Genomic DNA, 228,363 nt, shown 5'->3' on the forward strand with positions numbered 1-228,363 from the left:
CGATGCATCGCCGATGGTAGTGTGGGGTTTCCCCATGTGAGAGTAGGTCATCGTCAAGATTAAATTCCAAAACCCCTGTCTGCTCACGCAGACAGGGGTTTTGTCGTTTTGGGCCTACGAAAAGAGCTTCAGCACATTGCTCATCGAGTAGCCGGTCACTCAATGTGAGACAGCACCGGGATGAATCGATGGAAGCCGGATAAAGCTACCCACCATCGCCCAGACTCGCGCGGCATCGGCGTGCAAAAGAGCCTGGGGATGGTTATAGCGGGCTGGGAGTCGGGGCCGGGGGATGTTGTAAGCAGATTATGCGTGGATGATGAGCGACGAAATGTTGCGGCAAGTGAAGTCACCCTCAGGCCTGCCGCTGCCTTTGCTACGAGGTTTTTCTGTTCCTGGCTTCCGGACTGTTGAGGTACCGGGTGATGACCTCAACCCCACGATTGAGATGGTTGACCAGCAGCCTCACCGATCCTTCGACATCCCGCGCCTCGGCGGCCCGCCACATGGCGCGGTGATCTTCCTGTGATAACTTGCCCAGGCCCATGGCCTCAAGGTTGAAGCGCAGGAAGCGTTCTTCTTCGTTCAACCCGTCCTCCACCAGTTTGAGCAACCGGCGATTGGGTGCCTTGCTGTAGAGCGACATATGAAAGAGGCGGTTCAGCCGGCCGATTTCGGTGTAGTCCTGTTCCGTCTCCAGCTGGTCGATGTAAAGCGCGGCCTGTTCGAGATCCGCCGCCTCAAGCAATGGCACCGACAGGCGCAGGGCTTCGGACTCCAGTAAAATCCGCAGTGCATAGGTCTCCACTGCATCGCCCTGGACCAGTGGGGCGACCACAGCACCTTTGTGGGCAACCACATTGAGCAATGACTGGGCTTCGAGTTGGCGTAACGCTTCGCGCACAGGCATGCGGCTGACACCGAAGAGATCGGCCAGGTCTTGCTGGCGCAGAGCGATGCCACACGGCAGCCGACCGTCCAGGATGGCCGAACGCAAGGTTTCCTCGATGACCGAGCGCGCCAAGTGAGCGGCAATGGGGCCGTTGACCTTGATGCTGCTGAGAGGGTTGGCTTTTCGTGTCACTACAACGCACCCTGATTGACTGAGTTATTTTTGGATCCAACTGACACTAGTGACTGCCTGAAAGCTTGTCAAACGATCAGCAAATTGCCTATTTCAAGTTTAGCGCGCCATCGCTGATCTCACGGTGCCATTGTTTTTTGCCGTACTAACCTACACCATCAACCGACTTTCCAACTGCCTACCCTGGATGCCTCGCATTGGCGGTACGTTTTTTCCCGATTCCACGGATGCTGCGCTGGCTGTCCTGCGCGTTGTTGCTGGCTGGCGTGATGCTGGGCGGGCTGCATGCCGATTGGGATTTTTCTCTGATCAGTCGTCGGGCGCAGGCATTGTACGGACCTTTGGGTCCAGGCCAGCAACGCATGGATGATTGGCAGCATTTGCTGGCCAGCCAGAAGCAGCTTGGCGAGCTTGAACAGTTGAACGTGGTCAACCGGTTCGTCAACAAGCAGTTGCGCTACGTCGAAGACATCGATTTATGGCAGCAGGTCGATTATTGGGAAACGCCAATCGAAGCCCTGTGGAAAGGTGCCGGCGACTGCGAAGATTACGCCATCGCCAAGTATTTCAGCCTGCGCCATCTTGGCGTTTCCAGTGACAAACTGCGCATTACCTACGTCAAGGCCCTGCGTCTGAACCGGGCACACATGGTGCTGACCTACTATTCGAGTCCAGAGGCGATGCCGTTGGTCCTCGATAGCCTGATCGACACCATTCAGCCCGCCAGTCAGCGAACGGATCTGCTTCCGGTCTACTCCTTCAATGCAGAAGGCCTGTACTTGCCCGGCGCCAAAGGTAACAAGAAGGTTGGTGATACCAAACGCCTGTCGCGTTGGCAGGATGTGCTGAAAAAAATGCAGGCCGAAGGTTTTCCGGTCGAGACGACTAACTAGGAGCTCACGCTCAGATGTCTTTGTTCAAACAGCTGTTGATCGCTATCTGTCTGTTCCTGGTGGTCGCCTTTACCGGCAGCTTCATGGTCAGCCTGGAAAGTTCGCGCACCCAGTACGTCAACCAGTTGCGTTCTCACGCCCAGGATGGCGCGACGGCTTTGGCGGTGTCCCTGACGCCGAACATCGACGATCCGGCGATGGTCGAGTTGCTGGTCAGCTCGCTATTCGACAGCGGGTATTACGCCAGCATCCGCGTGGTCGATTTGAGCGACGACAAAGTCATCGTCGAGCGCAGCGGTATGCCGGCGGTCAACAATGTACCGCAATGGTTCATCAAGCTGATCGGCCTGGAAGCGGCCGGTGGCGATGCGATCGTCAGCCGCGGTTGGGAGCAGGCCGCGCGGGTCGAGGTGGTCAGCCACCCGATGTTTGCCTTGGCCAAGCTTTGGCAGAGTGCGCTGGGCAGTCTCGGTTGGCTGTTGCTGTGTGGCGCGGTGAGCGCCGTCTTGGGTGCATTGCTGTTGCGTCGACAATTGAAACCCCTGGATTACATGGTCAAGCAATCCCACGCGATTGCCCGCCGGGAATTCCTCAGCCTGCCGGATTTGCCGCGTACCCCTGAATTGCGCCGCGTCGTTCAAGCAATGAACCAGATGGTCGAGAAGCTCAAGGCACTGTTTCAGGAACAGGCCGAACGCAGTGAAAGACTGCGGATCGAGTCTTATCAGGACAGCCTGACAGGGCTGGCGAACCGTCGTTATTTCGAGATGCAGTTGAACGCACGGGTGAGCAATACCGAGCAGGCCAGCTCGGGTTATCTGCTGTTGCTGCGGGTCAACGATCTGGCGGGTTTGAATCAGCGCCTGGGTGGTCAGCGGACTGATGAGTTGTTGAAGGCAGTCGGGCTGCAATTGTCTCGCGAGTGCGCCAAGTACCCGGAAACACAAAACCTGGTCACGCGCATTCGAGGCGGTGAGTTTGCCGTCTTGGCGCCAGGGTTGGTGCGTGAGGAAGCGTTGCAGCTGGCGCGCAGCCTCGACAATGCCCTGACGAGCCTGCATGCTACCGGCGCCACGGACGTTGCTTCGGTGGCCTCGATCGGGCTGGCTCCCTTTGCCCATGGCGATTCACCGCAAGCCGTGCTCGGGTTGGCGGATCAGGCATTGGCGCAGGCCGAAAGCCAGACCGATACGCACTGGGTCTGCCTGGATCGCAGCGCCTTGGCCGGCGTCGGCGACGACCATCATACCTGGCACACGCTGCTGGATCAGGCGCTGACTCAGCGGCGATTCAAACTGTATTTTCAGCCGGTGGTGGCCAGTCAGGACACTCAACTGGTGTTGCACCACAAAGTGCTTACGCGGCTGATCGACGACCAGGGCCATAGCATCCCGGCTGGAAGCTTTCTGCCATGGCTCCAACGGTTCGGTTGGGTGGCACGACTGGACCGACTGGTGCTGGAACGGGTGCTGGAGCAGATGGGCGATCACGAGGAGTCACTGGCACTGAACCTGTCATCGGCGACCCTGGAAGACCCTAAAGCGTTGAATGCCCTCTTCGAGACACTGCGTTCGCACTCCAATCTGGGATCGCGGCTGACCCTGGAGATCGGCGAAGAGCAATTGCCGGAGCAAGCCATGCTCGAAAACCTGACGCGGCGTTTGCGTGAGCTCGGGTTCTCGTTGAGCCTGCAGCATTTTGGTGGGCGTTTCAGCATCATCGGCAACCTGGCGCGGCTGGGGTTGGCGTACCTGAAGATTGACGGCAGCTACATCCGCGCGATTGATCAGGAGAGTGACAAGCGCCTGTTCATCGAAGCAGTCCAGCGTGCCGCCCACAGTATTGATTTGCCGTTGATAGCGGAACGGGTCGAGACCGAAGGGGAGTTGACGGTGATTCGGGAGATGGGGGTGTATGGCGTACAAGGGAGGTTGTTGGGTGAGCCCAAGGCATGGGATTAGGGCGTTGGGCGGGTGTCGTCAGTGATGCAGCCACCACGAGCTTGCTCGCGATGGCGTCCGTACAGTCAGTGAAGAATCAGATAAACCCTTCATCATCGTCCTCAAGCAACTGACTCAATCCACCCAAGGCTTCACGGGCCTGGCTGCGGTCCATGAGTTTGGCTTGTGCCGGCGCTGGCAGATCGGTGACGAGGATCACGCCCTTGTTGATCAGTACGGCGATCAAGTCGTCGAGTACCCGGATCATTTCCAGATCGCTCTGGCGCAGTTGTTTGAGCTGTTTGATCTGCTGCAGTTGTTTATGGCTGGTGGCCATCAACTCATTGGCGAACCAGGCCTGGAGGTCAGGGTGGTCGGCCGGCAGCCTTTCCGTGGACTCGGCGTAAGCTTCGGCTTCCACGCGCAGCAGTTGGCCGTCTGTATCGCGTTGCACGTAGAACATCGAACATCCCCCAGAAAGTTAACGGCGTCATGCTGTCAGCAGCATAGACAACATCGCGCCGATAGAGGGTGCCTAATATCCTGCGCACGAATTTAGAACACGTCCCCTGCCATCACCGCATATCTGCATATGGCGTTACCGGTTCGATCGGCATCGGGAGATTACCTTGCCATTCATCGAAGGTGTAACGCAGGTACAGCATAGCGCGGCTAGGGGCGTAGCCTTCACTGTGTTGCAGGGTGATTCCCGAGCCCACAACCATATGATTCGTCAGTCGTCGTTCGACCAGCGCTTGCAGGCGAATGCTCGCGCCAGTGCTGCTGCTTCCGTCCGTGGTCAGGGCAGTGTCAGGATCGATTTCAAGTCCTGCGGCGTCGACCTGGCTGAGCAGCTTGCCTGCCGGGCCGCCCAGCGGATACAAGTCGCTGCTGTCGGTTTTTGAGTATGACCAGCCTACCGAGCTTTCCAGCTGTGCCGACCAATTGGCATTGCGCCAGGCATAGCTGAATGGAACGCCAATTGAGTAATATCGTTGCGGACTGTAATAACCGCCCTGGCCAAGGGTGTACTCGCTCAAGTCCTTGTCGTAACCCCAATACATGAGGGTCAAACCGGTACGCATACGCTCGTCGGCACGATCCATCAGTCTGTAGTAGTAACCGGTCATGGCCGAGAGGCGTTGGTTGTCGACCACGTTCTTGCCGCGCAGCCAATGACTGCCGAAGCTGGCCCATACGCCATCAATGCCACCTTCATCATGGCTCAGGCTCAAGGTTAACCCGTTGCTGGTGACGCCGCCCCAACGTATACCGGTCTGCGGATCGACGGCTCCGGCGTATGACACCACCGAGTTGCTCATGGGCCGACGTGAGGCGGTCAAGGTCCAGCCAATAGATCTCCAGTCACTGCTATATGCGACACCACCGAGCCAGTTTCCCACTTCGAAACCTTGTGGCGAATGGCCCAGGTCCAGTGCCCAGTAATCGTTCTTCCAACCCACCGCCAGACTTGGCCCACTTGTGCTTTGCGAGGTGCTGCGGCAGCCATTGGGTACCGGCTCTTTTGTGACCTTGTCGCGGAGCTGGACGGCGCAGGTGCCGAACTGTTCGCGGTGCAAGCCATCGGGGTCAGTGTCGAAGGAGCTGGCGTCAAGGGCCACCTGCTCGGCCTGAACGAAACCCTGCCCTTGGGCGAACGGCGCGTCGATACGCAAAATGGTCAGCTGCGTTGTCAGGTCGGCAATCCCCGGTGCCGTGTCGTCGTTGCGCCAAGTGTAGTCATGATAAAGATTGACGGTCGGGTTCTGCTCTTGATAAAGCTCGTCGACGTCGCTGCGCACGCTGCGCGGCAGCCAATCATCGCTGTCCTTGGCGCGGCTGGCCTCAGTCATCGCCACGTTGTCGCGGGGATTGGCATGGGCCGGTGAAATCAAACCAGCAGCGGCCATGCTGTGGGCGTAGTTATCCAGAGCCTGTTGCGGCTGATCCTTTGCCATAAGACGCGCCGCGTCGCGATAGATCAGTGGGTCGGTCTGTGGTGTTTTCAACAGATGGGCGAATATCGCGCTGGCTTTATCCTTTTCGCCCACGGCAGACCAGGCGTTGGCGAGCCGTCGTTGCCAGGGGGCGGGAGCAGAAGGGGTCACGACGATTCGGTCCAGACCGTCACGGCCCTGATCAACGTGCCCGGTGGCAATTTGCGCTTCGATCAAGCCCAGCTGTGCCTCGGCATTTTGTGGCTGCACGCTGAGCACCTTGCGGTAGTAGCTCTTCGCCCCGACGTAATCTCCGCGCTGGGCGGCCCAGTCGGCGAGGGTGCCAAGATCATCGACGGTCGGATCACGCAGCAACAAGGCAATGGCCTGGGGCTCGTGCCCGGCGTCGCGCAGTTGTTCGACCTGAGCCATCAACTGCCGACGTTTGATTCGGGTGTTCAGTTCACGCATGTTGTCGGTCCAGTCGGCGACCGGGCTCTGTCCTAGGGTGGCTAACGCTTCGCTGTCGCGGTTCTCATTGGCCAGGTACAGACCATGAGCGTAACGAGCCTCGGGATTGCGGCCCTGCTGGGCAAGTAATTCACTAAACGCTTTGTCCGCCTCCCGCGGTTGCCCCATGGCAATTTCGGCGGTGGCCAAGCGATAAGTCAGCCACGGATTGTCGGGTTCCAACTGGCGGATTTTTTTCAGCAGCGACGCCAACTGAGCCCAGTCCGAATGCTGACTGGCGAGATCCGCTTGCAGGTTCAGCCGTTCAAGTTCAATGCTCCGACGCAGGCTGGCAAACTCCGTCTGGTTGCTGGCCGGCAAGGTGTTGAGGAAGGCTTCGGCACGTTCGATGGACTGACCCCGATACAGGCGCATCAGGGCGCGCACCACGCTGCCATTGCCTGGTTCGACCTTGCGCGCCTGCAACAACAGCGCTTCAGCCGCGACTTCATCGGATTCGGCCAGGGCGACATTGGCGAGGCCGATCAATGGGTCGGCGGAGTCGGCCTTGAGGGTTCGCGATTGCTGATATGCCTTGCGTGCCGCCGCGTAGTCCTTACGCTGCAGGGCTTCGTCGCCTTGTTGCAGGATCATCCAGTTGCGGGTAACGGCCTGTAGATCCTGCCATTTGCTGATGTAATCGGTGTCTTGCTCTTTGCTCAATGCCGTGGAAAAGGCCTCATAGGCCGCCGAGTATTTGCTTTGGCGCATTAACGCCGTACCCAAGGCGCCGTATAGGCTCGCGTCTTGCGGATATGCCTTCAGGGCCTGGCGCAACAAGCTCTCGGCAGCCGCACTCTCACTGGCGTTATCTTGTTCGAGCATGCGCTTGGCTTTGACGCCGGCTTGCCAAGCAGGATCGGCCAACAGCCCTTTTTGCATCGCCAGCTGCTTCGTAGCATCTTTAGCCAACGGCGAATACGGGTAATAGCGAATGAATGCTTGCCACGCCTGCGCCGTCTGCGGGCCAACGGGCAGCTTGATCAGGTAGTTGTATTCCCGTTCGGCGGCATTGGTACTGGCAAGAGGATCTGTCGCCAATTGATGCAGCACGGTCAGGGCTTCGTCGTTGCGATCTTCGGCGAACAATAACCCGACCAGCATCTGGCGTAAGCCGGCATTGCCTGGATAATCCCGATCCAGGGCCTGCAAATGACCGATCACAGCTGCGCGCTGGCCACTGATGCGACTGCGCGCGTTCCAGTATTCCAGCGCCGACGCGAGGTCCGGCGGCTCTTTGGCAAACAGCTTTTCGAAAGCTTCGCTGGCCTCTTCAAAGCGCCCGGCAGCAGCCAGTAACCGTGCCTGCTGCAGTTGGCGCAGACCGTCCGGACTGTGCATTTTGATAAGTGCCTGAGCCTGGCGCAATTGCGCAGAGTCCGGCGCCAGCTGGCGCAGGCGCGTCAACCTTTGCTCAATCCAGACGCTGTTCTGCGGCTGAGTCTTGTCAGCCAAGGCCTGTCGAATGTCACCCACCAGCACCTGAGGATTGTCGGGGGCGATCAGTCTTAGTCGTGCCAAAGAGTCGCGCACCAGATCTTCGCGCTGTAAGGCCTCACCAATACGTATTTGCTGCAACAGCCATTGCTGTTGTTCCTGTTGAGTAACAGGCGCCGTCGACGCGAGCGCGGCACCGCTCAAGCAGGACAGCAGCAGGGTGGAGCGCAACATTAAAATCTTGAAGTTACTGATGTGGGGGGCTTTGTTCAGTGCGTGCATGGACTCGTCCAGTTCGGTTGCAGCCGCCCATCCTTGTCGAACCGATAGCGGTGTTCGTCCCAACCCTGGCCGAACATCACCAGCGATTGGTTGTAATAAGCATCTGCCAACGGAGGAGATTGACGCAGGTGTTCACGTTGGGCAGACAGTGCGGCAGCAGCCGACGCGTCGCTGGCCAATAAGGGCAAGAGTGCCGCGGAAAACCCGACGGGGCCTGCGTTCATGATCTCGCCAGTGTCGGAGTCAACGTGTTCCGGCACATATCCCAGGCGCGCGGTAGCTTCAATCATGGGTTTGAAGTGGTTGAGCAAAACGCTGCGTTCGGGTGCGTCGGTCGCCAGCATGCCCACCCATAGATAGACACGAATAGCGTCGTAGCTACCCTGCGTGCTTTTCGCGTCGGGAAAAAAACCCTTTCCGGCCTGCCACATCAGCCAGTCGGGTGCGAAACCTTTGGGGGAGCCTTCGATCAGCGCGAGTTGGGAGTTTTTCGCGACTTCGGTCCACACCGGTGCTATGAAAGAAAATCTGCGCAACAGCTGCGGCGGCAGATAACTAAGGTTCAGGCGCCAGCCTTGACTGGATTCGAAACCGACATCCCCTGGCAGCAACATAAGGCCAAGACCCGGTAACTTACGCAGAGTTTGTGCGGCGCTACGCCATAGCAGGTGATTACCCAGGGCCAGATAATCCGGCCTGCTCCACAGACGGCCGGCTTCCAGCAAGCTGTAGGCAATCCACAGGTCGGCGTCGCTGGCGTTATTGCTGTCGAGCACGCCCCATTGACCGTTCTTGTCGCGTCCCCATTGCCAGGCAGGCAGGCGGGCGCCTAGATCGCCATCCGCCAGATTGTTGCGGGTCCAAGTCAACAACCGGTCAAAGCTTTTCCCATCGTTGGCGACCAGCGCGAAAAACAGCCCATAGCTTTGCCCTTCAGATGTCGTTATCTGCTGTGGGGAGGACGCGTCTATTACCCGTCCATCATCACTGATCAGGTGCTGTTTGAAATTTTCCCAGGCCGGCCATACACATTGGCTCGCTCCCTGTGCAGGCAATGCCAGCAGTGGCAAGAACGCTGCAAGGATTCGTGACCGGGCAATGTTCGCCGGCTTATTCTTCATATGCCAACCGGCGACGAGCCGCCCATTTCAAGATGCGCCAAGTCAGGAATGCACTGAGCAGTACGCCAGACACCGCCATGATCGCGAGCAGGACCGGGTGCTCGGATAACTTGAACCAGAGCAGCAGCCACCATGGCAGGCTGCCGACGTAATAGTGATCGCCTACCATGTGACCTTGAACGCCGCTGCTGCGAATCAACACCACCGAGCCGGCCACTGCGTCCAGCTTTCCGCTGTCATTGAGCGTCTCGCGCAATAACTGGTAGCCGGAGTCTTCGGTGGCCAGCAAGGCCACTATGCTGCGCTGTTCATGGAAAGGCGATTGCAGGCCGACAATTGCTGCAATGGGACCGGTGGCCGAAACTTCAACACGACTGGCTGCAGGTTTGCCCTCGTCCTTGATCTGCGACGAGCCAGGCCCCTGCATGTTCGCTTTCAACAAGCCGTTTCGGGAGCTGTCCAACAGCAGATTCATGTCGCGGTTATCGTGGATGTCAGGGGGTAAAGAACCGAGGATCAGCAAGTCTGCATCGCGCTTCGATACCTCGTCCCAATTATCGCTCAAGGTCAGGTTCATGGCGGGCAGGCCCGAGCGGGCGGAAATTCCGGCCACTGCTTCGAGGTACGTACTCAACTGCAGGGCATTGGGCTGTGGCGGCACCATTACCACGGTCTCGGAAAGATCCGCCATTCGGCTGAAGGGAAAGCCGCTGCGTGCGAACGCTGCCAGATCAGGCATGGCGATGAAATGGTGATAGCCCGACATATCGATCGTTGACTGATCGTCGATAACCGCTTGAGTGTCCACCGTTAACGAAGTCTGGCAGCGATCCCGCTGGGAACTGCTGGTGGTCGTGGCGAAGCTGAAATTGAACCGCAAGTTGTTGCGGTCGCCGATTTTCAGCGCAGGGACCGACAGATTTTCATTGGTGTTCGCCGACTCGCTGGACAACACGGCAAGGCGCAATTCTTCCAGTCGGTCATTGGTGTTGGCCAGCAGTGGCAGGCTGGTGATGAACTGATTGTTGAGGCTGATGTTCAGTCGCGAACCGTCATTGGAAGCCGATGGCGTGTAGCGATATTTGGTTTGCAGCGGAATGCCCTGGTTGCGCCAGACAAACAGATCCGGCGGCAAGTTGATATCCAGGCTGATCGGCAGCGGCTGCACGCCGCTGGTGCGCAACTGCTCTGGGTACTTGATCAGCTCGGCGAAGCGTACGGCACGATCCGTACGCATCCAGTTCGGAGCGTCATAGGGTTGGCGTGGTTGAATCTGCTGCACTTTGTCGATGACAACCCGCTCGCCTCGAAACAGATCACCACCCAATACCAACGCTTGTGCGGCGGCGGCCAGGTCGGCCTCGTCGCGGCCCAGCACCAGCAACACCTTACTGTAGTGATCAGTCGGGTTGTCGATTATCTGCACCACCGGTGCCTCAACCGGCGGGAACTGCTTCATGTCGGCGAGGAACGCCGGGCGATGATTGTTGGTGGCAAACACAATGGATGCGGTGACAGGCCTAGAGGCTGTTGCTGTGGGCAGTTGATCAAACAACACCGGGAATTCCGTGCCGCGCCACGCCGCCAGGCTACCGAAATACGAGGCTACGATACCCGCCGCACGCTGCTCGCCAAGCGTGGGAGAAGCTGCGAAAACCATGTTCAGAACGGGCTTGTCGTAGTCGCGCGCATCGTAGAAAGGCATCGGAAAATAGGCCAGATCGTTCTGTACGATCAACGCCTGCTCTTTCAGGGAAACCAGGCTGGCCCGGCTGATATTGACCCACAGCGCGCTATTGGAAGGCTCTTCGCAAATGTCGGTGTAATGACCGACAAACTCCAACCGTATGCGGTTGAAGTCGCTGATCAGGCGCGGATCAAGATCAACCTGACGAACAGTCTTTTTGCCCAATTGCTCCTTGTCGATGGGGATCACGTTCATCAACACGTCGTTGAGGTAAACCCGCAGGTGCGACAGCGTTGGCAGGAGTGCCGGCGATGGCGTGTACTCAAGTTGTAGCTTTGCATCGTTGGCGATGCGATCGCGCCGCATGGTGAATTCCAGCTGATCGGTGTTATGCGTGCCTAGTAACAGGCTGTCAGCCACACGCCCCAGCTCTGTGAAATTACGCGAAACGTCCCAGCTCGGCACGCTGGTCACTGTTGCCGGTACCGACACTGGCACCGGTGGCTGCCCCTTGGAAGTTTGCTCTTTGACGGGCTGCGCCTGAGCGCAACTCATTGCCAGTGACAGCAGGCTGACCAGCGTGAAACTGAAATAGCGACTCATGGTGCGCATACCGATCGAGAAGTTGGAGAAAGAGGGGGCGCTTTGGCGAAGCGCGGCATATAGCTGATCAGCCAAGCGAGCACACGCACGAACGGTCGGAACAGGGTGCGTGTCCAGGCGGGCAGGTATTGATACAAGCGGTAATAGCCGGTGGCGCCAAGACGCAGCACATCGATGAAACTGTGCAGCGGCCGGTCTGGAGCGAAGTCTTCATTCCAGTTCAGCCAGGCGTCGGCCCGGGAAAAAGTGCATTGCACGTAGTCGATTTTCTGTTGCGCAGTCAGCTCGTTGAGCGCGATGCCAATAAAGTTTTTATGGCTGCGGCTGACGATACCCGAGAAAAGGAACTCCCGTTCTCCACGCTGCATCAGCAGGGAAACCCGCTCGCCGATTGGCAAGGAAAGCTCAACGTCCAGTTGGACGCCGGTACCACCGTCGGAGTAATCCACCAACAAACAGGGATAGAAGCGCCCGTTTTGCAGACGTATCGCCGCTGGCAGTTTGGCCTGCACACGGTGGGTCTCGCGCACCTGACGTACTTCAGCGGCGATTGCCACGGCAGCGCCCACGATCAGCAGGTTGTAAATGACCCACAGGCTGCTGACCAGCGTGGTACCGATTTCATTGGTTGGCCCGTAAAACAAACGCCATACCGCAAAGCACAGGCCAGCAATATTCATCACCGCCAACACCAGATACGGTCTGGCGATACCCCAGTCGAACTGGTTCTCGGTCATCAAGCCGCCTTTGGCGGTCACGTTGAACTTGCCTTTTTTGGGATTGAACAGCGCGACGGTGGTTGGCCGCGCGATGTACCAGGCCAGCACCGTTTCATAGACCTCTCCCCAGAACGTCAAGCGGTGCTCTCCCTGCATGCGTGAGTTGGTCAGGCTGGCGTGAACCATGTGTGGAATCACATACAGCATGATCATCAAGGCCGGCGCGTAGATGATGTAGGCGTGCATCAGCAGGAACGCCAAAGGCGCAGTAAGGAATACCAGACGCGGCAGGCCCGCCAGAAAGTGCAGCATGGCGTTGGCATAGCAAATACGTTGAAAGATCGTCAGGCCTTTGCCCAGCAACGGGTTGTCGGTGCGGAAAATCTGAGCCATGCCCCGCGCCCAGCGAATGCGCTGACCGATGTGTGCCGACAGGCTTTCAGTGGCCAGCCCTGCGGCCTGGGGAATTCGCACGTAAGCCGAGTTCCAGCCTTTTCGGTGCAGGCGCAGCGCGGTATGGGCGTCTTCGGTGACGGTTTCCACGGCGAAGCCGCCGATTTCATCGATCGCCGAACGCCGTAGCACGGCACATGAGCCGCAGAAAAACGCGGCATTCCACATGTCGTTGCCATCCTGTACCAAACCGTAGAACAACTCGCCCTCATTGGGCCGGCGCCGGAACGTGTCGAGGTTACGTTCAAAAGGGTCCGGCGACAGGAAGTGATGCGGTGTTTGCACCAGTGCCAGCTTGGGGTCACGCAGGAACCAGCCCACCGTAAGTTGCAGGAATGAACGTACCGGCACGTGATCGCAGTCGAAGATTGCCACTAACTCGCCATCAAGCTGCTTCAGGGCCTGATTGAGATTGCCAGCCTTGGCATGTTTGTTGTCGTTACGGGTGATGTAATTCACGCCGGCCTGTTCAGCAAACAGGCGGAATTCTTCGCGCTTTCCATCATCAAGTATCGAAATACGCAATTTGTCGTGAGGCCAGTCGATACCAAGGGCCGCATACACGGTGCTGCGCACGATGGACAGGTCCTCGTTGTATGTCGGAATCAGGAGATCAACCGTAGGCCACGACCGTGTATCACGTGGCAGTTGCGCCGGAGGGCGATTTAACGGCCAGCAGGTCTGGATGTAGCCCAGTAACAGCACCAGCCAGGAGTAGGTTTCCGCAATCAGCAACAGCACACCGCAAGCCAGATCCAGCGGACTGTCCCAGTTCAGGGTCGCGGTATAGCGCCACCACAGGTAGCGGCAGGAAACGATGATCGACAGCATGATCAGCAGCAGCGTCGGAAAACGGCCCGGTACGCGCCGGATCACCATCGCCACTGCCCACAGCAAAATCACAAAAACCAACTGCGATACGTAGTTGAAGGGCTCGGTGATACACACCACCACGAGGACCAACCCGACTGCAGCACAGATATAGTCAAGCCAATGTTTATGGCGAGGATCAAGGTTGCGCCGCCACCGGGCGCCGCGATGCATGAGCTTGCTCTCATTGGCTTGCCGGGGCAGCTCTGTGAGAAACGTGCCTATGCGACTCCACAATCGCTGGTTCGACTGACCTACATGGCGCGCCCATTGCGGTGCAGTGCGCCGCCGGGCTTTCGGCCAAGGGCGAAATACCAGCAACCACAAGCTTTGCAGGGCAATACGCAAAGGGTCTCCAGCACTTGGCACCTTGCCGGCCAAATGCGGATACCATCGTTGGCGTTGCGCGATGAGGCGCTGCCAGACCGGCGACTCCAGTCGCAAGAACAACCAGGCCATGGCGGTGAATGAGGCTAGCCATAAAGCTGTCAGTGGGTGGCAGTCGTAACGACGACGCAGTTGCAGGTAAGGAAACCAGTGCTCGATCATGCCATCTCTCGGCGTCGTGCCAGGCACCATGTCGCCAGGCTCAATGCATCTTGCGCCGCAAGGCTTTCCGGCGCGTATTGTCCTACTGGCTGCTTGAATGCAAATGCTTCGCGCATAGCCTCATCGGCGTGCACCGTCAGCGGTAAGAGACGAGTTGCATAGTATTGTCGCCAGATGAGCAACAAATCGCGCTGTAACTGGCTGCCCGGATCGAAGCGGTTTACCAGCACTGGATTGCTGCCCGCCTGCAACAGCAGCACATGACAAGCCGCATCTGCCTCGGCCACCTGGATCGGGAGCAAGCAAGGACCAATGGTCCCGTGCCCCGGCAAGCGTTGTGGTACATCAAACAGCAGCCAGTCATAGTTTGCCGCCAGACTCGCCTGACGCCGTACCCACATCTGGGAGTCATGGATCAGTTGCTGCTCGATGCTCATGGACTCCTGTGTACTCAGGCGACCATAAGGCAGTATGTGGAGCGTCGGCGTCAGGCCCCACGCCTGCTTGTACCAGTCCTGGCCATCGAGCATCGCTCGCGCCCAGCCCGATTTCCCGCAATCCTGCAGATTGAAATGAAGGGACAGTAGATTTTCCGGGGACATGTCGATCAGCAATACGCGCTCACCGAGGCTTTCCAGGGCATAGCCGAGCGCCGCTATCAACGAAGTAGTGCCGACTCCCCCACGAACCCCGCGCATACTCAGCGATGTCACTTAAGCGCTCCGAACTTACCTTGTTGCACTGGCTGGACCACTGGCAAAGGCACCTGGTCACCCTGCTCGTCAGTGATAGGGAAATCAGCCAGCAACGGCCAGCGCTTGAGCGCCCTGCTTAATTCAAGCTGTGCCGAAACATCGACGTATTCCAGGCTCGGCAGGCGCAGTTCGACTTTAAGCCGTGCAATATCATCGGTCCGTTCGTTGCGCGAAGGCGCTGGGTGCTTCAGTTGAATTTTTGCGGGTAAGGAAGCCATGCTCCATTCTCCTTGATCCGAACATAAGGCTTGCCGGCGTAGTCGAGGACAACAGTTCCAGCGTTTTCCGAGACCGCCGGGGTTTGGGGCAGATTGGTCAGCAGTGCCTGCCAGTCCGGGCCCAACCCTTCACCTTGCGCAGGCGCGGTGTACAAGCGAGAAATGATTTCCGACAGGGCCAGATAACTACTTGGCTCTTTGACGAGGATCGGCTCCGATCGCGGGTTCCTGCCCATACCCACTAACTTGATGCCGACCGGCACATGGGTAATCGACGGACTCGGGATTTCCCGCATTCCGGAAATCTGCATGCGGTCACCGTGCAAGGCCGCGCCATGCTCGGGCACGATCACCACCGCCACCCGACGTCCGCTCTTCGCCAGCGCTTTGAGGAACGCGTCCAAATCATCTATCAAGGTTTGAGCGCGCACTTTGTAATCGGCGCTCTTCGTGCCGCCATCGAGAGTCAGGGCGCGGTTGCCGTCATGCAGCGTCGTGGTGTTGTAGAACAGCGCCACCCTCGAATCGCTCTGCCCCTCGCGATGCTGCCACCATTTGTCCAGAACCTCACGATCACGCCAGATCGAGGAACCGTCGAAAGCTACCAGGGTGCGCGGCAGATTGGTGATATTGACCTGCGGCCCCGGCAACGATCCCTGGGCACGAACTTCGTCGATAAATCCTTCGAACTGACCCGTATGGTTGAGCATGACTTCACTGCTGAAGCCCAATTTGCGCAGATCATCCATGAGCAGGCATTGTTCGGGTGCCACGTCGTAAAGCTTGCTATGAGATTGCTGACCGCAGCTGGCGCGCAGCAACCTGATAGCAGCTGGCCCGCTGTAAGATGTAGCCGAATTGAAGTTCTCGAACACCACATCCATCTGCTGCAACAAGCTGTTGTCATGTAAACCAACTGCATCCAGATCGTCCCATGCCATTGAACAGATATTGATGAGCAGCAGGTCAAACGGTTGAGCAGCCGATTGCGACGGTTGGAATGCCACTTGCCGACCGGCCTCGGTGTTGTAGAAATTTTGCAGATAAGCATCGAGCGTCGGACTATCCGGCTCTGCGCTGACGATCGGCGTACCTGCGGAGACGGGTGCCTGCGCGGTGCTTTGTGGGACAGGGGCATGCATTGCCATAAGCCCAGCTCCGCCTAGCCAGGCGAAACCGGCCAGCGTCAAGGTTGTCAGGCGCAACCACTGGTGCACGAAGAAATACGCCACCACCAACAATAGCAATGCGCCGCAAAGGTTTGGATCAATGAAACGACCGGCCAGATCAAGCAGATAATCCCCAGTGAAATTCAGCACGCCAGGCTGGTCCAGCAACCGGCTAAAAGGTGGCAGCCAAGTGTCTTGATAGAACAACGCCACACTCAACGGTATAGCGATCAACGTGCGTAGCAGCGACACGTAACGATTGTGCAGCGGCACCAATAATACGGCGGCAAACACCAGGTTCGGCAGGAGCTGCAAGTTCAGGTGACCGCTCCAAAGAAGCGCCAGCTTGATGAGGAAATAAAGGTTCCACAGTCCCAGGCCTGGCCAGGTCCACGCGGTTTTCATTGATGTCGGCTTTACCTCGAATCGCTCAGGGCTGTTCATGTACATCACTCGCAACGGGTGCTACAGGCTTGCGCCGACGCACACCCCTCGTCTGCAGGTAGCGGGGTGATAAATATCGTTGAAGTTCGCGATTGATACGCTTTGAGAGACTGCGCAGCACAAGCATTAACGCTACGGTCATGAGGCAACTTCCCGCGATGACCTGTAGCAATTGGGTGTAATTCATGGGCAAGGCTCCGACAGCGGCAACGTAATGCGTTGCGGTGCGTAGCCGCTTTGGCTGATGGCGCGCGTCAAATCAGCGGTGACTTGACCGGTGGCCATACGTGAAACCTCAAGATTGTGGGGGGCATCGATGAAATCCCGACGCGGCAGGACGTCCGCACTGGAAAGCACCTCGCAATCGCTGAAAATATCCCGCCACGGCAAACGGCAGATGTTTCCCAGCGCAGGCTCCAGTCCGTCGGCACGGCATGCGAACAGGAAGAGATAAAACACACCATCAAGAACGCAGGCGACATCGCCAAAGCGGCGCAAGGTGATCTGGCTCAAGTATTGGTCGATGTTCAGGTCGCCCCGCGGGCGTAGTCGCAATAATTGATGGGCCAGCTCGCCTGAAGCACCGCTGTAGACCTCATCAAGCAGGTCGATAAAGTCACTTGGCGGCAATATCCCGCGCCGCGCTGGAGGACGCAGTCGTGCAAACAGCGACTGGATGTCAGGAGTCTGACGATGGCGCCAGATCTGGCCTTGGGCGCTTTCTACCATGCTGAGAAAGTTCGCCAGCGTGGTTTTGGCAGGCACGATCAAGTTGGCTCCGCACGTCAGTAACAGACGCTCGTCGCGATAGCGCAGGCAGGCTTCTATTTCCCGCACAATAATCTTCAAGGCGGCACCGCATTGCTCGCGCAACTTGTGTAATTGCCGAGCCAGGGGTTCTACATCCTGGTTACTTTCCAACGTGACGATCACGCAAGCGGCACGCGCGTGGGAAGCCTGCTGCAGTAGATCGACGCGGTGTTCGAAAACGCGCCATTGCTCTGATAACGGTGCCGTCCCCTCCAGAGCTGAACGCTCGGTCAAGTAAATGCGTTGGTCGTCGGTACGGGTTTGTGAGGGACCGGAAAGCTGCGAATCACTCAGGGAAAAACCGCTGTCGCTCGCTTGCAGGTCAAATGCCTGAGCGGCGCAAACACCCAATTGGCTGTGCCAGAAGTTCAGTTGGTAATGAATAGCGCCATCTTGGCGATACAGTTGTGCCAAACCGGAAAGTTGCTCGTTGAGACTGGACAGGCGCTGATGTAAAAGGGGCGCTTGACCGCTGCACAGTACTAGCAGCGTGCAATCAATGCTCAACAGCCATTGACGGGTACTTTCGCACCAGCGTTGTAACTGATTAGTGCTGAGTGCTTCCAGATGGACCGAGTTCAACATCAATACGAGATGGCTGCCGCGCGCGATTTTGGTTCGCTGTAAATCCAAGGCCAGGGACGTAAAGGCAAGACGAGCAGACGCATCGTGAGGCATGCAAAACAGGCGCAACTCCGATGGGCCGCAATCCTCAGCCATGGAGTCGACGACAGTTTGAGGTTCGATGCCGCTGCATACCAACGTGGCAATATGTTCTTGCGACAGGCCCGATAAAAATTGACGAGCCAAAATTTCTGCATCAGTTGCAAGGTCCAGGGTGACCCAATATAACCGCCCCTGGCGCAGCAACATTTGCTCATCCTGCAGATGCCGGATGGCTAACGTGACATGACCCAACGCCTTCTACTCCAACTGTCCGAATGCACCAAAACTCAGCCAGAACGGTTAGGTATCGGCAAAATTTAAAGGCCGCTCACTAAGAGACAAAGGTACCTGGCGCTGCATTCGCCTAGACACCGGTCTCATTAAGATGATGAAAATCACTCTCGGGCGAGTAACCCGGAAAGAGCTGTCATGGGGCCAGTCAAAATATGGGCCATTTGCAGCGCGCAGATGATGGGATATCAAGCTGTCTGTGTCAATATTTTGTAACTAACAACATGTGTAGCGAATGGCCAGTAAAAATATGACATGTTTTTGGCGTATTAGGCACTTGTCCTGATCAGCGCTCCTAGATGATTGAATCCTGTGTCAGCCAATTGGCGAACTGGGAAGGAAGACGCTAAATCTGGTCATAAAATGGACTGTGAAATCAAAAAAAGCATTCAAGTAGACTTACGTCCATCTGACAGAAGGAGTTACCAACGATCAAAGGGCTGAAGAAGCAGGCAATAAAAGCCATATGTATATTCTATAAAGATATTTAAATTTACTTTCTTATACCTATAAAGTCACTCTCCTGCGTACCTGCCGACCAATCGGCGCGCCGCACGACACGAACCAACACGGGACCTCCGTGAGTTTCTGATCGACGCGCGCGCCTTTGAGCGTGCCGTGCGTGGGAGTGATTTATGTCTGCAGCTTCACCATCGCCAAGCATCGCGCCACAATCTTTCGACATCCGCCCGTTCAGCGGTGCGGTGGGCGCCGAAATCATCGGCCTCGATTTGTCCCGCCCGGTCAATGACCAGGACTTCGCGCGCATTCACCGCGCGCACCTGAATCATCACGTGGTGGTGTTCCGCGACCAACGCATTACCCCCGAACAGCAAATCGATTTCAGCCGCCGTTTCGGTGTGCTGCAGATCCATGTGCTCAAGCAATTCCTGCTGGCCGGGCACCCGGAAATCCTCATCGTTTCCAACATTATCGAAAACGGCCAATCCGTCGGCCTGGGGGACGCCGGCAAGTTCTGGCACTCCGACCTTTCCTATAAAGAACTGCCAAGCCTGGGCTCGATGCTGTATGCCCAGGAACTGCCGTCCGAAGGCGGCGACACGCTATTCGCCGACATGCACAAAGCCTGGGACAGCCTGCCCGAGGCATTACGCAAAGCCGTTGAAGGTCGCTCGGCGGCGCACTCCTATACGGCGCGCTACAGCGAGACCAAATTCGAAGGCAACTGGCGCCCGACCTTGACCCCGGAACAACTGGCCCAGGTTGCCGAAGTCATTCACCCGGTGGTGCGTACCCACCCGGAAAACGGCCGCAAGGCGCTGTTCGTCAGCGAGGGTTTTACCACCCGTATCGTTGGCTTGCCGGAAGACGAGAGCAAGCATTTGCTCGACGAGCTCTACGCCCACAGCGTGTTGCCGCAAAACATCTACCGCCACCAGTGGCAGCCCCATGACCTGGTGTTCTGGGACAACCGATCGCTGATCCACCTCGCCGCCGGATGCCCCAGCCATCTGCGCCGCAAGCTGTATCGCACCACCATCCAGGGCGACGCGCCATTCTGATTTGTCGGAGATTTGACCATGTCCAAACGTCTACCCTTTGCACCGCTGGCCGCAGCAATCGGCCTGGGGTTCAGCCTGATCGCCGGCAGCCTGGTCGCACCGACCGTGGCCCAGGCCGAAGGTGAAATACGCATCGCCGAACAGTTCGGCATCGTTTACCTGCTGCTCAACGTGGTGCGCGATCAGAACCTGATCGAGAAGTACGGCAAGCAGCAAGGCATCGACATAAAGGTCGACTGGACGCAGCTCTCCGGTGGTGCCGCGGTCAACGATGCGCTGCTCTCCGGCTCCATCGATATCGCGGGTGCCGGCGTCGGCCCGCTGCTGACTATCTGGGACCGCACCCACGGCAAGCAGAACGTCAAGGCCGTGGCCTCCCTGGGCAACTTCCCGTACTACCTGGTCAGCAACAATCCCAAGGTCAAGACCATTGCCGACTTCACCGAGAAGGACCGTATCGCGGTACCGGCGGTGGGCGTGTCGGTGCAGTCGCGCTTCCTGCAATATGCCGCCGCCAAGCAGTGGGGCGACAAGGAATTCAACCGCCTCGACAAGTACACCATCGCCGTGCCGCACCCGGATGCCACGGCAGCGTTGATCGCCGGCGGTACCGAGCTGAGCGGGCACTTCTCCAACCCGCCATTCCAGGATCAGGCGCTGGCCAATCCAAACGTGCATGTGGTGCTCAACACCTATGATTTGCTGGGCCCGAACTCACCGACTGTGTTGTTCGCCACCGAAAAATTCCGCAATGAAAACCCGAAAACCTACAAAGCCTTCATCGACGCGCTGACTGAAGCGGCGACCTTTGCCCAGAACGATAAGGGCGCGGCAGCGGACACCTACATTCGCGTCACCAAGGCCAAGATCGACCGCGCCGAGCTGCTGAAAATCATTGACAACCCGCAGTTCGAATTCAGCGTCACGCCGAAAAATACCTACCCCCTGGCCGAGTTCCTCTACCGCGTGGGCGCGATCAAAAACAAGCCGGATTCGTGGAAGGACTACTTCTTCCAGGACGCCAAACCGCTGCAAGGGAGCTGACCGACATGAACGCCCCTTTGCAAGGCCACACGGTCAGCAAGCCGAACGCCTGCGCCCAAGCGCTGTTGTCGGTGGATAACGTCAGCCTGGAATACCGCACGCCCCAGCGGGTGGTGCGTGCCACGCATCAGGTCAGCTTCGAGATCGATCCTGCGGATCGCTTTGTGCTTCTTGGGCCGTCCGGGTGCGGCAAATCGACATTGCTCAAGGCTGCCGCGGGATTCATCCAGCCAGTCGAAGGCGAGATCCGTCTGCAAGGCCAGCGCGTCCATGCGCCAGGACCTGACCGGATCGTGGTGTTCCAGGAATTCGATCAACTACCACCGTGGAAAACCGTCAAGCAGAACGTGATGTTCCCGCTGCTGGCTTCTAAAACCCTCAAGCGCAAGGAAGCCGAAGAACGGGCGTTGCACTACCTGGACAAGGTCGGTCTGGCGGCGTTTGCCGATGCCTATCCGCACACCCTGTCAGGCGGCATGAAGGCGCGGGTTGCCATCGCCCGGGCCTTGGCAATGCAGCCGAAAATCCTCTTGATGGACGAACCCTTCGCCGCGCTCGACGCCCTGACCCGACGCAAAATGCAGGAAGAATTGCTGCTGCTCTGGGAGGAAGTGCGCTTCACATTGCTGTTCGTCACGCACTCCATCGAGGAGGCGTTGGTGGTGGGCAATCGCATCCTGCTGCTGTCGCCGCATCCGGGGCGCGTGCGTGCCGAAGTCCACAGCCATCAGTACGACTTGCACAGCCTGGGCGGCGTGGCATTCCAGGAGTCGGCGCGGCGCATCCATCGCTTGTTATTCGATGAAGGCCAGTCGCCGGGAACCGAGCGCGAGCTGGATTTCGCCGACATCCGCATTGCTTATTGAGCCAGTTTGAGAGGAGGGCCCGATGAGCCATTTATCATCCCCGCGTGAAGAGTTCGAAACGGTTTTGCAGCCACTCACCAGCGTACCGCTGGAACGCGAGCTGCCGCTTGGCCAGCGCCTGTGGCAACAGGGTTGGCTGCGCAAAAGCCTGATCCTGATTTTGCTCGCCGTACTCTGGGAAGCCGTTGCCCGTTATCAGAACAACGATCTGCTGCTGCCAAGTTTTGTGCAGACCACGCATGCGCTGTACGACGGCCTGCTCAGCGGCGAATTGCTGGGTAAAGTGTGGATTTCCCTGGTGGTGCTGCTCAAGGGCTACCTGATCGGCATCGTCCTGGCCTTCGCCCTGACCACCTTGGCGGTGTCGACCCAATTGGGCCGCGACCTGCTTAGCACCCTGACCTCGATGTTCAACCCGTTGCCGGCGATTGCGCTGCTGCCTCTGGCGCTGCTGTGGTTCGGTCTGGGGCAGAACAGCCTGATCTTCGTACTGGTGCATTCGGTGCTCTGGGCCCTGGCGCTCAATACCTACGCAGGCTTTCTCGGCGTCTCGGAAACCCTGCGCATGGCCGGGCGCAACTACGGCCTCAAGGGCCTGCGCCTGGTGCTGTTCATCCTGATCCCGGCGGCGCTGCCATCGATCCTCGCCGGCTTGAAAATCGGCTGGGCCTTTGCCTGGCGCACGTTGATCGCTGCCGAACTGGTGTTTGGCGCGACCAGTGGCAAGGGTGGGTTGGGTTGGTACATCTTCCAGAACCGTAATGAGCTGTACACGGACAAGGTGTTTGCCGGGTTGGCGGTGGTGATTCTGATTGGGTTGCTGGTTGAGAATCTGGTGTTTGATACGTTGGAGCGGGTGACGGTGAAGCGGTGGGGGATGCAGCGCTGATCCGTTGAGTCTGCCTGTCAATGATTTGCTAGCATTGTGCCTGAATCAATCCTGATAAGGCACGCGTGCTCTCCATGCAACTACCAGATATGAACCTGTTGGTCGCCCTCGACGCCTTGCTCGACGAGGGCAGTGTGGTGGGCGCCGCGCGGCGAATGAATCTCAGCCCGGCGGCCATGAGCCGCACCCTGACGCGTATCCGCGAAGCCATCGGTGATCCGATCCTGGTGCGAGCCGGCCGTGGTCTGGTGCCGACGCCAAAGGCACTTGAATTACGCGAGCAGGTACGCGACGTAGTAGAGCAGGCCGCGCACTTGTTCCACTCGGCCAGGGTTGTGGACCTGGGCAGCCTGCGCCGGCGCTTCAGTATTCGGGCCAACGATTTTTTCATCGGCATCTATGGCGGCAAGCTGTTCGACACCATGGAGCGTCAGGCCCCGCACTGCGAATTACGTTTTGCGCCAGAGGGCGATGGCGATGATGAGGCCTTGCGAGAGGGTCGCATCGATCTGAGCGTCAGCAACAACCGGCCGTTGATGCCGGAAGTGAAGGTGCAGAATCTGTTCTCCACCCAGTTTGTCGGCCTGGTGCGCGAGGATCACCCCTTGCTCGATCAAGAAATCACCGCAGAACGTTTTGCTGGCTATTCACATATCAGCATGTCCCGTCGCGGGATCGCTCGCGGGCCGATCGATGCGGCGCTCAACGCCCTGGGCCTGGAGCGGCGAGTGGCGGTGATTGCGCCAAGTTTCCACGCGGCGATGTTTGCCTTGCCCGATTCCGACCTGATTCTGCCGGTGCCCAGGGAGACGCTGTTGAGCGTGCGTCGACTGGGGCTGAAATTACGCTCGTTCACCTTGCCCATTCCATTGCCGACCATCGTGCTTAACCAGGCCTGGCACCCGCGCTTCGACAATGACCCCGCTCACCGCTGGCTGCGTGAAACGCTGAAAGCTTGCTGTGACGAGACGTGGTTGGCAGCGCAACCGGTGGTGAGTTGAACGAATGAACCTGTGGGAGCGAGCCTGCTCGCGATAGCGGGGTGTCAGTCAACGGTGATGGTGAATGTTACAACCCTTTCGCGAGCAGGCTCGCTCCCACAGGTTCTGCAGCATTGCGTGTAACGCACTTATAACCTGTCGATAAGTCAGTTTTCGTCAGGTCACACGCTTCATAGAATGTTTCGGACTTCAAATCCCGGAGCTCGCAACAATGACTTCCATCACGGTCACGGCACCTCTCGCCGCGACCATCCCGACGGCCGCCACACCACCGGTTTTCGGCCCGCGGATCATCATCGGCCTGGTTGGCGTGTTGCTGGCAGTGCTGGTGTCGGGCCTGAACGAGATGGTGACCAAGGTTGCCCTGGCCGATATCCGTGGCGGGTTGGCCATCGGTTACGACGAAGGCACCTGGCTAGTCGCTTGCTATGCCGCGACCTCGGTGGCTGCCATGGCGTTTGCGCCTTGGTGTGCCGTCACGTTCTCGCTGCGGCGCTTCACCCTTTACGCCATCAGTGCCTTCACGCTGTTGGGGGTTTTGTGCCCGCTGGCGCCGAACTACGAAAGCCTGCTGGTCCTGCGCACGTTGCAGGGGCTGGCCGGTGGCGCGCTGCCGCCGATGCTGATGACCGTTGCCCTGCGTTTTCTGCCAGCCAACGTAAAGCTCTACGGATTGGCTGGTTATGCCCTGACGGCCACTTTCGGCCCGGGCCTGGGCACGCCACTGGCAGGCCTCTGGACCGAGTATGTGGGCTGGCAGTGGACCTTCTGGCAAGTGGTCGTACCCTGCTTGATTGCCCTGGTCGCGGTTGCCTACGGCATACCCCAGGACCCGCTGCGGCTGGAGCGTTTCAAACAGTTCAACTGGCGTGGTTTGCTGTTGGGTTTTCCGGCGATCTGCATGCTGGTGATTGGCATCTTGCAGGGCAATCGGCTGGACTGGTTCGAGTCGAGCCTGATTGTTGGATTGCTGGTGGGCGGTACGCTGTTGCTGGTGCTGTTTTTAATCAACGAGTGGTCGCAGCCGATTCCGTTTTTCAAGATGCAGATGCTCGGCATCCGCAACCTGTCGTTCGCGCTGGTCACCCTGGCCGGCGTGCTGGTGGTGTTGCTGGCGGTGGTAGTAATTCCTTCCAGCTATCTGGCGCAGGTTCAGGGGTATCGCCCGGTACAAACTGCACCCATCACCCTGCTGGCGGCGCTCCCGCAATTGATAGCGCTGCCGTTGGTCGCTGCGCTGTGCAACCTGCGCTGGGTCGATTGCCGCTGGGTATTGGGGATCGGCCTGAGCATGCTGGTGTTGTCCTGCATCGGCGGTTCGCAGTTGACCTCGGCGTGGATTCGCGACGAGTTCTATGTCCTGCAACTGCTGCAGATCTTCGGTCAACCCATGGCGGTCCTGCCGCTGCTGATGCTCTCGACTGGCAGCATCAACCCCATGGACGGGCCGTTTGCGTCGTCCTGGTTCAACACCGTGAAAGGCCTGGCAGCAGTGGTCGCCACCGGCGTGCTGGAAACCCTGACCACGCAGCGCCTGCATTTTCACTCGACCATGCTGGTGGACCGTCTCGGCAACTCTCCCCTGGTCGACAGCGACGCCCCGGGCCTTGCCCACCGGCTGCATGAGCAGGCCGTGGTGCTGGCCGCCTCGGACCTTTACCTGTGCATGGCCGGCGTCGCATTGGCGCTGATCCTGCTGATTTTCTGGCTGCCGACGCGGATCTATCCGCCCCGTGCGCCGACTTGAACGCATCACTGAAACAGAAGGTTTTCATGACGACTCAATCCAAGCAAAAAGTAGCTGTTGGCGTCGCCGTCGTGATCGCGACGGGCGTACTGATTTATCTGCTGGCGCCCGGCCTGTTTGGCCAGCGCACAGAGCAGAGCACCAATGATGCCTATGTCTCGGCTGACTACACACTGGTGGTGCCGCGCGTTGCCGGGTTCATCAAGCAAGTGCTGGTGGAAGACAACCAGCAGGTCAAGGCCGGGCAACTGCTGGCGCTGATCGATGATCGCGACCTGCGCGCCGCCGCCGAAGCGGCCGCCGCCGAAGCCGTGGTGGCTCAGGCGCAACTGCAAAATGCCCGGGCGACGCTTGAGCGTCAGGCCTCGGTGATCGCCCAGGCACAGGCACAGGTAGTGTCCGCCAAGGCTGAAATAGCCTTCGCTCAACATGAACTGAACCGATACGACCACCTGGCCGGGGTCGGTGCCGGCACGGTGCAGAATGCTCAGCAAGCGCGCACGCGCATCGATCAGGCTACTGCCCGGTTGGCCAATGTCACGGCGGTGCTGGCGGCGGAGCGCAAGCAGGTGGATATCCTTACGGCCCAGCGTGACGGAGCAGAAGGTGGGTTGAAACGGGCGCAGGCAAAGCTGGAAATCGCCAGTTACGAACTGTCTTACACACGTATTACCGCGCCGCAGGATGGCATGGTCGGTGAGCGCGCGTTGCGTGTCGGGGCCTATGTCACGCCGGGCAGCAAACTGCTCGCCGTGGTACCGCTGGCGCAAGCCTATGTGGTGGCCAACTTCCAGGAAACCCAACTGACGAATGTGCAGCCAGGGCAGGACGTGCAGGTGCGTGTCGACACCTTTGGCGGCGCAGCGCTGAACGGCCGGGTCGAGAGCATCGCACCGGCCACCGGCGTGACCTTTGCTTCAATCAAGCCGGATAACGCGACGGGCAACTTCACCAAGGTGGTGCAGCGGATTCCGGTGAAGATCGTGCTGGAACCGGGTCAGCCGTTAGCCGAACGGTTGCGGGTGGGGATGTCGGTGGAGGCGAGTATCGATACGGCTGGTGCGAAGGCCAATGAGGTTGCGCAGCGATGAGTATCTTCGTTGATTGCGATCCCCTGTGGGAGCGAGCCTGCTCGCGAAGAGGCCATCCGTCTCGACTCACCCTTTGTGCCTTGCTCGTGATGAGCCTGTCAGCCTGCACCGTAGGCCCTGACTTCCAAAAACCTCAGGCACAGCAAGTCACCGAGTGGGCGAAACCATCCAAGGCCGCCGCCAGCCAGGCCAGTGAGGAGACGATGAACGAACGCTGGTGGCAAGTGTTCAACGATCCGCAACTCTCGGCCCTCACTCAACGTGCCCTGAGCGACAACCTTGACCTGAAACTCGCCAGCAGCCGCTTGCAACAAAGCCGTGCTTTACGCCAGGTGATCACCGCCGACCGCTATCCGAATACCGCCGCCACGGGTAGTTACGCCCGTAAACGCAACAGCGGCGAAGGCCTGAGCGATCCGTCGGGGCACAACGGCAATTCTGCATTCAGTCTCTGGGATGCCGGCTTCTCCGCCTCTTGGGAGCTGGATTTCTGGGGTCGCGTGCGCCGCGAAACCGAGGCCGCCAATGCCACCGTGGAAGTCGCCGAAAACGACCGTCGTGGTGTGCTGTTGTCGGTGCTGTCGGAAACCGCTCAGGACTACATTCAACTGCGCGGAGTGCAGAACACCCGTGCCGTTACCGAACAGAACCTCGAGGTCGCTCGGCACAGCCTGAAACTTTCGCAGCTGCGCCTGGCTGATGGTGTCGCAACGGACCTTGATGTCGCCGAAGCCGCCGCCCAGGTCGCGGCCATCGAGTCGCGCCTGCCAGCACTGGAGCAGCGCCAGGCCCAACTGATCAACGCCTTGAGCCTGTTGATGGGGGAACCTCCCCAGGCGCTGGCGGCCGAGTTATCCACTGACGCGCCGGTGCCGCAAACGCCGCGCCAGGTTGCCATCGGCCTGCCTTCGCAACTGGCCGAGCGCCGCCCGGACATTCGCCAGGCCGAAGCCCGCCTGCATGCCGCGACCGCGAGCATCGGCGTGGCCAAGGGGGATTTTTATCCACGGATTACCCTGTCAGGCAGCGTCGGTTCGCAAGCCATGCAACTGAGCGATTTCGGTTCCTGGGGTTCACGCACGTTCGGCATCGGCCCGCAATTCAGCCTGCCGCTGTTCGACGGCGGCCGCCTGCGCGGCGTGCTGAACCTGCGCGAAGCCCAGCAACAGGAAGCGGCCATCGCCTATCAGCAAACCGTATTGCGCGCCTGGCATGAAATCGACGACCAATTGAGCGCTTACAACGCCAGCCAACTGCGCCGCGACAGCCTCGCCGAAGCGGTACGCCAGAACCGTATCGCCCTGCAAACCGCGCAACAGCAATATGTCGAGGGCGTGGTGGACTTCGTCAACGTCCTTACCGTGCAAGGCGCATTGCTGGCGACCCAGGAGCAATGGGTGGAGAGTTCCACCGGCGTGTCGCTGGCAGCAGTCGGGTTGTACAAGGCACTGGGTGGCGGATGGGAGTCGGTTTATCCGCTGGCGGCGCAACGCTGACTCAAGGTTTAGCCGACAGATCCGCCATGCCCTTGAGCAATTCGATCGGCAACGGGAAGACAATGGTCGAACTCTTGTCCCCGGCGATCGAACTCAGCGTCTGCATATAACGCAGCTGCATGGCGCCGGGTTGGCGGCCGAGCATTTCGGCGGCTTGCATGAGTTTTTCCGACGCCTGCAATTCGCCTTCCGCGTGGATCACCTTGGCCCGGCGTTCGCGTTCCGCTTCTGCTTGTCTGGCGATGGCGCGGATCATCGATTCGTTGAGGTCCACGTGTTTGATTTCGACATTGGCAACCTTGATGCCCCAGGCGTCGGTCTGGGCGTCGAGTACTTGCTGGATGTCGATGTTCAGCCGTTCTCGCTCAGCCAACAGTTCATCAAGTTCGTGTTTACCGAGCACCGCACGCAAGGTGGTTTGCGCCAGCTGGCTGGTGGCCATGAGAAAATCTTCGACCTGAATGATTGCCTTCTGTGGATCAAGTACTCGGAAGTACAGGACTGCATTGACTTTGACCGAGACGTTATCGCGGGTGATCACATCTTGCGGCGGGACGTCGAGGACGATGGTGCGCAAGTCGACCCGGACCATTTGCTGGATCACCGGAATCAGCAGGATCAGGCCGGGGCCCTTGACCTGCCAGAAGCGTCCGAGCTGGAACACCACCCCACGCTCGTACTCGCGCAGGATGCGGAACGTCGCCCCCGCCAGTGCGATCAGCAGTAGCAGCAGCGCGACAAAACCGATTTGCAGACCCATGGCTAACCTCCAACCGTTACCGCGTCAGCCGCGGCCACTTCCAGCAACAATCCCTTGCGCGCCACCACCCGGACCTTTTGCCCGACCTGCAATGGCTGGGCGCTCGATACCTGCCAGTGTTCGCCCTGTAGATGCACCCAGCCCAGACACGCATCGCCGGCCTGCAAAGACAGCACCGGGGTCACGCTGCCCAACAGTCCGGCGTCACCGCTGACGGTGTGGCGCGGTCGGGTCTTGAGGGCGCGGATCAACAGGAATATCAAGAGCAGCGCGCTGAGCAGTCCCAGGCCGATCATCAACGGCACGGGCAGTTCGGCATTGGTCAGGATCACTGCGCCGATCACGAACATCACGATTCCGCCCAGACCGATCACGCCATAGTTGGGCAGCGCCGCCTCGGCGATTAAAAAAGCGATACCGAAAGTGATCAGCCAGATCCCCGCGGGATTGGAACCGGGCAGTTCGGCGGTGTCCGCAGCGATGGCGACTCCGCTCAATGCCAACAGCAACGCAAGCGCACAACAACGAGTGTTCACGTGACCCTCCAGGAGAGTCGCAGGTGGTTCTGTATACAGTCTAGTTGAGGCGCTGGTTGTATGAATTTTGCTCAGTTGTCGACCTGTCCGATGGGCGGAATTCCCGCTGGTTTGCCCCAGCGGGCCTAGACTTTTACTACGTACAAAAGTGTTAACCATCGTCCGCCAGGCGTTTCTGCGGACACCGAGGTGCATCATGCGTATGGCAAGAACCGTGCAGAAAAGCCTGGAGCAGGCTCAATGCGAATATGACATCGTCACCCATCCCCATTCGGCCAGCAGCCTCGAAACCGCACGGGTGGCGGGTATACCTGCAGAACGGGTGGCCAAGTCGGTCATTCTTGACGACCACCACGGGCATTACCTGATGGCCGTGCTTCCCGCCAGCCGTCACCTGGACTTGAGCAAAGTGCGCAGCACCGGTGAATGGCAGGTTTCCCGCGAGAGCAACCTTCCGCATCTGTTTGAAGACTGCGAACGCGGGGCCGTGCCGGCCCTGGGCGAAGCCTATGGACTTGACGTTGTCATCGACCCGCTGCTGACTCGACAGAAAGACATCTATCTGGAAGCCGGCAATCACATCAACCTGCTGCACATGGACATGCCGCAATTCCTGAAAATGGTGCCCCATGCAGAGGTGCGGGAGTTGAGTCATTGAGGATCGTTTCGTCAATGCTGTCGTCTTCACGAGCGGGCTCGCTCCCACAAGGTGAACGCCTTCCCTGTGGGAGCGAGCCTGCTCGCGATTGACCGCGCAGCGGTCCCTTTATCAGTTTTACTGGAGCCCGACATGGAAAACCCAACCCACAATCTTCCCTCCCTGTTCAAGCAACTCGGCCTGCCTGACGACGCCGAGAGCATCGACAAATTCATCACCACCCACTCACCGCTCAAACCGGACCTGCACCTGGCGGATGCTTTTTTCTGGAACCCGAGCCAGGCGGATCTGTTGCGCAATGAAATTCTGGAAGACGCCGATTGGGCGGAGGTGGTGGATCAGCTGGATGTGATGTTGAGGAAGGGGAGGGGAATGTAAAAAGCCGAAGATTTGTTTCAAAACTTGACTGAAAATCCCTTCCAATGCCATATTGATAGTTAGCAAACTAACAGTGTGTTTTCCCTCGTGCCGAATAACCTCGACGCTCTGCAAATGAACATCAGCAGCACCATGGTGGTGGCCGCCCGGCACTGGCGCAAAATCTGCCAGTCCACCCTGGCCAACTATGGAATTTCCGAAGCTTGTGCCGTCCCGTTACTGATGATCGGGCGTCTAGGCGAGGGCGTGCGGCAGGTGACGGTGGCGCAGGCGGCGGGGATGGAAAGCCCGTCCCTGGTACGTTTGCTCGATCAGTTGTGCCATGGCGGTTACGTCTGCCGCACCGCAGACGCCCAGGACCGGCGCGCCAAATGCCTGAGCCTGACCGCTACCGGTCGGACCCTGGTGCAAGCCGTCGAGGTTGAGTTGGTGCGTTTGCGTCATGAAGTCCTCGAAGGCATCGATCCGGCAGATCTTGAAGCGACGCTGCGCGTATTGAAGGCCTTCGAGTCGGCCAGTCATTTGCCGGTAACCAGCCCTTGAACGGTTTCTTTTCCGGTATGCCCCCGGCCCGGGACTGGTTCTACGGAGTACGCACCTTCGCGGCCTCGATGATCGCGCTGTATATCGCCTTGCTCATGCAAATGCCGCGTCCTTATTGGGCGATGGCCACGGTGTATATCGTTTCCAGCCCGTTTGTCGGCCCCACCAGTTCCAAGGCTTTGTACCGCGCAGTCGGCACTTTTCTGGGCGCCGCTGCGGCGGTCCTGTTCGTGCCGATGTTCGTGCAGAGTCCTTATGTGCTGGTGCTGGTCATCGCACTGTGGACCGGGATTTTGTTGTTCCTGTCCATGCATTTGCGCACCGCGAACAATTACGCCCTGATGCTGGCCGGCTACACCTTGCCTTTGATCGCCCTGCCGGTAGTGAATAACCCGTTGGCAGTGTGGGACGTGGCCGAAGCGCGCACAGAAGAAATTTTCCTCGGCATCGCCGTCGCTGCGGTGGTCGGTGCGATGTTCTGGCCGCGACGGCTGGCGCCGGTGTTCAACGATTCGGTGAGCAAGTGGTTTGCCGACGCGTCGAATTACAGCACGCGCTTTCTCGCCCGCAACGTGCAGCCCGAGGAGGTCAGCGCCTTGCGCGCCTCAATGGTCGCCACGTTCAATACCCTGGAACTGATGATCGGTCAGTTGCCCCACGAAGGCGCGCGTCCGCAAACAGTGCGCAACACCAAGGAGTTGCGCGGACGGATGATTCACCTGTTGCCAGTGATCGATGCCCTCGACGATGCGCTCTACGCGCTGGAAAGGCGCACCCCTGAGCTGGTGGACAAGTTCGCGCCATTGCTGGCCGCTGCCACTGAATGGCTCGATCACAAGAATGCTGATCCCGAGCGTTGGCAAGCGCTCAAAGACCAACTCGAAGCGCTGCAGCCCAGCACCGCAGTGCTGGATGATCGCAAGCAACTGCTGTTCTCCAACGCCATTTATCGCCTCGGCGAGTGGGTCGATTTGTGGCAGGACTGTCGCAGCCTGCAACACGCGATCCAGTGCGAAAGCCAGGACAGTTGGCGTGCGGTCTATCGGCATTGGCGCCTGGGGCGCCTGACCCCCTTTCTGGATCGTGGGCTGATGCTCTATTCCGCCGCTTCCACCGTCGCGGCGATCATTGTCGCCTCCGTGCTGTGGATTCTGCTGGGCTGGACCGATGGCGGCAGTGCAGTGATCCTGGCGGCAGTGGCGTGCAGCTTCTTTGCCTCGATGGATGACCCGGCACCGCAGATCTACCGATTCTTTTTCTGGACGGCGATGTCGGTGGTATTCGCCAGCCTTTACCTGTTTCTCGTCCTGCCCAATCTGCATGATTTCCCGATGCTGGTGCTGGCCTTCGCCGTACCGTTCATCTGCATCGGCACACTGACGGTCAAGCCGCAGTTTTACCTGGGCATGTTGCTGACGCTGGTCAATACCTCGTCGTTCATCAGTATTCAGGGCGCCTACGACGCGGACTTCCTCAGTTTCGCCAACTCCAACCTGGCTGGACCGGTGGGTTTGCTGTTCGCGTTCGTCTGGACCCTGATCGCCCGGCCGTTCGGTGCGGAGCTTGCGGCCAAACGCCTGACCCGTTTCGCCTGGCGCGACATTGTCAGCCTCACTGAGCCGGCCACGCTGGCCGACCATCGACGCCTGGGCGTGCAGGTCCTGGATCGACTGATGCAGCATCTACCGCGGCTGGCGGTGACCGGCCAGGACACCGGCATCGCCTTGCGCGAAGTTCGTGTGGCGCTGAACCTGCTTGACCTGCTGGCTTATACGCCGCGGGTTCACGGCGTTCCGCAGGCATTGCTGCGTCAGGTAGTGGCCGAGGTCGGCGAATACTTCAAGGCCTGCCTTAAGGCCGGCGAACGCCTGCCGGCGCCGAGTCCGTTGCTGATGACCCTCGACCGAACGCGCCGAGCGTTGGGCGGCGCGGGTGATGAAGAAACCCGCTTGCACCTGCTGCACGCCTTGAGCGGCTTGCGCCTGGCGTTGTTGCCCGGCGTCGAATTCGTCGGATCTGCCGAGCCCGAAGAACCGCTTCCCCATGGCATCGATGGAGCGCCTTTATGATCGGTGATCTGGATATCAGCGGGGTGTTTTTGCCTACGCTGCTGGTGCTGATGGGCATTACCTATGTGTTGTACCTGTTGGTGCACGGGGTGCTGACGCGCCTGCACTTTTACCGTCTGGTCTGGCACCGGGCATTGTTTAACGTGGCTCTCTACGCCTTGCTGCTTGGCGCCGTGGATTCACTCAGTCGATACCTGATGACATGAAAAAGCCGTTTTTAACCCTTGGTCGCGTGGTCCTGACCCTGTTGATCGTAACTTTCGCCGTGGTCGTGGTCTGGCGCATGGTGATGTACTACATGTTCGCGCCCTGGACCCGTGACGGGCACATCCGGGCCGACATCGTGCAGATCGCGCCGGACGTATCCGGGCTGATCCAGCAAGTGCAAGTGCGCGACAACCAGTTGGTAAAGCGCGGCCAAGTAATGTTCAGCATCGACCAGGACCGTTTCAAACTGGCCTTGCGCCAGGCGAAAGCGGCGGTCGCAGACCGCGAGGAAACCTTGGCCCAGGCCCAGCGTGAAGCCAAGCGTAACAAAGGTCTTGGCAATCTGGTGCCGGGCGAACAACTGGAAGAAAGCCAGTCCCGGGTGGCCCGCGCACAAGTGGCGTTGATGGAAGCCCAGGTAGCGGTAGACAGCGCGCAACTGAACCTCGACCGTTCGGTGATCAGAAGTCCCGTGGACGGTTACGTCAACGACCGCGCGCCGCGAACCCAGGAGTTCGTCAGTGCCGGGCGGCCAGTGTTGTCTGTCGTGGACAGCAATTCTTTCCATATCGACGGCTATTTCGAAGAAACCAAACTCAACGGCATCCACATCGGCCAAAGCGTCGACATCCGGGTCATTGGCGACAATGCGCGCCTACGCGGCCATGTGGAAAGCATCGTGGCCGGTATCGAAGACCGCGACCGCACCAGTGGCAACAACTTGCTGCCCAACGTCAATCCGGCCTTCAGCTGGGTGCGGTTGGCCCAGCGGATTCCCGTGCGTATCGCCTTCGATGAGGTCCCTGAGGATTTCCGCATGATCGCCGGGCGCACCGCCACGGTATCGATCATCGACGACCAGAACCGGGAGCCCGTGCAATGAGCAAGGCCTCGGGTTTGGCGATCGCCGGATTAGGCTTGCTGCTGTCGGCGTGTCAGATGGTCGGTCCGGATTATCACCTGCCGGACGAAGCCGCGATCCACCGTGAAGACCTGCAGGGCGAACTGGCAGTGGACGGCAAGCCGGTGGTTTCGGCGCCGGTGCCTGCCGATTGGTGGCGCTTGTATCAGGACCCGCGGCTGGACCAACTGGTACAGCAGGCCATGGCGTCCAACACTGATTTGCGTGTAGCGGCCGCCAGCCTGCTGCGCGCTCGCGCTCAGGTGGACGAGGCCGAGGCGGCGGGCGGCTGGAGCGGTGGGGTGAAGATGGGCGCCCAGCGCTTGCAGGAATCCGGTGAAGCGTTCTTGCTGCCGGAAAAGGTGCCGGTGGCCAACATCGGCGATATCGGCATCAGCGCGTCCTACCAATTTGACCTGTTCGGCACCTTGCAGCGCGGCATCGAAGCGGCCAAGGCCAATGCCGATGCGACCCAGGCTGCCGCCGATACGGCGCGCATCACTCTGGTGGCCGATGTGGTCCGGGCTTACACCCAGGTGTGCGCAGCCAACGAGGAACGGGAAATCGCCCAGCATTCCCTCGACCTGCAAGCCCAGAGCACCACGCTGATCCAGCGTTTGCGCGATGCCGGGCGTGGCGACGAAACCCAGGTCACCCGTTCGCAAACCCAATTCAAATCCTTGCGCGCCGACATGCCGCGCTATGAGGCGGCACGTCAGGCCGGGCTGTTCCGCTTGTCGATGCTGCTGGCCAAGCCGGTGGATCAACTACCGGCCGGCACCGCCAGCTGCGACGAACTGCCAAAAATCACACAATTGGTACCCGTGGGCGACGGCGCATCGCTGCTCAAGCGCCGCCCCGACATCCGCCAGGCCGAACGTCGACTGGCGGCCGCGACCGCGGGTATCGGCATTGCTACCGGTGAGCTTTACCCGGACATTCGCATCGGCGCGACCATCGGCACGGTCGGTCTCCTGGAAAACCTCGGCGAACCCTCTGCCAACCGTTGGGGCTTTGGCCCATCGCTGACCTGGAATGTGCCGACCAACGGCGCCAGGGCACGAATTCGCGAAGCTGAAGCGGTGACCCAGGCGACGCTGGCGCATTTCGATGGAGTGGTACTCAACGCTATTCGTGAAACCCAGACCGGCCTGGCCCAGTACTCCGCCTTGCTGCAACGCCGTGAGGCGCTGGCGGACGCCGAGCAGTCGGCGAAGCTGGCCGCCGACCAGACCCATCGTTTCTTCCAGGCCGGTCGTGCATCGTTCCTGGCGGACTTGCAGGCGACCCGCACCTACATCGACGTCACCGCGCAACTGGCCGCTGCCAACACCCAAGTTGCCATCAGCCAGATCGATTTGTTCCTCGCCTTGGGCGGTGGTTGGGAAAGCGGACGAACGCAAGCATCGAACTCCGGCAAACCCTGAGGCCGTTGCTATGCTTTGAAGTGTTGAAAGGGCGTTCGTGCAAAAGCGCCCTGGATTCGTACAAGGCATGCGCAGGTCATGGGGAAACCAATAATGAAAAACCCTTATGCTCTCGGCTTCTGGTGCGCCGTTGTGGCGCTGGTGCTGCTCACAGGCACCTATTTCTACGGCATCATGCTGGCTAACCAGATCGACAAAGCGCTGACGTTCCTCGACAGCGCCGCCCTCTTGATTGCCGTGATGTCCATTGCGGTGGTGGCCTGGGCGTCGGTCCAAGGGCAACGAATCAAAAAAAGACAGCTTGAACAAGGCAAGACCCTGGTGATGATCTGGAACACCAAGGTGGCGCTACGGCGTGTCGAATCGGTCTTCGACCGGTATTTCTGGGGCAGCTACTGGCAGCCGGGCAGGACCTTCCAGGAAGTCATGGGCGAGCTCACGGGCACACCCCTGGAAAAAAGCCTCGAAACCTTGAAAAAACAATGCCTTGAGTTGGACAAACAAGTGGCCGACGACGGTCGGCACTGGCTCAACAATGCTCGCGAGCTGGCTGACGTCGCCACCGCCATGGCCCGGGAGCGCTATCAGCTCGACTACTGCGACCCGCGCAGTGAAGTGACGGGCGGGGCGGTGATCAACCGGGATTTCGAAGTGTTGATCTACACCTGGACGGCGCGGCTGAAAACCTTTGATCACCAGCTTGATGAGATTGAAGTGCAGTATTCCTGATTGCTAAAAGATCGCAGCCTGCGGCAGCTCCTACAGGAGATTCGTATCACCCTGTAGGAGCTGCCGCAGGCTGCGATCTTTTTTCAGGCGACACTTTTTCACCGTTAACCATTGGGCTGCCTTGCACGCCTGATGCTAACCTGCACCCCACTTTCAGCGCAGTCGTGACCGCAACCCCTCATGGGTTCAGGGAAGACGACCACATTTTCAACAACGGACATCGAACGGGTCTTTCATGAATAAATCAGCAGGCGTGCTCCTGGGAATCGTTGTCGCGATTGGTGGAATCAGCGCTGGCGGAGCCTGGTTCACCGGCACCAAAATCGAAGGTGTGCTCAACAGCTCCCTGGCGGATGCCAACAAGCAATTGCAGGCTGCAATGGTCGGTTACAAAGGCACGGCCTCGCTGGAACTGGTGTCCCTGGAACGTCATGTATTCAGTAGCACTGCGCATTACCGCCTCAAGGGTGAAGGCGAAATGTTCGGCGAGGTACCGGTCGAATTGCTGTTTACCGACCACATCGAACACGGCCCGCTTCCGTTCTCGCGCCTGGTATCGCTGAAATGGTTGCCGGTCATGGCCACCAGTCACTATGAACTGGAAAAGACCCCGCTCACGGAAAAATGGTTCGCCGCCACCAAGGACGCTTCGCCGCTCAAGGGCGTGGTCAACATTGGCTACGACAATTCCACCAACGGCACGCTTGAATTGCTGCCGCTGGAAACTGCACTGGATGACAAGTCCAGCCTGAAATTTTCCGGCCTGAAGGTTGATGTCTCGGCCAGCGCCCAGGCGCAGAAGGTCAAGGCCGATGGCTACATGGACAGCCTCAAGCTGACCACTGTTTCCGAAGACCAGGCACCCGTGCTGGTCGAGTTGAGTGGTCTTACCCTGGCCAGCAACCTGACCAAAAGCACCTACGGTTATTACACCGGCGATAACACCGTCGAATTGAGCAACAGTAAAACCACCTTTGGCCCCAAGCAGTCGGTGCTGGGCTTGAAGAGTTTCGAAATGAAGAACCACACCGAGGAGTCAGGCACCAGCGCTTCCGGGCGTGCCGACTACAAGATCGGTGAAGTGTCCCTGAACGGCAAGGCTGTGGGTTCTGCCCAGCTTGCCATGAGCCTGAAGAACCTCGACATCCCGGCGACGTTGTCGCTGATGCAGATCTACCAGACTAAATTGCAGCCTTATGAGCAGGCCGCCGCCGAGGCTGCCGAGGCCGGTCAACCGGTCCCCGAGCTGAACTTGACCCCTGCAGAAGAAGCGCAGCTTAAAACCGGCCTGGAAAAATTGCTGGCGGCCGGCCCACAGGTAGCCCTGGAGAACCTGTCGTTCAACACCGCCAATGGTGAAAGCCGCGCCAACCTGGTGCTTGACCTGACCAAGCCGCAATCGATCGACCTGCCGGCTGACCAGCTGATCCGCCAGATGATCGCGTTACTGGACGTCAACCTGAAAGTGTCGAAGCCGATGCTCGTCGACATACTCAGCGTGCAGTCGCAAATCGACGGCCAGACCGACGCCAAGCTCATCGCCGACCAGGCGACTGCCACCACCGATATGTTCAGCAGCATGGCGGTCGGCTCGCAGTTGGCGAAACTGGATGGCAGCAACGTCGTCACCCAACTGCACTTCGCCAATAACCAGGTGGAATTCAACGGCCAGAAAATGACCGTCGAGGAGTTTGTCGGTTTCCTTATGAGCAAGTTCAGCGCTCCTGCCGTCGTCCAGGAGCCGTAACCCCCAGCAGGCTGGCTGGCGAACTTCGGTGTCCGGTTTGCCTGTAGGAGCCAGGCTTGCCGGCGAAGAACGATAACGCGGTGTAAAAGGTACACCGCAGCGTCCCTTTCAACCGCGGATCAGCCGCCATGCCTCATCCACAGACAACGGCTGCTTCATCCGTTCGGCAAGCATCGCCATCGTGCGCTCTTCATCACAGGCGACCGCCGCCGTCACCACGCCATTTTTGCCAAACAGCCCGATAAAAGGCGGGTTGCCAGGATCACCCTTGAACTCGACTTCGTCCCAGGCTTGCGCGCAACCAAGGTAGTCGTAGTTTTTGCCAAAGTGCCAAGTCCAGAAGTACGGCACGTCGAGGTAATGTTCATCGCCACCGAGCATGTTCGCCGCCGCGATCCGCGCCTGTTGTTGCGCCAGGCGCCAATGTTCGATGCGCTGGGGCTGGCCGTTAAGTGTGAACGTCGCGATATCGCCAGCCGCCCAGAGCCCATCGGCTACGCGCATCCCGCCGTCGACCAGCAGCGACTGGTCATTTTCCTTCGGCAGATCGGTAAAAGGCGCAGTGGCGGGGGTGACGCCAATCCCGACCAGCACCAGGTCCGCTGGCAGACGCTGGCCATTATCCAGTTGCACCGCTTCGACTCGCGTCGCTCCTTCAATCTGCGCTGCCTGCCCCTCGGTTCGGTACACCACGCCGTTGGCCTGATGCAGCGCCAGAATCGCCTTGCCGACGCTGTCACCGAACTGTTTGGCGAAAGGCACCGGATGGCGGGCCAGCACCGTGACCTCCAGGCCGTATTGGCGCAGGGAGGAAGCGGATTCCATGGCGATGAAACTGTCGCCGATGATCACCGCCCGCTGACCGGCCTTGGCGCTGTGCAGAATCTGTTGCGCATCCGCCTTGGAGCGCAAGACGAACACTTGCGGCAGGTCCGCGCCGGGCAATTGCGGTCGAACGGGGATACCGCCTGTCGCCAGCAAGGCGGCGTCGTACTTCAGCGATTGGCCGTTGACCAGTTGTAGCGTTTTGTTGGCGGCATCCAGGCTCGCCACTTCAGCGTTCATTCGCTCGATTCTTTGCTCCCGGTAGAAGTCTTCGTCGCGCAGGGGCGGGATTTCTTCCAGTGGTGTCTGTCCGGCAATCACGAATTTGCTCAGTACCGTGCGGTCGTACCCGGCGTTGGCTTCGCGGTCGATCAGTAGCACCCGACCGCCAAAGCCTTTTTCGCGCAGGGCCGAAGCCGCCGCCGTGCCCGCGGCTCCCGCACCGACTATTACAAAAGTGCGCTCGTCATCGGCCGGTGGCGTGTGAGCGTCTTGCAGTGGCTGATCGTCGACCCAGATTTCGTCCCCGCGCACTTCAAGCGGGTAGCGCTTGAGGCTGTCCAGGGCTGGCGGTTCACACAATCCGCCGTCCTCGATCCGAAACTGTCCCTTGTGCCATGGGCACGTCAGCCGCCCATGGCAGAGCGCGCCTTCGACTAGAGGCGCTCCGGCATGCGGGCATTCGCCTTGATAGGCGCGCACGTGATCGCCGACTTTAAGCAGGAGGATCTTGCTGTCCTGGACGCTGACTTCCAGGCCACGGTCTTCGGGTATATCGGCGAGATGGGCAACGCGATGCAGGGTCATGATCGCTCTCCGGACAGGCGTTTAAATTAAGAGTCTGGCGCTTAACTCGAGGTTCATCCAATTGCCACTGCCACCGCGCAAACGGTCCAGTTATAGTTTGCTCGCCGACCTCGGCCCCACCCGCACCAGGTACTCCCGGTATGACCCGATTGACCTCTCTGACCCCTTGGCTAGCGGCTGTCACAGTCGCCCTTTGCGTGCAATTTCCGGCGCAGGCCCAGGAGCGTTTTACCCTGAACATCCCAGGCGTCTCGGATGATCGACTGTTCACGTCGGCTGCCGCCAGCGACGCCCCGGGTTGCAGCGGACACAACGTTTCGCCAGCGCTGAACTGGAACGCCGGCCCTGCAGGCACGCTCAGCTACGCCATCGTCATGCACGACCCGGATGGCCAGAAAGGCCAGGGCATCGATCATTGGGTGCATTACGGCATCAAGGCCGGCACTCACCAGATCCCGGCGGGCGTCGGCGCAAAATCCGCGCTCGAGGGCGTCGGCGGTACCAACAGCAAAGGCACTACGGGGTACGTCGGGCCTTGCCCACCGGTTGGCGACAGCGCACATCACTACATCATCCAGCTCTTTGCCCTGGACCTGGCCCCGGATGCCCTGCCAGCCGGCCTGACGCGCACCCAGCTGCTGGAAAAAATCAAAGGTCATGTGCTGAAAAACAGTAGTGTGGTGCGGCGCTACCACCGCTGAAGATTTTTTTAGCACGGGTTAACCCGAACCGTCCGGGCTGTCCGTCTCACGGGATGAATGGATCAATTTCCTCCTGAGGTCAGCCCCCATGTCTCTCCCTCTGCATGTTCTACGTCCGGTCGCCCAGGGTTTTACCGCCGGGCTGTTGCTGGCGATTGCCGGTTGCGGTGTTTCTTCGAAACCTGAGTCCGCAGCGGTACCGCCACCGGCTCAGGCGGAGCTGAAAACCGAAGCGGTGCAGCATGAAACTGTCATGGCTGATGCAGCGGTGGCCAAACGCAGCGTAGGCGCGGCGCCCATGACCCGTTTCGCGCCGATGCCGGGCGCAGAAACTTATCCACAGGGCTATCGCGATGAACAGCGAGAGCAATACCAGGCCTTGGCAGACAACCCGATCCACAGTGTCGCCGAAACACCGGTATCGACCTTCAGTGCCGACGTCGACACCGGCGCTTACGCCAACGTCCGCCGCTTGCTCAATCAGGGACGACTGCCACCGCAAGGGGCGGTGCGGCTGGAAGAGATGGTCAATTACTTTCCTTACGACTACGCCTTGCCCACCGACGGCTCGCCCTTCGGCGTGACCACGGAACTGGCAGCTTCACCCTGGAACCCGCATACGCGTTTGTTGCGCATCGGCATCAAGGCCTCGGACCGCACGGTCTCGGACCTGGCCCCGGCGAACCTGGTGTTCCTGGTGGACGTGTCCGGCTCGATGGATCGCCGCGAGGGCCTGCCGCTGGTCAAAAGCACCCTGAAATTGCTGGTCGATCAACTACGCGACCAGGATCGGGTGTCGTTGGTGGCCTACGCCGGGGAATCGCGCGTGGTGCTGGAGCCCACTTCCGGACGGGAAAAAACCAGGATCCGCACAGCCATCGACCAATTGACCGCAGGGGGTTCCACTGCCGGAGCCTCGGGTATCGAGCTGGCTTATCAACAGGCGCAACAGGCATTTATCCCCAAGGGCATCAACCGCGTTCTACTGGCCACCGACGGTGACTTCAACGTCGGCGTCAGCGACTTCGACAGCCTCAAGCAAATGGCTGTGGATAAACGCAAGACAGGCGTATCCCTGACCACCCTGGGTTTCGGTGTGGATAACTACAATGAACACCTGATGGAACAACTGGCCGATGCCGGCGACGGCAATTACGCCTACATCGACAACCTGCGTGAAGCGCGCAAGGTGCTGGTGGATCAACTCGGCTCGACCCTTGCCGTCGTGGCAAAAAACGTCAAGCTGCAAGTGGAGTTCAACCCCGCGCAAGTCAGCGAATATCGCCTGCTGGGTTATGAAAACCGTGGATTGAAACGTGAGGATTTCAGCAATGACAAGGTCGATGCCGGTGAAATCGGTGCAGGACACACGGTGACGGCGTTGTACGAAATTGTCCCCACGGGCGAGAAGGGCTGGTTGGAGCCGCTGCGCTACGCTCGAACGGCCGCCGCTGCTTCCGAAAAGAATGGCGAATTGGCGATGCTGCGTGTGCGTTATCAGTTACCGGAAGGCGGGAACAGTCGCTTGATCGAACGCCCGATCGCTAACGAACCGGCCGGCAAGCCCAGCGATGACTTGCGTTTTGCAGCGGCGGTGGCGGCGTTTTCCCAACAGCTCAAGGACGGACGCTACACCGGCGAGTTCAGCCTCAAGGACACCGAAGCGCTGGCCCGTGGCGCCCGGGGCGATGACCGCTTCGGCCTGCGCAGTGAGTTCGTACAATTAGTGGAACTGGCGCAGAGCTTGCGCACCACCACGGCGTCCAATCCAACTGCCACTGAACGACGGATTGAATAGTGAGCCGATTGAAGGGGTTCATCAGCCAGTTGTTTGCACCCGCAAGCAGCCTGGATGCCAGCAGTGACGAAGCGCTGCTGGCCCGTTATCGCGAGGGCGATGGAGCGGCGTTCGAGATTCTGTACGCGCGCCATCGCCAGGGCTTGTACCGGTTTCTGCTGGGGTTGAGCGGCAGGGCTGAACTCGCCGAGGAGGTCTATCAGGAAACCTGGTTGAGCCTGATCCGCAGCGGCAGCCAGCCACAAGGTCGGGCGACTTTTCGTACCTGGCTCTACCAGATTGCCCGCAACCGCTTGATCGATCACTGGCGCAAGCACGGCGTCCATCAACCGCTGCACGACAGCTACGACGAGCAGGCTCATGCGCTGGCCGATGAGACGGCCGACCCTGAGCAGCTGCTGAGCCTGAGCCGCGACAGCCAGCGCCTTGAAGCCGCCCTGCAAGCCTTGCCCGCCGACCAGCGCGAAGTGTTCCTGCTACGCGCCTACAGCGATCTCGATTTGCCACAGATCGCCACCCTCACCGAAACGCCGCTGGAAACCGTCAAGAGCCGCTTGCGTTACGCCCAGCAAAAACTGCGTCGGCTGCTGGCCGAGGAGGTACTGACATGACTGACGCCAAGCACACCACGGAACACCAAACGCTCGACCATTACCGCGAGCAGGCCACCGGCGAACCGCCGGCGCATCTCGACGCCTTGATCCTGGCCGCCGCACGCAACGCCGTGCCCACGCCGAAGCCAGGGCTGTGGCAACGCTGGATTCGCGCCTGCCAGCAACCCCGCTGGCAAGTGGCATTCGCCAGCCTCGTCGGCATCGCGCTGATGCTCTCGCTGGTGCAGCGCACGCCTGAGCAAGTGCCAGGCTACGACTTCGCGCCTGCGCCCAAAGCCTCGGCACCGATCGCCAAACAGGAAAGCGAAGCAGCGCCACCAGCGGCGGCCCGTTCCCTGAAGGCCCCGGTTGGCGCGCTCTCCGCACCTGCACCCGCCGCACCCATGGCGGAATCGATGGCCCCGGCGCAAGCAGAATCCTTCAGTACCGACATGGCGGACGAAGCCAAAGTCAGCAAGCGCGCCGCAGCCCCGGTGAAATCCCTGGATGAGCAGTTGCGCGAAGTGCTTCGCCTGCAAAAAACCGGGCACAAGCAAGCCGCCGATAAACTGCTGGCCGATTTGCACGCACGCTTCCCCGACGAAAACCTCGGCGCCCGACTCAAGGATCTGCAGAAAAACTGATCGGCCTGACCCTCGACAATTTGGCAACAAGGCCCGAAAGCGCGCACTATCGGGCCATAGTCGATGCGTTGGAGGATGCCGTGACAAAAAAAATCGACCGCATCGCCCAAATGCTCAACTGCCCGGAAAAGGGCGAGGAATTACGGCGGGCAATTACCGAGAGTCGTAAGGATTTTCTGCTGAACCAGCAAGAAGAGGGTGTTGCCGAGGAAGAAGACGTTCTTGAAGAGGAAGAATTCGAGGACGATGAGGATGATGACTACGACGAGTTTGACTGGACGACGGAATGAAAAAACTGCTTAGGCGGTTTTTTTGACCCACAAAAAAGCCCCAGACCCAACGGCCTGAGGCTTTCTCGTTTCTACGTATGGTGCACCAGGCGGGATTCGAACCCACGACCCCTGCCTTCGGAGGGCAGTACTCTATCCAGCTGAGCTACAGGTGCGACGCGGGCGCCATGATACTCACATGGGTACGGGGCGTCCAGTTGCAGGATCGCAGGGGGCTGATTCGAGGCAGTGTCACACCTTGGTGGGGCTAGTGAATGTCTCACCACATTACTCAGACGACTGGGACGGTGCAAGCCACGCGTGGCTAGGACGACTTTCTCAAAAGTATTTCGGGGTCGACGTTAAGCGCTAGGGCGATCCGTTCGATGTTGTAGATCGTGCAATTTTTTTCGCTCCTTTCCAGCATTCCCACGTAGGTTCGATGAACTCCGGCACGCTCTGCTAGAGCTTCCTGGGACAGTCCAAGCTCAAGCCGACGACGGCGTACGTTGGCAGCGAAAACCGCAACAAGGGCGCATTGATTCGGTGAAATAGGCATTCACCAAATTTCGCTTTTTGCATACTATGATTCGACATACTGTGATTAGCATTTTTGGGTGGGTAACGCCTGATCGTGCTCACAGAATTCCAATCGCCGAAATGCAAGGAGCTGCATGTGCTAACCGTTCAGTCACTATTGATCCGATTCATCCCCGCATTTGATCCATCACGGCCAGCAGACGAAAGCGCGCGAGGGGCACAGGTATGAACGGCTGGAGAAGGCTTTGGATTGTATGTTGCGCGGCGCTAGTTATCGCACCGGTGTACGTGTACCGCACGTACGTACCCAGCGACGAGAAGCTGAATCAGGATCATCAGAGGTACGTCGAAGAACAGCTAGCAGAAATCAAAACCATTGAAGAGCCGGTACAGGAATCGAATCGCCTGGTTCGTGATGTGTTGATGCGTACACCTGTTTCCGAACGTCTTGCCAGAATCGAGGAGAGCAATGCTCAGCACGCTGAGTTCATGACCAAAGTGAGCAAGCAGCGTCCGCTCACAATTGCTCAGCTTGCCGGGGCTTGGATCGTTCTATGCGGGCTGCTCTACCTCTTCGGATGGAGCATTGCATGGGTAGCTAAGGGTTTCGGCAAGAGGTCGCCCGCATGATCCTTAATTCAGAACGGCAGATAATACAGCACGGTTGTACAGGCGCTGACTCGATCAGGCCATGCCAGACCAGATGCTTTTCGCTGACAAAACTTCTCAAAAATATCCTTGTCCCGATCATCGCGGCTGCGGCGGTCACCGGATGCAGCTACGGCCTCACTCAGAAGGGTATAGACAGCTCGCCAGCAAGCAAAACGGTGACAGCTAAGGGCTCAGTCCGCGAGGTTTACCAGTCGCTCGCTCAGGAGATGCAGGGGCCGGGTTGTCCCCCGATTCATTCCAGTAAGCTCTACGGCAATGGTGACGGCTTCGTTGTTTATTTTGGCGAGAACTTCATCGGCCATAGCTACATCTGGAGCGGTGCCTACGGAAAGCAGGATGGTGATTCGGTCAGGGTGACGATACGTGATCAGAGCTATACGCCCCAGACCGACTTTGTGGACGAGATCGCTCTCTTCTTGAAAATCGGTTCGTGCCAATAGCCTTTCGGTCTTAGAGGCGCCTAACCCCGTGTATTGGCGGCGGTCGGAGCGACCACCCTTGGCAACCTCCGGTCCATTAGCCAAGTTCGCTGGTGATTACAGGTGCCGAGGGTGCTTGAGTTCGCACTGGCCGTTGCTACACTGCGGACTTTCTACCATCACAGCAGGGAGCAAACGATGTCTTTTGATGAGTTTATGACAGACAACATCGTCGTGCGAAAACAGAACGGTGAGGTGCTTGAAGGCTTAAAGGCTAGCGTACAGCGCGATGCAGTGTTCTTAGATCGCTCTGACGTTCTCATCGAGCCCAAAGACCTTATCGAGCGCCGCGCATCCAATGGGGCCGTTGAGACTTTTGAAGTGATAGATCCGGGCTTTCATGAAGCCTTTCATGGGATCCAGGCGCACTATCAGATGTCGGTGCGAAAGCTCGGCCTGCCGGAGGCCAAGCAGCGTGTTGAAAGTATCACTTACAATATCACTGGTCATAACGCCCGCATCAACAATCACTCAGTTGATCAGTCGACAAATACAGTAAACGTTGGTGCAGACCTGCGAAAGTATGTTGAAGGCCTACGCCAAGTCATACAGACTCTGACCGATGCCCAGCAAAAGCAGGATGCTTTGGAGATTGTTGATGCCGTTGAGGTACAGCTTTCGTCGTCCAAGCCTAGCAAGACTGTCATATCTACCCTGTTGAAGGCATTGCCTCACGTGGCAAGCATCGCTTCACTAGCATCCGCGATCATATCCGGGCTTTGAGCGACGTTGAAAGTTTCTGGACTGAGGGTAGCTCTGTCTTTCGAAATGACTATTGAGCGAGCTCTAACGTAAGGGCTCCTCGCCGTACTCTTTCGATGATGTTTGCAACAGTCAGTGCGTCCTAGTAGATGCTGCTAGCAGCGCCTGCAATCAGCTCAGGGACCGTCAAACCATCAAGCTTGCCTGTATGCCATCTTTGGGCTTCTCGTCTCAGCGCGGACGATATGAACGTTGCCTTGCCAGCAGGCAATTCGTACTCAGCAGCGAGTAAAGGATTGAGCTCCACAGTGAGCCCATTTTTTACCGCATACACGCACCACTGCCTAGCCGACGACTGAGGGTCTGCCCCTATTTTTTCGCCCGGTGTTTTGAACATCAAGTCTGAGTCCGCCTCTCCTTTGATTGCGCGAAGTTTCATTCGGAGCTCCGTTCTTCCCGGCCTAGAGAAGCCTGCCGGACCAATCATCAAGCCATGCAGGTGCCAACGTCTCCGGCTGGAGTTCTCCGCCAGCGCTTTCGGTGCCTTTTCGATGCCGTACAAAAACTCAGCTTGCGGATCAACTGTTCTACGAATCAGCCGGGTCATTTGGTCGCGAATGTATTCGAGCGCGGTGCTGTCACTATTGTCGAGCCGGGCACTCAGATTTTTGTTGAGTATCAAAGTGAAGGTCTTCAGCTCCCAAGATCTGGCCTTTGCCATCTCATAGAGTGGTGCTGCGGCAACAGCTAGCTTCGTGAACTCGTCGGTATGCTTCCAAGCCTTAAGCTCGATCTCATTCGGTACAGGCTGATCAAGGAGAGTCTTTGGTCTGTAGATTGATCCCGACAATATACTTCTCATCGAGATCGCGAATTGCTTCGCGTAAACCATGGATACTAGGTTCTGGGTCTTTTTCGAGAGGCGGAAATTTACGGTTTTTTTCTCTTTATCATCTGATGCACTGGTATCAAGGTGTTGGCGTTGAGTGGCCAGAGCCAGTTCTAAGGAAGGTTCGCAAGGCATGCTGCTGAGCTGCTCTGCAAGCGATTCAAGGGCGTCTGATGAAGCGGGCGTTCTGCGTTGGCTGATTGTCATATGAGAGCTCTCAGGCCCACGCAGAAGCGTGAGCAGATTTTCAAAATCGCCACCCCGGCAGAATCGCCAGGGTGTTCAGTCCTTACACCTATTTCTAAGCCTTTGACACTTGGCCTGTTCACGTACCGGTCATGTGTAGGTCAAAGCCTTCACATACCACATCATCTTCTTCGTCCGTTTGATCTGACTGCGCGAGCCTACGACGCTCCATCCATTCAAGGTTCGCGATTTCATCCTCGATTCCTTGAGCGTCTCCATTCATCTCCGCTTCCTCAAGGCGCTGTTTTGCGCGCATCTCAGCTACATCGTTTTCCGTCAGGATGTGAATCTGTAGTGTGGGCAGCTCCTCAATGTCCTGCGCCTGATTGAGCTTATCGATAGGCAGGGAACGTCGGGTCACATCTTGGGTTAGCTTGAGCGCCGTCGATGCGGCTGCGAGCCCCCTGAACGCAACCGGGTCCGTCGGGTCAAGCGCCTCCAAGGCGTTAGCGATCTTGGTCCTGATCAGATGACTCAGTGCCAGCTCCTCAGCTACCAGTGTCGCTACTGTCTGTTGTACAGCATCAAGTGAAAAAGCAGAGCTGAGTAGCTCTTCCCTCGCTTTGTCGATGAGAGCCTGTGTTCCCGCGCCAGCGACAGCTTTAGTAGTTTTGATGATGCGTTGCACGGTGCTAATGCTTAAGTCCAGGCGATCCGCAATCACCGGCAGTGTGTATCCGGCTTCCCGGAGAATGACGACCTGAGTGCTTTGATCGGGTGTGGTTTTTTTGCCAGGCATCTCACACCTCGTCTTCAAGAACGGGGATGACAGTCGGCTTTGGAGGCAGCTTTGCGAGGGCTAGCAGCTCGCATTCAAGTCGGCCCCAGTTGCCTGAAACGGTGGCAAGCGGAAAGCCGGACAAGCGGGCGATATCGTTTGTCTGAAAGGGAGCTAGCGAGGCGAGCGGGGTGCCGGACGCTCTGAGTGCTTCTGTAAGAGCCTCAGCGATGGCTTGGCGTGTGTGGTTGCGTTGGGTGATCGCAGCAGCAGGTTGGTTCCTGCACGGTCTAGGCGAACGGATGCCATTCTTACGGCAAAGATGATAGGCGGAATCTTTCGTCCAGCGAACCCCGTCGGTTCTGGGATTGCTGTTGTTCAGATGTTGCGCTAATCGGCGGTATGAACTGAGTGAGTTGCTGAGGAAATCACGAGCGTTGTCTTCTATTGTACTCATCGAGGCGTATCCTTCGTTTAGGGTATTGGTGGCGGTTCATGAGTGAGTCTCTCGTCTGTTTAATGGTTAATCTGCTTCTATTGAGCAGTGGGTTGATGATAAGGCGTTGAATGCTTAGCGTCTAGCGTTTGGTTTCAGGTAGGCTTTTGATTTGCAAGCGTTTTTTCGATATCTATCACTGGAAGATTGGGCTGGCTAGGAGTCGTGGTTTCTTGATCCATGCGCCTGAAATTCACACTGCCGACTCCGGGCAAAATTCGTCCGTGGGCGCTGACACATTGCCAAGAAGCACAAAGCCCGCACGAGGCGGGCTAGGGGACCTTACAGCTAGCTCAAGCGATCAGCGCCCGCTTGATGCGGTACACAGTCGCAACGCCGCACTCGGCCATCTTGGCGACCTCTTCAGCAGACGCCTGCGGATGTTTTGCGAGGATGCTTTCAACCTTCTTCCACTTGGCCGCGTCCTTGCTCTTGCCAGTGGGCTTCCAGTCAGGGTTAGCGGCCTGCTTGTTCTGGATACCTTGGCGGATACGCTCCACGCGTTTTTCTTGATCGAGACGAGCCATGGTTGCCATTAGGTCGATCAGCATGCCGTTGACCACTTCCATAATCTGGCCGGTGATACCGCTGTCCTGTACAAGTAAGTGGCTGGTTGGTAGGTCAGCGATGACCAGTCGCAAGCCCTTAGCTTCAATCGTAGCTTTCAGCGATCTCCAATCAGACTGAGAGAGGCGAGTAAGCCTGTCTACGGATTCACAGAGACAGACGTCACCGGGTGCTGCTGATTCGAGCATGGCGAGCAACTGAGGGCGATCAAGCTTAGTCCCGCTGATGTTCTCCGCGTAGATGCCCGCGATGATGAGCCCTTTCTCTGTGGCGAAGGCTTCGAGTGCAGCTTTCGCTCTGTTGGCGTCTTGATCTTTAGTCGATGCGCGAAGGTAGAGATGGGCGAGCATTAGCGGTTATCCGTTAGCCTATAATTTGATAGGTCTATGATAATACGATCATATAGCTATGCAAGAGAGTTATTTGATAGATGGCGACAAGTGGTCGGCTGACTATCAAACCTGTCTACTTCTCTGATAGTGGTGCGAAGGCTGCTTTGCGACTGTTTTAACGAGATGGCTCAAAACGCACACCTTTTGAGTCATAACCGCCGTTTTGGGAGTGGCGGAAAATTTGTCCATAGAACTGCTGCTCTTGTGTTGCGCTTCTGCATTCGGGATGATCGTGGCCCGATACCCCGCCAGCCGGTCAGATCAGTTCACGGATGAATGAAGGTGCTAATGTATGTGTTCTAGTTCTGCCGATTTGACCTTCGGTTTGCAAGGACGTGTGAGGCTGCGACCATGAAGCCCTTTGAGTACATATTCTCCGTCGATTCGCTCCACCCTCACACTGCGTCCATGCAGCGGGTGGCCGAGTATTTTTTAGAGCTTTCCAAGCTGCTCGGCCAAGTTGAGCGTGTTCATTTTCACGATGTCACCGAGGGAAGCCTCAAGTGTCATGCCCTCGCTGAATACGAAGCTACTCCTGGTATTGAAGAGCGAGTACATCTCATAGCTGAAGCAGGCAGTGAGCCTGCGCGGATATACGATCGACTCAATCAAATGCTGGCGAAAGACAATGCTGTTGGCAAATTGGAACGAATTGGATCGGATGGTGTGACAGCCAAGCTGTATACGTTCCCTGGTCGAGAGCTTCCAAAGCCAACAGTGTTCAAGGTGCGCCAGCAGGGCAGCCTAGATGGGAAGGTGGTATCAGTAGGCGGAAGGGATAACTCTTCGCACATGCACTTGGACGCCGGTGATGGACGTTATTGGAAATGCGAGACAAGCAGAGAACTCGCCGTTGCCATGGCCCAGCACCTGTACGGAAGCACTATTCGCGTATTCGGTATAGGTACGTGGATTCGGGACGTGAACAGGAAGTGGGCTTTAGACGGATATTTTGTAGTGGAGCGCTTTGAGGTGCTCGCAGAGGAGACCCTCGGTGATGCCTTGGCTCGATTGCGAGCTGTGGGAACAGACTGGGCGGCAGAAGAAAATATTATCGAAACATCTAAGAGCATGAGAGAAGGGAGTTTCTGATGGTTTTGTTGGATACCTCGGTATTGGCCTACCTCCTGTACCCGGATGCTCCTGCCCCTATTGATCCTGCTACCGGCCATCCGGTGGGGGCCTGCCAGGAGAGGCTGCAGCATTTTGTTAAGCGTCATCAGAAAACTAAAATTCTCATCGCCGCGCCAACCTACGCCGAGTTTTTGGTAAAAGCTGGCCCGGACAAACATCGAGAGGTCGATGAGATTTTCAAGAAGAGTAGTGTGTTTAAGCTTGCTGCTTTTGACGAGGCTTGTGCTCTTGAATGCGCCCTGCTGGAACAGGAGGCGAGGCTAGAGGGTGACAAGAAGCGCGGGAGCATTGCTGCTTGGCAAAAGGTGAAATTTGACCGTCAAATTCTGTCAGTAGGTTTATTTCACTCTGTTACTTCAATCTATACCGATGACGAAAGCCTGAGAGGCTTGGCTACACGCTCTGGAATCGAGGCCCTGGGTATCGCTGATATGCCACTTCCGGAGACTGCTCGTCAGCACAAAATTGATTTCTCGGCCGCCACTCATGCTGAGGATGTAGCTCCACATTAGGTCGAGATAGCGCCCGACTCGTCTCGGGCGCCGCCCCCCCTTTTTTATTCTGCTTGATTGAGCCCATGTTTGCTGCGGTGCCGCTGGATGCCATCCTCTAGCTTTTGCCCGAGGCGCGCCACAAAGTCTGCATAAGTGATGATCGAAAGATCGACAGGAATCGTTAGACCCTCTAAAACGGCCTGCTTTTTGACCTGACTGAATCCGTTACCGTACTGAGCAACTTGGCCTTCCTTGCCTCTAGAGTGGCCGGTAAGGTCCGGCAGTACGAGATATGCCTCTGCGCCGGATTCACGGGCAAGGTCAGTGAATGTGTGGCGAAAGCTGTGAAAATTCTTCCTATCAGTTTTGCCCTCAGCATCTCTTTCGCGAATGCCACACTTAAAGAAATACCCGGATGCCGATGTGCTCTGGCTTGGGAAGCGACAGAAAAAATGGGTGGCATTGCTTCCCCATCCTTTTTTGGGGTTGTAGGTCAAACCATCTGAGAACAATTTATCCCGCCCTTCTTTGGCTGCTTGCTCTACAAATGTCAAAAAGCCCATGCGAATCAGCTCGCTGTGTATCGGCAGTATCCTTCGGCTGGACTGGTTCTTGAGTGACTTCGGCAATGGCCGGTCTCGCTCGTCGTCCATCATGCTGATGGTCCAGATACCGTCAGGCTCTTTTTTGCTGACGTCCTCGGTATCGAGCTGACAAAGCTCATTTAGCCGCCCACCGGTATAAAGTCCCAATACTGGAAGCCAGAATTGGTATGGGAACACACCGCTGCTCTTGATGAGCTCGGTACCTGTGTACAGGTACCCTGAAAAAATCGCTTGCAGGTCGGCCTTAGTGAACGCTTTCTCCACTGGTTTTTTCCCCGCCGGATTGCGATTTGGAATGGGCCGCTCTGGAACATTCGGAGAAATTTTTGTCAGCCCTTTCTTAAAGGCAAATTCATGAAGCACGCCGAGACGAACGGTAAGCTTTTCAATCGTGCCTGCTTCGATGCGTCGCTCCCCGTCCTTCGCCAGGATTGTCTCTACTGATGAGTCCGGGAGCGGTAGCTTGCTGCCTCGGCTGGGTCGTATGTCAAAAATGTCTGAATAGATGCGCTCAAAATCTTCAACCGTGAACTGATTGATCGGTTTGCTGGCGCTCAAGATATTCAAACGACAGGCGTGACCTTGCTCATCTTCTTTCGTCCTCTCGCTTTTCTGTCGGCCTCTCGACAATTTCGCAAGCGTTTCCCAGTGTTGCTGCCACAGCTCGTATAGGGTCGGCCCATCAGGCTGCGGCGGTTCCTTTTTCAGGGTCCCAGGCAGTATTGGCAGATCATAGGGATGCAGCGCTATGCGCTCTATAAGCTTCGGTAGGAGCTTTTGGAATTGACGGACAGGAAGGCCATGACCTTCTTCATATAAGCGCTCTGCTAGCTTCTGCTGGCTCGCGGGTATAGTCCGTCCCGCATGCCCGGTAAGAGCTTGCGCGATGATGGTCCGGCGTTGATTGTCTTCATGCTCTTGCCACTGCTCATCAGTAAGGGCTGATTTGAACGACGGGGCGGGTTCAGCCTGGCTTGAGTCGGTACTCCAGAGACCTAATTCATCAACCTTCCCCATTTCTTTGAGGAACACTTCGTAATCATCGTCGGTTGCTTGGTAATCGTCGTGGTCAACCACTGCGAGCGTCCTATCAAAAATAGCTTCATAGCGTGCAGCGTATTGCCGAGCACGGCGAAGCGCTAGTCGTTGGCTATCTGTTTTTAGGGAGCGTCTGATTTCTCGTTGAGAGCCAAATGCTGAACGCAAAGGCTTCGGAACTACCAGTCTAAAGTAGTACGTTCCGTGACGATTGATTGTGAGGTATGAGGGGGTGGCTGGCATTGCTGGCACCTTTGCGATGCCCCACCTAAAAGCACTTCACAGTGCCCCACCAGCTTTGCAGACCCTTTACTTGATGGAAAAGCTAGTTCCAACAAGCGTTTAGCTGAGCTGGATTCGGTGGCGGGATTCGAACCCACGACCCCTGCCTTCGGAGGGCAGTACTCTATCCAGCTGAGCTACTGGTGCAGCGGGCGCCATGATACTCATATGCAATGCGGGCGTCCATGCTGCTGAATCGCATGCGTTTTTTCAAAGCGTAACCTGCGGTTGCTACGTTGATCAGAAAATAGCAGCAAATGCGGCGTTTTCGTTCTTTTTTTCGAACAGGCTATTGTCCTTTACCCCCTTTGATCCTAGGATTCGTTTGAGATTTCAAACGCTCTTGTCTGGGTGCTGAACCGCACGATTTGAATCAGTGCGCTATTTATGTGCTTCAGCCCGGTGAATGATTTCCCTGACGGCAGCCTACTGAGGCGCCTTTCTACAATCATAATTTGCTCCGCGCGTGCGCGGTGCTGTTAAGGAAAGCCGACATGCAGCTTAAAGACACCCAGTTGTTCCGCCAGCAAGCCTTCATCGATGGCGCTTGGGTAGACGCGGACAATGGTCAGACGATCAAGGTCAACAACCCGGCAACGGGCGAAATTCTGGGCACCGTGCCGAAAATGGGCGCTGCCGAAACCCGCCGTGCCATCGAAGCCGCTGACAAAGCGCTGCCGGCCTGGCGTGCACTGACCGCCAAAGAACGTGCGAACAAACTGCGTCGCTGGTTCGAGCTGATCATCGAGAACCAGGACGACCTGGCTCGCCTGATGACCCTGGAACAAGGCAAGCCACTGGCCGAAGCCAAGGGTGAAATCGTTTATGCCGCTTCCTTCATCGAGTGGTTCGCCGAAGAAGCCAAGCGCATCTACGGTGACGTGATTCCGGGCCACCAGCCAGACAAGCGCCTGATCGTGATCAAGCAGCCAATCGGCGTGACCGCGGCCATTACCCCGTGGAACTTCCCGGCAGCCATGATCACCCGTAAAGCCGGCCCGGCCCTGGCCGCCGGTTGCACCATGGTGCTCAAGCCTGCTTCGCAAACTCCGTTCTCCGCCTTCGCCCTGGCTGAATTGGCCCAGCGTGCCGGTATCCCTAACGGTGTGTTCAGCGTTGTTTCCGGCAGCGCCGGCGACATCGGCAGCGAGCTGACCAGCAACCCGATCGTGCGCAAACTGTCCTTCACCGGTTCGACCGAAATCGGTCGTCAACTGATGTCGGAATGCGCCAAGGACATCAAGAAAGTGTCCCTGGAACTGGGCGGCAACGCGCCGTTCATCGTGTTCGACGATGCTGACCTGGATAAGGCTGTCGAAGGCGCGATCATTTCCAAATACCGCAACAACGGCCAGACCTGCGTCTGTGCCAACCGCCTGTACATTCAAGACGGTGTCTACGACGCCTTCGCCGAGAAGCTGAAAGTGGCCGTGGCCAAGCTGAAGATCGGTAACGGTCTGGAAGCAGGCACCACCACTGGCCCGCTGATCGACGAAAAAGCCGTGGCCAAGGTGCAAGAGCACATCGCCGACGCACTGAGCAAAGGCGCGACCGTACTGGCCGGTGGCAAGCCGATGGAAGGCAACTTCTTCGAGCCAACCATCCTGACCAACGTTCCGAACAACGCTGCAGTGGCCAAGGAAGAAACCTTCGGTCCGTTGGCTCCGCTGTTCCGCTTCAAAGACGAAGCCGACGTGATCGCGATGTCCAACGACACCGAGTTCGGATTGGCCTCGTACTTCTATGCTCGCGACTTGGGTCGTGTGTTCCGTGTGGCTGAAGCCCTGGAGTACGGCATGGTCGGCGTCAACACCGGTCTGATCTCTAACGAAGTCGCGCCGTTCGGCGGCATCAAGGCTTCCGGCCTGGGCCGTGAAGGCTCCAAGTACGGCATCGAAGATTACCTGGAAATCAAATACCTCTGCCTGGGCATCTAATCCCGGGAACAGGCATCGCTTCAAACGCAAAGGGCACGAGAGCGCTGCCCCTTTGCGTGCAATAAACGGAATTTTCTCGGTGGCCGGGAACGCTGTGGCAGTCGATCATCGCATGCTGCCGCCGTTGTTCCCCGCCGCTTAATCCTTGAACCACGCCGACCGATGAGCGGCGAATGAGGAATGTAATGAGCAAGACTAACGCTGATTTGATGGCCCGCCGTACCAATGCAGTTCCACGTGGTGTTGGCCAGATTCACCCGATCTTCGCCGAGTCCGCGAAGAACGCGACCGTGACCGACGTTGAAGGTCGCGAGTTCATCGACTTCGCTGGTGGTATCGCGGTGCTGAACACCGGCCACGTGCACCCGAAAATCATCGCCGCCGTGACCGAACAGCTGAACAAGCTGACCCACACCTGCTTCCAGGTACTGGCCTACGAGCCGTACGTAGAAGTGTGCGAAAAAATCAACGCCAAGGTGCCAGGTGATTTCGCCAAGAAAACCCTGCTGGTGACCACCGGTTCCGAAGCCGTTGAAAACTCCATCAAGATCGCCCGTGCCGCCACTGGCCGTGCCGGCGTGATCGCGTTCACCGGCGCTTACCACGGTCGCACCATGATGACCCTGGGCCTGACCGGTAAAGTCGTGCCTTACTCGGCCGGCATGGGCCTGATGCCAGGCGGCATCTTCCGCGCGCTGTACCCGAACGAACTGCACGGCGTGAGCATCGACGATTCGATCGCTTCCATCGAGCGCATTTTCAAGAACGACGCTGAGCCGCGTGACATCGCAGCCATCATCATCGAGCCGGTTCAGGGCGAAGGTGGTTTCTACGTCGCTCCTAAAGAGTTCATGAAGCGTCTGCGTGCCTTGTGCGACCAGCACGGCATCCTGCTGATCGCTGACGAAGTACAAACCGGCGCAGGCCGTACCGGTACTTTCTTCGCCATGGAACAGATGGGCGTTGCTGCCGACCTGACCACCTTCGCCAAATCCATCGCTGGCGGCTTCCCGTTGGCCGGTGTGTGTGGCAAGGCCGAATACATGGACGCCATCGCTCCAGGCGGCCTGGGCGGCACCTACGCCGGTAGCCCGATCGCTTGCGCCGCGGCCCTGGCCGTGATGGAAGTCTTCGAAGAAGAGCACCTGCTGGATCGTTGCAAGGCTGTTGGCGAGCGTCTGGTGACTGGCCTGAAAGCTATCCAGGCCAAGTATCCGGTGATCGGCGAAGTTCGTGCCCTGGGCGCAATGATCGCGGTCGAACTGTTCGAAGGTGGCGACAGCCACAAGCCGAACCCGACCGCCGTGGCAGCTGTTGTGGCCAAGGCTCGCGACAAGGGTCTGATCCTGCTGTCCTGCGGCACCTACGGTAACGTTCTGCGCGTCCTGGTACCGCTGACTTCGCCGGACGAGCAACTGGACAAAGGCCTGGCGATCATCGAAGAGTGCTTCTCCGAGCTCTGATCTGCGAGTGTGACCTGTTTCACAAAAAACCCGCTTCGGCGGGTTTTTTCATGACCTCTAAACCGCAAAACCGCGTATTAGCGCTGTAACCGATGACCGGCTTTGGCTAAGGTTCACGCATTGCCAGGGAGAGCTGTATGACAGTTGTCATTTTACCCGCGATTCCGAGAGTATTGATTGCCGAGGCCGACCCGTGGGCCCGCGATCTGCTCAAGGAAGTATTGTTGAACGTTCGCTGCGATGCGCGACTGGATTTATGTGCCGATGGTCAGCAGGCGTTGGAGTTGCTGGCGTCAAACCCATACGACCTGGTCATCGCCGACTGGGAGTTGCCAGGCGTCGATGGTCTGAATGTGTTGCGCAGCGTGCGTCAGCGCAAGCGCAACCCACCGTTGCCCTTCATTCTCATGAGCAGCCGTAACGACAGTGCGAGCGTACGTGAGGCCCTGCCGCTGGCCCCCGCCGCCTACCTGACCAAGCCCCTGAACATGGCAAGCCTGACCCAGCGCCTGCAGGCTTTGCTGCTGAACGCTGGGGAAGAGATATCGTGCGAGGTGCCAGCGCTGGCGCCGGGCATGACGCTGTCCGTGTTTCTTGAGCGCCGTCGCGAACTGGCGGAAGGCGCGCCGCTGATGACTGACGTGCAAGTGGCGGTCAAGCGAAGCCTCAATCCTGATGGTCTGGATTTGGCGGTGCTGGAAGGTGAGATCCGCACCGATCCACAGGTCACCGCCGTGCTGATTGCCGCCGCCAACAGCGCCGCCCAGCACCATGGCACCGCCGTGCAGACGCTGTCCCAGGCATTGCACCGATTGGGCACCGGACAGAGCATGAACCTGATCCTGGGCCTGACACTCAAGCGCAGTGCGCGGCTCAGCGATCCGCAGCTGGCGGACTATGCCGAGCGTTACTGGGATTTGTCGCTACACACGGCCGAGTACGCGCGAACGTTGGCGCGCTTGCTGGATCTGGATCAGGCCCGTTGTTACTGCGCCGGCATGCTGCATCGCCTGGGCGACCTGGCGTTGCTGCGTTGTCTGCAGGAATGGAAACAGGCCGGTGGCGAACTGGACGAGCAGGAGCAAGTGGGCGAGGCGTTGGCCGAGTTCGGTGCCGCCTATGGTTCGGCGTTGCGCACCCGCTGGCGTTTGCCACTGGAGCTGCGGCAGCTGATTGCGGCGGCTTACCAGCTTGGTGGCGGGGTTTACTCCCGTGAGGCGCTGGTGATGAATATGGCGGCGCAACTGGCGCGCCTGAACGAGCATGAGGGCATTGAGGTGTTGGCCAATAGTCGAGCGGCGCGATTACTGAAGATCGGCTTGCCGGAGTTGGTGCGGATCCGCAAGAAATAAGGCTGTCGCAGATCCCTGTAGGAGCTGGCTTGCCAGCGATGGCGGTGTATCTGACCCACCGAGTCGTCTGGATTCGCCAGCAAGCCGGCTCCTACAGGAGTTATGTGTTGGACGGGTCAGGCCGTGATGATCCGGTTCTTGCCCTGGCGCTTGGCCTCGTACATCGCCGCATCCGCGCGGGCAAACAGGCTTTCCACGCTTTCATCCTCGGCAGTAAGGCTGGTCAGCCCCTGGCTGACGGTGATACCGAAAGTCTGGCCGTCGTGGTTGAAGGTCAAGGCCTGAATTTCCCGTTGCACGCGCTCGGCTACTTGCAGGGCCATGTCCGGCGTGCAGCCGGGGAAGACGGCGGCAAATTCCTCGCCACCAATGCGTCCGAACAGGTCACCGCGACGCAATGCGGCTCGGCCACAGTCGGCGATACGTTGCAGCACGTTATCGCCCTCCTGGTGGCCGTAGGTGTCGTTGATGGCCTTGAAATCATCGATATCCAGCATGAGAAACGATAGCGGCGTGCCCTGTTGTCGCGCCTGTTCGAATTCGTGCTCAGCGCCTTCGAAGAAATGCCGGCGGTTGCTGCTGCTGGTCAGGGCGTCGGTGGTCGCCAGTCGTTGCAGTTCGGACTCCAGTTGCTTTTTGTCGGTGATGTCTTCGGCGATGCCGACAATGATCACCGGCTGCCCAGGCTCGGCCTGCCGGTTGATGAAGCACTTGTCGCTGAGCCAGCGCAGTTGGCCGTCAGCGGTGATGATTCGGTACTCGCGGTCTTCAACGGCACCTTTGACCAGCACGTCTGCCAGGCTGCGCTCGGCGTACTCCAGATCGTCAGGGTAAATGCTGTCGCGCCACTGGTTGTAGTCGGCCAGCAGCAGGTCGGCGCTGCGGCCGAAAATCCGTTCATAGGCGGGGCTGACATACAGCACCTGGCGGGTTTCCCAATTGAATGCCCACAGCACCGCGTTGACGCTCACCAGCAAGGTGCTCAGCAGCTGTTCACGTTCGCTCAGGCGCGCCACCTCGCCTTGGGCGTGCATCAGCGCCATAAGGGTTTGCGCGGCCTCGGGCCATTGCGCAAGGGATGAGTCTTGTTGGTTATTGACCATCGTCACAAATCTCAAGGGGCGTGCACCGCTCAAGGTTCTAGGCGACCACAGCGAAGCCCGCCTGGATGGCGAAGTGTCTTTGAGATAAGGGATTTGCAGCGAAGTTCCGAAGGGTGCGCCCCGGCAATGGGCGCACCGATCAACGGCGTCAGGCAGCGCTTGGGCGCAGGGAGTAGGTTTTCAACTGATCGGCGAAGTCACGCAGCGATTGAATCCCGCTGGCTTCGGCTTCGTGTACCCAGTCCTTGATGGCAGCCAGCATGTCGTGACCATTTGAGCTGGTCTTGACCCAGATCTGCTGCAAGGCCAGGCGTTTCTCGTAGATTACCTTCAGCGCCTGGCTGTGTTCGAGCATGTTCTGGATGCGTACGTGGTGCTTGTCGTCGAGCAAGCTGGTTTCCCGCGAGAGCAGACGCTTGGCGCGGTGGAACTGGTGGCGGACCGAGTGATCGACCTTTTCCAGCTCTTGCTTGACCAGCGGCCCGATCACCAGCTTGCGGTACTGGGCCATGATCTGGAAGCGGTTGTTGAGGATCGCCATGGCGGTGTCCATGTCCAGGTTGCCCTTGCCTTCGACGCGGTGGGCAATGGGCGCGACCCGCTGGACCTTGGCCAGGCGCAGGAAGCTGAACACTTGAATCCAGGCCCAACCCAGATCGAACTCCCACTTCTTCACCGACAGTTTTGCCGAGTTAGGGTAGGTGTGATGGTTGTTATGCAGTTCTTCACCACCGATGAGAATGCCCCAAGGCACCAGGTTGGTCGCCGCATCGCGGCACTCGAAGTTGCGGTAACCAACGGCATGGCCAAGGCCATTGACCACGCCGGCGGCCCACACCGGGATCCACATCATCTGGACGGCCCAGATGGTGATGCCGATGGTGCCGAACAGCAGCAGGTCGATAACGGCCATGATCGCCACGCCCAACAGTGGGAAACGGGTGTAGACGTTACGTTCGATCCAGTCATCGGGGCAGTTCTTGCCATAGATGCGCAAGGTCTCGGGGTTTTCCGCTTCGGCGCGATACAGTTCGGCGCCTTTGCGCAGAACGGTGGAGAGGCCCTTGATCACCGGGCTGTGCGGGTCATCGACGGTTTCGCACTTGGCGTGATGCTTGCGATGGATAGCGGTCCACTCGCGGGTGTTCTGCGCCGTGGTCAACCACAGCCAGAAACGGAAGAAATGTTTCAGGCCAGCATTCAACTCAAGCGAGCGATGGGCCGAGTAGCGGTGCAGATAGACCGTGACGCCGATGATTGTGACATGGGTCATCAGCAGGGTGACTGCCACCAGTGACCAGGGCGACAAGCCGAGAAAACCTTCGTACCACATAGGCTATAGGGCCCTCGAAAAAGAAAAAAACAGCCGATGCATTATCACTAAGCGGACAGATAAAACCAGTCGCCCTTTCAGATATGAGTGGCAGGATGTGTCTTTAATCTATAATCCCGACTTTTCCGTAGGGACATGGACAGCCTTATGTCTGCCAGCTATCGCGATGCCGTGCGTGCAGCACTGCTCTACCTGCTGATTTCGGTGATCTGGATGCAGCTCAGTGGCTATTTATTGAGCAGCTTATTCGATAACTCGGCCGAGCGTCTTCGCTGGCAACTGATCAACGGTCACGTTTGGGTGGTGTTGAGCGCAGGCGTGATCTTCCTCGCCCGGTCGCGGCTGATGCGTTGCCTGGGCGGCGGCGCGACATGGCAGGGACGAAGCGAAGACCGCGAGCGCCTGCGCCAGGCGGCCGCCGTGTTCGATTGCACCCGAGAAGGCGTGTTGGTCACCGATCATCAAGGGCTGATCGTGCATGTGAACCGCGCCTTTATGGCTATCACCGGCTATCAGCGTGAAGAAGTGCTGGGGCGCCAGCCCAGTCTGTTCAAGTCGGGGCATCATCCCCCCGCGTTCTATCAGGCGATGTTCGCCACGCTCAACAGCGTCGGAGAATGGAGCGGGGAAATCTGGAACCGCCGCAAAAGCGGCGAAATCTATCCGCAATGGCAGACCATCCGCCTCATTCACGATGATCATGGGCGCTGCAGTCATTTCGTGGCGGTGTTTTCCGATATCAGCGCGATCAAGGACTCGGAACATGAGTTGAGGCACCTGGCTCATCACGATCCGCTCACCGGCCTGCCCAATCGCCTGCTGTTCACCGACCGCGCCACGCAAGCCCTGGCATCGGCGCAAATCCACAAACGTGGCTGTGCATTGCTGATGATCGACCTGGATCACTTCGTGATGATCAACGATAGCCTTGGGCACACGATGGGTGACCAATTGCTCAAGGCGGTGGCCAATCGCTTGAGTGCCATGTTCGACCCTGGAATCACGTTGGCGCGCCTGGGTGGCGATGAGTTCGCCGTGCTGGCCGAAAGCTGCCCGCAACTGATGCAGGCGGCAGCGCTGGCCGAGCGGATCATCGAGGGTCTCAAGGAGCCATTCGACATTCACGGGCATCGATTGTTCATCAACGTCAGCATCGGTATCAGCCTCTTCCCCAGCGACGCCTTGAGTGCCGAACAGTTGTTGCGCAATGCCGACTCGGCGCTGTTCAAGGCCAAGAGTGGCGGGCGAGATGGCTATGCCCTGTACACCGAAGAGTTGACCGCCCATGCCCAGCAGCGGGTCGAGACGGCCTCCGAGCTGCGCAGGGCCCTTGAGCAAAATGAACTGCGTGTGTATTACCAGCCTGTTCACGATCTCAAGACTTGTCGCCTGATCGGCGTCGAGGCACTGGTGCGCTGGGAGCATCCACAACGCGGCCTGGTGTCGCCTGCGCAATTCATTCCGATTGCCGAGCGCACCGGCCTGATCGCCCGGATCGACGCCTGGGTGATGCGCCAGGCTTGTGAGCAGATGTGCCAGTGGCTGCGGGCGGGCGTGGCGTTGTCGTTTGTCGCGGTGAATGTTTCATCGCGTCTGTTCGCCGGCCGTGAGTTGTACCAACAGGTTGCGCAGGTACTGCGCGAAACCGGCCTGGACCCGGCCTGCCTGGAGTTGGAAGTCACCGAGAGTGCGGTGATGGAAGATCCAGAAGTTGCGCTTGAGCAAATGCACCGCCTACGGGAATTGGGTGTGCAACTGGCCATCGATGATTTCGGCACCGGTTATTCGTCGCTGCTGCGGCTCAAGCGCCTGCCGGTGCAGAAACTCAAGATCGATCAGGGCTTTGTCGCCGGTTTGCCATGCGATGAAGATGACGCGGCCATTGTGCGGGTCATCATCGCCCTGGCGCAGAGCATGGGCATGCAGGTGCAAGCCGAAGGCATCGAGCAGGTCGAACAAGCGGCGTTCCTGTTGGAACACGGCAGTCATCTGGGGCAGGGGTACTGGTTTGGGCGGCCAGTGCCGGCCGGGCAATTGGATTGGACTCGAATCCCAGTCATTCGTTGATCGTTAAAGATCGTCCGATCGCGGCCCGAGCCTTCGGACGATCTTTTGATCTTCAGCGCTGCAAACCGTTGTCCCGTCGAATAATCTCTTCTGGTTATATAAACATTCTTAAATAGTCTTTTTAAGAATATCAGCGCCTCTCTACTATTGGTCTCACGCCGTAAGCAGTGCCGCCACTGCCAGGCAACCTCTCAGTCGAAGGAGCAGCACCATGAGCGCATCTCTACGTAGCGTTGACGGCCAGGACGAAGCAACCATCCTGCGCGAAATCCAGAGCGCCCTGCGCGACCTGCGGTTTGGTGCGGTGGAAATCACCGTGCACAACGCCCAGGTGGTCCAGATCGAACGCAAGGAAAAATTCCGCTTGCAGCAACCGGGCAATAAACCGGGCTGAAGCGAAAGATCAAAAGATCGCAGCCTGCGGCAGCTCCTACAGGGGCACGCAATTCCCTGTAGGAGCTGCCGAAGGCTGCGATCTTTGAGCAGGCAACCCGATTCCAGATCATAAGAAAAGCCAACACATTTAAGAATTCCAGGAGCTTTCACCATGTCGTCGATTCGCCATTTCGCCTTGGCCGCCCTGGCCAGCGCCTTGTTTGCCGGTTCCGCCGTTGCCAAGGATTACGAACTGCTTAACGTGTCATACGACCCGACCCGTGAGCTGTACCAGGATTACAACGCTGAATTCGTCAGCTTCTGGAAGAAAAGTAATCCCGGTGACAGCGTTAAAATCCAGCAGTCTCACGGTGGCTCGGGCAAGCAGGGCCGGGCGGTGATCGACGGCCTGCGCGCTGATGTGGTGACCTTGGCCCTGGCCGGTGACATCGACGAAATCGCCAAGCTCGGCAAGACCCTGCCGGTTGACTGGCAGAAGCGTCTGCCGGAAGCCAGCACGCCGTACACTTCGACCATCGTGTTCCTGGTGCGCAAGGGCAACCCTAAAGGCATCAAGGACTGGGGCGACCTGGTCAAGAACGACGTCTCGGTGATCACCCCGAACCCGAAAACCTCCGGTGGAGCACGCTGGAACTTCCTCGCTGCCTGGGCCTATGGCCTGAAAGCCAACGGCGGTGACGAAGCCAAGGCCAAGGAATATGTGCAAACCCTGTTCAAACACGTGCCGGTGCTGGACACCGGTGCTCGCGGTTCGACCATTACCTTCGTCAACAACGGTCAGGGTGACGTGTTGCTGGCCTGGGAAAACGAAGCCTTCCTGGCCTTGAAAGAAGATGGCGGCGCCGACAAGTTCGAGATCGTCGTGCCTTCGCTATCGATCCTTGCCGAGCCGCCAGTGGCCGTGATCGACAAGAACGCCGAGAAAAAGGGCAACGAGCAGATCGCCGAAGCCTACCTCAAGCATCTGTACAGCCCTGCCGGCCAGGAAATTGCCGCGAAAAACTTCTATCGTCCACGTGACAAGGATGTGGCCGCCAAATACGTCCAGCAGTTCCCGAAACTGGACCTGGTGACCATCGACAAAGACTTCGGCGGCTGGAAAACCGCGCAGCCGAAATTCTTCAACGACGGCGGCGTATTCGACCAGATTTACCAGGCGCAGTAATCTTAAATAGCCATCAAGGAGCCTCGAATCGCGATTCGAGGCTTTGTGCATTCTCAACCAAGGACTCTTATGTCGCGTCGTATCTCCCCCGTCATACCCGGCTTCGGGCTGACGCTGGGCTACACCTTGGTGTACCTCAGCCTGATTGTGCTCATACCACTGGCGGCGATGTTCGTGCACGCCGCTCAACTCACCTGGGATCAGTTCTGGGCAATTATCTCGGCGCCACGGGTATTGGCGGCGTTGAAACTGAGTTTCGGCACCGCCCTTTATGCCGCCATCATCAACGGCATCATTGGCACACTGCTGGCCTGGGTGCTGGTGCGCTATACCTTCCCTGGGCGCAAAGTCATCGATGCAATGATCGACTTGCCTTTCGCATTGCCTACCGCCGTGGCCGGTATTGCACTGACCGCGCTGTACACCCCCACCGGTCTGGTAGGTCAATTTGCAGCGGATCTGGGTTTCAAGATTGCCTACACCCCCCTGGGCATCACCCTGGCCCTCACTTTTGTGACACTTCCATTCGTAGTACGTACGGTACAGCCGGTGTTGGCCGATATTCCCCGCGAAGTGGAAGAAGCGGCGGCGTGCCTGGGTGCCAAACCCTGGCAGGTTGCCCGTCATATCCTGCTGCCCGCATTGCTGCCGGCCTGGCTAACCGGTTTCGCCTTGGCCTTTGCCCGTGGGGTTGGCGAGTACGGTTCGGTGATTTTCATCGCCGGCAACATGCCGATGAAAACCGAGATCCTGCCGCTGCTGATCATGGTCAAGCTCGACCAATACGATTACACCGGCGCTACCTCCATTGGTGTACTGATGTTGGTGGTTTCCTTCATTCTGTTGCTGCTGATCAACTTGCTGCAGCGGCGTATCGAAACCCCATAAGGAGGCGCGAACAATGTCCCAATCGTCTATTGCTGCCGCCTCTTCGGCCAACGCTGCCCGCCGTGGCAGTGCAACGTCGCGGCGAATCCTGATCGGCCTTGGCTGGCTGATTTTTGCGCTGTTCCTGTTACTGCCGCTGTTTATCGTGGTGTCCCAGGGTTTGAAAAATGGCCTGGGTGCGTTCTTCACCGCGATCTTCGAACCCGACGCACTGTCGGCGCTGAAACTCACGGTGATTGCCGTATTGATATCGGTGCCGTTGAACCTGGTGTTCGGCGTCAGCGCCGCATGGTGCGTGAGCAAGTACTCGTTCCGCGGCAAAAGCATGCTGGTGACCCTGATCGACCTGCCATTCTCGGTATCGCCCGTTATCGCCGGTCTGGTCTATGTGCTGATGTTCGGCGCCCAGGGGCTATTCGGCCCGTGGCTGCAGGATCACGACATCCAGATCGTCTTCGCCTTGCCGGGCATCGTGCTGGCGACGATTTTCGTCACAGTGCCGTTCGTGGCCCGTGAGCTGATCCCGCTGATGCAGGAACAAGGCACTCAGGAAGAGGAGGCCGCGCGTTTGCTCGGGGCCAATGGCTGGCAGATGTTCTGGCACGTCACCGTGCCCAACATCAAATGGGGCCTGATCTACGGCGTGGTGCTCTGTACCGCGCGGGCCATGGGTGAATTCGGTGCGGTGTCGGTGGTTTCCGGGCACATTCGCGGGGTGACCAACACCTTGCCGCTGCACGTCGAGATCCTCTACAACGAATACAACCACGTGGCCGCGTTCGCCGTGGCGAGCCTGTTGCTGATCCTGGCGCTCTTCATCCTGCTGCTCAAGCAGTGGAGCGAAAACCGTATTAACCGCCTGCGCGCCAGCGCCGCGGAGGAATGATTTCATGTCGATCGAAGTGCGTAATGTCAGCAAGAATTTCAATGCGTTCAAGGCGCTGAATGACATCAGCCTGGACATCCAGAGCGGTGAGCTGGTGGCGTTGCTTGGCCCGTCCGGCTGCGGCAAGACCACGTTGCTGCGGATCATCGCCGGCCTGGAAACCCCGGACCAGGGCAATATCGTGTTCCACGGCGAAGACGTCTCCGGCCACGACGTGCGTGATCGCAACGTCGGTTTCGTGTTCCAGCACTACGCCTTGTTCCGCCACATGACGGTGTTCGACAACGTCGCGTTTGGCCTGCGCATGAAGCCGAAAAACCAGCGCCCGAGCGAAAGCCAGATCGCAACCAAGGTTCACGAACTGCTGAACATGGTGCAGTTGGATTGGTTGGCTGATCGCTACCCGGAACAACTCTCCGGTGGTCAGCGTCAGCGTATCGCCCTGGCCCGCGCCTTGGCGGTGGAGCCGAAAGTGCTGCTGCTCGACGAACCCTTCGGCGCTCTCGACGCCAAGGTCCGCAAGGAGCTGCGGCGTTGGTTGGCGCGCCTGCATGAAGACATCAACCTGACGTCCGTTTTCGTGACCCACGACCAGGAAGAGGCGATGGAAGTCGCTGATCGCATCGTAGTGATGAACAAGGGCGTGATCGAACAGATCGGCTCGCCGGGTGATGTCTACGAAAATCCGGCCAGCGATTTCGTCTATCACTTCCTCGGCGATTCGAACCGCCTGCATCTGGGAGAAGACAATCACGTGCTGTTCCGTCCGCACGAAGTGTCGCTGTCGCGGCATGAACTGGAAGATCACCATGCGGCCGAAGTGCGGGATATCCGTCCGCTGGGCGCGACCACTCGCGTGACGCTGAAGGTCGAAGGGCAGAGTGATTTGATCGAGGCCGAAGTGGTGAAGGATCACGACAGCCTGATCGGCCTGGCGAAGGGCGAGACGCTGTTCTTCAAGCCGAAGGTCTGGCAGAAAGTCGCCAACCTCTAAAAGCTTCGCGAGCAGGCTCGCTCCCACATTTTGATCATCAGTGAACACAAAATCTGTGAACAACCGAGATCCACTGTGGGAGCGAGCCTGCTCGCGATTGCGATCTAGATAGCAGCACGCTTTGGATTAACCCGCACACCCCCCGCCCGCGCCTCGATCTGCTCTTTGAGTTCATGGCGCATCCCCAGCAAAAACGCCAGTTCAACCACCACAAACAACGGCCCGACAATCAACCCCGTCACATCATCGACAAACGCCGGCTTGCGACCTTCGTAGTGATGCCCGACAAACTGAATCGCCCAGCCAATCACGAACATCCCGATGCCGCTCGCCAGCCAGACCAGCGTGCTTTGCTGCGCGAGTGCCTGGCCGGCCCAAACGCACAGCCCCAGCAACACCGTCATCAGCACGCCGAGGCGCAACTCCAGGCGCAGGTAGAACCACGCCGACGCCAGTGACACCAGCACCGCAGGCGAAAGCCAGCCCCCGGCCCATTGCGGACGGGACAACAAGACCGCCACTGCCACGACGATCAATGGAATGCCGACGAAGTGGGTGGCGATGTTGCGCGGGTCGCGGTGGTAGGCGGCGTATTGACTGAGATGGTCAACGAGGCTTTTTTTCATTGTTATTCCTCCTGTAGGGTGACTGATCATGCCTTGGGGCCATTTCGCGCTCTGTCAGCCAGACGACAATCTCTAGGAGTTTTGATGGATAAGCAGGTCTGGCGTGCGCGCCTGATGCGTGGTCAGTGGTTCAGCCATCTGCCTGTGTCCCTACAGGATAGTCTGCTGGGTGCTGCGCGGGTACGGCACCTGTCAGCGGGTCAGCGCCTGTTCCAGCGTGGCGATCCGCCCTGTGGGCTGTACGCGGTGCTTGAAGGTGCGGTTCGCGTCGGCGCCGTCAACGAGCAGGGCAAGGAGGCATTGCTGGGCCTGGTGGAATCGCCTAACTGGTTCGGCGAGATCTGCCTGTTCGACGGTCAGCCACGTACCCATGATGCGTTCGGCGTGGGGCAGAGCACGCTGCTGCACCTCCCGCAAACCGTGCTGCTCAAGATGCTCGACGAACAGCCAGGGCATTGGCGGCAACTGGCATTGCTGATGAGCCAGAAACTGCGCATGACCTTCATCAATCTCGAACAGTTGAGCCTGTTGCCGGCCCCGGCCCGGCTGGCGCATCGCTTGCTGATGATCGCCGAAGGCTACGGCCAGCTCGACGAACCGCGTCGCGTCCTGCAACTGCCGCAAGAACAGCTTGCTGCCATGTTGTCGCTGTCACGCCAGACCACCAACCAGATCCTCAAGGATCTGCAGGGGCAGGGGATATTGCGTCTCGGGTATGGCGAGATCGAAATCCTCGATGTGCAACGGTTGCGGGCGTTGGTTGTTGTTTAATGGTGGGCTTTATCCGTGAACGCGCTTAGCCTGTCAGAACGACAGTCGAGGTGTGCCATGCGTGTACTGCTAGTAGAAGACAAACCAGGACTCGCCAAACTTCTGGCCAATGGCTTGAGTGAGGCAAGCTTTGTGGTGGATGTAGCGGTCAATGGCATGGACGGCCGGCGCTTTATCGAGAATGGCGAATATGAGCTGATTATCCTCGACGTCATGCTGCCAGGGCTCAACGGTTGGCAGTTGCTGCAACAGATCCGCAAGCTCGGCGAAACCCCTGTGCTGTTCCTCACCACCAAGGACGGCATCGAGGATCGCCTGCGTGGGTTGGAGTTGCACGAGGATGATTACCTGATCAAGCCGTTTGCCGTGAGTGAGCTGGTGGCGCGGGTGCGCAAGTTGTTGCGGCGGGATCGGGGGCGCTGAGTGGTTTCTGTGGTGCCTGTCCGGGCCTCTTCGCGAGCAGGCTCGCTCCCACATTAGACCGGGTCAGTCTGAACAACTCGTTCAACTGTGGGAGCGAGCCCGCTCGCGAAGAGGCCAGACGAGACAACCAACCTCCTGGATCAATCACCGCAACCCATCCCGAAACTGCCCCGGTGTCATCCCCGTCCAGCGCTTGAACGCACGGCTGAAGCTGCTGGTATCGGCAAACCCCAGCAAATAGCTGATCTCACTCAATGAGCATTGCGGATCACGCAGGTGCAGCAACGCCAGGTTTTCGCGGCTTTCGTTGAGCAGCGTATCGAACCGGCAACCCTCATCCGCCAGGTGCCGTTGCAGGCTGCGCAGACTCAGGTGCAGAGCCTTGGCGATGTGTTCGGCGCTGGGTTCGCCTTCCGGCAATTGCTCTTCAATGGCGTCGCGGACCTTGCGTTCCCACGTCAGCGGTTTGAGCTGCGCCAGGGTACGGTTGAGCACGGTTTCGTTGTGTTCGGCCAGTTCCGGGTTGGCATCGTCCAGGTGACTGTCGAAATCAGACAGCGCGAATTCCAGCCGATCCTCGCCGGTGGCGAAATACACTGGCGAGCGAAACACCTTGTGCCATTGGTGCGGGTCCGCCGGTTCAGGGCGACGCAAGTACACCGCCAGCGGTGCATAGTCGCGGCCCAGGCGATTGCGGCAAGTGCGCACATAAATCGCCACGAAGGCGTCGATGGCTTCGAAGGCCGGGGCTGGATTGCCTGGCGGGATTTTCAGATGGAAACAGTAGCGGTCATCGCAGCGGGTCAGCTCCAGTTCCAGGGCGTCGCTGACCACCTGGTGATAGCGCACGATGCGCTCGAAGACTTCGCGCAAGCTGCCGCTGGCCACCAGTGCATAACCTAGCGCGTGGAAGGTCGTGGGGCTGACGAAGCGCGAGACGCGCAGGCCAATCGCCGGGTCGCCGCTGACCTGTACCGCGATTTCCCACAGGCGCGTGGTGCCGGACAACGGATAGCGCGCATTCGGGTCGTCCATCAGTTGCGGGTCGAGCCCGGCCTGCTGGCACAGGGCGGTGCTGTCGAGGCCCAGGGCGTCGAGTTGCTTGCGCAGGGCGCGGGTCCAGCTGGCGAGGGAGGTCGGTTCAGTCATGCTGATTGGCGCTTCCGGTCAACAGGTTGGCGTTCTCGGCTACCGCTCCAGGTGTGTGAAGCGGGCAGGATGCGAACATCAATAACCAGAGGATGGAAGCATGCAAGGTACTTCTGCAAGTCCCCAGCGATTGAATGCAGCTGCGCGATCGGCACATATTCGTGAAGTGGTGCTGGCCAAGGGCGTAGAACTGCGCCAGCGCTACCCGATTCTCAAGCACCAGGACGCCTTGGGCGCGGGCATCCTGGCCTTCGCGCTGGCCGGGATGATCGGCTCGGCGGCGCTCTACATCCAGGGTCACATGGCTTGGTGGGTGTGCATGCTGCTCAATGCTTTTTTTGCGTCCCTGACCCACGAACTCGAGCACGACCTGATTCACAGCATGTACTTTCGCAAACAGCGGGTGCCGCACAACGTGATGATGGGCCTGGTCTGGCTGGCGCGTCCGAGCACGATCAATCCGTGGATTCGTCGTCACCTGCACCTCAATCACCACAAGGTATCCGGCTCCGAAACCGACATGGAAGAGCGTGCCATCACCAACGGCGAGCCTTGGGGTTTCGCGCGGTTGTTGATGATTGGCGACAACATCATGTCGTCGTTCATCCGCATGCTGCGGGCCAAGACCTGGGCGATGAAGCTCAGCATCATCCAGCGCACCCTGAAGGTCTATGCACCGCTGGCGCTAATACATTGGGGCGCGTGGTATGTGTTTCTCGGTTTCCACACCGCGAATGGCATCGCCTACCTGATGGGCACGCCGATCGAGTGGTCGGCGACCACGGTGTCGGTGATGAGCGTGATTGATATCGCCACGGTGGTGATCATCGGCCCGAATGTGCTGCGCACCTTTTGCCTGCACTTCATCAGTTCGAACATGCACTACTACGGTGACATCGAGCCAGGTAACGTCATGCAGCAGTGCCAGGTGTTGAATGCCTGGTGGCTATGGCCGTTGCAGGCGTTCTGCTTCAACTTCGGCAGCAGCCACGGGATTCATCACTTTGTGGTGAAGGAACCGTTCTACATCCGCCAGATGACCGTGCCGGTGGCGCATAAAGTGATGCGTGAGATGGGGGTGCGGTTCAATGATTTCGGGACGTTTGCGCGGGCGAACCGGTTTGTGCGCAAGGACGAAGCTCAGGGTGAAACCGTAGAGGGCGTGCGCGTCTGATGGCCTCATCGCTGACTTGCCAGCGATAGCGATTTTTCAGACAACCTCAATCCGGCTGAAATGGCGGCTCACTCAATGTCTGGTCTCTGCAGCCCTTACAGAGCAAAGCCGCAGTAAATCACACATTGTTAATATTCTTTTTTGGTCTATCTATAACGTTAAAAATTACTTTAAGAGATAAGCGTCTGGCTTGATGATTAAGCCATCGGGTAGCAATTTGCTCGACCTCGGGCATCCCCATCGACTTCAAGATTCATTAAACCGACACCTATTTAGCGCGAAACGTTTATAGGAGGAATTCACCATGACGTTATTGATCAAGTTGTCGGTGATCACTGCGCGCTGACAATTTTTCAAGTTTCCTGGGGCCGTCTCCTTGGCAGGGTGCGGCCCCTTTTTTTACCTGTAGGAGCTGGCTTCCCAGCGTAAGCGGTTTGTCAGGCGGTAGCTCTTTGACTGGAAGGACGCCTTCGCTGGCAAGCCAGCTCCCACAATTCTTATATTCGATTCAGGACTTAATAAATAGCTTCTTATTCCTTAACGAATATAAATCCCATCCCTATACTCGATCAGGAACAGACACGCAGCAGGAGAGCTTGCCCCATGCGCAACGAATCAATTCGCTACCTGATTGTGCCGGGCTGGCAAGGATCGCCAGAAGATCATTGGCAAAGCCACTGGCAAAACAGTTTGCCGAACAGCGCACGGGTGGAGCAGGCGGACTGGCTGACGCCGCGTCGTGAAGACTGGGTGGCGGCGCTGGCCGAGGCGATTGCAGCCGACAGCACTCCCGTCATCCTGATCGCCCACAGCCTTGGCTGCATCACCGTCGCGCACTGGGCGGCTACGGCGCCAGTGCAGTTTCTGCGTCAGGTACGTGGTGCCTTGCTGGTCGCGCCAGCGGACGTCGAACGCCCGGCTTGCGCGCCGGCGCTGCGCAATTTTGCACCGATTCCAACCGATCTTTTGCCGTTTCCCAGCCAGGTTGTCAGCTCTGACAACGACAGCGCCGTCAGCGCGCCGCGGGCTCTGGAGCTGGCGCGTAACTGGGGCGCGGAGGCGGGGATCCTGGCGGGTGCCGGGCACATCAATGTGAAGTCGGGTCATCAGCGTTGGGAGCAGGGTTTTGCCTATCTCTATCGTCTGCAAAACCGCATGGAACACCACGCCCTGCGCCGCGCCTGAACCTTTTGTTTTTTTCAACGCCCCCGTCCCCTGGCGGTTTTGGGCGGGAGTCTGCCATGAGCTTTGAAACCTTTGGTCAGCCACTGCTGACCTTTCCCGATGCTGAAAAAAGTCCCCTGAGCATCCGCGCCAAGGCGCTGGTATTCGTCGACCCGCGCTCGCGGCAATTACGCCAGGAGCTGGAACAGCTGGCACCGCGCTCGATCTCGGTACTGATTCGTGGTGAAACCGGCAGCGGCAAGGAACTGCTGGCCCGGCACATCCACCGCGCCAGTGATCGCGGCGGTTTGTTCGTCTCGGTCAATTGCGGAGCAATCAGCCCAACCTATGCCGACGCCGAATTGTTCGGCTATGCCGCCGGCAGCTACAGCGGTTCTGCCAGCAGCCGCGCCGGTTGGTTCGGTTCGGCCAACGGTGGCACGTTGTACCTGGATGAAATCGGCGACCTGCCGCTGCCGATACAAATCAAATTGCTCGCCGCCCTGGAAAACCACGAAGTGACCCGCGTCGGTGCGCATCAACCGAGCCCGGTGGACGTGCGCCTGGTCGCCGCTACCAGTATCGACCTGGCCCAGGCTGTCGCCGCCGGGAAATTCCACGAGCGGCTCTACCATTACCTCAGCGAAGGTCAACTCGAACTACCAGCACTGCGCGAACGTGTGGGCGACATCCTGTCGTTGGCCGAATACTTCCTCGGCATCTACAGCCAGCGCCTGGACCTGCCAGTGCCGTTGATCAGCGAGGCCGCGCAAGCGGTGCTGGAGCGACATAGCTGGCCGGGCAATACCCGTGAGCTGGAAAACGTCATTCACTTTGCGCTGTTGGTGAGTACCGGCGACGAGATTTTGCCGGAGCATTTGAATTTGCCTGATGAAGGGCTGAAGCAGATCGAACAGCAGCTCAAGCGGATACTCGGAAGCGGCTCCACCACTGAGAAAGAAGCCTTGAGACGCCTTCTACAAAACGCCGGCCTCCTGTAGGAGCTGCCGCAGGCTGCGATCTTTTGATTTTCAGCTGCCTTGAGGTCACAAAGGAGCAAAATCAAAAGATCGCAGCCTGCGGCAGCTCCTACATGGGTTGTGGCGATGTATGAACAAAATGGAATATGAAAGTGAATAAAAGATATTGTTCGGGAATAAAAAATCCCGGTATTGTCCGCGTCACGCCAGCGATAGCACTTCACTGGCACCTAAATATCTAGCCGTCGCCACAAGCGACCGTGATTTTCGATAAGGACACTGCATGAAAAAGGTTCTGTTGTTCACCGCACTGGCGGCTGCCCTGACTGCGGGCCTGGCACAGGCTGGCGAGAAACTGGTGGTTGCGGCGACCCCGGTTCCACACGCCGAGATTCTCGAACTGATAAAGCCAACCCTCGCCAAAGAAGGCGTGGACCTGGAAATCAAGGTTTTCACCGACTACGTTCAGCCAAACGTGCAGGTCGACCAGAAGCGTCTGGACGCCAACTACTTCCAGACCCTGCCGTACCTGAAGAGCTTCAACGAAGGCAAAGGCACTCACCTGGAAACCGTGATCGGCGTTCACGTCGAACCGTTCGGTGGCTACTCGAAGAAAGTCAAAACCCTGGCCGAGCTGAAAGACGGCGCGACCATTGCCATCCCTAACGAAGGCAGCAACAGCGGCCGTGCCCTGATCCTGTTGCAGAAGGCTGGCCTGATCGAGTTGAAAGACCCGAAGAACGCCCTGGCCACCCCGAAAGACATCGCCAAGAACCCGCACAACTTCAAGTTCAAGGAGCTTGAGTCCGCCATGCTGCCGCGTGTGCTGGACCAGGTTGACCTGGACATGATCAACACCAACTACGCGCTGGAAGCGGGCCTGAACCCGGCCAAGGATGCACTGGTGATCGAAGGTGCCGATTCGCCTTACGTCAACTTCCTGGTTGCTCGTCCTGATAACAAGGACAGCGTCGCCATCCAGAAACTGGCCAAGGCCCTGACCAGCCCGGAAGTGAAAGCTTTCATCGAGAAGAAGTACAGCGGCGCGGTTTTGCCAGCGTTCTGATTCACGAGGTAAACCCGTTCCAGGTTGCCAACGCCGACAGCTGAGACAGCGTCGGCGTGATCGTTCCCACGCAGAGCGTGGGAACGATCCATGTGCCTCAATCCGGCCAATACCACGCCGGCTCATCCAGCATCCGCTGCCCGACAATCCCGGTTTGCCCGAGGTTTTTCTCCAGCACGATGCAATTGCACTGCGGGTCCTCTTGCAGTGCCGAAATCAGGCGTCGCGCATGGGACACCACCCACACCTGGCATTGCTCCGACGCCCGGATAATCAGCCTCGCCAGCGCTGGCAGCAGATCCGGATGCAGACTGGTTTCCGGTTCGTTCAGCACCATCAATGTCGGCGGCCGGGGCGTCAGCAGTGCCGCCACCAATAGCAAGTAACGCAACGTCCCGTCCGACAACTCAGCCGCCGACAACGGCCGCAGCAAACCTTCCTGATAGAACTCGATAGCAAAGCGTCCGCCGGGAAGCGGTTCGATGTGCAGTCGTGCACCGGGAAATGCGTCACTGATCGCGTTGCGCAATGCCTCGGGGTCGCCGATTTCGATAATGGTCTGCAATGCTGCCGCCAGGTCCCGACCGTCGTGGTGCAATACCGGGGTGCGGGTGCCCAGTTGTGGCTGACGCACCAGAGCGTCGGCATCGCTGCGAAAGTGATCGTAGAAGCGCCAGCGGCGGATGAACTCACGGGTCTCCAGGACTTCCGGCGAAGTACGCAGGCTGCCGACCTGATCGAACAGGCTGTCGAAATTCGGCGTGTGTTGCGCCAGCACGTCCCAGCTGCGGTTGGACCGACTGCGAATCAGCGGGCCGTCACGATCTACCAAAACGCTTGCTGGGCGATAGAACGTCCCGGCCCACAGACATTCGCGCTTGATTTGCGGGTCGAGGCTGAAACGTGACGGAATGGGTAAAGGGTTTCCAGGGAGCATGAAATGACCATTCGAATCGGGCAGCCCCAGGCTGATCGAGTATCCGAATTCTTCTCCGGTAAATCCCAATCGCAAACGCTTCACGCCCTGTCGCACCGACGTCTCTACCGGCACTTCGCCATTGCGCATGCGCCGGGTGATGGTTTCCGGGCCGGCCCAGAAGGTCGAATGAAGTCCACCCTCGCGAGCCAACGCATTGACCACGCCACCCTGAGCCGTTTCCGCCAATAGGCGCAGCGCGCGGTAGAGATTGGATTTACCACTGCCGTTGGGGCCAGTAATCAGGTTCAACCGACCCAGCGGAATGACCAGTTTGTTGATCGAGCGGTAATTGGCCACCGCGAGGGTCTTGAGCATGAAGGACGTTCTCTGTAGGCGCTGCCGGAGACTGCGATCTTTTTTGATTCTTATCATTTAAATGCAAAAGATCTCAGCCTTTCGCAGCTCCTGTGTAGGAAATGACGATTATTGCGTGGGCGAAGGTTAATCCCTGTTCTAAGCTCACATGCGAATCGCGCCCGTTAAACGCAAAGGAGTCTGCATGGTTGTTCCCGGATTGAAAATCGCGCTTGGCCTGAGCCTGTTGGCTTTGCTGAGCGCATGCAGTGAAGAGGCGCCGGTCGAAAAGAACCGGCCCCGGGTTTTCGTGCAAGAGGTCAAGCTGGCCGACTACGCCGTCAACATCACGTTGACCGGTGATGTCCAGGCCCGGGTGCAGACTGAGTTGTCGTTCCGCGTCGGGGGCAAGATCATCCAGCGTATGGTGGATGTCGGTGACCGGGTCTCGGCCAGGCAGGTGCTCGCCCGGCTCGATCCCAAGGACCTGCAGACCAACGTCGATTCGGCCCAGGCCCAGGTCGTCGCCGAGCAGGCCAAGGTCAAGCAGAACGCCGCGGCCTTCGTGCGCCAGCAGAAATTGTTGCCCAAGGGCTATACCAGCCAGAGCGAATACGATTCCGCCCAGGCGGCATTGCGCAGCACCCAAAGTTCGCTCGCGGCTGCCGAGGCGCAACTGGCCAACGCCCGTGAACAATTGAGCTACACCGCGTTGATCGCCGACGCACCGGGCGTGATCACGGCGCGGCAGGCCGAGGTCGGCCAGGTGGTGCAGGCCACGGTGCCGATTTTCAGCCTGGCCCGGGACGGGGATCGGGATGCGGTGTTCAACGTCTACGAGTCGCTACTGGCCGAGCCACCGTCGGACAGGGCGGTGGTGGTCAGTCTGCTGGATAATCCGGCGGTCAAGACCACCGGGACCGTGCGGGAAGTCACTCCGGCCGTCTCCGAGCAAACGGGTACGGTGCAGGTCAAAGTCACCCTCGACAGCTTGCCGCCAGGGATGCAATTGGGCTCGGTGGTGAGTGCCACCGCCAATACCCGGGGCAAGTCCGCCGTGGAGCTGCCGTGGTCGGCGCTGACCAAAAATGTCAGCGAGCCGGCGGTGTGGCTGGTGGATGGGGAGGGCAAGGCGCAATTGCACAACGTCAAGGTTGGCCGCTACCTGACCGGTAAAGTCATCATCAGCGCCGGACTGACCGGCGGTGAAAAAGTCGTCGTCGCGGGCGGTCAGTTGCTGCACCCCGGTGTGACGGTGGAAATCGCCGAAGACACCTACAAGGATTTGTCTGTGGGGGCTGCGCAATGAAGCGTCTGTTAGTGGTGCTCGCCGGTATGATGCTGCTGGCCTGCTCGAAAGAAGAACCCGCCCCGGAAATAGTGCGTCCAGTGTTGTCGATCACGGTCCAGGCCCTGGATGAGCAGAATCTCGGGCGTTTCGCGGGCAGCATCCAGGCCCGTTATGAAAGCAATATCGGTTTCCGAGTGCCGGGGCGCATAGCCAGTCGCAGCGTCGATGTCGGTGCCGAAGTCGACAAAGGGGCCTTGCTCGCCACGCTTGATCCCACCGACCAGCAGAACCAGTTGCGTTCGGCCGAGGGCGACCTGGCGAGTGTCCAGGCGCAACTCATCAACGCCCAGGCCAGCGCCCGGCGACAGCAGCAATTGTTTGATCGCGGGGTGGGCTCCCAGGCGCAGCTCGACAGCGCACTCACCGACCTGAAAACCACCCAGGCCTCGCTCGACCAGGCCAAGGCCGCGGTCAGCCAAGCCAGGGACCAGCTCAACTATGTCGAGTTGCGCGCCGATCACAAGGCCGTGGTCACGGCGTGGAGTGCCGAAGCCGGGCAGGTCGTCACCGCGGGCCAGCAGGTGGTCACTTTGGCGCAGCCGGACATCAAGGAAGCGGTGATCGACCTGCCCGACACCTTGATCGACCAGTTGCCCGCCGACGTGGTGTTCCAGGTTGCCTCGCAACTGAACCCGAACATTGCCACCACGGCCATTGTGCGTGAAATCGAACCCCAGGCCGAAAGTGCGACCCGAACCCGGCGCGCACGCCTGACGCTGACCGAAACACCGCCGGCGTTTCGCCTCGGCACGGCGATCAGCGTGACCTTGAGTAGCGCGATCAAGCCGCGCATCGAGCTCCCCCTGAGTGCCTTGCAGGAGGTCGACGGCAAAAACCGCGTCTGGATCATTGATGCGCAGACGCAAACGGTTTCTCCAAGGGATGTCAGCATCGTCAGCCGTACGCAAACTACGGTGGTGCTGGCCAACGATATCAAGGCTGGCGAGCGAGTCGTCAGTGCCGGTGTGAACAGCCTCAAGCCGGGGCAGAAAGTGAAAGTCGATGAGGGCAACCCACAATGAAAGGGAGTTTCAACTTATCCGAATGGGCCCTCAAGCATCAGTCGTTCGTCTGGTATTTGATGTTTGTTTCTCTGCTGATGGGCGTCTTCTCGTACCTGAACCTGGGTCGCGAGGAAGACCCGTCGTTCACCATCAAGACCATGGTGATCCAGACCCGCTGGCCCGGTGCAACCCAGGAAGAAACCCTCAAGCAGATCACCGACCGTATCGAGAAAAAGCTCGAAGAGCTTGATTCCCTCGACTACGTGAAAAGCTATACCCGCCCTGGCGAATCCACGGTCTACGTGTACTTGCGCGATACCACCAAGGCCAAGGACATCCCGGAAATCTGGTACCAGGTGCGCAAGAAAATCGGCGACATCCGCTACTCGTTTCCCCAGGGCATTCAGGGGCCGTCGTTCAACGACGAGTTCGGTGACGTGTTTGGTTCGATCTACGCCTTCACCGCCGATGGCCTGTCGTTGCGCCAGTTGCGCGATTACGTCGAGCAGGCGCGCGCCGATATCCGCGGTGTGCCGGGGCTGGGCAAGATCGAGATGGTCGGCCAGCAGGACGAAGTGCTCTACCTGAATTTCTCGACACGCAAACTGGCGGCGCTGGGCATCGACGAGCAGCAAGTCGTACAAGCCCTGCAGACCCAGAACGCCGTGACGCCGTCCGGGGTGATCGAAGCCGGTCCGGAGCGGATTTCCGTGCGCACGTCCGGGCAGTTCATTTCCGAGAAGGATCTGGCCAACGTCAACTTGCGGCTCAATGACCGTTTCTATCGCCTGGCCGATATCGCCGATATTCGCCGTGGTTACGTCGACCCGTCGACCCCGGAATTTCGCTTCAATGGCCAACCCGCCATCGGTTTGGCCATTGCGATGCAAACGGGCGGCAACATCCAGGACTTCGGTAAGGCCCTGCACCAGCGCATCAGCGAGCTCACGGCGGATCTGCCAGTAGGCGTCGGTGTGCACAACGTGTCCGATCAGTCTGTCGTCGTGGAAGCGGCCGTAGGCGGGTTCACCAGTGCGTTGTTCGAAGCCGTGGTGATCGTGTTGGTGGTCAGCTTCATCAGCCTCGGCGTACGCGCGGGGCTGGTGGTGGCGTGCTCGATCCCGCTGGTGCTGGCGATGGTCTTCGTGTTCATGGAATACAGCGGCATCACCATGCAGCGAATTTCCCTCGGCGCATTGATCATCGCTCTCGGACTCCTGGTGGATGACGCGATGATCACCGTCGAGATGATGGTCTCGCGTTTGGAACTGGGCGAAACCAAGGAACAGGCCGCGACCTTTGCCTACACTTCGACCGCCTTCCCGATGCTCACCGGTACGCTGGTAACAGTGGCGGGTTTCGTCCCCATTGGTCTCAATGGCAGCTCAGCCGGTGAATACACCTTCACCCTGTTTGCGGTCATTGCAGTGGCCATGTTGGTCTCGTGGGTTGTCGCGGTGTTGTTCGCCCCGGTGATTGGCGTGCACATCCTCAGTACCAATGTGAAGCCGCACTCGGCAGAGCCCGGGCGCCTCGGGCGGGCGTTCAATGGCGGCCTGCTGTGGAGCATGCGTAACCGCTGGTGGGCGATCGGCATAACGGTGCTGCTGTTCGGGTTGTCGGTGGTCGGCATGCGCTTTGTGCAGAACCAGTTCTTCCCGGCCTCGGATCGCCCGGAAATCCTGGTGGATCTGAACCTGCCGCAAAATGCCTCGATTGATGAAACCCGCAAAGCCGTGGATAAACTTGAAGCGACCCTCAAGGGCGACCCCGACATCGTGCGCTGGAGTACCTACATCGGCCAGGGCGCGATTCGTTTCTACCTGCCCCTCGACCAGCAACTGCAGAACCCTTACTACGCTCAGCTGGTGATTGTGAGTAAAGACTTCGAGACGCGCGCAGCCCTCAGTGACCGCCTGCGCGAACGCCTGCGCAAAGACTTCGTCGGCATCGGCAGTTTCGTCCAGGCCCTGGAAATGGGCCCACCCGTGGGGCGGCCGATCCAGTACCGCGTCAGCGGCCCGGACATCGACCAGGTGCGCAAGCACGCCATCGATCTGGCCAGCCAACTGGACAAGAACCCGCACATCGGTGAAATCATTTTTGACTGGAACGAGCCAGGCAAGGTACTGCGCATCGACATCGCCCAGGACAAGGCGCGCCAGCTCGGCTTGTCGTCCGAAGACGTGGCGAACCTGATGAACAGCATCGTCAGCGGCTCGACGGTGACCCAGGTCGACGACGATATCTATCTGATCAACGTGGTCGGTCGCGCCGTGGACGCCGAGCGGGGCTCACCGGATACCCTGCAGAACCTGCAGATCCTCACACCGGGCGGCACCTCCATTCCACTGCTGGCGTTTGCCTCCGTGCGCTACGAACTCGAGCAACCGCTGGTGTGGCGTCGCGACCGCAAACCGACAATCACCATCAAGACGGCGGTCATCGGTGATATCCAGCCAACCGATCTGGTGACACAGCTCAAGCCGGATATCGAAAAATTCGCCGCCTCGTTGCCGGCTGGCTACAAGGTCGCCACGGGCGGTACGGTGGAGGAAAGCGCCAAGGCCCAGGGGCCGATCAACAAGGTGGTGCCGTTGATGGTGTTCCTGATGGCCACCTTCCTGATGATTCAGCTGCACAGCGTGCAGAAGATGTTCCTGGTGGCCAGCGTCGCGCCGCTGGGGCTGATTGGCGTGGTGCTGGCGCTGGTGCCGACCGGAACGCCGATGGGCTTCGTGGCGATCCTCGGCATCCTGGCGCTGATCGGTATCATCATCCGCAACTCGGTGATCCTGGTGACCCAGATCGATGAGTTCGTGGCACAAGGTTCGTCACCCTGGGATGCGGTGGTGGAAGCTACCGAGCATCGTCGTCGACCGATCCTGCTGACCGCGGCGGCGGCGAGCCTGGGCATGATCCCGATTGCCCGGGAAGTGTTCTGGGGGCCGATGGCCTACGCGATGATTGGCGGGATCATCGTCGCCACCTTGCTGACGCTGCTGTTTTTGCCGGCCTTGTATGTGGCCTGGTACAAGATTCGCGAGCCGAAGAAAGAAGTGCGCTAAGACGAGCGCTGCGCGCTCATCGCGGGCAAGCCCGCGATGGCGTCAGTACTGACTACGAAGACTTGCGCCATACACTCGCCAACCAAGGCTGCTGCTCGCGCGGCAGCCCCGCTGGCCGGTAGTAATGCTCCAGCTCCACAAAGCCCGCTTCGGTCAGCAATTGCTGCCATGCCTTCAGGTCGTGATACGACCCATAGCGTGGCCCGTTCCAGCCTTCCTGGTTGTCGCCACGGGGATTGGAACTGAACAACACACCACCTGCCTTCAATGCCGTGCGCAGCTCTTTCAATACCCGGGGCAGCTCCTGGCGCGGGATGTGAAACAACACCGCATTGGCAAAAATCCCATCGAAGCGTTCCTGAGGCAAATCCAGCTTCAGGAAGTCCTGCTGCCAGACCTCGCAACCGCTGTCCTCCCGGGCCATTTGCGCAAACTTCTGCGAGCCATCAAGGCCTACCGCCGTGTGGCCCATGCGCGTAAAGGTCTGCAGGTCGCGACCGGGACCACAGCCAAAATCGAGAATGTCGAACGGCGGCTCGCCCTGAATATGCCGCAACAGCGCGTCGATGTTCTGGCTGACATCGTGATCGCGGGTGCCTTCGCGGAAACTTTCGGCCACCGAGTTGTAATGGTCCAGAGTCGTGGACGTGATCTGCTCGAGGTCGGCGGGAGTCTGTTTCATGGTCGGCTGCGCAGGTAAAGGGAGATGCGCAAACTATAAGCGCTTTCGCGCTTTAAAGATCGCAGCCTGCGGCAGCTCCTACAGAGGAGCTCCCTGTAGGAGCTGCCGAAGGCTGCGATCTTTTGATCTTGATTCAGCTCTTCTTCATCCCCAGGCACTCAATGGAATGATCCACCATCGCCTTGGCAATCTCCAGCAAATGCCAGACCGAGAACACCATTGCACGGTCGGCGCCCTTTAGATGGTCGCCACATTGATAGGCTGTGACCGAGGCGCAGCGCAGCAGATCGGCGATGTAGAGTTGGGTGTCTTCGAAGCTCACGTCTTTGCTGACGTTGTAGAACCGCAGTTCGTCGGGCGGGGAGGGTTGATCGCCGGTGAGGTAGAAATCAATGGCGCGGTAGAGCGCTGATCGATCCCTGAGCGGGTCTTTTTCGGGGGGTGGGTCGGGTACTGATCTTTCCATGTGTTGCTCCTATTGCTGCATGGGAGCCGACACTTTTCGCCTACTAAACGATTGGGTGGCGGCTGTACGCAGGTTAGTAGGCCGGTCAATAGGAGAAACCGGTGCACCCGAAGGTACCCCACGCACAGCCACCATTTTCTGCATGCGGCAAAGTGCCGGACATGAGCATGGAATTGCTATGCGCCTATTGTTCCGGGCTACTAAACCCGATCACTGATGAGCAGTGACGGACCGAGACTAACCACGGAGTTTGGTAGGCGCAAGCGAGCGGAATAATCTAGGAAACGTCCTGCAAAGGAAAGGGATTGAGCCTTCAGAATTGCCGATTTTCTTGTACGAAATATCGCCAAGATCGCAGCCTTCGGCAGCTCCTACAGGGTGTACACATTCCCTGTGGCGCCACCCTGTAGGAGCTGCCGAAGGCTGCGATCTTTTGATCTTGATCTAACGTTTGTTCAATCCCCGAGCCAACCGATCCCCACCCAACTGAATCACCGCCACCAACGCCACCAGCAACACGATCACCGTCAGCATGATCTGGCTATCGAAGCGCTGATACCCATACCGATAGGCAATGTCCCCCAACCCACCGGCACCAATCGCCCCCGCCATGGCAGATGAGTTGATCATCGTCACCAGGGTGATGGTGAAGCCCCCGACAATCCCCGGCAGCGCCTCAGGCAACAGCACATGCCAGACGATGTGCTCACGTCGGCAGCCCATGGCCTGTGCGGCTTCGATCAAGCCGTGATCGACTTCGCGCAAGCTGACTTCAGCGATGCGCGCAAAGAACGGCGTAGCGGCGATGGTCAATGGCACCACGGCTGCCCAAACGCCGTACGTGGTACCGACGATCAAGCGAGTGAACGGAATCAACGCCACCATCAGGATCAGGAACGGAATCGAGCGGAACAGGTTTACGAAGGCACCCAGTGCGCGGTTAAGCGCCGGGGCTTCGTAGATGCCGCCCTTGGAACTGGTGACCAGGATCACTGCCAGCGGAATGCCCGCCATCAGTGCAATCAACGACGACACGCCGACCATCAGAAACGTGTCGATGAAACCCTGCAGCAAGCGATCAAACCACATAACCCAATACCTCTACCTGTTGCGCCCAATGGCCGGCGCGTTCGCGCAGTTCTTCGGCGCCGAGGGGCGAACCTGTCACCGCCAGCAGCAGTTGCCCGAGCGCATGCCCCTGAATCCGTTCCACGCCACCCTGCAGCAAACGCACGCGGCCACCGAGTGCACTGAACAGTGCGGCAAGGTCCGGTTCGGCCTGGGCCGTTCCGGTGAACTGCAGGCGCAGTACCACCGCGTCTTCCGCGGACTGCGGTTGCGGATGCAAGCGGCTTTGCAGCTCTGGCGGCAGGGCGTGTTGCAACGGTGCGAGCAGGGTCTTGCTGACCTCATGCTGCGGGTTGCCGAAGACCTCCCACACCGGGCCTTGTTCGACGATGCGCCCGTGTTCCAGCACCACGACGCGATCACAGATCTCGCGGATCACCGCCATTTCATGGGTGATCAGAATGATCGTCAGGCCCAGGCGCTGATTGATCTCGCGCAGCAGGCCGAGGATCGATTGCGTGGTCTCCGGGTCCAGTGCCGAAGTGGCTTCGTCGCACAGCAGAATCGCCGGGTCGTGAACCAGGGCGCGGGCGATGCCGACGCGCTGTTTCTGGCCGCCGGACAGTTGCGCCGGGTAAGCCTTGTGCTTGGCTTGCAAGCCCACCAGTTCCAGCAGTTCACGAACCTTCTGCTCGCGCTTTTCCTTGGGTACGCCGGCGACTTTCAGCGGCAGCTCGACGTTCTGCCAAACCGTCTTGGCGGACATCAGGTTGAAGTGCTGGAAGATCATGCCGATGCGCCGACGCAACGCCACCAGATGGTCTTCATCGAACTCGCCGATGTCCACTTGATCGATCAGCACGCGCCCCGACGTCGGTTGTTCGAGGCGGTTGATGGTGCGGATCAGCGACGACTTGCCGGCGCCGCTACGACCGATGATGCCGAACACTTCACCGTGCTGGATCGCCAGGTCGATGCCCTGCAACGCGGCCACCGGACCTTGCTTGCCGTCATAGGTTTTACCCAGGCCGATGAAGCGCACGTGAGCGCGGTTCAGGTCCGGGTGCAGTTCGGTCTGTTCAGCTTTCTGGGGCTCTGGAATATCCAGTCGCCGTTGGATCGCAGCTGTCATGCTCAGCTCTCCCAACCGGCTTGGTAGAGCTTGCCGTGGGCTTTATCCAAGGCTGCGCGAACGGCTGGCGAGTGCTGGTAGATGTCGACGAACTTGATCAGGCGCGGGTCGGTTTTGCTCTTCGGCTGGATCACGAACTGGATCACGTATTCCTTGTGGTCGAGGCCGTCGAACAGCAGGGCAGAACCGGCGTCGAAGGTTTTAGCCAGGCGAATATAGGCCGGGTAGCCCTGGACGAGATCGGCGTCGTCGTAGGCACGTACCAGTTGTACGGCTTCGACTTGCAGGATCTTGATGTTCTTCGGGTTGGCGATGATGTCTTCTTCGGTGGCCTTGTAGCCGACCCCCGGTTTAAGCGTGATCAAGCCGGCCTTGGCCAACAGCTGCAAGCCACGCCCGCTGTTGATCGGGTCGTTGGCGATGGCCACGCTGGCGCCTTGCGGTAGCTCGTCGAAGCTTTTGTACTTCTTCGAGTAGAGACCGACATTGTTGATGATCCCCGGTGCAAAGGGCACCAGGTCAAACCCTGAGGCATTCTTGGCGTTTTCCAGGAACGGGATGTGTTGGAAGTAGTTCACGTCGATGTCGCCGGCGGCGAGGCTGACGTTGGGCGCGATCCAGTCGGTGAATTCCACCAGTTCAACTTTCAGGCCTTGTTTGCCGGCCTCTTCTACGGCCGCTTCCAGAGGAATGGCGAAGGCGGCGGTGGTGCCGATTTTCAGCGGCGCATCGGCGGCGAAAACCGCGGAGCTGAACAGGCCGAGGGCCAGGGCCAGTGCTTTGACTGGGTGGGTCAGGAGTTTCTTGGTCATGTTGGTTATTCCAGTCAGTACATAAATTTGGCCGATCGTTCCCACGCTCTGCGTGGGAACGCCTCTCGGGACGCTCCGCGTCCCTGCGGCTGTGACGCGGAGCGTCACTGGCTGCATTCCCACGCAGAGCGTGGGAACGATCAGTTACAAGGGTTAGTGTCGGTAGTGAGATCCGGTGTGTTGCTCAGGCAAATGCGCCCCTTCGTGAAACAGCTTTTCGCGCAACGAGCCACCGTCATAGGCGGTCTTGTACGACCCACGCCGTTGCAACTCCGGGATCACCAGCTCAATGAAATCCACATAGCTTTCCGGTGTGACGATGCGCGTCAGGTTGAAGCCGTCCAGGCCGGTTTCGGCGATCCACGATTCCAGCTCATCGGCCACTTGCCCGGGCGAGCCGACCACGGTGATGTAGCGGCCACCCAGGGCGTGTTGCTCCAGCAATTTGCGCCGGGTCCAGTCGTTGTTCTGCAGGTTTTTGGTCGCCGACTGGATCGCGTTGCTCTTGACGTACTGGATGGGTTCGTCGATGCCATACTCGGAAAAATCGATGCCGGTGGAGGCCGAAAAATGCGCCACGCCGGCCTCGGCGCTGGCGTAGCTCAGGTATTCGGCGTGCTTGGCCCAAGCGAGTTCTTCAGTTGCGCCGACGATCACGTTCAAGCCCATGAACACTTTGATGTCCTCAGGGTTGCGCCCGGCCTCGACGGCGCTGGCGCGAACCTTGTCCACTTGGACCTTGGTCGACGGTTTGTTCTGGCCGCTGATGAACACGCACTCGGCGTGGCGCCCGGCGAACAGCAAACCGCGATCGGAACTACCCGCCTGGAATAGCACCGGGGTGCGCTGCGGTGACGGCTCGCACAGGTGATAACCCTCCACCTGATAGAACTCGCCCTTGTGTTCGACCTTGTGTACTTTTTCAGGCGCAGCGTAGATGCGCTGCTGCGGATCGTTGAGTACCGCGCCGTTTTCCCAACTGCCTTCCCAGAGTTTGTAGAGCACCTCCAGGTATTCATCGGCCTGGTCGTAGCGGCGGTCATGCTCGACTTGTTCGTTCAGGCCCATGGCCTTGGCCGCGCTGTCGAGGTAACCGGTGACGATGTTCCAACCGACTCGACCGCGACTCAGATGATCCAGCGTCGACATGCGCCGGGCGAACAGGTACGGCGGTTCGTAGGTGAGGTTGGCGGTGAGGCCGAAACCAAGGTTTTTCGTCACCGCAGCCATCGCCGAAACCAGCAGCAACGGGTCGTTGACCGGCAGCTGGATCGACTCTTTGAGCGGCACGTCCACCGAGTTCTGGTACACGTCATAGACGCCGACGATATCCGCGATGAATAAGCCGTCGAACAACCCGCGTTCCAGCACCTGTGCCAGTTCGGTCCAGTATTCGATCGTCTTGTACTGGGTCGAGGTGTCCCGTGGATGCGTCCACAAGCCATGGTTGATGTGCCCGATGCAGTTCATGTTGAACGCGTTGAGCAGGATCTTCTTTTTCGCCTCGGCCATCAGATGGTCCCCCGCAGTGGCGGGTTTTCATCGTTGAGGTAGTAGTTGCCGACTGCGTGATATTTCCAGCGCACCGGGTCGTGCAGGGTATGCACCCGGGCGTTGCGCCAATGGCGATCCAGACCGTGCTCGATCAGGGTGGCCTGGCTGCCGGCCAATTCGAACAAGGTGGTGCCGGCGGCGAGGGAAATTTCAGTGCTGATGGCGCGAGCCTCGGCGACCGCAATCGACGCGGCAGCGACGCTCTCGGCATGAGTATCGGCCTGGGCCTTGTCGAGCAATTCACCAGCGCGCTCAAGCAAGGCTTCGGCAGCGTGCAGACGAATGCTCAAATGGCCGAAACTCTTGAGGGTCAGTGGGTCGTCGCTGGCTTTTTCATGGGTGGCGTCGATCCATGGCCGGGTTTTGGTGCGCACGAAATGCAGCGCGTCTTCATAGGCCGCGCGGGCGATGCCGGTGTCGATGGCGGCATGGAGAATCTGCGCCAGCGGGCCGACCGGTGTCGGCCGCTCGAAGGCGGTCTGGAACGGGATCACGTCTTCGGCGGCCACAAAGACCTCTTCGAACACCACCGAGCCGCTACCGGTGGTGCGCTGGCCGAAGCCGCTCCAGTCGTCGATCACCGTCAGGCCCTTGCTGTTGCGCGGGACAAAAGCCAGTTGCTGCACGCCGTTTTCATCGATCACCGAGGTCGGGATGCGCTGGGCGTAGATCGCGCCGGTGGCGTAGAACTTGCGACCGTTGATGCGATAGCCATCGCCATCGCATGTCAGACGGGTGACGCGATCATGGGCGGTTTTTGTCCCCAGCTCTGCCAGTGCATTACCAAAGCGCTGGCCGGCCAGTACTTCGGCGTACAGGCGCTTTTTCTGCGCTTCGCTGCCATTCACGCGTAGCACTTCCAGCGCATAGAAGTGGTTCTGCGGGATTTGCCCGAGGGAACCATCCGCTTGGGCGATCAGTGCGATGACCTTGGCCAGGGTGACGTTGGAAACGCCCGCGCCGCCATACGCCTTCGGCACGCTGATGCCCCACAGGCCCGAGCGGGAGAACACCTCCAGCTCGGGGTGTGGCAAGCGACGTTCACGGTCGCGCAGGGCGCTGTCGCGTTTGAAATCTTCGGCCAGATCGCTGGCGACGATCAGGGCTTGCTCATCGCTGGTGATGACTGCGACGTGTTGAGAAAGGGTCATGTGTTTCTCCAGAGCTCTGGTAATAAAGTGTCTGGCCGTCAAATCCAGGAATGCCGAGCCGGCAACGTGCCGTTCAGGTAATAGGCGCCAACCGCGTGGTATTTCCAGCGCACCGGGTCATGCAGGGTGTGCACCCGGGCGTTGCGCCAATGGCGGTCGAGGTTGAACTCGGCAAGGGTGGCGCGGCTGCCAGCCAGCTCGAACAGCTTTTCACTGGCCAGCAACGAGATTTCGGTGGTCAACACTTTGGCTTCGGCGACGGCAATCGAAGCGCGGGCAGCGGACTCAGCGGTGAGCGGTGCGGCGCTCACCTGGTCGAGCACCTGCCCGGCCTTGCGCAGCAGCGCTTCGGCGGCGTGCAGTTCGATTTTCAGCTTGCCGATATCGGCGATGACGTACAGGTCATCGCTGGCCCGTTCAACGTTGGCGTCAACCCATGGCCGGGCGCGGGTTTTCACGAACTTGATGGCGTCATCAATCGCGCCCCGGGCGATGCCGGCATCGATGGCCGCCTGGATCAGTTGCGAAACCGCGCCCTGAGTATTGGGCTTTTCATTGATCTTCCAGTTATCCACCACCAGCTCGGCGTCGACTCGCACGTTGTTGAGCAAAATGGTGCCGCTGGCGGTGGTGCGCTGGCCAAAACCGGACCAGTCATCGACGATGCGCAACCCCGGCGTACCGCGACGAACGAAGGCCAGCACTTGCTTGCCGTCGTCATTGAGCGCCTTGACCGCGACCCAGTGCGCGAACAGCGCGCCGGTGGAATAAAACTTCTGGCCGTTGAGGACAAAACCGTCGCCATCGGCAGTGATGCGCGCCTTGAGTTCAAGGGTGTTTTTAGCGCCACGTTCCGGTCCGGCATTACCAATGCGCCAGCCTTCGAGCACGCTTTTGAACAGCTGTTTTTTCTGCGCTTCGGTAGCGCTGCCGAGTATCAGGTTCAGGATGCCGAACTGGTTCTGCGGAATCTGCCCCAAGGCCGGGTCCGCCGCGGAAATGATCGCGAACACCTCGGCGAGGGTGACGAAGGAAACCTCTGGACCACCGTACTCGCGGGGAATGGCAATGCTGCCCAGGCCGCTTCGAGTGAATTGTTCGATTTCCGACCACGGCAACTTGCGTTGCTGGTCGCGCCTGGCCGCCTGCAAGAGAGCGACTTGCGCCAGTTCATGGGCGGCCTTGATGGCTTGGGCGTCGTTGCGCAGCACTTGCGCGGGCAACAACAATGGGGCGATGTCCAGGTCACTCTGGACGATTGCATCAGCCAGACTGGACATCAGTGCCACTCCTTGGCTACACGCAATGCCCTGGCGATCTGCACTGGGGTGATTGTGTTCCGGACCATACCTACCTCACATCTCATGAAAACGCCGCGGGGTGCGGCGAACGAAAACAAGAATGTCCGGTGGTCCGGTGTATATACCCTAATCTTGTATAAATATTTTTAAAACTAACTTTTAGGAATATGCATAGAAGGTCCCAAGATCGCAGCCATCGCTAGCGATGTTCCGCGGCCTGGAGGTGATCGCTCTTCGGCTCCTTGAGGTAGGGATTGGCACAACCAATCTTCAATGTCCGTGCGGGTGCCCAGCGAGAATTGTTGCCTACGCGATCGAGGATGCAGTAAGTCACTTCAAGTCGCAGGTCTTCGCCGGCTTCCAGAATGATCGCCGGAGGCACCCAGACCTGAACCGGCTGGCCCACATCGCGTTCCTTGAGTGGGGGCAAATCCATGCGGGCATCGCCCCATCGCAAGGTAATTTCGTCATCGGCGGCCATGTTCACATAGGGCTCGATGGTCACCGGCACGCCACGCTTGATCTGGTTAGGGTTCACTCCCTGGCGTCGAATTGTCCCGGGAATGTTTACCGGGGCCAGGCTCTGATTTTCGTCACCACTGAACGCAGATACCTGCCCGCCCGGACACTCGAGTTTGGACTGCACGCGCTGGGCGGGGGATACGATCGGTGCTTGTCCTATCTGCATGATTCGATAGTGGACGTATGAAGAGCCGCTAGCGATAAAACTCTCGGGTACCCGTAGCTGGACGGGTTGGCCAATCTCGTTGGCCGTCAGGACCCTGGAAGCGACGAAGCAGTTGTCCCAGAACAGTTCGATCAGGTCGCCTTCGTCCATCGCGGGGTAGGGCGGCACCTCGATCAGCAAGTGCGTCGCCGAGGCGAGGTTGATCCCTACCTTGTGCGATTGCGCGAGAGTCGGGGCGGCAAGTCCGGTTTTAGTTGAGGTGCTTTTCATGGAAGTCTCCTTGATGTTTTGCAATGAAGTCCGTTTGGGGAAAACAAAACGTGAATTCGAACAGCAAAACCGTTCATTACTTTGAGTTTAAATAATGACTGGGCGCGAGCGGTGCCGCTGGAAAGAGACTAGATAAGAGTTAGCTAGAGTAAGTGTCAATAGAGTGGGTTGGTTAAAAGGGATGTCTGGCGTTATTCAGAATTATCCTACGCTTTGAAGTTAATAAACTGTCCAGATACGTCGAATATACTTGCCAAGGGCGCCATCTTTTGAGGGTTGGTGTTGCTTGGGCGGTGGTCGAGAATCAGTCATTAAACTGTTGCGCTATACATATATGTATCGAGTGCACTGACAAAATATGCTTGTCGCGCACAGGTATATAAATATTCTAAGGATTGGGTTTTGTGGCAGGAAGGTGTAACTTCCATCCATGGAAGTTGACAAGTGTTACGAGGGATTTAATGGTGTGCGTTGTTCAGGAACTTGCTGAGAAACTGTTTCGTGCGCTCTTCCTTGGGGTTGGCAAACAATGCCTTGGCCTCGCCTTGTTCGACGATCACACCCTTGTCAAAAAACACCACGCGATTGGCCACGTCACGGGCGAAAGCCATTTCGTGGGTGACGATGACCATGGTGCGGTTCTCGTCGGCCAGGCCGCGGATGGTCGCCAGCACTTCACCCACAAGCTCCGGGTCGAGTGCCGAGGTCGGTTCGTCGAACAGAATCACTTCCGGTTCCATCGCCAGCGCGCGGGCAATCGCCACGCGCTGTTGCTGACCACCGGAAAGGCGGCGCGGGTAGGCGTCCTCCTTGCCTGCCAGGCCGACCTTGGCCAACAGCTTTTTACCCAGGGCAACGGCGTCGGCGTGCGGGATCTTCTTGACGATGATCGGGCCTTCGATAACGTTTTCCAGGGCTGTGCGGTGGGGGAACAGGTTGAAGTTCTGAAACACGAAGCCCACGTGCTGGCGCAAACGGCGCACCAGGCTCTGTTGCTGGTTCAATGGGCGGCTGGTATCGACTTCGATGTCGCCGACCTTGATCCGGCCGCTGGTGGGTGCTTCGAGGAAGTTCAGGCAACGCAGGAAGGTGGTCTTGCCCGAGCCGCTTGGCCCGATGATTGCCACCACCTCACCTTCCTTCACTTGCAGATCGATGCCGTTGAGCACGACTTGACCCTTGAACTGCTTTGTCAGTTTTTCCACGACAATCATGGGGTCAGGACTCCTGGTCGTGCCGATTGACCCGTGCTTCCAACTGGTTCTGCAGGTGCGATAGCACCGTGGCCAGGACCCAGTAGATCAGCGCGGCGGCAAGGTACATGGTGAACACTTCGAAGGTGCGTGCGGTAATCAGCTGCGCCTGGCGGAACAGCTCCGGCACTTGGATGGTAGCGGCCAGCGCGGTGTCCTTGACCAGCGAGATAAAGCTGTTGCCCAGTGGCGGCAATGCGGTACGCATCGCTTGCGGCAGGATGGCCCGGCGCAATGTTTGCGCACGGGTCATGCCGATACTGGCAGCGGCTTCCCACTGACCGCGTTCGATCGAACCGATCGCGGCGCGCAGGATTTCGCAGGCGTAGGCCGCCATGTTCAGCGAGAAGCCGATCAGGGCCGCGGGCAGTGGATCGAGTTCCATGCCCAATTGCGGCAAGCCGTAATAGATCACGAACAGTTGCACCAGCAACGGCGTGCCGCGAAAGAACGACACGTAGATGCGGGCCAGCCAGTTGACCGATTTGAAGCGCGACAGGCGCATCAACGCCAGACCGAACCCCATCACCAGGCCGAAGAACATTCCGCCCAGGCTGAGGATGACCGTGTAATACGCGCCCTTGAGCAGAAAGGGCGCGGAATCCAGTGCGAGTTGGAAAGCAGCTTCCATTATTTGGTGACGTCAGCTTGGAAGTACTTTTCCGAGATCTTGGCCAGGGTACCGTCGGCACGCAACTCGTCGAGAGCCTTGTTCACGGCAGCCAGCAGTTCCGGCTCGCCTTTGCGCAGGGCAATACCGGCTTCCTGGCGGGAGAACGCCTGGCCGGCAGCGACGGTTTTCGGTGCTTTCTTGGCGTATTCAAGCGCGGCGAGGCGGTCAATCAGGATGGCGTCTGTACGACCGTTGTTGAGGTCGGCGAACTTGGTCGGATCATCGTCGTAGGTGCGCACGTCGGCGCCTGGTACGTTGGCTCTTACCCACTGTTCGTAGTTGGTGCCAAGGCCCACGCCGACTTTCTTGCCGGACAGGTCAGCGGCGCTCTTGATGTTCAGCGCGGCTTCCTTGTCCTTCAGCACCAACGCCTGGATACCGGAAACGGTGTATGGCTCGGAGAAGTCATACTTCTTCTTGCGTTCGTCGGAGATGGTCACCTGGTTGACCACTATGTCCAAGCGCTTGGATTCGAGAGCGGCGAGAATGCCGTCCCACTTGGTTGGCTGAATCTTGGCCTTGACGCCCAGCTTCTGGGCCAGGGCTTCGGAGAGCTCGACCTCGAAACCCGAAAGCTTGCCGTTTTCATCGACGAAGCTGAACGGAGGATAAGTACCTTCCAGGCCGACGTTGATCACGCCTTTATCCTTGATCTGTTTCAGTTGCTCACCGGCCCATGCCTGGCCGATCAGGCCGGCGCTCAGCGCCAGACCTAGCGAACCCACCAGCAGATTTCGACGTAGTGCGGAAAAATTCATGACAAGCCCCTGTGTTTTCTTATGGAAGACGCTTAAGGAAAGTTGGCAAAATCGGGATTTGGACGACTGCGATATCCTGCCTTAAAGCAGCGCACGCGTCTCGTTACAAATTCGCCTGGGGCGTGACTATATGATGGCGCTTTTAGATTAGAAAATAATAAATTCTATTTTTATTATTTCTTAATGGAATATGTGTTGCCCGGGAAGATCGCAGCCTTCGGCAGCACCTACAGAGGCTGCGATCTTTGATCTTGGCTCTTTACAGAAAGCTTGTATAGGCGAACAACGCTGGCGCTCCACCAGTGTGCAGGAAGATGATCGGCCCTTCATTGAAACGCTGGCGCCCGATCCCGTCCAACAACCCCGCCATGGCCTTGCCCGTGTAGACCGGGTCCAGCAGCAGGCCTTCCTGACCAGCCACCAGCTTCACCGCTGCCAACGTCCCGGCATTGGGCTCGCCATAGCGCGGTGCGAAGTATTCATCCCACAACTCAACCTTGAAGCTCGCCGGCAATGGCATCTCCAGCAACTCGGCGGTACGCTCGGCCAGGCCCTGGACTTTTGGCCGCTGATCTTCATCGCTGCGAGAAACGGTGACGCCGATGACTGGCAAATCCGGCAACGCTTCACTCAACGCCAGTGCCAGGCCACTGTGTGTCCCGGCACTGCCCGAGGCCAGGACGACGGCGGCGAAATTCAACCCGGTGTCCTTGATCTGCTCGGCCAGTTCCAGCCCGGCTCGTACATACCCCAAGGCACCCAGCGCATTCGAGCCACCGATCGGCACCAGGTACGGCTTCTTGCCGTTGCTGCGCAGACGGTTGGCCAAGGCTTGCAGTTGCTCATCGGCGTTATCCAGGTTCTCTACCAACTCAACCTTGGCATCGAACAGGTCCAGCAACAGCCGATTGCCGTTGCCGACGTAGTTGGCGTCGTCGGTGCCCAGCGGGTTTTCCAACAGGGCCACGCAACCCAGGCCCAGCTTGGCGGCAATGGCCGCGGTCTGGCGCACATGGTTGGACTGCAGAGCCCCGGCAGTGATCAATGTATCGGCGCCTTGGGCCAAGGCGTCGGCTGCCAGGAATTCAAGTTTGCGCAACTTGTTGCCGCCCATCGCCAGTGGCGTCAGGTCATCGCGTTTGACATAGATGTCGCGACCCAGCCAGGCCGACAGGCGTTCGAGTTTTTCCAGGGCGGTGGGCTGACCGAGCAGGTCGAGACGATTAAAGCGGGCAAGCTGTTGTTTGATCATGGGTCCGTACTGGCGGTGGAAGGTCTCTGGACTATAGGCACGCCACTTTGTCGGGGCAACCGCCAATCGCTTATAGCCGTTTGTGCTTATCACAGCACAATTGGTTCTTAATTTGGCTTGCGGGCCTTGCCGTAAAGTAATCGCCGTTAGTGCGGCCAGACAGTCCGGCCGCCCGTGAGGAGTTTTTACCGTGAGTGAACGTTCCAGCCATTGGCAATTGCAAACCATCGTCAGCCAACTGCGCACGGCACGTGAGCAGTGGCGTGCACAAAACGGCCGCGCCAGCGGTGAGCAGGGTGGTCGCGAATTGCCGTCACGGGCGGCCATGGCGGATATTCTCGAAGCGCTCTGCGGTGCGCTGTTCCCGATGCGCCTGGGGCCGGTGGACTTGCGCGAAGAGAGTGAAGATTTCTACGTCGGCCACACCCTTGATGTGGCGTTAAATGCGTTGCTGGCCCAGGCGCGGCTTGAATTGCGCTACGCCGCACGGCACAGCGCCAAGGTCGACACTGAGGTCGAGGCTAAAACCATCCAGATCATCCAGGACTTCGCCCTCGCGTTGCCGGGGCTGCGCAGTCTGTTGGACACCGACGTCCTGGCGGCCTATCACGGCGACCCGGCGGCGCGTAGCGTCGACGAAGTGTTGCTGTGCTATCCCGGTATTCTGGCGGTGATTCACCATCGCCTCGCGCACCATCTGTATCGCGCCGGGCTGCCGTTGCTGGCACGGATCAGCGCGGAAATCGCCCACTCGGCCACCGGCATCGACATTCACCCGGGCGCGCAGATCGGCCGCAGTTTCTTTATCGACCATGGAACCGGCGTGGTGATCGGCGAGACCGCGATCATCGGCGAGCGGGTGCGGATCTATCAGGCGGTGACCTTGGGGGCCAAGCGTTTTCCCGCGGACGAAGACGGCCAGTTGCAGAAGGGCCAGGCACGGCATCCGATCGTCGAGGATGACGTGGTGATTTACGCCGGCGCGACGATTCTGGGGCGGATCACCATCGGCAAGGGCTCGACCATTGGCGGTAATGTCTGGCTGACCCGCAGCGTACCGGCAGGCAGTAACCTGACCCAGGCGAATTTGCAGCTTGATGACGGGGCGCAGAAGTAAGTCCTGAGACCTCCGCTGCTCGATATGCCGCCTTCGCGAGCAAGCCCGCTTCCACATTAGATGCGTACCTGCCTGGCAACTCGGTCTAATGTGGGAGCGGGCTTGCTCGCGAATGGTTTCAAGGCGAACCCTGGTAATGGCGTCCAGCAATTTTGCGGTGGGCCAATCCTCCAAAATCCGCGTAATACACCTCCTTGAGCTAGTGTTCAACCACGACCGCCGAACCTTGCGATTAGTCCTTAGCACCCTATTCATGTTTAACTTGAACGTTCATTCAAGTTAAACCGGTGGTTCGCTGCCCGCTCACAACAGGAGGCTTGCCTTTGCTGAGTCCGATTTCTACAGCCACGTCCAACCCCTTCGAGGTGCACCTTCAATGAGTGCATCGTCCATTCCCCCAAGCGGCCTGGTCCGCATGAATCCGCCGGTTTTCTACTTCGCGGCGACCTTCATTCTGTTGTTCGGTGTCGTGGTCATGGCCATGCCCGAACAGGCCGGCGCCTGGTTGCTGGCGGCGCAAAACTGGGCAGCCAACACCGTTGGCTGGTACTACATGCTGGCGATGACCCTGTATCTGGTCTTCGTGGTGGTCACCGCGTTATCGGGCTACGGCAAGATCAAACTCGGTGCCGACCACGACGAGCCCGAATTCAGTTATCTGTCCTGGGCCGGCATGCTGTTCGCTGCCGGAATCAGCATCACGCTGTTTTTCTTCTGCGTGTCCGAGCCCCTGACCCATATGCTGCAACCGCCTCAGGGCGAGGCGGGCACCGCGGATGCGGCGCGGCAGGCGATGCAGATCCTGTTTCTGCACTGGGGCCTGCATGGCTGGGGCGTGTTCGCCTTTGTCGGCATGGCGCTGGCCTACTTCGCCTACCGACATAACCTGCCGCTGGCCTTGCGCTCGGCGCTGTACCCGCTGATCGGCAAGCGCATCAATGGCCCCATTGGCTACGCGGTGGACGGCTTCGGCATTATCGCCACAGTCTTCGGTCTCGGCGCCGACATGGGCTTTGGCGTGTTGCACCTCAATTCGGGTCTGGACTACCTGTTTGGCATCGCTCACACGCAGTGGATTCAGGTCGGGCTGATCACGCTGATGATGGGCGCGGCGATCATCGTGGCGGTGTCCGGTGTCGACAAGGGTGTGCGAGTGATGTCCGACATCAACATGCTGCTGGCCTGCGCGCTGCTGCTGTTCGTGTTGTTCGCCGGGCCGACCCAGCACTTGCTCAATACCCTGATCCAGAACATTGGCGATTACCTTGGCGCCTTGCCGATGAAGAGTTTTGATCTCTACGCCTACGACAAGCCCAGCGACTGGTTGGGTGGCTGGACGGTGTTCTACTGGGCTTGGTGGATCGCGTGGTCGCCGTTCGTGGGCCTGTTCATTGCGCGGATCTCCCGTGGCCGGACCATCCGTGAGTTTGTCTTCGGTGTATTGCTGATTCCGCTGGGTTTCACCCTGGCGTGGATGTCGATCTTCGGCAACAGTGCCATCGACCAAGTGCTCAACCACGGCATGTCGGCGTTGGGCATGTCGGCCATCGACAACCCGTCGATGACCCTCTACCTGCTGCTGGAAACCTACCCGTGGAGCAAAACCGTGATTGCGGTCACGGTGTTCATCAGCTTCGTGTTCTTCGTCACCTCCGCCGATTCCGGCACCGTGGTGTTGTCGACGCTGTCCGCCAAGGGCGGCAACCCCGATGAAGACGGACCGAAATGGCTGCGGGTGTTCTGGGGCGCGATGACCGCGCTGGTGACCAGCGCGTTGCTGTTCTCCGGCAGCATTGATGCATTGAAGTCAGCCGTGGTCCTGACTTCATTGCCGTTCTCGCTGATTTTGCTGTTGATGATGTGGGGGCTGCATAAAGCGTTTTACCTGGAGTCGCAGAAGCAGATTGCACAAATGCATTCCCTGGCGCCGGTGTCCGGCTCGCGGCGTGGTGGCTGGCGGCAGCGCTTGAGCCAGGCGGTGCATTTCCCGTCGCGGGATGAGGTCTATCGCTTCCTCGATTCGACGGTGCGCCCGGCCATCGAAGAGGTGTCGGCGGTGTTTATCGAAAAGGGCCTGAGCGTCGTGACTCATCCCGAACCGGTCAACGACAGCGTCAGCCTGGAAATCGGTCACGGCGACGAACACCCGTTCATCTACCAGGTACAAATGCGCGGCTACTTTACGCCGTCGTTTGCCCGGGGCGGCATGGGCTCCAAGCAGCTCAACAATCGTCGCTATTACCGGGCTGAAGTGCATCTGAGCGAGGGTAGCCAGAATTACGATCTGGTGGGCTACACCAAGGAGCAGATCATCAACGACATCCTCGATCAGTACGAGCGGCACATGCAGTTCTTGCACCTGGTGCGTTGAGCGGCTCTTCAGGTCTCGGTGGTCAACACCATGAACAACACCAGCGCCGCCACCGGGATACCGAACACGGCGCTGCCAACCATCACCTCCGTGCCTAATGGCTGGCGGGCATGCACGATGCCCACCGCGCCATTGATCAGCGTCAGGGCCAGCCACAGCACGATAAAGCTGTAGGCGAGCACTTGGCGGGGGAAGCCGATTTTTTCGCCGATGTACAACATCAAGGCAAGCAGGATCAGCCCGAACGTGATGATGATGGTGGTGTGCATGGTGTTTGCCCCCCTTCAGGTGTGTGCTGCCACAAGATTCACCGCGATCCCTGTGGGAGCGAGCCTGCTCGCGAATGGTGTCGCTGCGGTTTTAGTGTGAGCATAGTTAAACCAGCCCGCCATTCACCCGCAGAATCTGCCCATTGACCCACGCCGCCTCCGGCCCGACCAGGAACGTCACGACACGGGCAATATCCTCTGGTTGCCCTAGGCGCTCCAGCGGCGCCATTTTGGCGAAATTCTGGATCTGCTCTTCGCTCTTTCCATGCAGGAACAAATCGGTCGCCACCGGCCCCGGTGCCACGGCATTGACCGTGATATTGCGCCCGCGCATCTCCTTGGCAAATACCTGGGTCAAAGATTCCACCGCGGCCTTGCTGGCGATGTACACGGCGTAGCCCGGCAGATTCAGGCCGACGGTACTGCTGGAAAAATTGATGATCTTCCCGCCGCTATTCAAGCGTGTGGCCGCTTCGCGCAGGGTGTTGAAGGTGCCGCGCGCATGGATGTTGAAGTTCTGTTCGAACAATTCGTCGCTGTGCTGCGCCAGGGGCATGACCTTGAGGATACCGGCGTTATTCACCAATACGTCGACCTTGCCCAACTGGGCTTCGGTCTCGTCGAACATCCGGCGCACGTCATCCGCACTGGCCACGTCGGCCTTGATCGCTATGGCTTGATGTCCGGCCTGACGCAACTCTACAACCAGTCTTGAAGCTTCGCTGGCGCTGCTGGCGTAGTTGATGGCGACCGCGAATCCTTCGCTGGCCAGTTGCCTGGCAATGACCGCACCGATGCCGCGGGAGGCGCCAGTCACGAGGGCCACCCTGGAAGTTTGAGTAATCATGCGATGCTCCTGTTGATGGGGTGTGGGGGCCAATTTCACATGTTTACCCAAGCCGATAAATGCAGCAGAGTTGCCTTGACTGTTCAATAATCGCCAACAATCAAGGGGATCGCCGTGGATCAGGTCAAAGCGATGAAGGTGTTCGTGCGGATCTATGAGCGCAGCAGCTTTACGTTGGCTGCGAATGACCTGAATTTGCCGCGCGCAACCCTGACCCACACGCTGAATCAATTCGAAGCCTGGCTGGGCACACGCTTGCTCGAGCGCAGCACGCGCAAGGTGCGCCCCACGCTGGACGGCGAGGCGTACTACCTGCGTTGTGTGCAACTGCTGGCAGAGCTGGAAGAGGCCGAATTGGCGTTTCGCGGCGTGGCGCCAAAAGGACGGCTGCGGGTCGACTTGCACGGAACCCTGGCCAAACATTTCGTGATCCCGGCCTTGCCGCAATTCATGGTGCGCTACCCGGACATCGAACTTTCCATCAGCGAGGCCGACCGCCTGGTTGACTTGATCGCCGAAGGGGTCGACTGCGTGCTGCGCGCCGGCACGTTGAGCGACTCCGCTCTGATCGGCAAACGTGTTGCCAGCCTGCGCCAGATCACCTGCGCCAGTCCCGCTTATCTGCGCAAATACGGCGAACCGAAAAGCCTCGACGACCTGAAAAATCACCGCGCGGTGAATTACGTCTCACGCACGACGGCCAAGTTGTTCCCGTTCGAATTCATGGTCGATGGCGAGCTCAAGGAAGTGCCCATCGACGGTGCCGTTTCGGTATTCGGCGCGGAGATCTACGCGGCCTCGGCGATCGCCGGATTGGGCCTGATCCAGTGCCCGCATTACCGGATGGAAACGCAGATCGCCCAAGGGCTGATAAAGGAAGTCCTTATTGAAACACCGCCGCCACCGATGCCGGTTTGAGTGCTTTATCCACACAACCGGCACATGTCGCCACGAGTTCGGGTGTTTGTGGATTGGTTGGGGGAGGTGTTTGCGGATGCCGGTTGAAGATCGTTCCCACGCAGAGCGTGGGAACTATCGGCCATGAAACGTTTCAGCTTTTTTCGAATCCAGGGTTTTCTGACGTTTGTCCGGGCGTATGCTGGGCAACCAGATTCAAGACAGACAAGAGAGGATTCGATGACTTACACCGCTGCCGAAAACCGCTACGACTCCATCCCTTACCGCCGCGTGGGCCGTAGCGGGCTGGTACTGCCGGCGCTGTCCCTGGGCCTGTGGCACAACTTTGGCGACAGCACGCCGATCGACACCCAGCGTGCGTTGTTGCGCACGGCGTTCGACCTGGGCATCAACCATTTCGACCTGGCCAATAACTACGGTCCGCCGTACGGCAGTGCCGAGATCAACTTCGGGCGTTTGCTGCGTGAAGACTTCAAGCAGTACCGTGACGAGTTGATCATTTCGAGCAAGGCCGGTTGGGACATGTGGCCCGGTCCTTACGGTCAGGGCGGCGGTTCGCGCAAGTACGTGCTCGCCAGCCTTGACCAGAGCCTGCAACGCCTGGGCCTCGACTATGTGGACATTTTCTATTCCCACCGTTTCGATCCGGATACCCCGCTGGAAGAAACCGCCAGCGCCTTGGCTACTGCCGTACAACAAGGTAAAGCGTTGTACATCGGTATCTCGTCTTATTCCGGGGTGAAAACCCGCGAAATGGCGGCGCTGCTCAAAGAATGGAAAGTCCCGCTGTTGATTCACCAACCGGCCTACAACTTGCTCAATCGCTGGGTCGAAAAGGACTTGCTGGACACCACCGATGAGCTCGGTACGGGGGTGATTGCGTTCACGCCGCTGGCTCAGGGGCTGCTGACGGACAAATACCTCAACGGCGTGCCGGCGGATGCGCGAGTCAACCGTCCGGGCGGTGATTCGTTGCAGGCTTCGCACTTGTCCGAGGCCAACATTGCCCATGTGCGTGCGCTCAATGAGATCGCCAAGCGTCGCGGTCAAAGCCTGGCGCAGCTGGCGCTAGCCTGGACCCTGCGCGATCCGCGGGTGACTTCGGCGTTGATTGGCGCGAGCCGACCGGAGCAGATCATCGAGAACGTCGGGGCGTTGAAGAATTTGAGCTTCAGTGTTGAAGAGTTGGCGCAGATTGATCGGTTTGCCCAGGAGGGTGGGATCAATCTTTGGGAGAAGCCGTCGACCGCGGAGTAAGCGAGCACTGATCGTTCCCACGCAGAGCGTGGGAACGATCGGTTCAGCGAAAGAACGGCACATCCCCCAGCACCGTCGCCCGCTGCATCACCCGGCGCGCTGGGCGGTAATCATCCACGGCGTAATGCTGAGTCACGCGGTTGTCCCAGAACGCGATGTCGTCTTTCTGCCAGCGCCAGCGAATGGTGAATTCCGGGCGGGTGGTATGAGCGAACAGGAACTTCAAGATCGCCTCGCTCTCGGTTTCCGATAATTCGTTGATTTTCGAGGTGAAGCCCTCGTTGACGAACAATGAACGGCGCCCGCTCACCGGATGCGTGCGGATCACCGGGTGAGACAGCGGCGGATTCTTGCGCCGAGTCTCTTCCCATTGGGCCAGTGCTTCAGGTGTGTTGCCATAGCGCTCCAGTGGAAACGAACGGGTGAAATCGTGGGTGGCGGTCAGCCCTTCGAGCAGGTTTTTCATGGGCGCCGATAAGGCTTCATACGCCGCAATGCCGCTGGCCCACAGGGTATCGCCGCCAAACTCCGGCAGCAGCTTGGCGCTGAGGACCGCGCCCATGGCCGGGGTCGGGAGGAAGGTCACGTCGGTGTGCCAGATCGCGTTGTCACGCACGTCGGTGACGGCGGTGTCGAGGACCAGCACCTCCGGTTGCTCCGGCACGTTCGGGTAGATCGGATGGATGTGCAGGTCGCCGAAATTGGCGGCGAATCGTGCCTGCTGCTGCGGGGTGATCGGTTGGTCACGGAAGAACAGCACCTGGTGCTTGAGCAGCGCCTGCTCGATGGCGTCGCGTTGTTCCAGGTTCAGCGGCTGGCTGACGTCGACGCCGCTGATCTGTGCGCCGAGGGCCGAGCTTAGAGGGACGATGGTCAGGTTGCTCATGGTGGTTCTCTTCAATCCGGGTATCGAACAAAAACAGGAGGCATTAGTGAGCCTGGCCGTGCCATGGCACCAGCTTGCGTTGCAGGGCACGCAGGCCCATCTCCATCGCGAAGGCAATCAGCGCGATCACCAGAATCCCCAGCACCACCACATCGGTGACCAGGAACTGCGCAGCGGACTGCACCATGAAACCCAGGCCGCTGGTGGCGGCAATCAGTTCGGCGGCCACCAGCGTCGACCACCCCACGCCCAAGCCAATGCGCACCCCGGTCAATATGTCCGGCAAGGCGCTCGGCAGGATCACATGGCGGATCAATTGTGCACGGGTCGCGCCCAGTGACTGCGCGGCGCGCAATTTGGCCGGGTCGACGGTGCGCACGCCAGTGGCGGTAGCGATGGCAATCGGGGCGAAAATGGCCAGGTAGATCAGCAGCACTTTCGACAATTCGCCAATACCGCACCAGATCACGATCAGCGGCAGGTAAGCCAGCGGTGGAATAGGGCGGTAGAACTCGATCACTGGATCGAGAATGCCGCGTGCAATGCGGTTATGTCCGATAGCGATACCGACTGGCACGGCCGTCAGCACCGCAAAGCCAAGGCCCAGGCCGATGCGGCTGAGGCTCGCGCCCAAGTGCTGCCATAACGTCGAATCCATGTAGCCACTGGTGACCAGCAGCCAGCCTTTTTGCAGCACGGCGGACGGTGGCGGCAGAAACAGTGGCTCGATCATTCCTGTGGCGGTGACAGCCCACCAAATGAATATCAGCGCGATCAATGTCAGCACACTGATCCAGCGAGTACTCAAGCTACGGCGCAGCGCAATGGCTGTAGTACCTGGTTTAACCGCTGAGGCGGGAATTTCGTAGCTGCTCATGCGCGCTCCTGCCGCTGGGCGGCGCTGCGTTGGGAGAACACTTTGGCAAGCACGTGCTCGCGGGTTTCGATAAAGCGCGGATCGGACTTGATCGACCGTGCCGATTCACCCGCGGCGTAACGTTGACCGAAATCCAGATGCAGGCGCTCGACGATCTGCCCGGGATTGGGTGCCAGTAGAATCAGATCCGTGGCGAGAAACACCGCTTCTTCGATGTCGTGGGTAATCAGGAAGACAGGTTTGGCGGTGCGCCGCCAGACTTGCAGCAGCAGCTCTTGCATCTGTTCGCGGGTGAAGGCATCCAGGGCCCCGAAGGGTTCGTCCATCAGCAATACACGCGGATCGGCAGCGAGCGCGCGGGCCAGGCCGACACGCTGTTTCTGGCCGCCGGAGAGTTGCCAGATCCGGCGGTTTTCAAAACCGGCGAGGTCCACCAGCGCCAGCATTTCCCTTGCGCGGATTTCGCGTTTGCCCCGAGCAATGCCGGCCAGTTCCAGGCCGAAGCCTACGTTGGCCAGCACGTCCTGCCAGGGCAGCAGGGCGTCATCCTGGAACACCACGCCGCGCTCGGCACTCGGGCCTTTGACCGGTACGCCATCGAGGGTAATACGCCCGGAACTGGGCTCGACGAAACCGGCAATCAGGTTCAACAGCGAGGTCTTGCCACTGCCGGACGGGCCGAGGGCAACCAGCAACTGCTGGGGGCCGAGGGTCAGGGAAATATCCGCCAGCACAGGTTCCGGGCTGCCGGGGTACTGTGCGCTGATGCGCTCCAGCTGTAGCAAAGCCATCGCCATTAACTCCTGATCAATCCGTGATGAACTTGGCGCTGACGTACGGCGCGTAGTCCGGCAATACAGCATCAACCTTGCCTTGTCCCTTGAGGAACACGGCGGTGTCGGTGATCGCCTTGGTGGTCGGCGCGCCGAGGGTGACCACTTGATCAGCCGCCAGCGGGTAAACGTTGCCTTGCAGCAGCAGCGGAATGTCGCTGGCCTTGGCGCCGGACAGTTTTACCAGCTTGTCGACGTTGCCTTGATTGGCGAGCCAGGCTTGCGGGTCTTTGCGGTAATCGGCGTAGGCATCCAGGGTCACTTTGGCAAACGCGGTGACGATTTCCGGGTGCTTCTCGGCGAAGTCCTTGCGCACGATCCAGGCATCGAAGGTAGGCGCACCGAACTTGGCCAGTTCACCGGAGGTGATCAGGACCTTGCCGTTTTCCTTGGCCACACCCAAGGCCGGGTCCCACACGTAGGTGGCGTCAATGTCACCGCGTTTCCAGGCGGCAATGATCGCTGGCGGCGCCAGGTTCAGCACCGTGACTTTCGATGGGTCGATGTTCCAGTGCTTCAGCGCAGCCAGCAGGCTGTAGTGGCCGGTGGAAACGAAGGGTACGGCGATTTTCTTGCCGATCAGGTCTTGGGGAGTCTTGATCCCGGAACCTTCGCGGGCCACCAGCGCTTCGGCGGCGCCGATCTGGGTCGCGATGAGGAAGGTTTCCACTGGTACTTTGCGGGTGATCGCTGCTGTCAGCGGACTGGAACCGAGGTAGCCGATCTGCACGTCACCCGAGGCGATCGCGGCGATGATGTCGGCACCGTTATCGAATTTGCGCCAGTTGATGTCGGCCTTGGTGGCTTTTTCATACGCGCCGTCGGCCTGTGCGACTTTTGCCGGGTCGACGGTGGTCTGGTAAGCGACAGTCACGTCGGCTGCCTGGGCCAAAAAGCTCGCCGCCGCCAGAGAGGCGGCCGCCAGGAGGCGAAGGGGGAAATTCAGTTTCATCGGGAAGCTCCTTGTCAGGCGACTGAGAGTCGGCGTGAAAGGAGACTAAATGATATAAGAATTCGAAAATAAATAACTTTTTCGAATGAGCTTATGAGCGGAAAATTCTAAGCCGGAGCGTAGCTGATCGTTCCCACGCGCAGCGAAAGATCGCCTCCATGGACGCTGCGCGTTCGGCTTAGGGACGCAGAGCGTCCCGGGCTGCATTCCCACGCAGAGCGTGGGAACGATCAGTGCGCTAGTTGCTGATCGCCAGAATACTCGCCTGGTACGCACCAACGAACACATCGAAATCACCCACTTCGTTCTGCTCAAGCTCGGCTTGTTGGGCCAGCGATGAACGCGCCAGCTCTTCAAACCTGGCCTGTTGCTCTGCCGGCAACGGCTCGCTGCGGAAAAACTCGGCGTGTGCCCGGCTCTGACGCAGGGAAAATTGAGCAAAGCTTTCCTTGTGCTCGGCCATTGCCGCCAGCACCTGGGCCGATGGCGTCAGGGAAGGGTTCTGGACCTTGGCCATCTGCGCGTCCAGTGCTTTGCTATGGGCGTCGCCGCCATGGCTCTGGTCAAGCAGTGCGGCCAGTGGGGCAATCTGCTCCAGCAATTGGCCCGCCCACTCTTTCAGGTCGACCGGTTGCCCGTTGCGCTGCAATTGCAGGCCTGGGCGACGACCTTCCTTGACCACACTGAGGAAGTTGGAGGTCGCATTCGAGCAACTGGTGTTGGTCAACAACGGGCTGTCGTTCAGCGCGCAGTACAGCAGGAAGGCGTCGAGGAAGCGCGATTCGGTGAGATCGATGCCCATTGGCAGGAACGGGTTGATATCCAGGCAGCGCACTTCGACGTACTGGATGCCGCGGGCCATCAGCGCCTGGATCGGCCGCTCGCCGGTATAGGTTACGCGTTTGGGGCGGATGTTGGAGTAGTACTCGTTTTCGATCTGCAGGATGTTGGTATTGAGCTGGACCCACTCACCGTCCTGGTGGGTACCGACTTCGACATACGGCGCATAGGGTGTCGCCACCGCTTTGCGCAGGCTATCGGTATAGCTGTTCAGATCGTTGTAGCACGGTGTCAGGCCCGCTTGGGCGTTGCTCTGGTAACCCAGGTCACTCATGCGCAGGCTGGTGGCGTACGGCAAATAGAGGGTGTCCGGGTCCAGCTGTTCCAGCTGGTGCGAACGACCACGCAAGAAGCCAGCGTCCAGTGCTGGTGAAGCACCGAACAGGTACATCAGCAGCCAGCTGTAGCGCCGGAAGTTGCGGATCAGTGCGATATAGGACGACGACTGGAAATCGCGGTCGGTGCCGACAAAGCCTTCGGCCTGCTTGAGCAGCGGCCAGAGTTTTTCCGGCAGGGAAAAGTTGTAGTGAATGCCGGCAATGCATTGCATGGTCTTGCCGTAGCGCAGGGCGAGGCCTTTGCGGTAGACGTACTTGAGCTGCCCGATATTGGACGTACCGTAGTAGGCAATCGGGATGTCTTCCTCGGCCGGCAACGGACACGGCATCGAGGGGCTCCACAGGTACTCGTTGCCGAGCTTGCTGTAGGCAAAACGGTGAATGCTGTCCAGGCTCGCCAGCGTATCCGCCGGGTCGGGCAGGGCTGGGGTGATGAACTCCAGCAGCGACTCGGAATAGTCGGTGGTGATCTGTTCGTTGGTCAGCGCGGAACCCAATTCTTCCGGGTGCGGCGTTTGCGCAAGGCGACCTTCATCGGTCACGCGCAGGCATTCACGTTCGATGCCGTGAAGGCACTGTTCGAGCAGAGAGAGGTTAGCGCGCTCGCCGAGCAGGGCCAGGCGGCGGTTGAGAAGTTCGCTCAAGTTGGATTCCTTCACGCGTCAGTCGCCCCAATATGGGGGTGGGCAAGACGGTCTACAAGGGTGAAGTTAAAACTGGCGTTTTCGCCTGGTTTTTGTCGCCGTGCACGTTCTGATCGTCGCAATCCCCTGTGGGAGCGAGCCTGCTCGCGAAGAGGGAGTGTCAATCGACATTGAAGTCGCCTGATACACCACCTTCGCGAGCAGGCTCGCTCCCACAGGAAACTCCGGCGCTGCGGTCACAGCGTCGAAATTAACTCAAATCGATGACATCTAGCTACAGGACAGCGAACGTGCCTTGTGCTTTTGCGACCAGTTTGTCGCCTTGCATCACGTCGGCTTCGACCACCAGCGTGCGGCGGCCCGGGTGGATAACCCGCGCCGTGCACATCACCTCGCCGTCGGCGACGGCGCGGATGTAGTTGATCTTGCACTCGATGGTCGCGCTTTGCTGGTCAAAGCCGTGGGTGCTGGAGCAGGCCAGCCCCATGGCAATGTCCACCAGGCTGAACAAGGCCCCGCCGTGCAGCTTGTTGGCGCGATTGCGCAGTTGTGGCTCAAGCGCCAGGGCGACTTGCGCCACCCCGGTTTCCAGGCTGTGCAAACGGCAACCCAACAGCTTGAAAAATGCGCTTTCGGTGTACCCGGCAGGGATGTCCATCAGCGCTTCTTCAGCTGTTTGGCGTTGGCAAACAGTGACGCCATGGCGTTGTTGCTCGGCGCTGCAGCGGTGGTTTCCTTGCGCGGTGCGGTGTTCTGGGATTGGCGTGGCGCCGAACCCGGACGCGCACCACGAGCACCGTCGACTTTCTCGCCCGGGGTGTCGCTCATGCGCATCGACAGGCCCACGCGCTTACGCGGGATGTCGACTTCCATGACCTTCACTTTCACCACGTCACCGGCCTTCACCGCTTCCCGTGGATCCTTGATGAATTTCTCCGAAAGTGCGGAGATGTGCACCAAACCATCCTGATGCACGCCGATATCGACGAATGCTCCGAAGTTGGTCACGTTGGTCACGACGCCTTCGAGGATCATGCCCAATTCCAAGTCCTTGAGGTCTTCGACACCTTCCTGGAACTCTGCGGTCTTGAATTCGGGGCGCGGGTCGCGGCCGGGTTTTTCAAGCTCTTGCAGGATGTCGGTGACCGTTGGCAGACCGAAAGTTTCGTCGGTGAACTTCTTCGGGTCGAGGCGCTTGAGGAACGCGGCATCGCCAATCAGCGAACGGATATCGCGGTCGGTCTCGGCGGCAATTCGCTGTACCAGCGGATAGGCTTCCGGGTGCACTGCCGACGAATCCAGTGGGTTCTCGCCGTTCATGACGCGCAGGAAACCTGCTGCCTGCTCGAAGGTTTTTTCGCCAAGGCGCGCGACTTTCTTCAGCGCAGCGCGAGTCTTGAACGCACCGTGTTCGTCGCGATGGCTGACGATATTCTGCGCCAGGGTCGCGTTGAGGCCGGAGATCCGCGCCAGCAATGCCACGGAGGCGGTGTTGACGTCGACGCCCACGGCGTTCACGCAGTCTTCGACCACGGCATCCAGGCCCCGCGCCAGTTTCAACTGCGACACGTCATGCTGGTATTGGCCGACTCCGATGGATTTCGGATCGATCTTCACCAGCTCGGCCAGCGGATCCTGCAGGCGGCGGGCAATCGACACCGCGCCACGGATCGACACATCCAGGTCCGGGAATTCCTTGGAAGCCAGTTCCGATGCGGAGTAAACCGATGCGCCGGCTTCGGAGACCATGACCTTGGTCATCTTCATGGCTGGGTATTTCTTGATCAGTTCGGCGGCCAGCTTGTCGGTTTCACGACTGGCGGTGCCGTTGCCGATGGCGATCAGGTCCACCGAATGCTTGGCGCACAGGGCGGCGAGCACGGCGAGGGTCTGGTCCCACTTGTTGTGCGGCACGTGCGGGTAAACCGTGGCGTGATCGAGCAGCTTGCCGGTGGAATCGACCACCGCAACCTTGCACCCGGTGCGCAAGCCCGGGTCGAGGCCCAGGGTCGCGCGCGGGCCGGCCGGAGCCGACAGCAGCAGGTCGTGCAGGTTGTGGGCGAACACGTTGATCGCCTCGGTTTCAGCGCCGTCGCGCAACTCACCTAGCAGGTCGGTTTCCAGGTGGGTGTAGAGCTTGACCTTCCAGGTCCAGCGCACCACTTCACCCAGCCATTTATCGGCGGCGCGGTTCTGGTTCTGGATGCCGACGTGCTGGCCGATCATGCCCTCGCACGGGTGCATGGTGCCCGGCAGTTCATCGCCAACTTTCAGGGCGGAGCTGAGAATGCCTTCGTTGCGGCCACGGAAAATCGCCAGCGCGCGGTGCGACGGCATGCTCTTCAGCGGTTCGTCGTGTTCGAAGTAGTCGCGGAACTTGGCGCCTTCCTCTTCCTTTCCAGCAATTACGCGGGCACTGAGAGTGGCTTCCTGCTTCAGGTAGCTGCGCAGCTTGTCCAGGAGGCCTGCGTCTTCGGCGAAGCGCTCCATGAGGATGTACTTGGCACCTTCGAGGGCGGACTTCACATCGGCCACGCCTTTTTCGGCGTCGATGAAGCGGGCGGCTTCGGTTTCCGGGCTCAGGGTCGGGTCGTTGAACAGGCCGTCGGCCAGTTCGCCGAGGCCGGCTTCCAGGGCGATCTGGCCCTTGGTGCGGCGCTTCTGCTTGTACGGCAGGTACAAGTCTTCGAGGCGGGTCTTGGTGTCTGCGAGCTTGATGTCGCGTTCCAGCTGCGGGGTCAGCTTGCCTTGCTCTGTAATGCTGGCAAGGATGCTGATGCGCCGTTCGTCGAGTTCTCGCAGGTAGCGCAGACGCTCTTCCAGATGACGCAATTGGGTGTCATCGAGGCTGCCGGTCACTTCTTTCCGGTAACGGGCGATGAAGGGAACGGTAGAACCTTCATCGAGTAGCGCGACGGCCGCTTCGACCTGTTGTGGGCGTACACCGAGTTCCTCGGCGATGCGGCTGTTGATGCTGTCCATAAAACCACCTGACAAATTGTGAAAGCAGGCTCGCAGGCGCAACGATGAGGCCTTGGCGAGTCTGGTTGAGCGGCCTGGCCTGCGCCGCTACCTGGATCAAAGGTATCCCGTTGACCCGTGAAATCGAACAATTACTGCCGGCGCCATGAAAATAAAAAGCGGTCAACCGGGGTAACGATCAGACGTTGCCTGACACAAAAGGCCGCGCATTATAACCAGCGTTCTGCCATTCGGGGGCATCGCAGGTTGTAGGCATAATCACCGGATTTCTGGCGATAAAGGAAAAATCTGCTAACAATGCACACGGTGCGTATAACGGCAGCTACGCCATAATGCGCGCCGAGATCAAAGGAGCATCCAATGAGCAGCACTGCAAACATTGCTGAAGGCGAAAAAATTCTTATTGTTGACGACGATCCGGGCCTCAGCAGCCTGCTGGAGCGTTTTTTCGTCAGCAAGGGCTACCGTGCCCGCGCCGTACCGAACACCGAACAAATGGACCGCCTGCTGGCGCGTGAAGTGTTCAACCTGGTCGTCCTCGACTTGATGCTGCCTGGGGAGGACGGCCTGACCGCTTGCCGCCGCTTGCGTGGAGCGAACAATCAGATCCCGATCATCATGCTGACCGCCAAGGGCGACGAGCTGAGCCGGATCAAGGGCCTGGAACTGGGCGCCGACGATTACCTGGCCAAGCCTTTCAACCCGGACGAGCTGATGGCCCGCGTAAAAGCTGTCCTGCGTCGTCAGTCGGCTCCGGTGCCTGGCGCACCAGGCAGCGAAGACGAAAGCGTGACCTTCGGTGACTACGAGCTGTCCCTGGCCACCCGCGAACTCAAGCGTGGTGAAGAAGTGCACATGCTCACTACCGGTGAGTTCGCTGTGCTCAAGGCGCTGGTGATGAACGCCCGCCAGCCATTGACCCGGGACAAGCTGATGAACCTGGCCCGTGGTCGTGAGTGGGATGCCCTGGAGCGCTCCATTGACGTGCAAATTTCCCGTCTGCGCCGGATGATCGAACCCGATCCGTCCAAGCCGCGTTACATCCAGACCGTCTGGGGTGTGGGTTACGTATTCGTTCCGGATGGCGCCGCCACGAAGTAACTGGCGAAGTGATCGTCGATTTGTAGGCGCGAGTTTGTGCGGGCAGAGGGCCTGATGGCCTTGCCCGCAGACTCTCGACCGGCAATGTGCGAGCATCGCTCGCTCCTGCACGTGTTTAACGGTTGCCCATGAAAACCCCGGTTTGGTTTCCCCAGAGTTTCTTCTCCCGCACCCTTTGGCTGGTGCTGATCGTCGTCCTGTTTTCCAAGGCGCTGACCTTGGTTTATCTGCTGATGAACGAAGACGTGCTGGTGGACCGCCAGTACAGCCATGGCGTCGCCCTGACGCTGCGCGCCTACTGGGCCGCCGATGAAAACAATCGCGAAAAGATTGCCGAGGCTGCAACCCTGATCCGGGTGGTCGGCGCCGGTGTGCCGGAGGGTGAACAACACTGGCCTTACAGCGGGATCTACCAGCGGCAGATGCAAGACGAACTGGGGGCCGACACCGAGGTGCGCTTGCGCATGCACTCGCCCCCGGCGCTATGGGTGCGCGCGCCCAGCCTGGGCGATGGCTGGCTGAAAGTGCCACTGTATCCGCACCCGTTGCGTGGCCAGAAAATCTGGAATGTGCTCGGCTGGTTTCTCGCCATCGGCCTGCTGTCCACGGCTTCGGCGTGGATCTTCGTCAGCCAGCTAAACCAACCCCTCAAGCGCCTTGTGTATGCCGCGCGGCAACTCGGCCAGGGGCGCAGCGTGCGCCTGCCGATCAGTGATACACCCAGTGAAATGACCGAGGTCTATCGCGCTTTCAACCAGATGGCCGAAGACGTCGAGCAGGCCGGTCGCGAGCGCGAACTGATGCTGGCCGGGGTTTCCCATGACCTGCGCACACCGCTGACCCGGTTACGCCTGTCGCTGGAACTGATGGGTGACCATAACGACCTGACAGACGCCATGGTGCGCGATATCGAGGACATGGACGCCATTCTCGATCAGTTCCTGGCGTTCATTCGCGATGGGCGTGATGAATCGGTGGAGGAGGTGGACCTGAGCGATCTTGTCCGTGAAGTCGCCGCGCCGTACAACCAGAACGAAGAAAAGGTGCGTTTGCGTCTTGAGCCGATTCCACCGTTCCCGTTGCGTCGGGTGTCGATGAAGCGGCTGTTGAACAATCTGATTGGCAACGCGCTGAATCACGCGGGCAGTGGGGTTGAGGTGGCGGCGTATGTGTCGGGGGATACCAGTGCGCCTTATGTCGTCCTGAGCGTCATGGACCGTGGAGCCGGGATAGATCCATCGGAGCTGGAAGCGATTTTCAACCCGTTCACCCGGGGCGACCGCGCCCGGGGCGGCAAGGGCACGGGCCTGGGCCTGGCAATTGTGAAGCGAATTGCTTCGATGCATGGCGGCAATGTTGAATTGCGCAACCGTTCCGGCGGCGGCCTGGAAGCGCGGGTGCGCTTGCCGTTGGGGCTGATGCTACCGCGGGATGCCGTCTAACCCGATTGTTCCCACGCAGAGCGTGGGAACGATCGGTGTGTTAACCCTTGCCTTTGGTCCGCGTCATGTTCGGCCCGCCGTTCTTCTCCAGATGCTCGATGATGATCCCCGCCACGTTCTTGCTGGTGGTGGTTTCGATCCCCTCCAAACCTGGCGACGAGTTCACCTCCATCACCAGTGGCCCGTGATTGGAGCGCAGGATATCCACCCCGGCCACGGCCAGGCCCATCACTTTCGCCGCGCGCAATGCCGTCATGCGTTCTTCCGGGGTGATCTTGATCAGGCTGGCGCTGCCACCGCGATGCAGGTTGGAACGAAATTCCCCGGGTTTGGCCTGGCGTTTCATGGCTGCAATGACTTTGTCACCCACCACGAAGCAGCGAATGTCGGCGCCGCCAGCCTCCTTGATGTACTCCTGAACCATGATGTTCTGCTTGAGGCCCATGAATGCCTCGATCACCGACTCCGCCGCCGTGGCGGTTTCGCACAGCACCACACCGATACCCTGGGTGCCTTCCAGCACCTTGATCACCAAGGGTGCACCGTTGACCATTTCGATCAGGTCGGGAATATCGTCCGGCGAGTGGGCAAAACCGGTGACCGGCAATCCGATGCCCCGACGTGACAGCAATTGCAGCGAGCGCAGCTTGTCCCGCGAGCGAGCAATGGCCACCGATTCGTTGAGTGGAAAAACCCCCATCATTTCGAACTGGCGCAACACCGCGCAGCCGTAAAACGTGACCGAAGCACCGATTCGCGGGATCACCGCGTCGAAGCCTTCCAGTGGCTTGCCGCGGTAGTGGATCTGCGGCTTGTGACTGGCAATGTTCATGTAGGCGCGCAGGGTATCGACCACCACCATTTCATGGCCGCGTTCGGTACCGGCTTCGACCAGGCGGCGGGTGGAATACAGACGCGGGTTCCGCGACAGCACAGCGATCTTCATGCAACACCTGTGGAGGAGGTAGATACCGGGAACACCGGCTTGTCTTGTACATATTTGATGCCGGGATTGACTACCAACTGGCCATCAATCAGGGCTTTGGAACCGAGCAGCAGGCGATAGCGCATGGATTTGCGGCAGGCGAGCGTGAACTCTACCCGCCAGACCCGATCGCCGAGGGCCAGGGTGGTGCTGATCACGTATCGCACCTGCGCATGACCGTTGGAGCTTTTAATGGTTTTTCTCGTCACCAGCGGTGCTTCGCAGCGGCGGTGACGCAGCTGCACCACCGTGCCCAGGTGCGCGGTGAAGCGCACCCACTGCTCGCCGTCACGGTCGAAAGTCTCGATGTCGGTGGCATGCAGGCTGGAGGTGCTGGCACCGGTGTCGATTTTTGCCCGAAGGCCCGCGACTCCCAAATCCGGGAGCGCCACCCACTCGCGCAGACCGACAACGGTCAAATGGTCAAATGTCTTCAAAGTTGCTCAACCGGTAGAAACCGCTCTGGCCGCACGCGGCCGAATTCGCGGTATTCACGCAGAATAATGGTTAAAAGGCGACAGATATCTACGGCCCGGATTTCCAGCCTCACGGGGAGGTTCTGGAATGTCTGCATTGTAATCCGAGACGGCGTAATTCTTGGTACGAGAGAAACGGTAGTACAGTTCATCAATATTTCAGGACGAGGAAATCCCATGGCACAAAAAAACGACGAGGATGACAAAGTCCGGCTGGATAAATGGTTATGGGCGGCGCGTTTTTACAAAACCCGTGCCTTGGCCAAGGCGGCGATTGAAAGCGGCAAAGTGCACTGCCGGGGTGAACGCTGCAAACCGGGCAAGGAGCCGCGCATTGGCGATGAATTTGTGATTCGCACCGGTTTCGAGGAGCGCACGGTGGTGGTCCAGGCGCTTTCGATCGTGCGCCGTGGTGCACCTGAAGCACAGACGTTGTACGCCGAAACCGAAGCCAGCATCGCCAAGCGCGAGAATGCCGCGGCCGAGCGCAAGGCAGGCGTCCTGGGCGTGAGCACCGATGGCAAACCGAGCAAGAAACAGCGGCGGGATCTGTTCAAGTTTCGTGGCAGCAGCAACGAATGATTGCCCCGGCCACCGATCGCGCCAGTCGGGCCAGGACTTGTAATTGCGCCTGTGCGTAGCCATATGAGGTAATTAGTCTGCCGAGCATGTGCCATTCGTCGTAAAGCGCGCACAGCCACCGGTCTCAAGGCCACAACCTGGCAGCCATACGCTATAGCCAAGGCGTAACCTCGTTCTGTAACCATTTTTGTCACCCATTCAGATACCAGACTTATGACCGACTTACCGGATAACGACTTCACCCAACGCTTCATCTTCGATGACAGCGACACCCGTGGCGAGATGGTTTCGCTGGAACTCAGCTACGCTGAAGTCCTGGCCAAACACGCCTATCCGGAGCCGGTTGCGCAACTGCTCGGCGAACTGATGGCGGCTGCGGCGTTGCTGGTCGGCACCTTGAAGTTCGATGGCCTGCTGATCCTTCAGGCCCGCTCCGAAGGCCCGATTCCATTGCTGATGATCGAGTGCTCCAGCGAGCGCGACATCCGTGGCCTGGCCCGTTACGAGGCTGACCGGATTGCCCCCGATGCCACCCTGGCCGACCTGATGCCGGATGGCTCGCTGACATTGACCATCGACCCGCAGCAGGGCCAGCGCTATCAGGGCGTCGTCGATCTGGACGGCGAAACCTTGTCCGACTGCTTCACCAACTACTTCGTCATGTCTCAGCAGATTGGCACTCGCATCAAGCTCTGTGCCGATGGCCGCCGCGCCCGTGGCCTGTTGCTGCAGCAGTTGCCCGCCGATCGCCTGAAAGACGAGGAAGAACGTGCTGCCAGCTGGCAGCACCTCACCGCGCTGGCCACCACGCTGACAGCCGATGAATTGCTGGGCCTGGACAACGAAACCGTGCTCCATCGTCTCTATCACGAAGAGCAGGTTCGTCTGTTCGATGTGCAGAAACTGCGCTTCCGTTGCAGCTGCTCGCGCGAACGTTCAGCCAATGCGCTGGTCAGTCTGGGTATGGAAGATGCGCAAAACCTGGTGCTCGAGCACGGCGGTAATATCGAGATCGATTGCCAGTTCTGCAACCAGCAGTACCTGTTCGATGCCGCCGATGTCACTCAATTGTTCGCTGGTGCGGGTGTTGAGACGCCGTCAGATACCCGGCACTAAAACGGTTCAGCGCAGGTAAATTCACTGGAAAGTACCGCAATAGCGCCGTTACGACGGGAGGGCCCTACTTTTTTTGGGCTTTTCTGGCATAATCCGGCCCACTTTTTTCGCGGTAGTAGTGCACGACTTTCTACTACAAAACGTTTGGAGCACTCGGCCACTGGCCGACGGGGAACCTCATGACGCAAGCCAATAACGCCGTGTACACCGATCTGAGTGTTGATGATCTGGTCAAAGAAGCCCTCAACCGCGGTGAAGGCGAGCTTGCCGATACCGGCGCACTGGTTGTACGTACCGGTCACCGTACCGGCCGTTCGCCAGTCGATCGTTTCATCGTTGATGAGCCAACCACCACGGGCGCCATCGCCTGGGGCCCGATCAACCGCAAGTTCCCGGCTGACAAGTTCGATGCCTTGTGGAACCGCGTCGAGGCGTTCAACAACGCGCAAGAGCACTTTGTTTCCCACGTGCATGTAGGTGCCGCTTCCGAGCACTACCTGGCCGTGAAGATGACCACCCAGACCGCTTGGCAGAACCTGTTCGGCCGTTGCCTGTTCATCAACCCGGCACAGTACAACCCGGCTGGCCGTGAAGAATGGCAAGTGCTCAACGTTGCCAACTTCGAATGCGTTCCAGAGCGTGACGGCACCAACTCCGACGGTTGCGTGATCATCAACTTCGCGCAGAAGAAAGTGCTGATCGCTGGCATGCGTTATGCCGGTGAAATGAAGAAAGCCATGTTCTCGGTGCAGAACTTCCTGCTGCCGGCTGCCGACGTACTGCCAATGCACTGCGCCGCCAACATCGGCGAAGAAGGCGACGTGACCCTGTTCTTCGGTCTGTCGGGTACCGGCAAGACCACCCTGTCCGCTGACGAAAGCCGTTACCTGATCGGTGACGACGAGCACGGCTGGGGCGAGGGCGTGGTGTTCAACATCGAAGGCGGTTGCTATGCCAAGTGCATCGACCTGTCCGAGAAGAACGAGCCGGTTATCTGGAAAGCCATCAAGCACGGTGCAGTCCTGGAAAACGTCGTGATCGACGACGCCAAGCACGCCGACTACGCCGATGTCAGCCTGACCCAGAACAGCCGCGCCGCCTACCCGCTGGAGCACGTTGCCAAGCGTTCCGAGAAGAACCTCGGTGGCGAGCCAAACGCAGTGATCTTCCTGACCTGCGACCTGACCGGCGTTCTGCCGCCAGTGTCGATCCTCAACGAAGAACAAGCGGCCTACCACTTCCTGTCCGGCTACACCGCGCTGGTGGGCTCGACTGAAATGGGTTCGGGCAGCGGCATCAAGTCGACCTTCTCCACCTGCTTCGGCGCACCGTTCTTCCCGCGTCCGGCTGGCGAATACGCAGAGCTGCTGATCAAGCGCATCCGCGGCTTCGGCTCCAAGGTCTACCTGGTCAACACCGGCTGGACCGGCGGTGGCTACGGCGTCGGCAAACGCTTCAACATCCCGACCACTCGCGCGGTGATCGCAGCGATCCAGAGCGGCGCGTTGATCGGTGCCGAGACCGAGCACCTGGACACCATCAACCTCGACGTGCCAGTGGCCGTACCGGGCGTTGAGACTGGCCTGCTGAACCCACGTAACACCTGGGCCGATAAAGCCGCCTACGACGAAGCCGCCAAAGCACTGGCCGGCCTGTTCATCGAGAACTTCAAGAAGTTTGAAGTGAGCGACGCGATCAAGGCTGCCGGTCCTAAGTTGTAAGCGCTGGATTGAAGCCATGAAAAAGCCGCCCTTCGGGGCGGCTTTTTTTTGCGCGGCGTTTCAGGTTTTCAGATGCAGGACAAACGCCCCCACCAACACCAGCACAACCCCTGACACCTGCACCTTACCTAGGCGCTCCTTGAAAAAAACATACCCCAGGATCGCCGCAATCCCGCCAGACAATGTACTGATCACCGTCACCACTGAAACCGAGCCTGCCACAGCACCCCAGGCAAATGATGAAAACCCGCCGAGGTTCATCAGGCTGGCACCGGTCAGTGTCAGGCAATTTTTAAGCGGCGGGAATTTCAGGCCGTCGTCGATTCTGAGCACGATGCCTACCAGCACGATCAGCCCGACAAGATACGCGAGCCAGAGCATCGTCACCGGTCCGAGTACTGGCAGGACAAAACGTCCCTGCAGCCAGAAACTGGTGCCGTAGAACACCGCCGCCAGCAGCGCATAGGCAATGGAACTGCTCGCCTGCGTGCTGTGTGGCACCTTCGGGTCGGAATGCATGCTGGAGAGGACCACGCCAATGACGCACAGGGCGATGCACAGTAACTGCAGCAGGCTGATCTGCTCACCGCCAGCCCAGGACAGCAACGTGGTCACTACGCCGTAGGAGGTCACCAGCGGGGCGACGATGGAAGCTTTACCCAGGGCGAAGGCCTTGGACAAGGCCAACGCACCAGACACGGTCAGCACAGCGGCAGCGACGCCGATCAGCCAGACATCAAGCGGTGCGGCCATGGACCGGAGAATGAATACGGGGAAGACGATCAGCAGCAGGCTCATGATCGTAAATCCCAGCGCCTGACCGAAATACACGGCACGTTTGACGCCAACCGCTCGGGCGTTCAAGCCCACCAGAAAATCCGTACCGCCCCACAGCAAGGCGGCTAGCAAGCCCATCAATACGTCCACGCAATTTCCTTATTGTTATGCGCCGCGGACACTACAGGCCTTCGAGCTCCCGGGTGTCCCAGCGTTGATCCTTGATCGCTCGGTAGAGCATGCCGATGGTCAATGGTTCCTTCTTGCCGCGACCCTTGGCCTTACGCTTGAGAAAGACATCGTAGCCCTCGGGGTGAAAGTAGCGATAGCTGTCGTAGTCGACGAAATCGATGGCGAAGTGCTCTTCAAGGGTTTCGATCAAGTGTTGTGCATCGGCACCGTTGCAGCCGAGGTCGAAGTTAATCGAGGTGGTGAGGCTGATCGTTTTGCGTTCGGGGAGGCCGAGTTCTTCGTGCAGTAGCTGGATGAGTAGGTGAAGGGTGGGGTCGTCGGGGAGGTTGGGGGCGAGGTTCATTGCTGGGTGTCCGGGTGGGCTTGAACAGATCTTATGGGTCGTTGGACTGGAGTGGAAGGATTGAAACCGACGCTCATCCCGCAGAACCCGTTCACTTCAGGAAACGGTGGTTTTGAGCAGGCGTTGCCGGGCGATGTCGAGCAGGTCGTTGCCATCCTGGGTCAGCAGATACAACGCATTGACGATGTTCGGAATGTCGCTGGCGTCGGCTTGTTTGAAGCACAGGCAATACAGGGTTTCCAGCAGGTCGCTGGCGGCACGGATGCGTTGGCGGGCGGCGTCGAGGATTTCCAGGGGGTCGGCCTCGGTGTCGATCACCAGCACTGGGGTTTCACTGTTACTGGACTTGAGCAGGTGATAGCGGTCAGCCAGTGGATCTGTGGTGTTCATCAAAGTGGGTCCTGTGCGAAATCGGCAAGTGTGCCCGGCAGGCCGAGACACTTTTTCAGCCGCGCCGAAAACTATAGGAGGGTGCGTGGCCATGCGACAAGACGGCGTTGATGGACAGGTTTTGTAGGGTATTTACCGTTTTTTGAGGATGGGACTACGTTGGCGCTGGTTTTCGTGCGCGAAACGATTAGAGGTAAAAATGCCTACAGGAGTGTCCGGCGTTGTTGGGTGAGTCTCGGTAGGGAGGGCAACAGAAGCTGTAGGATTTTTCGACATCAACACGCTGTATCATCCCGTATCGTTTTTGCCCCCGACCTTTTCTCGACTCGCTGCGATCGCCGGCTAGGCTTTGCTCATCGCAGCAGTCAACGGAGTGACAGCTTATGCACAACACCCTGGAACAGGTTTTCGGTTATCCACAGTTTCGGCCCGGCCAGGAGGCAGTGGTCAGCGCGGTGTTGGCGGGGCGCTCGGCGGCGGCGATTTTCCCCACCGGTTCCGGCAAGTCCCTTTGCTATCAGTTGTCGGCGGTTCTGTTGCCGCACCTGACGCTGGTGGTCTCGCCATTGCTGGCGTTGATGCAGGATCAGTTGGCGTTCCTGCAACGCCACGGCATTGCCGCGGGCAGTATCGATTCGGCCCAGAGTCGCGACGACGCCAGCGATGTCATGGCCCGTGCCAAGTCCGGCGAACTGAAAATCCTTATGGTCTCCGTGGAGCGCTTGAAGAACGAGCGTTTTCGTAATTTCCTACAGCAGGTGCCGATCTCGCTGCTGGTAGTGGACGAGGCGCATTGCATCTCGGAATGGGGGCACAACTTTCGCCCGGACTACCTCAAGCTTCCGGACTATCAGCGCCAGTTCAACATCCCCCAGGTGTTGTTGCTGACCGCCACGGCGACCCCGAAAGTGATCGCCGACATGCAGGCGAAATTCTCCATCGAACCTGCGGATGTAGTGACCACTGGCTTTTATCGGTCGAACCTCAATCTGTGGGTGGAGCCGGTTCGCAGCCAGGATAAGCGCAGGCGCCTTGTGGAATGGATGAGCCAGCGCCCCGGGCAGCCGAGCATTGTCTACGTCACCCAGCAGAAAACCGCCGAGCACATTGCTGAACATCTACTGCGCAATGGCATTCAAGCTGAGGCCTATCACGCCGGTTTGCCCCACGAACAGCGCGAAGGCATCCAGAAGCGCTTCATGGGCGGACAGTCCAATTGCATCGTCGCCACCATCGCCTTCGGCATGGGCATCGACAAGAGCGACATCCGTAACGTGGTGCATTTCGACCTGCCCAAGTCCATCGAAAACTACAGCCAGGAAATCGGCCGTGCCGGGCGTGACGGGCAGCCATCTGACTGCCTTGTGCTGGCCAATCGCGACAGCCTCAACGTGCTGGAAAACTTCGTCTATGGCGACACGCCTGAACAGGACGGTATCCGCTATGTGCTCGACGAGATGCAGGTCGCCGCGCCCGAGGGGCAGTGGGAGTTTCTCCTGGGGCCTCTGGGGGACCAAAGCAACATTCGCCAGCTACCGCTCAAGACCTTGCTGGTTCAACTGGAGCTTCGTGGCTTGATCGCCCCGCGTTATGCCTACTACGCCGAATACCGCTTCAAATATCTGCAGGAGCCTGAGGCATTGCTGGCTCGCTTCGAGGGCGAGCGCAGGGATTTCGTCGCGGCGATCATCCAGACGTCCACCCGTGCACGTACCTGGGCTACGGTAAATTTCGATGCGTTGTATGAACAGCACCGGGCCGAGCGCAGTCGGGTGGTGAAGGCCCTGGATTATTTCCAGGAAAAGGGCTGGGTCGAGCTTGAAAGCAAGCAGATGACCGAGGTCTACAGCCTGTTGCAAACCGATTTCGACAGTGCCGTGTTGAGTGAAGAGCTGCACGCCGGTTTCAGACGGCATGAACAGACCGAGATTGCGCGGATTCACGCCATGCTGGACCTGTTCGCTACCGATCGCTGTCTGGGCTATCGCCTGGCCGAGTATTTCGGCGACGAAAATGTGCCCCGCCAGTGCGGGCACTGTTCGGTTTGCCACGGGCAGGTGGCGCGGCTGCCTGCACCGCCGGCGTTACCGGCGCTTGTGGATAAAAACTTCGAGGCACTGTGTGCTGATTTTATCCACAGGCATGAACAACACACAGGGAAGGCGCCGTCGGCTGAGCGCGTGACACGGTTCTTGTGCGGGATCAGCGTGCCGCTGTTTACCAAGCTCAAGGTGCGGACGATTTCGGGATGTGCGGCGTTGGAGGATTATCCGTATGCCGAGGTTCGTGAGTGGGCGCAGGCACACCTCTAAATCGGTGTCTGGCGGAGCGGCATCCATCCGCTGAATGTCGCTCATCACAGGAATAAATTTCAAAAAGGCGCGGCGGCTGACTATGGTGAGGGCTGTCTTCGGATCGCCAACAAGAGAATAATCATGAGCCAGACACCGTTCAATATTCAGCGCGCAGCCGTCATCGGCGCGGGCACCATGGGCCGCGGCATTGTCATGTGCCTGGCCAACGCCGGGGTAGCGGTACAATGGGTCGATAACAATCCGCAGATGCTTGAACAGGCACTGGTCACTGTGTCGGACACCTATGCCCATAGTGTTCGACAGGAACGCATCGACCAGGTCGAGGCCGATGCCCGCATCGCTCGGGTCACGGCGGCCGCTGATTATGCGGCTATCCGTGACGTCGACTTGGTCATCGAAGCCGTCTACGAAAACCTCGAGCTCAAGCAGTCAATCTTCCGCGAACTGGACGGCCTGCTAAAACCTCAAGCCATTCTGGCGAGCAACACCTCTGCTCTGGACATCGACGCCATTGCCGCGGTGACTGGCCGACCACAGCAGGTCCTGGGCCTGCACTTCTTCAGCCCGGCGCACATCATGAAGCTGCTGGAAATCGTCCGTGGTGCCCAGACTGCACCGGCGGTCATCGATGCCGCGCTGGCGCTGGGCAAGCGCATGGGCAAGGTCAGCGTGGTGTCGGGCAATTGCGACGGCTTTATTGGCAATCGCATGCTAAACACCTACGTGCTGGAAGCCCGCAAAATGCTGCTTGAGGGCGCTTATCCCTATCAGGTCGATGCGGCGCTGCAAGGCTTTGGCTTCGCCATGGGACCATTCCGTATGTTCGATGTGGTTGGCGTCGACCTGCAATGGCGCGCTCGGCAACTGTCCGGTGTGGGGCAGGATGCACCAGAGGTACAGGTGGATAACCGTCTGTGCGAGCAGGGCCGTTTCGGTCAGAAGAGCGGCGACGGCTACTACCACTACGAGCCGGGCAGTCGCCAGGCTGAGCACGACCCGCTAGTCGATGCATTGGTGTTGGAAGTCAGCGAAGGGCTGGGTTTCCATCGCCGTGAAATCAGCCCGGAGGAAATTCTGGAACGCTGCTTGCTGGCATTGGTCAACGAGGGTGCGAAGATCCTTCAGGAGGGCATCGCCGGATCGGCTCACGACATTGATCTGGTGTACCTCAATGGATACGGATTCCCGGCGGACAAGGGTGGTCCAATGGCCTGGGCGGATCAGCAAGGGTTGGCGGACATTCATCAACGCCTGCTGGCGCTTGAGACCCGCCAGGGTGATCACTGGCGCCCGGCGCGGTTGATTGGTGAGTTGGCGGCGGCAGGTAGAGGGTTTGCGGACAAGTGATTGATGTGGTGCCTGCGAGGGCGCCATCGCGAGCAGGCTCGCTCCCACAGTTGATCTTCAGTGAACCCAAATTTTATGTACGACTAAGATCCCTGTGGGAGCGAGCCTGCTCGCGAAGAACGATAACGCGGTTTCACCTTAGACTGGCGAACACACTCAGGAATCCACACCGATGCCCCAACGCTGCGACTATCCGCACTTCCAACCCATCACCACACGCTGGCACGACAACGATGCCTACGGTCACGTCAACAATGTCACCTACTACAGTTTTTTCGACACGGCGGTGAACACCTACCTGATCGAAGTCGGTGGCCTGGATATACACGATGGCGAGGTAGTGGGTTTCGTGGTGAGTTCAGCCTGCGACTACTTTGCTTCCATCGCCTTCCCGGACCGGATCGAGGTCGGCTTGCGGGTCGGCAAGTTGGGCAACAGCTCGGTGCAGTACGAGTTGGCAGTGTTCAAGCAAGGGGAAGACGAGGCCTGCGCAGCCGGACGCTTCGTGCATGTGTTTGTCGACCGGGCATCGAATCAGCCGGTGGCGATTCCGGCCGGGTTGCGTAACGCATTGGAGTGTCTGGTGGTTTAAACCAGGCAAAAAAAATCGCAGCCCTCGGGCTGCGATTTTTATCTGTCAGTGAACCCTTTCGGGATCAGTGACGATGGCGGTAGTACTTGTGATGCTTGCGATGGCCATAGGCATGACCGCGACCTGGGTGGCCGTCACGGTAGTAACGACGATCATCATGACCACGGTAGCGACGATCATCATCGTCGTCATCATCGGCCTTGTTGCCCATGTAGTTGCCCAGCGCGCCACCGGCGCCGCCGCCTGCTGCGGAGCCGATCAGGCTGCCCGTGGTGCCGCCCATGCTGCGACCGACCACGTTACCGCCTGCTGCGCCCAACGCACCGCCAATGGCCGCTTCGCCACGGCTGCGTTTGTCTGCGCCAACTGCGCTACCACCCGCGCCACCCAGGGCCGCGCCGATAGTGGAACCTGTACTGCCGCCAAGCGATTGGCCGACGACTGAGCCCAAAACCCCGCCCAATGCGCCGCCCACACCTGCTTCGGTGGTGCCGCCAGCGGAGGCCATGCCACTGACCAGGCCAAGGGACAACAAGAGAATCGAGGAGAACTTCATGGAGGAACCTCAAGGGGATGACGACGCGATCCTGAGGCCGTGTAAGGAGTGTGACAATCGAAATCCGACGAGTAACACGACTTCAGCACATTTCTATAAGTTACTGTTTTTTGGGCGGAACTTAATGGTTTTTCGCCGGTCTTTTATTACTTCGGATAGGCCGTTTTCATGAGAAAACGGCCTTTTTTGTGGGCGTTTGGAAATTGTTTTGCCGGCGATCTTTTGATTTTGCTTTAAGCAGACTTTGCCATGATCAATCCGGTCTCACTCGCCGCTTCCAGCCGGATCGCCACGAACTTGGATGTCGGTGTATGGCTGCCATCCCCGGTGCTTTCCAACGGCACCAGCGGGTTCACTTCCGGATAGTACGCCGCCGCTTGCCCCGCTGGAATATCAAATGACAGCAGCGTGAAGCCTTTCACCCGGCGCTCAAGTCCGTCATCCCAGATTGAAACGATATCGGCCTTCTGCCCCGGCTTGAAGCCCAGGCGAATGATGTCGGCTTCGTTGACAAACAGCACGTCACGCTGCCCCTTCACTCCGCGATAACGGTCATTGAGGCCATAGATCGTGGTGTTGTACTGATCGTGGGAGCGCATCGATTGCATGATCAGGTCCGGCAACACACCGGTAGCACGGGTGCGCTCATGCACCAGGTCCTTGGGCAACGCATTTGGGCGGAAATTGGCCCGGCCTGATGCAGTGTTCCACTTGCGCGCACCGGCGCTGTTGCCCAGGTAGAACCCGCCCGGGTTCTTGACTCTCTCGTTGAAGTCCTTGAAGCCGGGAATGGTATCGGCAATCAAGTCGCGGATGCGGCTGTAGTCTGCCACCAGCCAGTTCCAGTCCACTGGCTGGTTGCCCAGCGTGGCTGCCGCGATGCCTGCCAGGATCGCTGGCTCCGAACGCATCTGCTGCGAGAGCGGCTCCAGCTGGCCATTGGAGGCGTGGACCATGCTGAACGAGTCTTCGACGGTCACCGCTTGAGGACCTTGGGTTTGCCGGTCGATATCGGTCCGGCCCAGGCACGGCAGGATCAGGGCGTCTTTACCGTGAGTCAGGTGGCTGCGGTTGAGCTTGGTGCTGATCTGCACGGTCAGGTCGCAGTTACGCAGGGCCTGGAAGGTGCGCGAGCTGTCCGGAGTGGCTTGGGCGAAGTTGCCGCCCAGGCCGATGAAAACCTTGGCCCGACCTTCGGCCATGGCATGAATCGCCTCGACCACGTTGTGGCCGTTTTCGCGCGGCACCTTGAACTGGAAGCGTCGTTCAAGGGCATCGAGGAACGCCGTGGGTGGCCGTTCGTTGATGCCCATGGTCCGGTCGCCCTGCACGTTGCTGTGGCCACGCACCGGGCACAGGCCGGCGCCCGGCCGACCGATGTTGCCGCGCAGCAACATCAGGTTGGCGATTTCCTGGATGGTCGCTACCGAATGGCGATGCTGGGTGATCCCCATGGCCCAGCACATGATGACGTTCTTGCCCTTGGCGTACATGCGCGCCGCTTGCTCGATTTCCACCAGAGGCAGGCCGGATTGCTCGACGATCTGTTGCCATGGGGTGTCGTCGATGGCGGCCAGGTAGTCCAGGACATTGACACTGTGTTCATTGAGGAAGGCGTGATCGAACACCGCAGGCTCGCCCGCTTTCTGTGCGTCGCGCTCCCATTGCAGCAGGAATTTGGCCATGCCACGCATGATCGCCATGTCGCCGCCCAATGCCGGTCGGAAGAACGCGGTATTGGTCGGTTTGTCGCCGTTGGTAAGCATTTCAATCGCGTGTTGCGGGTGCTGGAAGCGTTCCAGGCCGCGCTCTTTAAGCGGGTTGATGCACACCACCTGGGCGCCGCGTTTCACGGCCTCTCGCAACGGTTCGAGCATCCGTGGATGGTTGGTGCCGGGGTTCTGGCCCCAGACGAAAATGGCATCGGCGTGTTCGAAATCGTCGAAGGTGACTGTGCCTTTGCCGACGCCGACACTTTGCGCCAATGCCACGCCGCTAGCCTCGTGGCACATGTTCGAACAGTCAGGGAAGTTGTTGGTGCCGTAGGCGCGCACGAACAGCTGGTACAAAAAGGCTGCTTCGTTACTGGCCCGGCCCGAGGTGTAGAACTCGGCCTGGTTCGGGCTCGACAAGCCGTTCAGATGCTTGGCGATCAGCGCAAAGGCGGCGTCCCAACTGATCGGCTTGTAGCGGTCGGTCTCTGCGTCATAGCTCATCGGCTCGGTCAGCCGACCCTGATACTCAAGCCAGTAGTCGCTTTGTTCGAGCAACGACGTGACGCTGTGCCTGGCGAAAAACTTGGCATCGACGCGGCGCTTGGTCGCTTCCCAGTTCACCGCCTTGGCGCCGTTCTCGCAGAACATCACCATGCCGCCTTCATTGGAATCGCCCCAGGCGCAACCGGGGCAGTCGAAGCCGCCGTTCTTGTTGGTCTTGAGCATCATGCGCAGGTTTTTCAGCGCGTTGTCGCTGGTCAACCAGGCCTGGGCGACACTGATCAGTGCGCCCCAGCCTCCGGCGGCGCCTTTGTATGGCTTGTATCGAGGAACGGGTGTCTGGTCGGCTTGACGGTGTTGACTCACGCTTGGTTCTCCAACGCTGGGCTGTAGACCCGCGGCGCATTCTTTTGTGGCAGATGAATGAGATTGAGGTTGTGGCGACGGGCCCATTGCACGGCGAGCCCGGTGGGCGACGATAGGCTGACCAGCGTCTGGATGCCGGCGCGCAAGACTTTCTGGATCAATTCGAGGCTGCATCGACTGGTGACAATCGCCAGTCCGCCAGCCGTCGAAATGTTTTGGCGGACCAAGCCGCCGATCAATTTATCCAGCGCGTTGTGCCGGCCGATATCTTCGCGACCCAGCAACAGTTGGCCTTGGTCGTTCATGAACACGGCCGCGTGCACCGCCCCGCAGTGTTGGCCAAGCGGCTGGAACGCGCCGATGCGCTGGCGCAGGCCCTCCAGCCATTCAGCCGGTGGCAGGGGCGCGCCGGGCAATACTTCGAGCTCGGGCAATGCCTGCTCCACCGCTTCAACACCGCAAAGGCCGCAACCGCTGGTACCGGCCAGCTGCCGACGCTGTTGCTTGAGGTTCCAGAACGCGCGATTGGCGATGGTCACCTGCGCGTACTGCGCTGAGCCCGAGCCGCTGAGTTGCAGGTCATAGATATCCGAGGCGTCCTGGATAATGCCGCTGCCCAGGCTGAAGCCGACGATGAAATCTTCAAGGTCGGTGGGCGTCACCAGCATCACCGCCTGGCTGATACCGTTAAAGGCAATCGCCAGCGCGACTTCCTCGGCCAGCGCGGTGCTGGCTGACTCCGTGTGCTCAAGGTTGCTGTAGCTGTAGGTGTGGCTGGCGGCGGGCGCAGGCGTTTCAAGGGCAGGCGCCGCGCAGGCTGGGCGCTTGGCGTTCATGGCATCACCGAGGGATTGATCAGCTTTAAGACTAGGCGCGGCAACTTGCCACGTCTAATCGCTATTACTGATCTGCCGATAGATGTCGTCGATCAAGCGCCGATCAATGATTGTTGATAAACCGCGAAACACGCTTCAGCCAAGGCCGAACGTGGCGCGCTGCGGCGCATGATCAGGCCCAGCCGGCCGAGGGTTTGGGCGTTTTCGATCGGTTGCAGGCGCAAATGCTCGGTCAGCCCTTCCAGTCCACCGTCCAACGGCATCACCGCGCAGCACAAGCCGCCATGCACAGCTTGTAACAGTTGATGCACGGCATCGGTTTGCAACAAAGGCTGTGGGTTGAGGCCGCGGCTGTGGAAGTTGTGGTCGATGGATTGGCGAAAGTGCATGCCGCTGGTGAGCATGCCCAGCGGCAACTCGATCAACGATTCCCAGCTCAGCGGTGCTTCGCCAAAGGTAAAGAAGCGCTGATCGTAGAGCAGGCCCATGCGGGTTTCACTGAAGGCGAAGGAGTCAAAGCGCTCGGCATCCAGGCGTTCGAGGTAGGACACGCCGAGGTCCAGGCGATTGTTCGCCAGTTGTTCGAGGATCTGTTCGGAGCTCAGTGCCGAGAGTTCAAAGCGCAGGTTCGGGTGTTCTGCGTGCAGGCGCTGCAGCAGCGGCAACGGATCGAAGCTCGACAGCGGCACCACGCCCAGGCGCAAGGTGCCGACCAGATTGCCGCGACAGGCCGCCGCCTCGGCGTACAAGCCGTCATAGGCGGCCAAGACGGTGCGCGCCCAAGCCAGCACCCTCTCGCCAGGTGCAGTAAAGCCTTCAAAGCGCTGGCCGCGATTGACCAGCGGCAGATCGAGTTCCTCCTCGAGGCTGCGCAGACGCATGGACAGGGTCGGCTGGGTAATATGGCAGCGTGCGGCGGCCTGGCCGAAATGGCGGGTTTCATCCAGAGCGATGAGGAATTTCAGCTGCTTGATGTCCATCTTCGCTCCAGGGTGCGGGAAGGGGTCGATTCTAGCGCAAGCGGCGTCATTGGTCGGTTTGGATTGGCAAACGGCTGCCGTGGTCTAGGCTTTTACGTCTGGAACCCGAAACCCAAGGAGAGCGAAACGATGAGCCTGTTCAGTTTTCTCAAAGAAGCCGGTGAAAAAATCCTCGACGCGTTGACGCCGGACAAGGCTGAAGCCAATAGCGAGGCATTGACCAAGCATGTGCAGAGTGCGTTGACGGGGATCGATACTTCCAAGATTCAGGTGAAGGTCGAGGGCGATAAGGTCATCGCCAGCGGCGAAGCGAAGACGCAGGAAGAGAAGGAAAAAATTCTCCTGACGCTGGGCAACGTGGCGGGTGTCAGCGGTGTTGAAGACCAGATCACCGTGACCGGTCCAGTGGTTGTGGCCGCGAAGTTTGTCGTGGTCGAGAAGGGCGACACCTTGAGCGCCATTTCCCTGCGCGTGTACGGCAATGCCAACCTGTACAACAAAATCTTCGAAGCCAACAAACCGATGCTCAAGGATGTGAACAAGATCTATCCGGGGCAATCGCTGCGGATTCCTGAATAATGTGAGGCCCTGTAGGAGCTGCCGAAGGCTGCGATCTTTTGACTTTGATCTTTAAAAACAAAATCAAAAGATTGCAGCCTGCGGCAGCTCCTACAGGAAATCAAAGGCCGGTTATCAAATCCCGATAGTCCTCGACCGCCGCAAATTCCGCCGTGTCCTTGGGCCCTTTGCGGCTATCCGGCTCTTTCACCGCCAATAAATGCGCCACGCCGAACTCCCGGGCACTGCGCAGGATCGGCAGTGTGTCGTCGATAAACAGGCTGCGCGCCGGGTCGAAGTCGATGTCGGCCTGCAAGGCATCCCAGAACTGCGGGTTTTCCTTGGGAAAACCGTAATCATGGGAGCTGATCAAACGCTCGAAATACGGCGCCAGCTCGATTTTTTCCAGCTTCAATGACAGCGAATCGCGATGCGCATTGGTGATCAGCACCACACGCTTGCCTGCACGCTTGATCGCCGCCAGGAAGATGTCGGCATCCGGGCGCAAGGCGATCAGATGAGCCGTTTCCAGTTTCAGCTCGCGCACGGGTAGTTTCAGTTCGGTACTCCAGAAATCCAGGCAGTACCACTGCAGCTGACCGGCATTGCGTTCAAATAACGGCTGCAGTTCCAGTTCGGCCATTGCCCGGCTCACCCCGTGCAGTTCGGCATAACGCTGGGGCAAGTGCTCCAGCCAGAAATGGTTGTCGAAGTGCAGGTCCAGCAGCGTGCCGTCCATGTCCAGCAGAACGGTATCGATGTCGTGCCAGGGCAGCAGGGACATAAAAACTTCTCCAACGGTAAAAAAAGGTATCCGGGGACAACAATCAGGATAGGCCGGGTATAGTAACCCGCTATCGCCCAGGAGCCGCTCATGCGCCAGAAACCCACCATCCTCGCCCGCGAGATTGTCGCCACCAGCCGTTTGTTCTGCGTCGAGGAGCTGAAGCTGCGTTTTTCCAATGGCGTGGAGCGCACCTATGAGCGATTGGTCGGCAAGGGCGCAGGCTATGGTGCCGTGATGATCGTGGCGATGCTCGATGCCGACCATGCCGTATTGGTCGAAGAGTACTGCGGCGGTACCGATGCATACGAATTATCCCTGCCTAAAGGCTTGATCGAGCCAGGCGAGGACGTTTTGGCGGCAGCCGAGCGCGAGCTCAAGGAAGAGGCAGGTTATGGGGCGCGACAGTTGGAACATCTGACCGAGCTGTCGTTGTCACCTGGTTACATGAGCCAGAAAATCCAGGTGGTGTTGGCCACTGACCTGTACGAAGAGCGCCTGGAAGGTGACGAGCCGGAGCCGATGGGCGTGGACAAGATCAACCTGCGCGAATTGTCGGCCCTGGCGCAGAACCCGAAGTTCACCGAAGGCCGTGCCTTGGCGGCGTTGTACCTGGCCCGTGACCTGCTGACCCAGCGCGGGGTGTTCCAGCCATGAATTTTCCCCATCCGTTGATGGCGCCGGTGGTCGAGCTGGCATTGAAGGCCGGCGAGGCGATCTTGCCGTTCTGGCGCGTCGGCACGGCCGTGACTGCCAAGACTGACGATTCACCCGTGACTGCCGCAGACATGGCTGCTCATCATCTGATTCTGGCCGGGCTGACGGCGCTTGATCCGAGTATTCCGGTGTTGTCCGAAGAAGACGCCAACATCCCGCAGAGTGTTCGCGCCAGTTGGCAGCGCTGGTGGTTGGTCGATCCGTTGGACGGGACCAAGGAATTCATCAGCGGCAGCGAAGAGTTCACCGTCAACATCGCGTTGATCGAGCAGGGGCGCGTGGTATTCGGCGTGGTGTCGATGCCGACTAACGGGCGTGTCTATGTCGGTGGTGCCGGTTTCGGCGCGTGGCGTTGCGATCAGGGGGGTACGCCCGTGGCGATTTCGGTGCGTGATGTACCGGGCCCCGGCCAATCGTTCACCGTGGTGGCCAGCCGTCGCCATTCCAGTCCACAGCAGGAACGCTTGCTGGCCGGATTGAGTGCCAGCCTGGGTGAACTGGAACTGGCCAGTATCGGCAGCTCCCTGAAATTCTGCCTGTTGGCCGAGGGGGCGGCGGATTGTTATCCGCGGCTGGCGCCGACTTCGCAGTGGGACACGGCGGCGGCGCAAGGCGTGCTGGAAGGGGCGGGTGGCGAGGTGCTGGATCTCAATGGCGCACCGTTCTGCTATCCGGCGCGGGAATCGCTGCTGAACGAATTTTTCCTCGCACTGCCGGCCAAGGCTGCATGGCGGGAGAAACTGTTGGCGCTGGCTCGAGATTAAAATCAAAAGATCGCAGCCTGCGGCAGCTCCTACGGGTATACACATAACCCCTGTAGGAGCTGCCGCAGGCTGCGATCTTTTGATTTACCGGTGCAACACGTATTGCCCGACAAACTTCACCGCATCCTCATCGCTACCCGCGTTCACCACCCGCGTGTGCAGGACCAGCCGCGCCCGTCCGTATCGCTGATACATCGCCAGGAATTTCTTCCACACCTGCGCACCCGGCGCCTGGCAAATGGCATGTGCATCCCCTGTCACCGGCAGCGGGTAGTGGATCTGCCCTTCCTGAATAACGATGTGTCCGTCGGTTATCCCTTCTTCTTTGAGGCGCAAATGCAGCCAGCCCCAACCGGCCAGTACCGCGCCACAATACAGGCTGCCGCCGAACATGGTGCTCTTGTGATTGACGTTAGCGTCCAGCGGCAAGTACAGGCGCAGTTGTTGATCGTGCCAGTCGAGCACCTTCAGGCCCATGTCCCGGGTGAGGGGAATGTCGTGATGGAGGACGGATTCCAGTTGACGACTGTCGCGGCTCATTCAGGGGCCTCTTGTTTGCAGTGGATAAGTGGGCGGCGGCTCAATCGAGGTCGTCGCTATGGGTGGCGGTGCCACTATCGGCGAAGCTCAGGCCGTGCTTGCGCAATTTGTCATGCAAGGTCTTGCGTGGAATGCCGAGCGCTTCGGCGACGCTGCGCACTGAACTGTGCGAGCGCGCCAGTTCGGCGGCAATCAGGGTTTTTTCGAAGTTTTCCACTTGCTCGCTCAACCCGCCGCTGACCATTTCTACCGTCGTGCCGACCGTGCCTTGCACCTCGTTGTTGTCCAGCGCCAGTTCCAGGCCCAGGGCGAAGCGTTCGGCAGCATTCTGCAGTTCGCGCACGTTGCCGGGCCAGGCGTGACGCAACAGCAGGGCGCGTTGTCCGGGTTGCAGTTCATGGGGCGGCAAGCCATGGCGGGCGCTGGCTTCATCGGCGAAATGCTGGAACAGCACCAGCGCGTCTTCACCGCGTTCGCGCAGCGGTGGAATGCGCAATGGCGCGACGTTCAGGCGATAGTACAAGTCGGCGCGGAATCGGCCCTGATCGGCGGCCTGGCGCAGGTCTTCCTTGGTGGCGGCGATGATGCGGATGTCCAGCGGGATCAGTTGATTGCCGCCCAGGCGTTCGACCACCCGCTCCTGCAGCAAGCGCAGCAATTTCACCTGGACGTCCAGGCTCATGCTTTCGATCTCATCGAGAAACAACGTGCCACCGTTGGCAAATTCGAACTTGCCGATGCGGCGTTTCTGCGCGCCCGTGAAAGCGCCGGGCTCATGCCCGAACAACTCGCTTTCGACCACCGACTCGGCCAGCGCTCCGGCGTTGATCGCCACGAACGGACCACTGCGCCGACTCGACAGGTCATGCAAGGCTCGTGCAACCACTTCTTTACCGGCCCCGGTCTCGCCGAGGATCAGCACGTCTGCCCGAGTTGCCGCCAAGGCGCCGATTTGCTCGCGCAGACGCAGCATCGAGGGCGACTGCCCGACCAGACGCGTGCTCAATTCATTGCGATCGCTCAGGGCCAGGCGCAGGCTGCGGTTGTCCAGCACCAGTCGGCGCAAGGCCAGGGCACGGCGCACGCTGTCGAGCAGCGCATCGCTGGCGAAGGGTTTTTCCAGAAAATCATAGGCACCGGCGCGCATGGCTTGCACCGCCAGCGGCACATCGCCGTGGCCGGTGATCAGCAGCACCGGCAGTTCCGGATCCTGGGCGTGGAGCTCGGTCAGCAGTTCGATGCCGTCCATGCCCGGCATGCGGATATCGCTGACGACCACGCCTGGCCAGTCGCGCTCCAGTTGTGCGGCCAGGCCCTTGGCTTCGGCCAGCGGCAGAATCTTCAGGCCGGCGAGGTCCAGGGTCTGGCTCAAGGCCTGGCGCAGGTGGGGATCGTCGTCGATCAACACGACCTGGATGCGGTTGTCGATGCTCATGCACTTCGGTCCTCGGACGGTTGCAGGCTCACACCCGGTGCGCCTGCACGTAGCTTCAGGGTAATCAGGGCGCCGCCCTCCTTGTGGTTGGCGAACGACAGTTCGCCGCCGAAGGCGCGCATCAGGGTTTCGCATATCGCCAGCCCCAATCCAAGCCCCTGGGTACGGGTCTTGGTGGTGTAGAAGGGCTCGCTGGCGCGGCCCAGGGCCTCCAGGCAGAAACCGGGGCCGTTGTCGCGAATGTACAGGTTGACGCCTTCGCCCGTGGATTGGGCACTCAGCCAGAGTTTACGCGGCGGACCTTTTTCCGTCAGGGCATCGAGGGCGTTGGCCAGCAGGTTGCCCAGCACTTGGCGCAGGCGGGTTTCTCCGGCCTCGACCCACAACGTGGCGGCGGGCAAGTCGCGGATCAGTTCGACTTCCATGCTGCGTCGACGCTTGGCCAACAAGGCCAGGGCATCGTCAAGCGCCGGCTGCAGGGCGACGCTTTCCGGAGCGTGGCGATCGCGCCGGGCAAAGGCGCGCAGGTGAGCGATGATCGACGCCATGCGCCCGGTCAGTTCGCTGATCAGCTTTAGGTTGCCACGGGCATCGTCGGTGCGCTCGTGGTCGAGCAACACTTCGGCGTTTTCCGCGTAGCTGCGGATGGCCGCCAGCGGTTGGTTGAGCTCGTGGCTGATGCTCGCCGACATCGTTCCCAGCGCCGAGAGCTTGCCGGCCTGCACCAGGTCATCCTGGGCGCGAACCAGTTCTTGCTGGGCCTGCTCGCGCTCCAGCACTTCCTGTTTGAGTCGGCGGTTGAGACCCTCAAGGTCGCTGGTACGTTCAGCCACCCGGCCTTCCAGTTCGCGCCGGGCCTTGGCTTCGAAGGCGATGCGTTCCAGGTAATGACGGCGGCGTTGCATCATCAGGCCGAGCAACAGCATCAACACCAGCAGCGTCGCGCCACCGATGGCGACTACCGTGCGCACCGGACGATCGATCAGGGTGCGCGGGGCGAGGATGCTGACGTTCCAGCCGGTTTCCGCGATCGGCTGAGTCTGGGTCAACCAGGCGTTGGGATTGAGCTTGAGCGGCTTGGGTTCGCGGGTGGGGTAGGGCTGGATCGCGGTGATGGCCTTGCGCTCTTCTTCGCTCAACTCACGGGTCGAACGAAAACGCCATTCCGGCCGCGAAGTGAGGATGACCACGCCGTTGTGATCGGTCAGCAGCAGTTGCTCCGGGGTTTTGCCCCATAGGCTTTCGGTGTGGTCGAGGTCGACCTTGACTACCAGCACGCCGATGATTTTTTCGCCCTCTCGCACGGCAGCGGCGAAGAAGTAGCCCCGTTTGGCGGACGTGGTTCCCAGCCCGAAAAATCGTCCGAGCCGCCCGGCCATGGCTTCGCTGAAGTACGGCCGGAAGGCAAAGTTGCGGCCGACGAAACTGTCGTGCTTGTCCCAGTTGGAGGCGGCCAGGGTCTTGCCCGTCGTGTCCATCAGGTACATGACTTCGGCGCCGGTCTGGGTGCTGATGTTCTTCAACAGGCGATTGGCGTTGCCCTGGGTGACACCATCGTCTGGCGCGCCAAGCACGGCGCGCAAGGCCGGCAGGTCGCCGAGGATCTGCGGCAGTACTTCATAACGGTGCAGGGTGCCCAGCAGGTTGGCGACGTAGAGATCGAGGGTCTGGCGATTCTGCCCAGCCAATTCGCTGCGGTAATAGCGCTCGGCCAGGTGCTCCAGCGGCCACAGTAAGGGTGCCAGGCACAGTGCGAGCAGGGCCAGGCTGCGCCAGCGGGGTCTGCGGGGAAGGGTTGGAGTCATGAGCATCGAGCGCCTGTGGGTACAGGTGCATTATGCCTAGGCTTGCCGACACAGTCTGCGCACCTTGCGGCCGGTGCGAGCGGTGTGTCAGTCGAAGACGTCGGCGTCCTTGAAAAATGCCGCGGCCTGGTCCCTGGCCGACAGTTGCGGCGCAGTATCGAGCGGCCAGTCGATGGCCAGGTCGGGGTCGTCCCAGCGAATGCTGCGTTCGGCCGATGGGTTGTAGTACTCAGTGGTTTTGTACAAAACCTCGGCGAACTCACTCAACACCAGGAAACCGTGGGCGAAACCCTTGGGAATCCACAGTTGGCGATTGTTCTGCGCAGAAAGACGCACGGCTACCCACTGGCCGAAATGTGGCGAGCTGCGCCGCACATCAACAGCCACATCAAGGATTTCCCCGGCACAGACCCGAACCAGTTTGTCCTGGGTATTCTCAAGTTGGTAATGCAGCCCGCGCAGCACGCCTTTTTGCGAGCGCGAATGGTTGTCCTGAATGAATTGAGTGCTCAGGCCAGTGGCTTCCTTGAAAACCTTCGCATTGAAACTTTCGTAGAAAAAACCACGATCGTCACCGAAAACCTTGGGCTCGATGATCAAAACACCGGGCAGGTCGGTGGTCACAACATTCATGGGTTTCTCCAACGATGGGCATTGATGGTCGCCATTCTTGCCCAGAGTGCCTGTAAGGGCGAGTGTCGTGTGCTTTTTTCTTCGAAGTTGACCGATCCAGCCGCTTGCCAGCCGGCTGAAGGGGGGTTGCGTATCGCCCCGAGCAGTGGCGATATAGGCGCCTAATAAAATTTCAGGGGTCGTTGTATGCCGCTCGCCACGTTGATTCATCGCGCCAGTTTGCCCAGTCCGCAAGTCTCTGCCGAGCAAGCGCTTGAGCTTTTGCAGGCGCATTACGGGTTCGACGGAACGTTGCAGGCCCTTGGCAGCCAGCAGGATCTGAACTTTCGCGTCGACAGTGCTCAAGGGCGTTTTGTCCTGAAAATATGCCGGGGAGACTATTCGGCGCTGGAGTTGCAAGCCCAGCATGCCGGGCTCAAGCACCTGGCTGAGCATCCGGATGTGCACGTACCGCGTGTGATCGCGGCGAAAAACGGGGCGGACCTGTTGTCCCTGGAGGTCGCTGGCCAAGCGGTGCATGTGCGTTTGCTGGACTACATCGAGGGACAGTCCCTGACGCACCTCGAGCATTTCAATCGAACGGTGGTCGCCGGTTTCGGGCGGCTGTGCGGTGAAATGGACCTGGCACTGGCGGATTTTGAACATCCGGGGCTGGTGCGAACCCTGCAATGGGACGCGCGTCACGCCCACGCATTGATCGCGCATTTGTTGCCGGTGATCAAGGATGAAGCCCAGCGCCGACTGATCGTTGAAGCGTCCGAGCAGGCCGAGCGCCATTTGTTGCCGCTGCAAGACAAGTTGCCGGTGCAAGCCATTCACATGGACATCACCGACGATAACGTGGTGTGGCAGCGCGATGCGCAACGCCATTGGCAACTGCAAGGTGTGATCGATTTCGGCGACTTGATCCGTACCTGGCGCATAACCGACCTGTCGGTGACCTGTGCAGCGTTGCTGCACCATGGTGAAGGTGATCCGTTCTGCATCTTGCCAGCGGTGCAGGCGTATCACGCGGTCAATCCGTTGCAGCATGAAGAGCTGCTGGCGCTGTGGCCGCTGATCGTCGCCCGCGCGGCGGTGTTGGTGCTCAGTGGTGAACAACAGGTGAGCATCGATCCGGGCAATACCTATAGCCGCGACAACCTGGTCCACGAATGGGAGATCTTCCGTGTGGCCACGTCGGTGCCATTGGCGCTGATGGAAGCGGCCATCCTGTCGGCTGTCGGGCAGAGCCTTCCGGGCATTGGCAGCGAAGGCTTCGCCCCGCTGCTGCCGAGCCTGGTGGGGCGTGAGTTTGCGTTGATCGACCTGGGCGTGCTCAGCCCGCATTTCGAGGCCGGTAACTGGGAGCAGGCAGGCATCGATCAACGCCTGTTGGATGAGGCCGCCGCTGTCCACGGCCTGGCGGCCAGTCGTTATGGGCAATACCGTTTGTCACGCACGCGCCCGGACACGGCCGGCGAGCCGGACACCTGCCCTCTGCACGTCGAATTGCGCGTACCCCATGGCACGACCGTCGAAGCGCCGTTCGCCGGGGTGGTGCACCAGCCGATGCCCGGGGTGCTGCAACTGGACGGTCCGCAACTGAGCGTGCGGCTGTGGGGTGTCACGCCATCGCTGCATAGCGGCGCGGCGCTGGTCAAGGGCCAGGTGCTGGGCTCGGTCAGCGGGCCGTTGATCGTGCAGCTGTGCCGAGGGGCTTCGTTCAGCGCGCCGTTGTTTTGCACACCTTCACGAGCCGCCGCATGGCAAGCGCTGTGCCCATCGCCCGCGATGCTTCTGGGGTTGGCTTGCGATGCGCAGGAGGAACTCGATTCACAGACCTTGCTGGCACGCCGCGGCGCCAGTTTCGCCCGCACGCAAAAATACTATTATGTCGACCCGCCGCGCATCGAACGCGGCTGGCGCAACCACCTGATCGACATGCAGGGCCGTTCTTACCTCGACATGCTCAACAACGTCGCGGTACTCGGCCACGGCCATCCGCGCATGGCGGCAGTCGCCAGCCGCCAGTGGTCGTTGCTCAACACCAACTCGCGGTTCAACTATGCCGCCGTGGCCGAGTTCTCCGAGCGCCTGCTGAAATTGGCGCCCGAGGGCATGGACCGGGTGTTCCTGGTCAACAGCGGCAGCGAGGCCAACGACCTGGCCATTCGCCTGGCATGGGCCTATAGCGGCGGGCGCGACATGCTCAGCGTGCTGGAGGCCTATCACGGCTGGACCGTAGGCGCGGATGCGGTATCGACTTCGATCGCCGACAACCCCAAGGCCTTGAGCAGCCGCCCGGACTGGGTGCACCCGGTGACCGCGCCGAACACCTATCGCGGTGAATTCCGCGGCCCTGACAGCGCGCCGGACTACGTGCGCAGCGTCGAACACAACTTGGCGAAAATCGCCGGGCAAAATCGTCAACTGGCCGGGTTCATTTGCGAACCGGTATACGGCAATGCCGGTGGCATCTCGCTGCCACCGGGTTATTTGCAGCAGGTTTACACAATGGTTCGTGCCCAGGGCGGCGTGTGCATCGCCGACGAAGTGCAAGTGGGTTATGGGCGCATGGGGCATTTCTTCTGGGGCTTTGAAGAGCAGGGCGTGGTCCCGGACATCATTACCATGGCCAAGGGCATGGGCAACGGCCAGCCACTGGGCGCGGTGATCACCCGCCGGGAAATCGCCGAAGCGCTGGAGGCCGAGGGGTATTTCTTTTCGTCCGCCGGTGGCAGCCCGGTCAGTTGCCAGATCGGCATTGCGGTGCTGGATGTGATGGAAGAGGAAAAACTCTGGGAAAACGCCCAGGTTGTTGGCGGGTACTTCAAGGAGCGGCTTGAAGCGCTGATCGATATTCATCCGTTGGTTGGCGCCGTGCACGGCTCCGGGTTCTATCTGGGGGTGGAATTGATCCGCAACCGTGAAACCCTGGAACCGGCCACCGAAGAAACCACCGCGCTGTGCGATCGCTTGCGAGAGCTGGGGATTTTCATGCAACCGACGGGCGATTACCTCAACGTGCTGAAGATCAAGCCGCCGATGGTCACTTCGCGCCAGAGCGTGGATTTCTTCGTGGACATGCTCTCGAAGGTGCTAAGCGAAGGACTGTAAGTATCACCGTTGATCCCCTGTAGGAGCTGCCGCAGGCTGCGATCTTTTGACTTTTTGGCGCCAGTAACGGCTTTGAAGATCAAAAGATCGCAGCCTGCGGCAGCTCCTACATGGGGTATGTGAAAGTCGATTGTTATCGGGTTTAAGTGAGGTATTTAAGACGAAAGGCGACCTAAACGCTTCAAAAGCCGATTTTTATCGGATATAAAGTCGCCAATGCCAGGGTGTGGATGAACCATGCCCGACCGTCACGCACTTGCCCGGAGATGCTTCATGAGCCGTAACGTTACTGTCGCTGCCACGCAAATGGCCTGTTCCTGGGACCTCGAAGGCAACATTGAGGTCGCTGAAAGACTGGTCCGTGAAGCCGCCGCCAAAGGCGCGCAAATCATCCTGATCCAGGAATTGTTCGAAGCGCCGTACTTCTGCCAGAAGCCGAATCCGGATTACCTGCAACTGGCGACAACGGTGGAAGATAACGTCGCCATCAAGCACTTCCAGAAAGTCGCCAAGGAGCTGCAAGTCGTGTTGCCGATCAGCTTCTACGAACTGGCGGGCCGTGCGCGGTTCAACAGCATCGCGATCATCGATGCCGACGGCAGCAACCTCGGGATTTATCGTAAAAGCCACATTCCAGATGGCCCTGGCTATCACGAGAAGTACTACTTCAACCCGGGCGATACCGGCTTCAAGGTGTGGAACACCCGCTACGCGAAAATCGGCGTGGGCATCTGCTGGGACCAGTGGTTCCCCGAGGCTGCGCGCAGCATGGCGCTGCAAGGCGCGGAAATCCTGTTCTACCCGACTGCCATCGGCAGCGAACCCCACGACAAGACCATTTCGTCCCGTGATCACTGGCAACGCGTGCAACAGGGCCACGCCGGCGCTAACCTGATGCCGCTGATCGCCAGTAATCGCATCGGCAACGAAGAACAAGACGGCTACGACATTACCTTCTATGGTTCGTCGTTCATCGCCAACCAGTTCGGCGAGAAGGTGCAGGAACTGAACGAAACCGAAGAAGGCATCCTGGTTTACACCTTCGACCTCGACCAACTCGAACACATCCGTAGCGCGTGGGGCTCGTTCCGTGACCGTCGTCCGAACTTGTACGGCGCGCTGAAAACCCTCGACGGTACCCTGGAGTCCTGATCGACATGACCACTTTGAAAAGCACCCCTCGCGCAGACGGCTTCTACATGCCGGCCGAGTGGGCACCCCAGACCCAGACCTGGATGATCTGGCCTGAGCGCCCGGACAACTGGCGCCTGGGCGGCAAGCCTGCACAAGCCGCGCACGTCGCGGTGGCCAAGGCTATCGCCCGTTTTGAACCTGTCACCGTAGCGGTGTCCGCCGGCCAATACGAAAACGCCCGTGCACGCCTCGACGTTCCGAATATCCGCGTTGTCGAGATGTCCAGCGACGACGCCTGGGTTCGGGACACCGGCCCGACCTTCGTCATCAACAACAGCGGCGAAGTCCGGGGCGTGAACTGGGATTTCAACGCGTGGGGTGGTTTCGACGGCGGCCTGTATTCGCCGTGGAACCGCGACTCGCAAGTGGGCGGCAAGATCCTCGAAATCGAGCGCAGCCCACGTTATCGAACCGAGGGCTTCGTGCTCGAAGGCGGTTCGATCCATGTCGATGGCGAAGGCACACTGATCACCACTGAAGAATGCCTGCTCAACCGAAATCGCAATCCGCACCTGAACCGTGCAGAAATCGAAGCGGTACTGAAAGATAATCTGGCTGTGGATAAGATCATCTGGCTGCCGGACGGTCTGTTCAACGACGAAACCGATGGCCATGTGGATAACTTCTGCTGCTATGTGCGTCCGGGTGAAGTGCTGTTGGCCTGGACAGACGATCCACAGGACCCGAACTACCCACGCTGCCAGGCGGCCATGAAGGTGCTGCAAAATAGCACCGACGCCAAGGGCCGCCCGTTCACGGTGCACAAGATGCCGATTCCGGGGCCGCTGTATGCGACTGAGGAAGAATGTGACGGTGTCGATCCGGTCGACGGGACTCAGGAGCGTAACCCGAGCGTGCGTCTGGCCGGCTCTTACGTCAACTTCCTGATCGTCAACGGCGGCATCATTGCCCCGAGTTTCGATGACCCGCTGGATGGTCCGGCAAAAGAGATTTTGCAGACGTTATTCCCGCAGCACGAAGTGGTCATGGTTCCAGGTCGTGAACTGTTACTGGGAGGCGGTAACATTCACTGCCTTACCCAACAGCAGCCAGCGCCACACAAGGAATGAGTGCCCTCGTAACAGCTTGAGATAATTGCAAAAAAATCAGGCAAACGTTTTCGCGCACCGCCTGGTATAGAGCCCGCAGTCCTTCTGGTCGGCGGGCTTTTTTGTATCCGCTCGTCGACATTCCAGGCACCTTGGCATAGCTCTTGTATCGCTCATGGCGCAAAACAGGGAGGGGGAGAACTTAGTTGTTCTGTCATAAACCTTGGATAAGTTAGGCCGCTCGCAAACCAGGAGAGAGCGCTGAAATGAACGCCGATGTGAATGTGGTGAGCGACCGGGCGTTGCATCCCCTGGCGGTAAATGCTGAATCGCTCCAGACTCTGGCGAATTGGTTCAAGTCCAAAGGAACGCGTCAGACCACAAAAAGTGATCCGCGCCGGACGATGATCGAACGCTACCCCGCTGGTTTATTCAGCGAGGCAGAACTGGATGCGTTATGGGATGTGATGGAAGGATAAGAAGAAAAACAATGGATTGATAAAAGAAAAGCGCTGCCAGGATGGCAGCGCTTTTTTTGTGGACGCAGGTTGCTTCGCGCCTGACACGGTTTGAGTTTTTCTGCCAAGGAACCTCACTTCTTAGACGAATTACGCCTATTTACAGACGATTCATGAAATTGACATATAGTTAACCCCGCAGCTACGATCCGGCCCAACGCCTGTGGCAGACCGCCATGACCAAAAAATAATAAAAAGGCCCGCCGCGACTGATCGTGGGCGGGCCTTTTTCTTTGCGGAATGAAATAAGAGTGCGATAGCGCCGTTTCAGCCGATCAACACAGCGCGTTTCAACCCGTAATAAGGAAAACAACATGTTGAACAAGCGAATCAGCCTGATCGCTCTGGGGATTTTGAGCGCTACGCAGGCCATGGCTAACGACCAGGCCGAATCCAAGGGATTTGTTGAAGAAAGCAGCCTCAAAGTGCTGCTGCGCAACGCCTACATGAACCGTGACTACAAAGACGGTAACCCGGACAAGTCCGAGTGGGGTCAAGCGGCCATCGGTACGTTCTCGTCCGGCTTCACCCAAGGCACCATCGGTGTGGGTGTGGATGCCTTTGGTCTGTACGCGCTCAACCTGGAGCGCAATGAAGACCGTAGCGGCGCCCAAGGCATCGATTTTTTCAAAAAGGGTGCCAGCGGCGAACCGGCTGACGACCTGGCCAAAGCTGGCGCAGCGGTCAAATTCCGCCTGTCCAGCACAACGCTGACTTACGGCGACCAAATGCCGGTCCTGCCGGTACTGAGCTACGACAACGGTCGCCTGCTGCCGGAAAGCTACACCGGCACCCTGATCACCTCCAAGGAGATCAAGGGCCTGGAACTGAACGCCGGTCGCTTCACCGCCGAATCGCGCAAAAGCGCCGAAGGCCATGACAGCGGTGGCCTGAAGTCGATCAACGTGTTGGGTGGTAGCTACCAGTTCACCGAACAATTCAAGGCTGCGTTGTACGCGTCCGACGTCGAAGACGTGCTGAAGAAGCAATACGTGAACGCCAACTACGTGTTCCCGTTCGACAAGGATCAGTCCCTGACCCTGGACTTCAACGGCTATCGCACCAAGCTGGAAGATTCCTACGTTCGCGACAACAACCTCACCGGCGACGACAACAAGATCTGGAGCCTGGCAGCCACCTTTGCCACCGGCCCACACTCGTTCACCCTGGCGCACCAGCGCAGCACCGGCGACAGCAACCTGGGCTACGCCTACGGCGGCTACCAGAAGGATCAAGGTCGCGTCGGTGACGGTGGCAACACCATCTACCTGGCCAACTCCTACTGGTCGGACTTCAACGCCGAAGACGAACGCAGCTGGCAACTGGGCTACGGCCTGGACTTCAGCACCTTCGGTGTACCGGGCCTGAGCTACAACTTCGCCTACGTACGCGGTGACAACATCACCACCTCCACCAGCGAAGGCGGCACCGAGCGCGAAATCTTCAACCAGTTCAAGTACGTCGTGCAAAGCGGCCCGGCCAAAGACCTGAGCATCAAGCTGCGCAGCTCCATCCTGCGCGTGTCGCAGAAGTCGAGCGAATACAACGTCAGCGGTAACGAAGTGCGTGTGTTTGTGGATTACCCGATCAACGTTTTCTGATGATCGGTAGCAGTGGCGACGCCTGATTCAAGGCTGAGTAAAAAGAAGCCCCGACTGGTTCGGGGCTTCTTTGTGGGCGCTGGGAGGCTCTGGGCGGCACCTTGAGGACCAATCCAAGCCCTTGAGTTGATCGAACTCTTTCGCAGAAATGAGCGAAACGATCATTTGAATGATTGAATTGCGCACATTCAAGCATTGGAATAAGCTTATTTTGACTGATTTGATCATGTCATGATCAGTTCAATCAGTTTCGAGGTGGTACACGTCTTACCCAACAATTATAAAAGGAGAGCCTCGTGGCCCAGATTCCTATCAAGCGCACCATTGAACGCATCCCCGGCGGCATGATGATCGTGCCTCTGCTGATCGGCTCACTCGTGGCGACATTCCTGCCGGACACGCCCAAATTTTTCGGATCCTTTACCAACGCACTGTTCACCGGTGCACTGCCCATCCTCGCGGTGTTTTATGTGTGCATGGGCGCGAGCATCAACATCAAGGCTACGCCTTACCTGCTCAAGAAGGGCGGCACGCTGCTCGTCACCAAGGTCGGTATCGCCGTGCTCATCGGCATCGTGCTTGGACACTTCCTGGGTGAGCAGCCGATTTCTTCAGGGTTGTTCGCGGGCATTTCCACGCTGGCGGTGGTAGCGGCCATGAACGACACCAACGGCGGCTTGTACATGGCGTTGATGGGGCAGTACGGTCGCTCCGAAGACGTCGGCGCGTACTCGGTGATGTCGTTGGAGTCCGGGCCGTTTCTGACCATGGTCACCCTCGGCATTGCCGGTCTGTCGGCGTTTCCCTGGCCGACGCTGGTGGGCAGTATCCTGCCGCTGGCCTTGGGCATGCTGCTGGGCAACCTCGACCGTGACATGCGCGACTTCCTGGCGAAGGCCGTGCCGGTGATGATTCCGTTTTTCGCCCTGGCGCTCGGTGCCAGCCTGGATCTGCATAACGTTTGGCAGGCCGGCTTGCTGGGTCTTGGCATGGGTGTCGCGGTGGTCGTGCTGACCGGTATTCCGCTGTTCTTCGCGGACCGGTTGACCGGCGGCACCGGTGTCGCCGGCGTCGCCGCTGCCACAACGGCGGGCAACGCCGCCGCGGTACCTGCGTTGATCGCAGCGGCGAACCCGGTGTACGCCGAGGCGGCCAAGAGCGCGACGATCCTGGTGGCGGCCTGTGTGGTGGTCACTGCGATCCTCGCCCCGTTGCTTACCGCGGCAGTCGCCAAACGCGTGCAACAGCGCAACCCCGTCGTCGTCCCGGAACCGGTGATCGAGCCGCCAAAGCAGGAGATTTTGCGATGAGGATTCTGATCATCGCAGACGATCTGTCGGGGGCGGCCGATTGCGCCATCGGTTTTGCCAGCGCGGGACTGCAAACAGTCGTCACGCTTGACCCTTTGCATGACAAAGCCGACGCCCAGGTGATTGCCGCCGATACTGACACGCGACGCCTGACCCCGGCGCAGGCCGCTGAACGCACCTTGGCCGCGTACAAGGCGCTGCATCAGCCAGGCCAGCGCTTGTACAAGAAAATCGACTCAACCTTGCGCGGCAACTGGGCCGCGGAAGTCGCCGCCCTGCAACCCCTGGCGGGCCTGGCCATCGTCGCTCCGGCGTTTCCCGCCACCGGGCGGACGTTGCGTGGCGGTCGGGTGTGGGTCAACGGCCAGCCGCTGGAAACCACCGACACCTGGAAACTCGAAAACGGCGATCGTCCGGCGGACATCGAAGCGATGCTGGTCGACGCAGGCCTTAGCACCGCCAAGCTGGGTCTCGACACCTTGCGCGGCGACAAGCACTTGCTCGAACGCCACATCGCCGAAGTGGCCGGCAGTGGCACGCAGGCGCTAATTGTCGATGCGCAAACCGAAGACGACCTTCTGACGCTCGCTCGCCTGACGGCGTCGATGGAGCAGCCACTGTTCTGGATCGGCTCGGGTGGCCTGGCGCGGGAAATCGCCAGCCTTGCGGGTGTTTCTGAGGCAGGCTTCACGGCAAGCGAACCCGCGGCGCTGGAAAGAAGCCAGGCGTCCATTCTGATCCTGGTCGGCAGCCTGTCAGGTGTCTGCGAGCGCCAATGTGCCTTGCTCAAGGAGCGCGGTGGGGTCAGCGAACTGGTGGTCCCGCCTGAGGTTCTTCGTCAAGGCACGACGCACGCCGATTGGGCGCTGTGGCAATCGCAAATCGGCGACCAGTTGGACGGTTGGAGCGACCTGTTGCTGCGCATCGGCCGCGATGAAGCGTTCGATCCCCAAGAGGGCGCTCAACTCTCAACCCGTCTGGCGCTGCTGGTAGAACCGCACTTCGCCAAGGTCGGCGGCCTGATCGCCACGGGTGGCGAGACGGCGCGGGCCATTTTGACCACCGTCGGTATCGACAGCCTGCAATTGCTCACCGAAATCGAAGCCGGCGTGGCTTTTGCGCGCCCCACGGTTTCCCGGCAAGGGCATCGTCCCGGCATTGTTACCAAGGCCGGTGCGTTCGGCACCGATCACGCCTTGTATGCGGCATGGCAGCACCTGAGCGAAAGCGCCGATCGCTCCTCGCCCCAACGCACACGAATCCAAGGACTCCAATGAACACTATGAGCAACTACCTTCCCATCATCGGCATCACCATGGGCGATGCCTCGGGTGTCGGTCCGGAAATCATCGTCAAGAGCTTGACCCACGACATCGTCTACCAACAATGCCGGCCACTGGTGATCGGCGATGCCCGACGTCTGGAGCAGGCCAATGTGATCGTCGGTGGCAGCGCCAAAGTGCGCCGTATCGAAGACGCCTCCCAGGCGCGCTACGAGGCGGGAATCATCGATTGCATCGACCTCGACCTGATCCCCGATGACCTGCCGTTTGGTGAGTTGTCACCCATCGCCGGCGATGCCGCCTATCAGTACATCGCCCGTGCCGTGCAACTGGCCGAGGCCAGGCAGATAGACGCCATCTGCACCGCGCCGCTGAACAAGGAGGCGCTGCATGCCGGCGGCCACAAGTATCCCGGCCACACTGAAATGCTTGCGCACCTGACCAACGTCGACGAGGTGTCGATGATGCTGGTGGCGCCGCAACTGCGGGTGATCCACGTCACGACACACATCGGCATCATCGACGCGATCCGCAAGATCGAGCCGGGGCTGGTCCAGCGCACCATCGAGCGCGGCAATGCGACGCTGATCAAGGCCGGTATCCCTCGCCCACGCATCGGCGTATGCGGTATCAATCCGCATGCCGGTGAAAATGGCCTGTTCGGCTACGGTGAAGAGGAAGAAAAAATCATCCCGGCGGTGAAGCTGCTGCAGGAGCGCGGCCTTGATGTCACCGGCCCGCTGCCGGCCGACACCCTGTTTTTCCGCGCCGGTCGCGGTGACTTCGATCTGGTGGTGGCGATGTATCACGACCAGGGCCACGGTCCGGTAAAGGTGTTGGGGCTTGAGGCGGGTGTGAACGTCACCGTTGGCCTGGAAGTGATCCGCACCTCGGTCGATCACGGCACCGCCTTCGACATCGCCGGCAAGGGCATTGCCGACGAGCGCAGCCTGCTCGAAGCGCTGCGCCAGGGCGCGGAGCTGGCAACACGACGGGGATGAGGCGCATGGGCGCTGTCGTGTAAGATCGACCACCGTCCAACCCACGAGACCCGCCATGAAAGTGTCCGAACGCCACCGCGCCATCCTTGAGCTCGTACGCATCGGCGATGCCAACGTCGAGCAATTGAGCGCGGCCCTCGGCGTTTCGGAAGCGACCGTGCGGCGTGACCTGACCATGCTCGCCAAGCAGCGGCACCTGGTGCGCACCTATGGCGGCGCTACGGCCGTGGTGGGCGTGCATGAGCCGGAAGCCTCACTGGAAGAACGCAAGACCAGCCAGTGGGAACAGAAAGAGGCCATCGCCCTGGCAGCCGCAGCTCACGTCCAGGACGGCGACACCGTCCTGCTCGACGGCGGCACCACCTGCGCTGCGCTGGCTCACCACCTGTGCGCGCGCCAGGACATCCACGTGGTGACCAATAACCTGCTCGCCGTGATGACCCTGGCCAGCGCCCCGGGCGTACGCCTGACGTTGATCGGCGGAGATCTGCGCGGTTCAAGCATGAGCACGCTGGGGCCATTGGCCGAGCTGACCTTGAGCCGCTTGAGCGTGGACAAGGCTTTCCTCGGTGCCGATGGCGTCGTAGCGGAGTTCGGTTTATGTGAGGCGAGTGCGCAGCAGGCGTATCTCAAGGAATGCATCATCAAGCGGGCTGCGCAGATTGTGGTGTTGGCCGATACCGACAAACTGGGACGCGCTCGCCAGCAGCACTGGACGCCCATCGAACGGGAATGGCGGTTGATTACCAGTGCCAGCGCGGATGAAGCTGCGCTTGCGCCGTTCCACGCGCTCAAGCAAATCACTGTGGAAACCGTAGCGGTCGGTTGACCACTGACCAGATTCCCTTGCCGCAGCACTCATGTCGCCAGAACTCGATTTCGGGAACACGTTTTGTGAACGTGTCGCCCGCGACGACATGTTCCCGGGACGTGTCGCAAAAAGTGAAAAATTACGACACGTTGGTGGACGTCATCTTCGAACAGCCCTACTGCCGCATCAGCAACGTGGTCGACAAGAAAGTTGCTCAACGACAGGCTGCTTCACGTCACCTGAAAGATCTGGTGACCATTGGTGTGTTAGAGGAGATTCAAGTGGGGAAGGAGAAGCGGTTTATCCATCCGAAGCTGATGCAGTTGCTAAGCCGCGACAGTAATGAATTTAAACGTTACGCCGACTAACGCGCGAAAATGAAAAGCCCCGAATGATTCGGGGCTTTTTCTTCAGAACGAACGGAGAATATTCCCGGCGGAGCCATCGTTGACGGAGAGACCTATTACGCCACGTAACTAATGATGTTCCCGCCACCATCTTTATCCCCTCCAGCGAACTCCCTACATTGAGCTCCAACGCCTCTCCCATCATCCCGACGGGAAGGTCACTGGAGTTTCCCTCATGCCTTTCGTAAGCGTACGCATCACCCGCGATGGCGTTACCACTGAGCAGAAAGCTCAGGTGATCGCCGAGATCACTGAAACACTGGAACGCGTCCTCAACAAACGCCCTGACCTGACCCACATCGTGATCGAGGAAGTCGACACCGATAACTGGGGCTACGCCGGGATCACCACCACCCAGTACCGCAAGCAACTGGCGGACGAGGGGCAGTCATGACGCCTTCAGTCACCATCGATTTCGTCTCCGATGTGGTGTGCCCATGGTGCGCACTGGGGGCGACGGCGCTGGAGCAGGCGATCGAGAACGTGGCGGGTGAGGTTGCGGTCGAGCTGACCTACAAGCCTTTCGAGCTGAACCCGAACATGCCGCCCGAAGGCGAGAAAGCGGTCGAGCATTTGATGCGCAAATACGGACGTACCGCCCAGGACGTCGCCAATGGCAAAGCAATGCAGATCGAACGCGGCAATGCCATCGGCTTCAAGTTCGACCTGGAGAAGCGCACCCACTTCTACAACACCTTCGACGCCCACCGGTTGTTGCTCTGGGCACTGGAAGAAGGACGCCAGGTGGCACTGAAGAAGATCCTGCTTCGCGCTTACTTCAGCGAAGGCCAGAACCCGAGCGATCAGCAGACGCTGGTACGGCTGGCGGGTCAAGCCGGATTGGACGAGGACCGTGCACGCGAGGTGTTGGCGTCGGGCGCCTTTGCCAACGAGGTGCGTGAGCTTGAAGCGTTCTATCACCAGCACGGCATCAATTCGGTCCCGGCCCTGGTACTCAACGGCCGTCACCTGGTGTCCGGTTCGCAGTCGGTCGAGTACTACGAACAGATGTTGAGACAAATGGCGAAAGCCTGATTACCAAGTTGTTTTCAAACCATCATTTATGAGTAGAGGTTCATCATGAGCAATTCGAAAAAAGTCGTTGTCATCACTGGCGCATCCCAAGGTCTGGGCGACGGCATGGTCAAGGCCTTCCGCGAGCTCGGCTACCAGATCGTCGCGACCTCGCGCTCGATCAAGCCATCCACCGATCCAGACATCCTCACCGTGGCCGGCGACATTGGCGAACCAGAGACTGCACAGCGCGTAATCCGTGAAGCGATCGCACGCTTCGGTCGTGTCGACACCCTGATCAACAACGCCGGGATCTTCATCGCCAAGCCGTTCACCCAGTACACCGCTGAAGACTACGCCAACGTGTTGTCGGTGAACGTCAACGGCTTCTTCTATATCACCCAACTGGCTATTGCCGAGATGGAAAAACAAGGCAGCGGCCACGTGGTCAACATCACCACCAGCCTGGTGGACCACGCCATCGACGGCGTGCCATCGGTACTGGCCTCGCTGACCAAAGGTGGCCTGAACGCGGCAACCAAATCCCTGGCCATCGAATACGCCAAGCGCGGCATTCGGGTGAATGCAGTATCGCCCGGCATCATCAAGACCCCGATGCACGGCGAAGAAACCCACGCCGCACTGGGCGCTCTGCACCCGGTCGGGCATATGGGCGAGATCGATGATATTGCCCAGGCAGTGGTGTATCTGGACAACGCCAAGTTCGTCACTGGCGAAATCCTCCACGTGGATGGCGGGCAGAGCGCGGGTCACTAAGGTCTGGGTTTTTAAACGGCAGAAACAACAAAGCCCTCGTATTGCTACGAGGGCTTTGTTTTGTATGGTGCCGGCACCAGGAATCGAACCCGGGACCTACTGATTACAAGTCAGTTGCTCTACCATCTGAGCTATACCGGCATGTCAGGGCGACGATTATAGCGATTGGGAAGGTTCTGTAAACCCCTGAATTCAGACTATTTTTGCGCGGGCTTCTGTTGAGGTCTTTCGACCCACTCTGGTTGTCATCGCGCGGTGCAAAACGAGGTCTCGGCGCTGCATTTTCTTGCGTGCTGCGGTTCCGATCCGTCGTTGATTATGTCTTTTGATCGAATGCTTATGCACAACGGGATTTTCGATTCACCCGGTTTACAGTGTTTTTGTGGATCCGTTCTCATTAGTTCGCAAATGCCTGTTTTTTGGGTTTTTTATTCAGTGTACGAAATTTGATCAGCGTTGTTTCAGGGCTGAAGCAGCTGTAAAGATTGGATCCATTAATATTTCATCAACAGAGTTATCCACAGGCTGTGAGGCGTTAAGGGTGTTCCGCCAGCAGCAGGATGTTACGCGGTGTGATCGAGGATTCGCAGAAGGTGCCGAGGCGAACGGTGTAACCCTGTTCTTGCAGGAAAAGGGCCCTATCGAGCACCAGCCAAAGTTCCAATGGGCGTCGGAAAAGTCCGCGCAGGAGCTCTAGATTGCGTACTTGGGCAAGGCGCTGCCATCCGGCGGTCTCGAGCTCGGGCCAATTTTGGGCGCCGACTGTGGATAACTCTTTGAGTTCGGCCAAATGCTGGCAGTATTCGGCAAAGGATTTTTCCAGCCAGGCGCTGGGCAGGGATGGGGTTGGCAGGTACTCGTCGACGCCGCGCAGTTGCCTTTGCAACAAGTCAAAGCCCAGGCGTCGGGCCATCGAGGTGTCGCGTTGGCGTCGTACGCGGGCGCCGGCGGTGACGGTTTCACTCATTGGCAGCCCCAGGTCGTCGAGGGACAGCTGCAGGTCAGAGTATTGCGCGGCCGAGGACATCGGCGAATACCGTGTCAAGTGGGTCCTGTTGTAGCAGCAAGGGGCGATGGCCAGTTGCTTGCAGCCGGCTGCGCTGGCGAGCCGGATCAGTCTCACGTGCAAATCGCCGCAGGCATGCAGTGCGACGGGTGTATGTCGAGCTTCCAATAGCGCTGCCGCATTGGCCGCCAGTACGTCCTGTTCGACATGCAGCGCGTGCAGTCGATGGTGCTGGCTGAGTGCCTGGCCGCTGGCAACCAGCGCTGGATCGTATTCCAGGCAGGTGAGTTGCTGTCCGGGTTGTAGCAGGCGGCGGCCCAGGTGTCCCTTGCCCGAGCACCAGTCCAGCCAATGCCTGGCGGGATCAGCAAACTGCAGTCGACCGGCAAAGGCTTCAATTTGCTGCCACTTGCGCCCTGGTACATCCACATTCAATCGATGAGCCGGCGCTTCGAGCGTATGAGCAGGCAATTCATCCAGCGCACTCAGTGCCAGTGACATGTCCGCCAATGCAGCAAAAGGCTGCGGCGCATCCACAAGGGCAGGGTGGTTGTGAGCGCTTTCCGCCTCTTCCAGCGATCGCCCGCGAAGCCAGGTGGCGAGTTCAGGGTAGGTGGTTTCCCAGGGCAGTTGCAGATGTGTGAAGGGGCGAGGTTTCCACAGGGCCTGGTGCGCTGTCAGAAAAGTGTCCAGCGCGGTGAAACGGGCGAGCAGTTCCTCGCCCGTCAGCACCTGAGGATCAACGCCCTTGGCAGGCATCGACGCGCAACCAGCGCTCCAGCAGCTTGAAGCCGCGTACCAGCATGTAGGCCATCAGCAGATAGAACATGCCAGCGGCGAAGAAGATCTCCACCGGCAGGTAGGTCCGGGCGATGATGGTACGGGCCATGCCGGTCAGTTCCAGCAACGTCACGGTGCTGGCCAGGGCGCTGGCCTTGAGCATCAGGATCACTTCGTTGCTGTAGGCCGGTAGGCCGATGCGCGCCGCGCGGGGCAGCATGATGTAGATCAGCGCCTTGGCTTTGGACATGCCCAGCGCCCGAGCCGCTTCGATCTCACCCGGCGGTATCGCCTGGATCGCGCCGCGCAGGATTTCAGCGATGTAGGCGGCAGTGTGCAGGGTCATGGTGGCTGTCGCACACCAGAACGGATCGCGCAGGTAGGGCCACATCGAGCTATTACGGATCGCGTCGAACTGCGCCAGCCCGTAATAGACGAGGAACAGTTGGACCAGCAATGGCGTACCGCGGAAAAAGAAGATGTAGGCGTAGGGAAACGCTCGCACCCACCACAGGCGCGACGAACGCGCGATGCCCAGCGGGATCGCCAGCAGGAGGCCGGCGATGACGGCAATGGCGACCAGTTCCAGGGTCAGGGTTGCGCCCTGGGCCAGTTTCGGCAGCCACTTGATGATGACTTCCCAGTTCATTGGGCGCTCCTCGCGAAGCCGCGAGCGGCGCGTTTTTCCAGGAAGTGCATGCCGGTCATGGCCAGAATCGTCAGACTCAGATACATGAACGCCGCGACCATATAAAAGGTGAACGGTTGCTTGGAGACGGTCACGCCGATTTGCGCGTGACGCATGATTTCTTCCAGGCCGATCACCGACACCAGCGCGGTGTCCTTCATCAGGATCATGAACAGGTTGCCCAGGCCCGGCAGGGCGATGCGCCACATCTGCGGCATGATCAACTTGGTGAAGATGCGAAATTTCGACAGGCCCAGGGCCACGCCGGCTTCACGATGGCCTTTGGGTATGGCGAGGATCGCGCCGCGAAACACTTCCGTGGCGTAGGCGCCAAAGCACAGGCCCAGGGCAATCACGCCCGCAGCGAAGGCATTGAGCTCAAGGTCGGGGTTACCGAAAAACTCGCCCAGGGCGCGCATCAGGTTAACGGTGCCGAAGTAGATCAACAGCACCCAGAGCAGCTCCGGGATGCCGCGAACCAGTGTCGAGTATGTGCCGCCAAGCCATTGCAACGGCTTGTACGGGGAAGTCTTGGCCAAGGCGCCGAGCAGACCGAGCACCAGCCCCAGGCACAGGGCCGAGAGTGCCAGTTTCACAGTCATCAGCGCGCCAGCGGCGAGCGCCGGGCCGAATCCGTAGAGGTCGATAATCATGGATTTCTTTTCAAATCGCGGCAGGCAATACCGTGACCGGCGCCATCAGGCGCCGGTCAGGCAGGTCAGGATCAATAGATGCTGAACGGGAAGTACTTGTCGTTGATCTTCTTGTAGGTGCCGTCGGCAACGATTTCCTTGAGCGCAGTGTTCAGCTTCTCGCGGATAGGGTCGTTCTTGCGAACGGCGATACCGATCTTGTCGCTTTCTTCCACTGGGTCGCCTTTGAACTCGTAGGATTTGCCTGCGTCGCTCTTGAGCCACTCATAGTTGACGTACTTGTCGGCCAGGATGCCGTCAAGGCGACCGGAAGTCAGGTCCAGGTAAGCGTTTTCCTGGGTGTCGTAGAGTTTGACTTCAACGCCTTCCATGTTGTCTTCCAGCCAGGTACCCGCAAGGGTCGCGCGCTGCGCGCCGATCACTTTACCCTGCAGGGAAGCCTTGTCGGTCTTGAAATCGACGTCTTTCTTGGCGATGAACTGCAGCTTGTTGGAGTAGTACGGGTCGGTGAAGTCCACCGCTTGCTTGCGCTCGTCGGTGATCGACATCGAGGAGATCAGGAAGTCGAACTTCTTGGCGTTCAGGGCCGGGATGATGCCGTCCCAGTCGGAGGTCACGACGGTGCACTCGACTTTCATCTTGGCGCACAGGGCGTCGCCGATTTCCTTGTCGAAGCCGACGACATTGCCACTGGCATCTTTATTGTTGAACGGCGGGTAGGCCGCTTCGATGCCCATCTTCAGGGTTTCGGCCATGGCACCGGCGCTGAACGCCAGGGTAACGGCGGCGGCCAGGAAGACCTTCTTGTAATTGCGCATGCGGTTAGCTCCGTTAGCGGTTGCTGGACATGAATTGTTTGCAGCGCGCCGAAAGCGGGTTTTCAAACACCTGCTGTGGCGATCCTTGCTCTTCTACCAGGCCCTGGTGGAGGAACACCACTTCGCTGGAGACCTGACGGGCAAAGCCCATCTCATGGGTGACCAGCAGCATGGTGCGGCCTTCTTCGGCCAGTGCGCGGATGACATTAAGTACTTCCTGGACCATTTCCGGGTCAAGCGCGGAAGTGGGCTCGTCGAACAGGATGACCTTGGGCTGCATGGCCAGGGTGCGGGCGATGGCCGCACGTTGTTGCTGGCCGCCGGACAATTGCGCCGGGTAGGCGTGGCGCTTGTCGGCGATGCCGACCTTGGCCAGCAGGGCTTCAGCGACTTCGATGGCTTCGGCCTTGCTCTGGCCAAGCACGCGGCGCGGGGCCTCGATGATGTTGTCGAGCACGCTCATGTGCGGCCACAGGTTAAAGTTTTGAAATACAAAACCTATTTCGCTGCGCAGTCGGTTGATCTGCTTGCCGTCGGCAGCGACCAGTTCGCCGTTCTTCGCGGCCTTGAGCTTGAGTTCCTCGCCGGCCACCAGGATCTGACCCTGGTGTGGGTTTTCCAGCAGGTTGATGCAACGCAGGAACGTGGACTTGCCGGAACCGGAGGAGCCGAGGATCGAGATCACGTCGCCGTCGCGGGCGGTCAGCGAGATACCCTTGAGTACCTCCAGCGAGCCGTAGCGTTTGTGCAAGTTGCGGATTTCAAGCGCGGGCGTGGCCTCAGCCATGTGCGTTCCTCATTGTGTATTCGCTCCTGCTGTTGGTGGCCTTCCTGGCGAGGCGGCCAAGCTAGCATAGCGTTTCAAGGGCAGCCAACAGCGCTACGGGCAGTAAACGGGTGGTATGTGGCAGGTTGTCGCATCGGTACAGCAGACTGTCGCCCCATCAACAACCGAACAGCCGTTTGAACCCTGCTTTCAGACAAAAGCGCGGTGGCTGTCGCGTAAAAAAGGGCGCGATGTTGCCAGCTTTGGCGGGGGGTTGGAAGCGCTAAAGGGCCAAAGGTGCCGGATCTGCCCTTTTATCGTGCATCGAGGAATTTCTACGTGTGTTTCCGGTGCGCTGGATTGCTCCTAAAGTGAGTCGCAGGGTAACGCTTTGGCAAAGTGCCATTAATATCAATGGCTTGCGATGACTGTCCGGTCAGGATGAAATTCCCGAGCTAGACGGCTTTGAAACATTTTGGCGCAATTATTGCGTGCAGATTCCGGAACGCCCCGTTTGTTTCTTTTTACAAGAAGGAACACAAGCGGGATGCATGCATTCGCTTTTCCTTACAAAGGTAGTTTCAATGAGCAGTATCCAAAGCTCTAACGGCCTCGAACAGGGGCTCAAACCGCGGCATGTCACCATGCTGTCGATCGCCGGGGTTATCGGCGCCGGCCTGTTCGTTGGCTCGGGCCACGCCATCGCTGCAGCAGGCCCGGCCGTGCTTCTGGCTTACGCCGCCGCCGGCATGCTGGTAGTGCTGGTGATGCGCATGCTCGGTGAAATGGCTGTTGCCTCGCCGGACACGGGCTCCTTCTCGACATACGCCGATCGTGCGATTGGTCACTGGGCCGGTTTCACCATCGGCTGGCTGTACTGGTGGTTCTGGGTCCTGGTGATCCCGTTGGAAGCCAACGCCGCCGCCACCATCCTGCACGCCTGGTTCCCAGGTGTGGATATCTGGGCCTTTGCCCTGGTCATCACGATGCTGTTGACCGTGACCAACCTGTTCAGCGTGAAGAACTACGGTGAGTTCGAGTTCTGGTTTGCCCTGATCAAAGTGTTGGCCATCATCGGCTTCATCGTTCTGGGCGTCATGGCCATTTTCGGCTTCCTGCCGGGCAGCCAGGTCAGCGGCGTTTCCCATCTGTTCGACACCCAGGGCTTCCTGCCAAACGGCATGGGCGCGGTGTTGGGCGCCATCCTGACCACCATGTTCTCCTTCATGGGCACCGAGATCGTGACCATTGCGGCCGCGGAATCGAAGAACCCTGGCAAGCAAATCTCCAAGGCCACCAACTCGGTGATCTGGCGGATCGGCTTGTTCTACCTCGTATCCATTTTCATCGTCGTGGCCCTGGTGCCTTGGAACGATCCGGTGCTGGCGAGCCTGGGCTCCTACCAGACCGTGCTTGAGCGCATGGGTATTCCTAACGCCAAGATGATCGTCGACATCGTCGTACTGGTCGCCGTGACCAGCTGCCTGAACTCGGCGCTGTACACCTCGTCGCGCATGCTGTTCTCCCTGGGCAAGCGCGGCGATGCGCCGGCCATGTCTACTCGCACCAACAAAAGCGGCACCCCTTACTGGGCGGTGATGCTGTCCACTGGTGCTGCGTTCCTGGCAACCTTCGCCAACTACGTGGCCCCGGCTGCGGTGTTCGAGTTCCTGTTGGCCAGCTCCGGCGCCATTGCGCTGCTGGTGTACCTGGTAATTGCGATCTCGCAACTGCGCATGCGCAAGCAGCGTATGGCTCGCAGCGAGAAAATCGTCTTCAGCATGTGGTTGTTCCCGGGCCTGACCTACGCGGTGATCATTTTCATCGTCGGTGCCCTGACCATCATGCTGTTCCAGGAAGCTCATCGTGTGGAAATCCTCGCGACTGGCCTGCTCAGCGTGCTGGTGGTGACTGCTGGTTTGCTGGTGGCTCGCCGTCGCAAGCTGGAAAAAGGTGGCGCGGTGGTGTTGAACTGATTCATACCGCGTAACGCAAAACGGCCGCTGTCAGTGATGACAAGCGGCCGTTTTTGTTTGAGGCGTAACCGTTACTCGGCTTTTTCTTCCGGCGTTTCCAGCGACTCGCGGTAGACATCCAGTGCTGCGCTGAAATCGGCGATGAACTGTGGCTCGCTCAGCCATGCCTGGGCAGCGTCGCGGTCCATGCCGTCGGCCCACATGCGGTAGTCGATCAGCATATCGGCGGCCAGGTGAGTGGCGGCCATGCCTTCGTCATCGGCGTTTTCCATGTCCAGCAGTTCTGGATGGTCGATGATGATGAAGGCGAGATTCGTCAGCAGCACGGCAAGCATTTCCTTGCGGCTGATGGCTTCGGCATCGCGCATTTTGCTGAACATTGCCAGGGTGTAGTCCGGGATCGGCTCGCCGATTTCGCCAAGGTCATCGTCCAGCGCGGCGGGTTTTCTGCCGTGGATATTGATTTGCTTGGCTTTGGCTTTTGCGCGTTTTGCGCGTTTCTGTTGCTTGTTCAGGGAGGCCATGGGAACTCAGTTCGGTTTCTGTTGGGTTTGTGCCGCGATGGCGTCGGATGCCGCCACGTAGTCAGCCTGGAAGGCTGGTGATTCGATCCACGCCAGGGCGCCCGCTTCGTCGGTTTCGGCCGACCATTGGCGATATTCAATCAGTGCGGCGAGGATAAAGTCCATCGCGCCTTCTTCGCCTTCCTGCTCGTACACCAGTTCCAGCAACGGGTCTTCGAGGAAGGCCGCGCACATGGCTTGCTGGCTGATCTTCTCGGCGTCGATCATTTTCTTGAACAATTCGGTCAGGTCCACCGATTCAAAATCGATGCGGTCGTCGTTCGGGTCGAGCTCGACCGGCGCGGCAGCCCGCTGGGTGCGGTTCTGCTTGGCCTTGGCCTTGGCGCGGGAGGCGCGTTTGTGCTGCTTGTTGGCGGAGGCCATGGGCGTCGTTCCGTATTTCGTTGAAAAGGGCTGGTGGCTCAGTTGCGTGGCACTGTTTGCCCGGGTGTACCGGGGGCCAGCTCGCCGTTTTGCAGCCAGGACAGTGCGATGGGCCATAGTGTGGCTTGGTATGCGCTGCGAAAAAAGGCGAAATGTCCAACTTCTTGTTCGCCGATGTCTTCGGGGGTTATGCGCAGGTGGGTGTTTGTGCTGCCAGTGAAGTAGCGGAGCAGGCGTTCGATGGCGGGGATTGTGCCGTAGGGATCGTCGCTGATGCTGATCGCCAGGGTTTTCGCGGTGACCGCAGCGAAGTTCCTGACATGGCTGTCCTGGCCGCTGGGGCGCTTTTCGTAACGAGCGGTGGGCGTGCTCCAGTCTTGGACTACACCGGCCGGGGTGTCTTCCAGCCAGCCGAGGCGTTTGCCGGGAAAATATCCGCACAGCCTCGTCACCACCGGCATTACCACGTGCCACTTGGCAAACATCCGCCAGCGGTGAGCGGGTGCATAGTCGCGCCAGTAAGCGAATTGCGCGCCGACCGTTACCAGGTGGCGAATGAGCTGGCCGGATGCACCCAAGCCCGCTGCGCAGCCTCCAAAGCTGTGACCGACCACGTCGATCGACTGGCCGGGAAAGTCACGCTGTACGCGCTTGAGCATCGCCTCGAAGTCTAGGGCGCCCCAGTCGGACCAGGTCGCTTTCAGTCCTTTCATAGACGCTGGCCGTGATTCGCCAATGCCGCGGTAGTCGTAGGTGATGACATCGAAGCCGTTGGCAAACAGGTAATCGGCGAAACGCGAGTAGTGTCGGCAGCGGACCGATGTGGCAGCGTTGATGATGACCACTGCCCGGGAAGTGTCCTGCCGCGCATGCCGCCAGATGAAGCCGCCAAGGATGAAACCGTCGGCGGCAGCTTGCTTGAACGGTTCGCCCGAAGTGCCAGGCGTCAGTGGCAGCTCGATTTGAGTCGGGGCGAGTGAGGGGGCGTCCTGCAAATTCATTGGCGTCGGACCTTTGCGGGTAGCTGCCTAAGATAGTCCTCGCACCGTGTATGAACAATCCATCATGGCTCCCGAAGAAGCCGCTCTTCAAGCACTGCCCGCTCTCGATCCAGTTCTGCACGCAATTCTTCCTCGCTCGGCAGTACCAGTTGGTATTTGCTGGCAAACAATTGCTCATTACCCTCCAGCACTGAGTAACGAACGACGGACTCATCCTTTTGCGCGCAGAGAATGATGCCAACGGTGGGGCTATCTTCTTCTCCGCGCTTGAGGTGGTCGTACATGCGTACATACATGTCCATCTGGCCCACATCCTGATGGGTCAATTCACCGCGCTTTATATCGAAGATGACGAAGCACTTGAGCAGGTAGTTGTAAAAGACCAGATCAATGTAGAAGTCCTTGCTATCGGTGCTGATGCGCTGTTGGCGGGCGATGAAGGCAAAGCCCTTGCCCAGTTCGAGCAGGAAGCCTCGCAGTTGTTCGATCAGGGCCTGCTCGATCTCGCTTTCCTGAAGCCTGCCGGCGCTGGGCAAGCCAAGAAATTCCAGCACAACCGGGTCTCGGATGAAATGCCGAGGACTGGTCTTCATTTGCTGGTTGCTTCCTGCCTGACGGCACAGCGATCGCGACTTGCCAAAAGGCGTTCGTAGTACAGGGTATTGATCTGGCGCTCCAGTGCTCGGCTTGACCAGTTCTGGGTAGCAGATTCGTTCATGTACCAAAGGCGGGCGCTATCGCTGTCGACCCGCAGCAGCCTGCGATAATGGGTCCAGCTCAATTCGTGACGCAGTGCGTCACAAATTGGGAATGCTTGATAGAACAGGCGCATGTAACGAAGGTTGGAGGTGTCAAAGCCCTTGCCAAACTCCGTTGTCAGTACCTTGGCCAAGGTCGAAAGCAATTGTTTTCCGTAGCCCGCACGCCGAGCCCCTTCTTGTTCAAACTCGATAATATGCCGACCGATCTGCCAGCAGGTTTGCACTTGAACAGTATCGACCGCTCGCAACACCTTATGTCGCGCCTGGCGAATCAATTCACCAAGATTGCCAAGCAGTGAGGTGATTTGTGGGTCTTGCGTGTCATCCGGTATGAGGGCGCTCATGAAGTCTTCCGCGGTTGGCTTAACAGGCAGAAGAGAATGGCAAGAGACTATGGGGTGATGATGCAGGGCTCCTCTGAGAAATCCGGAGGACCTGCCGGTTTAATGGGCAGGACCTGGCTGATAGTAGTGAAGGGTCATGGAGCGATGCGTGTAGTACGTTTCGTAGCGCATTCAAGTACAAATCGTTCTAAAACATGACGACCGCGCCGGAAATCAAAATTAGGTAACGATTGGGTTCCGCGGAACCCGGGAGGCGTCATCATGAAGTACGTGCAGTCACTATTCCTGCCCTTTTTTGTCGCTTTCGGCGTGTTGATGAATCCTGTTGCGCAGGCCGCCAACCTTGAGCCGATCGACACTTCGGGTGTGCAGGTCCAACGCCAGGAACAAAACGGAATTGCCTACCTGTCCGGTGGTATCGGTGAAGATGAGGCGAAAGCCATCCAGCAAACCAAGGGTTACAACCTGCATATGACATTCTCCGTCGGTGTAGGTAATGAATACATTCCGGATGTCAATGTCGCCATTCAAAACGCGCAGGGGAAAAGTGTGTTGACCCTGACTGAGGCAGGTCCGCTGGTTTACGTTCAGCTGCCGCCTGGCAAGTACACGGTCGTTGCATCGCGTGCTGGTCAGGAGCGACGTGATACCGCGGATGTTGGCTCGGGGGCTGCGCGCAACCTGGTATTTCACTGGAGTGACAGTTAGCCGTGCCGAAAGGCGCGCGGCGAATTCCTCAACTTTCACATCCGCAAACAGCTGGCTTCACAGCTGTTTGCGGAGTATCTCGCGCTAGAGTTTGCGGTGTGCAAACGCGCGATGGATGGTTTGCTGAACAAACACCTTGGGGGGATGTGTTAGCGGATGCTGCGGATATTGCCCTTATTACCTTTTACAACTGGTAGGAGGGAGTGCCAGGTAGACGTAGGAATTTCAAAGGCGGTAGATTTGTTAGATCCCGAGCATAAAAAAGAAATCTTGCCTGCTGCTCCAGAACCTCGTCGCTACCCAGTTTTTTCTTGGGAACCGAGCACATTTTTACTATTTTTCCTCGCCGCGAGAGTAGAGCACCATCCTGCGAAACCAATAAAAACTGACCGTATCAGCGGTCGGCATGGGAGTAGCGTGTGCTCGATCTCAACTACTGGCAGCAGCGGGCTGCCCACCAAACATTCATTGAAAATGCCTTGATCGCAGGGCAGCAGGTCGCGTGCGCCTCGGGGGCGACTTTCGAGGTGATCAATCCGGCGACCAATCAGCGGCTGGCCTGTGTCGCCGCATGCGGCGAGGACGAAGTGAACCTTGCGGTACGTTCGGCTCGCCAGGCGTTCGAAGAGGGGACGTGGGCTCACATGGCTCCGGTGGAGCGCAAGAAGATCCTGATCAGGCTCTCCGAACTGCTCCTGGCCAACCGCGAGGAGCTGGCATTGCTTGACTCGCTGAGCATGGGCAAGCCGGTCATGGATGCCTACAACATCGATGTGCCTGGCGCGGCCAGTGTGTTCGCCTGGTACGGTGAAGCCCTGGACAAGCTCTACGATCAGGTCGCGCCCACCGCGCGCAATGCCCTCGCCACCATCACTCGCGAGGCACTGGGAGTGGTCGCCGCCGTGGTGCCATGGAACTTCCCGCTGGACATGGCGGCCTGGAAGCTCGCTCCGGCATTGGCCGCCGGTAATAGCGTGGTCCTCAAGCCCGCCGAGCAATCGCCATTCTCGGCCTTGCGCCTGGGTCAACTGGCGCTCGAAGCCGGCATCCCGAAAGGGGTGTTGAACGTTGTCCCCGGCCTGGGCGAAAGCGCTGGCAAGGCCCTGGGCCTGCATCCTGATGTGGACTGCCTGGTGTTCACCGGCTCGACCCAGGTCGGTAAATATTTCATGCAGTACTCGGCGCAGTCCAACCTCAAGCAGGTCTGGCTGGAGTGCGGCGGCAAGAGCCCGAACCTGGTCTTCGAAGACTGCCAGGACCTGGACCTGGCTGCGGAAAAAGCCGCGTTCGGCATTTTCTTCAACCAGGGCGAGGTCTGCTCGGCCAACTCCCGCCTCTATGTGCAGCGCTCTATCCACGATGAATTTGTCGAGCGCCTGATCGCCAAGGCTCGGGCCTGGCTGCCCGGTGATCCGCTGGACCCTGAAAGCAAAGCCGGTGCGATCGTGGATAGCGAGCAAGCCGCTCGCATCATGCAGGCGATCGAACAAGCACGTGGTGACGGCGCGAAACTCCTGGCAGGCGGCGAACGCCTGACGATCAATGGCTCTTCGAACTTCATCCAGCCGACGATTTTCGCTGGCGTGGATAGAAACATGCGCCTGGCGCGTGAGGAGATTTTCGGTCCAGTGCTGGCCATCAGTGCCTTCGACTCCGAAGAAGAGGCGATTGAGTTGGCCAACGACAGCATCTATGGTCTCGCCGCGTCAGTCTGGAGCGATGACCTGAACCGCGCTCATCGTGTGGCCCGGGCATTGAAGGCCGGGACTGTCTCGGTCAATACCATGGATGCACTGGATGTCGCCATTCCTTTCGGCGGCGGCAAGCAGTCCGGCTTCGGGCGCGATCTTTCCCTCCATTCATTCGACAAGTACACGCAACTTAAAACCACCTGGTTCCAGCTTCGTTAACACCGCTTCCATAGGCCACGTCGCAAGGCGTGGCAGGGGAAAACCCGACTGCACGCACTCCTTGGAGTGGCGTGCTTTTCCTGCTTGTGGGGCATATGGGGCGGCCGTTTGGCACCCTTTGGTCGACTCACCCTATCGGGTGATATCGGCAGTTTTCCGAGCGTGGGAACATCATTTCAACCCCGGCACCAGTCACCTCGTGTCGTTCCCAACCGTTCTTTTGGCGAGTCTTTGAAGTGGAAAACGATCGGTTTGTTTCTGCGCAATGGTTCGAACAGATGGCCAAGGTGACCGAGAGTATCGGTCAACCGGGATTCACCGCGACGCTGTTCGAAACCCTGGGCTGTATCTGGCCCATTCAGGCGACGACGCTGTACCAGTATCCGCATGGCGGCATGCCCAGCGCGCTGTTCGAACTTGACGGCCCCTGGCTGCCGCAAGGCAATGTGCGCCAGTACCTGTCCGGGTTCTATCTGCTCGACCCGTTCTACGGTGCCTGTGTAGAGGGCTTTAGCTCCGGTTGCTACGACCTTGCTGATGTCGCTCCCGACCACTTCGAGCTCAGCGAGTATTACCAGTCGTTCTATCGGCACTCGCACCTTCAGGATGAGTTGAACTACATCCTGCAGTTGTCTCCCGGGCTGAGCCTGGCTGTCTCGCTGGCGTTCACGGAAAAACTGGACGCCGCCACGACGCAGCAGTTCAAGCGCATTGCGCCCTGGGTCCTGACCTTGCTGAAAAAGCATTTTGTCGGCCTGGACACGCGCGGCGCTCGCTTCGAAAACCTGTTGGAGCAGCGCATCCACTCGGCACTGGATAACTTCGGCTCGTCGATCCTGACCGAGCGCGAATGCCGAATCGCCCAACTGATCCTGCGTGGCCATTCGACCCGCTCCCTGGCCGAGCGCCTGGGGGTGTCGGAGGACACCATCAAGTCACACCGTAAAAACGTCTACTGCAAGCTCGACATCGGCACGCAATCGGAATTGTTCTCACTGTTCATCGATTCGTTGGCCGAAGCCCAGGGCGTGCTCAGCAAAGACCCGCTTGAAAGCTACATGAGCAAGAGCCGCTGAACGGACTTGCTCCCCCTCGCGTGACTACCAACAAAAGAGAAAAAAGCCATGAATGCACCCTTCGAACCGAAACGGCAGACTCAGGATTATCAGAAGTCCGATGCCGCCCACCATATCCATGCATTTGTGGATCAGAAGGCGCTCAATGCCGAAGGCCCTCGAGTGATGGTACGCGGCGAGAGACTGTATCTCTGGGACAACGATGACAAGCGCTACCTGGACGGCATGTCGGGCCTGTGGTGCACCCAGCTCGGCTACGGTCGCAAGGACCTGACCGCCGCGGCGGCTGCGCAGATGGACCAATTGCCGTACTACAACATGTTCTTCCACACCACGCATCCAGCGGTGATCGAGCTGTCCGAGCTGCTGTTCAGCCTGCTGCCGGGTCACTACAGCCACGTCATCTATACCAACTCCGGCTCCGAAGCGAACGAGGTGCTGATCCGTACCGTTCGCCGTTACTGGCAGGTCGTTGGCAAGCCACAGAAGAAAATCATGATCGGCCGCTGGAACGGTTATCACGGTTCGACCCTGGCAGCCACCGCGCTGGGCGGGATGAAGTTCATGCACGAGATGGGTGGCCCGATTCCAGGCGTCGCGCACATCGATGAGCCTTACTGGTACGCCCAGGGCGGCGAGCTGACCCCGGCCGAGTTCGGTCGTCGCTGTGCCCTGCAACTGGAAGAGAAGATTCTTGAGCTGGGTGCCGAAAATGTCGCGGGCTTTATCGCCGAGCCTTTCCAGGGCGCTGGCGGCATGATTTTCCCGCCCGAGAGCTACTGGCCGGAAATCCAGCGCATCTGCCGCCAATACGATGTGCTGCTGTGTGCCGATGAAGTGATCGGTGGTTTTGGTCGCACGGGCGAGTGGTTCGCACACCAGTATTTCGGTTTCGAGCCGGACACCCTGTCGATCGCCAAGGGCCTGACTTCCGGTTACGTGCCGATGGGTGGCCTGGTGCTGGGCAAGCGCATTGCCGATGCGCTGGTGGAGCAGGGCGGCGTCTTCGCCCACGGCCTGACCTATTCCGGACACCCGGTCGCGGCCGCGGTCGCGCTCGCCAACCTCAAGGCGTTGCGTGACGAAGGCATCGTGCGCCAGGTGAAGGAGGATACCGGACCGTACTTGCAGCGGATCCTGCGCGAAGTGTTCGGCAACCACCCGATGATCGGCGAGATCCAGGGCGCGGGCCTCGTCGCAGCCTTGCAGTTCGCTGAGGACAAGGCTACGCGCAAACGCTTCACCAACGAAAACGATCTGGCGTGGCAGTGCCGCACCTTTGGTTTTGAAGAGGGCGTGATCATTCGTTCGACCTTGGGCCGCATGATCATGGCGCCGGCACTTGTGGCAACGCGCGCGGAGCTGGACGAGCTGGTTGAAAAGACCCGTATCGCGGTAGACCGCACTGCACGGATCGCGGGAAAGCTCTGAGCTCATCTGTGGGCCAGGCATGCTCGGGGCGGTGATCAACAGCGTTGCATCGCCCTGTATGCCTATCGATTGAACAAGTGGCTGTCGGAAATCGGGCAGCCCACCCTTCAGCAGATCATTCACTAACGGTAACCGCTCTTCGGATACCGCAGCGTCCTGCATTCAAATTTTCAGGAGTCAGCAATGAATACAATAACAAGCGTGGCCGACACTCCTTCCCATCACTCCCCATCGGAATCGGTTTCGCCTGGCAGGTTTCGACAATCCCTGGGGCTTACCGCTCTGGTCCTCTTCGGCCTGGCGTACATGGTCCCGCTGGCGGTGTTCACCACCTATGGCCTGGTGACCCAGATGACCAAGGGCCACTTGCCTACCGCCTACCTGCTGACCCTTGCCGCCATGCTGCTGACCGCCTACAGCTATGGACGCATGGTGCAGGCCCATCCGTATTCGGGATCGGTGTACTCCTATACGCGTAAGGCCTTCGGTAGCTACTTTGGCTTCATGGCCGGCTGGACCTTGTTGCTGGACTATATCTTCCTGCCGCTGCTCAGTTATCTGCTGATCGGCATCTACATGTCCGAATACTTCCCCGCAGTTCCCGCGGCGGTGTGGGTGGTTGGCTCCATTGCCCTGGTGACCTTCCTTAACCTGATCGGTATCGAATCCATCACCCGGGTCAACTTGCTGCTCGTGGTTGTCCAGTTGGTCTTCATCGTCGTGTTCGTGGCGTTGTCGATCCATAACCTGGGGGATCAGTCGGAGCCGGTTTCGTTGCTCGCACCCTTCCATCACGAGGGCTTCAGCGTTCCGCTGATCATGACCGGCGCAGCAGTCCTGTGTCTGTCCTTCCTCGGCTTCGACGCCGTGTCGACCATGGCCGAGGAGACGCCCAACCCGCGGCGTCTCATCCCCCTCGCCATCATGGTGGTGAGCCTGCTCGGAGGCCTGCTGTTTGTCCTTGTTTCGTATTTCGCGCAAATGGTCTATCCACAATGGAACACCTTTGCCGACCCGGACTCGGCGTCGCTGGACGTCATGCGCCGCGTGGGGGGTGAACTGCTGGTGACCGCCTTTACCGCCACCTACGTGGCCGGGTGTTTTGCCTCGGCGATGGTCTCCCAGGCCAGCGTCTCCCGGGTGCTGTTCGCCATGGGTCGGGACGGTGCGCTGCCGCGGGTGTTCGGCAGGCTGGTCTCGAAGAAGCGGGTGCCGGCCACGGCGATCATGCTGGTCAGCCTGTTTTCGCTGATTGCCCTGTTCATCACCCTGGATACCGTGGCCAACATGATCAGCTTCGGCGCACTCTTCGCGTTTTCAGCGGTGAACCTGGCGGTGATCAAGCATTACCTCGTCGACCAGAAGCTGCGCGGTCTGCGCAATTGCCTGATCTACGGCCTGGTGCCGGCCCTGGGCTTCCTCAGCACCATTTGGCTGTGGACCAGCCTGTCCAGCATGTCGTTCATGATTGGTCTTGGCTGGATGGGGTTAGGGTTACTTTGTTTGATGGGCGTTACGCGTGGGTTCCGGATGAAGCTGCCGGAATTGCAGATGGCGGAGTGAGCGGACTGCTGAGGCCGGGCTACTCCAGCCGCCCCTTGTGATCGCTTGCCAAGCTTTCACGGGGGGCATGCAAGGGTACAAACCCTGAAAAGCAAAAAACCCGCACTAGGCGGGTTTTTTGTGTGCTTCCAGGTGTGCTTGGCATCACCTGAAAACGGAAGGTGGTGCCCAGAGACGGAATCGAACCGCCGACACGGGGATTTTCAATCCCCTGCTCTACCGACTGAGCTATCTGGGCAACGGGGCGCATTAAACGGGTTTTTCAGAGGGTCGTCAAGCAAGTTATCAAAAAAATTTAATTATTACCGTCGCTTACGATCCGACCCCCCGATTTCACGGGCTTACTCGGCAGGCGGAACGTAGCCTTCGGCCTTGGCGTAATCCTCGCCGGAGAAGTACTTGTCCATCTCGCCCTGAAGATATTTGCGGTCTTCGGCGTTCATCATGTTCAGGCGCTTTTCGTTGATCAGCAGCGTTTGGTGTTTTTGCCAATCGGCCCAGGCCTTGGCCGAGACGTGGTCAAGAATGTCCTGGCCTTTGGCACCCGGGAATGGAGCGCGCTCCAGGGCGGGCAATTCTTCTTTGTACTTGCGGCACATGATGGTGCGGGTCATGACGACTCTCCTGCGTTCAATACGGCAGCCGCGCGTTCGAGCAAGGTCTTGACCGGGGCGGCAAGGCCCAGGCGCGGCGGGGTGGCGAGGTTATACCAGAGCCAGTCGGCCTCGGCCACGTGCTGGCCGGCCTCCTGGACCTGAACCAGCCAGGGTTCGATGGATAACTGGAAATGGCTGAAGGTGTGCACCAGGTTCGGCAGTGCCTGCGGGTTGCCCAACTCCAGCGAGTGCTGCGAGGCGAGATGTTGCAGGTCGTCGAGGTCATCGAGTTCCGGCAAGCTCCACAAGCCGCCCCACAGGCCCGTGGAAGGTCGACGGTAAAGCAGGATCGCACCTTCAGCATTGGCAAGCATCGGCATCAGCGTGCGTTTCTGCGGGATGGCTTTGCGTGGCTTGGGAATCGGGTAGCGGGTTTCCAGGCCGAGCATGTGCGCTTCACAGCCTTTTTCCAGCGGGCAGAGCAGGCAGCTCGGCTTGCTTCGGGTGCAGAGCGTGGCGCCCAGGTCCATCATCGCCTGGGTGTAGGCGTTCACCCGATCGTGCGGTGTAAAGCGCTCAGCGTTCGCCCATAGCTGTTTGGCGACCTTCGGCTCGCCCGGGTAACCCTCTTGCGCGGTAAAGCGTGCCAGAACGCGTTTGACGTTGCCGTCGAGGATCGGCGCGCGCAGGCCCATGCTGATACTGGCGATCGCACCCGCCGTGGACAGGCCGATGCCGGGCAGGTCGGTGAGTTTTTCCACGTCCCGGGGGAATTCACCGCCGTACTGCTCGACGACGATTTTGGCAGTCTTCTGCAGATTCCGCGCGCGGGTGTAGTAACCAAGGCCCGTCCACAGGTGCAGCACTTCGTCCTCGGGCGCCGCCGCCAGGGCTTCGACCGTCGGCAGCGAGGCCATGAACCGGTCGAAGTAATTCAGCACGGTGCTGACCTGGGTTTGTTGTAGCATGATTTCCGAGACCCACACCCGATAAGGGGTGATGCCCTGTTGCCAGGGCAAATCGTGGCGGCCGTGGCGGTCGAACCATTCCAGCACCGCCAATGAAAACTGCTCGGCTCTCATCGCTTGAACAGCCCCTTGAGTGCGTCCTTGAGTTCCGGGCTGACCTTGTCGCCCAGTTTCTCGTCGATTTTTTCGCTGATGCGCTCGCCCGCCAGTTTGCTCGCGACCTGGCCCATGCGTTCGTTATCCAGGCGGCAGGCCTTGGCGCCGAGCTCCAGTGGGCCGCGGCAACGCAACGGCCACTGGATGCCGACAAATTTCTCGCTCACCTGGCAGGCCGGGTCCGGCATGTCGCTCTTGTCGCCTTCGACAATGATGCCCACGCGATAATCCATGCCCAAGACCCGCAGGTCGATGTCGCCGTCGCCGTTGACGGTCATGCCCGGGATGCGCACTTTCAGGTCCGGGTTGCTCGCGACGCCGTTTCGAAAGGTCAGGTTACCCTTGAGCTCCTGGAACGGTGTGTCCTTGCCCCTTGGCTCGCCGCTGAGGGACTTACGGTTGAGCGTGGCGATGCCTTTGCACAACTGTTGTTCGAGGTTGGCATTGAGCAGCACGCCATTGTTGATGACGAAACTGGCGTTGCCATTAAGGGTTTCGATCAGCGCTTTCTGGCTGTTGCCGCTACCGGTGAGGGTGCTGTTGAGTGTTACCAGGCCTTTGACCGGTGGCTCCTTGCCCTGGCTTTCGAGGATTTTTTCCGCTGGCACCCGGCTGATTTGCGTCTGCATGTTCAGCACCGGCGCCTGCTGGCGCACATCAAGGGTGCCTTTGGCTTCGAAGTTGCCCTCGTACAGGTCGCCGCGCAGGCTGCTCAGCGTCAACAATCCACCCTGGCCGTTGGCCTTGAGCACCGCGTTGTGGATCGGCAGTTTTTCCAGGGTTAACTGGCCGAAGGTCAGGTCGGCGTCTACATCCAGCTTGCTCAGACGTTCCACCGGCAGCAGGCGTTCGTTGCTCCAGGCTTCTTTGGTTGGGGATTGCGGCAGGGGTGTGCTGCCGGCCCCGGCCATGGCATCAGCTTCGGTGCTGGCGACTTCGGCCTGACGCACTTGCTTGGCGCTGTTAGCCTCGGCCGACTTCGGCGCCAGGTAACGGTCGACGTTGAAGGTGTCCGCCTTGAGGGTTGCGCGCAGGGATTGCTTGGCGAAATCCTCGACAGCGATGCGACCGGTAAAGGTGCTGTCGTCGACTTTCAGGTTGATGTCATCGAGCGTGAGGCTGGAGGGCGTGCCGGTCAGGCGCGTGGCCAGTTCGACCTTGCTCAGGCTGCCTTCGGCCATCGCCGGGAGTTTCTGGCCGATGCTGTCGACGAATTTCGCCAGGTCGAACTGGGCAATCGACAAGCCGCCGTTAACCTGCGGGGTTTTATCGAGGTCATTGACCTTCAGCTCGCCCAGCGCTCGCAGTTGGTTGGCGGAGACCTTGATCCCGGTCCACTCGGCGACGTTGGCAGCCTTGTCCAGCAACAGCTGGCCTTGCGCAGCGAAGGTCACGGTCTTGCCTTGCAGCGGATCGCCGGCGACTTCACCGGACAGCTTCATGTCTTCGAGCTTGTAGCGCTGCAGCGCGCGTTCGAAACGCAATTCGCCGTTGAGCTCGGTGCGCACCCGCAGAACCGGCTGGTTGGTGCCCAGGAACGCGGTGAGCTTGACCGGGATGTTGGTGGAGTCGTGCACCGGCCCGGTACTGAGCTGGATGCTTTCGGCGCTGAATTGCTTGCCGGTTTTTTCGTCGCTGTATTCCACGCGGGCGTTGTTGACGGTCAGGCTGTCGATGTCCAAGCGAATGGGCTGTGCCGGTTTTTCCGCCTGGGCGGTGGTTGGCTGCTCAGGTTCGCTGGTGGCATCGGCAGGCGTGGCCGTGGTTGCAGGCTTGGGCACCTTGCCGATGTCTTCCCAGTTGCCGTGGCCATCTTTGTCGCGGTTCAGGCGCAGGTTCAGGCCTTCGACGCGCACATCGCTCATCTGCACCTCGCGGCGCAGCAATGGCAGCACGCGGACCGACAGGCCGAGCATCTGCAGGTCGGCGAAGGGCTCGGCGGGCTTGGCCAGGGTAGCGACCGCCGCATCGTGCAGTTCCAGGCCCAGCCAAGGGAACAGGCTCCAGCCGATATCGCCATTGAGCGTCAGCTCGATGTGGGCCTTGTCGCGGGCAATCTGGCGTATCTCGTCTTTGTAGTCGTTGGGATCGAAGAGGTGGGTCAGGGCAAAGCCCAGCGCCACTACGATCAGCAACAGCCCGAGAAGTACCAGACCCAGGATTTTGCCGAACGCTTTCATGGGCGAGTCCTTGTAGTTAGTCGAATTCGAAATTTAGCCGGGGAGTATAGCGCTCCGCAGCGCCCGACCGGGCAGATCACAAGGACAGAGCGTCGAGCATCCAGGCAAAAAGTGATTTTGCCTGCGTGTAGACAGGATCTGTACCGGAGAAGAAGTGGTTAATCAGTTCGACAATGATCGCAAGGGAGGTTCCTTCAGGTGGTACGAAAACGGACAACTTCGAAAACGTGATGTCAGTTTGGTTTTTCGACCATTGGCAAATGCTACCCTGCACCGGTTCGTCCGCCCCTCTGCGACGTGATGTCGCAGGAAAAACGAGCTTTTCCCTAAAAAACGGTCATGTCTGCGTGCATTAAGGCTGAGGGTGAAAAGTGGCTGGCGAACACTACTGACAATTGGGGGATAAACAATGACCACGAGCATCACGGCAGACGGCCTTCAAGCCGGCCAGCCCGCGTTCCTTTCCAAGGAGCGCATTATCGCCAGGCCCGGTTTCAACCGATGGCTGGTGCCACCGGCCGCGCTGGCTATCCATCTGTGTATCGGCATGGCGTATGGCTTCTCGGTATTCTGGTTGCCGCTGTCCAAAGCGCTCGGCATCACCGCACCAGTGGCTTGTGCGCCCGACATGAGCTTCATCGCTCAAGTGTTTTCTTCGCAATGCGACTGGCCGATTTCGATGCTCGGCTGGATCTACACCCTGTTCTTCATCTTCCTGGGTTGCTCGGCCGCCATCTGGGGTGGCTGGCTGGAGCATGCCGGGCCGCGCAAGGCGGGTGTCGTCTCGGCGCTGTGCTGGTGCGGCGGTCTGCTGATTTCCGCGCTGGGGGTCTATACCCACCAGATCTGGCTGATGTGGATCGGCTCCGGGGTCATTGGCGGTATCGGCCTGGGCCTGGGCTACATCTCGCCGGTGTCGACCTTGATCAAGTGGTTCCCGGACAAGCGCGGCATGGCGACCGGCATGGCGATCATGGGTTTCGGCGGGGGTGCAATGGTCGGTGCGCCCTTGGCGGCGGCGTTGATGAGTCATTTTGCCTCGCCCACCAGTGTCGGCGTGTGGCAAAGCTTCCTGGTCATGGCTGCGATCTATTTCGTGTTCATGATCGGCGGCGCGCTGTCCTATCGAGTGCCGCCGACCGGCTGGAAGCCTGAAGGCTGGACGGCACCTGCGAAAAAAGCCTCGAACGCGATGATCACCCACCGTCACGTGCACGTTAACGTGGCGTGGAAGACGCCACAATTTCGCCTGGTATGGCTGGTGTTGTGCCTGAACGTATCCGCCGGTATCGGCATCCTCGGCATGGCTTCGCCACTGTTGCAGGAGGTTTTTGCCGGCAAGTTGCTGGGCAATGACCTGACATTTGGCCAACTGGACGCCTCGCAACTGGCTTCGATTGCCGCCATCGCTGCGGGCTTCACCGGTTTGCTGAGCCTGTTCAACATCGGCGGGCGTTTCTTCTGGGCCTCGTTCTCGGATTACCTGGGCCGTAAAAACACCTACTTCGTGTTCTTCGCCCTGGGCTTTGCTTTATACGGACTGATTCCGAACCTTGGGCATCTGGGCAGTGTCGCGCTGTTCGTGGCAGCCTTCTGCATCATCCTGTCGATGTACGGCGGTGGTTTTGCCACGGTCCCCGCTTATCTGGCGGACCTGTTCGGCACGCAAATGGTCGGTGCGATCCACGGTCGCCTGCTGACGGCATGGGCGGCGGCAGGTGTGTTGGGTCCGGTGCTGGTGAACTACCTGCGTGAATATCAGCTGAGCATCGGCGTCGAGCGTGCAGCGGCGTACGACATCACCTTGTACATCCTGGCGAGCCTGCTGGTACTGGGCTTTATCTGCAACCTGCTGGTGCGTCCGGTGGCCGACAAGTACTTCATGACCGACGCCGAGCTGGCTGCCGAACAGGCTCTGGGTCACGACAAAGGGGCTGACAGCAGCACCGTGCTGGAGTGGAAAGCCGATGCCGGCACCAAGCCGTTGGCGGTAGCTGCCTGGCTGGTGGTGGGTATTCCGTTGGCATGGGGTGTGTGGGTGACGCTGCAAAAAACAGCGGTACTGTTCCACTAAGAAGCTGAGGGTCTGGCCTGACATCTTCAGGCCAACACCAACCCCTGTGGGAGCGGGCTTGCTCGCGATTGCGGTCTGACAGTCGACAAATATGTTGCATGTGCAGCCCCTTTCGCGAGCAAGCCCGCTCCCACATTTGTCTGGTGGTGCTTGAAATGGCTTGTATGGACATGTCTATCCCCGACGACCGGGGATTCTATCCGTCAGCGATATCACCTCCCGTGTTTCTGTTTCGCGCCCGCGCCCCTATAATGGTTGCCTTTTTCGCCCAATGATTTTGCGGAGCTGGTGATGGCCGAACGTATGGCGTCAGTCGAGCGCGACACTCTGGAAACCCAGATCAAAGCCTCGATCAACCTGGATGGCACCGGAAAGGCCCGATTTGATATCGGTGTACCTTTTCTTGAGCACATGCTGGACCAGATCGCCCGTCACGGGCTGATCGACCTGGATATCGTCAGCAAAGGCGACCTGCATATCGATGACCACCACACGGTGGAAGATGTCGGTATCACCCTGGGTCAGGCATTCACCAAAGCCATCGGCGACAAGAAAGGCATCCGTCGCTACGGCCACGCCTACGTGCCGCTCGATGAAGCGCTGTCGCGCGTGGTAATCGACTTCTCCGGCCGCCCTGGCCTGCAGATGCATGTGCCGTATACCCGCGCCACCGTCGGCGGTTTCGATGTTGACCTGTTCCAGGAATTCTTCCAGGGCTTCGTCAACCACGCCAACGTCACCCTGCACATCGACAACCTGCGTGGGCACAACACCCACCACCAGATCGAAACTGTGTTCAAGGCTTTCGGCCGCGCCCTGCGCATGGCCGTGGAACTCGATGACCGCATGGCCGGGCAAATGCCTTCGACCAAGGGCGTCCTGTAATGCAGACAGTCGCGGTTATCGATTACGGCATGGGCAACCTGCACTCGGTGGCCAAGGCCCTCGAGCACGTGGGGGCTGGCAAGGTCCTGATCACCAGCGATGCGAACGTGATTCGCGAAGCCGACCGGGTGGTTTTCCCCGGTGTTGGCGCGATCCGCGACTGCATGGCGGAGATCCGTCGACTGGGTTTCGATTCACTGGTACGTGAGGTCAGCCAGGATCGTCCGTTCCTCGGCATCTGCGTTGGCATGCAGGCCTTGCTCGAACACAGCGAAGAGAACGACGGCGTCGACTGCATCGGCCTGTTCCCGGGCCAGGTGAAGTTCTTCGGCAAGGATCTTGTCGAGGACGGCGAACACCTGAAAGTCCCGCACATGGGCTGGAACGAAGTAAAGCAGAAGGTGAGTCACCCGCTGTGGCACGACATTCCAGACATGGCGCGGTTTTACTTCGTGCACAGCTACTACATCGCCGCCGGTAATGCGCGGCAGGTGGTCGGTGGCGGTCATTACGGGGTCGACTTTGCCGCAGCGCTGGCCGAAGGCTCGCGTTTCGCCGTGCAGTTCCACCCGGAGAAAAGCCATACCCATGGCCTGCAGTTGCTGCAGAACTTCGCCGCGTGGGACGGTCGCTGGTAATGGCGGTCAAGAAGAAGCCGCCGATCCTGACCCTCACTCCTGAACAGGAGAGTGAGGCCAATCACAAGATCAAGCGCTTCATGGAGGATCGCTTCGAACTGGACCTGGGTTCGTTCGAAGCGGCCGAAATCCTTGAGCTGTTCACCCGCGAAATTGCTCCTCACTATTACAACAGGGCGATATTCGATGTGCAGGCGCACCTCAAGGAGAGGTTCGAAAGCATCGAAAGCGACCTGTGGGCGCTCGAGAAAAACTGATTTCCGAGCCAAGCTGAACATTCAAATTTGAAGGTTTGCCAGATGCTGATTATTCCCGCTATCGATCTTAAAGACGGTGCCTGTGTTCGTCTGCGCCAGGGCCGCATGGAAGATTCCACAGTGTTCTCCGATGACCCGGTGAGCATGGCTGCCAAGTGGGTGGAGGGCGGTTGCCGTCGTCTGCATCTGGTCGACTTGAACGGTGCGTTCGAAGGCCAGCCGGTCAACGGCGAAGTGGTCACCGCGATTGCCAGGCGCTACCCGAACCTGCCGATCCAGATCGGCGGTGGCATCCGTTCCCTGGAAACCATCGAACACTACGTGAAAGCGGGCGTGAGCTACGTGATCATCGGCACCAAGGCCGTGAAAGATCCGGCCTTCGTTGCCGAAGCCTGCCGCGCGTTCCCGGGCAAGGTAATTGTCGGCCTGGACGCCAAGGACGGTTTCGTCGCTACCGATGGCTGGGCTGAAATCAGCACCATCCAGGTGATCGACCTGGCCAAGCAATTTGAAGCCGACGGCGTGTCCGCCATCGTTTATACCGACATCGCCAAAGACGGCATGATGCAGGGTTGCAACGTGCCGTTCACCGCTGCGCTGGCGGCTGCCACGAAGATCCCGGTGATCGCTTCCGGTGGCATCCACAACCTGGGTGACATCAAGACCCTGCTCGACGCCAAGGCGCCAGGCATCATCGGTGCGATCACCGGTCGTGCGATTTATGAAGGCACCCTCGACGTCGCTGAAGCGCAAGCTTTCTGCGATTCGTACAAAGGCTGAGGACTGACCATGGCGCTGGCCAAACGCATCATCCCTTGCCTGGACGTGGATAACGGCCGGGTCGTCAAAGGTGTGAAGTTCGAGAACATCCGTGACGCGGGCGACCCGGTGGAGATCGCCCGTCGTTATGACGAGCAGGGTGCCGACGAGATTACTTTCCTCGACATCACTGCCAGCGTCGACGGTCGCGACACCACGCTGCATACCGTCGAGCGCATGGCCAGCCAGGTGTTTATCCCGCTGACCGTGGGCGGTGGCGTACGCACCGTGCAGGACATTCGTAACCTGCTCAATGCCGGTGCGGACAAGGTCTCGATCAACACCGCTGCTGTGTTCAACCCGGAATTCGTCGGTGAAGCGGCGCAGCACTTCGGTTCGCAATGCATCGTGGTTGCCATTGATGCGAAGAAGGTCTCGGGACCTGGCGAAACCCCGCGCTGGGAAATCTTCACCCACGGCGGGCGCAAGCCCACCGGGCTCGACGCGGTCGAATGGGCGAAGAAGATGGAAGGCCTGGGTGCCGGTGAGATCCTCCTGACCAGCATGGACCAGGACGGCATGAAAAATGGCTTCGACCTGGGTGTCACCCGCGCCATCAGCGATGCATTGGGCATTCCGGTGATCGCTTCCGGCGGTGTCGGCAACCTGCAGCACCTGGCCGACGGCATTCTCGAGGGCCACGCCAGTGCAGTGTTGGCAGCGAGTATTTTCCACTTCGGTGAATACACCGTTCAAGAAGCCAAGGCCTATATGGCCCACCGCGGTATTGTGATGCGCTGAACAAACCGGTACAGGCCAGTGGACATCATGGCGGGCTCAGGGCACTCTTGAGTACGCCATGGATTTCGGTAGCCAGACATGTTTAAACGCATTCTTCTTGTTCTCGCCAGCGCTTCCTTGTTGTTCATCAGTAGCGCACGCGCCGCCGACAGCTCCACCACGGAACTGGTGTTGCTGACGGAAAACTTCCCGCCGTACAACATGGCCAAGAACGGCAAGAACTTCGCTCAGGACGAGAACATCAATGGGATCGCCGTGGACATCGTCCGCGAGATGTTCAAGCGCGCCAACGTCACTTATAGCCTGACCCTGCGTTTCCCCTGGGAGCGTGTCTACAAACTCGCGCTGGAAAACCCCGGTTACGGAGCATTCGTGATGGCCCGTTTGCCGGACCGCGAGCGGCTTTTCAAATGGGTCGGGCCGATCGGTCCGGATGACTGGATCATGCTGGCCAAGGCTGACAGCAAAATCTCCCTCGAGACCCTGGAGGACGCGCGCAAGTACAGGATTGGCGCGTACAAGGGCGATGCGATTGCCGAGACGCTCGCCAAGCAGGGCCTGAAGCCCATCGTGGTGCTACGCGATCAGGATAATGCGAAGAAGCTGGTCAGCGGACAGATCGACCTGTGGGCCACCGGCGACCCGGCCGGGCGCTATCTGGCGCGCCAGGACGGGGTAAACGGGCTAAAGACCGTGTTGCGTTTCAACAGCGCCGAGCTGTACCTGGCGCTGAACAAGGACGTACCGCAGGCAACCGTCGCCAAGTTACAGGCTGCACTGGATCAGATGCGCAAGGACGGCGTGGTCGACGAGATCATGGGGCGGTATCTATAGTTGCTGCTGGAATTTCTACTGGTTAAAGGGTGGGTGTGACTTCATCCGTCTTTTAAGATGAGAATTCAGTCAGGTGTAAATTGCTCATGTCGGTGTAATTAAGCTCTGTAGTGACTTGAGTTCTGTCTTCGCGCAGCAGTCTGTAGTTACTCTGCATTTGATATACCGCCACAGTTCTGTTTTTTGAGACGACGATAAAGACTTCTGTGGCAGCATGGGCGGACCATCCGCCTGACTCATCAGAATGAGCAAATTTCTTGTCCAATCTCCCCGAAAAGTTGATGAGAGGCGCCTGCACGTTGATTGGCCATTCACTATCGAATTCGATAGACGTGACGAGGGCGAATGCCGTCAGGCTTTGACGTGTCTGAACTCTGTGTACTATCCACTTGAAGGTTTTACTCGCGGCGTCTTCATTATGGCCGCTTCCCACGAGCACATACTGGTCTGTCCTCTCCAAGAGGTATGAAGGCGTTGTGCGTAGTTGCTCAATCGGGCTCAGAACCGGGTCTATTACGGTAAACCAGGGAAGTTTGGCGATGTAAGTGGTTTCGGCTTTTTCGAGTTGTGTAGGCTGCCCGATCCCGGACAGTACTGGTGCCTGCAGCTGGGGGTTGATTTGAAGCGGGATGCTCATTCGCAATGAATAAGTAGTGAGTGTCGTCGGTTTGGAATAGCCTCTAACACCGGCAAAGGTACCGGGTGAAAGGTAGATTTCACCGTTTTGCGCGATGGGTGGGCAGATGCTCCAAGCGCTGAGATCCTGTCGCGCACCACTGCTTTTATCGCTCCAGATCAAGTTGCCGACAGTTGAGGCTACTACCAGGTCCTCCCTGATGCATCGAACCACGTTGAGCGAAGGTTTTTCACGGTCGGAACACACCATCCCCATTGCAACGTAGCCATCGGGAGGGATCGGGCGCCAAATCGTGCAGTCCGCAACGGTTGTTGAGCCTGCACTTCTCCAGACTTGTTCGAAGTCGATAGGTGGGCTGAGTGCATTAACTTTGGTGCTTTCTCCACTTTTTGGTCCTTCGCAGACGACCACGGCCACTTTTTTACTATTAATACTGTCATGTCCAGGAATGACTAAATCGCCCAGAGAGAAATAGCCCGGCAGCAAATCAGGGGCTGGCGCAGCGCGCCAAAAGGTTGCGGGCTTCGCTTGTGATCGCCCGCTGTCCCAGAGTCGCTGAAACTCTGTCGTAAAGTTGATTAGCAAGTTATCGACTTTTATCGAGCCTATTGGTTTTGTAGCGCTGTTCTCGGTGTTCATGGTTATTCCTGATATGTAAAAGGCGACTCAGGGCCGCGACCTGTTGCAGGTCTCAATATCTGGAATTGGAAGAGGTGTCGGGCGGTAGCTATGTATAGGTGCGTGGCGAGTTGTTACCGGTAAATTCCGTCTTTGCCATGGGCAACCATGGCGCGATTGCCGCGCACACTGACCATCTGCTTGATATCAATCCACTCGATGCCCTGAGCCTTGAGCTTGGGCAGTTCACGCTCCAGTACCGCCAGCGTCTGTGGATACGGATGCCCGATCATCACCGCCGAACCCTGCTTACGCGCAAGGCTGATTGCTGTCTGCAACTGGGTGAAGATTGCCGCTTCAGTGCGCTCATCATCCAGAAACACATCACGCGAAATACTCGCCAATCCAATCTTCTGCGCTTCGGCCGCTGCCACAGTCTGCGCGCTGGTGCGACTATCCACGAAGAGCTTGTGCCGACGCTGCAGGTCAGCCATCAACCAGGCCATGGCTGGGCGTTGGGCAGTCATGCGGCTGCCCATGTGGTTATTGATGCCAGCGGTATAGGGTACGACCTTGAGTGCTGCGTTCAGGCGTTTCTCGAGCTCTTCGACAGGCAAGTCGGGATGCCAGGCGAACGGACCGGTGGCCGGGTCCATGGGCATGTGCAGGATGACGATCTTGCCGGCACGATGGGCTTCGCGAGCGAACTCGGTGGCGTGAGGGGTGTCGGGCATGATCGCCGCCGTCACCGGCCCCGGAAGGGCCAGCACCTGGCGATCCCGGGGCAGGTTTTGCCCCAGGTCATCGATGATCAGGCTGATATAAGCCTTTTGAGGGGCGGGTGCAGCGTGAACAACACCCGCCAGGCAACACAACAGCCCCAGGACTACCCGCGCAAGCATCTCAGCGACCGGATGTGATGCTCAGCCCTTTGAGCAGGCTCAGGGCCTGGGCCAGTTGATAATCGTCGTCTTGCGGCATCGGCTTGGCCTTGCCGCCGGAGCTGCTTGGTTTGTCGGCGCCACCGTTGCCGTTGCCCAAGTGACCTTGCAGGTCGGCTTCCTTGAAGTAGTCGCCGTCTTGCTCGTTGGTGATCTTGGCCTTGCGCACTTCGATGTCCGGGACGATACCCTGGGCCTGGATCGAGCGGCCGTTGGGCGTGTAGTACAACGCGGTGGTGATCTTCAGTGCTCGGTCGTTGTTCAGTGGCAGCACGGTTTGCACCGAGCCTTTGCCGAAACTCGGCGTACCCATGATCACCGCGCGTTTCTGGTCTTGCAGGGCGCCGGCGACGATTTCCGAGGCCGAGGCGCTGCCGCCATTGATCAGCGCGACCATTGGCACGGCTTCGCTTTCGTCCTTGCCGGTGGCAGAGAAACGCAGTTCGGAGTTGGCGATGCGACCCTTGGTGTAGACGATCAGGCCCTTGGTGATGAAATGGTCGACCACTTCCACCGCCGATTGCAGTACGCCGCCCGGGTTGTTGCGCAGGTCGAGGATGATGCCGTTGAGTTTCTTGCCGTTGTCTTTGCGCAGCTTCGCCAGGGCCTTGGACACTTCTTCGCCGGTCTTGACCTGGAATTGGGTGATGCGGATGTAGCCATAGCCGGATTCGAGCAGCTGGCTCTTCACGCTCTTCACCTGAATGATGGCGCGGGCCAGGGTCACATCGAATGGCGTGCCGCCGTCACGTACCAGGGTCAGGGTGATTTTCTGGCCGATCTTGCCGCGCATCTTGTCCACGGCTTCGGTCATGCTCTGTCCGCGGGTGGGTTGGCCGTTGATCTTGACGATGAAGTCGCCTGCCTGGATGCCAGCCTTGGAGGCCGGTGTGTCATCGATTGGCGACACCACTTTGATAAAGCCGTCCTCGGCGCCGACTTCGATGCCCAGGCCGCCGAATTCGCCACTGGTGCTTTCCTGCAGTTCAGCGAAGTCTTCTGGTCCCAGGTAGGCGGAGTGCGGGTCAAGGTTGCTGAGCATGCCCTTGATCGCGTTTTCCAGCAGGGTCTTGTCGTCTACCGGTTCGACATACGCGGCCTTGATCCGATCCATGACCTCGGCAAAGGTGCGCAACTCTTCCAGCGGCAGTGGCGCCTTGGTGGTCGCGGCAGTGCCCGCAGGCGCGACTGCCGGGGCCGGTTGAGCGGCGAACGCCAGAGGCGCGCCGATCACCAGGGCGATCGTCAGGGCCAGCGAGGTAAGGCGGGACAAATGCAGCATGTCGAACGAACTCCTAATGTAGGTGACTCAGCGCCTATCCTTGCGCGCGGCACCATTGCGCCGGATCACTCGGGTGACCCTGCTGACGAATAGCAAAGTACAGCGCTGGTGTGTCCTGCCCGCCACTGTTACCGACAGTGGAGATGGATTCACCGGCTTTTACCACGTCACCCGCAGACTTGAGCAGTGTCTGGTTGTGACCATAAAGACTCAGGAAACCGTTGCCGTGGTCGAGAATCACCAGCAGCCCGGCGCCGCGCAACCAGTCGGCGAACACCACTCGACCGCCATGCACCGCATGCACCGCACTGCCTGCAGAAGCGCCGATCATTACGCCGTCCCACTTGGTCCGGGCGTCGTCGCCACGGCTTTCACCGAAGCGCGCCAACAGTCGACCATCGACAGGCCATGGAAGTTTGCCGCGAGTTGAAGCAAATGCGCCGCCAAAGGTTTCACCGGAACTGGAAACCAGTGGGCCGGGTGTCGATTTAACCGGTTTGCGTGGGGCATCGTCGTTGGCATCTGCCAGCGCCTGGGCCTCACGTAAACGCTTTTTTTCGGCTTCCTGCTGGGCGATCAGCGCTTTTTGTCGCGCCTCTTCTGCCTCACGAGCCTGGCGGGCCAAGGTTTCTTCAATAGTTTTAAGGACTTTAGACAGGTCAGCCTGATCCTGCTCACGGGCTGCCAGTTTCTGGTCGCGAGCTTTCACGTCGTCGTTGAGCTTGGCCAGGACTTGCTGGCGCTCCTGACGTACTTTCTCGAGCTCGCCACGCTGGGTTTCCAGGCTGCTTTGCTGTACCAGCAATTGCGCCTGCTGCAGGCCGATGTCTTTTTCGACATTGGCGAGCTGGCGCAGGGTTTCGTTGAAATTCTTCAGCTGCTCCAGGCGAGCCTGGCTCAGGTAGTCGTAATAGGTGAGCGTGCGGGCGAACTTCTCTGGGTTCTGCTGGTTGAGCAGCAGTTTCAAGTATTCCTGCCGGCCGTTCTGATAAGCCGCGCGGGCCTGGATGGCAATCAGTCGCTGTTGTTCAGTGCGCGCGCTCTGGAGTTTTTTTTTCTCTGCATCGAGTCGTTGCAACTCGGTTTCGCTTTTCTTCAGCTCTTTTTGCAGGGCGTCGACCTGCTTCTCGAGCTTGCCCATCTCGGTTTCAGTGCCCTTCAGGTCTTTCTGCACGCCGGACTTTTCTTCCTGCAGCTTGCCCAGCAGTTTTTTCAACTCGGCAATGTCGTGACGCGTGGCGTCCAATTGTTGCTGGGTTTGCGCGCGCTCATCGGCGAAGGCCGGCTGGAGCAGGCAAGTCAGGGCGAGGGCTATCAGGACGCGGAGCATAGAGGCGGGCGACACCAAAGAAAGGGACGTCCTAGTATGCCCGCCATGAGCAGCAAAAAAAATGCCCATTTCTGACTGTGTGATGACTGGAAGGGGAGGTGGGGGGGATTTAGTCTGTAAAACCACCACAAACCACTGTGGGAGCTGGCAGGCCAGCTCCCACAGTGGTTTGTGGCGTTTGAGCGTGCGGGTTACACCAGAATCGAAGTCCCGGTCATTTCCGCCGGTTTTTCAAGGCCTAGCAGCTTCAGCATGGTCGGCGCCACATCTGCCAGCACGCCGCCTTCGCGAACCTTCAGGTCACGCTTGCCCACATAGATGAACGGCACCGGTTCGGTGGTGTGCGCGGTGTGGGCCTGGCCGGTGGTTTCGTCGGACATCTGCTCGACGTTGCCGTGGTCCGCGGTGATCAGCGCTTCGCCGCCGACTTTTTCCAGGGCATCGACGATGCGACCGACGCACTGGTCAAGGCACTCAACAGCCTTGACCGCTGCCTCGAACACACCGCTGTGGCCGACCATGTCGCCGTTGGCGTAGTTGACCACGATTACGTCGTAACGCTGGTTTTCGATGGCGTCGACGATGCGGTCGGTGACTTCAGGCGCGCTCATTTCCGGCTGCAAGTCATAGGTAGCGACTTGAGGCGACGGGATCAGGATGCGTTCTTCGCCCGGGAACGGTTCTTCACGACCGCCAGAGAAGAAGAAGGTCACGTGGGCGTATTTCTCGGTTTCGGCGATACGCAGCTGGGTCTTGCCGTTTTTCGCCAGGTAGTCGCCCAGCACGTTTTCCAGGCTGCCGGCGGCAAATGCCGAAGGTGCGGGAATGCTGGCGGCGTATTGGGTCAGCATGACGAAACCGGCCAGTTTTGGCTGACGGGTACGTTCAAATTCCTTGAAGTCGTCCTCGACGAAAACGCGGGTCAGCTCGCGCGCGCGGTCGGCGCGGAAGTTCATGAACACCACGGCGTCGCCGTCTTCGACTTTCACCGGCTCGCCAATGGAAGTGGCCTTGACGAATTCATCGCTTTCGCCGCGCTCGTAAGCCGCTTGCAGACCTTCCTGAGCGGTGGCGGCGTTGAATTCGCCCTGGCCTTCGACGATCAGGTTGTAGGCCTGGGAGACACGGTCCCAGCGGTTGTCGCGATCCATGGCGAAATAACGACCGATGAGGCTGGCGATCCGGCCTTTACCCAGGGCCTTGAAGGTAGCGTCCAGCAGTTCGATCGACGATTGCGCGCTTTTCGGCGGGGTATCGCGGCCGTCGAGGAAGGCGTGCAGGTAGATTTTTTCGGCGCCGCGCTTGGCGGCCAGTTCGGCCATGGCGACCAGGTGATCCTGGTGGCTGTGCACACCGCCATCGGACAGCAAGCCCATGAAGTGCACGGCCTTCCCGGCAGCGACAGCTTTGTCCACCGCGGCACAGATGGTCGGGTTCTCGAAGAACTCGCCGTCGCGGATCGATTTGGTCACACGGGTGAAGTCCTGATACACCACGCGACCGGCACCGAGGTTCATGTGGCCGACTTCGGAGTTGCCCATCTGGCCGTCCGGCAAGCCGACGTCCATGCCGCTGCCCGAAATCAGGCCGTTGGGCACGGTGGCCCACAGGCGGTCCAATACAGGCTTCTTGGCGGCAAAGATCGCGTTGGATTCAGGGCTCTCACTGTGACCGAAGCCGTCGAGAATAATCAGGACCAAAGGTTTAGGCGTGGTAGTCATGGAGTCCACTCGTGGCTGAGATAAAAGAGGGCGATGGAAAAGGGAGTGGCAGTTTAAAGCGAAGTTCCGGCCACGTCACCGCCGGACGGGGTTTGGCCCACCATAGTGGCTGTGTATACTGGCCGACATTTTAACGCCCTGGAACCTCCTTCGATGGTTGCTCACCTGATTGAATTTGCCACTAACCACTACATCCTCGTCGGTATCTTCGTCGTACTGCTGGCGTTGCTGATTGCCTATCAGATGCAGGGCGGCGGCCGTAGCCTGAGCACTGGCGAATTGACTGGCCTGGTCAACAAAGACGCGGGCGTGGTAATCGACATTCGTCCTGCCAAGGATTTCGCTGCCGGTCACATTGTTGGTGCGTTGAATATTCCTCACGACAAACTGGCTGCCCGTGTTGTCGAGCTGGAAAAGCACAAGGCCAAGACCATCATCCTGGTCGACGCCATGGGCCAGACGGCCGGGACTCACGCTCGCGAACTGGTAAAGGCTGGCTTCACCGCCGCCAAACTGTCCGGTGGTGTTTCCAGCTGGAAAGCCGACAATCTGCCGCTGGTGAAGTGATATGAGCAACGTCGTCGTCTATTCCAGCGATTACTGCCCTTATTGCTCCCGAGCCAAATACCTGCTCGAGAACAAAGGCGTGGCCTTCGAAGAGATCAAGGTCGATGGCAAGCCGCAGGTGCGTGCCGCAATGGCTCAGAAGGCCGGGCGTACGTCCGTGCCGCAGATCTGGATCGGCAGCACCCACGTTGGCGGTTGTGATGATTTGTTTGCCCTGGAGCGCGCCGGCAAGCTCGACGCGCTGCTCAAGGCCTGAATTCCATACCCTATAAAAGCCCAAGATCAGAAAGGATCTGAGATGACTGACCAACAGAACACTGCAGCTAGCGAAGAAGAAACCGCACCGCAATTCTCCTTGCAGCGCATCTACGTACGTGACTTGTCCTTCGAAGCCCCGAAAAGCCCGGCGATCTTCCGCCAGCAGTGGGAGCCGAGTGTCGGTCTGGATCTCAATACCCGTCAAAAGGCGCTGGAAGGCGACTTCCATGAAGTTGTGCTGACCCTGTCGGTCACCGTGAAGAACGGTGAAGAAGTGGCATTCATCGCCGAAGTGCAACAGGCCGGTATCTTCCTGATCAAGAACCTGGACGACGCTTCGATGAGTCACACGCTGGGCGCGTTCTGCCCGAACATCCTGTTCCCGTACGCTCGCGAAGCGCTGGACAGCCTGGTGACCCGCGGCTCGTTCCCGGCCCTGATGCTGGCTCCGGTGAACTTCGATGCCTTGTACGCGCAAGAGCTGCAACGCATGCAAGCGGCGGGCGAGACTCCGACCGTCCAATAAAAGCTTCGTTTGCTCCATGAAAAAAGCGCCTATCTAGAGGCGCTTTTTTCATGGAGCAAACGAAACCTTCGAGTAGGAGCTGCCGAAGGCTGCGATCTTTTGATCTTAAAAATCAAAAGATCGCAGCCTTCGGCAGCTCCTACAGGGGGGCGTGGTGTTACTTGAAGTCGTTCTGCCGCCAGGCTTCGTACACGGCGACGGCCACGGTATTGGACAGGTTCAGGCTACGGCAGCCTTCGCGCATCGGCAGGCGCAGGCGTTGTTCAGCGGGCAAAGCGTCGAGCACCTCGGCTGGCAGGCCGCGGCTTTCCGGACCGAACAGGAAGGCGTCACCAGGGGTGAAGCTGGCGTCGTGAAACGGCCGCGAGCCCTTTGTGGTGAAGGCGAACAAGCGTGGATGACCGAGGCTTTCCAGGCAGCTGGCCAGGTCCGCGTGACGTTGCAAGGTGGCATACTCGTGGTAGTCGAGGCCCGCCCGGCGCAGGCGCTTGTCGTCCATCTCAAAGCCCAGCGGTTCGATCAAATGCAGGTGGCAGCCACTGTTGGCGCACAGCCTGATAACGTTGCCGGTGTTCGGCGGAATTTCTGGTTGGAAAAGGATGACGTGAAACATGCACGGCTCCGAAGGTAGAGATGAGCGGCATTCTACGCCGCAAGCCGACCCTCGTTCGAAACTATTCCCGCGTGTGATGGCTTCGCTGGCAATTGTGGGGGTCATGGTGGGGTTGATGATCGGTCGTCTGACCACCCCAGACCCCAGCGAATTGCAACAGATCGAAGTGACCAGCGACGGCTTGGTGGTGTGGTTCAACAATGAGCCCAAGACCCACGGCGAGATCGTGGAAGGCAGTGTTGCGTTGTTGTTCGAAGCTCAAGGCAAGGCGCAAAAAGGCCAGCTCAAGCTCAATGGCAAGGATGTGAACTGGCGGGTGCGCTTGAGTGACGGGGGATTGTTGTTGACGCTGGTGGCGGCCCGTCCCCTTCAGGGTGAGTGGGCCGGTAGCGAGGTCGATGACCGCTGGCGGCTGGAGATCCATCTCCGGGAGCAATAAAAGAGGGAATCCCCGGCCTGCCTGTACCAAGGTCCCCAAAACGGGAGGGCTCGCGCATTGCGCTTGAACCCGGTGTAAAGAGGGAATCCCCGGCCTGCCTGTACCAAGGACCCCAAAACTGGGAGGCTCGTCGCTTGTGCGGTATGAGCCCGGTGTAAAGAGGGGAATCCCCGGCCTGCCTGTACCAAGGTCCCCGAAACTGGGTGGTGATCTGCATCACTGATGAGACTATTGCAGGGGGCGTGCCAGGTTTTAACAAGTTGAAACAGAAAGACGCGTAGAAAAGCTGAAAGCCCCGTAATCCGGGGCTTTCGTGTTTCTTCGATAGGGGTTCGATTGCGAACGGAGGCGGGATTTCGGAGCAGTTGCCGTGCGCGATTGCGGTTCACGGTGCCTTCCGGCGGTGCACGTGAGCCCAAAAAGCTTCGCGAGCAGGCTCGCTCCCACAAGGTTCGGTAGCGTTCACTCGATAGTGAGAACACTACAAATCCACTGTGGGAGCGAGCCTGCTCGCGAATTGGGTGTGACGGTCAGTGAAGAACTAAGGCTGATTAACCCTCATCCCCCTCATCATCATCCCCACCATCAACCTTCATCCCCAGTTCCTTGATCTTGCGAGTCAGGGTGTTTCGCCCCCAGCCCAGCAACACGGCGGCATCGCGGCGGCGGCCGGCGGTGTGCTTGAGGGCAGTTTCGATCATGATCCGCTCGAAAGTCGGTACGGCGCTATCCAGCAGGCTGGATTGACCGCGAGCCAGTGCCTGGTCGGCCCACTGGCGTAGCGCCTGTTCCCAGTTGGTCACCGGGGCCGAATCCTGCGGAAGGCTCAGCAACTCCGGTGGCAAATCGCCGATATGCACTTCGCGACCCGAGGCCATCACTGTGATCCAGCGGCAGGTGTTCTCCAGCTGGCGTACGTTGCCCGGCCAGGGCAGGTTTTTCAGATACTCCTCGGTTTCGTTTTTCAGCAGCTTCGGCTCGACCGCCAGTTCCTGCGCTGCACGGCTGAGGAAGTGCTTGGCCAGGGTCGGGATGTCTTCGCGACGGTCCGACAGGCGCGGTATGTGGATGCGGATCACGTTGAGGCGGTGGAACAAGTCTTCACGGAATTTCCCGGCATTCACCAGGGTTTCCAGGTTCTGGTGCGTGGCGGCAATGATCCGCACATCGACTTTGACCGGGACGTGACCACCGACGCGGTAAAACTCGCCATCGGCCAGGACCCGCAGCAAACGAGTCTGGGTGTCGGCCGGCATGTCGCCGATTTCATCGAGGAACAGCGTGCCCCCATCCGCCTGTTCGAATCGACCGCGGCGCAGGTTGGCGGCACCGGTGAACGCGCCTTTTTCATGGCCGAACAACTCGGATTCCATCAGGTCCTTGGGGATCGCTGCCATGTTCAGTGCAATGAATGGCGAAGCGGCGCGCGGGCTGTGGCGGTGCAGGGCGTGCGCCACCAGTTCTTTACCGGTGCCGGATTCGCCGTTGATCAGCACGGTGATGTTGGAGTGGCTCAAGCGCCCGATGGCGCGAAACACTTCCTGCATCGCGGGTGCTTCGCCGATGATTTCCGGGGTGCGGGTCAGTGTGACCGGCACTTCCAGGCCTTGTTGTTCCTGAGCGTGCTGGTTGGCACGCTTGACCAGGGAAACCGCTTCGTCGACATCGAACGGCTTGGGCAGGTATTCAAACGCTCCGCCTTGATAGGACGCGACAGCGCTGTCCAGATCGGAGTGCGCTGTCATGATGATCACTGGCAGCCGTGGGTGTTGCTCGCGAATCCGCGCCAGAAGATCCAGGCCGCTGGCGCCAGGCATGCGGATGTCGGAGATGATCACGTCCGGCTGCTGGCGCGCCAGGCGGCTCATCACGCCATCGGCGCTGTCGAAGCTTTGCGTGGTCATGCCTTCCTGCTGCAAGGCTTTTTCCAGGACCCAACGGATAGAACGGTCGTCATCGACGATCCACACGGTTTCACTACGGCTCATGTCGATGTGGCTCCTTGTTCCAGTGGCAGAAAGATCGAGAATGTGGTGTGGCCGGGGTGGCTGTCACATTCGATCAAGCCCTGGTGCTGGCTGATGATGTTCTGGGTAATGGCCAGGCCCAGCCCGGTACCGTCCGGACGGCCGCTGACCATGGGGAAAAAGATGGTTTCCTGAAGGTCCGCAGGAATGCCCGGGCCGTTGTCGATGATTTCGATCTTGGTCACCAGGCGGTGGCGCACGTGGCCAATGGTGAACTGGCGCATGGCGCGGGTGCGCAGGCTGATGCGGCCCAGGCGCAGCTCATTCTGGCTGCTGATGGCCTGCATCGCATTGCGCACGATATTCAGCACGGCCTGGATCATTTGTTCACGATCGATCAGGACGTCTGGAATGCTCGGATCGTAGTCGCGCACCAACGTGATGCAGCCCTGGCTCTCGGCCTCGACCAGATGGCAGACGCGTTCCAGCACTTCGTGAATGTTGCACATGGCCAGTGATGGCAACTTGTTCGAGCCGAGCATGCGATCGACCAGGTTGCGCAGGCGGTCGGCCTCTTCAATGATGACGTTGGTGTAGTCACGCAGGCTTTCTTCCGGCAGTTCGCGGGCCAGCAGCTGTGCCGCGCCGCGAATACCGCCCAGCGGATTCTTGATTTCATGGGCCAGGCCCCGCACCAGCATCTTGCTGGTTTCCTGCTTCGACAGCTGGGCCTCTTCCTTGGTGATGCGCAGCAAGCGGTCGCGGGGATGGACTTCGAGCAGAAGCAGCGTGTCGCCATTGCTCAGGATCGGTGTTACCGCGTAATCGACCGTCAAGGTCTGGCCGGTGAGGGCAGTGAGCATTGCTTCGCGTTTTGTGAACGGGTGCGCCTGCTGGACCGCCTGGCGCAAAGAGTTGAGCGCTTCGGTGGATTCGGTAAACAGCTCGCTGATGAACTGCCCATGGCTGCGCTGGCCGCTGATGGCCAGGAGCATCTCCGCCGCGGGGTTCATGTACTCAAGGCGCAACTCGGCGTTGAGCAGGATGGTGGCGGTGGTCAGGTTGTCGAGCAGCAAGCGGTGTAGTGCGTCGCTGATGGTCATTCAGGACCTCTTTTGGCGCATGAATAAAGAGCTGATGCGAGGAAAATGCAAAAACCAAACCAAGGCTCCGAAAAGAAGCGCTAAACCCCTGAAACAGGCGTTTGACGCTCGATTGCGTGGCGTTCTGCCAGCTTTCGCGGGTAGTTTCGAACCAAAATGGGCTGTGATTGGAACGTCGTGCAACTAATCGCACCAATATAGTGCATAAACCTGTGCAAGGTTAAAAGAAGCGAAAACGCGGCCAGGCTTTCAATGCTTGTGCACCCGCTGCAAGGTAAAGGTCACGGTGGGACTTTGTTGTATGACCGTGTCGCCGTCGATCACTTGAACGGCGAGCCTGTGCAGACCGCGATCGATGTTTACCAGTTGAAGGCTCGGAACGTTGCCTGGCTGGCCATAGGGTTGCTCGTCCAGTAACAACCTGAACAGATGCGAGCCTTGCAGGCGTGGTTTGATCAGCACGTTGACCGTGAAGGTGCCGTTGTTGGCGCGCAAGGCCCCGTCGTTGGGCACGCCAGTCAGCTCAAGAGTCTCGTAGGTGCTGTTTATCTGCTCGCGGTTGCGGATGGGGGTGGGCGCAGGAGGTTCGTTGGGCGGTTGACGATCGACGCTGTTAAGCGGGGGTAAATCAACCGTCTGAGCGCTTACTCCATCGGGTGGTTGATTGCTGTAGGCCGTGTTGCCGGCAGCATCGGTGTATTTGTAGATCTGGGCCGTTGCAGGGAAGCCTGATAAAAGCCCAAGAAATAATAAGAATGGTCGCATTCAGGCTCCCTGTGAGCAGCAAAAAATTACTCCGACAAAGGAATACCCTCGCTGCCAGCATAGAACACGATAAGTTCTACCGGTTCCTCGCCGGTGACTCCGCGGTGGGTGATATTGACCATTTCGGCCACCGCTTCGCCTTGCTTGACGCGTCGAACCTGGCCGCTTTCCTTGCTTTCTATCGTCAGCTCCCCGCTGAGGACATACGCCGCATTTGGCATGGCGTGGCGATGCCATGGAAGTTGCGTATTGGCCGGAATTTTCAGTTTAAGCACCGAGAGTTGTGGTTCGGCGTAAGGGTAATGGGTGTAAGGCGTGCTGTCCCAGGAGGCGCTGCTTTGCAACAGGACTTTGCGTTCGATCGCTACTGTGGACGCTGAGTTGCTACAGCCCTGTAGGGCAAGGGCGATGAGGGCGGTAAATAGGGGGGTGAGCATGGAGGGTTTCATGTTGCCGTCCTTTGAGTTCAAGACGGTACAGGCTACGGTTAGCCGATATTTTTTTATGCCGGACGTTGCCGTGAATGCCCGGGGAAACATGGACCCCCTGCGTGAGAAGTTGCCTACAAAAAAAAGGCCTCCCGAAGGAGGCCTCTTTGTCACGCCGCTTGCGCAGGCGCTACCGGATCAGCAGCTGTAGTACAGCTCGTATTCCAGTGGGTGTACGAAGGTACGAACCTTGATTTCTTCTTCGCTTTTCAGGGCGATGTAGGCGTCGATGAAGTCGTCGCTGAAAACGCCGCCTTTGGTCAGGAACGCACGACCTTTGTCCAGCTCTTCCAGGGCTTCTTTCAGGCTGCCGCAAACTTGTGGGATCTCTTTCGCCTCTTCAGGCGGCAGGTCGTACAGGTTTTTGTCAGCTGCGTCGCCAGGGTGGATCTTGTTCTGGATGCCGTCCAGGCCAGCCATCATCAGTGCGGCGAAGCACAGGTACGGGTTGGCAGCCGGATCCGGGAAGCGCGCTTCGATACGGCGGGCTTTCGGGCTCGACACGTAAGGAATACGGATCGAGGCGGAACGGTTACGGGCCGAGTAGGCCAGCATGACCGGAGCTTCGAAACCTGGAACCAGACGCTTGTAGGAGTTGGTCGCCGGGTTGGTGAAGCCGTTCAGGGCCTTACCGTGCTTGATGATGCCGCCGATGAAGTACAGGGCGGTATCGGACAGGCCGGCATAACCTTCGCCTGCGAAGGTGTTCTTGCCATCTTTCCAGATGGACATGTGAACGTGCATACCCGAACCGTTGTCGCCGTACAGGGGCTTAGGCATGAAGGTAGCGGTGCGGCCGTAGGCATCGGCTACGTTGTGCACGACGTACTTCAGGGTTTGGGTTTCGTCGGCTTTCTTCACCAGGGTGTTGAACTTGACGCCGATTTCGTTCTGGCCGGCAGTTGCCACTTCGTGGTGGTGAACTTCGACGGTCAGGCCCATTTCTTCCAGTGCGTTGCACATGGAGGTACGGATTTCGTGGTCGTGGTCGAACGGTGGAACCGGGAAGTAGCCGCCTTTGACGCCTGGACGGTGACCTTTGTTACCGCCTTCGATGTCCTGGTCAGACATCCACGAACCTTGTTCGGAGTAGATCTTGAACATAGAGCCGGAAATGTCGGACTTGAACTTCACCTGGTCGAAGATGAAGAACTCTGGCTCCGGACCGCAGAATACGGTGTCGCCAATGCCGGAGGCTTTCAGGTGTTCTTCAGCGCGCTTGGCGATCGCACGTGGGTCGCGATCGTAGCCTTGCATGCTCGAAGGATCGACGATGTCGCAGGTCAGGATCAGGGTCGGCTCTTCGGTGAACGGGTCCAGTACGGCAGTGCTGTCGTCCGGCATGAGGATCATGTCGGAAGCTTCAATGCCTTTCCAGCCAGCGATGGAGGAGCCGTCGAACATCTTGCCGACTTCGAAGAAGTCTTCATCCAGCCCGTCGCGAGCCGGCATGGTCACGTGGTGCTGAGTGCCCTTGGTGTCTGTGAAGCGCAGATCAATCCACTTGACGTCATGATCTTTGATGAGTTGAACCGACTTCGACATAGTGTCCTCCGGGTGGATTAGGGCTGGTAGTGGATGCCCTTAGATGTTTGTGATGCCGGCGCGAATACTCTGCCAAGGCAACCTGCCTCACAAGGGAGCAAATTGCATGCCAGTGCCCCACCATGGGATTTTTGCCCCGAATTCACGCTTTTAAGGCGGTAAAGCACCTTAATGCGGAAAATACCGCCCTACAATGTGGCGCTCGTTTCAATAAATGACCCGTTTTGGTGCGCGCAAAACCTTCTGCATATTAACTGGTTAAACCTTGAGCAATTTCCGCTATAATCCGCGCCCCCCTTTTTCGGCAGGCCTCGCGCGCGCTGTTTCCATGAAATTAATCGTAAAAGTCTTTCCAGAGATCACCATCAAGAGCCGCCCGGTACGGATGCGTTTTATCCGCCAGTTGGCCAAGAACATCCGTGCCGTGCTCCGCGATCTGGACCCGGCTGTGGTGGTGAACGGCGTGTGGGACAATCTCGAGCTGGAGACCCGTGTCAGCGAGCCCAAGGCCCTGAAGGAGATGGGTGAGCGCCTGAGCTGCATGCCGGGCATTGCGCATTTCCTGCAAATCGACGAGTACCCGCTGCGTGACTTCGATGACATCGTCGAGAAGTGCAAGCAGCACTACGGTGATGCGCTGGCCGGGAAGATTTTTTCGGTGCGTTGCAAGCGTGCCGGCAAGCACCCGTTCAGCTCGATTGACATCGAGAAATATGTCGGCAGCCAGTTGCGCCGACAGTGCGGTGCCGCCGGGATTGACCTGAAAAAGCCTGAAATCGAAGTGCGCATCGAAGTTCGCGACCAACGGTTGTTCGTGATCCATAGCCAACACAACGGTATTGGCGGATATCCGCTGGGTGCGCTGGAGCAGACGCTGGTGCTGATGTCCGGCGGCTTCGATTCCACCGTCGCCGCCTACCAGATCATGCGCCGCGGCCTGATGGCGCATTTCTGCTTCTTCAACCTGGGTGGGCGTGCACACGAATTGGGCGTCATGGAAGTCGCGCATTTCATCTGGAAGAAGTACGGCAGCTCGCAACGCGTGTTATTTGTCAGTGTGCCGTTCGAAGAAGTGCTGGGAGAAATTCTCGGCAAAGTCGATAACAGTCATATGGGCGTAGTATTGAAGCGTATGATGTTGCGCGCTTCCTCCCAAATTGCCGATCGACTGCACATCGACGCGTTGGTCACCGGAGAGGCGATCTCCCAGGTATCGAGCCAGACCCTGCCGAACCTGTCCGTGATCGATTGCGTGACCGACAAGCTGGTCTTGCGTCCGCTGATCGCCAGCCACAAGCAGGACATCATCGACCTGGCCAACGAAATCGGCACCGCCGACTTCGCCAGGCACATGCCGGAGTACTGCGGGGTCATCTCGGTGAACCCCAAGACTGCTGCCAAGCGCCATCGGGTGGAGCACGAAGAGAAAGAATTCGACATGGCAGTCCTTGAGCGTGCGCTCGAGAACGCCAAACTGGTACCGATCGATCGCGTGATCGACGAATTGGGCCAGGACCTGCAAATTGAAGAAGTCAGCGAAGCGCTGGCCGGTCAGATCGTGATCGACATCCGTCACCCGGATGCCGCTGAAGACGACCCGCTGGACCTTGCTGGCATCGAGGTACAAACGATGCCGTTTTATGCACTGAACGCTCGTTTCAAGGAACTGGACCCTACTCGCCAGTACCTGCTTTATTGCGACAAAGGCGTGATGAGTCGCCTGCATGCCCACCATTTGCTCAGTGAGGGACATGCCAATGTGCGCGTTTATCGACCGAGCTAAGTGCCCGGGGCTGTTTGCCTGTGGCTTGCGTCACCGGCCCCCCGACGCCGCCGTCAAGCTGTAACGGCAAGGCCTGACTCTACTGTAAATCGCTGCCAAGACTTGTCAGCGCACCGAATCCTCTGATCGAGATACACAAGTGATCGAAAATCTACGTAACATCGCCATCATTGCTCACGTTGACCATGGTAAAACCACCCTGGTAGACAAACTCCTGCGTCAATCCGGCACCCTGGAGCGCAACGAGCTCAACGACGAGCGCGTGATGGACTCCAACGACCAGGAGAAAGAGCGCGGTATTACCATTCTGGCGAAAAACACCGCCATCAACTGGAACGGCTACCACATCAACATCGTGGACACCCCGGGCCACGCCGACTTCGGCGGCGAAGTAGAACGCGTAATGTCGATGGTCGACTCCGTTCTGCTGCTGGTTGACGCTCAAGACGGCCCTATGCCGCAAACCCGTTTCGTGACCAAGAAGGCTTTCGAAGCCGGCCTGCGTCCGATCGTGTGCATCAACAAGGTTGACCGTCCAGGCGCGCGTCCGGATTGGGTTCTGGACCAGATCTTCGACCTGTTCGACAACCTGGGTGCCACCGAAGAACAGCTGGACTTCAAAGTCGTCTACGCCTCGGCCCTGAACGGTATTGCCGGTCTGGACCACAACGAAATGGCTGAAGACATGACCCCGCTGTACCAGTCGATCGTCGACAACGTACCAGCGCCGGCTGTTGACCGTGACGGTCCGTTCCAGATGCAGATCTCCGCACTGGACTACAACAGCTTCCTGGGTGTTATCGGTGTTGGCCGTATCGCTCGTGGTCGCGTCAAGCCGAACACCCCGGTTGTGGCTATCGGCGCCGACGGCAAGAAGCGTAACGGTCGTATCCTGAAGCTGATGGGTCACCACGGTCTGCACCGTGTAGACGTTGAAGAAGCTGCTGCAGGCGACATCGTGTGCATCAGCGGTATGGAATCGCTGTTCATCTCCGACACCCTGTGCACCCCGGACAACGTCGAAGCGATGAAGCCGTTGACCGTCGACGAGCCAACCGTTTCCATGACCTTCCAGGTAAACGACTCGCCATTCTGCGGTAAAGAAGGCAAGTTCGTGACTTCCCGTAACATCAAGGAACGTCTGGACAAAGAGCTGCTGTACAACGTTGCACTGCGCGTTGAAGAAGGCGACTCGGCTGACAAGTTCAAGGTATCGGGCCGTGGCGAACTGCACCTCTCGGTTCTGATCGAAACCATGCGTCGCGAAGGTTTCGAAATGGCTGTAGGCCGTCCGGAAGTGATCATCCGTCTGGTTGACGGCGTGAAGCACGAACCGTACGAAAACGTCACCATCGACCTGCCGGAAGAATCCCAAGGCAAGGTGATGGAAGAGATGGGCCTGCGTAAGGGTGACCTGACCAACATGGTGCCGGATGGCAAGGGCCGTGTGCGTCTGGAATACAACATCCCTGCTCGTGGTCTGATCGGTTTCCGTAACCAGTTCCTGACCCTGACCAACGGTGCTGGCATCCTGACCTCGATCTTCGACCGTTACGACGTGATGAAGTCCGGCGACATGTCCGGCCGTCAGAACGGCGTTCTGGTTTCGGTTGAAACCGGCAAGGCACTGACCTACTCCCTGGAAACCCTGCAGGCGCGTGGCAAGCTGTTCGTTGAACACGGTCAGGAAATCTACAACGGTCAGATCGTTGGTCTGAACAGCCGTGACAACGACCTGGGCGTCAACCCTACCAAGGGCAAGAAGCTCGACAACATGCGTGCTTCGGGTAAAGACGAAACCATCGCCCTGGTTCCACCTGTTCGCTTCACCCTGGAACAGGCCCTGGAATTCATCCAGGACGACGAGCTGTGTGAAGTGACTCCTAAGTCCATCCGTCTTCGCAAGAAGATCCTGGACGAAAGCGAGCGTACCCGCGCTGCCAAGAAAGCCAAGGCATAAGATTTAGCCCCGGCTGAACGAAAACGCCCCCGGTCGAGAGATCGGGGGCGTTTTTGTTTGTCTGCGATTTGTGCGGTGCCAGGTTGATCGTTCCCACGCTCTGCGTGGGAACGCCTCTTGTGACGCTCTGCGTCACGCTTTTGGGGCGCGGAGCGTCCCTGGCTGCATTCCCACGCGGAGCGTGGGAACGATCAGATCAGAACCGCTCGATACTCCGGGAATTGGTTTCACGCACCACTTCCTTGGGCTTGTACGCGCAATACCCCGGCCGCGGGCCGATTTTCGGGTGGTTGCGGCACGTATCCGGGCGCTTTTCATAAATAGTGCACAGACGGCTCTTACGATCCAGATAAAGGCAATCGTTGTTGCTCATGCGCTGGAGGGTGAAGATCTCGGACTTCTGGTTATAGCGCTCGACGATCCCTTCCTTCTGCAGGCGCTTGGCGATGTTCTTTGGCGGGTCGCCGCGTTCGAACTCGTCGACGATGCCGATGCGGATCAGGTCCTTGATCTTGACCTCGACCGGCAGGGTGCAGCAGCTCGATAGGCAGGAGCCGCACATTGGGGCAGAGTACTTGGCCCAGGTGTCGAGTCGGTCGATCTCCGCGGCGGCGATCAGGTTGGGCTTCATCATCGGTTGTTACCAGCGTGTGCATCAGGGCGCGCGATCATACCGGGACTGGTGGATTTTTGAACAACCTTTCGCCAGTTTTTTTTCATGGGCATCCACGCAGCACCACTAATCCGGCACGGCCCCTGCATTGAATCAGGTACATGACAATGTATTGCCGGCTTGATGCGCATTAACAGGAAAAACTGCCGAACCAGAGTCTATACCGTTTGTCAGACCGTCTAGTCTCAGACAACTCCAAGCTCGCTCGAGGTCCTATCGATGACTCAAGAACCACTTGTTCGCGAAGCAGAGGTGGCCGCATTCCGCGACGCCGTCTTGACCAAACTCACCTACGCGGTGGGCAAAGACCCGGATCACGCCTTCGATCATGACTGGTTCGAAGCCATTGCCCTGGCAGCGCGTGATCACATGGTCGAGCACTGGATGGACCACACTCGGCAGATTTACCGCAAAGGACAGAAACGGGTTTATTACCTCTCCCTGGAATTTCTGATCGGCCGACTGCTTTACGACAGCCTGAGCAATCTCGGCCTGCTCGACGTGGCACGCGAAGCCCTGACCGAACTCGGCGTCGATCTTGAACGCATCCGCCTGCTGGAGCCTGATGCGGCGTTGGGCAACGGTGGTCTTGGACGACTGGCGGCGTGTTTCATGGAAAGCATGTCGACCCTGGGCATCGCGGGTCATGGCTACGGCATTCGTTACGAGCACGGCCTGTTTCGTCAGGCCATCGTCGACGGTTGGCAACAGGAACAGACCGAGCACTGGCTGGACTTCGGCAATCCGTGGGAGTTCGAGCGCCCAGAAGTGGTTTACCCGATCGGCTTCGGTGGCGGCGTCGAGACCGTGACCGACAGCGAAGGCAAATCCAAGCAAGTCTGGCACCCGGCGGAAACCGTACGGGCCATTGCCTATGACACACCCGTGGTCGGTTGGCGCGGGGCAAGCGTGAACACGTTGCGGCTGTGGCGTGCGCGGGCTATGGAAGATTTGCACCTGGAACGCTTCAATGCCGGCGATCACCTGGGGGCGGTGGCGGAAGTGGCCCGGGCCGAAAGTATCTCTCGAGTACTGTACCCGGCAGACAGCACCGAGGCCGGCCAGGAACTGCGGTTGCGCCAGGAATATTTCTTCGTTGCCGCCTCCCTGCAGGACTTGCTGCGCCGTCATCGCAACATGCACACCTCCGTCCTGACCCTGGGCGATCACGCAGCGATCCAGCTCAACGACACCCACCCCTCGATTGCCGTGGCCGAGTTAATGCGCCAATTGGTGGATGTCTATGACGTGGCGTGGGACGCGGCCTGGCAGGTGACGGTCGACACGCTTTCCTACACCAACCACACGTTGCTGCCCGAGGCGCTGGAAACCTGGCCGGTAGGCCTGATGGAGCGCATGCTGCCACGGCACATGCAGATCATTTACCTGATCAATGCCCAGCACATCGACTCGCTGCGGGCCAAGGGCATCCATGATTTCGATGTGTTGCGCGCGGTGTCCTTGATTGAGGAAGACAACGGTCGACGTGTGCGCATGGGCAACCTGGCGTTCCTCGGCTCCCACAGTGTCAACGGCGTATCCGGCTTGCACACGCAACTGATGCGCAAGACGGTGTTCTCCGAGCTGCACAAGCTCTATCCGCAACGGATCAACAACAAGACCAATGGCATCACGTTCCGCCGCTGGCTGTACCAGGCCAACCCGGAGCTGACCTCGATGCTGGTCGATGCCCTGGGCCCGGACTTGCTGGACAAGCCCGAGGAGCGACTGCTCGACCTGCAGCCATTCGCCGACAAGCCAGCGTTCCGCAAGGCCTTCGCCGAACAGCGTCTGCACAGCAAAAAGGCCCTGGCCTACCTGATTCACGAACGTTTGGGGGTGGCGGTCAACCCGGCGGCGATGTTCGACGTGCAGGTCAAGCGGATCCACGAATACAAGCGCCAACTGCTCAACCTGATGCACACCGTGGCGTTGTACCAGGCGATTCGTGCGGAACCTGAAATCGACTGGGTGCCACGGGTGAAGATCTTCGCCGGTAAAGCGGCGGCCAGTTATCACCAGGCCAAGTTGATCATCAAGCTGACCAACGACATCGCCCGGGTGGTGAACAACGACCCGACTGTACGCGGATTGCTCAAGGTCGTGTTCCTGCCCAACTACAACGTCAGCCTGGCGGAGAGCATTATTCCGGCGGCGGATCTGTCCGAGCAGATCTCCACTGCCGGCTTTGAAGCCTCGGGGACCAGCAACATGAAATTCGGCCTCAACGGTGCATTGACCATCGGCACGCTGGACGGTGCCAACGTGGAGATGTCCGAGCGCATCGGCGCGGAGAACATGTTCATCTTTGGTCTCAGTGCCCAGCAGGTCGAAGCGCGCAAGCAGAACCACGAGTTCAGCGCAGTGCCGGACATTGCCGCGTCCCATCGACTCAATGATGTATTGCAAGCCATTCGCGGCGGGGTGTTCTCGCCGGATGATCCGTCCCGTTACACCGGCTTGATCGATTCGTTGGTGGATTACGACCGCTTCCTTGTCTGCGCCGATTTCGACTCCTACTGGAATGCGCAGATGCGCGTCGAAGCCCTTTGGCACGATTCCCAGGAATGGTGGCGATCGGCGGTGTTGAACACCTCGCGCATGGGCTGGTTTTCTTCTGACCGGACGATTCGCGAGTACGCCACGGATATCTGGAAGGCGTTGGAGTAACTTTTCCAGCGGGTCGATATACTGGCAGCCGTAAAAGATCGCAGCCTCCGGCAGCTCCTACAGGGATTTGTATGTCCTTGTAAGGGCTGCCGGAGGCTGCGATCTTTTTGGAGCTGGCTGCGCTAATCTTCCTGGATTGCGCTTAGGGATATCGACCATGCAATGGATGTTCATGCTTGTGGGCCTGGTGCTGGGCTGGATACTCGACGAGTCGTTCAGCGATGCGTTGCTGGGCGCGTTACTCGGGTTGGGTATCGGGCAGGCCGTTCACATTGGCAGGCTGGGATCGCAGGCCATTGAGCAGCGTCGCCTGCTCGAACAGGCGCAACTTGCACTGCGCGCGGTCGAGCAACGCTTGGCTTTGCTTGAGGGGCCCGGGATCAAGGTGCCTGAAGCCAGCGCTGCCGCTCCAGTTGCTGACATCGCGGTCACTCAAGCCCCCGCCGAAACCCCTGAGCTGATCTGGGAACTGCCGCCCGATCTGGAGACGGCCACCGCTGCGGCTACCCAGTCCAGCCATACACAGCCCTTCGATGCATGGAAACCCGCGCCAGCCGACCGCGAACGCGCCCATCCCCCCGAACCAAGCCTCGTCGAGCGCGCCATCAACGCGGCGCGTGCGTGGTTATTGGGTGGCAACACCGTGCTGCGGGTCGGTGTGATGCTGTTGTTCCTCGGTCTGGCCTTCCTGCTGCGCTACGCCACCGAGGGCATGGTGGTGCCGATCGAATTGCGCTATGCCGGTGTCGCGGCGGTAGCGATGGGCCTGCTGGGCCTGGGCTGGTGGCTGCGAACGCGTAACAGTGCTTACGCCTTGATGCTGCAAGGCGCCGCTATTGCCGTGCTGTACCTGACGGTGTTTGCTGCGATGCGCCTGCATCCGTTGCTCGATCCCTCAGCGGCATTTGGCCTGTTGGTGGCGGTGACGGTGTTTTCGGCGATCCTGGCCATTACCCAGGACGCACTGGGCCTGGCCGCCGCCGCTGCGCTGGGCGGATTCGCCGCGCCGCTGCTGGCTTCCACGGGTGCCGGCAGTCACGTCGCGCTGTTCAGTTACTTCGCCTTGCTCAACGCCGGCATCCTCGTTATCGCCTGGTTCAAGGCCTGGCGCTTGCTCAACGTGATCGGCTTCACCGGCACCTTCGGTATCGGGTTCGCCTGGGGTTTGCGCTCCTATACGCCAGAGTTGCTGTGGAGCACCGAGCCGTTCCTGATTCTTTTCTTCGTGATGTACCTGGCCATTGGCTTGTTGTTCGCCCGACGTAAATTGCTGCATTTGGGGGACTCGCCTGAGGATGACAACCGTGAGGCGCTGTTGCGCTGGTCTGCGCGCAAGGGTGATTACGTCGACGGCACACTGCTGTTCGGTCCGCCTCTGGTTGGCTTTGGATTGCAGTTCGCCGTGGTTCAGCATCTGGAGTTCGCTGCCGCGTTCAGCGCCCTGGCGCTCGGCATGATCTACATGGGCTTGGCTCGGATGCTGATGGGACGAGCATTGCTGTTGGGGGAAACCTGCCTGGCGCTGGGCGTTATTTTCGCCAGCCTGGCGATTCCCTTGGGGCTGGATGCGCGGTGGACGAGTGGCGCCTGGGCGGTGGAAGGCGCGGGGATTTTCTGGCTGGGCCTGCGTCAGCAGCGCTCGCTCGCTCGTGCATTTGCCTTGTTGTTGCAAGCGGGCGCGGCGCTGGTGTTTCTCAGTGAATTGCGCAGCGGTGAGAATAGCCTGCTTGATGGCACGCCGCTGGGAGCGTTGTTGCTCGGCGGCGCACTGCTGTTCAGTTTCCATCAGTTGCACAAGGCCTTGCCTGGGCAGGTGTCGTCCTGGGAGCGTCATGTCTTGCCGGTTCTGGCCGCTCTCGGCCTGGCATTTGTCTACTTGCTGGCGCCGATGTTCTTTTTCGCCCATGGCACGTCAATCAGTTGGGCAATGGCCGGGCTGCTGACTTTGTTCGTCGGTCTGCACCTGCGCTCGGCTACATTCCTGCTGAGCGCGTTTGTCGTTCAGTTGCTGGGCGCCGTGCTGTTCCTGGTGGCTGAACCTCTGGTCAGCGAAGGCGTGCGGCCGTTGGCTCATGCTGGCTTCTGGTCACCGCTGATGCTGGGCCTGGTCGCATTGATCGGGGCGTGGCGTTTGCAAGTCGGCTTTGCTGTCACGGTGATCGATGGTGTGAACCTGCAGCGTTTGTCGCGGGTGTTGCTGGCGTGGGGAGCAGGGTGGTGGGCGCTGGCCTGGGTCAGTGAAGTGCTGCTGTTTGCACCGTTGCCCCTGCAGGCGACATTGCTGCTGGCAGCCGCGGCAACCAGTGTGGCGCTGTGGGCCATGTTGGCGCTGCGCCTGGCGTGGCCCGCGCTGGGCGTGCTCTGCACCTTGCTGATCCCGGCTGCCGGCCTGGTGTTGCTCGCCGCTTGGCATCCGCGCTTTCATCCGGCCGCCAACGCCGGCTGGCTGCTGTGGGCCGTGGTGTTCATCGTGCATTTCCTGTCCTTGCGACGCTTGGCGCCGATCCTGCCGAGCGCTGCCCTGAGCAGCGCTCACGTACTCGGTTGTTGGTTGCTGATCGGTGTGCTGGCCCTGGAGCTGCGTTATGGCTTGCTGCTGTTGTCCGAGCACTACAACGCCTGGCGCTGGCTGGGCTGGGCGCTGCTGCCGAGCTTATACCTGGTGCTGATGGCGGCACCGCGTGCCTGGCCCTGGCCGGTGTCGGTCTACGCTCGCGAATACCGTGTGTATGCCGCCGCGCCTTTGGCATTGTTGATGCTGGGCTGGTTCTGGCTGGCCAATACGGTCAGTGATGGCAAGGCTGATCCCTTGCCCTATTTACCGCTGGTCAACCCGCTGGAATTGGGCCTGCTGTTTGCGTTGTTCGGTGTCTACGCCTGGTCCCGCAGTGAGGCAGCGCAACAGGTGATTCCCGGGAGCTACAGCGCTGCTGTGGCGGCCGCTGTGCAAGCGATCGTCGGCGCTTCGCTGTTCACGTTCTTCACTGCCCTGGTGATGCGCACGGCTCACCATTGGGGCGGCGTACCGTTCGAGCTGCCCGCCTTGCTCGAGTCGATGCGGGTCCAGGCCGGCCTGTCCATCGTCTGGACCTTGATGGCGCTGGGTTTGATGATTGGTGGCCATTTGCGTCATCGGCGTGAAGTCTGGTTGATCGGTGCGGCCCTGATTGGCGTGGTGGTAGCGAAACTGTTCTTCGTCGAATTGAGCAACCGTGGCGGGTTGGCGCGGATCGTGTCGTTTATCGGCGTGGGCGTGCTGCTGCTGGTAGTGGGCTATTTCGCCCCGTTGCCACCCAGGCGCGTCGAAACTGCCGGGGCCCCCGAAAAGCCGGCGCCGCAAACCGAAGGAGTGTCGTCTTGAGTCAAAAGCTGAACCGGGCCTGGTTGGGTATCTTTGCAATGGGCATGGCACTCTCTGTCTCTTTCCAGGAAACGTGGGCCCAGGAATCACCGGCGGACTTTGCCACGCATGTGCCGTTGTCCGTGAGCGGTGAAGGTCCGTGGTATCGCGTTGAGCTGCCCCTGGCTGTGCAACTGAGCGCACGCCAGACCGACCTCAGTGATGTGCGCGTGTTCAACGCCGCTGGCGAACCGCAAGCCTATGCCCTGTCACGGGCAAACGCACAAGCTGACGACAACCCTACGTTGACTGACGTCAAATGGTTCCCGCTTTATGACTCGGCGGATGCCACCGGGCATGCCCCGAGCGTTCGCGTGCAAGCGAGCGCCAATGGCACCCTGGTCCAGGTGCAGCCTTCCACTGAGTTGGAGGTGGGGGAGGAAGCGTTACGTGGCTGGCTACTGGATGCCAGCGCGATCAAGGCGCCGCTGCAGCAGTTGATCCTCGACTGGACCAGTGAGCGTGATGGCTTCCAGCGGTTCAGCATCGAGGCCAGCGACGATTTGCAGCATTGGCAGTCTTGGGGCGAGGGGCAACTGGCGCGGCTGACGTTTGCCGATGAGCGGGTCGAGCAGCATGAGGTCAGCCTGCCGGGGCAGTCTGCACGCTATCTGCGCTTGCTGTGGGACTCGCCGCAATCGGCGCCGATACTGACATCGGCGCAGTTGCAAAGCGTGCGTAGCTTACCGCTGCCGTTGACCTGGTCCCACGCGTTGGACGGCAATAGCGTGAAGGCAGGTGAATACACCTGGCAATTACCGAGGGGGCTGAACGTCGAGCGAGTGCAGGTTGAATTGAGTCAACCTAACAGCCTGGCGCCGGTCATCCTGTCTGGACGGCGCGACAGCAGCTTGCCGTGGCAACCGTTGAGCAGTGGCTTGCTCTATCGCCTGACCCAGAATGGCGAGGACGTGGTGCAGAACGAGTTGCAGTTGCCGGGGCAAGCCATACAACAGTTGAAACTGACCGTGGACGAGCGCGGTGGTGGCCTGGGCGCACAGGCGCCAACCGTGAAGTTTGCCGTGCGGGCCACGCAACTGGTGTTTCTGGCGCGCGGGTCAGAGCCCTATACGCTGGTACTGGGCAATGCGACGGTTAAGGCGGCGAACTTGCCATTGTCGACGCTGATTCCGGATTACAGCCCGGCTAAGCTGGCGACGTTGGGTCAGGCGTCGGTTGATGGTGGGGTGGTGACGACGCCGGCTGTTTCGACACTGCCGGCGGCGGTGGGCACCGACTGGAAGAAGTTTGGCCTGTGGGCGGTGTTGCTGCTTGGGGTTTTGTTTCTGGCGGCTATGGCATTCAGCCTGCTGCGCAAGCCGCCCGCCAACACCTGAAAATCGCTGGCGCTACGCACCATTCGCGAGCAGGCTCGCTCCCACAGGTTATGCGTTTCATGTGGGAGCGAGCCTGCTCGCGAAGGCGGTCGATCAGTCAATAAAAATGCTGATTTGGCCGCTACTTTCCTGCTCACATCCAGCCCATTTCCTACTACGCTGAACCCCGCGCCTGAACTCTCTTCAGCCGATCACGTCTGATAGGAGGAAATGCGCCCCGACTCGCGTTAAACTGCGCGGGTTTTTAGTCCCCCATTCCACCGGAGCCTTCCATGTCCCGCGTTACCTTGAGTCGCTATTTGATTGAGCAGACCCGCAGCAACAACACTCCTGCCGATCTGCGCTTCCTGATCGAAGTGGTGGCGCGTGCCTGCAAGGAGATCAACCACGCCGTGTCCAAGGGCGCCCTGGGTGGCGTTCTGGGCAGCATGGGCACCGAAAACGTCCAGGGCGAAGTGCAGAAGAAGCTCGACGTGATCTCCAACGAGATCCTGCTCGAAGCCAACGAATGGGGCGGTCACCTGGCCGGCATGGCCTCCGAAGAAATGGACAATGCCTACCAGATCCCGGGCAAATACCCGAAAGGCGCGTACCTTTTGGTTTTCGACCCGCTGGACGGTTCGTCGAACATCGACATCAATGCCCCGGTCGGCACTATCTTCTCGGTACTGCGTTGCCCGAACGAATACCTGAGCCAGAACGAGCCTTTGAATGAAAAGGCTTTCCTGCAGCCAGGCACCCAGCAAGTAGCCGCCGGTTACGCGATCTATGGTCCTCAGACCATGTTGATCCTGACCCTGGGCGACGGCGTGAAAGGTTTCACCCTGGACCGTGAAATGGGCAGCTTCGTACTGACCCACGAAAACATCACCATTCCTGAAGCGACCCAGGAATTTGCCATCAACGCGTCCAACCAGCGTCACTGGGAAGCACCGGTACAGCGCTACGTTGGCGAGTTGCTGGCAGGCGATGAAGGCCCGTTGAAAAAGAACTACAATATGCGTTGGGTCGCGGCCATGGTCGCCGACGTGCATCGCATCCTGACCCGTGGTGGCTTGTTCATGTACCCGCGCGACAACCGCGAGCCGTCCAAGCCAGGCAAATTGCGCCTGATGTACGAAGCCAACCCGATGTCGTTCCTGGTAGAACAGGCGGGCGGCGCGTCCACCGATGGTCACCAACGTATTCTCGACATCCAGCCTGAAGGTCTGCACCAGCGCGTAGCGGTGTTCCTCGGTTCGAAAGAAGAAGTTGCACGCGTTACGGCTTACCACAAGGAATAAACCATGAACGCGCCCTGGCAGCCGTTGCTCGATTGGTGGTTCGGTACAGCCGAAGAAGCCAGGGCAATCGCGGCTGACAAGGGCAAGTTGTGGTTCGGCAAGCGTGACAGCCAGGACCTCGAGGCGCGAGAGCGTTTCGGGGACCAGGTCGAGCAGGCACTGGCCGGCGGATTGACCAAGTGGATGCAATGTCCCGAAGGTTGGCTGGCACTGGTGCTGTTGCTTGATCAACTCCCCCGCATGATCTTTCGCGAGACCCCCAAAGCCTTTTCCGGTGATCTACGGGCCCAGAAACTGGTCGCCCAAGGCATTGCTGCGGATTTTGACCGGCAGTTATTACCGATTCAGCGAGTGTTCATCCTGCTGGTATTCGAGCACAGCGAGAACCTTGCGGTGCAGAACGAAGGCGTTTCGCGTCATATCGAACTGGTTGCGCAACAGCCGGAGAGTGATCGGGCATTGTTTGCCGATTATCTGGATTTTGCCGAGCGGCATCAGAAGGTGATTGCGCAGTTTGGACGGTTTCCGCATCGCAATGCGGTGTTGGGGCGCGAGTCTACGGCTGAGGAATTGGAGTTTCTGTCGAAACCGGGTTCAAGGTTCTGAATCTTCATCGCGGCTGATGCCGCTTTCGCGAGCAGGCTCGCTCCCACAGGGGTATGTGTTTCAACTGTGGGAGCGAGCCTGCTCGCGAAGGGGCCCGCAAGAGCGATTTAGATTCTGAAACTACCAACCAACTGCTTCAACCGCGCCGCCTGCTGTTCAAGATCAGCACATGCACGCAAAGTCGACTGCAGGTTCTCCACGCCTTCCTGGTTTAGCGTGTTGATCTCGGTGATGTCGACGTTGATCGACTCCACCACGGCTGTCTGCTCTTCCGTTGCGGTCGCAACGGATTGGTTCATTCCATCGATTTCGCCGATGCGCTGGGTCACGCTGCCCAGGCGCTCGCCGGCCTGGTTGGCGATACCGACGCTGCTTTCGCTCTGACGCTGGCTGTCGGTCATGATGGTGACCGCTTCCCGGGCGCCGACTTGCAGTTCCTCGATCATCTTCTGCACTTGCTGCGCCGAGTCCTGTGTGCGGTGGGCGAGGTTGCGCACTTCGTCGGCGACCACCGCAAAACCACGTCCGGCTTCACCGGCGCGCGCGGCTTCAATCGCCGCGTTGAGCGCCAGCAGGTTGGTTTGCTGGGAGATGCTGGTGATCACCTCCAGAATCTGCCCGATGTTGACGGTGTTGCTGTTTAGCGTCTCGATGTTGCCGCACGAGTCGCTGATCTTTGCCGACAGCTGGTGCATCGCCGAGATGGTTTTATCCACCACCTGCTGGCCCTCTTCGGCCAGCGCGCGCGCATCGCTCGAGTGCTGTGAGGCGAGGGCGGCGTTCTGGGCGATCTCCTGGGCGGCGGCGCCGAGCTGATTGATCGCGGCGGCGACGCTGCTGGTGCGGGAGGCTTGCTGATCGGAGTTGAACATCGACGAATTGGACGCGGCGACAACGCGCAGGGCCACTTCGTTGACTTGGCCCGTGGCCGAGGACACTTCGCTGATCGAGGTGTGGATGCGTTCGACGAAACGGTTGAATGACAGCCCCAGTGCACCGAATTCGTCATGGCCGTGGATGGTCAGGCGTTTGGTCAGGTCACCTTCGCCCTCGGCGATGTCGTGCATGGCACGGCCCATGGTCAGCAACGGCTGCATCAGGAAACTGATCAACATGCCCAGCAACGTGATGATGATCAACACTGCAATCACCATGGCAATGATCGCCGAGGTGCGGAATTCGCTCAGCATCGAGAGCGCGGTGTCCTGGTCCAGCACCAGTGCCACGTACCAGTCTGCAGACGGCACCCCGTTGACATGGGTGAAGGAGATGAACTGGCTTTTGCCGTCGATTTCGACTTCTTTCATGCCCGGGCTGACCGTCGGCGCACCGTTGGGGTAAGCGTCGGTGAGGTTCTTGAGTACCCATTTGCTGTCCGGGTGAATCAGGATCTTGCCGTCGGCACCCACGATGAAGGCATGGCCGTGGCCGCCGAAGTTCAGCGAGTTGATGATCGCACTGACGCTCGACAGGTCGATGTCGGCGCCGGCAACGCCAATCATCTGGCCCTGGCGCTGAACCGGGGTTGCCACCGTGATCACCAGCTTGCCGGAAGAGGCGGCGATGTACGGTTCGGTGACGATGGTCTGTTGCGCGCTGTTCGCAGCCTTGTACCAGCCGCGGGTGCGCGGGTCGTAATCCGGCGCGCGATTGCCCGCCGGGACCGAGAACATCACGCCATCGGCGCCACCGAAGTAACTCAACTGAAAGTTGCCGGTGTAGGCGGGCAGGTCGATGATTCGTTTCAGGCTGGCGGGGGCGTTACCGTCGGCACTGACCTGTTGGGCCATTGATTGCAGCAATTGCATGCGGCTTTCCAGCCAGGTCTGGATATTGCTGGTGGTCAGGCTGCCAAGTTCCTGCATCGAGGCTTCGGTGCTGCTGCGCAAGGTCTGGCGCTGGCGATAGTCGTTGAACAGGATGAAACAAGCGAATGCGACGGCCACCACGAGGGCGGCAGCCAACAAGATCTTGTGGCTGAATTTCATGTTTCTGGTCATTGGATGAGCTACCGCAGGAGATCGGGTCTACAAAAGGGGGAGCAAATGCCACGGGCGTGGCTTAGCGTTGCTTGTATGTCGACAGAACGGCGCCAAAGATTAGGCGCTTTATGCAAAAACCGATGAAATACCCGGACGGCGGGACGAAGTTCCTAATTTTTGTGAAAAGACAGACGAGCGGCCTGATAAATAGCCCGTCGGGCAGGGAACCAGATAGGGCTTTTCTCTTCTAAGGTTCAGCTTGGCAGTCATGCCAATACCCTCGTCCGTGGAGTTTCACATGTCGCTGCGATCCATCGCCCTGCTATCGTTTTGCGTGTTGTTGGCTGCGTGCAGCAAGGTCAATCAGGAAAACTACTCAAAGCTGTCGTCAGGAATGGCCAAGGCCGAGGTCGAGACCCTCTTGGGCAAACCTACCGATTGCTCAGGCGCGCTTGGAATGTCCAGTTGCACATGGGGCGACCAGAAGAGCTTTATCAGCGTGCAGTTCGCCGGTGACAAAGTGTTGATGTTTTCCGGCCAAGGCCTGAAGTAAACCGGGGCCACGTGCCCGCGGGAGAAAAACAATGAAGCGGTTATTGATCATGCTTTTTGCCGGCCTGGTGTTGGCCGGCTGTGCCAGTTCTGGCCAGGACCCGTTGGCGCCCAAAACCGCCAACAGTGTCAATCTCAAGCGCTATCAAGGTACCTGGTACGAGTTGGCGCGACTGCCGATGTACTTCCAGCGCGATTGTGCGCAGTCCGAAGCCCACTACACACTCAAGCCTGACGGTAACGTCGCGGTGTTGAATCGCTGCTTGACCCCGCAGTGGGAATGGGAAGAGGTCAGGGGCACGGCTTATCCACAGGTGCCAGGCAAGACCGACAAATTGTGGGTTGAATTCGATACCTGGTTTTCAAGGTTGATACCGGGTGTGGCGAAGGGCGAATACTGGGTGTTGTACGTCAGCGATGACTACAAGACTGCCATCGTTGGCGATCCTAGCCGCCGTTACCTGTGGTTGTTAGCGCGCACCCCGACCGTCAACGGTGTGGTGCGTGAAGAGTTGCTGAGCAAGGCGCGTCAGCAGGGTTACGACACCACGCGGCTGATCTGGCGAGCGTCGGATACGCAGATGGCCAAGACCTCCAACTGACGGTTAGCGCATAATCATTGTGGGAGCGAGCCTGCTCGCGAAGAGGGCGTGTCAGTTGACAGAGCTGTTGACTGAGACACCGCTTTCGCGAGCAGGCTCGCTCCCACAGTTGTTTTGGGGTCAGCCCAGGAGTTCGCGCAGGACTTGAGTGAAGGCGCGGCTGCTTTCCTCTTCCCCGGCATGACGCCCGTCACGCACGACCCACTGGCCATTGACCAGCACATCACGCACCTGACGATCTCCACCGGCAAACAACCAGCGATTCAGGATTCCATCGCCGCTCGCAGTGGCCAGGTATGGATCACTGCCGTCCAGTACCAGCCAGTCCGCACGCTTGCCAACCTCCAATGCACCTATCGGTTGCCCCAACGCCTGCGCACCGCCGTCCAGTGCAGCATCAAATAGCGTGCGGCCGACCATCGGCTGATCCGCGCCATACAAGCGATTGCGCCGTTGATCACGCAGGCGTTGCCCGTATTCCAGCCAACGCAGTTCTTCCACAACGCTCAACGACACATGGCTATCGGAACCAATGCCCATGCGCCCGCCCTGAGCAAGAAAATCCACCGCCGGGAATATCCCGTCGCCCAAGTTGGCTTCGGTGGTCAGGCACAAGCCGGCAATGGCCCGGCTCTTGGCCATCAGCGTGACTTCTTCCGGGTTGGCGTGGGTGGCGTGGACCAGGCACCAGCGTTGATCGACTTCGGTATTTTCATACAGCCATTGCAGTGGACGACGACCGCTCCAGCTCAAGCAGTCGTCCACTTCCTTTTGCTGTTCGGCAATGTGAATGTGCACCGGGCATTGCTTGTCGCTGGCCGCCAGCACTTCGCTGATCTGCTGCGGTGTGACCGCACGCAATGAGTGGAAACACAAACCCAGGGACTGTGCGGGTTGTTGCGCCAGTATCGGCTGCAGTCGCGATTGCAGCTTGAGGTAGTTCTCGGTGCTGTTGATAAAGCGACGCTGACCGTCGTTTGGCGTCTGGCCACCGAAACCTGAGTGGCTGTAGAGCACTGGCAGCAGGGTCAGGCCGATACCGGCGGCGCTGGCGGCCTGGCTGATGCGCAGCGCCAGTTCGGCGGGATCCGCGTAAGGCTGGCCGTGGGTGTCGTGGTGCACGTAATGAAATTCGGCCACCGAGGTGTAGCCTGCCTTGAGCATTTCGATGTACAGCTGGCGGGCAATGACGCCGAGTTGTTCCGGGCTGATTTTTCCGACGAGGCGATACATCAGGTCGCGCCAGGTCCAGAAACTGTCATTCGGGTTGCCTGCCACTTCCGCCAGCCCGGCCATGGCCCGCTGGAAGGCGTGGGAGTGCAGGTTCGGCATGCCTGGCAGCAGCGGACCGCTCAACCGTTCGGCGTCATCTGCATGGGAATCGGCCTGGATATGGGTCAGGACGCCATCGGCGCTGACCTCAAGACGTACATTGTTGGCCCATCCGTTAGGCAGCAGCGCGCGTTCGGCAAAGAAGGCGGACATGGTTCAGCACCCCATCGTGTGTTATTTGTATATACATATACAGACGTTTGCCTACCCGGTAAACTCCGGCAAGCTAGCGATATCAATCAAACGACCAAGGATTAACCGTGCCGACTCCGCCTCCAGTCTCTCCGTTGGCCGCGAACATGGGCGACAGTCCGGCGCCCTTGTACGCCCGCGTCAAACAGATGATCACCCAGCAAATCGACAGCGGTAACTGGCCGCCGCATTACCGCGTTCCGTCGGAAAGCGAGTTGGTCAGCCAGCTGGGTTTCAGCCGCATGACCATCAATCGCGCGTTGCGCGAAATGACCGCCGACGGTCTGTTGGTGCGCATGCAGGGTGTCGGCACGTTCGTCGCCGAGCCAAAAAGCCAGTCCGCGCTGTTTGAAGTGCACAACATTGCCGACGAAATCGCCTCCCGTGGCCATCGCCACACCTGCAAGGTGATCACTCTTGAAGAAGAGGCTGCAGGCTCCGAACGTGCCCTGGCGCTGGACATGCGTGAAGGGCAGAAAGTGTTCCATTCGTTGATCGTGCATTTCGAAAACGATATTCCGGTGCAAATCGAAGACCGCTTCGTCAACGCACTGGTGGCGCCTGACTACCTCAAGCAGGACTTCACCTTGCAAACGCCGTACGCCTATCTGAACCAGGTCGCGCCGCTGACCGAAGGCGAACACGTGGTCGAGGCGATTCTGGCCGAGCCGTCCGAATGCAAGTTGCTGCAGATTGAAAAAGGCGAGCCGTGCCTGCTGATCCGTCGCCGCACCTGGTCCGGCCGTCAGCCGGTGACCGCCGCCCGCCTGATCCACCCCGGTTCCCGTCATCGTCTGGAAGGACGCTTTCATAAATGAGCAGTTTGAAAGTTTTACGCGCCAAAGATTACCCGCGCATGCCGTGGAAAAACGGCGGCGGCAGCACCGAAGAGATCACCCGTGATGCCGGGACTGGCCTGGACGGTTTCGGCTGGCGCCTGTCGATTGCCGACATTGGCGAGTCGGGCGGGTTTTCCACCTTCGCCGGCTATGAGCGAATCATCACTGTGTTGCAGGGCGATGGCATGACCCTGTCGGTCGACGGTCAGGTCACGCGGCCATTGTTACCGATCGATCCATTTGCCTTCAGCGGCGAGAGCCAGGTGTCGTGCACCTTGCTGGGTGGGCCGATCCGCGATTTCAACCTGATATACGCGCCGCAACGTTACAGCGCACGGCTGCAATGGCTGAGCGGTGAGCAACGGTTTTTCAGTGAGGCGGGGATTGTGCTGGTGTTCAGCGTCAGCGATGCGCTTGAGGTGAAGGTCGGTAACGCTGCTTCGCAACTCGGTCGTCATGATTGCCTGCAACTCATCGGTAACACCGGCCTGCTGGAAGTCTCCAGTAATGGTGCCTGCTGCGTGATCGAGCTCACCGCACGCTGATTCAAAATCCTTAAAAGATCGCAGCCTTCGGCAGCTCCTACATTGAATGGTGTAAACCCTGTAGGAGCTGCCGAAGGCTGCGATCTTTTGCTTTCCAGCGTTCCCGAACGCGCACCACTTTGTTACCGAACGCCCCAGCGTGGCGCAAAACCACGTTCAAGTAACAACGCCACCCCTCTTCAAAAAATCCCCTCGAAAATTTTCATCTACGCCGCAACCCTTGATCCAGGCGCTCTCCAGCCATTTCAGAATTTTTCTTGAATGCTCATCCAACAAGTTGGCCGCTTGATTGCATATGCTTGTATGTACAAGTAAAGACGTATGCGTATGAGTCGGTCGAGACTCCCCGCAACGTCCACTGATTCGCTTGTGGCGCGTTGACGCGCACAGGCTGGCTTACCCACCGCCAGGGTTGGTTTGGATTGATCGCTGAGGAGTCTTTTTCGTGACTGACAATAAAACTACCAAGTTTCGTGACGTTGAAATCCGCGCTGCCCGCGGTAACAAGCTGACCGCCAAGAGCTGGCTGACCGAAGCGCCGCTGCGCATGCTGATGAACAACCTCGACCCGGAAGTCGCCGAGAACCCCAAGGAACTGGTGGTGTACGGTGGTATCGGTCGTGCGGCACGTAACTGGGAGTGCTACGACAAGATCGTCGAGAGCCTGACCAACCTGAATGACGACGAGACCCTGCTGGTGCAATCCGGCAAGCCGGTCGGCGTGTTCAAGACCCACGCCAACGCCCCGCGCGTCCTGATCGCCAACTCCAACCTGGTACCGCACTGGGCGAGCTGGGAGCACTTCAACGAGCTCGACGCCAAAGGCCTGGCCATGTACGGCCAGATGACCGCCGGCAGCTGGATCTACATCGGCAGCCAGGGCATCGTCCAGGGCACCTACGAAACCTTCGTCGAAGCCGGTCGCCAACACTACAACGATGACCTCAAAGGCAAGTGGGTACTGACCGCCGGACTGGGCGGCATGGGTGGTGCGCAGCCTCTGGCTGCCACCTTGGCCGGTGCATGCTCGCTGAACATCGAATGCCAGCAGGTCAGCATCGATTTTCGCCTGAAAAGCCGTTACGTCGACGAGCAAGCCAACGACCTCGACGACGCTCTGGCGCGCATCGCCAAATACACCAAGGAAGGCAAGGCGATCTCCATCGCCCTGTTGGGTAACGCCGCTGAAATCCTGCCGGAACTGGTCAAGCGCGGCGTGCGCCCGGACATGGTCACCGACCAGACCAGCGCCCACGACCCGCTCAACGGTTACCTGCCAGCTGGCTGGACCTGGGACGAGTATCGCGCCCGCGCCAAGACCGAACCGGCTGCGGTGATCAAGGCCGCCAAGCAATCGATGGCCGTGCACGTCAAGGCGATGCTCGTCTTCCAAAAACAAGGCATCCCGACCTTCGACTACGGCAACAACATCCGTCAGATGGCCCAGGAAGAAGGCGTGGAAAACGCATTCGACTTCCCGGGTTTCGTACCGGCCTACATCCGTCCGCTGTTCTGCCGTGGCATCGGCCCGTTCCGTTGGGCTGCGCTGTCGGGCAACGCTGAAGACATCTATAAGACCGACGCCAAGGTAAAAGAGCTGATTCCGGACGACGCCCACCTGCACAACTGGCTGGACATGGCGCGCGAGCGCATCAGCTTCCAGGGCCTGCCGGCACGTATCTGCTGGGTTGGCCTGGGCCTGCGCGCCAAGCTGGGCCTGGCGTTCAACGAAATGGTGCGTAGCGGTGAGCTGTCGGCGCCCATCGTGATCGGTCGCGACCACCTGGATTCCGGTTCTGTTGCCAGCCCGAACCGCGAAACCGAATCGATGCAGGACGGTTCCGATGCCGTGTCCGACTGGCCACTGCTCAACGCCCTGCTCAACACCGCAAGCGGCGCGACCTGGGTTTCCCTGCACCACGGCGGCGGCGTCGGCATGGGCTTCTCCCAGCACTCGGGCATGGTGATTGTCTGCGACGGCACCGATGAAGCGGCCGAGCGTATCGCCCGCGTCCTGCACAACGACCCGGCGACGGGCGTCATGCGCCACGCCGATGCCGGTTACCAGATCGCGATCGACTGCGCGAAGGAGCAGGGGCTGAACCTGCCGATGATCACCGGTAAATAAAAATGCGGGCCGCCTGTAATGGGTGGCCCGACGCATAACCTGTAGGAGCTGCCGCAGACTGCGATCTTTTGGCGTCATCAGTGACGCCGAAGATCAAAAGATCGCAGCCTGCGGCAGCTCCTACATAGAACAAAAACGACATCGACAAACAATCCACAGAGGTTGAATCATGGCTGTCAGCAGCGAGCGTGCAGGCAACAAACCGTTGATCGAGAAACGTTCGATCGACTACATCCCGGAAGCGGAAAGACACGGTCGTCTGTTTAGCCAGTTCACCCTGTGGATGGGTGCCAACCTGCAAATCACCGCGATTGTCACCGGGGCCCTGGCCGTGGTGCTGGGTGGTGACGTGTTCTGGTCGTTGATCGGTTTGCTGATCGGGCAAGTGCTCGGCGGCGGCGTAATGGCGTTGCATGCCGCGCAAGGCCCCAAGCTTGGCCTGCCGCAAATGATCTCCAGCCGCGTGCAGTTCGGCGTGTATGGTGCGGCGATCCCGATCGTGCTGGTGTGCCTGATGTACCTCGGTTTCACCGCAACAGGGACCGTGCTTTCCGGCCAGGCGCTGGGCCAGTTGTTTGGCGTCAGCGACAGCGTCGGGATCCTCATCTTCGCCAGTGTCATCGTGCTGGTCACGGTGCTCGGTTATCGGGTGATCCATTGGATCGGCCGTGTTGCCAGTGTCATTGGTGTGATTGCCTTTGTTTACCTGTTCAGCCGTCTGATGAGCCAGGTTGACGTTGGCGCACTGTTGCAGATCCGCCACTTCAGCTGGAGCAGTTTCTTGCTCGCGGTGTCGCTTGCGGCGTCCTGGCAAATCGCTTTCGGCCCTTACGTGGCCGACTATTCACGTTACCTGCCGAGCAAGACTTCCTCGGTGAAAACCTTTTTTGCCGCTGGCGCAGGTTCGGTGATTGGTGCACAGGTGGCGATGATCCTCGGCGTGTTCGCTGCCGCTTCGGCCAACGGGCAATTCGCCGGTCACGAAGTGGCCTACATCGTCGGCCTGGGCGGTACCGGTGCCACTGCTGCGCTGCTGTACTTCAGCATCGCGTTCGGCAAGGTCACCATTTCCACACTGAACTCATACGGCAGCTTCATGTGCATCGCGACCATCATCAGCGGTTTCCGTGGTGAGCTGAAAGTAACGCGCTTGCAGCGTCTGGTGTTCGTGCTGGGCATCGTCGGTGCTGCGACCCTGATGGCATTGCTCGGCCAGCACTCGTTCCTTGGTGCGTTCAAGTCCTTCATCCTGTTCCTGCTGGCGTTCTTCACGCCATGGAGCGCGATCAACCTGGTGGACTACTACTGCATCACCCGCGAGCGTTATGACGTGCCTGCGCTGGCCGATCCGAACGGTCGCTACGGTCGTTGGAACGCCCTTGGTATCAGCGTCTATGTTTTCGGTGTGCTGGTGCAGCTGCCGTTCATCGCCACCAAGTTCTATACCGGTCCGCTGGTGAATGCCCTCGGAGGGGTGGATATCTCCTGGATCATCGGTCTGGTGATCCCTGCAGCCCTGTACTACGTGTGTGCGAAAAAATGGCACGGCTCAGTGCCCGATCACCTGATCCTGCCGGTCGAGCAGGACAGCGTTGTAAAACCTATAACAAGCAGGGCCGGTCGTGCTGCGGCGCAGGCCTGATTGGACGTGGACAGGGCTGGATGCCTCTTGACTGCCGTAAGCCAATTCATGATTAGGAGCGTCATTACAATGAAATCGAACAAGACCCTGCTGACCACATTGCTTTCCATGGGCCTGCTCGCCAGTGCCGGCGCCACTCAGGCGGCGGGTTGGTGCGAGTCGGGCAAACCGGTGAAATTCGCCGGCCTGAACTGGGAAAGCGCCATGTTGCTGACCGACGTGATGCAAGTCGTGTTGGAAAAAGGCTACGACTGCAAGACCGACAGCCTGCCGGGCAACTCCATCACCATGGAAAACGCCCTGAGCAGCAACGATATCCAGGTGTTCGCCGAAGAGTGGGTCGGCCGCAGCGAGGTCTGGAACAAGGCAGAGAAGGCCGGCAAGGTCGTCGGTGTCGGCGCTCCCGTCGTCGGCGCGATCGAAGGCTGGTACGTGCCGCGCTACGTGATCGAAGGCGATGCCAAGCGCAAGCTGGAAGCCAAGGCCCCGGACCTGAAAAACATCGCTGACCTGGGCAAATACTCCGCCGTGTTCAAGGACGCTGAAGAGCCATCCAAAGGGCGTTTCTACAACTGCCCGGCCGGCTGGACCTGTGAGCTGGACAACAGCGAAATGCTCAAGAGCTACGGCCTGGAAAGCACCTACACCAACTTCCGCCCTGGCACCGGCCCGGCGCTGGATGCCGCCGTACTGTCGAGCTACAAGCGCGGCGAGCCGATCCTTTTCTACTACTGGTCGCCAACGCCATTGATGGGCCAGGTCGACGTAGTGAAGCTCGAAGAGAAACCCGGTGTGAACAAGACCGTGACCATCAAGGTCGGCCTGTCCAAGACTTTCCACGACGAAGCACCGGAACTGGTGGCCGTGCTGGACAAGGTCAACATTCCGATCGACCTGCTGAACCAGAATCTGGGTCGCATGACCAAAGAGCGGATCGAGTCGCCAAAACTGGCCAAGATCTTCTTGAAGGAACATCCTGAAGTCTGGCACGCCTGGGTAAGTGAAGACGCAGCCAAGAAAATCGACGCGGCCTTGTAGGTTGGGCTTCTCCGGCGGTCGGTAACGGCTGTCGGATGCTTGATCGCAACCCCTTGATTGAGAGTCTCTTATGTTTCCCGAAAGCTTTACCTTTTCCATCGCCGACTGGGTCAACGGTTGGGTCGATTCGCTGGTCACCAACTACGGCGATGTGTTCCGCAGCATCTCCGACACTCTGTTGTGGGCCATCGTCAATCTTGAAGGGCTGCTGCGTGCGGCGCCCTGGTGGCTGATGCTGGCAATCGTGGCGGGCGTTGCCTGGCATGCCACCCGCAAAGTCGTGACCACCGCCGTGATCGTCGGCTTGCTGTTCCTGGTGGGCGCGGTTGGCCTCTGGGACAAGCTCATGCAGACCCTGGCGCTAATGATGGTGGCCACGGTCATTTCGGTGCTGATCGGCATCCCGTTGGGCATCCTCTCGGCGCGTAGCAATCGCCTGCGTTCGGTACTGATGCCGTTGCTGGACATCATGCAGACCATGCCGAGCTTCGTGTACCTGATCCCGGTGCTGATGCTGTTCGGCCTGGGCAAGGTTCCGGCGATTTTCGCGACCGTGATCTACGCCGCGCCACCGCTGATCCGTTTGACCGACCTGGGTATTCGCCAGGTTGACGGCGAGGTGATGGAAGCGATCAACGCCTTCGGTGCCAACCGTTGGCAGCAACTGTTCGGCGTGCAACTGCCGCTGGCCCTGCCTAGCATCATGGCCGGGATCAACCAGACCACCATGATGGCCCTGTCGATGGTGGTGATCGCCTCGATGATTGGTGCCCGTGGCTTGGGCGAAGACGTGTTGGTGGGGATTCAGACCCTCAACGTTGGACGCGGCCTGGAAGCCGGTCTGGCGATCGTGATTCTGGCAGTGGTGATCGACCGCATTACACAAGCGTACGGTCGCGCACGGCATGAGGTGAGCAAATGAACAACGCAACCGTGAGCAAGATTGAAGTCAAGAACGTCTTCAAGATTTTCGGCAACCGCGCCAAGGATGCCCTGGCGATGGTTGGCCAGGGTAAGACCAAGGATCAGGTGCTGGCCGAAACCGGCTGTGTGGTCGGGGTAAACGATTTGTCCCTGAGCATCGGCAGCGGCGAGATCTTCGTGATCATGGGCCTGTCGGGTTCCGGAAAATCCACCCTGGTACGTCACTTCAACCGCCTGATCGACCCGACCAGCGGCGCGATCCTGGTGGACGGTGTGGACATCCTGCAATACGACATGGAAGCCCTGCGCGAATTTCGCCGGCGCAAGATCAGCATGGTGTTCCAGAGCTTCGGCCTGCTGCCGCACAAGAGCGTGCTGGACAACGTCGCCTACGGCTTGAAAATCCGTGGCGAAAGCAAGCAGATGTGCGCCGAGCGCGCGCTGCACTGGATCAACACCGTGGGCCTCAAGGGCTACGAGAACAAATACCCGCACCAGCTCTCCGGCGGCATGCGTCAACGTGTGGGTTTGGCCCGTGCTTTGGCGGCGGACACCGACATCATCCTGATGGACGAAGCCTTCAGTGCCCTCGACCCGCTGATTCGCGCCGAGATGCAGGACCAGTTGCTGGAACTGCAGAAGACCCTGCACAAGACCATCGTCTTCATCACCCACGACCTCGACGAGGCTGTGCGCATCGGCAACCGCATCGCGATCCTCAAGGACGGCCGCCTGATCCAGGTCGGCACGCCGCGAGAGATCCTGCATTCGCCAGCGGATGAGTATGTCGACCGGTTCGTGCAGCGACGGGCGGCGGTGGTTTAAAGATGATCGTTCCCACGCTCTGCGTGGGAACGCATCCCGTGACGCTCTGCGTCACCCATGCGCAGGGCTCGAGCCTTACGTTGATTTCGGGACGCGGAGCGTCCCAGGCGGCATTCCCACGCAGAGCGTGGGAACGATCAGGATCAAGAGGTTGAAGATGTCCCAGGCTGAAAAAATCGTTATCGCCGATGCCCCGTTGCGTTGGCAGGATGTGGTTGCCGTAGCCCGCCATGGCGCACAGCTTGAGCTGTCGGAGCAGGCCTGGGCACGCATCGAAAATGCCCAGGCGATCGTCCAGCGCATCGTCACCAGCGGCGAACGCGCCTATGGCGTGAATACCGGGCTGGGCGCTTTGTGCAACGTCTCGCTCAAAGACGAACAACTCAGCCAACTGTCGCGCAATACCTTGCTCAGTCACGCCTGTGGCGTGGGTGCCCCACTGGCCGACGAGCAGACTCGCGCGATCATGTGCGCGGCGATCCGCAACTATTCCCACGGCAAATCCGGCATTCATCGCCGAGTGGTCGAAGCCTTGCTGGCGTTGCTCAATCGCGGCATCACTCCGCAAGTGCCGTCTCAGGGTTCGGTGGGCTACCTGACCCACATGGCCCACATCAGCATCGCCCTGCTGGGTGTCGGCAACGTCAGCTATCGCGGGCAAGTCGTGTCGGCGCAACAAGCGTTGGCCGAAGAGGGCCTGCAACCGGTTCAACTCGGCGCCAAGGACGGCCTGTGCCTGGTCAACGGTACGCCGTGCATGAGCGGCCTCAGTTGCCTGGCCATTGCCGACGCCACGCGCCTGCTGCAATGGGCCGATGTGATCAGCGCCATGAGCTTCGAGGCCCAGCGTGGCCAGATTGCAGCGTTCGATGCCGAGATCATCGCCCTCAAGCCGCATCCGGGCATGCAACAGGTCGGGATCAACTTGCGGGCGCTGCTCGATGGCAGTGAAGTGATTGCCCAAAGCAAAGGCATTCGTACGCAGGATGCATTGAGTATCCGCTCGATTCCGCAAGTGCACGGCGCCGCTCGCGATCAGCTTGAGCACGCGATCAAGCAAATCGAAACCGAACTCAATGGCTGCACGGATAACCCGTTGTTGCTGGGTACGCCGGACAACTTCCGCGTCATGTCCCAAGCCAATCCACACGGCCAGTCCGTGGCAATGGCGGCAGACCTGCTGGCGATTGCCATGGCCGAAATCGGCTCCATCGCCGAGCGGCGCCTGGACCGTTTGATCAACCCGCACGTCAGCGGCCTGCCGGCGTTCCTGGTGGCCAACCCGGGGGTGAACTCCGGGATGATGATCGTGCAGTACGTCGCCGCGTCGCTGTGTGCGGAAAATCGCCAACTGGCGCAACCGGCGGTGCTCGACAACTACGTCACCTCGGGCTTGCAGGAAGACCACCTGAGCATGGGCACCAACGCCGCATTGAAGCTGCACCGCGCGTTGGAAAACTGCACGCAGATTCTCGCCATCGAGTACTTGCTGGCGGCCCAGGCTTTCGAGTTCCTGAAAGAACAGCGTTTCGGGGCCGGCACCGATGCCGCGTGGCGCCTGCTGCGCGAACGCGTTCCGGCCTACGATCAGGACCGCTGGCTGGCGCCGGACATCGCCGCCGCTGCCGGCGTATTGAAAGACCCGGCTTTGTTGCAAAAGGCTTTACCGAATCTGAACTGATTTCCATACCAAACCAGCGTGCCAAGGCGCCAGCCCTTTCAAAAAGAGGGAAGCGACGGACAACGGATTAATCCGGAGCGTCTGGTAGTTAATAACAAACTCTCAAAAGGAGCATGAAATGACTGCGCTTAACTTGATTCCTGGCCAACTGAGCCTTGCCCAATTGCGTGATGTTTATCAGCAACCGGTCAAAATCACCCTCGACCACAGCGCCGCGGCCCAGATCGAAGCCAGCGTCGCCTGCGTGGAGCAGATCCTCGCCGAAAACCGCACCGCCTACGGTATCAACACCGGTTTCGGCCTGCTGGCCTCGACCCGCATTGCCAGCGAAGACCTGGAAAACCTGCAGCGCTCGCTGGTGCTGTCCCACGCTGCTGGTGTCGGCGAGCCGATTAGCGACGCGCTGGTGCGCCTGGTCATGGTGCTCAAGGTCAACAGCCTGAGCCGTGGTTTCTCCGGTATTCGTCGTGTAGTCATCGACGCGCTGATCGCCCTGATCAACGCCGAGGTGTATCCGCACATTCCGCTGAAAGGTTCGGTCGGAGCGTCCGGCGACCTGGCCCCGTTGGCGCACATGTCGCTGGTACTGCTGGGTGAAGGCAAGGCGCGCTACAAAGGCGAGTGGATGGAAGCGAGCGAAGCGCTGAAAGTCGCTGGCCTGACTCCGCTGACCCTGGCTGCGAAAGAAGGCCTGGCATTGCTCAATGGCACGCAAGTATCCACGGCTTTCGCCTTGCGCGGTCTGTTCGAAGGTGAGGACCTGTTCGCTGGAGCCCTGGCTCTGGGTGGCCTGACCGTTGAAGCGGTCCTGGGTTCGCGCTCGCCATTCGACGCACGCATTCACGCCGCCCGTGGCCAGAAAGGCCAGATCGATGCCGCTGCCGCCTACCGCGACCTGCTGGGCGAGCGCAGTGAAGTTTCTGATTCTCACCAGAACTGCGAAAAGGTCCAGGACCCGTACTCCCTGCGCTGCCAGCCGCAAGTCATGGGCGCCTGCCTGACCCAGTTCCGCCAGGCTGCCGAAGTGCTGGCGATCGAAGCCAACGCAGTATCCGACAACCCGCTGGTATTTGCCGCAGAAGGTGACGTGATTTCCGGCGGCAACTTCCACGCAGAACCGGTGGCCATGGCCGCTGACAACATGGCCTTGGCCATTGCTGAAATCGGCTCCCTGAGCGAGCGTCGCATTTCGTTGATGATGGACAAGCACATGTCGCAACTGCCGCCGTTCCTGGTGGCCAATGGCGGCGTCAATTCCGGCTTCATGATCGCCCAAGTGACCGCAGCGGCGCTGGCCAGCGAGAACAAGGCGCTGTCCCATCCGCATTCGGTGGACAGCCTGCCGACTTCCGCCAACCAGGAAGATCACGTGTCCATGGCTCCGGCCGCAGGCAAGCGTCTGTGGGAAATGGCCGAGAACACCCGTGGCATCCTGGCTGTGGAATGGCTGGCCGCCGCTCAGGGCCTGGACCTGCGCAATGGCCTGAAGACGTCGCCGAAGCTGGAAAAGGCTCGGGCCATCCTGCGTAAGGAAGTGCCGTTCTATGAGAAGGACCGCTTCTTTGCACCTGACATCAATGCGGCGACCGAGTTGTTGGCTTCGCGTTGCTTGAACGAGCTGGTTTCGGCGAAGTTGCTGCCTAGCCTCTAACCCGCCCCCAACCGATCGTTCCCACGCAGAGCGTGGGAACGATCAACCATCGGAGGATCCGAATGAAAACCCTCTGGCAACACTGCCACGTCGCAACCATGGCCCAGGGCGTCTACTCGATCATCGAGGATGCGGCCATCGTGACGTCCGATGCACATATAGAGTGGATCGGCCCGCGCCGTGAGCTGCCGTCCGGCGAGTACTCGGTGGTCAATGACTTGAACGGGGCCTGGGTCACGCCGGGCCTGATCGACTGCCATACCCACACGGTGTTCGGCGGTAACCGCAGCGGTGAATTCGAGCAGCGTCTGCAAGGCGTTAGCTACGCGCAAATCGCCGCCAGCGGCGGGGGTATCGCCAGCACCGTGCGTGCCACTCGCGCAGCCAGTGAAGATGAACTGTTCGCCAGCGCCGCCAAGCGCCTGAAAAGCCTGATGCGCGACGGTGTCACCAGCATCGAAATCAAATCCGGGTACGGCCTCGACCTGGCCAACGAACGCAAGATGCTGCGGGTCGCCCGTCGCCTCGGTGCCGAGCTGCCGGTCAGCGTACGCAGCACCTGCCTGGCGGCTCACGCCTTGCCGCCGGAGTACACCGATCGCGCCGACGATTACATCGATCACATCTGCAGCGAAATGCTCCCGGCCCTGGCCGCCGAAGGGCTGGTGGACGCGGTGGATGCCTTTTGCGAATACCTGGCGTTTTCCCCTGCCCAGGTTGAGCGCGTATTCGTCACTGCCCGGGAACTGGGCTTGCCGGTGAAGCTGCACGCCGAGCAGCTTTCTTCCCTGCACGGATCGAGCCTCGCGGCGCGTTACCACGCACTGTCGGCCGACCACCTGGAATTCATGACCGAAGACGACGCCATCGCCATGGCCAAGTCCGGCACAGTGGCCGTGTTACTGCCCGGCGCTTTCTACTTCCTGCGCGAGACCCAATTGCCACCGATGGAGGCCTTGCGCAAACACGGCGTGAAAATCGCCATCGCCAGCGACCTCAACCCCGGCACCTCGCCGGCGCTGTCGTTGCGCCTGATGTTGAACATGGCCTGCACCTGTTTCCGTATGACCCCGGAAGAGGCCCTGGCTGGCGCGACGATTCATGCCGCGACGGCATTGGGCATGGCCGCTACCCACGGTTCGCTGGAGGCGGGCAAGGTAGCCGATTTTGTTGCATGGCAAATCGATCGTCCGGCCGACCTGTGCTACTGGCTGGGCGGCGACCTGGAAAAACGCGTCGTGCGTCACGGCGTCGAGACGAGCGTTTAGGAGAACAGTTGTGGATAAGGTTCTGAACTTCAAACAAGGCCGCGTGCCGCTGCTGATCAGCATGCCCCACGCCGGTGTGCGCCTGACCCCTGCGGTCGAAGCCGGGTTGATCCCCGCCGCGAAAAGCCTGCCGGACACCGATTGGCACATCCCGCAGCTGTACGATTTCGCCGCCGAACTGGGTGCCAGTACCCTGGCCGCCGAATACTCGCGGTTTGTCATCGACCTGAACCGGCCATCCGACGACAAGCCTTTGTATGTCGGCGCCACCACCGGTCTGTACCCGGCAACGCTGTTCGATGGTATTGCGTTGTTCCATGAGGGAATGGAGCCTTCGAAAGAAGAGCGCGCGACCTATCTGGAGCAGATCTGGACGCCATACCACAGCACCTTGCACAACGAGCTGGCGCGACTGAAAGCCGAGTTCGGCTACGCGCTGTTATTCGATGCCCACTCGATCCGCTCGATCATCCCGCACCTGTTCGACGGCAAACTGCCGGATTTCAACCTCGGCACCTTCAACGGCGCCAGTTGCGATCCACAGCTTGCAACTCAACTGGAAGCGATCTGCGACCGCCACCCGGACTACAGCCATGTGCTGAACGGGCGCTTCAAGGGCGGGCACATCACCCGTCACTACGGCAATCCGGCGGAAAACATTCATGCCGTGCAACTGGAGCTGGGCCAGTGCACCTATATGGAAGAGTTCGAACCGTTCCGTTATCGGCCGGACCTGGCCGGGCCGACGCAGGTGGTATTGAAAGAATTGCTGCAAGGCCTGCTGGCCTGGGGCGAAAAGCATTACAACGCGTAACCTTGTGGGAGCGAGCCTGCTCGCGAATGCGGTGGGTCAGTCAACATGGATAGCGCTTGACACGCCCTCTTCGCGAGCAGGCTCGCTCCCACAGGTTTTCCGGCGGCAAATTTACAATCCAGCAAGTGCATGCTCATTGACGTAAATCGGGTTTATGATGCCCAACGGCAGAATAATAGAAGTCCCCCCAGGGATGACCTCGACCCCTTACGGAGTGCGCAATGCAGACTTTGTACCCGCAGATCAAACCCCACGCCCGGCACGATCTGGCCGTCGATGAAACCCACACGCTGTATGTCGACGAAAGCGGTTCACCGCAAGGTTTGCCGGTGGTGTTCATTCACGGCGGTCCCGGTGCCGGGTGTGATGCTGCGAGCCGATGCTACTTCGATCCAAACCTGTACCGCATCGTCACCTTCGACCAACGCGGTTGCGGTCGTTCCACCCCCCACGCCAGCCTCGAAAACAACACCACCTGGGACCTGGTCGCCGACCTTGAGCGAATCCGCGAGCACTTGGGCATCGACAAGTGGGTGCTGTTCGGCGGCTCCTGGGGTTCGACTTTGGCGCTGGCCTACGCGCAAACCCATCCGGAACGTGTGCACGGGCTGATCCTGCGCGGGATTTTTCTCTGCCGCCCGCAGGAAATCGAATGGTTTTATCAGGCGGGTGCCAGCCGTCTGTTCCCCGATTACTGGCAGGACTACGTTGCGCCGATCCCGATGGACGAGCGCGGCGATTTGCTCAACGCCTTCCATAAACGACTCACCGGCAACGACCAGATCGCCCAGATGCACGCGGCCAAAGCCTGGTCCACGTGGGAAGGCCGGACCGCGACGCTGCGTCCGAACCCGCTGGTGGTCGATCGTTTCTCCGAGCCGCAGCGTGCGTTGTCGATCGCCCGCATCGAGTGCCACTACTTCACCAATAACGCCTTCCTCGAACCGAATCAGCTGATTCGCGACATGGGCAAGATCGCCCATTTGCCTGGCGTGATCGTCCATGGTCGCTATGACGTCATCTGTCCATTGGATAACGCCTGGGAGCTGCACCAGGCCTGGCCCAATAGCGAATTGCAAATAATCCGGGACGCGGGCCATGCCGCCGCTGAGCCGGGGATTACCGATGCATTGGTACGCGCTGCCGACCGAATGGCCCGGCGCTTGCTCGACCTGTCGCCTGAAGAAGCATGAAGGGCTTGCTGCAACGCGTGCGCGGCGCGCGGGTCGAGGTAGCGGGGCAGGTGGTCGGCGCAATCGACCAGGGTTTGCTGGTGCTGGTAGCCGTCGAGCCCGACGACACGCGGGCCAGCGCCGACAAACTTCTCAATAAGCTGCTTAACTATCGTGTGTTCAGCGACGCTGAGGGCAAGATGAACCTGTCCCTGGCGGATGTGGGTGGCGGGTTGTTGCTGGTCTCGCAGTTCACCCTGGCCGCCGACACCAAGAGCGGGCTGCGACCGAGTTTCTCGACCGCGGCCCCCCCGGCCTTGGGCGAGGAGCTTTTCGGCTATCTATTAAGCAAAGCGAAACAGGTGCATGGCACTGTGGCATCAGGTAGATTCGGCGCGGATATGCAGGTGCACCTGGTCAATGATGGCCCGGTTACCTTTCTGTTACAGACCTGAAAGCGCTTGAAACATCTTTTTAAGCGCTTTTCGGTCGAAAACAGGCGTTTATCCCGATAAATACTTTGTTACCCCTGATGCGTTGTAACGCGGCCTACTAGATAATCGCGCGCTACGGGGATCAGCGTTCGTTGGTCCATTTTGACTTAGGTAGAGACTTGTCCGGATCCGATTGGGGAATCATTTTGCCCCAGCGGAGTCGGAACAATGCTCGCCAACTTGGCAAGAGTGGTCTGCAGGGTCGGCTTTTTCGCGCCGGATACCTGCTGGCCCTTTAACTGGCCGTTGGTTTTTTGATCTGTTTTCGGCGAGGGTTGCTCGTGATTGTTAGTCCCTGTAACGCACCAAAATTGACTGCCAAACGGTTTCGTAGCGCATTGGTAGCGGGCTCGGCACTGCTGTGCCTGCTCAGCGCCGGCCAGCTTTGGGCATTCAGTCTGGATGATGTATCGGTCAAGGCAAAAGAGCTGGCCGGGCAAAAGTACGAAGCTCCGCGCAGTAACCTGCCGAACGAATTCCGCGAGATGAAATTCGCCGATTATCAGAAAATTCGCTTCCTGACTGAAAAAGCCGAATGGGCCGATCAGAAGACCCCGTTCAAGCTGTCGTTCTATCACCAGGGCATGCATTTCGATACGCCGGTGAAAATCAACGAAATCACGGCGAACACCGTCGAAGAGATCAAGTACGACCCGAGTCGTTTCGATTTCGGCGACGTCAAGTTCGATCCCAAGGCCACCGAGCAACTGGGTTACGCCGGTTTCCGCGTCCTGTACCCGGTTAACAAGGCTGACAAGCAAGACGAAATCATGACCATGCTGGGCGCGAGTTACTTCCGCGTGGTCGGCAAGGGTCACGTCTACGGCTTGTCCGCTCGCGGCATGGCGATCGATACCGCACTGCCGTCCGGCGAAGAGTTCCCGCGTTTTCGCGAGTTCTGGATTCAACAGCCGAAACCGGGCGACAAGCACCTGGTGATCTTCGCCCTGCTGGATTCGCCACGGGCGACCGGCGCCTACCGCCTGACCCTGCGTCCGGGCAGCGACACCATTGTCGACGTCAAGGCGCAGATGTTCCTGCGCGACAAGGTTGGCAAACTGGGCATCGCGCCACTGACCAGCATGTTCCTGTTCGGCGCCAACCAGCCGTCGAAAGTGCTGAACTACCGTCGTGAGCTGCACGATTCCAGCGGTCTGGCGATCCATGCCGGCAACGGCGAGTGGATCTGGCGTCCGCTGAACAACCCGAAACACCTGGCGGTGAGCAACTTCTCCGTCGAGAACCCGCGTGGCTTCGGCTTGCTGCAACGCGGTCGTGATTTCAGCCACTACGAAGACCTCGACGACCGCTACGACAAGCGCCCAAGCGCCTGGATCGAACCGAAGGGCGATTGGGGCAAGGGCACCGTCGATCTGGTCGAGATTCCGACCGCCGACGAAACCAACGACAATATCGTGGCGTTCTGGAGCCCGGAAAAGATGCCCGAGCCAGGCCAGCCGCTGGACTTCGCCTATCGCATGCACTGGACTATGGACGAAGCGGCGTTGCACGCACCGGACAGTGCCTGGGTCAGTCAGACCCTCAAATCCACCGGTGACGTCAAGCAGTCCAACCTGATTCGTCAGCCGGACGGCAGCGTTGCCTATCTGGTGGACTTCGAAGGTCCGTCCCTGGCAGCTTTGGCCCCGGATACGGATGTTCGCAGCCAGGTCAGCGTCGGTGAAAACGCCGAACTGGTCGAGAACAGCGTGCGCTACAACCCTGAAACCAAGGGCTGGCGCCTGACTCTGCGGATGAAGATCAAGGACCCGGGCAAGTCCACCGAGATGCGTGCTGCACTGGTGCAGAACATCGTGCCTGCCGATCTGGCCAAAACTTCGATTCCAGCATCCACTTCTTCCGTTGCCAAGGCCGACAAAGTTGCCGCCAAGCAAGCGGAGAAAGCGGACAAGGAAGCGAAGGCCGCCGAGGCCAAGCAGGCCGAAGCCAAGCCAGTCGCAGATGCCAAGGACAAGGCGAACAACAATGACGCCAAGCAGCCTGCTGCTGCCGACGCGGTCCCAGCCACACCGGAATCGGCATCGACTGAAGAAGTCCTGACCGAGACCTGGAGCTACCAGTTGCCTGCCGATGAGTAATTCTCAAGTACAGCCAGAGACTCTGTCCGAGTACCTGGCACATCTGCCGATGACCGACCAGCAGCGCGCGGAACTCGCGGGCTGCAAGTCCTTCAGCGAATTGCACGAGCGTTTGTCGTCTTCGACATTTGACGCCCCGACCGAGGCCGCCCAGGCATCGGTTGGCAAGCGCCTGACCCTGAGCACCGCCGAAGAGTTGCAGGACGCTGAAATGCTGGCGCTCGACGCCAGCGGTCGCGTCTGCCTGAAGGCGACCCCGCCGATTCGACGGACCAAGGTCGTGCCGGAGCCATGGCGTACCAATATCCTGGTGCGCGGCTGGCGACGTCTAACCGGTCGCACCAACCCGCCGAAACCACCGAAAGACGAGAACGTGCTGCCGGCGGCGCGCTGGCGCACGGTCGGTTCGATCCGTCGCTACATTCTGTTGGTGCTGATGCTCGGCCAAACCATCGTCGCCGGCTGGTACATGAAAGGCATCATGCCGTACCAGGGCTGGTCGTTCGTCGACCTTGATGAAGTCCTGCACCAACCGCTGTTGCAGACCGCCACGCAAGTGCTGCCGTACGCGTTGCAGACCAGCATCCTGATCCTGTTCGGAATTTTGTTCTGCTGGGTCTCGGCCGGTTTCTGGACCGCACTGATGGGCTTTCTCGAGTTGCTCACTGGTCACGATAAATATCGTATCTCCGGCAAAAGCGCTGGCAACGAGCCGATTCCGAAGGATGCGCGCACCGCACTGGTGATGCCGATCTGTAACGAAGACGTGCCTCGTGTATTCGCCGGCTTGCGTGCAACGTTCGAGTCGGTCGCCGCCACAGGTGACCTGGATCGCTTTGACTTCTTCGTGCTCAGTGACAGTAACGACGCCGACATCTGCGTCGCCGAACAGCAAGCCTGGCTGGACGTCTGCCGCGAAGCCGGTGGCTTCGGCAAGATCTTCTATCGTCGCCGCCGTCGTCGTGTGAAACGTAAAAGCGGCAACCTCGACGACTTCTGCCGTCGCTGGGGGGGTGACTACAAGTACATGGTGGTGCTCGATGCTGACTCCGTGATGAGCGGCGAGTGCCTGACCAGCCTGGTGCGCCTGATGGAAGCCACGCCGGACGCCGGGATCATCCAGACCGCGCCACGTGCGTCGGGCATGGACACCCTTTATGCGCGTATGCAGCAATTCGCCACCCGTGTGTACGGTCCGCTGTTCACCGCTGGCCTGCACTTCTGGCAGTTGGGCGAATCCCACTATTGGGGCCACAACGCGATCATCCGCATGAAGCCGTTCATCGAGCACTGCGCCCTGGCGCCGTTGCCGGGTAAAGGCGCGTTTGCCGGTGCGATCCTGTCCCACGACTTCGTCGAAGCCGCGCTGATGCGCCGTGCCGGTTGGGGCGTGTGGATTGCCTACGACTTGCCAGGCAGCTACGAAGAATTGCCGCCCAACCTGCTGGACGAACTCAAGCGTGACCGACGCTGGTGCCACGGTAACCTGATGAACTTCCGCCTGTTCCTGGTCAAGGGCATGCACCCGGTGCACCGCGCCGTGTTCCTGACTGGCGTGATGTCTTACCTGTCGGCGCCACTGTGGTTCTTCTTCCTGGTGTTGTCGACGGCGCTGCTGGCGGTCAATACGTTGATGGAGCCGCAATACTTCCTCGAACCGCGCCAGCTTTATCCGCTGTGGCCACAATGGCATCCGGACAAGGCGATTGCGCTGTTCTCGACCACCATCGTGCTGCTGTTCCTGCCGAAGCTGTTGAGCATCATCCTGATCTGGGCCAAGGGCGCGAAAGAGTTCGGTGGCAAGTTCAAGGTCACGCTGTCGATGCTGCTGGAGATGCTGTTCTCCATGCTGCTGGCGCCGGTGCGGATGATTTTCCACACCCGTTTCGTGCTCGCCGCATTCCTCGGCTGGGCTGCGACCTGGAACTCGCCGCAGCGTGACGACGACTCCACACCCTGGAGCGAAGCGGTCAAGCGCCACGGTCCGCAGACCTTGCTCGGTTTCTTCTGGGCACTGCTGGTGATCTGGCTGAACCCAAGCTTCCTGTGGTGGTTGGTACCGATCGTCGGTTCGCTGATGTTGTCGATCCCGGTGTCGGTGATTTCCAGCCGCGTCGGCCTGGGCCTCAAGTCCCGTGACGAGAGCCTGTTCCTGATTCCAGAGGAATACAATCCACCGCAGGCGTTGCTGGCGACTGACCAGTACACTCATGAAAACCGTTATCACGCGCTCAAGGAAGGCTTCATCCGCGCGGTGGTCGATCCACAGCAGAACGCCCTGGCGTGTGCGCTGGCGACCTCGCGGCACCGTGAGGCCGAGCCGATCGAATGGCTGCGGGTGGAGCGGGTCCGGCACGCGATGAAAGTCGGGCCTGAAGGCTTGACCAACAATGAGCGGGTACAGTTGCTGAGCGACCCGGTTGCATTGGCTCGTTTGCATGATCAGGTCTGGAGCGAGGGTCACCCTGAGTGGCTGGGTGCTTGGCGCAAGTCGGTCCAGGCCGACCCCCATGCACCGCTGTTGCCGCTTCAGCCGCTGAGCGCACAGCCTCAGTTGGCGTAACGAAAAAAAACCCGCGAAAGCGGGTTTTTTATTGATCGTTGGGACGCGGAGCGTCCCTGGCTGCATTCCCACGCAGAGCGTGGGAACGATCAATTGCCCAAAAAACTTGTGCAATTGGACAGGTGCGTTAGCATCCGTCCCCGAATTGGTGCGCCCGGACCGTTTTGCGTCCGTATCTATCGGTTTTCTCAGGAAAACTGTCGATTTCGTGCCGCAAACGCAATGGTTTTGGGGACTTGAAGATGAAGAAGTATCTGTCGATGCTGCTGCTCGGCGTCACGGCATTGGTTGCAGTCAGCGCGGCGCAGGCCGGTGCCATTGATGACGCGGTCAAGCGCGGCACGTTGAAAGTCGGCATGGACCCGACCTACATGCCGTTCGAAATGACCAACAAGCGCGGCGAAATTATCGGTTTCGAAGTCGACATCCTCAAAGCCATGTCCAAGGCCATGGGCGTCAAGCTGGAGTTGGTGTCCACTGGTTACGACGGCATCATCCCGGCCCTGCTGACCGACAAGTTCGACATGATCGGCA

General features: G+C 59.4%; 201 protein-coding genes, 3 tRNA genes and 4 pseudogenes (1 of these 208 only partly in view). 117 read left to right on the plus strand and 91 right to left on the minus strand.

Annotated features, from left to right (window positions below; genetic code table 11):
* Positions 1-376: 376 nt before the first annotated feature.
* Positions 377-1,084, minus strand: a complete 708-nt coding sequence (locus AC1Q8Q_RS06935; protein ID WP_020801050.1) for a GntR family transcriptional regulator — start codon at positions 1,082-1,084, stop codon at positions 377-379.
* A gap of 197 nt (positions 1,085-1,281) precedes the next feature.
* Between AC1Q8Q_RS06935 and lapG the strand changes: the two genes are divergently transcribed.
* Positions 1,282-1,977 (plus strand): cysteine protease LapG, encoded by a 696-nt coding sequence (lapG, locus tag AC1Q8Q_RS06940; protein ID WP_033043568.1) that lies wholly within the window; start codon positions 1,282-1,284, stop codon positions 1,975-1,977.
* Positions 1,978-1,991: 14 nt separating this feature from the next.
* On the plus strand, positions 1,992-3,938 hold the full coding sequence (lapD, locus tag AC1Q8Q_RS06945) for a cyclic di-GMP receptor LapD (RefSeq protein ID WP_492614920.1): 1,947 nt from the start codon (positions 1,992-1,994) through the stop codon (positions 3,936-3,938).
* A 76-nt stretch (positions 3,939-4,014) separates the two neighbouring features.
* Here lapD and AC1Q8Q_RS06950 read toward each other — a convergent pair whose 3' ends face one another.
* The 10 genes from AC1Q8Q_RS06950 to bcsE form a co-directional block, all read right to left on the minus strand.
* Positions 4,015-4,380, minus strand: a complete 366-nt coding sequence (locus tag AC1Q8Q_RS06950) for a tryptophan synthase subunit beta (protein WP_083349964.1) — start codon at positions 4,378-4,380, stop codon at positions 4,015-4,017.
* Between the two features lie 112 nt (positions 4,381-4,492).
* Entirely contained in the window at positions 4,493-8,083 is a 3,591-nt protein-coding gene (gene bcsC / locus AC1Q8Q_RS06955) for a cellulose synthase complex outer membrane protein BcsC (protein WP_492614921.1), read from the minus strand.
* A complete protein-coding gene (gene bcsZ / locus AC1Q8Q_RS06960; RefSeq protein ID WP_225441865.1) occupies positions 8,071-9,204 on the minus strand; it encodes a cellulose synthase complex periplasmic endoglucanase BcsZ in 1,134 nt (377 codons plus the stop codon). Before bcsZ ends, bcsC begins: the two co-directional genes overlap by 13 nt.
* Entirely contained in the window at positions 9,194-11,494 is a 2,301-nt protein-coding gene (bcsB, locus tag AC1Q8Q_RS06965; protein ID WP_083350203.1) for a cellulose biosynthesis cyclic di-GMP-binding regulatory protein BcsB, read from the minus strand. Before bcsB ends, bcsZ begins: the two co-directional genes overlap by 11 nt.
* A complete protein-coding gene (gene bcsA, locus AC1Q8Q_RS06970; RefSeq protein ID WP_492614922.1) occupies positions 11,491-14,085 on the minus strand; it encodes a UDP-forming cellulose synthase catalytic subunit in 2,595 nt (864 codons plus the stop codon). Before bcsA ends, bcsB begins: the two co-directional genes overlap by 4 nt.
* Positions 14,082-14,798, minus strand: a complete 717-nt coding sequence (gene bcsQ, locus AC1Q8Q_RS06975) for a cellulose biosynthesis protein BcsQ (RefSeq protein WP_492614923.1) — start codon at positions 14,796-14,798, stop codon at positions 14,082-14,084. Before bcsQ ends, bcsA begins: the two co-directional genes overlap by 4 nt.
* Entirely contained in the window at positions 14,795-15,058 is a 264-nt protein-coding gene (gene bcsR, locus AC1Q8Q_RS06980) for a cellulose biosynthesis protein BcsR (protein WP_083349968.1), read from the minus strand. The genes bcsQ and bcsR overlap by 4 nt, the downstream gene beginning before the upstream one ends.
* Positions 15,028-16,671: a cellulose biosynthesis protein BcsG gene (gene bcsG, locus AC1Q8Q_RS06985; protein WP_083349969.1), complete on the minus strand. Its 1,644-nt coding sequence runs from the start codon at positions 16,669-16,671 to the stop codon at positions 15,028-15,030. The genes bcsR and bcsG overlap by 31 nt, the downstream gene beginning before the upstream one ends.
* A complete protein-coding gene (gene bcsF, locus AC1Q8Q_RS06990; protein ID WP_083349970.1) occupies positions 16,658-16,858 on the minus strand; it encodes a cellulose biosynthesis protein BcsF in 201 nt (66 codons plus the stop codon). Before bcsF ends, bcsG begins: the two co-directional genes overlap by 14 nt.
* Positions 16,855-18,399: a cellulose biosynthesis protein BcsE gene (bcsE, locus tag AC1Q8Q_RS06995; protein ID WP_151143792.1), complete on the minus strand. Its 1,545-nt coding sequence runs from the start codon at positions 18,397-18,399 to the stop codon at positions 16,855-16,857. The genes bcsF and bcsE overlap by 4 nt, the downstream gene beginning before the upstream one ends.
* 674 nt (positions 18,400-19,073) lie before the next feature.
* Here bcsE and AC1Q8Q_RS07000 point away from each other — a divergent pair.
* From AC1Q8Q_RS07000 to AC1Q8Q_RS07035, 8 genes are all read left to right on the plus strand, one after another.
* Positions 19,074-19,961: a TauD/TfdA dioxygenase family protein gene (locus tag AC1Q8Q_RS07000; RefSeq protein ID WP_492614924.1), complete on the plus strand. Its 888-nt coding sequence runs from the start codon at positions 19,074-19,076 to the stop codon at positions 19,959-19,961.
* An 18-nt stretch (positions 19,962-19,979) separates the two neighbouring features.
* Entirely contained in the window at positions 19,980-21,005 is a 1,026-nt protein-coding gene (locus AC1Q8Q_RS07005; protein WP_020795873.1) for an ABC transporter substrate-binding protein, read from the plus strand.
* A gap of 5 nt (positions 21,006-21,010) precedes the next feature.
* A complete protein-coding gene (locus AC1Q8Q_RS07010) occupies positions 21,011-21,871 on the plus strand; it encodes an ABC transporter ATP-binding protein (protein WP_168757046.1) in 861 nt (286 codons plus the stop codon).
* 22 nt (positions 21,872-21,893) lie between these two features.
* Entirely contained in the window at positions 21,894-22,760 is an 867-nt protein-coding gene (locus tag AC1Q8Q_RS07015; RefSeq protein ID WP_020795871.1) for an ABC transporter permease, read from the plus strand.
* Between the two features lie 74 nt (positions 22,761-22,834).
* Positions 22,835-23,761: a LysR family transcriptional regulator gene (locus AC1Q8Q_RS07020; RefSeq protein WP_020795870.1), complete on the plus strand. Its 927-nt coding sequence runs from the start codon at positions 22,835-22,837 to the stop codon at positions 23,759-23,761.
* 211 nt (positions 23,762-23,972) lie between these two features.
* A complete protein-coding gene (locus AC1Q8Q_RS07025) occupies positions 23,973-25,508 on the plus strand; it encodes an MFS transporter (RefSeq protein ID WP_492614925.1) in 1,536 nt (511 codons plus the stop codon).
* A 26-nt stretch (positions 25,509-25,534) separates the two neighbouring features.
* Positions 25,535-26,599: an HlyD family secretion protein gene (locus tag AC1Q8Q_RS07030; protein WP_020795868.1), complete on the plus strand. Its 1,065-nt coding sequence runs from the start codon at positions 25,535-25,537 to the stop codon at positions 26,597-26,599.
* The gene (locus AC1Q8Q_RS07035) at positions 26,596-28,095 is read left to right on the plus strand and encodes an efflux transporter outer membrane subunit (RefSeq protein ID WP_489326995.1); all 1,500 of its coding nucleotides are present in this window, start codon (positions 26,596-26,598) and stop codon (positions 28,093-28,095) included. The genes AC1Q8Q_RS07030 and AC1Q8Q_RS07035 overlap by 4 nt, the downstream gene beginning before the upstream one ends.
* A gap of 1 nt (position 28,096) precedes the next feature.
* Here AC1Q8Q_RS07035 and AC1Q8Q_RS07040 read toward each other — a convergent pair whose 3' ends face one another.
* Together AC1Q8Q_RS07040 and AC1Q8Q_RS07045 are read right to left on the minus strand one after the other, a co-directional pair.
* A complete protein-coding gene (locus tag AC1Q8Q_RS07040) occupies positions 28,097-28,855 on the minus strand; it encodes a slipin family protein (protein WP_033042424.1) in 759 nt (252 codons plus the stop codon).
* Between the two features lie 2 nt (positions 28,856-28,857).
* On the minus strand, positions 28,858-29,391 hold the full coding sequence (locus tag AC1Q8Q_RS07045; RefSeq protein ID WP_083349974.1) for an NfeD family protein: 534 nt from the start codon (positions 29,389-29,391) through the stop codon (positions 28,858-28,860).
* Between the two features lie 196 nt (positions 29,392-29,587).
* Here AC1Q8Q_RS07045 and AC1Q8Q_RS07050 point away from each other — a divergent pair, with 196 nt between their 5' ends.
* From AC1Q8Q_RS07050 to AC1Q8Q_RS07090, 9 genes are all read left to right on the plus strand, one after another.
* Positions 29,588-30,049, plus strand: a complete 462-nt coding sequence (locus tag AC1Q8Q_RS07050) for an aminoacyl-tRNA deacylase (RefSeq protein WP_033042421.1) — start codon at positions 29,588-29,590, stop codon at positions 30,047-30,049.
* A gap of 132 nt (positions 30,050-30,181) precedes the next feature.
* On the plus strand, positions 30,182-30,427 hold the full coding sequence (locus tag AC1Q8Q_RS07055; protein WP_020795863.1) for a DUF2789 domain-containing protein: 246 nt from the start codon (positions 30,182-30,184) through the stop codon (positions 30,425-30,427).
* Between the two features lie 114 nt (positions 30,428-30,541).
* The gene (locus AC1Q8Q_RS07060; protein ID WP_020795862.1) at positions 30,542-30,970 is read left to right on the plus strand and encodes a MarR family winged helix-turn-helix transcriptional regulator; all 429 of its coding nucleotides are present in this window, start codon (positions 30,542-30,544) and stop codon (positions 30,968-30,970) included.
* Positions 30,967-33,039: an FUSC family protein gene (locus tag AC1Q8Q_RS07065; protein WP_168757051.1), complete on the plus strand. Its 2,073-nt coding sequence runs from the start codon at positions 30,967-30,969 to the stop codon at positions 33,037-33,039. Before AC1Q8Q_RS07060 ends, AC1Q8Q_RS07065 begins: the two co-directional genes overlap by 4 nt.
* Positions 33,036-33,245 carry a DUF1656 domain-containing protein gene (locus AC1Q8Q_RS07070; protein ID WP_008059581.1) on the plus strand — a complete coding sequence of 70 codons (210 nt, stop codon included), beginning with the start codon at positions 33,036-33,038 and terminating at the stop codon, positions 33,243-33,245. Before AC1Q8Q_RS07065 ends, AC1Q8Q_RS07070 begins: the two co-directional genes overlap by 4 nt.
* Positions 33,242-34,129 (plus strand): efflux RND transporter periplasmic adaptor subunit, encoded by an 888-nt coding sequence (locus tag AC1Q8Q_RS07075; protein WP_168757052.1) that lies wholly within the window; start codon positions 33,242-33,244, stop codon positions 34,127-34,129. The genes AC1Q8Q_RS07070 and AC1Q8Q_RS07075 overlap by 4 nt, the downstream gene beginning before the upstream one ends.
* Complete coding sequence (locus tag AC1Q8Q_RS07080) at positions 34,126-35,574, plus strand: efflux transporter outer membrane subunit (protein WP_033042760.1); 1,449 nt, start codon at positions 34,126-34,128, stop codon at positions 35,572-35,574. The genes AC1Q8Q_RS07075 and AC1Q8Q_RS07080 overlap by 4 nt, the downstream gene beginning before the upstream one ends.
* 93 nt (positions 35,575-35,667) lie before the next feature.
* A complete protein-coding gene (locus AC1Q8Q_RS07085; protein ID WP_020795858.1) occupies positions 35,668-36,303 on the plus strand; it encodes a hypothetical protein in 636 nt (211 codons plus the stop codon).
* Positions 36,304-36,538: 235 nt separating this feature from the next.
* Positions 36,539-38,050 carry a YdgA family protein gene (locus AC1Q8Q_RS07090; RefSeq protein ID WP_168757053.1) on the plus strand — a complete coding sequence of 504 codons (1,512 nt, stop codon included), beginning with the start codon at positions 36,539-36,541 and terminating at the stop codon, positions 38,048-38,050.
* 108 nt (positions 38,051-38,158) lie between these two features.
* Here AC1Q8Q_RS07090 and AC1Q8Q_RS07095 read toward each other — a convergent pair whose 3' ends face one another.
* The gene (locus tag AC1Q8Q_RS07095) at positions 38,159-39,682 is read right to left on the minus strand and encodes an FAD-dependent oxidoreductase (RefSeq protein WP_168757054.1); all 1,524 of its coding nucleotides are present in this window, start codon (positions 39,680-39,682) and stop codon (positions 38,159-38,161) included.
* 140 nt (positions 39,683-39,822) lie between these two features.
* On the opposite strand from AC1Q8Q_RS07095, the gene AC1Q8Q_RS07100 reads away from it, so the two are divergent.
* From AC1Q8Q_RS07100 to AC1Q8Q_RS07120, 5 genes are all read left to right on the plus strand, one after another.
* Positions 39,823-40,383, plus strand: a complete 561-nt coding sequence (locus AC1Q8Q_RS07100) for a YbhB/YbcL family Raf kinase inhibitor-like protein (RefSeq protein ID WP_168757055.1) — start codon at positions 39,823-39,825, stop codon at positions 40,381-40,383.
* An 88-nt stretch (positions 40,384-40,471) separates the two neighbouring features.
* Positions 40,472-42,181, plus strand: coding sequence for a vWA domain-containing protein (locus tag AC1Q8Q_RS07105; RefSeq protein WP_492598464.1), 1,710 nt, complete (start codon positions 40,472-40,474; stop codon positions 42,179-42,181).
* A 29-nt stretch (positions 42,182-42,210) separates the two neighbouring features.
* Positions 42,211-42,792 carry an RNA polymerase sigma factor gene (locus AC1Q8Q_RS07110; RefSeq protein WP_492614954.1) on the plus strand — a complete coding sequence of 194 codons (582 nt, stop codon included), beginning with the start codon at positions 42,211-42,213 and terminating at the stop codon, positions 42,790-42,792.
* Positions 42,789-43,418, plus strand: a complete 630-nt coding sequence (locus tag AC1Q8Q_RS07115) for a hypothetical protein (protein ID WP_492614926.1) — start codon at positions 42,789-42,791, stop codon at positions 43,416-43,418. The genes AC1Q8Q_RS07110 and AC1Q8Q_RS07115 overlap by 4 nt, the downstream gene beginning before the upstream one ends.
* 20 nt (positions 43,419-43,438) lie before the next feature.
* Positions 43,439-43,708, plus strand: a complete 270-nt coding sequence (locus tag AC1Q8Q_RS07120; RefSeq protein ID WP_492614927.1) for a hypothetical protein — start codon at positions 43,439-43,441, stop codon at positions 43,706-43,708.
* 78 nt (positions 43,709-43,786) lie between these two features.
* Here AC1Q8Q_RS07120 and AC1Q8Q_RS07125 read toward each other — a convergent pair.
* Together AC1Q8Q_RS07125 and AC1Q8Q_RS07130 are read right to left on the minus strand one after the other, a co-directional pair.
* Positions 43,787-43,863: transfer RNA gene (locus tag AC1Q8Q_RS07125), tRNA-Arg, on the minus strand.
* 149 nt (positions 43,864-44,012) lie between these two features.
* Positions 44,013-44,246 (minus strand): helix-turn-helix domain-containing protein, encoded by a 234-nt coding sequence (locus AC1Q8Q_RS07130; protein WP_492614928.1) that lies wholly within the window; start codon positions 44,244-44,246, stop codon positions 44,013-44,015.
* A gap of 206 nt (positions 44,247-44,452) precedes the next feature.
* On the opposite strand from AC1Q8Q_RS07130, the gene AC1Q8Q_RS07135 reads away from it, so the two are divergent.
* The 3 genes from AC1Q8Q_RS07135 (at position 44,453) to AC1Q8Q_RS07145 (ending at position 46,101) form a co-directional block, all read left to right on the plus strand.
* Positions 44,453-44,857, plus strand: coding sequence for a hypothetical protein (locus tag AC1Q8Q_RS07135; protein ID WP_492614929.1), 405 nt, complete (start codon positions 44,453-44,455; stop codon positions 44,855-44,857).
* Entirely contained in the window at positions 44,854-45,339 is a 486-nt protein-coding gene (locus AC1Q8Q_RS07140) for a hypothetical protein (protein WP_492614930.1), read from the plus strand. Before AC1Q8Q_RS07135 ends, AC1Q8Q_RS07140 begins: the two co-directional genes overlap by 4 nt.
* Positions 45,340-45,516: 177 nt before the next feature.
* On the plus strand, positions 45,517-46,101 hold the full coding sequence (locus AC1Q8Q_RS07145; RefSeq protein WP_492614931.1) for a hypothetical protein: 585 nt from the start codon (positions 45,517-45,519) through the stop codon (positions 46,099-46,101).
* Between the two features lie 121 nt (positions 46,102-46,222).
* Here AC1Q8Q_RS07145 and AC1Q8Q_RS07150 read toward each other — a convergent pair whose 3' ends face one another.
* The 4 genes from AC1Q8Q_RS07150 to AC1Q8Q_RS07165 form a co-directional block, all read right to left on the minus strand.
* Positions 46,223-47,176 (minus strand): hypothetical protein, encoded by a 954-nt coding sequence (locus tag AC1Q8Q_RS07150; protein WP_492614932.1) that lies wholly within the window; start codon positions 47,174-47,176, stop codon positions 46,223-46,225.
* Between the two features lie 118 nt (positions 47,177-47,294).
* Positions 47,295-47,954, minus strand: a complete 660-nt coding sequence (locus AC1Q8Q_RS07155) for a helix-turn-helix domain-containing protein (protein WP_073453910.1) — start codon at positions 47,952-47,954, stop codon at positions 47,295-47,297.
* 1 nt (position 47,955) lies between these two features.
* Positions 47,956-48,390 (minus strand): hypothetical protein, encoded by a 435-nt coding sequence (locus AC1Q8Q_RS07160; protein WP_492614933.1) that lies wholly within the window; start codon positions 48,388-48,390, stop codon positions 47,956-47,958.
* A 332-nt stretch (positions 48,391-48,722) separates the two neighbouring features.
* Complete coding sequence (locus AC1Q8Q_RS07165; RefSeq protein WP_492614934.1) at positions 48,723-49,346, minus strand: recombinase family protein; 624 nt, start codon at positions 49,344-49,346, stop codon at positions 48,723-48,725.
* Positions 49,347-49,739: 393 nt separating this feature from the next.
* Here AC1Q8Q_RS07165 and AC1Q8Q_RS07170 point away from each other — a divergent pair, with 393 nt between their 5' ends.
* Positions 49,740-50,480, plus strand: coding sequence for a hypothetical protein (locus AC1Q8Q_RS07170; RefSeq protein WP_492614935.1), 741 nt, complete (start codon positions 49,740-49,742; stop codon positions 50,478-50,480).
* Positions 50,480-51,034 carry a type II toxin-antitoxin system VapC family toxin gene (locus tag AC1Q8Q_RS07175; protein ID WP_492614936.1) on the plus strand — a complete coding sequence of 185 codons (555 nt, stop codon included), beginning with the start codon at positions 50,480-50,482 and terminating at the stop codon, positions 51,032-51,034. Before AC1Q8Q_RS07170 ends, AC1Q8Q_RS07175 begins: the two co-directional genes overlap by 1 nt.
* Positions 51,035-51,078: 44 nt before the next feature.
* Here AC1Q8Q_RS07175 and AC1Q8Q_RS07180 read toward each other — a convergent pair whose 3' ends face one another.
* Complete coding sequence (locus tag AC1Q8Q_RS07180; protein ID WP_492614937.1) at positions 51,079-52,902, minus strand: DUF6538 domain-containing protein; 1,824 nt, start codon at positions 52,900-52,902, stop codon at positions 51,079-51,081.
* 533 nt (positions 52,903-53,435) lie between these two features.
* On the opposite strand from AC1Q8Q_RS07180, the gene gabD reads away from it, so the two are divergent.
* The 3 genes from gabD to AC1Q8Q_RS07195 all read left to right on the plus strand — a co-directional run bounded on the left by gabD (position 53,436) and on the right by AC1Q8Q_RS07195 (position 57,693).
* Entirely contained in the window at positions 53,436-54,878 is a 1,443-nt protein-coding gene (gabD, locus tag AC1Q8Q_RS07185; protein ID WP_020795840.1) for an NADP-dependent succinate-semialdehyde dehydrogenase, read from the plus strand.
* 185 nt (positions 54,879-55,063) lie between these two features.
* A complete protein-coding gene (gabT, locus tag AC1Q8Q_RS07190) occupies positions 55,064-56,341 on the plus strand; it encodes a 4-aminobutyrate--2-oxoglutarate transaminase (RefSeq protein WP_020795839.1) in 1,278 nt (425 codons plus the stop codon).
* Positions 56,342-56,478: 137 nt separating this feature from the next.
* On the plus strand, positions 56,479-57,693 hold the full coding sequence (locus AC1Q8Q_RS07195) for an HDOD domain-containing protein (RefSeq protein WP_020795838.1): 1,215 nt from the start codon (positions 56,479-56,481) through the stop codon (positions 57,691-57,693).
* 116 nt (positions 57,694-57,809) lie between these two features.
* Here the strand turns inward: AC1Q8Q_RS07195 and AC1Q8Q_RS07200 are convergent, their stop codons facing one another.
* The gene (locus AC1Q8Q_RS07200) at positions 57,810-58,796 is read right to left on the minus strand and encodes a GGDEF domain-containing protein (protein WP_168757060.1); all 987 of its coding nucleotides are present in this window, start codon (positions 58,794-58,796) and stop codon (positions 57,810-57,812) included.
* A gap of 148 nt (positions 58,797-58,944) precedes the next feature.
* Entirely contained in the window at positions 58,945-60,129 is a 1,185-nt protein-coding gene (gene desA, locus AC1Q8Q_RS07205) for a delta-9 fatty acid desaturase DesA (RefSeq protein WP_033039302.1), read from the minus strand.
* Positions 60,130-60,276: 147 nt separating this feature from the next.
* Here desA and dibA point away from each other — a divergent pair, with 147 nt between their 5' ends.
* The 6 genes from dibA (at position 60,277) to AC1Q8Q_RS07235 (ending at position 66,525) form a co-directional block, all read left to right on the plus strand.
* Positions 60,277-62,196, plus strand: coding sequence for a phosphodiesterase DibA (gene dibA / locus AC1Q8Q_RS07210; protein ID WP_168757061.1), 1,920 nt, complete (start codon positions 60,277-60,279; stop codon positions 62,194-62,196).
* Positions 62,197-62,407: 211 nt separating this feature from the next.
* Positions 62,408-62,590, plus strand: coding sequence for a sulfur starvation response protein OscA (gene oscA, locus AC1Q8Q_RS07215; RefSeq protein ID WP_007975618.1), 183 nt, complete (start codon positions 62,408-62,410; stop codon positions 62,588-62,590).
* A 153-nt stretch (positions 62,591-62,743) separates the two neighbouring features.
* Entirely contained in the window at positions 62,744-63,757 is a 1,014-nt protein-coding gene (locus tag AC1Q8Q_RS07220; RefSeq protein WP_168757062.1) for a sulfate ABC transporter substrate-binding protein, read from the plus strand.
* 69 nt (positions 63,758-63,826) lie between these two features.
* On the plus strand, positions 63,827-64,645 hold the full coding sequence (gene cysT, locus AC1Q8Q_RS07225) for a sulfate ABC transporter permease subunit CysT (RefSeq protein WP_008055402.1): 819 nt from the start codon (positions 63,827-63,829) through the stop codon (positions 64,643-64,645).
* Between the two features lie 13 nt (positions 64,646-64,658).
* On the plus strand, positions 64,659-65,531 hold the full coding sequence (cysW, locus tag AC1Q8Q_RS07230) for a sulfate ABC transporter permease subunit CysW (RefSeq protein WP_008055400.1): 873 nt from the start codon (positions 64,659-64,661) through the stop codon (positions 65,529-65,531).
* Between the two features lie 4 nt (positions 65,532-65,535).
* Positions 65,536-66,525 carry a sulfate/molybdate ABC transporter ATP-binding protein gene (locus tag AC1Q8Q_RS07235; protein ID WP_020795833.1) on the plus strand — a complete coding sequence of 330 codons (990 nt, stop codon included), beginning with the start codon at positions 65,536-65,538 and terminating at the stop codon, positions 66,523-66,525.
* Positions 66,526-66,629: 104 nt separating this feature from the next.
* Here the strand turns inward: AC1Q8Q_RS07235 and AC1Q8Q_RS07240 are convergent, their stop codons facing one another.
* Entirely contained in the window at positions 66,630-67,151 is a 522-nt protein-coding gene (locus AC1Q8Q_RS07240; protein ID WP_083349983.1) for an Mpo1 family 2-hydroxy fatty acid dioxygenase, read from the minus strand.
* A gap of 84 nt (positions 67,152-67,235) precedes the next feature.
* Between AC1Q8Q_RS07240 and AC1Q8Q_RS07245 the strand changes: the two genes are divergently transcribed.
* Both AC1Q8Q_RS07245 and AC1Q8Q_RS07250 read left to right on the plus strand, forming a co-directional pair.
* Positions 67,236-67,922 (plus strand): Crp/Fnr family transcriptional regulator, encoded by a 687-nt coding sequence (locus AC1Q8Q_RS07245; RefSeq protein ID WP_020795831.1) that lies wholly within the window; start codon positions 67,236-67,238, stop codon positions 67,920-67,922.
* Positions 67,923-67,979: 57 nt separating this feature from the next.
* Complete coding sequence (locus AC1Q8Q_RS07250; protein ID WP_020795830.1) at positions 67,980-68,345, plus strand: response regulator; 366 nt, start codon at positions 67,980-67,982, stop codon at positions 68,343-68,345.
* A 144-nt stretch (positions 68,346-68,489) separates the two neighbouring features.
* On the opposite strand, the gene AC1Q8Q_RS07255 is transcribed toward AC1Q8Q_RS07250, so the two are convergent.
* The gene (locus tag AC1Q8Q_RS07255) at positions 68,490-69,494 is read right to left on the minus strand and encodes an AraC family transcriptional regulator (RefSeq protein WP_020795829.1); all 1,005 of its coding nucleotides are present in this window, start codon (positions 69,492-69,494) and stop codon (positions 68,490-68,492) included.
* Positions 69,495-69,594: 100 nt separating this feature from the next.
* Here AC1Q8Q_RS07255 and AC1Q8Q_RS07260 point away from each other — a divergent pair, with 100 nt between their 5' ends.
* From AC1Q8Q_RS07260 to AC1Q8Q_RS07275, 4 genes are all read left to right on the plus strand, one after another.
* Positions 69,595-70,668 (plus strand): fatty acid desaturase, encoded by a 1,074-nt coding sequence (locus tag AC1Q8Q_RS07260; protein WP_020795828.1) that lies wholly within the window; start codon positions 69,595-69,597, stop codon positions 70,666-70,668.
* Between the two features lie 603 nt (positions 70,669-71,271).
* Positions 71,272-71,853, plus strand: coding sequence for an alpha/beta hydrolase (locus tag AC1Q8Q_RS07265; protein ID WP_007972928.1), 582 nt, complete (start codon positions 71,272-71,274; stop codon positions 71,851-71,853).
* A 56-nt stretch (positions 71,854-71,909) separates the two neighbouring features.
* Positions 71,910-72,833, plus strand: a complete 924-nt coding sequence (locus AC1Q8Q_RS07270) for a sigma 54-interacting transcriptional regulator (RefSeq protein ID WP_168757066.1) — start codon at positions 71,910-71,912, stop codon at positions 72,831-72,833.
* Between the two features lie 262 nt (positions 72,834-73,095).
* Positions 73,096-73,878 carry a MetQ/NlpA family ABC transporter substrate-binding protein gene (locus AC1Q8Q_RS07275; protein WP_007972924.1) on the plus strand — a complete coding sequence of 261 codons (783 nt, stop codon included), beginning with the start codon at positions 73,096-73,098 and terminating at the stop codon, positions 73,876-73,878.
* A gap of 97 nt (positions 73,879-73,975) precedes the next feature.
* On the opposite strand, the gene AC1Q8Q_RS07280 is transcribed toward AC1Q8Q_RS07275, so the two are convergent.
* On the minus strand, positions 73,976-75,172 hold the full coding sequence (locus AC1Q8Q_RS07280; protein ID WP_492598462.1) for an AAA family ATPase: 1,197 nt from the start codon (positions 75,170-75,172) through the stop codon (positions 73,976-73,978).
* 184 nt (positions 75,173-75,356) lie between these two features.
* On the opposite strand from AC1Q8Q_RS07280, the gene AC1Q8Q_RS07285 reads away from it, so the two are divergent.
* Genes AC1Q8Q_RS07285 through AC1Q8Q_RS07295 form a run of 3 tightly spaced genes read left to right on the plus strand, consistent with a single transcriptional unit; the run spans position 75,357 to position 80,574 of the window.
* Complete coding sequence (locus tag AC1Q8Q_RS07285) at positions 75,357-76,460, plus strand: efflux RND transporter periplasmic adaptor subunit (protein ID WP_492614938.1); 1,104 nt, start codon at positions 75,357-75,359, stop codon at positions 76,458-76,460.
* Entirely contained in the window at positions 76,457-77,524 is a 1,068-nt protein-coding gene (locus AC1Q8Q_RS07290; protein WP_042955232.1) for an efflux RND transporter periplasmic adaptor subunit, read from the plus strand. The genes AC1Q8Q_RS07285 and AC1Q8Q_RS07290 overlap by 4 nt, the downstream gene beginning before the upstream one ends.
* On the plus strand, positions 77,521-80,574 hold the full coding sequence (locus AC1Q8Q_RS07295; RefSeq protein WP_020795823.1) for an efflux RND transporter permease subunit: 3,054 nt from the start codon (positions 77,521-77,523) through the stop codon (positions 80,572-80,574). The genes AC1Q8Q_RS07290 and AC1Q8Q_RS07295 overlap by 4 nt, the downstream gene beginning before the upstream one ends.
* Positions 80,575-80,626: 52 nt before the next feature.
* On the opposite strand, the gene AC1Q8Q_RS07300 is transcribed toward AC1Q8Q_RS07295, so the two are convergent.
* The 13 genes from AC1Q8Q_RS07300 to AC1Q8Q_RS07360 all read right to left on the minus strand — a co-directional run bounded on the left by AC1Q8Q_RS07300 (position 80,627) and on the right by AC1Q8Q_RS07360 (position 93,634).
* Positions 80,627-81,256, minus strand: coding sequence for a class I SAM-dependent methyltransferase (locus AC1Q8Q_RS07300; RefSeq protein ID WP_020795822.1), 630 nt, complete (start codon positions 81,254-81,256; stop codon positions 80,627-80,629).
* A 133-nt stretch (positions 81,257-81,389) separates the two neighbouring features.
* Positions 81,390-81,722, minus strand: a complete 333-nt coding sequence (locus AC1Q8Q_RS07305) for a DUF6124 family protein (RefSeq protein WP_020795821.1) — start codon at positions 81,720-81,722, stop codon at positions 81,390-81,392.
* 444 nt (positions 81,723-82,166) lie between these two features.
* Entirely contained in the window at positions 82,167-82,811 is a 645-nt protein-coding gene (locus AC1Q8Q_RS07310; RefSeq protein WP_168757069.1) for a methionine ABC transporter permease, read from the minus strand.
* Positions 82,801-83,922 (minus strand): methionine ABC transporter ATP-binding protein, encoded by a 1,122-nt coding sequence (locus AC1Q8Q_RS07315; RefSeq protein ID WP_151143823.1) that lies wholly within the window; start codon positions 83,920-83,922, stop codon positions 82,801-82,803. Before AC1Q8Q_RS07315 ends, AC1Q8Q_RS07310 begins: the two co-directional genes overlap by 11 nt.
* A gap of 2 nt (positions 83,923-83,924) precedes the next feature.
* A complete protein-coding gene (locus tag AC1Q8Q_RS07320) occupies positions 83,925-84,734 on the minus strand; it encodes a MetQ/NlpA family ABC transporter substrate-binding protein (protein ID WP_020795818.1) in 810 nt (269 codons plus the stop codon).
* A 153-nt stretch (positions 84,735-84,887) separates the two neighbouring features.
* A complete protein-coding gene (locus tag AC1Q8Q_RS07325) occupies positions 84,888-86,246 on the minus strand; it encodes an LLM class flavin-dependent oxidoreductase (protein WP_151143825.1) in 1,359 nt (452 codons plus the stop codon).
* Positions 86,246-87,439, minus strand: coding sequence for an SfnB family sulfur acquisition oxidoreductase (locus AC1Q8Q_RS07330; RefSeq protein WP_492614939.1), 1,194 nt, complete (start codon positions 87,437-87,439; stop codon positions 86,246-86,248). Before AC1Q8Q_RS07330 ends, AC1Q8Q_RS07325 begins: the two co-directional genes overlap by 1 nt.
* Positions 87,440-87,477: 38 nt before the next feature.
* Positions 87,478-88,719: an SfnB family sulfur acquisition oxidoreductase gene (locus tag AC1Q8Q_RS07335; protein ID WP_020795815.1), complete on the minus strand. Its 1,242-nt coding sequence runs from the start codon at positions 88,717-88,719 to the stop codon at positions 87,478-87,480.
* Between the two features lie 220 nt (positions 88,720-88,939).
* Positions 88,940-89,698, minus strand: coding sequence for a hypothetical protein (locus AC1Q8Q_RS07340; RefSeq protein WP_020795813.1), 759 nt, complete (start codon positions 89,696-89,698; stop codon positions 88,940-88,942).
* Positions 89,699-90,156: 458 nt separating this feature from the next.
* Positions 90,157-90,912 carry an L-cystine ABC transporter ATP-binding protein TcyN gene (tcyN, locus tag AC1Q8Q_RS07345; RefSeq protein WP_020795812.1) on the minus strand — a complete coding sequence of 252 codons (756 nt, stop codon included), beginning with the start codon at positions 90,910-90,912 and terminating at the stop codon, positions 90,157-90,159.
* A 4-nt stretch (positions 90,913-90,916) separates the two neighbouring features.
* The gene (gene tcyL / locus AC1Q8Q_RS07350; RefSeq protein WP_020795811.1) at positions 90,917-91,582 is read right to left on the minus strand and encodes a cystine ABC transporter permease; all 666 of its coding nucleotides are present in this window, start codon (positions 91,580-91,582) and stop codon (positions 90,917-90,919) included.
* Positions 91,582-92,382, minus strand: a complete 801-nt coding sequence (gene tcyJ / locus AC1Q8Q_RS07355; RefSeq protein ID WP_020795810.1) for a cystine ABC transporter substrate-binding protein — start codon at positions 92,380-92,382, stop codon at positions 91,582-91,584. The genes tcyL and tcyJ overlap by 1 nt, the downstream gene beginning before the upstream one ends.
* 259 nt (positions 92,383-92,641) lie before the next feature.
* Positions 92,642-93,634 (minus strand): D-cysteine desulfhydrase, encoded by a 993-nt coding sequence (locus tag AC1Q8Q_RS07360; RefSeq protein WP_020795808.1) that lies wholly within the window; start codon positions 93,632-93,634, stop codon positions 92,642-92,644.
* A 190-nt stretch (positions 93,635-93,824) separates the two neighbouring features.
* Here AC1Q8Q_RS07360 and epsC point away from each other — a divergent pair, with 190 nt between their 5' ends.
* Positions 93,825-94,751: a serine O-acetyltransferase EpsC gene (gene epsC, locus AC1Q8Q_RS07365; protein WP_020795807.1), complete on the plus strand. Its 927-nt coding sequence runs from the start codon at positions 93,825-93,827 to the stop codon at positions 94,749-94,751.
* Between the two features lie 415 nt (positions 94,752-95,166).
* On the plus strand, positions 95,167-97,122 hold the full coding sequence (betT, locus tag AC1Q8Q_RS07370) for a choline transporter BetT (RefSeq protein WP_168759123.1): 1,956 nt from the start codon (positions 95,167-95,169) through the stop codon (positions 97,120-97,122).
* Positions 97,123-97,130: 8 nt separating this feature from the next.
* Here betT and AC1Q8Q_RS07375 read toward each other — a convergent pair whose 3' ends face one another.
* Positions 97,131-97,391, minus strand: coding sequence for a hypothetical protein (locus AC1Q8Q_RS07375; protein ID WP_020795805.1), 261 nt, complete (start codon positions 97,389-97,391; stop codon positions 97,131-97,133).
* Between the two features lie 106 nt (positions 97,392-97,497).
* Complete coding sequence (locus tag AC1Q8Q_RS07380) at positions 97,498-98,238, minus strand: SDR family oxidoreductase (protein WP_020795804.1); 741 nt, start codon at positions 98,236-98,238, stop codon at positions 97,498-97,500.
* A 114-nt stretch (positions 98,239-98,352) separates the two neighbouring features.
* Here AC1Q8Q_RS07380 and AC1Q8Q_RS07385 point away from each other — a divergent pair.
* Positions 98,353-99,243, plus strand: a pseudogene (locus AC1Q8Q_RS07385) (LysR family transcriptional regulator).
* 132 nt (positions 99,244-99,375) lie between these two features.
* The gene (mgrA, locus tag AC1Q8Q_RS07390; RefSeq protein ID WP_033040852.1) at positions 99,376-100,413 is read left to right on the plus strand and encodes an L-glyceraldehyde 3-phosphate reductase; all 1,038 of its coding nucleotides are present in this window, start codon (positions 99,376-99,378) and stop codon (positions 100,411-100,413) included.
* 43 nt (positions 100,414-100,456) lie between these two features.
* Here mgrA and tauD read toward each other — a convergent pair whose 3' ends face one another.
* From tauD to AC1Q8Q_RS07425, 7 genes are all read right to left on the minus strand, one after another.
* The gene (gene tauD, locus AC1Q8Q_RS07395) at positions 100,457-101,299 is read right to left on the minus strand and encodes a taurine dioxygenase (RefSeq protein WP_020795801.1); all 843 of its coding nucleotides are present in this window, start codon (positions 101,297-101,299) and stop codon (positions 100,457-100,459) included.
* A 43-nt stretch (positions 101,300-101,342) separates the two neighbouring features.
* Positions 101,343-102,176, minus strand: coding sequence for a taurine ABC transporter permease TauC (gene tauC, locus AC1Q8Q_RS07400; protein WP_020795800.1), 834 nt, complete (start codon positions 102,174-102,176; stop codon positions 101,343-101,345).
* Entirely contained in the window at positions 102,173-102,967 is a 795-nt protein-coding gene (gene tauB, locus AC1Q8Q_RS07405; RefSeq protein ID WP_492598458.1) for a taurine ABC transporter ATP-binding subunit, read from the minus strand. Before tauB ends, tauC begins: the two co-directional genes overlap by 4 nt.
* A 16-nt stretch (positions 102,968-102,983) precedes the next feature.
* On the minus strand, positions 102,984-103,961 hold the full coding sequence (gene tauA, locus AC1Q8Q_RS07410; RefSeq protein WP_492598457.1) for a taurine ABC transporter substrate-binding protein: 978 nt from the start codon (positions 103,959-103,961) through the stop codon (positions 102,984-102,986).
* A gap of 238 nt (positions 103,962-104,199) precedes the next feature.
* Positions 104,200-105,783 carry a glutamate--cysteine ligase gene (gshA, locus tag AC1Q8Q_RS07415; RefSeq protein ID WP_020795797.1) on the minus strand — a complete coding sequence of 528 codons (1,584 nt, stop codon included), beginning with the start codon at positions 105,781-105,783 and terminating at the stop codon, positions 104,200-104,202.
* A gap of 274 nt (positions 105,784-106,057) precedes the next feature.
* Positions 106,058-106,441, minus strand: a complete 384-nt coding sequence (locus AC1Q8Q_RS07420; protein ID WP_020795796.1) for a PaaI family thioesterase — start codon at positions 106,439-106,441, stop codon at positions 106,058-106,060.
* The gene (locus tag AC1Q8Q_RS07425) at positions 106,441-108,765 is read right to left on the minus strand and encodes a Tex family protein (protein ID WP_020795795.1); all 2,325 of its coding nucleotides are present in this window, start codon (positions 108,763-108,765) and stop codon (positions 106,441-106,443) included. Before AC1Q8Q_RS07425 ends, AC1Q8Q_RS07420 begins: the two co-directional genes overlap by 1 nt.
* A gap of 360 nt (positions 108,766-109,125) precedes the next feature.
* Between AC1Q8Q_RS07425 and ompR the strand changes: the two genes are divergently transcribed.
* Entirely contained in the window at positions 109,126-109,866 is a 741-nt protein-coding gene (gene ompR / locus AC1Q8Q_RS07430; protein ID WP_020795794.1) for an osmolarity response regulator transcription factor OmpR, read from the plus strand.
* Positions 109,867-109,994: 128 nt separating this feature from the next.
* The gene (locus AC1Q8Q_RS07435; RefSeq protein WP_020795793.1) at positions 109,995-111,308 is read left to right on the plus strand and encodes an ATP-binding protein; all 1,314 of its coding nucleotides are present in this window, start codon (positions 109,995-109,997) and stop codon (positions 111,306-111,308) included.
* Between the two features lie 40 nt (positions 111,309-111,348).
* On the opposite strand, the gene rimK is transcribed toward AC1Q8Q_RS07435, so the two are convergent.
* A complete protein-coding gene (rimK, locus tag AC1Q8Q_RS07440; RefSeq protein WP_020795792.1) occupies positions 111,349-112,254 on the minus strand; it encodes a 30S ribosomal protein S6--L-glutamate ligase in 906 nt (301 codons plus the stop codon).
* A complete protein-coding gene (rimB, locus tag AC1Q8Q_RS07445) occupies positions 112,251-112,730 on the minus strand; it encodes a retropepsin-like aspartic endopeptidase RimB (RefSeq protein ID WP_008057587.1) in 480 nt (159 codons plus the stop codon). Before rimB ends, rimK begins: the two co-directional genes overlap by 4 nt.
* A gap of 216 nt (positions 112,731-112,946) precedes the next feature.
* Here rimB and AC1Q8Q_RS07450 point away from each other — a divergent pair, with 216 nt between their 5' ends.
* The 3 genes from AC1Q8Q_RS07450 to AC1Q8Q_RS07460 all read left to right on the plus strand — a co-directional run bounded on the left by AC1Q8Q_RS07450 (position 112,947) and on the right by AC1Q8Q_RS07460 (position 116,188).
* Positions 112,947-113,351 (plus strand): RNA-binding S4 domain-containing protein, encoded by a 405-nt coding sequence (locus AC1Q8Q_RS07450; protein WP_020795790.1) that lies wholly within the window; start codon positions 112,947-112,949, stop codon positions 113,349-113,351.
* 213 nt (positions 113,352-113,564) lie between these two features.
* Positions 113,565-114,467: an Hsp33 family molecular chaperone HslO gene (gene hslO / locus AC1Q8Q_RS07455; RefSeq protein WP_033045428.1), complete on the plus strand. Its 903-nt coding sequence runs from the start codon at positions 113,565-113,567 to the stop codon at positions 114,465-114,467.
* Positions 114,468-114,646: 179 nt separating this feature from the next.
* Positions 114,647-116,188, plus strand: coding sequence for a phosphoenolpyruvate carboxykinase (locus AC1Q8Q_RS07460; protein ID WP_020795787.1), 1,542 nt, complete (start codon positions 114,647-114,649; stop codon positions 116,186-116,188).
* 60 nt (positions 116,189-116,248) lie between these two features.
* Here the strand turns inward: AC1Q8Q_RS07460 and AC1Q8Q_RS07465 are convergent, their stop codons facing one another.
* From AC1Q8Q_RS07465 to AC1Q8Q_RS07475, 3 genes are all read right to left on the minus strand, one after another.
* Complete coding sequence (locus AC1Q8Q_RS07465; protein WP_042955235.1) at positions 116,249-117,103, minus strand: DMT family transporter; 855 nt, start codon at positions 117,101-117,103, stop codon at positions 116,249-116,251.
* A 43-nt stretch (positions 117,104-117,146) separates the two neighbouring features.
* Complete coding sequence (locus AC1Q8Q_RS07470) at positions 117,147-117,500, minus strand: DUF1493 family protein (protein ID WP_020795785.1); 354 nt, start codon at positions 117,498-117,500, stop codon at positions 117,147-117,149.
* Between the two features lie 96 nt (positions 117,501-117,596).
* Complete coding sequence (locus tag AC1Q8Q_RS07475; RefSeq protein WP_110751885.1) at positions 117,597-117,890, minus strand: hypothetical protein; 294 nt, start codon at positions 117,888-117,890, stop codon at positions 117,597-117,599.
* Positions 117,891-118,273: 383 nt separating this feature from the next.
* On the opposite strand from AC1Q8Q_RS07475, the gene AC1Q8Q_RS07480 reads away from it, so the two are divergent.
* The 3 genes from AC1Q8Q_RS07480 (at position 118,274) to AC1Q8Q_RS07490 (ending at position 122,144) form a co-directional block, all read left to right on the plus strand.
* A complete protein-coding gene (locus tag AC1Q8Q_RS07480) occupies positions 118,274-120,202 on the plus strand; it encodes a RecQ family ATP-dependent DNA helicase (protein WP_492598455.1) in 1,929 nt (642 codons plus the stop codon).
* A 123-nt stretch (positions 120,203-120,325) separates the two neighbouring features.
* A complete protein-coding gene (locus AC1Q8Q_RS07485; protein WP_033038757.1) occupies positions 120,326-121,552 on the plus strand; it encodes a 3-hydroxyacyl-CoA dehydrogenase in 1,227 nt (408 codons plus the stop codon).
* Positions 121,553-121,724: 172 nt separating this feature from the next.
* Complete coding sequence (locus AC1Q8Q_RS07490) at positions 121,725-122,144, plus strand: acyl-CoA thioesterase (RefSeq protein ID WP_020795781.1); 420 nt, start codon at positions 121,725-121,727, stop codon at positions 122,142-122,144.
* A 64-nt stretch (positions 122,145-122,208) separates the two neighbouring features.
* On the opposite strand, the gene AC1Q8Q_RS07495 is transcribed toward AC1Q8Q_RS07490, so the two are convergent.
* From AC1Q8Q_RS07495 to AC1Q8Q_RS07510, 4 genes are all read right to left on the minus strand, one after another.
* On the minus strand, positions 122,209-122,700 hold the full coding sequence (locus AC1Q8Q_RS07495; RefSeq protein WP_020795780.1) for a glycine zipper domain-containing protein: 492 nt from the start codon (positions 122,698-122,700) through the stop codon (positions 122,209-122,211).
* Positions 122,701-122,933: 233 nt separating this feature from the next.
* The gene (locus AC1Q8Q_RS07500) at positions 122,934-125,282 is read right to left on the minus strand and encodes an FdhF/YdeP family oxidoreductase (RefSeq protein ID WP_492614940.1); all 2,349 of its coding nucleotides are present in this window, start codon (positions 125,280-125,282) and stop codon (positions 122,934-122,936) included.
* Positions 125,279-126,118 carry a formate dehydrogenase accessory sulfurtransferase FdhD gene (fdhD, locus tag AC1Q8Q_RS07505; protein WP_033044278.1) on the minus strand — a complete coding sequence of 280 codons (840 nt, stop codon included), beginning with the start codon at positions 126,116-126,118 and terminating at the stop codon, positions 125,279-125,281. Before fdhD ends, AC1Q8Q_RS07500 begins: the two co-directional genes overlap by 4 nt.
* 92 nt (positions 126,119-126,210) lie before the next feature.
* Entirely contained in the window at positions 126,211-127,098 is an 888-nt protein-coding gene (locus tag AC1Q8Q_RS07510; protein WP_033044281.1) for a LysR family transcriptional regulator, read from the minus strand.
* A gap of 129 nt (positions 127,099-127,227) precedes the next feature.
* Between AC1Q8Q_RS07510 and lysM the strand changes: the two genes are divergently transcribed.
* Positions 127,228-127,677, plus strand: a complete 450-nt coding sequence (gene lysM, locus AC1Q8Q_RS07515) for a peptidoglycan-binding protein LysM (RefSeq protein ID WP_020795775.1) — start codon at positions 127,228-127,230, stop codon at positions 127,675-127,677.
* Between the two features lie 100 nt (positions 127,678-127,777).
* Here lysM and yrfG read toward each other — a convergent pair whose 3' ends face one another.
* Complete coding sequence (yrfG, locus tag AC1Q8Q_RS07520) at positions 127,778-128,440, minus strand: GMP/IMP nucleotidase (protein ID WP_492614941.1); 663 nt, start codon at positions 128,438-128,440, stop codon at positions 127,778-127,780.
* 90 nt (positions 128,441-128,530) lie between these two features.
* Between yrfG and nudE the strand changes: the two genes are divergently transcribed.
* On the plus strand, positions 128,531-129,097 hold the full coding sequence (nudE, locus tag AC1Q8Q_RS07525) for an ADP compounds hydrolase NudE (RefSeq protein WP_020795773.1): 567 nt from the start codon (positions 128,531-128,533) through the stop codon (positions 129,095-129,097).
* Entirely contained in the window at positions 129,094-129,921 is an 828-nt protein-coding gene (gene cysQ, locus AC1Q8Q_RS07530) for a 3'(2'),5'-bisphosphate nucleotidase CysQ (protein ID WP_020795772.1), read from the plus strand. Before nudE ends, cysQ begins: the two co-directional genes overlap by 4 nt.
* 84 nt (positions 129,922-130,005) lie before the next feature.
* On the opposite strand, the gene AC1Q8Q_RS07535 is transcribed toward cysQ, so the two are convergent.
* From AC1Q8Q_RS07535 to rfbC, 4 genes are all read right to left on the minus strand, one after another.
* Positions 130,006-130,461, minus strand: coding sequence for a YiiD C-terminal domain-containing protein (locus AC1Q8Q_RS07535; protein ID WP_020795771.1), 456 nt, complete (start codon positions 130,459-130,461; stop codon positions 130,006-130,008).
* A 40-nt stretch (positions 130,462-130,501) separates the two neighbouring features.
* On the minus strand, positions 130,502-131,896 hold the full coding sequence (locus AC1Q8Q_RS07540) for a sigma-54-dependent transcriptional regulator (RefSeq protein WP_033040180.1): 1,395 nt from the start codon (positions 131,894-131,896) through the stop codon (positions 130,502-130,504).
* Positions 131,893-133,701, minus strand: coding sequence for a sensor histidine kinase (locus tag AC1Q8Q_RS07545; protein ID WP_033040185.1), 1,809 nt, complete (start codon positions 133,699-133,701; stop codon positions 131,893-131,895). The genes AC1Q8Q_RS07540 and AC1Q8Q_RS07545 overlap by 4 nt, the downstream gene beginning before the upstream one ends.
* A gap of 87 nt (positions 133,702-133,788) precedes the next feature.
* Positions 133,789-134,334 carry a dTDP-4-dehydrorhamnose 3,5-epimerase gene (rfbC, locus tag AC1Q8Q_RS07550; RefSeq protein WP_020795768.1) on the minus strand — a complete coding sequence of 182 codons (546 nt, stop codon included), beginning with the start codon at positions 134,332-134,334 and terminating at the stop codon, positions 133,789-133,791.
* Positions 134,335-134,520: 186 nt separating this feature from the next.
* Between rfbC and AC1Q8Q_RS07555 the strand changes: the two genes are divergently transcribed.
* From AC1Q8Q_RS07555 to AC1Q8Q_RS07615, 13 genes and pseudogenes are all read left to right on the plus strand, one after another.
* The gene (locus tag AC1Q8Q_RS07555; protein ID WP_492614942.1) at positions 134,521-137,433 is read left to right on the plus strand and encodes an aminotransferase; all 2,913 of its coding nucleotides are present in this window, start codon (positions 134,521-134,523) and stop codon (positions 137,431-137,433) included.
* A gap of 273 nt (positions 137,434-137,706) precedes the next feature.
* Complete coding sequence (gene aguB, locus AC1Q8Q_RS07560; RefSeq protein ID WP_492598451.1) at positions 137,707-138,585, plus strand: N-carbamoylputrescine amidase; 879 nt, start codon at positions 137,707-137,709, stop codon at positions 138,583-138,585.
* Positions 138,586-138,590: 5 nt separating this feature from the next.
* A complete protein-coding gene (gene aguA / locus AC1Q8Q_RS07565) occupies positions 138,591-139,697 on the plus strand; it encodes an agmatine deiminase (RefSeq protein WP_020795764.1) in 1,107 nt (368 codons plus the stop codon).
* Between the two features lie 245 nt (positions 139,698-139,942).
* Positions 139,943-140,155 carry a hypothetical protein gene (locus AC1Q8Q_RS07570; RefSeq protein ID WP_020795763.1) on the plus strand — a complete coding sequence of 71 codons (213 nt, stop codon included), beginning with the start codon at positions 139,943-139,945 and terminating at the stop codon, positions 140,153-140,155.
* Positions 140,156-140,508: 353 nt separating this feature from the next.
* On the plus strand, positions 140,509-141,795 hold the full coding sequence (locus AC1Q8Q_RS07575) for an OprD family porin (protein WP_492614943.1): 1,287 nt from the start codon (positions 140,509-140,511) through the stop codon (positions 141,793-141,795).
* A gap of 296 nt (positions 141,796-142,091) precedes the next feature.
* Positions 142,092-143,105, plus strand: a complete 1,014-nt coding sequence (locus tag AC1Q8Q_RS07580) for a 2-keto-3-deoxygluconate permease (RefSeq protein WP_168757083.1) — start codon at positions 142,092-142,094, stop codon at positions 143,103-143,105.
* A complete protein-coding gene (locus AC1Q8Q_RS07585; RefSeq protein ID WP_492614944.1) occupies positions 143,102-144,382 on the plus strand; it encodes a four-carbon acid sugar kinase family protein in 1,281 nt (426 codons plus the stop codon). The genes AC1Q8Q_RS07580 and AC1Q8Q_RS07585 overlap by 4 nt, the downstream gene beginning before the upstream one ends.
* A 5-nt stretch (positions 144,383-144,387) precedes the next feature.
* On the plus strand, positions 144,388-145,389 hold the full coding sequence (gene pdxA, locus AC1Q8Q_RS07590; RefSeq protein WP_168759124.1) for a 4-hydroxythreonine-4-phosphate dehydrogenase PdxA: 1,002 nt from the start codon (positions 144,388-144,390) through the stop codon (positions 145,387-145,389).
* Between the two features lie 55 nt (positions 145,390-145,444).
* On the plus strand, positions 145,445-146,218 hold the full coding sequence (locus AC1Q8Q_RS07595; RefSeq protein ID WP_492614945.1) for a DeoR/GlpR family DNA-binding transcription regulator: 774 nt from the start codon (positions 145,445-145,447) through the stop codon (positions 146,216-146,218).
* 131 nt (positions 146,219-146,349) lie between these two features.
* Positions 146,350-146,568, plus strand: a pseudogene (locus AC1Q8Q_RS07600) (Fic family protein); the annotation flags it as partial.
* 214 nt (positions 146,569-146,782) lie between these two features.
* Positions 146,783-147,001 carry a tautomerase family protein gene (locus AC1Q8Q_RS07605; RefSeq protein ID WP_020795759.1) on the plus strand — a complete coding sequence of 73 codons (219 nt, stop codon included), beginning with the start codon at positions 146,783-146,785 and terminating at the stop codon, positions 146,999-147,001.
* On the plus strand, positions 146,998-147,642 hold the full coding sequence (locus tag AC1Q8Q_RS07610; protein WP_492614946.1) for a DsbA family oxidoreductase: 645 nt from the start codon (positions 146,998-147,000) through the stop codon (positions 147,640-147,642). The genes AC1Q8Q_RS07605 and AC1Q8Q_RS07610 overlap by 4 nt, the downstream gene beginning before the upstream one ends.
* Positions 147,643-147,687: 45 nt before the next feature.
* On the plus strand, positions 147,688-148,398 hold the full coding sequence (locus AC1Q8Q_RS07615; RefSeq protein ID WP_492614947.1) for an SDR family NAD(P)-dependent oxidoreductase: 711 nt from the start codon (positions 147,688-147,690) through the stop codon (positions 148,396-148,398).
* A gap of 65 nt (positions 148,399-148,463) precedes the next feature.
* Here AC1Q8Q_RS07615 and AC1Q8Q_RS07620 read toward each other — a convergent pair.
* The 6 genes from AC1Q8Q_RS07620 to AC1Q8Q_RS07645 all read right to left on the minus strand — a co-directional run bounded on the left by AC1Q8Q_RS07620 (position 148,464) and on the right by AC1Q8Q_RS07645 (position 153,130).
* A tRNA-Thr gene (locus AC1Q8Q_RS07620) sits at positions 148,464-148,539 on the minus strand.
* A gap of 394 nt (positions 148,540-148,933) precedes the next feature.
* On the minus strand, positions 148,934-150,163 hold the full coding sequence (locus AC1Q8Q_RS07625) for a methyltransferase (RefSeq protein ID WP_432668865.1): 1,230 nt from the start codon (positions 150,161-150,163) through the stop codon (positions 148,934-148,936).
* On the minus strand, positions 150,144-150,833 hold the full coding sequence (locus tag AC1Q8Q_RS07630; RefSeq protein ID WP_020795755.1) for an ABC transporter permease: 690 nt from the start codon (positions 150,831-150,833) through the stop codon (positions 150,144-150,146). The genes AC1Q8Q_RS07625 and AC1Q8Q_RS07630 overlap by 20 nt, the downstream gene beginning before the upstream one ends.
* On the minus strand, positions 150,830-151,525 hold the full coding sequence (locus tag AC1Q8Q_RS07635) for an ABC transporter permease (protein ID WP_020795754.1): 696 nt from the start codon (positions 151,523-151,525) through the stop codon (positions 150,830-150,832). The genes AC1Q8Q_RS07630 and AC1Q8Q_RS07635 overlap by 4 nt, the downstream gene beginning before the upstream one ends.
* A gap of 71 nt (positions 151,526-151,596) precedes the next feature.
* Complete coding sequence (locus AC1Q8Q_RS07640; RefSeq protein WP_020795753.1) at positions 151,597-152,343, minus strand: ABC transporter substrate-binding protein; 747 nt, start codon at positions 152,341-152,343, stop codon at positions 151,597-151,599.
* Positions 152,344-152,356: 13 nt separating this feature from the next.
* Positions 152,357-153,130 carry an ABC transporter ATP-binding protein gene (locus AC1Q8Q_RS07645; RefSeq protein ID WP_007972784.1) on the minus strand — a complete coding sequence of 258 codons (774 nt, stop codon included), beginning with the start codon at positions 153,128-153,130 and terminating at the stop codon, positions 152,357-152,359.
* Positions 153,131-153,693: 563 nt separating this feature from the next.
* On the opposite strand from AC1Q8Q_RS07645, the gene gabP reads away from it, so the two are divergent.
* Positions 153,694-155,085 (plus strand): GABA permease, encoded by a 1,392-nt coding sequence (gene gabP, locus AC1Q8Q_RS07650; protein WP_492614948.1) that lies wholly within the window; start codon positions 153,694-153,696, stop codon positions 155,083-155,085.
* A 71-nt stretch (positions 155,086-155,156) separates the two neighbouring features.
* On the opposite strand, the gene AC1Q8Q_RS07655 is transcribed toward gabP, so the two are convergent.
* The 4 genes and pseudogenes from AC1Q8Q_RS07655 to AC1Q8Q_RS07670 form a co-directional block, all read right to left on the minus strand.
* Positions 155,157-155,609, minus strand: a complete 453-nt coding sequence (locus AC1Q8Q_RS07655) for a hypothetical protein (RefSeq protein ID WP_020795751.1) — start codon at positions 155,607-155,609, stop codon at positions 155,157-155,159.
* A gap of 6 nt (positions 155,610-155,615) precedes the next feature.
* The gene (locus AC1Q8Q_RS07660; protein ID WP_033038928.1) at positions 155,616-156,032 is read right to left on the minus strand and encodes a hypothetical protein; all 417 of its coding nucleotides are present in this window, start codon (positions 156,030-156,032) and stop codon (positions 155,616-155,618) included.
* 38 nt (positions 156,033-156,070) lie between these two features.
* Positions 156,071-157,033 carry an alpha/beta hydrolase family protein gene (locus AC1Q8Q_RS07665; RefSeq protein ID WP_083350005.1) on the minus strand — a complete coding sequence of 321 codons (963 nt, stop codon included), beginning with the start codon at positions 157,031-157,033 and terminating at the stop codon, positions 156,071-156,073.
* Between the two features lie 62 nt (positions 157,034-157,095).
* Positions 157,096-158,138: pseudogene (locus AC1Q8Q_RS07670) on the minus strand (PDDEXK nuclease domain-containing protein).
* 261 nt (positions 158,139-158,399) lie between these two features.
* Here AC1Q8Q_RS07670 and AC1Q8Q_RS07675 point away from each other — a divergent pair.
* From AC1Q8Q_RS07675 to AC1Q8Q_RS07695, 5 genes are all read left to right on the plus strand, one after another.
* The gene (locus tag AC1Q8Q_RS07675) at positions 158,400-158,846 is read left to right on the plus strand and encodes a hypothetical protein (protein WP_033038923.1); all 447 of its coding nucleotides are present in this window, start codon (positions 158,400-158,402) and stop codon (positions 158,844-158,846) included.
* A gap of 419 nt (positions 158,847-159,265) precedes the next feature.
* Positions 159,266-160,756 carry an aldehyde dehydrogenase gene (locus AC1Q8Q_RS07680; protein WP_179054102.1) on the plus strand — a complete coding sequence of 497 codons (1,491 nt, stop codon included), beginning with the start codon at positions 159,266-159,268 and terminating at the stop codon, positions 160,754-160,756.
* Positions 160,757-161,034: 278 nt separating this feature from the next.
* Complete coding sequence (locus AC1Q8Q_RS07685; RefSeq protein ID WP_050511579.1) at positions 161,035-161,832, plus strand: helix-turn-helix transcriptional regulator; 798 nt, start codon at positions 161,035-161,037, stop codon at positions 161,830-161,832.
* Positions 161,833-161,880: 48 nt separating this feature from the next.
* The gene (locus AC1Q8Q_RS07690) at positions 161,881-163,263 is read left to right on the plus strand and encodes an aspartate aminotransferase family protein (protein WP_489327062.1); all 1,383 of its coding nucleotides are present in this window, start codon (positions 161,881-161,883) and stop codon (positions 163,261-163,263) included.
* 183 nt (positions 163,264-163,446) lie between these two features.
* Positions 163,447-164,826 carry an APC family permease gene (locus AC1Q8Q_RS07695; RefSeq protein WP_033041029.1) on the plus strand — a complete coding sequence of 460 codons (1,380 nt, stop codon included), beginning with the start codon at positions 163,447-163,449 and terminating at the stop codon, positions 164,824-164,826.
* Positions 164,827-164,988: 162 nt separating this feature from the next.
* Here the strand turns inward: AC1Q8Q_RS07695 and AC1Q8Q_RS07700 are convergent.
* The 4 genes from AC1Q8Q_RS07700 to AC1Q8Q_RS07715 all read right to left on the minus strand — a co-directional run bounded on the left by AC1Q8Q_RS07700 (position 164,989) and on the right by AC1Q8Q_RS07715 (position 168,726).
* Positions 164,989-165,064 (minus strand) — tRNA-Phe (locus tag AC1Q8Q_RS07700).
* A 103-nt stretch (positions 165,065-165,167) separates the two neighbouring features.
* Positions 165,168-165,440, minus strand: coding sequence for an oxidative damage protection protein (locus tag AC1Q8Q_RS07705; RefSeq protein ID WP_033043799.1), 273 nt, complete (start codon positions 165,438-165,440; stop codon positions 165,168-165,170).
* Positions 165,437-166,504: an A/G-specific adenine glycosylase gene (gene mutY / locus AC1Q8Q_RS07710; RefSeq protein ID WP_033043801.1), complete on the minus strand. Its 1,068-nt coding sequence runs from the start codon at positions 166,502-166,504 to the stop codon at positions 165,437-165,439. Before mutY ends, AC1Q8Q_RS07705 begins: the two co-directional genes overlap by 4 nt.
* Positions 166,501-168,726: an AsmA family protein gene (locus AC1Q8Q_RS07715; protein WP_020795740.1), complete on the minus strand. Its 2,226-nt coding sequence runs from the start codon at positions 168,724-168,726 to the stop codon at positions 166,501-166,503. The genes mutY and AC1Q8Q_RS07715 overlap by 4 nt, the downstream gene beginning before the upstream one ends.
* 409 nt (positions 168,727-169,135) lie before the next feature.
* Between AC1Q8Q_RS07715 and AC1Q8Q_RS07720 the strand changes: the two genes are divergently transcribed.
* The 7 genes from AC1Q8Q_RS07720 (at position 169,136) to AC1Q8Q_RS07750 (ending at position 174,974) form a co-directional block, all read left to right on the plus strand.
* The gene (locus tag AC1Q8Q_RS07720) at positions 169,136-170,800 is read left to right on the plus strand and encodes an OFA family MFS transporter (RefSeq protein ID WP_492614949.1); all 1,665 of its coding nucleotides are present in this window, start codon (positions 169,136-169,138) and stop codon (positions 170,798-170,800) included.
* Positions 170,801-171,091: 291 nt separating this feature from the next.
* Entirely contained in the window at positions 171,092-171,685 is a 594-nt protein-coding gene (gene hisB, locus AC1Q8Q_RS07725) for an imidazoleglycerol-phosphate dehydratase HisB (protein WP_007939452.1), read from the plus strand.
* The gene (hisH, locus tag AC1Q8Q_RS07730; RefSeq protein WP_020795738.1) at positions 171,685-172,323 is read left to right on the plus strand and encodes an imidazole glycerol phosphate synthase subunit HisH; all 639 of its coding nucleotides are present in this window, start codon (positions 171,685-171,687) and stop codon (positions 172,321-172,323) included. Before hisB ends, hisH begins: the two co-directional genes overlap by 1 nt.
* A complete protein-coding gene (locus AC1Q8Q_RS07735; protein ID WP_020795737.1) occupies positions 172,323-172,580 on the plus strand; it encodes a DUF2164 domain-containing protein in 258 nt (85 codons plus the stop codon). Before hisH ends, AC1Q8Q_RS07735 begins: the two co-directional genes overlap by 1 nt.
* A 42-nt stretch (positions 172,581-172,622) precedes the next feature.
* Positions 172,623-173,360 carry a 1-(5-phosphoribosyl)-5-[(5-phosphoribosylamino)methylideneamino]imidazole-4-carboxamide isomerase gene (gene hisA, locus AC1Q8Q_RS07740; RefSeq protein WP_020795736.1) on the plus strand — a complete coding sequence of 246 codons (738 nt, stop codon included), beginning with the start codon at positions 172,623-172,625 and terminating at the stop codon, positions 173,358-173,360.
* Positions 173,361-173,369: 9 nt separating this feature from the next.
* A complete protein-coding gene (hisF, locus tag AC1Q8Q_RS07745; protein ID WP_007897430.1) occupies positions 173,370-174,140 on the plus strand; it encodes an imidazole glycerol phosphate synthase subunit HisF in 771 nt (256 codons plus the stop codon).
* Positions 174,141-174,218: 78 nt separating this feature from the next.
* Positions 174,219-174,974, plus strand: a complete 756-nt coding sequence (locus tag AC1Q8Q_RS07750) for a substrate-binding periplasmic protein (RefSeq protein ID WP_454865615.1) — start codon at positions 174,219-174,221, stop codon at positions 174,972-174,974.
* A 52-nt stretch (positions 174,975-175,026) separates the two neighbouring features.
* On the opposite strand, the gene AC1Q8Q_RS07755 is transcribed toward AC1Q8Q_RS07750, so the two are convergent.
* From AC1Q8Q_RS07755 to gpmI, 5 genes are all read right to left on the minus strand, one after another.
* Positions 175,027-176,250, minus strand: a complete 1,224-nt coding sequence (locus AC1Q8Q_RS07755) for a Vps62-related protein (RefSeq protein WP_020795734.1) — start codon at positions 176,248-176,250, stop codon at positions 175,027-175,029.
* A gap of 113 nt (positions 176,251-176,363) precedes the next feature.
* Entirely contained in the window at positions 176,364-177,131 is a 768-nt protein-coding gene (locus AC1Q8Q_RS07760; protein ID WP_492614950.1) for a divergent polysaccharide deacetylase family protein, read from the minus strand.
* A 1-nt stretch (position 177,132) separates the two neighbouring features.
* The gene (locus AC1Q8Q_RS07765; protein WP_492614951.1) at positions 177,133-178,452 is read right to left on the minus strand and encodes a S41 family peptidase; all 1,320 of its coding nucleotides are present in this window, start codon (positions 178,450-178,452) and stop codon (positions 177,133-177,135) included.
* 34 nt (positions 178,453-178,486) lie between these two features.
* The gene (locus AC1Q8Q_RS07770) at positions 178,487-179,782 is read right to left on the minus strand and encodes a murein hydrolase activator EnvC family protein (protein ID WP_020795731.1); all 1,296 of its coding nucleotides are present in this window, start codon (positions 179,780-179,782) and stop codon (positions 178,487-178,489) included.
* A 191-nt stretch (positions 179,783-179,973) separates the two neighbouring features.
* A complete protein-coding gene (gpmI, locus tag AC1Q8Q_RS07775) occupies positions 179,974-181,503 on the minus strand; it encodes a 2,3-bisphosphoglycerate-independent phosphoglycerate mutase (RefSeq protein WP_020795730.1) in 1,530 nt (509 codons plus the stop codon).
* 153 nt (positions 181,504-181,656) lie between these two features.
* On the opposite strand from gpmI, the gene AC1Q8Q_RS07780 reads away from it, so the two are divergent.
* From AC1Q8Q_RS07780 to secB, 3 genes are read left to right on the plus strand one after another with little or no spacing between them, the layout of a single operon-like run.
* A complete protein-coding gene (locus AC1Q8Q_RS07780) occupies positions 181,657-182,070 on the plus strand; it encodes a rhodanese-like domain-containing protein (protein WP_033043806.1) in 414 nt (137 codons plus the stop codon).
* Position 182,071: 1 nt separating this feature from the next.
* Positions 182,072-182,326 carry a glutaredoxin 3 gene (grxC, locus tag AC1Q8Q_RS07785; RefSeq protein WP_008058538.1) on the plus strand — a complete coding sequence of 85 codons (255 nt, stop codon included), beginning with the start codon at positions 182,072-182,074 and terminating at the stop codon, positions 182,324-182,326.
* Between the two features lie 42 nt (positions 182,327-182,368).
* Positions 182,369-182,854 carry a protein-export chaperone SecB gene (gene secB, locus AC1Q8Q_RS07790; protein WP_008058540.1) on the plus strand — a complete coding sequence of 162 codons (486 nt, stop codon included), beginning with the start codon at positions 182,369-182,371 and terminating at the stop codon, positions 182,852-182,854.
* A 157-nt stretch (positions 182,855-183,011) separates the two neighbouring features.
* Here the strand turns inward: secB and trmL are convergent, their stop codons facing one another.
* Complete coding sequence (gene trmL, locus AC1Q8Q_RS07795) at positions 183,012-183,467, minus strand: tRNA (uridine(34)/cytosine(34)/5-carboxymethylaminomethyluridine(34)-2'-O)-methyltransferase TrmL (RefSeq protein WP_020797421.1); 456 nt, start codon at positions 183,465-183,467, stop codon at positions 183,012-183,014.
* Here trmL and AC1Q8Q_RS07800 point away from each other — a divergent pair.
* Positions 183,466-183,906: a hypothetical protein gene (locus AC1Q8Q_RS07800; protein WP_033044422.1), complete on the plus strand. Its 441-nt coding sequence runs from the start codon at positions 183,466-183,468 to the stop codon at positions 183,904-183,906. The two genes, trmL and AC1Q8Q_RS07800, sit on opposite strands and share 2 nt — an antisense overlap.
* Before the next feature lie 551 nt (positions 183,907-184,457).
* On the opposite strand, the gene ntrC is transcribed toward AC1Q8Q_RS07800, so the two are convergent.
* The 5 genes from ntrC to glnA all read right to left on the minus strand — a co-directional run bounded on the left by ntrC (position 184,458) and on the right by glnA (position 189,774).
* A complete protein-coding gene (gene ntrC / locus AC1Q8Q_RS07805; RefSeq protein WP_020797423.1) occupies positions 184,458-185,894 on the minus strand; it encodes a nitrogen regulation protein NR(I) in 1,437 nt (478 codons plus the stop codon).
* Positions 185,891-186,976, minus strand: coding sequence for a nitrogen regulation protein NR(II) (gene glnL, locus AC1Q8Q_RS07810; protein ID WP_020797424.1), 1,086 nt, complete (start codon positions 186,974-186,976; stop codon positions 185,891-185,893). Before glnL ends, ntrC begins: the two co-directional genes overlap by 4 nt.
* 249 nt (positions 186,977-187,225) lie before the next feature.
* Positions 187,226-187,741 carry a DUF4124 domain-containing protein gene (locus AC1Q8Q_RS07815; RefSeq protein ID WP_168757090.1) on the minus strand — a complete coding sequence of 172 codons (516 nt, stop codon included), beginning with the start codon at positions 187,739-187,741 and terminating at the stop codon, positions 187,226-187,228.
* Positions 187,742-187,767: 26 nt separating this feature from the next.
* On the minus strand, positions 187,768-188,190 hold the full coding sequence (locus tag AC1Q8Q_RS07820; RefSeq protein ID WP_020797427.1) for a cupin domain-containing protein: 423 nt from the start codon (positions 188,188-188,190) through the stop codon (positions 187,768-187,770).
* Between the two features lie 177 nt (positions 188,191-188,367).
* A complete protein-coding gene (gene glnA / locus AC1Q8Q_RS07825) occupies positions 188,368-189,774 on the minus strand; it encodes a type I glutamate--ammonia ligase (RefSeq protein WP_020797428.1) in 1,407 nt (468 codons plus the stop codon).
* Between the two features lie 328 nt (positions 189,775-190,102).
* On the opposite strand from glnA, the gene thiI reads away from it, so the two are divergent.
* Both thiI and typA read left to right on the plus strand, forming a co-directional pair.
* A complete protein-coding gene (gene thiI, locus AC1Q8Q_RS07830; RefSeq protein ID WP_168757091.1) occupies positions 190,103-191,557 on the plus strand; it encodes a tRNA uracil 4-sulfurtransferase ThiI in 1,455 nt (484 codons plus the stop codon).
* A 139-nt stretch (positions 191,558-191,696) separates the two neighbouring features.
* Positions 191,697-193,517: a translational GTPase TypA gene (typA, locus tag AC1Q8Q_RS07835; RefSeq protein WP_008058555.1), complete on the plus strand. Its 1,821-nt coding sequence runs from the start codon at positions 191,697-191,699 to the stop codon at positions 193,515-193,517.
* Between the two features lie 196 nt (positions 193,518-193,713).
* Here typA and AC1Q8Q_RS07840 read toward each other — a convergent pair whose 3' ends face one another.
* On the minus strand, positions 193,714-194,151 hold the full coding sequence (locus tag AC1Q8Q_RS07840) for a YkgJ family cysteine cluster protein (RefSeq protein ID WP_008058557.1): 438 nt from the start codon (positions 194,149-194,151) through the stop codon (positions 193,714-193,716).
* Between the two features lie 258 nt (positions 194,152-194,409).
* Here AC1Q8Q_RS07840 and AC1Q8Q_RS07845 point away from each other — a divergent pair, with 258 nt between their 5' ends.
* The 5 genes from AC1Q8Q_RS07845 (at position 194,410) to AC1Q8Q_RS07865 (ending at position 203,486) form a co-directional block, all read left to right on the plus strand.
* Complete coding sequence (locus tag AC1Q8Q_RS07845) at positions 194,410-196,860, plus strand: glycogen/starch/alpha-glucan phosphorylase (protein ID WP_033042247.1); 2,451 nt, start codon at positions 194,410-194,412, stop codon at positions 196,858-196,860.
* A 157-nt stretch (positions 196,861-197,017) separates the two neighbouring features.
* The gene (locus AC1Q8Q_RS07850; protein WP_492614952.1) at positions 197,018-200,221 is read left to right on the plus strand and encodes a DUF2339 domain-containing protein; all 3,204 of its coding nucleotides are present in this window, start codon (positions 197,018-197,020) and stop codon (positions 200,219-200,221) included.
* The gene (locus tag AC1Q8Q_RS07855; protein WP_020797434.1) at positions 200,218-201,597 is read left to right on the plus strand and encodes a DUF3999 domain-containing protein; all 1,380 of its coding nucleotides are present in this window, start codon (positions 200,218-200,220) and stop codon (positions 201,595-201,597) included. The genes AC1Q8Q_RS07850 and AC1Q8Q_RS07855 overlap by 4 nt, the downstream gene beginning before the upstream one ends.
* A gap of 272 nt (positions 201,598-201,869) precedes the next feature.
* On the plus strand, positions 201,870-202,880 hold the full coding sequence (locus AC1Q8Q_RS07860; RefSeq protein WP_020797435.1) for a class 1 fructose-bisphosphatase: 1,011 nt from the start codon (positions 201,870-201,872) through the stop codon (positions 202,878-202,880).
* A gap of 3 nt (positions 202,881-202,883) precedes the next feature.
* Positions 202,884-203,486: a DUF924 family protein gene (locus AC1Q8Q_RS07865; protein ID WP_168757093.1), complete on the plus strand. Its 603-nt coding sequence runs from the start codon at positions 202,884-202,886 to the stop codon at positions 203,484-203,486.
* A gap of 107 nt (positions 203,487-203,593) precedes the next feature.
* Here the strand turns inward: AC1Q8Q_RS07865 and AC1Q8Q_RS07870 are convergent, their stop codons facing one another.
* Positions 203,594-204,358, minus strand: a complete 765-nt coding sequence (locus tag AC1Q8Q_RS07870) for a methyl-accepting chemotaxis protein (RefSeq protein WP_370628229.1) — start codon at positions 204,356-204,358, stop codon at positions 203,594-203,596.
* 93 nt (positions 204,359-204,451) lie between these two features.
* A pseudogene (locus AC1Q8Q_RS07875) lies at positions 204,452-205,486 on the minus strand (HAMP domain-containing protein); the annotation flags it as partial.
* Between the two features lie 280 nt (positions 205,487-205,766).
* Here AC1Q8Q_RS07875 and AC1Q8Q_RS07880 point away from each other — a divergent pair.
* Positions 205,767-206,021, plus strand: coding sequence for a hypothetical protein (locus tag AC1Q8Q_RS07880; RefSeq protein WP_020797438.1), 255 nt, complete (start codon positions 205,767-205,769; stop codon positions 206,019-206,021).
* Between the two features lie 31 nt (positions 206,022-206,052).
* Positions 206,053-206,622 (plus strand): lipocalin family protein, encoded by a 570-nt coding sequence (locus AC1Q8Q_RS07885; RefSeq protein WP_020797439.1) that lies wholly within the window; start codon positions 206,053-206,055, stop codon positions 206,620-206,622.
* 120 nt (positions 206,623-206,742) lie between these two features.
* Here AC1Q8Q_RS07885 and AC1Q8Q_RS07890 read toward each other — a convergent pair whose 3' ends face one another.
* Complete coding sequence (locus AC1Q8Q_RS07890; protein ID WP_020797440.1) at positions 206,743-208,107, minus strand: formimidoylglutamate deiminase; 1,365 nt, start codon at positions 208,105-208,107, stop codon at positions 206,743-206,745.
* A gap of 146 nt (positions 208,108-208,253) precedes the next feature.
* Here AC1Q8Q_RS07890 and hutC point away from each other — a divergent pair, with 146 nt between their 5' ends.
* From hutC to AC1Q8Q_RS07970, 16 genes are all read left to right on the plus strand, one after another.
* Positions 208,254-208,964 carry a histidine utilization transcriptional repressor HutC gene (gene hutC / locus AC1Q8Q_RS07895; RefSeq protein WP_162135916.1) on the plus strand — a complete coding sequence of 237 codons (711 nt, stop codon included), beginning with the start codon at positions 208,254-208,256 and terminating at the stop codon, positions 208,962-208,964.
* Positions 208,961-209,530, plus strand: coding sequence for a HutD/Ves family protein (locus AC1Q8Q_RS07900; protein ID WP_020797441.1), 570 nt, complete (start codon positions 208,961-208,963; stop codon positions 209,528-209,530). Before hutC ends, AC1Q8Q_RS07900 begins: the two co-directional genes overlap by 4 nt.
* A 445-nt stretch (positions 209,531-209,975) precedes the next feature.
* On the plus strand, positions 209,976-211,658 hold the full coding sequence (gene hutU, locus AC1Q8Q_RS07905; RefSeq protein WP_492614953.1) for a urocanate hydratase: 1,683 nt from the start codon (positions 209,976-209,978) through the stop codon (positions 211,656-211,658).
* Positions 211,659-211,827: 169 nt separating this feature from the next.
* Entirely contained in the window at positions 211,828-213,300 is a 1,473-nt protein-coding gene (locus AC1Q8Q_RS07910; RefSeq protein WP_020798507.1) for a purine-cytosine permease family protein, read from the plus strand.
* 69 nt (positions 213,301-213,369) lie between these two features.
* Positions 213,370-214,338 (plus strand): ABC transporter substrate-binding protein, encoded by a 969-nt coding sequence (locus AC1Q8Q_RS07915; RefSeq protein ID WP_020798508.1) that lies wholly within the window; start codon positions 213,370-213,372, stop codon positions 214,336-214,338.
* 70 nt (positions 214,339-214,408) lie between these two features.
* The gene (locus AC1Q8Q_RS07920; protein ID WP_008058061.1) at positions 214,409-215,260 is read left to right on the plus strand and encodes an ABC transporter permease; all 852 of its coding nucleotides are present in this window, start codon (positions 214,409-214,411) and stop codon (positions 215,258-215,260) included.
* Positions 215,257-216,087 carry a quaternary amine ABC transporter ATP-binding protein gene (locus AC1Q8Q_RS07925; RefSeq protein ID WP_020798509.1) on the plus strand — a complete coding sequence of 277 codons (831 nt, stop codon included), beginning with the start codon at positions 215,257-215,259 and terminating at the stop codon, positions 216,085-216,087. The genes AC1Q8Q_RS07920 and AC1Q8Q_RS07925 overlap by 4 nt, the downstream gene beginning before the upstream one ends.
* A 157-nt stretch (positions 216,088-216,244) precedes the next feature.
* Entirely contained in the window at positions 216,245-217,768 is a 1,524-nt protein-coding gene (gene hutH, locus AC1Q8Q_RS07930) for a histidine ammonia-lyase (protein ID WP_033042749.1), read from the plus strand.
* A 118-nt stretch (positions 217,769-217,886) separates the two neighbouring features.
* Entirely contained in the window at positions 217,887-219,419 is a 1,533-nt protein-coding gene (gene hutH, locus AC1Q8Q_RS07935) for a histidine ammonia-lyase (RefSeq protein WP_020798511.1), read from the plus strand.
* Between the two features lie 62 nt (positions 219,420-219,481).
* Positions 219,482-220,687, plus strand: coding sequence for an imidazolonepropionase (hutI, locus tag AC1Q8Q_RS07940; protein WP_020798512.1), 1,206 nt, complete (start codon positions 219,482-219,484; stop codon positions 220,685-220,687).
* A 10-nt stretch (positions 220,688-220,697) separates the two neighbouring features.
* A complete protein-coding gene (hutG, locus tag AC1Q8Q_RS07945; protein WP_033042748.1) occupies positions 220,698-221,501 on the plus strand; it encodes an N-formylglutamate deformylase in 804 nt (267 codons plus the stop codon).
* A 221-nt stretch (positions 221,502-221,722) separates the two neighbouring features.
* Positions 221,723-222,694 carry a prolyl aminopeptidase gene (gene pip / locus AC1Q8Q_RS07950; RefSeq protein WP_033042745.1) on the plus strand — a complete coding sequence of 324 codons (972 nt, stop codon included), beginning with the start codon at positions 221,723-221,725 and terminating at the stop codon, positions 222,692-222,694.
* A complete protein-coding gene (dtd, locus tag AC1Q8Q_RS07955) occupies positions 222,691-223,128 on the plus strand; it encodes a D-aminoacyl-tRNA deacylase (RefSeq protein ID WP_020798516.1) in 438 nt (145 codons plus the stop codon). The genes pip and dtd overlap by 4 nt, the downstream gene beginning before the upstream one ends.
* A 320-nt stretch (positions 223,129-223,448) precedes the next feature.
* Entirely contained in the window at positions 223,449-225,266 is a 1,818-nt protein-coding gene (locus AC1Q8Q_RS07960) for a glucan biosynthesis protein G (RefSeq protein ID WP_033042742.1), read from the plus strand.
* Positions 225,259-227,829, plus strand: a complete 2,571-nt coding sequence (mdoH, locus tag AC1Q8Q_RS07965) for a glucans biosynthesis glucosyltransferase MdoH (protein WP_033042739.1) — start codon at positions 225,259-225,261, stop codon at positions 227,827-227,829. Before AC1Q8Q_RS07960 ends, mdoH begins: the two co-directional genes overlap by 8 nt.
* Positions 227,830-228,071: 242 nt before the next feature.
* Positions 228,072-228,363 carry the 5' end (the start) of a transporter substrate-binding domain-containing protein gene (locus AC1Q8Q_RS07970; protein WP_020798519.1) on the plus strand. 506 nt of this gene lie beyond the right edge of the window, so only the first 292 of its 798 coding nucleotides appear in the window; it begins with the start codon at positions 228,072-228,074; its stop codon lies off the right edge, out of view.

The sequence above is a fragment of the Pseudomonas sp. GW823-FHT06B06 genome (assembly GCF_058795195.1).

Excerpts from the sequence above, each read along its gene's own strand:
- AC1Q8Q_RS07305 (WP_020795821.1), bottom strand. The coding sequence starts at position 81,722 with ATGGAAAGATCAGTACCCGACCCACCCCCCGAAAAAGACCCGCTCAGG.
- AC1Q8Q_RS07585 (WP_492614944.1), top strand. The coding sequence starts at position 143,102 with ATGAGGATTCTGATCATCGCAGACGATCTGTCGGGGGCGGCCGATTGC.
- hslO (WP_033045428.1), top strand. The coding sequence starts at position 113,565 with ATGACCGACTTACCGGATAACGACTTCACCCAACGCTTCATCTTCGAT.
- AC1Q8Q_RS07450 (WP_020795790.1), top strand. The coding sequence starts at position 112,947 with ATGGCACAAAAAAACGACGAGGATGACAAAGTCCGGCTGGATAAATGG.
- AC1Q8Q_RS07655 (WP_020795751.1), bottom strand. The coding sequence starts at position 155,609 with ATGGCCTCCCTGAACAAGCAACAGAAACGCGCAAAACGCGCAAAAGCC.
- AC1Q8Q_RS07675 (WP_033038923.1), top strand. The coding sequence starts at position 158,400 with ATGAAGTACGTGCAGTCACTATTCCTGCCCTTTTTTGTCGCTTTCGGC.
- AC1Q8Q_RS07495 (WP_020795780.1), bottom strand. The coding sequence starts at position 122,700 with ATGAAGTTCTCCTCGATTCTCTTGTTGTCCCTTGGCCTGGTCAGTGGC.
- AC1Q8Q_RS07760 (WP_492614950.1), bottom strand. The coding sequence starts at position 177,131 with ATGCTTGCGCGGGTAGTCCTGGGGCTGTTGTGTTGCCTGGCGGGTGTT.
- AC1Q8Q_RS07570 (WP_020795763.1), top strand. The coding sequence starts at position 139,943 with ATGAACGCCGATGTGAATGTGGTGAGCGACCGGGCGTTGCATCCCCTG.
- AC1Q8Q_RS07295 (WP_020795823.1), top strand. The coding sequence starts at position 77,521 with ATGAAAGGGAGTTTCAACTTATCCGAATGGGCCCTCAAGCATCAGTCG.
- pip (WP_033042745.1), top strand. The coding sequence starts at position 221,723 with ATGCAGACTTTGTACCCGCAGATCAAACCCCACGCCCGGCACGATCTG.
- AC1Q8Q_RS07255 (WP_020795829.1), bottom strand. The coding sequence starts at position 69,494 with ATGACTGAACCGACCTCCCTCGCCAGCTGGACCCGCGCCCTGCGCAAG.
- dibA (WP_168757061.1), top strand. The coding sequence starts at position 60,277 with ATGTCTGCCAGCTATCGCGATGCCGTGCGTGCAGCACTGCTCTACCTG.
- AC1Q8Q_RS07870 (WP_370628229.1), bottom strand. The coding sequence starts at position 204,358 with ATGTTCAACTCCGATCAGCAAGCCTCCCGCACCAGCAGCGTCGCCGCC.
- AC1Q8Q_RS07095 (WP_168757054.1), bottom strand. The coding sequence starts at position 39,682 with ATGACCCTGCATCGCGTTGCCCATCTCGCCGATATACCCGAAGACCGT.
- AC1Q8Q_RS07815 (WP_168757090.1), bottom strand. The coding sequence starts at position 187,741 with ATGCGACCATTCTTATTATTTCTTGGGCTTTTATCAGGCTTCCCTGCA.
- AC1Q8Q_RS07195 (WP_020795838.1), top strand. The coding sequence starts at position 56,479 with ATGACAGTTGTCATTTTACCCGCGATTCCGAGAGTATTGATTGCCGAG.
- cysT (WP_008055402.1), top strand. The coding sequence starts at position 63,827 with ATGTCGCGTCGTATCTCCCCCGTCATACCCGGCTTCGGGCTGACGCTG.
- AC1Q8Q_RS07490 (WP_020795781.1), top strand. The coding sequence starts at position 121,725 with ATGCCCCAACGCTGCGACTATCCGCACTTCCAACCCATCACCACACGC.
- AC1Q8Q_RS07545 (WP_033040185.1), bottom strand. The coding sequence starts at position 133,701 with ATGACTCCAACCCTTCCCCGCAGACCCCGCTGGCGCAGCCTGGCCCTG.
- secB (WP_008058540.1), top strand. The coding sequence starts at position 182,369 with ATGACTGACCAACAGAACACTGCAGCTAGCGAAGAAGAAACCGCACCG.
- lapD (WP_492614920.1), top strand. The coding sequence starts at position 1,992 with ATGTCTTTGTTCAAACAGCTGTTGATCGCTATCTGTCTGTTCCTGGTG.
- AC1Q8Q_RS07925 (WP_020798509.1), top strand. The coding sequence starts at position 215,257 with ATGAACAACGCAACCGTGAGCAAGATTGAAGTCAAGAACGTCTTCAAG.
- AC1Q8Q_RS07900 (WP_020797441.1), top strand. The coding sequence starts at position 208,961 with ATGAGCAGTTTGAAAGTTTTACGCGCCAAAGATTACCCGCGCATGCCG.
- AC1Q8Q_RS07615 (WP_492614947.1), top strand. The coding sequence starts at position 147,688 with ATGAGCAATTCGAAAAAAGTCGTTGTCATCACTGGCGCATCCCAAGGT.
- AC1Q8Q_RS07665 (WP_083350005.1), bottom strand. The coding sequence starts at position 157,033 with ATGAATTTGCAGGACGCCCCCTCACTCGCCCCGACTCAAATCGAGCTG.
- AC1Q8Q_RS07735 (WP_020795737.1), top strand. The coding sequence starts at position 172,323 with ATGGCGGTCAAGAAGAAGCCGCCGATCCTGACCCTCACTCCTGAACAG.
- AC1Q8Q_RS07235 (WP_020795833.1), top strand. The coding sequence starts at position 65,536 with ATGTCGATCGAAGTGCGTAATGTCAGCAAGAATTTCAATGCGTTCAAG.
- yrfG (WP_492614941.1), bottom strand. The coding sequence starts at position 128,440 with ATGTCCCTGCTGCCCTGGCACGACATCGATACCGTTCTGCTGGACATG.
- AC1Q8Q_RS07105 (WP_492598464.1), top strand. The coding sequence starts at position 40,472 with ATGTCTCTCCCTCTGCATGTTCTACGTCCGGTCGCCCAGGGTTTTACC.
- AC1Q8Q_RS07170 (WP_492614935.1), top strand. The coding sequence starts at position 49,740 with ATGAAGCCCTTTGAGTACATATTCTCCGTCGATTCGCTCCACCCTCAC.
- AC1Q8Q_RS07040 (WP_033042424.1), bottom strand. The coding sequence starts at position 28,855 with ATGGGTCTGCAAATCGGTTTTGTCGCGCTGCTGCTACTGCTGATCGCA.
- AC1Q8Q_RS07300 (WP_020795822.1), bottom strand. The coding sequence starts at position 81,256 with ATGAAACAGACTCCCGCCGACCTCGAGCAGATCACGTCCACGACTCTG.
- gabP (WP_492614948.1), top strand. The coding sequence starts at position 153,694 with ATGAGCAGTATCCAAAGCTCTAACGGCCTCGAACAGGGGCTCAAACCG.
- AC1Q8Q_RS07325 (WP_151143825.1), bottom strand. The coding sequence starts at position 86,246 with ATGGCCGAGGCGAAAAAGAAGATCCTGCTCAACGCGTTCAACATGAAC.
- AC1Q8Q_RS06950 (WP_083349964.1), bottom strand. The coding sequence starts at position 4,380 with ATGTTCTACGTGCAACGCGATACAGACGGCCAACTGCTGCGCGTGGAA.
- AC1Q8Q_RS07755 (WP_020795734.1), bottom strand. The coding sequence starts at position 176,250 with ATGAACACCGAGAACAGCGCTACAAAACCAATAGGCTCGATAAAAGTC.
- hutI (WP_020798512.1), top strand. The coding sequence starts at position 219,482 with ATGAAAACCCTCTGGCAACACTGCCACGTCGCAACCATGGCCCAGGGC.
- tauC (WP_020795800.1), bottom strand. The coding sequence starts at position 102,176 with ATGAGCAGCTACGAAATTCCCGCCTCAGCGGTTAAACCAGGTACTACA.
- AC1Q8Q_RS07865 (WP_168757093.1), top strand. The coding sequence starts at position 202,884 with ATGAACGCGCCCTGGCAGCCGTTGCTCGATTGGTGGTTCGGTACAGCC.
- mgrA (WP_033040852.1), top strand. The coding sequence starts at position 99,376 with ATGACTTACACCGCTGCCGAAAACCGCTACGACTCCATCCCTTACCGC.
- AC1Q8Q_RS07425 (WP_020795795.1), bottom strand. The coding sequence starts at position 108,765 with ATGGACAGCATCAACAGCCGCATCGCCGAGGAACTCGGTGTACGCCCA.
- AC1Q8Q_RS07460 (WP_020795787.1), top strand. The coding sequence starts at position 114,647 with ATGACGCAAGCCAATAACGCCGTGTACACCGATCTGAGTGTTGATGAT.
- AC1Q8Q_RS07890 (WP_020797440.1), bottom strand. The coding sequence starts at position 208,107 with ATGTCCGCCTTCTTTGCCGAACGCGCGCTGCTGCCTAACGGATGGGCC.
- AC1Q8Q_RS07245 (WP_020795831.1), top strand. The coding sequence starts at position 67,236 with ATGGATAAGCAGGTCTGGCGTGCGCGCCTGATGCGTGGTCAGTGGTTC.
- AC1Q8Q_RS07575 (WP_492614943.1), top strand. The coding sequence starts at position 140,509 with ATGTTGAACAAGCGAATCAGCCTGATCGCTCTGGGGATTTTGAGCGCT.
- betT (WP_168759123.1), top strand. The coding sequence starts at position 95,167 with ATGAATCCGCCGGTTTTCTACTTCGCGGCGACCTTCATTCTGTTGTTC.
- AC1Q8Q_RS07010 (WP_168757046.1), top strand. The coding sequence starts at position 21,011 with ATGAACGCCCCTTTGCAAGGCCACACGGTCAGCAAGCCGAACGCCTGC.
- AC1Q8Q_RS07020 (WP_020795870.1), top strand. The coding sequence starts at position 22,835 with ATGCAACTACCAGATATGAACCTGTTGGTCGCCCTCGACGCCTTGCTC.
- mutY (WP_033043801.1), bottom strand. The coding sequence starts at position 166,504 with ATGAGAGCCGAGCAGTTTTCATTGGCGGTGCTGGAATGGTTCGACCGC.
- AC1Q8Q_RS07035 (WP_489326995.1), top strand. The coding sequence starts at position 26,596 with ATGAGTATCTTCGTTGATTGCGATCCCCTGTGGGAGCGAGCCTGCTCG.
- bcsF (WP_083349970.1), bottom strand. The coding sequence starts at position 16,858 with ATGAATTACACCCAATTGCTACAGGTCATCGCGGGAAGTTGCCTCATG.
- AC1Q8Q_RS07285 (WP_492614938.1), top strand. The coding sequence starts at position 75,357 with ATGGTTGTTCCCGGATTGAAAATCGCGCTTGGCCTGAGCCTGTTGGCT.
- gabD (WP_020795840.1), top strand. The coding sequence starts at position 53,436 with ATGCAGCTTAAAGACACCCAGTTGTTCCGCCAGCAAGCCTTCATCGAT.
- hutC (WP_162135916.1), top strand. The coding sequence starts at position 208,254 with ATGGGCGACAGTCCGGCGCCCTTGTACGCCCGCGTCAAACAGATGATC.
- AC1Q8Q_RS07070 (WP_008059581.1), top strand. The coding sequence starts at position 33,036 with ATGATCGGTGATCTGGATATCAGCGGGGTGTTTTTGCCTACGCTGCTG.
- hutH (WP_020798511.1), top strand. The coding sequence starts at position 217,887 with ATGACTGCGCTTAACTTGATTCCTGGCCAACTGAGCCTTGCCCAATTG.
- AC1Q8Q_RS07820 (WP_020797427.1), bottom strand. The coding sequence starts at position 188,190 with ATGAAACCCTCCATGCTCACCCCCCTATTTACCGCCCTCATCGCCCTT.
- AC1Q8Q_RS07200 (WP_168757060.1), bottom strand. The coding sequence starts at position 58,796 with ATGGTCAATAACCAACAAGACTCATCCCTTGCGCAATGGCCCGAGGCC.
- AC1Q8Q_RS07335 (WP_020795815.1), bottom strand. The coding sequence starts at position 88,719 with ATGTCCAGTCTGGCTGATGCAATCGTCCAGAGTGACCTGGACATCGCC.
- AC1Q8Q_RS07690 (WP_489327062.1), top strand. The coding sequence starts at position 161,881 with ATGAATGCACCCTTCGAACCGAAACGGCAGACTCAGGATTATCAGAAG.
- AC1Q8Q_RS07850 (WP_492614952.1), top strand. The coding sequence starts at position 197,018 with ATGCAATGGATGTTCATGCTTGTGGGCCTGGTGCTGGGCTGGATACTC.
- thiI (WP_168757091.1), top strand. The coding sequence starts at position 190,103 with ATGAAATTAATCGTAAAAGTCTTTCCAGAGATCACCATCAAGAGCCGC.
- AC1Q8Q_RS07375 (WP_020795805.1), bottom strand. The coding sequence starts at position 97,391 with ATGCACACCACCATCATCATCACGTTCGGGCTGATCCTGCTTGCCTTG.
- AC1Q8Q_RS07315 (WP_151143823.1), bottom strand. The coding sequence starts at position 83,922 with ATGACAGCTGCGATCCAACGGCGACTGGATATTCCAGAGCCCCAGAAA.
- AC1Q8Q_RS07310 (WP_168757069.1), bottom strand. The coding sequence starts at position 82,811 with ATGTGGTTTGATCGCTTGCTGCAGGGTTTCATCGACACGTTTCTGATG.
- AC1Q8Q_RS07075 (WP_168757052.1), top strand. The coding sequence starts at position 33,242 with ATGAAAAAGCCGTTTTTAACCCTTGGTCGCGTGGTCCTGACCCTGTTG.
- desA (WP_033039302.1), bottom strand. The coding sequence starts at position 60,129 with ATGTGGTACGAAGGTTTTCTCGGCTTGTCGCCCTGGTCACTGGTGGCA.
- grxC (WP_008058538.1), top strand. The coding sequence starts at position 182,072 with ATGAGCAACGTCGTCGTCTATTCCAGCGATTACTGCCCTTATTGCTCC.
- AC1Q8Q_RS07085 (WP_020795858.1), top strand. The coding sequence starts at position 35,668 with ATGAAAAACCCTTATGCTCTCGGCTTCTGGTGCGCCGTTGTGGCGCTG.
- AC1Q8Q_RS07280 (WP_492598462.1), bottom strand. The coding sequence starts at position 75,172 with ATGCTCAAGACCCTCGCGGTGGCCAATTACCGCTCGATCAACAAACTG.
- glnL (WP_020797424.1), bottom strand. The coding sequence starts at position 186,976 with ATGACCATCAGCGACGCACTACACCGCTTGCTGCTCGACAACCTGACC.
- AC1Q8Q_RS07275 (WP_007972924.1), top strand. The coding sequence starts at position 73,096 with ATGAAAAAGGTTCTGTTGTTCACCGCACTGGCGGCTGCCCTGACTGCG.
- AC1Q8Q_RS07250 (WP_020795830.1), top strand. The coding sequence starts at position 67,980 with ATGCGTGTACTGCTAGTAGAAGACAAACCAGGACTCGCCAAACTTCTG.
- AC1Q8Q_RS07145 (WP_492614931.1), top strand. The coding sequence starts at position 45,517 with ATGTCTTTTGATGAGTTTATGACAGACAACATCGTCGTGCGAAAACAG.
- hisA (WP_020795736.1), top strand. The coding sequence starts at position 172,623 with ATGCTGATTATTCCCGCTATCGATCTTAAAGACGGTGCCTGTGTTCGT.
- AC1Q8Q_RS07920 (WP_008058061.1), top strand. The coding sequence starts at position 214,409 with ATGTTTCCCGAAAGCTTTACCTTTTCCATCGCCGACTGGGTCAACGGT.
- bcsZ (WP_225441865.1), bottom strand. The coding sequence starts at position 9,204 with ATGAAGAATAAGCCGGCGAACATTGCCCGGTCACGAATCCTTGCAGCG.
- AC1Q8Q_RS07165 (WP_492614934.1), bottom strand. The coding sequence starts at position 49,346 with ATGCTCGCCCATCTCTACCTTCGCGCATCGACTAAAGATCAAGACGCC.
- AC1Q8Q_RS07695 (WP_033041029.1), top strand. The coding sequence starts at position 163,447 with ATGAATACAATAACAAGCGTGGCCGACACTCCTTCCCATCACTCCCCA.
- trmL (WP_020797421.1), bottom strand. The coding sequence starts at position 183,467 with ATGTTTCACGTCATCCTTTTCCAACCAGAAATTCCGCCGAACACCGGC.
- ntrC (WP_020797423.1), bottom strand. The coding sequence starts at position 185,894 with ATGAGCCGTAGTGAAACCGTGTGGATCGTCGATGACGACCGTTCTATC.
- AC1Q8Q_RS07270 (WP_168757066.1), top strand. The coding sequence starts at position 71,910 with ATGAGCTTTGAAACCTTTGGTCAGCCACTGCTGACCTTTCCCGATGCT.
- AC1Q8Q_RS07880 (WP_020797438.1), top strand. The coding sequence starts at position 205,767 with ATGTCGCTGCGATCCATCGCCCTGCTATCGTTTTGCGTGTTGTTGGCT.
- glnA (WP_020797428.1), bottom strand. The coding sequence starts at position 189,774 with ATGTCGAAGTCGGTTCAACTCATCAAAGATCATGACGTCAAGTGGATT.
- AC1Q8Q_RS07715 (WP_020795740.1), bottom strand. The coding sequence starts at position 168,726 with ATGAAAGCGTTCGGCAAAATCCTGGGTCTGGTACTTCTCGGGCTGTTG.
- cysQ (WP_020795772.1), top strand. The coding sequence starts at position 129,094 with ATGAATTTTCCCCATCCGTTGATGGCGCCGGTGGTCGAGCTGGCATTG.
- AC1Q8Q_RS07485 (WP_033038757.1), top strand. The coding sequence starts at position 120,326 with ATGAGCCAGACACCGTTCAATATTCAGCGCGCAGCCGTCATCGGCGCG.
- AC1Q8Q_RS07470 (WP_020795785.1), bottom strand. The coding sequence starts at position 117,500 with ATGAACCTCGCCCCCAACCTCCCCGACGACCCCACCCTTCACCTACTC.
- tauB (WP_492598458.1), bottom strand. The coding sequence starts at position 102,967 with ATGGCTTTGCTACAGCTGGAGCGCATCAGCGCACAGTACCCCGGCAGC.
- AC1Q8Q_RS07135 (WP_492614929.1), top strand. The coding sequence starts at position 44,453 with ATGAACGGCTGGAGAAGGCTTTGGATTGTATGTTGCGCGGCGCTAGTT.
- AC1Q8Q_RS07800 (WP_033044422.1), top strand. The coding sequence starts at position 183,466 with ATGCACGGCTCCGAAGGTAGAGATGAGCGGCATTCTACGCCGCAAGCC.
- bcsA (WP_492614922.1), bottom strand. The coding sequence starts at position 14,085 with ATGATCGAGCACTGGTTTCCTTACCTGCAACTGCGTCGTCGTTACGAC.
- AC1Q8Q_RS07625 (WP_432668865.1), bottom strand. The coding sequence starts at position 150,163 with ATGCCTGCCAAGGGCGTTGATCCTCAGGTGCTGACGGGCGAGGAACTG.
- AC1Q8Q_RS07840 (WP_008058557.1), bottom strand. The coding sequence starts at position 194,151 with ATGATGAAGCCCAACCTGATCGCCGCCGCGGAGATCGACCGACTCGAC.
- AC1Q8Q_RS07685 (WP_050511579.1), top strand. The coding sequence starts at position 161,035 with ATGGCCAAGGTGACCGAGAGTATCGGTCAACCGGGATTCACCGCGACG.
- AC1Q8Q_RS07750 (WP_454865615.1), top strand. The coding sequence starts at position 174,219 with ATGTTTAAACGCATTCTTCTTGTTCTCGCCAGCGCTTCCTTGTTGTTC.
- AC1Q8Q_RS07155 (WP_073453910.1), bottom strand. The coding sequence starts at position 47,954 with ATGCCTGGCAAAAAAACCACACCCGATCAAAGCACTCAGGTCGTCATT.
- tauD (WP_020795801.1), bottom strand. The coding sequence starts at position 101,299 with ATGAGCAACCTGACCATCGTCCCTCTAAGCTCGGCCCTCGGCGCACAG.
- AC1Q8Q_RS07380 (WP_020795804.1), bottom strand. The coding sequence starts at position 98,238 with ATGATTACTCAAACTTCCAGGGTGGCCCTCGTGACTGGCGCCTCCCGC.
- hisH (WP_020795738.1), top strand. The coding sequence starts at position 171,685 with ATGCAGACAGTCGCGGTTATCGATTACGGCATGGGCAACCTGCACTCG.
- AC1Q8Q_RS07080 (WP_033042760.1), top strand. The coding sequence starts at position 34,126 with ATGAGCAAGGCCTCGGGTTTGGCGATCGCCGGATTAGGCTTGCTGCTG.
- AC1Q8Q_RS07150 (WP_492614932.1), bottom strand. The coding sequence starts at position 47,176 with ATGACAATCAGCCAACGCAGAACGCCCGCTTCATCAGACGCCCTTGAA.
- AC1Q8Q_RS07265 (WP_007972928.1), top strand. The coding sequence starts at position 71,272 with ATGCGCAACGAATCAATTCGCTACCTGATTGTGCCGGGCTGGCAAGGA.
- AC1Q8Q_RS07330 (WP_492614939.1), bottom strand. The coding sequence starts at position 87,439 with ATGACCCTTTCTCAACACGTCGCAGTCATCACCAGCGATGAGCAAGCC.
- AC1Q8Q_RS07610 (WP_492614946.1), top strand. The coding sequence starts at position 146,998 with ATGACGCCTTCAGTCACCATCGATTTCGTCTCCGATGTGGTGTGCCCA.
- AC1Q8Q_RS07635 (WP_020795754.1), bottom strand. The coding sequence starts at position 151,525 with ATGATTATCGACCTCTACGGATTCGGCCCGGCGCTCGCCGCTGGCGCG.
- AC1Q8Q_RS07260 (WP_020795828.1), top strand. The coding sequence starts at position 69,595 with ATGCAAGGTACTTCTGCAAGTCCCCAGCGATTGAATGCAGCTGCGCGA.
- oscA (WP_007975618.1), top strand. The coding sequence starts at position 62,408 with ATGAGCGCATCTCTACGTAGCGTTGACGGCCAGGACGAAGCAACCATC.
- bcsC (WP_492614921.1), bottom strand. The coding sequence starts at position 8,083 with ATGCACGCACTGAACAAAGCCCCCCACATCAGTAACTTCAAGATTTTA.
- bcsB (WP_083350203.1), bottom strand. The coding sequence starts at position 11,494 with ATGAGTCGCTATTTCAGTTTCACGCTGGTCAGCCTGCTGTCACTGGCA.
- AC1Q8Q_RS07055 (WP_020795863.1), top strand. The coding sequence starts at position 30,182 with ATGGAAAACCCAACCCACAATCTTCCCTCCCTGTTCAAGCAACTCGGC.
- AC1Q8Q_RS07720 (WP_492614949.1), top strand. The coding sequence starts at position 169,136 with ATGACCACGAGCATCACGGCAGACGGCCTTCAAGCCGGCCAGCCCGCG.
- AC1Q8Q_RS07770 (WP_020795731.1), bottom strand. The coding sequence starts at position 179,782 with ATGCTCCGCGTCCTGATAGCCCTCGCCCTGACTTGCCTGCTCCAGCCG.
- bcsG (WP_083349969.1), bottom strand. The coding sequence starts at position 16,671 with ATGAACAGCCCTGAGCGATTCGAGGTAAAGCCGACATCAATGAAAACC.
- AC1Q8Q_RS07780 (WP_033043806.1), top strand. The coding sequence starts at position 181,657 with ATGGTTGCTCACCTGATTGAATTTGCCACTAACCACTACATCCTCGTC.
- hutH (WP_033042749.1), top strand. The coding sequence starts at position 216,245 with ATGTCCCAGGCTGAAAAAATCGTTATCGCCGATGCCCCGTTGCGTTGG.
- AC1Q8Q_RS07160 (WP_492614933.1), bottom strand. The coding sequence starts at position 48,390 with ATGAGTACAATAGAAGACAACGCTCGTGATTTCCTCAGCAACTCACTC.
- AC1Q8Q_RS07015 (WP_020795871.1), top strand. The coding sequence starts at position 21,894 with ATGAGCCATTTATCATCCCCGCGTGAAGAGTTCGAAACGGTTTTGCAG.
- AC1Q8Q_RS07005 (WP_020795873.1), top strand. The coding sequence starts at position 19,980 with ATGTCCAAACGTCTACCCTTTGCACCGCTGGCCGCAGCAATCGGCCTG.
- mdoH (WP_033042739.1), top strand. The coding sequence starts at position 225,259 with ATGAGTAATTCTCAAGTACAGCCAGAGACTCTGTCCGAGTACCTGGCA.
- AC1Q8Q_RS07510 (WP_033044281.1), bottom strand. The coding sequence starts at position 127,098 with ATGGACATCAAGCAGCTGAAATTCCTCATCGCTCTGGATGAAACCCGC.
- AC1Q8Q_RS07220 (WP_168757062.1), top strand. The coding sequence starts at position 62,744 with ATGTCGTCGATTCGCCATTTCGCCTTGGCCGCCCTGGCCAGCGCCTTG.
- dtd (WP_020798516.1), top strand. The coding sequence starts at position 222,691 with ATGAAGGGCTTGCTGCAACGCGTGCGCGGCGCGCGGGTCGAGGTAGCG.
- AC1Q8Q_RS07630 (WP_020795755.1), bottom strand. The coding sequence starts at position 150,833 with ATGAACTGGGAAGTCATCATCAAGTGGCTGCCGAAACTGGCCCAGGGC.
- AC1Q8Q_RS07605 (WP_020795759.1), top strand. The coding sequence starts at position 146,783 with ATGCCTTTCGTAAGCGTACGCATCACCCGCGATGGCGTTACCACTGAG.
- tcyJ (WP_020795810.1), bottom strand. The coding sequence starts at position 92,382 with ATGAATTTTTCCGCACTACGTCGAAATCTGCTGGTGGGTTCGCTAGGT.
- gabT (WP_020795839.1), top strand. The coding sequence starts at position 55,064 with ATGAGCAAGACTAACGCTGATTTGATGGCCCGCCGTACCAATGCAGTT.
- hisF (WP_007897430.1), top strand. The coding sequence starts at position 173,370 with ATGGCGCTGGCCAAACGCATCATCCCTTGCCTGGACGTGGATAACGGC.
- rfbC (WP_020795768.1), bottom strand. The coding sequence starts at position 134,334 with ATGAATGTTGTGACCACCGACCTGCCCGGTGTTTTGATCATCGAGCCC.
- AC1Q8Q_RS07000 (WP_492614924.1), top strand. The coding sequence starts at position 19,074 with ATGTCTGCAGCTTCACCATCGCCAAGCATCGCGCCACAATCTTTCGAC.
- AC1Q8Q_RS07175 (WP_492614936.1), top strand. The coding sequence starts at position 50,480 with ATGGTTTTGTTGGATACCTCGGTATTGGCCTACCTCCTGTACCCGGAT.
- AC1Q8Q_RS07860 (WP_020797435.1), top strand. The coding sequence starts at position 201,870 with ATGTCCCGCGTTACCTTGAGTCGCTATTTGATTGAGCAGACCCGCAGC.
- AC1Q8Q_RS07435 (WP_020795793.1), top strand. The coding sequence starts at position 109,995 with ATGAAAACCCCGGTTTGGTTTCCCCAGAGTTTCTTCTCCCGCACCCTT.
- AC1Q8Q_RS07100 (WP_168757055.1), top strand. The coding sequence starts at position 39,823 with ATGACCCGATTGACCTCTCTGACCCCTTGGCTAGCGGCTGTCACAGTC.
- ompR (WP_020795794.1), top strand. The coding sequence starts at position 109,126 with ATGAGCAGCACTGCAAACATTGCTGAAGGCGAAAAAATTCTTATTGTT.
- AC1Q8Q_RS07480 (WP_492598455.1), top strand. The coding sequence starts at position 118,274 with ATGCACAACACCCTGGAACAGGTTTTCGGTTATCCACAGTTTCGGCCC.
- AC1Q8Q_RS07025 (WP_492614925.1), top strand. The coding sequence starts at position 23,973 with ATGACTTCCATCACGGTCACGGCACCTCTCGCCGCGACCATCCCGACG.
- AC1Q8Q_RS07645 (WP_007972784.1), bottom strand. The coding sequence starts at position 153,130 with ATGGCTGAGGCCACGCCCGCGCTTGAAATCCGCAACTTGCACAAACGC.
- AC1Q8Q_RS07535 (WP_020795771.1), bottom strand. The coding sequence starts at position 130,461 with ATGAGCCGCGACAGTCGTCAACTGGAATCCGTCCTCCATCACGACATT.
- tcyN (WP_020795812.1), bottom strand. The coding sequence starts at position 90,912 with ATGATTGTCGTGGAAAAACTGACAAAGCAGTTCAAGGGTCAAGTCGTG.
- pdxA (WP_168759124.1), top strand. The coding sequence starts at position 144,388 with ATGAGCAACTACCTTCCCATCATCGGCATCACCATGGGCGATGCCTCG.
- AC1Q8Q_RS07360 (WP_020795808.1), bottom strand. The coding sequence starts at position 93,634 with ATGATCAAACAACAGCTTGCCCGCTTTAATCGTCTCGACCTGCTCGGT.
- AC1Q8Q_RS07910 (WP_020798507.1), top strand. The coding sequence starts at position 211,828 with ATGGCTGTCAGCAGCGAGCGTGCAGGCAACAAACCGTTGATCGAGAAA.
- AC1Q8Q_RS07640 (WP_020795753.1), bottom strand. The coding sequence starts at position 152,343 with ATGCGCAATTACAAGAAGGTCTTCCTGGCCGCCGCCGTTACCCTGGCG.
- AC1Q8Q_RS07240 (WP_083349983.1), bottom strand. The coding sequence starts at position 67,151 with ATGAAAAAAAGCCTCGTTGACCATCTCAGTCAATACGCCGCCTACCAC.
- AC1Q8Q_RS07915 (WP_020798508.1), top strand. The coding sequence starts at position 213,370 with ATGAAATCGAACAAGACCCTGCTGACCACATTGCTTTCCATGGGCCTG.
- AC1Q8Q_RS07765 (WP_492614951.1), bottom strand. The coding sequence starts at position 178,452 with ATGCTGCATTTGTCCCGCCTTACCTCGCTGGCCCTGACGATCGCCCTG.
- AC1Q8Q_RS07090 (WP_168757053.1), top strand. The coding sequence starts at position 36,539 with ATGAATAAATCAGCAGGCGTGCTCCTGGGAATCGTTGTCGCGATTGGT.
- AC1Q8Q_RS07320 (WP_020795818.1), bottom strand. The coding sequence starts at position 84,734 with ATGACCAAGAAACTCCTGACCCACCCAGTCAAAGCACTGGCCCTGGCC.
- rimK (WP_020795792.1), bottom strand. The coding sequence starts at position 112,254 with ATGAAGATCGCTGTGCTGTCGCGGAACCCGCGTCTGTATTCCACCCGC.
- AC1Q8Q_RS07595 (WP_492614945.1), top strand. The coding sequence starts at position 145,445 with ATGAAAGTGTCCGAACGCCACCGCGCCATCCTTGAGCTCGTACGCATC.
- AC1Q8Q_RS07115 (WP_492614926.1), top strand. The coding sequence starts at position 42,789 with ATGACTGACGCCAAGCACACCACGGAACACCAAACGCTCGACCATTAC.
- AC1Q8Q_RS07465 (WP_042955235.1), bottom strand. The coding sequence starts at position 117,103 with ATGGGCTTGCTAGCCGCCTTGCTGTGGGGCGGTACGGATTTTCTGGTG.
- AC1Q8Q_RS07475 (WP_110751885.1), bottom strand. The coding sequence starts at position 117,890 with ATGAACACCACAGATCCACTGGCTGACCGCTATCACCTGCTCAAGTCC.
- tcyL (WP_020795811.1), bottom strand. The coding sequence starts at position 91,582 with ATGGAAGCTGCTTTCCAACTCGCACTGGATTCCGCGCCCTTTCTGCTC.
- AC1Q8Q_RS07845 (WP_033042247.1), top strand. The coding sequence starts at position 194,410 with ATGACTCAAGAACCACTTGTTCGCGAAGCAGAGGTGGCCGCATTCCGC.
- AC1Q8Q_RS07660 (WP_033038928.1), bottom strand. The coding sequence starts at position 156,032 with ATGGCCTCCGCCAACAAGCAGCACAAACGCGCCTCCCGCGCCAAGGCC.
- AC1Q8Q_RS07030 (WP_020795868.1), top strand. The coding sequence starts at position 25,535 with ATGACGACTCAATCCAAGCAAAAAGTAGCTGTTGGCGTCGCCGTCGTG.
- AC1Q8Q_RS07060 (WP_020795862.1), top strand. The coding sequence starts at position 30,542 with ATGAACATCAGCAGCACCATGGTGGTGGCCGCCCGGCACTGGCGCAAA.
- gpmI (WP_020795730.1), bottom strand. The coding sequence starts at position 181,503 with ATGACTACCACGCCTAAACCTTTGGTCCTGATTATTCTCGACGGCTTC.
- fdhD (WP_033044278.1), bottom strand. The coding sequence starts at position 126,118 with ATGAACGCCAAGCGCCCAGCCTGCGCGGCGCCTGCCCTTGAAACGCCT.
- AC1Q8Q_RS07420 (WP_020795796.1), bottom strand. The coding sequence starts at position 106,441 with ATGGACATCCCTGCCGGGTACACCGAAAGCGCATTTTTCAAGCTGTTG.
- AC1Q8Q_RS07050 (WP_033042421.1), top strand. The coding sequence starts at position 29,588 with ATGCGTATGGCAAGAACCGTGCAGAAAAGCCTGGAGCAGGCTCAATGC.
- AC1Q8Q_RS07340 (WP_020795813.1), bottom strand. The coding sequence starts at position 89,698 with ATGAAAAGCACCTCAACTAAAACCGGACTTGCCGCCCCGACTCTCGCG.
- aguA (WP_020795764.1), top strand. The coding sequence starts at position 138,591 with ATGACCACTTTGAAAAGCACCCCTCGCGCAGACGGCTTCTACATGCCG.
- AC1Q8Q_RS07180 (WP_492614937.1), bottom strand. The coding sequence starts at position 52,902 with ATGCCAGCCACCCCCTCATACCTCACAATCAATCGTCACGGAACGTAC.
- AC1Q8Q_RS07540 (WP_033040180.1), bottom strand. The coding sequence starts at position 131,896 with ATGAGCATCGACAACCGCATCCAGGTCGTGTTGATCGACGACGATCCC.
- hisB (WP_007939452.1), top strand. The coding sequence starts at position 171,092 with ATGGCCGAACGTATGGCGTCAGTCGAGCGCGACACTCTGGAAACCCAG.
- AC1Q8Q_RS07555 (WP_492614942.1), top strand. The coding sequence starts at position 134,521 with ATGCCGCTCGCCACGTTGATTCATCGCGCCAGTTTGCCCAGTCCGCAA.
- AC1Q8Q_RS07290 (WP_042955232.1), top strand. The coding sequence starts at position 76,457 with ATGAAGCGTCTGTTAGTGGTGCTCGCCGGTATGATGCTGCTGGCCTGC.
- AC1Q8Q_RS07705 (WP_033043799.1), bottom strand. The coding sequence starts at position 165,440 with ATGACCCGCACCATCATGTGCCGCAAGTACAAAGAAGAATTGCCCGCC.
- AC1Q8Q_RS07140 (WP_492614930.1), top strand. The coding sequence starts at position 44,854 with ATGATCCTTAATTCAGAACGGCAGATAATACAGCACGGTTGTACAGGC.
- cysW (WP_008055400.1), top strand. The coding sequence starts at position 64,659 with ATGTCCCAATCGTCTATTGCTGCCGCCTCTTCGGCCAACGCTGCCCGC.
- AC1Q8Q_RS07130 (WP_492614928.1), bottom strand. The coding sequence starts at position 44,246 with ATGCCTATTTCACCGAATCAATGCGCCCTTGTTGCGGTTTTCGCTGCC.
- tauA (WP_492598457.1), bottom strand. The coding sequence starts at position 103,961 with ATGAAACTGAATTTCCCCCTTCGCCTCCTGGCGGCCGCCTCTCTGGCG.
- lysM (WP_020795775.1), top strand. The coding sequence starts at position 127,228 with ATGAGCCTGTTCAGTTTTCTCAAAGAAGCCGGTGAAAAAATCCTCGAC.
- nudE (WP_020795773.1), top strand. The coding sequence starts at position 128,531 with ATGCGCCAGAAACCCACCATCCTCGCCCGCGAGATTGTCGCCACCAGC.
- bcsR (WP_083349968.1), bottom strand. The coding sequence starts at position 15,058 with ATGGCTTCCTTACCCGCAAAAATTCAACTGAAGCACCCAGCGCCTTCG.
- aguB (WP_492598451.1), top strand. The coding sequence starts at position 137,707 with ATGAGCCGTAACGTTACTGTCGCTGCCACGCAAATGGCCTGTTCCTGG.
- AC1Q8Q_RS07885 (WP_020797439.1), top strand. The coding sequence starts at position 206,053 with ATGAAGCGGTTATTGATCATGCTTTTTGCCGGCCTGGTGTTGGCCGGC.